Source organism: Nisaea sp., assembly GCF_034670185.1.
GTDB lineage: Bacteria > Pseudomonadota > Alphaproteobacteria > Thalassobaculales > Thalassobaculaceae > Nisaea.
Genome location: NZ_JAXMNY010000001.1, coordinates 284,547 through 512,632 on the forward strand (window position 1 = coordinate 284,547; position 228,086 = coordinate 512,632).

Annotated in this window: 211 protein-coding genes, 1 tRNA gene and 1 riboswitch (2 of these 213 cut by a window edge); of the genes, 108 read left to right on the top strand and 104 right to left on the bottom strand. The window is 60.9% G+C overall.

Features of this window, described 5'->3' with window-relative positions:
* Together VOI22_RS01315 and puuE are read right to left on the bottom strand one after the other, a co-directional pair.
* Positions 1-817: the 5' portion of a bifunctional allantoicase/(S)-ureidoglycine aminohydrolase gene (locus VOI22_RS01315; RefSeq protein WP_323794799.1), read on the bottom strand. It extends 41 nt beyond the left edge of the window; the window shows 817 of its 858 coding nt (coding positions 1-817); the start codon lies at positions 815-817; its stop codon lies beyond the left edge, outside the window.
* Entirely contained in the window at positions 814-2,229 is a 1,416-nt protein-coding gene (gene puuE, locus VOI22_RS21100) for an allantoinase PuuE (protein ID WP_416366053.1), read from the bottom strand. The genes VOI22_RS01315 and puuE overlap by 4 nt, the downstream gene beginning before the upstream one ends.
* Before the next feature lie 193 nt (positions 2,230-2,422).
* Here puuE and uraH point away from each other — a divergent pair, with 193 nt between their 5' ends.
* From uraH to VOI22_RS01360, 7 genes are read left to right on the top strand one after another with little or no spacing between them, the layout of a single operon-like run.
* Positions 2,423-2,782 (top strand): hydroxyisourate hydrolase, encoded by a 360-nt coding sequence (gene uraH / locus VOI22_RS01330; RefSeq protein ID WP_323794800.1) that lies wholly within the window; start codon positions 2,423-2,425, stop codon positions 2,780-2,782.
* A gap of 9 nt (positions 2,783-2,791) precedes the next feature.
* Positions 2,792-4,240 carry a xanthine dehydrogenase small subunit gene (xdhA, locus tag VOI22_RS01335; protein WP_323796275.1) on the top strand — a complete coding sequence of 483 codons (1,449 nt, stop codon included), beginning with the start codon at positions 2,792-2,794 and terminating at the stop codon, positions 4,238-4,240.
* Positions 4,240-6,585: a xanthine dehydrogenase molybdopterin binding subunit gene (gene xdhB / locus VOI22_RS01340; protein ID WP_323794801.1), complete on the top strand. Its 2,346-nt coding sequence runs from the start codon at positions 4,240-4,242 to the stop codon at positions 6,583-6,585. Before xdhA ends, xdhB begins: the two co-directional genes overlap by 1 nt.
* Entirely contained in the window at positions 6,582-7,427 is an 846-nt protein-coding gene (xdhC, locus tag VOI22_RS01345; protein ID WP_323794802.1) for a xanthine dehydrogenase accessory protein XdhC, read from the top strand. Before xdhB ends, xdhC begins: the two co-directional genes overlap by 4 nt.
* On the top strand, positions 7,424-8,983 hold the full coding sequence (locus VOI22_RS01350; RefSeq protein ID WP_323794803.1) for an ABC transporter ATP-binding protein: 1,560 nt from the start codon (positions 7,424-7,426) through the stop codon (positions 8,981-8,983). The genes xdhC and VOI22_RS01350 overlap by 4 nt, the downstream gene beginning before the upstream one ends.
* Complete coding sequence (locus VOI22_RS01355) at positions 8,973-10,049, top strand: ABC transporter permease (RefSeq protein WP_323794804.1); 1,077 nt, start codon at positions 8,973-8,975, stop codon at positions 10,047-10,049. The genes VOI22_RS01350 and VOI22_RS01355 overlap by 11 nt, the downstream gene beginning before the upstream one ends.
* A complete protein-coding gene (locus VOI22_RS01360; RefSeq protein WP_323794805.1) occupies positions 10,046-10,969 on the top strand; it encodes an ABC transporter permease in 924 nt (307 codons plus the stop codon). The genes VOI22_RS01355 and VOI22_RS01360 overlap by 4 nt, the downstream gene beginning before the upstream one ends.
* Here the strand turns inward: VOI22_RS01360 and VOI22_RS01365 are convergent.
* A complete protein-coding gene (locus tag VOI22_RS01365; protein ID WP_323794806.1) occupies positions 10,953-11,891 on the bottom strand; it encodes a LysR family transcriptional regulator in 939 nt (312 codons plus the stop codon). The genes VOI22_RS01360 and VOI22_RS01365 overlap by 17 nt on opposite strands.
* A gap of 71 nt (positions 11,892-11,962) precedes the next feature.
* Here VOI22_RS01365 and VOI22_RS01370 point away from each other — a divergent pair, with 71 nt between their 5' ends.
* Positions 11,963-13,249, top strand: a complete 1,287-nt coding sequence (locus VOI22_RS01370; protein WP_323794807.1) for a urate hydroxylase PuuD — start codon at positions 11,963-11,965, stop codon at positions 13,247-13,249.
* Complete coding sequence (gene guaD / locus VOI22_RS01375; RefSeq protein WP_323794808.1) at positions 13,249-14,532, top strand: guanine deaminase; 1,284 nt, start codon at positions 13,249-13,251, stop codon at positions 14,530-14,532. Before VOI22_RS01370 ends, guaD begins: the two co-directional genes overlap by 1 nt.
* 11 nt (positions 14,533-14,543) lie before the next feature.
* Here the strand turns inward: guaD and VOI22_RS01380 are convergent, their stop codons facing one another.
* The 3 genes from VOI22_RS01380 to VOI22_RS01390 form a co-directional block, all read right to left on the bottom strand.
* On the bottom strand, positions 14,544-15,476 hold the full coding sequence (locus VOI22_RS01380; RefSeq protein ID WP_323794809.1) for a hypothetical protein: 933 nt from the start codon (positions 15,474-15,476) through the stop codon (positions 14,544-14,546).
* Between the two features lie 225 nt (positions 15,477-15,701).
* On the bottom strand, positions 15,702-17,363 hold the full coding sequence (locus VOI22_RS01385) for a thiamine pyrophosphate-binding protein (RefSeq protein ID WP_323794810.1): 1,662 nt from the start codon (positions 17,361-17,363) through the stop codon (positions 15,702-15,704).
* A 245-nt stretch (positions 17,364-17,608) separates the two neighbouring features.
* On the bottom strand, positions 17,609-18,295 hold the full coding sequence (locus tag VOI22_RS01390) for a fumarylacetoacetate hydrolase family protein (RefSeq protein ID WP_323794811.1): 687 nt from the start codon (positions 18,293-18,295) through the stop codon (positions 17,609-17,611).
* Positions 18,296-18,462: 167 nt separating this feature from the next.
* On the opposite strand from VOI22_RS01390, the gene VOI22_RS01395 reads away from it, so the two are divergent.
* From VOI22_RS01395 to tcuB, 7 genes are all read left to right on the top strand, one after another.
* Complete coding sequence (locus VOI22_RS01395; RefSeq protein ID WP_323794812.1) at positions 18,463-19,152, top strand: FadR/GntR family transcriptional regulator; 690 nt, start codon at positions 18,463-18,465, stop codon at positions 19,150-19,152.
* A 91-nt stretch (positions 19,153-19,243) separates the two neighbouring features.
* On the top strand, positions 19,244-20,218 hold the full coding sequence (locus tag VOI22_RS01400) for an ABC transporter substrate-binding protein (RefSeq protein WP_323794813.1): 975 nt from the start codon (positions 19,244-19,246) through the stop codon (positions 20,216-20,218).
* 71 nt (positions 20,219-20,289) lie between these two features.
* Positions 20,290-21,054 carry an ABC transporter permease gene (locus VOI22_RS01405; RefSeq protein ID WP_323794814.1) on the top strand — a complete coding sequence of 255 codons (765 nt, stop codon included), beginning with the start codon at positions 20,290-20,292 and terminating at the stop codon, positions 21,052-21,054.
* Positions 21,041-21,841, top strand: a complete 801-nt coding sequence (locus tag VOI22_RS01410; RefSeq protein ID WP_323794815.1) for an ABC transporter ATP-binding protein — start codon at positions 21,041-21,043, stop codon at positions 21,839-21,841. The genes VOI22_RS01405 and VOI22_RS01410 overlap by 14 nt, the downstream gene beginning before the upstream one ends.
* Before the next feature lie 8 nt (positions 21,842-21,849).
* Positions 21,850-22,602, top strand: a complete 753-nt coding sequence (locus VOI22_RS01415; RefSeq protein ID WP_323794816.1) for an ABC transporter permease — start codon at positions 21,850-21,852, stop codon at positions 22,600-22,602.
* Between the two features lie 142 nt (positions 22,603-22,744).
* Positions 22,745-24,202, top strand: a complete 1,458-nt coding sequence (gene tcuA / locus VOI22_RS01420) for an FAD-dependent tricarballylate dehydrogenase TcuA (protein WP_323794817.1) — start codon at positions 22,745-22,747, stop codon at positions 24,200-24,202.
* Positions 24,192-25,283, top strand: coding sequence for a tricarballylate utilization 4Fe-4S protein TcuB (gene tcuB / locus VOI22_RS01425; protein ID WP_323794818.1), 1,092 nt, complete (start codon positions 24,192-24,194; stop codon positions 25,281-25,283). Before tcuA ends, tcuB begins: the two co-directional genes overlap by 11 nt.
* A gap of 75 nt (positions 25,284-25,358) precedes the next feature.
* On the opposite strand, the gene VOI22_RS01430 is transcribed toward tcuB, so the two are convergent.
* From VOI22_RS01430 to VOI22_RS01475, 10 genes are all read right to left on the bottom strand, one after another.
* Positions 25,359-27,611: a xanthine dehydrogenase family protein molybdopterin-binding subunit gene (locus tag VOI22_RS01430; RefSeq protein ID WP_323794819.1), complete on the bottom strand. Its 2,253-nt coding sequence runs from the start codon at positions 27,609-27,611 to the stop codon at positions 25,359-25,361.
* Between the two features lie 227 nt (positions 27,612-27,838).
* Positions 27,839-28,915: a hybrid-cluster NAD(P)-dependent oxidoreductase gene (locus tag VOI22_RS01435; RefSeq protein WP_323794820.1), complete on the bottom strand. Its 1,077-nt coding sequence runs from the start codon at positions 28,913-28,915 to the stop codon at positions 27,839-27,841.
* A gap of 3 nt (positions 28,916-28,918) precedes the next feature.
* Positions 28,919-30,145 carry an aromatic ring-hydroxylating dioxygenase subunit alpha gene (locus VOI22_RS01440; protein ID WP_323794821.1) on the bottom strand — a complete coding sequence of 409 codons (1,227 nt, stop codon included), beginning with the start codon at positions 30,143-30,145 and terminating at the stop codon, positions 28,919-28,921.
* A gap of 166 nt (positions 30,146-30,311) precedes the next feature.
* Positions 30,312-30,794, bottom strand: a complete 483-nt coding sequence (locus VOI22_RS01445; protein WP_323794822.1) for a (2Fe-2S)-binding protein — start codon at positions 30,792-30,794, stop codon at positions 30,312-30,314.
* Positions 30,795-30,798: 4 nt separating this feature from the next.
* Positions 30,799-31,668: a xanthine dehydrogenase family protein subunit M gene (locus VOI22_RS01450; RefSeq protein ID WP_323794823.1), complete on the bottom strand. Its 870-nt coding sequence runs from the start codon at positions 31,666-31,668 to the stop codon at positions 30,799-30,801.
* Between the two features lie 217 nt (positions 31,669-31,885).
* The gene (locus VOI22_RS01455) at positions 31,886-33,595 is read right to left on the bottom strand and encodes a thiamine pyrophosphate-requiring protein (protein WP_323794824.1); all 1,710 of its coding nucleotides are present in this window, start codon (positions 33,593-33,595) and stop codon (positions 31,886-31,888) included.
* Between the two features lie 145 nt (positions 33,596-33,740).
* Positions 33,741-34,355: a protocatechuate 3,4-dioxygenase subunit alpha gene (gene pcaG, locus VOI22_RS01460; protein ID WP_323794825.1), complete on the bottom strand. Its 615-nt coding sequence runs from the start codon at positions 34,353-34,355 to the stop codon at positions 33,741-33,743.
* A complete protein-coding gene (gene pcaH / locus VOI22_RS01465) occupies positions 34,355-35,098 on the bottom strand; it encodes a protocatechuate 3,4-dioxygenase subunit beta (protein WP_323794826.1) in 744 nt (247 codons plus the stop codon). The genes pcaG and pcaH overlap by 1 nt, the downstream gene beginning before the upstream one ends.
* A complete protein-coding gene (pcaC, locus tag VOI22_RS01470) occupies positions 35,095-35,475 on the bottom strand; it encodes a 4-carboxymuconolactone decarboxylase (RefSeq protein WP_323794827.1) in 381 nt (126 codons plus the stop codon). Before pcaC ends, pcaH begins: the two co-directional genes overlap by 4 nt.
* A 43-nt stretch (positions 35,476-35,518) precedes the next feature.
* Complete coding sequence (locus VOI22_RS01475; RefSeq protein ID WP_323794828.1) at positions 35,519-36,262, bottom strand: GntR family transcriptional regulator; 744 nt, start codon at positions 36,260-36,262, stop codon at positions 35,519-35,521.
* 381 nt (positions 36,263-36,643) lie between these two features.
* Here VOI22_RS01475 and VOI22_RS01480 point away from each other — a divergent pair, with 381 nt between their 5' ends.
* From VOI22_RS01480 to VOI22_RS01500, 5 genes are all read left to right on the top strand, one after another.
* Complete coding sequence (locus VOI22_RS01480; protein WP_323794829.1) at positions 36,644-37,144, top strand: PAS domain-containing protein; 501 nt, start codon at positions 36,644-36,646, stop codon at positions 37,142-37,144.
* A gap of 199 nt (positions 37,145-37,343) precedes the next feature.
* A complete protein-coding gene (locus tag VOI22_RS01485) occupies positions 37,344-39,458 on the top strand; it encodes an adenylate/guanylate cyclase domain-containing protein (RefSeq protein ID WP_323794830.1) in 2,115 nt (704 codons plus the stop codon).
* Positions 39,459-39,461: 3 nt separating this feature from the next.
* Positions 39,462-40,172 (top strand): methyltransferase domain-containing protein, encoded by a 711-nt coding sequence (locus VOI22_RS01490; protein ID WP_323794831.1) that lies wholly within the window; start codon positions 39,462-39,464, stop codon positions 40,170-40,172.
* Complete coding sequence (locus VOI22_RS01495; RefSeq protein ID WP_323794832.1) at positions 40,162-41,823, top strand: transporter substrate-binding domain-containing protein; 1,662 nt, start codon at positions 40,162-40,164, stop codon at positions 41,821-41,823. The genes VOI22_RS01490 and VOI22_RS01495 overlap by 11 nt, the downstream gene beginning before the upstream one ends.
* Positions 41,823-42,464 (top strand): hypothetical protein, encoded by a 642-nt coding sequence (locus tag VOI22_RS01500; RefSeq protein WP_323794833.1) that lies wholly within the window; start codon positions 41,823-41,825, stop codon positions 42,462-42,464. Before VOI22_RS01495 ends, VOI22_RS01500 begins: the two co-directional genes overlap by 1 nt.
* Here the strand turns inward: VOI22_RS01500 and VOI22_RS01505 are convergent.
* Positions 42,461-43,402: a LysR family transcriptional regulator gene (locus VOI22_RS01505; protein WP_323794834.1), complete on the bottom strand. Its 942-nt coding sequence runs from the start codon at positions 43,400-43,402 to the stop codon at positions 42,461-42,463. The two genes, VOI22_RS01500 and VOI22_RS01505, sit on opposite strands and share 4 nt — an antisense overlap.
* Positions 43,403-43,514: 112 nt before the next feature.
* Between VOI22_RS01505 and VOI22_RS01510 the strand changes: the two genes are divergently transcribed.
* The gene (locus tag VOI22_RS01510) at positions 43,515-44,132 is read left to right on the top strand and encodes an FMN-dependent NADH-azoreductase (protein ID WP_323794835.1); all 618 of its coding nucleotides are present in this window, start codon (positions 43,515-43,517) and stop codon (positions 44,130-44,132) included.
* 53 nt (positions 44,133-44,185) lie between these two features.
* Here the strand turns inward: VOI22_RS01510 and VOI22_RS01515 are convergent, their stop codons facing one another.
* The 5 genes from VOI22_RS01515 to VOI22_RS01535 all read right to left on the bottom strand — a co-directional run bounded on the left by VOI22_RS01515 (position 44,186) and on the right by VOI22_RS01535 (position 48,757).
* Entirely contained in the window at positions 44,186-45,082 is an 897-nt protein-coding gene (locus VOI22_RS01515) for an NAD(P)-dependent oxidoreductase (protein ID WP_323794836.1), read from the bottom strand.
* Positions 45,083-45,294: 212 nt separating this feature from the next.
* A complete protein-coding gene (locus VOI22_RS01520; RefSeq protein ID WP_323794837.1) occupies positions 45,295-46,587 on the bottom strand; it encodes an FAD-dependent oxidoreductase in 1,293 nt (430 codons plus the stop codon).
* Positions 46,588-46,591: 4 nt separating this feature from the next.
* Positions 46,592-47,353 (bottom strand): DUF1028 domain-containing protein, encoded by a 762-nt coding sequence (locus VOI22_RS01525; protein ID WP_323794838.1) that lies wholly within the window; start codon positions 47,351-47,353, stop codon positions 46,592-46,594.
* A gap of 251 nt (positions 47,354-47,604) precedes the next feature.
* Complete coding sequence (locus VOI22_RS01530) at positions 47,605-47,790, bottom strand: hypothetical protein (protein ID WP_323794839.1); 186 nt, start codon at positions 47,788-47,790, stop codon at positions 47,605-47,607.
* Between the two features lie 46 nt (positions 47,791-47,836).
* Positions 47,837-48,757, bottom strand: a complete 921-nt coding sequence (locus VOI22_RS01535) for a LysR family transcriptional regulator (protein WP_323794840.1) — start codon at positions 48,755-48,757, stop codon at positions 47,837-47,839.
* Between the two features lie 101 nt (positions 48,758-48,858).
* On the opposite strand from VOI22_RS01535, the gene VOI22_RS01540 reads away from it, so the two are divergent.
* Positions 48,859-49,794: an N-carbamoyl-D-amino-acid hydrolase gene (locus tag VOI22_RS01540; protein ID WP_323794841.1), complete on the top strand. Its 936-nt coding sequence runs from the start codon at positions 48,859-48,861 to the stop codon at positions 49,792-49,794.
* Positions 49,791-50,465 carry a DUF1028 domain-containing protein gene (locus VOI22_RS01545; protein WP_323794842.1) on the top strand — a complete coding sequence of 225 codons (675 nt, stop codon included), beginning with the start codon at positions 49,791-49,793 and terminating at the stop codon, positions 50,463-50,465. Before VOI22_RS01540 ends, VOI22_RS01545 begins: the two co-directional genes overlap by 4 nt.
* A 19-nt stretch (positions 50,466-50,484) precedes the next feature.
* On the opposite strand, the gene VOI22_RS01550 is transcribed toward VOI22_RS01545, so the two are convergent.
* From VOI22_RS01550 to VOI22_RS01560, 3 genes are all read right to left on the bottom strand, one after another.
* Complete coding sequence (locus VOI22_RS01550; RefSeq protein ID WP_323794843.1) at positions 50,485-53,385, bottom strand: CHASE2 domain-containing protein; 2,901 nt, start codon at positions 53,383-53,385, stop codon at positions 50,485-50,487.
* Positions 53,386-53,574: 189 nt separating this feature from the next.
* Entirely contained in the window at positions 53,575-54,624 is a 1,050-nt protein-coding gene (locus VOI22_RS01555; protein ID WP_323794844.1) for an OmpA family protein, read from the bottom strand.
* Positions 54,625-54,633: 9 nt separating this feature from the next.
* The gene (locus VOI22_RS01560) at positions 54,634-55,122 is read right to left on the bottom strand and encodes a FecR family protein (RefSeq protein WP_323794845.1); all 489 of its coding nucleotides are present in this window, start codon (positions 55,120-55,122) and stop codon (positions 54,634-54,636) included.
* Positions 55,123-55,322: 200 nt separating this feature from the next.
* Between VOI22_RS01560 and VOI22_RS01565 the strand changes: the two genes are divergently transcribed.
* Complete coding sequence (locus VOI22_RS01565) at positions 55,323-56,549, top strand: amidohydrolase family protein (RefSeq protein WP_323794846.1); 1,227 nt, start codon at positions 55,323-55,325, stop codon at positions 56,547-56,549.
* A gap of 15 nt (positions 56,550-56,564) precedes the next feature.
* On the opposite strand, the gene VOI22_RS01570 is transcribed toward VOI22_RS01565, so the two are convergent.
* From VOI22_RS01570 to VOI22_RS01620, 11 genes are all read right to left on the bottom strand, one after another.
* On the bottom strand, positions 56,565-57,413 hold the full coding sequence (locus tag VOI22_RS01570; protein ID WP_323794847.1) for a FoF1 ATP synthase subunit gamma: 849 nt from the start codon (positions 57,411-57,413) through the stop codon (positions 56,565-56,567).
* Positions 57,410-58,948 (bottom strand): F0F1 ATP synthase subunit alpha, encoded by a 1,539-nt coding sequence (locus VOI22_RS01575; RefSeq protein WP_323794848.1) that lies wholly within the window; start codon positions 58,946-58,948, stop codon positions 57,410-57,412. Before VOI22_RS01575 ends, VOI22_RS01570 begins: the two co-directional genes overlap by 4 nt.
* Entirely contained in the window at positions 58,932-59,687 is a 756-nt protein-coding gene (locus tag VOI22_RS01580) for a hypothetical protein (RefSeq protein WP_323794849.1), read from the bottom strand. Before VOI22_RS01580 ends, VOI22_RS01575 begins: the two co-directional genes overlap by 17 nt.
* Before the next feature lie 2 nt (positions 59,688-59,689).
* Positions 59,690-59,932 carry a F0F1 ATP synthase subunit C gene (locus VOI22_RS01585; RefSeq protein WP_323794850.1) on the bottom strand — a complete coding sequence of 81 codons (243 nt, stop codon included), beginning with the start codon at positions 59,930-59,932 and terminating at the stop codon, positions 59,690-59,692.
* Between the two features lie 9 nt (positions 59,933-59,941).
* The gene (locus VOI22_RS01590; protein ID WP_323794851.1) at positions 59,942-60,616 is read right to left on the bottom strand and encodes a F0F1 ATP synthase subunit A; all 675 of its coding nucleotides are present in this window, start codon (positions 60,614-60,616) and stop codon (positions 59,942-59,944) included.
* Positions 60,613-60,900, bottom strand: coding sequence for an ATP synthase subunit I (locus VOI22_RS01595; RefSeq protein WP_323794852.1), 288 nt, complete (start codon positions 60,898-60,900; stop codon positions 60,613-60,615). Before VOI22_RS01595 ends, VOI22_RS01590 begins: the two co-directional genes overlap by 4 nt.
* Positions 60,897-61,181, bottom strand: a complete 285-nt coding sequence (locus VOI22_RS01600; protein ID WP_323794853.1) for an AtpZ/AtpI family protein — start codon at positions 61,179-61,181, stop codon at positions 60,897-60,899. The genes VOI22_RS01595 and VOI22_RS01600 overlap by 4 nt, the downstream gene beginning before the upstream one ends.
* Complete coding sequence (locus tag VOI22_RS01605) at positions 61,178-61,630, bottom strand: F0F1 ATP synthase subunit epsilon (protein WP_323794854.1); 453 nt, start codon at positions 61,628-61,630, stop codon at positions 61,178-61,180. Before VOI22_RS01605 ends, VOI22_RS01600 begins: the two co-directional genes overlap by 4 nt.
* Positions 61,627-63,084 carry a F0F1 ATP synthase subunit beta gene (gene atpD / locus VOI22_RS01610; protein WP_416366139.1) on the bottom strand — a complete coding sequence of 486 codons (1,458 nt, stop codon included), beginning with the start codon at positions 63,082-63,084 and terminating at the stop codon, positions 61,627-61,629. The genes VOI22_RS01605 and atpD overlap by 4 nt, the downstream gene beginning before the upstream one ends.
* Before the next feature lie 231 nt (positions 63,085-63,315).
* Positions 63,316-64,182: a CmcJ/NvfI family oxidoreductase gene (locus VOI22_RS01615; protein WP_323794856.1), complete on the bottom strand. Its 867-nt coding sequence runs from the start codon at positions 64,180-64,182 to the stop codon at positions 63,316-63,318.
* A 128-nt stretch (positions 64,183-64,310) separates the two neighbouring features.
* Complete coding sequence (locus VOI22_RS01620) at positions 64,311-65,234, bottom strand: LysR substrate-binding domain-containing protein (RefSeq protein ID WP_323794857.1); 924 nt, start codon at positions 65,232-65,234, stop codon at positions 64,311-64,313.
* A gap of 71 nt (positions 65,235-65,305) precedes the next feature.
* On the opposite strand from VOI22_RS01620, the gene VOI22_RS01625 reads away from it, so the two are divergent.
* Positions 65,306-65,473 carry a hypothetical protein gene (locus VOI22_RS01625; protein WP_323794858.1) on the top strand — a complete coding sequence of 56 codons (168 nt, stop codon included), beginning with the start codon at positions 65,306-65,308 and terminating at the stop codon, positions 65,471-65,473.
* A 202-nt stretch (positions 65,474-65,675) separates the two neighbouring features.
* Positions 65,676-66,140, top strand: a complete 465-nt coding sequence (locus tag VOI22_RS01630; protein ID WP_323794859.1) for a PAS domain-containing protein — start codon at positions 65,676-65,678, stop codon at positions 66,138-66,140.
* A 9-nt stretch (positions 66,141-66,149) separates the two neighbouring features.
* Here the strand turns inward: VOI22_RS01630 and VOI22_RS01635 are convergent, their stop codons facing one another.
* A complete protein-coding gene (locus VOI22_RS01635) occupies positions 66,150-66,596 on the bottom strand; it encodes a PAS domain-containing protein (RefSeq protein ID WP_323794860.1) in 447 nt (148 codons plus the stop codon).
* Positions 66,597-66,913: 317 nt separating this feature from the next.
* On the opposite strand from VOI22_RS01635, the gene VOI22_RS01640 reads away from it, so the two are divergent.
* The gene (locus VOI22_RS01640) at positions 66,914-68,407 is read left to right on the top strand and encodes an anion permease (protein ID WP_323794861.1); all 1,494 of its coding nucleotides are present in this window, start codon (positions 66,914-66,916) and stop codon (positions 68,405-68,407) included.
* Here VOI22_RS01640 and VOI22_RS01645 read toward each other — a convergent pair.
* On the bottom strand, positions 68,346-68,813 hold the full coding sequence (locus tag VOI22_RS01645) for an NUDIX hydrolase (RefSeq protein WP_323794862.1): 468 nt from the start codon (positions 68,811-68,813) through the stop codon (positions 68,346-68,348). The two genes, VOI22_RS01640 and VOI22_RS01645, sit on opposite strands and share 62 nt — an antisense overlap.
* 31 nt (positions 68,814-68,844) lie before the next feature.
* A complete protein-coding gene (locus VOI22_RS01650; protein WP_323794863.1) occupies positions 68,845-69,459 on the bottom strand; it encodes a class I SAM-dependent methyltransferase in 615 nt (204 codons plus the stop codon).
* Positions 69,460-69,785: 326 nt separating this feature from the next.
* On the opposite strand from VOI22_RS01650, the gene VOI22_RS01655 reads away from it, so the two are divergent.
* The 3 genes from VOI22_RS01655 (at position 69,786) to VOI22_RS01665 (ending at position 75,094) form a co-directional block, all read left to right on the top strand.
* Positions 69,786-71,960: a DEAD/DEAH box helicase gene (locus VOI22_RS01655; protein ID WP_323794864.1), complete on the top strand. Its 2,175-nt coding sequence runs from the start codon at positions 69,786-69,788 to the stop codon at positions 71,958-71,960.
* Between the two features lie 254 nt (positions 71,961-72,214).
* Positions 72,215-73,606, top strand: a complete 1,392-nt coding sequence (locus VOI22_RS01660; RefSeq protein ID WP_323794865.1) for an aspartate aminotransferase family protein — start codon at positions 72,215-72,217, stop codon at positions 73,604-73,606.
* 27 nt (positions 73,607-73,633) lie between these two features.
* Positions 73,634-75,094, top strand: coding sequence for a PLP-dependent aminotransferase family protein (locus VOI22_RS01665; protein WP_323794866.1), 1,461 nt, complete (start codon positions 73,634-73,636; stop codon positions 75,092-75,094).
* Between the two features lie 23 nt (positions 75,095-75,117).
* On the opposite strand, the gene VOI22_RS01670 is transcribed toward VOI22_RS01665, so the two are convergent.
* From VOI22_RS01670 to VOI22_RS01705, 8 genes are all read right to left on the bottom strand, one after another.
* Positions 75,118-77,592 carry a hypothetical protein gene (locus VOI22_RS01670; protein ID WP_323794867.1) on the bottom strand — a complete coding sequence of 825 codons (2,475 nt, stop codon included), beginning with the start codon at positions 77,590-77,592 and terminating at the stop codon, positions 75,118-75,120.
* Positions 77,589-78,425, bottom strand: coding sequence for a hypothetical protein (locus tag VOI22_RS01675; RefSeq protein WP_323794868.1), 837 nt, complete (start codon positions 78,423-78,425; stop codon positions 77,589-77,591). Before VOI22_RS01675 ends, VOI22_RS01670 begins: the two co-directional genes overlap by 4 nt.
* Complete coding sequence (locus VOI22_RS01680; protein ID WP_323794869.1) at positions 78,410-80,107, bottom strand: cyclic nucleotide-binding domain-containing protein; 1,698 nt, start codon at positions 80,105-80,107, stop codon at positions 78,410-78,412. The genes VOI22_RS01675 and VOI22_RS01680 overlap by 16 nt, the downstream gene beginning before the upstream one ends.
* An 11-nt stretch (positions 80,108-80,118) precedes the next feature.
* Positions 80,119-81,138 carry a cytochrome c family protein gene (locus tag VOI22_RS01685; protein WP_323794870.1) on the bottom strand — a complete coding sequence of 340 codons (1,020 nt, stop codon included), beginning with the start codon at positions 81,136-81,138 and terminating at the stop codon, positions 80,119-80,121.
* Between the two features lie 41 nt (positions 81,139-81,179).
* A complete protein-coding gene (locus tag VOI22_RS01690; protein ID WP_323794871.1) occupies positions 81,180-82,433 on the bottom strand; it encodes a 2Fe-2S iron-sulfur cluster-binding protein in 1,254 nt (417 codons plus the stop codon).
* Positions 82,434-82,446: 13 nt separating this feature from the next.
* Complete coding sequence (locus VOI22_RS01695) at positions 82,447-83,826, bottom strand: hypothetical protein (protein ID WP_323794872.1); 1,380 nt, start codon at positions 83,824-83,826, stop codon at positions 82,447-82,449.
* On the bottom strand, positions 83,823-85,958 hold the full coding sequence (locus VOI22_RS01700; protein ID WP_323794873.1) for a multiheme c-type cytochrome: 2,136 nt from the start codon (positions 85,956-85,958) through the stop codon (positions 83,823-83,825). The genes VOI22_RS01695 and VOI22_RS01700 overlap by 4 nt, the downstream gene beginning before the upstream one ends.
* A gap of 407 nt (positions 85,959-86,365) precedes the next feature.
* A tRNA-Gln gene (locus tag VOI22_RS01705) sits at positions 86,366-86,439 on the bottom strand.
* Between the two features lie 257 nt (positions 86,440-86,696).
* On the opposite strand from VOI22_RS01705, the gene VOI22_RS01710 reads away from it, so the two are divergent.
* The 10 genes from VOI22_RS01710 to VOI22_RS01755 all read left to right on the top strand — a co-directional run bounded on the left by VOI22_RS01710 (position 86,697) and on the right by VOI22_RS01755 (position 96,627).
* On the top strand, positions 86,697-87,674 hold the full coding sequence (locus tag VOI22_RS01710) for an NAD-dependent epimerase/dehydratase family protein (protein ID WP_323794874.1): 978 nt from the start codon (positions 86,697-86,699) through the stop codon (positions 87,672-87,674).
* A 144-nt stretch (positions 87,675-87,818) separates the two neighbouring features.
* Positions 87,819-88,004, top strand: coding sequence for a hypothetical protein (locus VOI22_RS01715; RefSeq protein ID WP_323794875.1), 186 nt, complete (start codon positions 87,819-87,821; stop codon positions 88,002-88,004).
* A gap of 173 nt (positions 88,005-88,177) precedes the next feature.
* The gene (locus VOI22_RS01720; protein WP_323794876.1) at positions 88,178-89,296 is read left to right on the top strand and encodes a Ppx/GppA phosphatase family protein; all 1,119 of its coding nucleotides are present in this window, start codon (positions 88,178-88,180) and stop codon (positions 89,294-89,296) included.
* Between the two features lie 110 nt (positions 89,297-89,406).
* Positions 89,407-90,123: an RlmE family RNA methyltransferase gene (locus VOI22_RS01725; protein ID WP_323794877.1), complete on the top strand. Its 717-nt coding sequence runs from the start codon at positions 89,407-89,409 to the stop codon at positions 90,121-90,123.
* A complete protein-coding gene (locus VOI22_RS01730; protein ID WP_323794878.1) occupies positions 90,101-90,517 on the top strand; it encodes a GNAT family N-acetyltransferase in 417 nt (138 codons plus the stop codon). The genes VOI22_RS01725 and VOI22_RS01730 overlap by 23 nt, the downstream gene beginning before the upstream one ends.
* Positions 90,518-90,589: 72 nt before the next feature.
* The gene (locus VOI22_RS01735) at positions 90,590-91,156 is read left to right on the top strand and encodes an NAD(P)H-dependent oxidoreductase (protein WP_323794879.1); all 567 of its coding nucleotides are present in this window, start codon (positions 90,590-90,592) and stop codon (positions 91,154-91,156) included.
* A gap of 123 nt (positions 91,157-91,279) precedes the next feature.
* Positions 91,280-92,740, top strand: coding sequence for an IMP dehydrogenase (gene guaB / locus VOI22_RS01740; protein ID WP_028465636.1), 1,461 nt, complete (start codon positions 91,280-91,282; stop codon positions 92,738-92,740).
* A 52-nt stretch (positions 92,741-92,792) separates the two neighbouring features.
* Entirely contained in the window at positions 92,793-94,142 is a 1,350-nt protein-coding gene (locus VOI22_RS01745) for an RsmB/NOP family class I SAM-dependent RNA methyltransferase (RefSeq protein ID WP_323794880.1), read from the top strand.
* 92 nt (positions 94,143-94,234) lie between these two features.
* Complete coding sequence (locus VOI22_RS01750) at positions 94,235-94,813, top strand: GNAT family N-acetyltransferase (protein ID WP_323794881.1); 579 nt, start codon at positions 94,235-94,237, stop codon at positions 94,811-94,813.
* A gap of 110 nt (positions 94,814-94,923) precedes the next feature.
* The gene (locus VOI22_RS01755) at positions 94,924-96,627 is read left to right on the top strand and encodes a hypothetical protein (RefSeq protein ID WP_323794882.1); all 1,704 of its coding nucleotides are present in this window, start codon (positions 94,924-94,926) and stop codon (positions 96,625-96,627) included.
* A 40-nt stretch (positions 96,628-96,667) separates the two neighbouring features.
* Here the strand turns inward: VOI22_RS01755 and VOI22_RS01760 are convergent, their stop codons facing one another.
* Positions 96,668-97,291 (bottom strand): class I SAM-dependent methyltransferase, encoded by a 624-nt coding sequence (locus VOI22_RS01760; protein ID WP_323794883.1) that lies wholly within the window; start codon positions 97,289-97,291, stop codon positions 96,668-96,670.
* Positions 97,292-97,541: 250 nt separating this feature from the next.
* On the opposite strand from VOI22_RS01760, the gene guaA reads away from it, so the two are divergent.
* Together guaA and VOI22_RS01770 are read left to right on the top strand one after the other, a co-directional pair.
* The gene (gene guaA / locus VOI22_RS01765) at positions 97,542-99,092 is read left to right on the top strand and encodes a glutamine-hydrolyzing GMP synthase (protein WP_323794884.1); all 1,551 of its coding nucleotides are present in this window, start codon (positions 97,542-97,544) and stop codon (positions 99,090-99,092) included.
* A gap of 186 nt (positions 99,093-99,278) precedes the next feature.
* Positions 99,279-100,295 (top strand): acyltransferase, encoded by a 1,017-nt coding sequence (locus VOI22_RS01770; protein WP_323796276.1) that lies wholly within the window; start codon positions 99,279-99,281, stop codon positions 100,293-100,295.
* A gap of 27 nt (positions 100,296-100,322) precedes the next feature.
* On the opposite strand, the gene VOI22_RS01775 is transcribed toward VOI22_RS01770, so the two are convergent.
* Positions 100,323-101,213 (bottom strand): helix-turn-helix domain-containing protein, encoded by an 891-nt coding sequence (locus VOI22_RS01775; protein ID WP_323794885.1) that lies wholly within the window; start codon positions 101,211-101,213, stop codon positions 100,323-100,325.
* 145 nt (positions 101,214-101,358) lie between these two features.
* Here VOI22_RS01775 and VOI22_RS01780 point away from each other — a divergent pair, with 145 nt between their 5' ends.
* The 7 genes from VOI22_RS01780 to VOI22_RS01810 all read left to right on the top strand — a co-directional run bounded on the left by VOI22_RS01780 (position 101,359) and on the right by VOI22_RS01810 (position 108,218).
* The gene (locus VOI22_RS01780) at positions 101,359-102,588 is read left to right on the top strand and encodes an FAD-dependent monooxygenase (protein WP_323794886.1); all 1,230 of its coding nucleotides are present in this window, start codon (positions 101,359-101,361) and stop codon (positions 102,586-102,588) included.
* Positions 102,585-103,427: an intradiol ring-cleavage dioxygenase gene (locus VOI22_RS01785; protein WP_323794887.1), complete on the top strand. Its 843-nt coding sequence runs from the start codon at positions 102,585-102,587 to the stop codon at positions 103,425-103,427. The genes VOI22_RS01780 and VOI22_RS01785 overlap by 4 nt, the downstream gene beginning before the upstream one ends.
* A 75-nt stretch (positions 103,428-103,502) precedes the next feature.
* Positions 103,503-104,474 (top strand): 1-phosphofructokinase family hexose kinase, encoded by a 972-nt coding sequence (locus tag VOI22_RS01790; protein WP_323794888.1) that lies wholly within the window; start codon positions 103,503-103,505, stop codon positions 104,472-104,474.
* An 87-nt stretch (positions 104,475-104,561) separates the two neighbouring features.
* Positions 104,562-105,494, top strand: coding sequence for a DMT family transporter (locus tag VOI22_RS01795; RefSeq protein WP_323794889.1), 933 nt, complete (start codon positions 104,562-104,564; stop codon positions 105,492-105,494).
* A 79-nt stretch (positions 105,495-105,573) separates the two neighbouring features.
* A riboswitch (SAM-I-IV-variant riboswitch) is annotated at positions 105,574-105,680 on the top strand.
* Positions 105,681-105,729: 49 nt separating this feature from the next.
* Positions 105,730-106,662 (top strand): homoserine O-acetyltransferase MetA, encoded by a 933-nt coding sequence (gene metA, locus VOI22_RS01800; RefSeq protein WP_323794890.1) that lies wholly within the window; start codon positions 105,730-105,732, stop codon positions 106,660-106,662.
* Positions 106,663-106,805: 143 nt separating this feature from the next.
* Entirely contained in the window at positions 106,806-107,579 is a 774-nt protein-coding gene (locus tag VOI22_RS01805) for an SDR family oxidoreductase (RefSeq protein ID WP_323794891.1), read from the top strand.
* A 60-nt stretch (positions 107,580-107,639) separates the two neighbouring features.
* Positions 107,640-108,218 (top strand): tyrosine-protein phosphatase, encoded by a 579-nt coding sequence (locus VOI22_RS01810; RefSeq protein ID WP_323794892.1) that lies wholly within the window; start codon positions 107,640-107,642, stop codon positions 108,216-108,218.
* 516 nt (positions 108,219-108,734) lie between these two features.
* On the opposite strand, the gene VOI22_RS01815 is transcribed toward VOI22_RS01810, so the two are convergent.
* Positions 108,735-109,490: an IclR family transcriptional regulator gene (locus VOI22_RS01815; protein WP_323794893.1), complete on the bottom strand. Its 756-nt coding sequence runs from the start codon at positions 109,488-109,490 to the stop codon at positions 108,735-108,737.
* Between the two features lie 145 nt (positions 109,491-109,635).
* Between VOI22_RS01815 and VOI22_RS01820 the strand changes: the two genes are divergently transcribed.
* The 5 genes from VOI22_RS01820 to VOI22_RS01840 all read left to right on the top strand — a co-directional run bounded on the left by VOI22_RS01820 (position 109,636) and on the right by VOI22_RS01840 (position 115,999).
* On the top strand, positions 109,636-109,968 hold the full coding sequence (locus VOI22_RS01820; RefSeq protein WP_323794894.1) for a 2Fe-2S iron-sulfur cluster-binding protein: 333 nt from the start codon (positions 109,636-109,638) through the stop codon (positions 109,966-109,968).
* Positions 109,969-110,022: 54 nt separating this feature from the next.
* Positions 110,023-111,342, top strand: a complete 1,320-nt coding sequence (locus tag VOI22_RS01825) for a Rieske 2Fe-2S domain-containing protein (RefSeq protein ID WP_323794895.1) — start codon at positions 110,023-110,025, stop codon at positions 111,340-111,342.
* Entirely contained in the window at positions 111,339-112,751 is a 1,413-nt protein-coding gene (locus VOI22_RS01830) for a glutamine synthetase family protein (protein ID WP_323794896.1), read from the top strand. The genes VOI22_RS01825 and VOI22_RS01830 overlap by 4 nt, the downstream gene beginning before the upstream one ends.
* A gap of 157 nt (positions 112,752-112,908) precedes the next feature.
* Complete coding sequence (locus VOI22_RS01835) at positions 112,909-113,793, top strand: AraC family transcriptional regulator (protein WP_323794897.1); 885 nt, start codon at positions 112,909-112,911, stop codon at positions 113,791-113,793.
* 64 nt (positions 113,794-113,857) lie between these two features.
* On the top strand, positions 113,858-115,999 hold the full coding sequence (locus VOI22_RS01840) for a TonB-dependent siderophore receptor (protein ID WP_323794898.1): 2,142 nt from the start codon (positions 113,858-113,860) through the stop codon (positions 115,997-115,999).
* A gap of 123 nt (positions 116,000-116,122) precedes the next feature.
* Here VOI22_RS01840 and VOI22_RS01845 read toward each other — a convergent pair whose 3' ends face one another.
* Positions 116,123-116,314, bottom strand: a complete 192-nt coding sequence (locus VOI22_RS01845) for a hypothetical protein (protein ID WP_323794899.1) — start codon at positions 116,312-116,314, stop codon at positions 116,123-116,125.
* A gap of 87 nt (positions 116,315-116,401) precedes the next feature.
* On the bottom strand, positions 116,402-116,749 hold the full coding sequence (locus VOI22_RS01850) for a DUF3126 family protein (protein WP_323794900.1): 348 nt from the start codon (positions 116,747-116,749) through the stop codon (positions 116,402-116,404).
* Between VOI22_RS01850 and VOI22_RS01855 the strand changes: the two genes are divergently transcribed.
* The 7 genes from VOI22_RS01855 to VOI22_RS01885 all read left to right on the top strand — a co-directional run bounded on the left by VOI22_RS01855 (position 116,727) and on the right by VOI22_RS01885 (position 124,093).
* Complete coding sequence (locus tag VOI22_RS01855; protein WP_323794901.1) at positions 116,727-117,638, top strand: nucleoside hydrolase; 912 nt, start codon at positions 116,727-116,729, stop codon at positions 117,636-117,638. The genes VOI22_RS01850 and VOI22_RS01855 overlap by 23 nt on opposite strands.
* The gene (locus VOI22_RS01860; RefSeq protein WP_323794902.1) at positions 117,638-118,318 is read left to right on the top strand and encodes a helix-turn-helix domain-containing protein; all 681 of its coding nucleotides are present in this window, start codon (positions 117,638-117,640) and stop codon (positions 118,316-118,318) included. Before VOI22_RS01855 ends, VOI22_RS01860 begins: the two co-directional genes overlap by 1 nt.
* 99 nt (positions 118,319-118,417) lie before the next feature.
* Entirely contained in the window at positions 118,418-119,314 is an 897-nt protein-coding gene (locus VOI22_RS01865) for a glutamine amidotransferase family protein (RefSeq protein WP_323794903.1), read from the top strand.
* A gap of 3 nt (positions 119,315-119,317) precedes the next feature.
* Positions 119,318-120,004: a protein GlxC gene (locus tag VOI22_RS01870; protein ID WP_323794904.1), complete on the top strand. Its 687-nt coding sequence runs from the start codon at positions 119,318-119,320 to the stop codon at positions 120,002-120,004.
* 10 nt (positions 120,005-120,014) lie between these two features.
* The gene (locus VOI22_RS01875) at positions 120,015-121,343 is read left to right on the top strand and encodes an FMN-binding glutamate synthase family protein (RefSeq protein WP_323794905.1); all 1,329 of its coding nucleotides are present in this window, start codon (positions 120,015-120,017) and stop codon (positions 121,341-121,343) included.
* A gap of 69 nt (positions 121,344-121,412) precedes the next feature.
* Positions 121,413-122,720 (top strand): type III glutamate--ammonia ligase, encoded by a 1,308-nt coding sequence (glnT, locus tag VOI22_RS01880; RefSeq protein WP_323794906.1) that lies wholly within the window; start codon positions 121,413-121,415, stop codon positions 122,718-122,720.
* A 50-nt stretch (positions 122,721-122,770) separates the two neighbouring features.
* Positions 122,771-124,093, top strand: coding sequence for an amidase (locus tag VOI22_RS01885; RefSeq protein ID WP_323794907.1), 1,323 nt, complete (start codon positions 122,771-122,773; stop codon positions 124,091-124,093).
* 10 nt (positions 124,094-124,103) lie between these two features.
* On the opposite strand, the gene VOI22_RS01890 is transcribed toward VOI22_RS01885, so the two are convergent.
* From VOI22_RS01890 to VOI22_RS01920, 7 genes are all read right to left on the bottom strand, one after another.
* Complete coding sequence (locus tag VOI22_RS01890; protein ID WP_323794908.1) at positions 124,104-125,012, bottom strand: DMT family transporter; 909 nt, start codon at positions 125,010-125,012, stop codon at positions 124,104-124,106.
* A gap of 3 nt (positions 125,013-125,015) precedes the next feature.
* Positions 125,016-125,792: an SDR family oxidoreductase gene (locus tag VOI22_RS01895; RefSeq protein WP_323794909.1), complete on the bottom strand. Its 777-nt coding sequence runs from the start codon at positions 125,790-125,792 to the stop codon at positions 125,016-125,018.
* Between the two features lie 117 nt (positions 125,793-125,909).
* Positions 125,910-126,470, bottom strand: a complete 561-nt coding sequence (locus tag VOI22_RS01900; RefSeq protein WP_323794910.1) for a hypothetical protein — start codon at positions 126,468-126,470, stop codon at positions 125,910-125,912.
* A gap of 10 nt (positions 126,471-126,480) precedes the next feature.
* Entirely contained in the window at positions 126,481-126,843 is a 363-nt protein-coding gene (locus tag VOI22_RS01905) for a hypothetical protein (protein WP_323794911.1), read from the bottom strand.
* Positions 126,844-127,071: 228 nt separating this feature from the next.
* Positions 127,072-127,353 (bottom strand): hypothetical protein, encoded by a 282-nt coding sequence (locus tag VOI22_RS01910; RefSeq protein ID WP_323794912.1) that lies wholly within the window; start codon positions 127,351-127,353, stop codon positions 127,072-127,074.
* Between the two features lie 98 nt (positions 127,354-127,451).
* Entirely contained in the window at positions 127,452-128,837 is a 1,386-nt protein-coding gene (locus tag VOI22_RS01915) for a CoA transferase (protein ID WP_323794913.1), read from the bottom strand.
* A 4-nt stretch (positions 128,838-128,841) separates the two neighbouring features.
* Complete coding sequence (locus VOI22_RS01920; protein ID WP_323794914.1) at positions 128,842-129,180, bottom strand: DUF2794 domain-containing protein; 339 nt, start codon at positions 129,178-129,180, stop codon at positions 128,842-128,844.
* Positions 129,181-129,440: 260 nt separating this feature from the next.
* Here VOI22_RS01920 and VOI22_RS01925 point away from each other — a divergent pair, with 260 nt between their 5' ends.
* From VOI22_RS01925 to VOI22_RS01950, 6 genes are all read left to right on the top strand, one after another.
* Positions 129,441-130,085: a tetratricopeptide repeat protein gene (locus VOI22_RS01925; RefSeq protein WP_323794915.1), complete on the top strand. Its 645-nt coding sequence runs from the start codon at positions 129,441-129,443 to the stop codon at positions 130,083-130,085.
* 13 nt (positions 130,086-130,098) lie between these two features.
* The gene (locus VOI22_RS01930) at positions 130,099-131,442 is read left to right on the top strand and encodes a PQQ-binding-like beta-propeller repeat protein (RefSeq protein WP_323794916.1); all 1,344 of its coding nucleotides are present in this window, start codon (positions 130,099-130,101) and stop codon (positions 131,440-131,442) included.
* Between the two features lie 90 nt (positions 131,443-131,532).
* On the top strand, positions 131,533-132,948 hold the full coding sequence (gene der / locus VOI22_RS01935) for a ribosome biogenesis GTPase Der (protein WP_028465601.1): 1,416 nt from the start codon (positions 131,533-131,535) through the stop codon (positions 132,946-132,948).
* A gap of 83 nt (positions 132,949-133,031) precedes the next feature.
* Positions 133,032-134,471: an amidase gene (locus VOI22_RS01940; RefSeq protein WP_323794917.1), complete on the top strand. Its 1,440-nt coding sequence runs from the start codon at positions 133,032-133,034 to the stop codon at positions 134,469-134,471.
* Between the two features lie 86 nt (positions 134,472-134,557).
* Complete coding sequence (locus tag VOI22_RS01945; protein ID WP_028465599.1) at positions 134,558-134,872, top strand: hypothetical protein; 315 nt, start codon at positions 134,558-134,560, stop codon at positions 134,870-134,872.
* Positions 134,873-134,954: 82 nt separating this feature from the next.
* Entirely contained in the window at positions 134,955-136,202 is a 1,248-nt protein-coding gene (locus tag VOI22_RS01950; protein ID WP_323794918.1) for a CynX/NimT family MFS transporter, read from the top strand.
* Here VOI22_RS01950 and VOI22_RS01955 read toward each other — a convergent pair.
* The 16 genes from VOI22_RS01955 to rpsF form a co-directional block, all read right to left on the bottom strand.
* On the bottom strand, positions 136,199-137,377 hold the full coding sequence (locus VOI22_RS01955; protein ID WP_323794919.1) for an NAD(P)/FAD-dependent oxidoreductase: 1,179 nt from the start codon (positions 137,375-137,377) through the stop codon (positions 136,199-136,201). The genes VOI22_RS01950 and VOI22_RS01955 overlap by 4 nt on opposite strands.
* 17 nt (positions 137,378-137,394) lie before the next feature.
* A complete protein-coding gene (locus VOI22_RS01960) occupies positions 137,395-139,875 on the bottom strand; it encodes a mechanosensitive ion channel domain-containing protein (protein WP_323794920.1) in 2,481 nt (826 codons plus the stop codon).
* 26 nt (positions 139,876-139,901) lie between these two features.
* Complete coding sequence (locus VOI22_RS01965) at positions 139,902-140,891, bottom strand: zinc transporter ZntB (protein WP_323794921.1); 990 nt, start codon at positions 140,889-140,891, stop codon at positions 139,902-139,904.
* Positions 140,892-140,972: 81 nt separating this feature from the next.
* Entirely contained in the window at positions 140,973-141,917 is a 945-nt protein-coding gene (locus VOI22_RS01970; protein WP_323794922.1) for a glycerophosphodiester phosphodiesterase, read from the bottom strand.
* Positions 141,910-142,614, bottom strand: a complete 705-nt coding sequence (locus VOI22_RS01975; RefSeq protein WP_323794923.1) for an SDR family NAD(P)-dependent oxidoreductase — start codon at positions 142,612-142,614, stop codon at positions 141,910-141,912. Before VOI22_RS01975 ends, VOI22_RS01970 begins: the two co-directional genes overlap by 8 nt.
* A gap of 25 nt (positions 142,615-142,639) precedes the next feature.
* Positions 142,640-144,151, bottom strand: a complete 1,512-nt coding sequence (gene purF, locus VOI22_RS01980) for an amidophosphoribosyltransferase (RefSeq protein WP_323794924.1) — start codon at positions 144,149-144,151, stop codon at positions 142,640-142,642.
* A 19-nt stretch (positions 144,152-144,170) separates the two neighbouring features.
* A complete protein-coding gene (locus VOI22_RS01985) occupies positions 144,171-144,839 on the bottom strand; it encodes a CvpA family protein (protein WP_323794925.1) in 669 nt (222 codons plus the stop codon).
* Positions 144,840-144,842: 3 nt separating this feature from the next.
* Positions 144,843-146,249: a DNA repair protein RadA gene (gene radA / locus VOI22_RS01990; RefSeq protein ID WP_323794926.1), complete on the bottom strand. Its 1,407-nt coding sequence runs from the start codon at positions 146,247-146,249 to the stop codon at positions 144,843-144,845.
* A 12-nt stretch (positions 146,250-146,261) separates the two neighbouring features.
* Positions 146,262-147,050, bottom strand: a complete 789-nt coding sequence (locus VOI22_RS01995) for an ABC transporter ATP-binding protein (RefSeq protein ID WP_323794927.1) — start codon at positions 147,048-147,050, stop codon at positions 146,262-146,264.
* Positions 147,051-147,066: 16 nt separating this feature from the next.
* The gene (locus VOI22_RS02000; RefSeq protein ID WP_028465590.1) at positions 147,067-147,840 is read right to left on the bottom strand and encodes an MlaE family ABC transporter permease; all 774 of its coding nucleotides are present in this window, start codon (positions 147,838-147,840) and stop codon (positions 147,067-147,069) included.
* A gap of 46 nt (positions 147,841-147,886) precedes the next feature.
* On the bottom strand, positions 147,887-149,023 hold the full coding sequence (gene alr, locus VOI22_RS02005; protein WP_323794928.1) for an alanine racemase: 1,137 nt from the start codon (positions 149,021-149,023) through the stop codon (positions 147,887-147,889).
* The gene (locus tag VOI22_RS02010) at positions 149,023-150,534 is read right to left on the bottom strand and encodes a replicative DNA helicase (RefSeq protein WP_028465588.1); all 1,512 of its coding nucleotides are present in this window, start codon (positions 150,532-150,534) and stop codon (positions 149,023-149,025) included. Before VOI22_RS02010 ends, alr begins: the two co-directional genes overlap by 1 nt.
* 216 nt (positions 150,535-150,750) lie before the next feature.
* Positions 150,751-151,350 carry a 50S ribosomal protein L9 gene (rplI, locus tag VOI22_RS02015; RefSeq protein ID WP_028465587.1) on the bottom strand — a complete coding sequence of 200 codons (600 nt, stop codon included), beginning with the start codon at positions 151,348-151,350 and terminating at the stop codon, positions 150,751-150,753.
* A 73-nt stretch (positions 151,351-151,423) separates the two neighbouring features.
* Entirely contained in the window at positions 151,424-152,398 is a 975-nt protein-coding gene (locus VOI22_RS02020; RefSeq protein ID WP_323794929.1) for a DUF2232 domain-containing protein, read from the bottom strand.
* A 44-nt stretch (positions 152,399-152,442) separates the two neighbouring features.
* A complete protein-coding gene (gene rpsR, locus VOI22_RS02025; RefSeq protein WP_028465585.1) occupies positions 152,443-152,697 on the bottom strand; it encodes a 30S ribosomal protein S18 in 255 nt (84 codons plus the stop codon).
* A gap of 3 nt (positions 152,698-152,700) precedes the next feature.
* The gene (gene rpsF / locus VOI22_RS02030; RefSeq protein WP_028465584.1) at positions 152,701-153,180 is read right to left on the bottom strand and encodes a 30S ribosomal protein S6; all 480 of its coding nucleotides are present in this window, start codon (positions 153,178-153,180) and stop codon (positions 152,701-152,703) included.
* 294 nt (positions 153,181-153,474) lie between these two features.
* Here rpsF and fabD point away from each other — a divergent pair, with 294 nt between their 5' ends.
* From fabD to VOI22_RS02060, 6 genes are all read left to right on the top strand, one after another.
* Positions 153,475-154,425, top strand: a complete 951-nt coding sequence (gene fabD / locus VOI22_RS02035) for an ACP S-malonyltransferase (protein WP_323794930.1) — start codon at positions 153,475-153,477, stop codon at positions 154,423-154,425.
* A gap of 38 nt (positions 154,426-154,463) precedes the next feature.
* Positions 154,464-155,204 (top strand): 3-oxoacyl-[acyl-carrier-protein] reductase, encoded by a 741-nt coding sequence (gene fabG, locus VOI22_RS02040; RefSeq protein WP_323794931.1) that lies wholly within the window; start codon positions 154,464-154,466, stop codon positions 155,202-155,204.
* 247 nt (positions 155,205-155,451) lie between these two features.
* On the top strand, positions 155,452-155,688 hold the full coding sequence (locus VOI22_RS02045) for an acyl carrier protein (RefSeq protein ID WP_028465581.1): 237 nt from the start codon (positions 155,452-155,454) through the stop codon (positions 155,686-155,688).
* Positions 155,689-155,759: 71 nt separating this feature from the next.
* Positions 155,760-157,025: a beta-ketoacyl-ACP synthase II gene (gene fabF, locus VOI22_RS02050; RefSeq protein ID WP_028465580.1), complete on the top strand. Its 1,266-nt coding sequence runs from the start codon at positions 155,760-155,762 to the stop codon at positions 157,023-157,025.
* 6 nt (positions 157,026-157,031) lie between these two features.
* Positions 157,032-158,000, top strand: a complete 969-nt coding sequence (gene mltG / locus VOI22_RS02055) for an endolytic transglycosylase MltG (protein WP_323794932.1) — start codon at positions 157,032-157,034, stop codon at positions 157,998-158,000.
* A 147-nt stretch (positions 158,001-158,147) separates the two neighbouring features.
* A complete protein-coding gene (locus tag VOI22_RS02060) occupies positions 158,148-159,590 on the top strand; it encodes a TrkH family potassium uptake protein (RefSeq protein WP_323794933.1) in 1,443 nt (480 codons plus the stop codon).
* 21 nt (positions 159,591-159,611) lie between these two features.
* Here VOI22_RS02060 and VOI22_RS02065 read toward each other — a convergent pair whose 3' ends face one another.
* Entirely contained in the window at positions 159,612-160,379 is a 768-nt protein-coding gene (locus VOI22_RS02065) for an SDR family NAD(P)-dependent oxidoreductase (RefSeq protein ID WP_323794934.1), read from the bottom strand.
* Between the two features lie 83 nt (positions 160,380-160,462).
* On the opposite strand from VOI22_RS02065, the gene VOI22_RS02070 reads away from it, so the two are divergent.
* On the top strand, positions 160,463-161,377 hold the full coding sequence (locus VOI22_RS02070; protein WP_323794935.1) for a YicC/YloC family endoribonuclease: 915 nt from the start codon (positions 160,463-160,465) through the stop codon (positions 161,375-161,377).
* Between the two features lie 2 nt (positions 161,378-161,379).
* The gene (gmk, locus tag VOI22_RS02075) at positions 161,380-162,027 is read left to right on the top strand and encodes a guanylate kinase (protein ID WP_323794936.1); all 648 of its coding nucleotides are present in this window, start codon (positions 161,380-161,382) and stop codon (positions 162,025-162,027) included.
* Positions 162,028-162,667: 640 nt separating this feature from the next.
* On the opposite strand, the gene VOI22_RS02080 is transcribed toward gmk, so the two are convergent.
* The 5 genes from VOI22_RS02080 to VOI22_RS02100 all read right to left on the bottom strand — a co-directional run bounded on the left by VOI22_RS02080 (position 162,668) and on the right by VOI22_RS02100 (position 169,053).
* Positions 162,668-162,997, bottom strand: coding sequence for a hypothetical protein (locus tag VOI22_RS02080; protein WP_323794937.1), 330 nt, complete (start codon positions 162,995-162,997; stop codon positions 162,668-162,670).
* Between the two features lie 233 nt (positions 162,998-163,230).
* Positions 163,231-164,079 carry a GSCFA domain-containing protein gene (locus VOI22_RS02085; RefSeq protein ID WP_323794938.1) on the bottom strand — a complete coding sequence of 283 codons (849 nt, stop codon included), beginning with the start codon at positions 164,077-164,079 and terminating at the stop codon, positions 163,231-163,233.
* A 177-nt stretch (positions 164,080-164,256) separates the two neighbouring features.
* On the bottom strand, positions 164,257-164,475 hold the full coding sequence (locus VOI22_RS02090) for a hypothetical protein (protein WP_323794939.1): 219 nt from the start codon (positions 164,473-164,475) through the stop codon (positions 164,257-164,259).
* Positions 164,476-164,589: 114 nt separating this feature from the next.
* Positions 164,590-168,111, bottom strand: a complete 3,522-nt coding sequence (locus VOI22_RS02095) for a glycosyltransferase (protein ID WP_323794940.1) — start codon at positions 168,109-168,111, stop codon at positions 164,590-164,592.
* Positions 168,112-168,234: 123 nt separating this feature from the next.
* Positions 168,235-169,053: a sulfotransferase gene (locus VOI22_RS02100; RefSeq protein WP_323794941.1), complete on the bottom strand. Its 819-nt coding sequence runs from the start codon at positions 169,051-169,053 to the stop codon at positions 168,235-168,237.
* A 163-nt stretch (positions 169,054-169,216) separates the two neighbouring features.
* Between VOI22_RS02100 and VOI22_RS02105 the strand changes: the two genes are divergently transcribed.
* From VOI22_RS02105 to pseB, 5 genes are all read left to right on the top strand, one after another.
* Complete coding sequence (locus VOI22_RS02105; protein ID WP_051284644.1) at positions 169,217-169,507, top strand: hypothetical protein; 291 nt, start codon at positions 169,217-169,219, stop codon at positions 169,505-169,507.
* A gap of 181 nt (positions 169,508-169,688) precedes the next feature.
* The gene (locus tag VOI22_RS02110; protein WP_323794942.1) at positions 169,689-172,013 is read left to right on the top strand and encodes a type I secretion system permease/ATPase; all 2,325 of its coding nucleotides are present in this window, start codon (positions 169,689-169,691) and stop codon (positions 172,011-172,013) included.
* 42 nt (positions 172,014-172,055) lie between these two features.
* Positions 172,056-173,393, top strand: coding sequence for an HlyD family type I secretion periplasmic adaptor subunit (locus VOI22_RS02115; protein ID WP_323794943.1), 1,338 nt, complete (start codon positions 172,056-172,058; stop codon positions 173,391-173,393).
* 4 nt (positions 173,394-173,397) lie between these two features.
* Positions 173,398-174,609 (top strand): UDP-4-amino-4,6-dideoxy-N-acetyl-beta-L-altrosamine transaminase, encoded by a 1,212-nt coding sequence (gene pseC / locus VOI22_RS02120; protein WP_323794944.1) that lies wholly within the window; start codon positions 173,398-173,400, stop codon positions 174,607-174,609.
* 85 nt (positions 174,610-174,694) lie between these two features.
* Positions 174,695-175,723 (top strand): UDP-N-acetylglucosamine 4,6-dehydratase (inverting), encoded by a 1,029-nt coding sequence (gene pseB, locus VOI22_RS02125; RefSeq protein ID WP_323794945.1) that lies wholly within the window; start codon positions 174,695-174,697, stop codon positions 175,721-175,723.
* Between the two features lie 59 nt (positions 175,724-175,782).
* Here pseB and VOI22_RS02130 read toward each other — a convergent pair whose 3' ends face one another.
* From VOI22_RS02130 to VOI22_RS02140, 3 genes are all read right to left on the bottom strand, one after another.
* Positions 175,783-177,159, bottom strand: a complete 1,377-nt coding sequence (locus VOI22_RS02130; protein ID WP_323794946.1) for a TRAP transporter large permease — start codon at positions 177,157-177,159, stop codon at positions 175,783-175,785.
* 3 nt (positions 177,160-177,162) lie between these two features.
* The gene (locus VOI22_RS02135; protein ID WP_323794947.1) at positions 177,163-177,837 is read right to left on the bottom strand and encodes a TRAP transporter small permease; all 675 of its coding nucleotides are present in this window, start codon (positions 177,835-177,837) and stop codon (positions 177,163-177,165) included.
* 89 nt (positions 177,838-177,926) lie between these two features.
* Entirely contained in the window at positions 177,927-178,922 is a 996-nt protein-coding gene (locus tag VOI22_RS02140) for a DctP family TRAP transporter solute-binding subunit (RefSeq protein WP_323794948.1), read from the bottom strand.
* Between the two features lie 228 nt (positions 178,923-179,150).
* On the opposite strand from VOI22_RS02140, the gene VOI22_RS02145 reads away from it, so the two are divergent.
* A complete protein-coding gene (locus VOI22_RS02145; protein ID WP_323794949.1) occupies positions 179,151-180,869 on the top strand; it encodes a sensor histidine kinase in 1,719 nt (572 codons plus the stop codon).
* A complete protein-coding gene (locus tag VOI22_RS02150) occupies positions 180,866-182,083 on the top strand; it encodes a sigma-54-dependent transcriptional regulator (RefSeq protein ID WP_323794950.1) in 1,218 nt (405 codons plus the stop codon). Before VOI22_RS02145 ends, VOI22_RS02150 begins: the two co-directional genes overlap by 4 nt.
* Positions 182,084-182,138: 55 nt before the next feature.
* On the opposite strand, the gene VOI22_RS02155 is transcribed toward VOI22_RS02150, so the two are convergent.
* The gene (locus tag VOI22_RS02155) at positions 182,139-182,351 is read right to left on the bottom strand and encodes a DUF2842 domain-containing protein (protein WP_323794951.1); all 213 of its coding nucleotides are present in this window, start codon (positions 182,349-182,351) and stop codon (positions 182,139-182,141) included.
* Between the two features lie 220 nt (positions 182,352-182,571).
* Here VOI22_RS02155 and VOI22_RS02160 point away from each other — a divergent pair, with 220 nt between their 5' ends.
* Positions 182,572-183,921 carry an MFS transporter gene (locus VOI22_RS02160; RefSeq protein ID WP_323794952.1) on the top strand — a complete coding sequence of 450 codons (1,350 nt, stop codon included), beginning with the start codon at positions 182,572-182,574 and terminating at the stop codon, positions 183,919-183,921.
* On the opposite strand, the gene VOI22_RS02165 is transcribed toward VOI22_RS02160, so the two are convergent.
* From VOI22_RS02165 to VOI22_RS02195, 7 genes are all read right to left on the bottom strand, one after another.
* Positions 183,900-184,850: a dimethyl sulfoxide reductase anchor subunit family protein gene (locus VOI22_RS02165; RefSeq protein ID WP_323794953.1), complete on the bottom strand. Its 951-nt coding sequence runs from the start codon at positions 184,848-184,850 to the stop codon at positions 183,900-183,902. The genes VOI22_RS02160 and VOI22_RS02165 overlap by 22 nt on opposite strands.
* A gap of 9 nt (positions 184,851-184,859) precedes the next feature.
* On the bottom strand, positions 184,860-185,666 hold the full coding sequence (locus tag VOI22_RS02170; RefSeq protein ID WP_323794954.1) for a 4Fe-4S dicluster domain-containing protein: 807 nt from the start codon (positions 185,664-185,666) through the stop codon (positions 184,860-184,862).
* Positions 185,663-188,542, bottom strand: a complete 2,880-nt coding sequence (locus tag VOI22_RS02175) for a molybdopterin oxidoreductase family protein (RefSeq protein WP_323794955.1) — start codon at positions 188,540-188,542, stop codon at positions 185,663-185,665. Before VOI22_RS02175 ends, VOI22_RS02170 begins: the two co-directional genes overlap by 4 nt.
* 150 nt (positions 188,543-188,692) lie before the next feature.
* Complete coding sequence (locus VOI22_RS02180; protein WP_323794956.1) at positions 188,693-189,178, bottom strand: universal stress protein; 486 nt, start codon at positions 189,176-189,178, stop codon at positions 188,693-188,695.
* 29 nt (positions 189,179-189,207) lie between these two features.
* Complete coding sequence (locus VOI22_RS02185) at positions 189,208-189,972, bottom strand: TIGR02186 family protein (protein ID WP_323794957.1); 765 nt, start codon at positions 189,970-189,972, stop codon at positions 189,208-189,210.
* Positions 189,973-189,976: 4 nt separating this feature from the next.
* A complete protein-coding gene (locus tag VOI22_RS02190) occupies positions 189,977-190,897 on the bottom strand; it encodes a sulfite exporter TauE/SafE family protein (RefSeq protein WP_323794958.1) in 921 nt (306 codons plus the stop codon).
* A 132-nt stretch (positions 190,898-191,029) separates the two neighbouring features.
* On the bottom strand, positions 191,030-191,827 hold the full coding sequence (locus VOI22_RS02195; RefSeq protein ID WP_323794959.1) for an ABC transporter ATP-binding protein: 798 nt from the start codon (positions 191,825-191,827) through the stop codon (positions 191,030-191,032).
* 187 nt (positions 191,828-192,014) lie between these two features.
* Between VOI22_RS02195 and VOI22_RS02200 the strand changes: the two genes are divergently transcribed.
* Entirely contained in the window at positions 192,015-192,371 is a 357-nt protein-coding gene (locus tag VOI22_RS02200) for a PilZ domain-containing protein (protein ID WP_323794960.1), read from the top strand.
* Between the two features lie 53 nt (positions 192,372-192,424).
* On the opposite strand, the gene VOI22_RS02205 is transcribed toward VOI22_RS02200, so the two are convergent.
* Positions 192,425-193,444, bottom strand: coding sequence for a glycosyltransferase family 9 protein (locus VOI22_RS02205; RefSeq protein ID WP_323794961.1), 1,020 nt, complete (start codon positions 193,442-193,444; stop codon positions 192,425-192,427).
* A 90-nt stretch (positions 193,445-193,534) separates the two neighbouring features.
* Between VOI22_RS02205 and VOI22_RS02210 the strand changes: the two genes are divergently transcribed.
* Entirely contained in the window at positions 193,535-194,572 is a 1,038-nt protein-coding gene (locus VOI22_RS02210; RefSeq protein WP_323794962.1) for a glycosyltransferase, read from the top strand.
* 11 nt (positions 194,573-194,583) lie between these two features.
* On the opposite strand, the gene VOI22_RS02215 is transcribed toward VOI22_RS02210, so the two are convergent.
* Positions 194,584-195,459: a MurR/RpiR family transcriptional regulator gene (locus VOI22_RS02215; protein ID WP_323794963.1), complete on the bottom strand. Its 876-nt coding sequence runs from the start codon at positions 195,457-195,459 to the stop codon at positions 194,584-194,586.
* Positions 195,460-195,617: 158 nt separating this feature from the next.
* Here VOI22_RS02215 and VOI22_RS02220 point away from each other — a divergent pair, with 158 nt between their 5' ends.
* The 7 genes from VOI22_RS02220 (at position 195,618) to VOI22_RS02250 (ending at position 203,540) form a co-directional block, all read left to right on the top strand.
* Complete coding sequence (locus VOI22_RS02220) at positions 195,618-196,433, top strand: N-formylglutamate amidohydrolase (protein WP_323796277.1); 816 nt, start codon at positions 195,618-195,620, stop codon at positions 196,431-196,433.
* 10 nt (positions 196,434-196,443) lie between these two features.
* Positions 196,444-196,950: a TRAP transporter small permease subunit gene (locus VOI22_RS02225; protein ID WP_323794964.1), complete on the top strand. Its 507-nt coding sequence runs from the start codon at positions 196,444-196,446 to the stop codon at positions 196,948-196,950.
* Positions 196,950-198,275 carry a TRAP transporter large permease gene (locus VOI22_RS02230; protein WP_323794965.1) on the top strand — a complete coding sequence of 442 codons (1,326 nt, stop codon included), beginning with the start codon at positions 196,950-196,952 and terminating at the stop codon, positions 198,273-198,275. The genes VOI22_RS02225 and VOI22_RS02230 overlap by 1 nt, the downstream gene beginning before the upstream one ends.
* 143 nt (positions 198,276-198,418) lie before the next feature.
* Positions 198,419-199,474, top strand: coding sequence for a TRAP transporter substrate-binding protein (locus tag VOI22_RS02235; RefSeq protein WP_323794966.1), 1,056 nt, complete (start codon positions 198,419-198,421; stop codon positions 199,472-199,474).
* A gap of 157 nt (positions 199,475-199,631) precedes the next feature.
* The gene (locus tag VOI22_RS02240; protein ID WP_323794967.1) at positions 199,632-200,999 is read left to right on the top strand and encodes a glutamine synthetase family protein; all 1,368 of its coding nucleotides are present in this window, start codon (positions 199,632-199,634) and stop codon (positions 200,997-200,999) included.
* A gap of 7 nt (positions 201,000-201,006) precedes the next feature.
* Positions 201,007-202,389: an aldehyde dehydrogenase family protein gene (locus VOI22_RS02245; RefSeq protein ID WP_323794968.1), complete on the top strand. Its 1,383-nt coding sequence runs from the start codon at positions 201,007-201,009 to the stop codon at positions 202,387-202,389.
* Between the two features lie 5 nt (positions 202,390-202,394).
* Entirely contained in the window at positions 202,395-203,540 is a 1,146-nt protein-coding gene (locus tag VOI22_RS02250) for an iron-containing alcohol dehydrogenase (RefSeq protein WP_323794969.1), read from the top strand.
* 61 nt (positions 203,541-203,601) lie between these two features.
* Here the strand turns inward: VOI22_RS02250 and VOI22_RS02255 are convergent, their stop codons facing one another.
* From VOI22_RS02255 to speB, 3 genes are all read right to left on the bottom strand, one after another.
* Positions 203,602-204,015 (bottom strand): helix-turn-helix domain-containing protein, encoded by a 414-nt coding sequence (locus VOI22_RS02255; RefSeq protein ID WP_323794970.1) that lies wholly within the window; start codon positions 204,013-204,015, stop codon positions 203,602-203,604.
* Positions 204,008-204,244 carry a type II toxin-antitoxin system RelE family toxin gene (locus VOI22_RS21105; protein WP_416366061.1) on the bottom strand — a complete coding sequence of 79 codons (237 nt, stop codon included), beginning with the start codon at positions 204,242-204,244 and terminating at the stop codon, positions 204,008-204,010. Before VOI22_RS21105 ends, VOI22_RS02255 begins: the two co-directional genes overlap by 8 nt.
* A gap of 92 nt (positions 204,245-204,336) precedes the next feature.
* A complete protein-coding gene (gene speB, locus VOI22_RS02265) occupies positions 204,337-205,293 on the bottom strand; it encodes an agmatinase (RefSeq protein ID WP_323794972.1) in 957 nt (318 codons plus the stop codon).
* A 631-nt stretch (positions 205,294-205,924) separates the two neighbouring features.
* Between speB and VOI22_RS02270 the strand changes: the two genes are divergently transcribed.
* The 5 genes from VOI22_RS02270 to VOI22_RS02290 all read left to right on the top strand — a co-directional run bounded on the left by VOI22_RS02270 (position 205,925) and on the right by VOI22_RS02290 (position 210,032).
* Positions 205,925-206,614 (top strand): tetratricopeptide repeat protein, encoded by a 690-nt coding sequence (locus tag VOI22_RS02270; RefSeq protein WP_323794973.1) that lies wholly within the window; start codon positions 205,925-205,927, stop codon positions 206,612-206,614.
* Positions 206,615-206,696: 82 nt separating this feature from the next.
* Positions 206,697-207,446, top strand: coding sequence for an FKBP-type peptidyl-prolyl cis-trans isomerase (locus tag VOI22_RS02275; RefSeq protein WP_323794974.1), 750 nt, complete (start codon positions 206,697-206,699; stop codon positions 207,444-207,446).
* Between the two features lie 6 nt (positions 207,447-207,452).
* Positions 207,453-208,370, top strand: a complete 918-nt coding sequence (locus VOI22_RS02280; RefSeq protein WP_323794975.1) for a DUF3445 domain-containing protein — start codon at positions 207,453-207,455, stop codon at positions 208,368-208,370.
* 4 nt (positions 208,371-208,374) lie between these two features.
* Positions 208,375-209,625, top strand: coding sequence for a TIGR04372 family glycosyltransferase (locus VOI22_RS02285; RefSeq protein WP_323794976.1), 1,251 nt, complete (start codon positions 208,375-208,377; stop codon positions 209,623-209,625).
* Positions 209,626-209,657: 32 nt separating this feature from the next.
* Positions 209,658-210,032 (top strand): VOC family protein, encoded by a 375-nt coding sequence (locus VOI22_RS02290; RefSeq protein WP_323794977.1) that lies wholly within the window; start codon positions 209,658-209,660, stop codon positions 210,030-210,032.
* Here the strand turns inward: VOI22_RS02290 and VOI22_RS02295 are convergent.
* Complete coding sequence (locus tag VOI22_RS02295) at positions 210,029-210,922, bottom strand: dimethylarginine dimethylaminohydrolase family protein (RefSeq protein WP_323794978.1); 894 nt, start codon at positions 210,920-210,922, stop codon at positions 210,029-210,031. The genes VOI22_RS02290 and VOI22_RS02295 overlap by 4 nt on opposite strands.
* A gap of 40 nt (positions 210,923-210,962) precedes the next feature.
* A complete protein-coding gene (locus tag VOI22_RS02300; RefSeq protein ID WP_323794979.1) occupies positions 210,963-212,501 on the bottom strand; it encodes a long-chain fatty acid--CoA ligase in 1,539 nt (512 codons plus the stop codon).
* A 158-nt stretch (positions 212,502-212,659) separates the two neighbouring features.
* On the opposite strand from VOI22_RS02300, the gene VOI22_RS02305 reads away from it, so the two are divergent.
* Entirely contained in the window at positions 212,660-212,863 is a 204-nt protein-coding gene (locus VOI22_RS02305) for a hypothetical protein (RefSeq protein ID WP_323794980.1), read from the top strand.
* A 7-nt stretch (positions 212,864-212,870) separates the two neighbouring features.
* Here the strand turns inward: VOI22_RS02305 and VOI22_RS02310 are convergent, their stop codons facing one another.
* Positions 212,871-213,743, bottom strand: coding sequence for an alpha/beta hydrolase family protein (locus VOI22_RS02310; protein WP_323794981.1), 873 nt, complete (start codon positions 213,741-213,743; stop codon positions 212,871-212,873).
* Entirely contained in the window at positions 213,740-214,942 is a 1,203-nt protein-coding gene (locus VOI22_RS02315; protein WP_323794982.1) for an OpgC domain-containing protein, read from the bottom strand. The genes VOI22_RS02310 and VOI22_RS02315 overlap by 4 nt, the downstream gene beginning before the upstream one ends.
* A gap of 311 nt (positions 214,943-215,253) precedes the next feature.
* Here VOI22_RS02315 and mdoH point away from each other — a divergent pair, with 311 nt between their 5' ends.
* Entirely contained in the window at positions 215,254-217,110 is a 1,857-nt protein-coding gene (gene mdoH, locus VOI22_RS02320) for a glucans biosynthesis glucosyltransferase MdoH (RefSeq protein WP_323794983.1), read from the top strand.
* 79 nt (positions 217,111-217,189) lie between these two features.
* Entirely contained in the window at positions 217,190-217,780 is a 591-nt protein-coding gene (locus tag VOI22_RS02325) for an NUDIX hydrolase (RefSeq protein ID WP_323794984.1), read from the top strand.
* Between the two features lie 11 nt (positions 217,781-217,791).
* Here VOI22_RS02325 and VOI22_RS02330 read toward each other — a convergent pair whose 3' ends face one another.
* A complete protein-coding gene (locus VOI22_RS02330; RefSeq protein ID WP_323794985.1) occupies positions 217,792-218,463 on the bottom strand; it encodes a Fe2+-dependent dioxygenase in 672 nt (223 codons plus the stop codon).
* Between the two features lie 129 nt (positions 218,464-218,592).
* Between VOI22_RS02330 and VOI22_RS02335 the strand changes: the two genes are divergently transcribed.
* The 3 genes from VOI22_RS02335 (at position 218,593) to VOI22_RS02345 (ending at position 220,845) form a co-directional block, all read left to right on the top strand.
* Entirely contained in the window at positions 218,593-219,567 is a 975-nt protein-coding gene (locus VOI22_RS02335) for a glutathione S-transferase family protein (protein WP_323794986.1), read from the top strand.
* A gap of 80 nt (positions 219,568-219,647) precedes the next feature.
* Entirely contained in the window at positions 219,648-220,331 is a 684-nt protein-coding gene (locus VOI22_RS02340; RefSeq protein ID WP_323794987.1) for a hypothetical protein, read from the top strand.
* Positions 220,332-220,452: 121 nt separating this feature from the next.
* Positions 220,453-220,845 carry a hypothetical protein gene (locus VOI22_RS02345; protein ID WP_323794988.1) on the top strand — a complete coding sequence of 131 codons (393 nt, stop codon included), beginning with the start codon at positions 220,453-220,455 and terminating at the stop codon, positions 220,843-220,845.
* Positions 220,846-221,045: 200 nt separating this feature from the next.
* Here the strand turns inward: VOI22_RS02345 and VOI22_RS02350 are convergent, their stop codons facing one another.
* Positions 221,046-221,552, bottom strand: coding sequence for a hypothetical protein (locus tag VOI22_RS02350; protein ID WP_028465534.1), 507 nt, complete (start codon positions 221,550-221,552; stop codon positions 221,046-221,048).
* A 632-nt stretch (positions 221,553-222,184) separates the two neighbouring features.
* On the opposite strand from VOI22_RS02350, the gene VOI22_RS02355 reads away from it, so the two are divergent.
* Positions 222,185-223,348 carry a phosphoserine transaminase gene (locus VOI22_RS02355; protein ID WP_323794989.1) on the top strand — a complete coding sequence of 388 codons (1,164 nt, stop codon included), beginning with the start codon at positions 222,185-222,187 and terminating at the stop codon, positions 223,346-223,348.
* A gap of 80 nt (positions 223,349-223,428) precedes the next feature.
* Positions 223,429-225,006: a phosphoglycerate dehydrogenase gene (gene serA, locus VOI22_RS02360; RefSeq protein WP_323794990.1), complete on the top strand. Its 1,578-nt coding sequence runs from the start codon at positions 223,429-223,431 to the stop codon at positions 225,004-225,006.
* Between the two features lie 131 nt (positions 225,007-225,137).
* Here serA and VOI22_RS02365 read toward each other — a convergent pair whose 3' ends face one another.
* Positions 225,138-225,833 carry a DJ-1/PfpI family protein gene (locus VOI22_RS02365; protein ID WP_323794991.1) on the bottom strand — a complete coding sequence of 232 codons (696 nt, stop codon included), beginning with the start codon at positions 225,831-225,833 and terminating at the stop codon, positions 225,138-225,140.
* Between the two features lie 82 nt (positions 225,834-225,915).
* Here VOI22_RS02365 and VOI22_RS02370 point away from each other — a divergent pair, with 82 nt between their 5' ends.
* Positions 225,916-226,869, top strand: a complete 954-nt coding sequence (locus tag VOI22_RS02370; RefSeq protein WP_323794992.1) for a GlxA family transcriptional regulator — start codon at positions 225,916-225,918, stop codon at positions 226,867-226,869.
* Positions 226,870-227,049: 180 nt separating this feature from the next.
* On the top strand, positions 227,050-228,086 hold the 5' portion of the coding sequence (locus VOI22_RS02375; RefSeq protein WP_323794993.1) for a bifunctional alpha/beta hydrolase/OsmC family protein. Its footprint extends 190 nt past the window's final position; only the first 1,037 of its 1,227 coding nucleotides appear in the window; it begins with the start codon at positions 227,050-227,052; its stop codon lies off the right edge, out of view.

A 228,086-nucleotide genomic window follows, 5' to 3' on the forward strand; every position in this document is an offset into this window, starting at 1 on the left:
GGTGCATGTCTTTGTAGAGCAGATAGCGGAACGGCTCCGGCCCGGCGGCGTAGCAGGCCTGCGGGCAGAAGGCTCGCAGCCACATATAGTCGCCCGCCTCGACCTCCACCCAGTCCTGGTTCAGCTTGTAGACGCCCTTGCCCTGCAGCACGTAGAGGCCGTGCTCCATGACGTGGGTTTCCTCGAACGGAATGGTGCCGCCCGGCTGGAAAGTGACGACTGTGATATGCATGTCATGCCGCAGGTCTTCCGGGTCGACGAAACGCGATGTCGCCCAGCGGCCTTCGGTGTCTGGCATGGCGTTCGGCGTGATGTCCCGGTCATTCGCGAACAGCGGCTCAGGAGTATCGAGCCCGTCCACGACCTCGTACATCTTCCTGATCCAGTGGAACTTCGCAGTCTCGCTTCCCCGGTTTCGCAGGGTCCAGCCCGATGACGGCGGCAGGAAGCCGAAACCGCCCGGCTCCAGCACATGGTCCGCTCCGCCAATAGTGACGGTGACCGTGCCTGAAACCACGAACAGAGCGCCTTCCGCGCCTGCTTCCGGCTCCGGTCTGTCCGATCCGCCGCCGGGGCCGACTTCCATCACATAATGGGAGAAGGTCTCGCTGAAGCCGGAAAGCGGACGGGCGATGATCCAGCCGCGTGTGTCCTCCCAGAAAGGAAACCGGCTGGCGACGATATCGGTCATCACACCCTTTGGGATCACCGCATAGGCGTCGGTGAAGATGGCCCGGCCGGTCATCAATTCGCGCTGGCCCGGCAGACCGCCCTCGATGGCGAAGTAAGGCCCTGCGTCCTGTTTCTTGGTGCTCATGGCAGCAGATCCTTCAATCTCAACTCGGTGATACGTTCGACCTGGCGGCAGGCCTCGGCCATTTCCGCCTCCCGGTCATTGCCGATACGGCGCTGGAAGGCGGCGAGGATACCGGCCTTGTCATGATCGCGGACGGCGATGATGAACGGGAAGCCGTGTTTCGCCACATATTCCGCGTTCAGCGCCTCGAAGCTGGACCGTTCGGCGTCGGTCAGGGCGTCGAGTCCGGCGCTGGCCTGCTCTGATGTGGAATTCTCTGTCAGGCGTTTGGCTTGTGCCAGTTTTCCGGCGAGATCGGGATGAGCGTTCAGCACGCCGAGACGTTCCGCCTCGCTGGCCGAGCGGAAGATCCGGGTGAGGGCGCTGTGCAGGCCGGTCGCCGTGTCATGCGCCGGACCGCGTTCGAGCTCATAAGCCTGCTCGGCGATCCAGGGCGAGTTCTCGAAGATGCCGCCGAAGCGCTCCACGAACCTTTCGCGGGACATCGCGCCCGGCCGCTCCCAGCGCTGGTGCGGGAAATTGGTCTTCCAGTGCTCGGCGATCTCGATCCGGCGGGCAAACCAGACATCGCTGTGGGATCGCGCGTACTCGATGAAGCGCTTCAATCCTGCCGAGCGTCCCGGCCGTCCGGTAAGGCGACAATGCAGGCCAACGGACATCATGGCCGGGCGCCCGGCGGCGCCTTCCGCGTAAAGACCGTCGAAGCTGTCTTTCAGATACTGGAAGAACTGTTCGCCGGTATTGAAGCCCTGCGGTGTGGCGAACCGCATGTCGTTGGCGTCGAGCGTGTAGGGGATGATCAGCTGGTCGCGCTCGCCTGCTTCCATCCAGTAGGGCAGGTCATCAGCATAGCTGTCCGAAATGTAATCGAAATCGCCCCGCGCAGCGACGAGACCGACCGTGTTCATCGAGCAGCGGCCGGTATACCAGCCGCGCGGCGCCTCTCCGGTGACTTCGGCGTGCAGGCGGATCGCTTCCACAATCTGGGCCAGCTCCTCCGCCTCGGTCATGTCCTTGTGCTCGATCCATTTGAGCCCGTGCGAGGCAATCTCCCAGTTGGCCTCCTGCATCGCCTTTACCTGCGACGGGCTACGTGCCAGTGCCGTGGCAACGCCGTACACGGTGATCGGGATGCCTGCTTCGGTGAACAGCCGGTGCAGGCGCCAGAAACCGGCCCGGGCACCATATTCATAGATCGATTCCATATTCCAGTGCCGCTGGCCCGGCCAGGCCGCGGCACCGACGATCTCCGACAGGAAGGCTTCCGAGGCTTCGTCCCCGTGCAGCAGGTTATTCTCGCCGCCTTCCTCGTAATTCAGGACGAACTGCACCGCGACCTTCGAACCGCCCGGCCAGGCGGCATTCGGAACGGTCTGGCCGTAGCCTTCCAGGTCGCGCGGGTAGGTCCCCATATCTCTTCCTCTCATGCCTGCGGGCGCCATCGTTCCAGAGAACCGCGCGGCGGACATTCAACAAAATTTTGAAAGAGTCTTATGACAAGGCCCCTTTCATATACAATTCCTAGACAATCTAATTCAGTCAAAGAACGCGGTCTTGCAAAGACTGCAACCGGGAACAACCCGGGAAAACAGGGGCAGACTTGCTATGGCGTCAGGACGATTGACGACTCATGTGCTGGATCAGGCGGCCGGAAGACCGGCGGCGGGGCTCAAGATCGAGCTTTTTCGGTTGGTTGAGGGCGTGCCGCAGCATGTTTCGCATGCAGTGACAAATGCGGACGGGCGTACAGACGGCCCGATGGCAGATGGCGAGGGCTTCACGCCCGGTACTTACGAGCTGTTGTTCCATGCGGGCGACTATCTGAAAGCGGCGGGCCATGTGGGCGACGGCATCCTGTTCCTCGACACCATTCCGCTGCGCTTCGGTATCGCCGATGCGGACCAGCATTTTCACGTGCCACTGCTTCTCTCTCCCTATGGCTATGCGACCTACAGGGGGAGCTGACCGGTGAGCATGGCGCGGGGTGAAATCCGGTTTCTGCTGAACGACCGTGAGGTCCGCCTCGGGGCGGTCGGGGGCGGTGACACTCTCCTGGACCATTTGCGTCTGGACCAGCGCCTGCGCGGTACCAAGGAAGGCTGTGCCGAAGGCGATTGCGGAGCCTGCACAGTACTGGTTGGCCGGCTCGCCGGTGGCACGGTTCGCTACGAGACCGTCAATGCCTGCATCCGGCTGCTCGCGTCCGTCGATCTCTGTCATGTGGTGACGGTGGAGTATCTGCGCGGGGCTGAAGGCGCGCTTCATCCGGTGCAGCAGGCCATGGTCGATCATCATGGCAGCCAGTGCGGCTTTTGCACGCCGGGCGTCGTGATGTCGCTCTACGCGCTTTGGATGGAGCATGGCTGTACGTCCGTGGAGGCGGTCGAAACGGCATTGCAGGGCAATCTCTGCCGTTGCACCGGCTATGAGCCGATCATCCGCGCGGCGCTGGCTGCGGGTAATATCGCGCCGGATGGGGACTTCCTTATGGCGGAGCGGGCGCAAGTGCTCAATCGGTTAGGGACGATGAATGACGGTGCGCGGGTCATGGTGTCCCGCGATGGCAGCACCGCGATCCTGCCGCCGACTATCGCTGATCTGGCGTTGATCCTTGATGAGTACAGACACGCGACAATCGTTGCTGGCTCAACCGATGTCGGGCTCTGGATCACCAAACATATGCGGGATATATCGCCCGCGATTTTCATCGGCCATCTGGAAGAACTGAAGCGGATATCGGTGGAAGAGGGGGCGATAACCCTGGGCGCCGGTGTCAGTTATTCCGACGCGGCTCCGGTCATTGCTGAGCATTTTCCGCACCTGAGCGCGTTCTGGAACCGGATCGGCGGCTGGCAGGTGCGCAACATGGGCACAATCGGCGGCAATATCGCCAACGGCTCCCCGATAGGCGACACGCCGCCGGTGCTGATCGCACTCGGCGCGGAACTGACATTGCGGCGGGTGGAGGGCAGCCGCCGCATTCCTTTGGAAGATTTCTTCATCGACTATGGCAAGCAGGAACGGGCGCCGGACGAGTTTGTCGAGGCGGTGCACATCCCGCGGCTCGCTGCCGGAACGTTGAATGCCGCCTACAAAATTTCAAAACGCCGGGATGAGGATATTTCGGCGGTCTGCGCGGGTTTTTCCGTTGCCGTGCAAGACGGGATGGTGACAAGTGCCCGATTGGCCTTCGGCGGGATGGCTGCAACGCCGAAGCGGGCGGCCAGCGCTGAGGCCGCTCTGACCGGCCAGCCCTGGAACGAGGAAAGTGTCCGGGCGGCGATGACAGCTTTGGCCGATGATTTCACGCCATTGTCCGATTGGCGGGCCTCTGCCGAGTATCGCAGCCGGGTCGCGGCGAACCTTCTGTTGCGATTCTATCTTGAGACGACCGGCACCTCGCCGGTTCGGCTGAGCGCGTGATGGACGGCGACCGGCAGCATGGGGCGATAACGGTGCGGGGCGGTGTTCATAGCGCCGAGCGGCATGACTCTGCTCACAAGCATGTCACCGGTGCGGCGGATTACATCGACGACATGGTGGAGCCGGTCGGCACCCTGCATGCCTATCTCGGTCTTGCCGAGGTGGCCCATGGGGCGATCGCCTCAATTGATCTCTCTGCTGTCCGGGCGGCACCGGGTGTTGTGGATGTGCTGACGGCGGCGGATATCCCGGCGGTGAACGATGTCAGCCCGGTTCATGCCGATGACGATCCTGTCTTCGCCGAGAACACCGTGATGTTCTGGGGGCAGCCGGTCTATGCCGTGATCGCAGAGAACCGGGAGCAGGCCCGCCGCGCGGCGGCACAGGCCAAGATCGAGTACCGTTTGCTCGATGCTGCTATCGATATCGACGCGGCTATTGCGGCGGGAAGCGATCTCGTTACCAAGCCTCTGAAGCTGGAGCGCGGTTCCGTCGACAAGGCGCTGGCTGAAGCGCCAAACCGGATTACCGGCAATATGGAAATCGGCGGCCAGGACCACTTCTATCTGGAAGGCCATATCGCTTTCGCCATTCCGGGCGAGGACGAGACCGTGACCATCCATTCCTCGACCCAGCACCCGAGCGAAGCGCAGACCCTCGTCTCGCAGGTACTTGGTGTGGCCGCGAATGCGATCTCCGTGCAGGTCCGGCGGATGGGGGGCGGCTTCGGAGGCAAGGAATCGCAGCCGGCGCTGTTCGCTGCCGTTGCTGCTTTAGCGGCCAAGCGTCTGAATCGCCCCGTCAAACTCCGCCCGGACCGGGATGACGACATGATCGCCACCGGCAAGCGGCACGATTTCAAGGTCACCTATGATGTCGGCTTCGATGACGAGGGCCGGATTCTCGGTGTCGAGGGGACATATGCTGCACGTTGTGGCTTTTCGGCGGATCTTTCCGGCCCGGTGACCGACCGGGCGCTGTTTCATGCCGATAACGCCTATTACTTCCCGCATGTCCGGCTGAAATCCCTACCTCTCAGGACCAACACGGTTTCCAACACGGCCTTTCGCGGTTTTGGCGGGCCTCAAGGTGTGCTCGGGGCGGAGCGGATTGTCGAGGAAATCGCCTACGCGCTCGGCAAGGACCCGCTGGAAATCCGGAAGGCGAACTTCTACGGCCCGCCCGGCCGGGATGTGACCCCCTATCACCAGACGGTGACGGACTCGATCCTCGACCGGCTGGTGAGCGAGCTGGAAGAGAGCTCGGATTATCAGGCGCGGCGTCGGGCCATTCTCGACTTCAACCGACAGGGTGGCGTGATCCGCAAGGGCATCGCCCTGACGCCCGTGAAGTTCGGCATCTCCTTCACGGCGACCTGGTTTAATCAGGCGGGCGCCCTGCTGCATGTCTACAAGGACGGCTCGATCCATCTGAACCATGGCGGCACGGAGATGGGGCAGGGGCTTTTCACCAAGGTTGCGCAGATTGTTGCCGACTGCTTTCAGGTGGATCTGGACCGCATCCGGGTCAGCGCGACCTCGACCGAGAAAGTGCCGAACACCTCCGCCACAGCTGCCTCTTCCGGCTCCGATCTGAACGGGATGGCAGCCCAGAACGCGGCGGAGCAGATCAAGCAGCGGTTGGTCGATTTCTCTTCGGAGAAATGGTCGGTTCCAGCGGAAGAGGTGCGGTTCGAGGCAGGCGGCGTGCGTGTCGGTTCCGAGACCATGCCGTTCGATGCACTGATCGCCGAAGCCTATATTGCGCGGGTGCATCTCTCCGCCGCCGGGTTCTACAAGACCCCCGATATCCACTGGGACCGTGATGCAGGCAAGGGCCGGCCGTTCTATTACTTCGCCTATGGCGCAGCGGTCTCCGAGGTTTCCATCGACACGCTGACCGGCGAATACCGGGTCGAGCGCACAGATATCCTGCATGACGTCGGAAAATCCCTGAACCCTGCCATCGACAAGGGGCAGGTCGAGGGCGGTTTCGTGCAGGGGGTCGGCTGGCTGACCACGGAAGAGCTCTGGTGGGACGACAAGGGGCGGCTGCGCACGCATGCGCCCTCGACCTACAAGATCCCGCTCGCCTCGGACCGGCCACGAATTTTCAATGTCGCGCTGGCCGAATGGTCGGAGAACAAGGAACGCACGATCCGCCGCTCCAAGGCGGTCGGAGAGCCGCCATTGATGCTTGGCATCTCCGTGCTGGAGGCGATCTCCATGGCGGTCGCGAGCGTTGCCGATTATCGGGAATGTCCGCGCCTCGACACGCCTGCGACACCGGAGCGGGTGCTGATGGCGGTGGAGCGGCTGCGTGCAGGCGAAGGAGCCGGAGCATGAATACGCAGATTTCTTTCTTCATGAGCACTCCGGTGGCCATCCGGCTGGAACTCGTCACGGTCAGGGGCTCCGCTCCGCGGGCGGAGGGCACGGTGATGTATGTCTCCGCCGAACGGATCGAAGGCAGCATCGGCGGCGGGCGGCTCGAATTCATCGCCGTCGAGGCGGCACGAGACATGCTGGAGGCAGGTTCCCGGGAGCGGCGGCTTGAAGTTCCACTCGGCCCGGAGATCGGCCAGTGCTGCGGTGGCCATGTAGCCATCGCAATGAACTTGCTGGATGCCGCCGATTTGAGAGCGGAAGAGGCCCGGACGGCGGCAGAGCGCGGCACGCTACCGTCGGTCTATATCTTCGGCGCCGGTCATGTTGGCCGGGCGCTGGCGAGCAGTTTCAGCCTGCTGCCGGTGCAGATCACGCTGGTGGATGAGCGGGAGGAGGAGCTGGCATTGTGTCGGGCTTCCGTCCGCCAGTGCCTGACGCCGTTGCCGGAAGCCGAAGTGCGGGCGGCGCCTGTGGGCAGCGCCTTCATCGTGCTGACCCACGATCACGCGCTGGATTTCATCATCACGGCGGAAGCCTTGATGCGCGGCGATGCGGCCTATGTCGGAATGATCGGATCGGGTACAAAGCGAGCCTCGTTCGAGCGCTGGTGCCGCAAAAGCAACGCTCCGGTGGGACGGACGGAGCCGCTGGTCTGCCCGATCGGCGCGCAGGGAAGCGGCGACAAGCGGCCGGAAGTGATCGCGGCCTTCGTTACCGCTGAGGTGATCGCACGATTGACGGCGGTAGCCGGTCCGGTTGACCCTCAACTGGAACTGCTGGGGAGCGGGGGACTTGCATGAGTGACGGGACGACGCGCCGTCTGGATCTGAAAGGCATCACCAAGGCCTTTCCGGGCGTGCTTGCCAATGACGATGTCAGCTTTTCCGTGGCGCCGGGCGAAATCCACGCGCTGCTCGGGGAGAATGGCGCGGGCAAATCGACACTGGTGAAGATGATCTACGGCATCATGCAGCCCGATGCCGGCGAGATCCGATTCGACGGCGAGACGGTCCATGTCGCCAGCCCGAAAGCCGCCCGGGCCATGGGCGTTGGTATGGTATTTCAGCATTTCTCGCTGTTCGAGCCGATGACCGTTCTGGAGAATATCGCCCTCGGTCTGGACGAGGCGGTCTCCTATGCCGATCTCGAGGCCCGTATCCGGCAAGTGCTCAAGACCTACAACCTCTCGCTCGACCCGCACCGCACCGTCGCCACGCTCAGCGTCGGCGAACGCCAGCGCATCGAAATCGTCCGCGCGCTGCTGCTGGAACCCCGGCTGCTGATCATGGACGAGCCGACCTCGGTGCTGACGCCGCAGGAAGTCGCCCAGCTCTTCGACACGTTGCGGGCGCTGGCGGCGCGCGGCTGTTCCATCCTCTATATCAGCCACAAGCTGCACGAGATCGTGGAACTCTGCCATTCGGCGACCATCCTGCGTGGCGGCCGGGTGGTGGCGGAATGCGATCCACGCGCTGAATCTTCCCGCAGCATGGCGGAGATGATGATCGGCGGCTCGCTGAAGGAAATCGAGAAGGCGGCGGACAGAAGCTTCGGCGCCGAGAGATTCATCGTTCGCGGCCTGTCTCTGGAGGCGGACGATGCGTTCGGAACGTCCCTGAAGGACATCAATTTTTCCGTTCGGGCAGGCGAGATCTTCGGCGTCGCCGGTGTTGCCGGGAACGGACAGAACGAATTGATGCTCGCGCTAAGCGGTGAGTGGCCGGTGGAGATCGCTGGCGCGATCAGTATCGACGGCAATGACGTGGGCACGCTCGACGCGGAAAAGCGCCGCCGGTTCGGGCTCTGCGCTGTTCCGGAGGAACGTAACGGCCATGGCGCCGTGCCCGTTTTCTCGCTGTCCGACAATGCGATCCTGACGGCCCGGACCAGAAAGAACATGGTGCGCATGGGCGTCATTGATGCGGGCGTCGCGGAAAGTTACACCAACGAAGTGATCGACGGATTTGACGTCAAGACAACCGGCGCGCAGGCGGCGGCAAGCTCTCTCTCCGGCGGTAATCTGCAAAAATTCATCATGGGCCGGGAGATCATGCAGGCACCGGACGTGCTGGTGGTCTCGCAGCCGACCTGGGGTGTCGATGCAGGCGCGGCGGCGGCAATCCATCAGGAACTGGTCGATCTGGCTGCGCGGGGCTCGGCGATCGTGGTTATCAGCCAGGATCTGGATGAGCTGATGGCGATCTCCGACACTATGGCGGTGATGAACGAGGGGCGGCTCTCGCGCACGCTCGCAGTTGGCGAGGCCTCGGTCGAGGAGATCGGCCTCCTGATGGGTGGGGTACACGGCGACCCTGATGCGACAGCGGACTATACGGGAGCGACCCATGCGGCTTGAGCTGGTAAAACGCAAACAGCCAAGCCGCGCCATGCTCTATCTCACGCCGGTCTTATCGGTGCTGCTGACCATGGTCTTCGGCGCGACGATCTTCTCGTTGCTCGGATATGACGGGCCAGGTGCGGTCTGGAACATTTTCTTCGTGCCAGCGCTCGATCCGAACAAGTGGCAGGATCTCGGCATCAAGGCGGCACCACTGATCCTGATCGCCATCGGGCTTTCCGTCGGCTTCCGGGCCAATGTCTGGAATATCGGAGCGGAGGGCCAGTATGTCATGGGCGGGCTGGCCGGGACCGGTGTGGCGCTGGCCACCTGGCAGATGGAAGGCTGGTGGATATTGCCGCTGATGTGTCTGGCCGGTGTGGCGGGCGGCATGCTCTACGCGGCGATCCCGGCATTCCTCAAGACAAAGCTGAACGTCAACGAGATCCTGACCAGCCTGATGCTGACTTATGTCTCTGTCCAGTTGCTCTATTACCTGATGCGCGGCCCCTGGAAGGACCCGGAAGGCTTCAATTTCCCGCAGAGCCGGATGTTCACCGACAGCCAGATGCTGCCGGAGATTGGCAATACCTTTGTGCACTACGGTGTGCCGATCGCTTTCATTGTTGCGCTGCTGGCCTGGTTCATCCTGTCCAAGACCGTGTTCGGCTTCGAGATCAGGGTGGTTGGCGCGGCGCCCAACGCGGCCCGGTATGGCGGCTTCAACCGGAAGCGGACGATCTGGACGTCTTTGCTTGCCGCTGGTGGGCTCGCGGGATTTGCGGGCATTCTGGAAGCGGCCGGACCCTACGGGCAGATGGTGCCGCAATTCCCGACCGGCTACGGCTTCACGGCGATCATCGTCGCCTTTCTCGGCCGGCTGCATCCGGTCGGAATCATGCTCGCCGCCATCATCCTCGCGATCTCCTATGTCGGCGGAGAGATCGCACAATCCTCCATCGGTCTGCCGAACGCGGCCAGTGGCCTGTTCCAGGCGATGATGCTGTTCTTCCTGCTGGCGACCGACATTCTTGTGAACTATCGCATCCGCTTCGGCGGTGTGCGGAGCGGGGGCGCGGCATGAACGAAGCCATCCTGATCGCGATCCTCGTCACCGTCGTCGGCGCGGCGACACCAATCCTGCTGGCCGGTCTCGGCGAGCTGGTGGTGGAGAAAGCAGGCGTGCTCAATCTCGGTGTCGAAGGCATGATGCTGGTCGGCGCCGTCACCGGCTTTGCCGTCACCACCATCACCGGTGCCACCTTCCTTGGCATCGTCGCGGCGGGGCTGGCGGGCGCGGGTGCCTCGATGATCTTCGGCTTCCTCACCCTGACGCTGACCGCGAACCAGGTCGCGACCGGCCTTGCGCTCACCATCTTTGGCGTCGGCCTGTCCTCGCTCATAGGAGCCGGTTTCGTCGGCCAGACTGTGACGGTGCTTGGCCCGTTGTTCCCGCCCGCGCTGGCCGAACATGAGCATTTGAGGATTTTCTTCGGCTACGATCCGGTGGTCTATTTCTCCTTCGCCATGACCCTCATCGTTGCCTGGTTCCTGCGCCGGACGAGGGCGGGCCTGATCCTGCGTGCGGTCGGAGAGAACGACGCCTCCGCCCATTCCATAGGCTATTCGGTGATTGGCGTGCGCTATATGGCCGTTGCCTTCGGCGGCGCCATGGCGGGCATCGGCGGCTGTTACTACTCGCTGTTCCTGACCCCGATGTGGGCGGAACGCTTGACGGCAGGGCGCGGTTGGATCGCGCTGGCGCTGGTGGTTTTCGCTGCCTGGCGGCCGATGCGTCTGATGGCCGGGGCCTATCTCTTCGGTGTGGTGATGACGCTAGAGCTGCATGCCAAGGCGGCGGGCTTCGAATATGTCCCGCCGGAACTGCTCGCGGCCATGCCCTATCTCGCCACCATCATCGTGCTGGCATTGATCTCCCTGCGCAAATCCGTGGGTGCGCAGGCGCCCGCCTGTTTAGGGAAGCCGTTCAAGCCGTCGACATAACCGTTGTTTCTTTCATCATACCCTCGACCCGCGCCTTGCATTTCTTCGTCATGAAATCGACGAACAGCCGGATCTTCGGATCGAGCAGGCGGCGGTGGGGGTAGAGGCAGGCGAGGGACGAGGGTGGTGGCGGAGTTTCCGACAGGATCGGCACCAGGGCGCCGCTCTGGATGTGGCTTGCGACTTCGAAATAGGGCTTGTTGACGATGCCGCGCCCGGCCAGCGCCCATTCGGTCAGCACATCTCCTTCGTCGGCATCGTATGGGCCCCGGACGTTGAAGCGGGTCGGGCCGTTCTCGGTTTCCAGTGTCCAGAAATATTCCTGTGTTCCCGGAAAGCGCAGCAGTAGGCAGCGGTGGTTTTCTTCGGTGAGCTCTTCCGGCGTTTGCGGCGTGCCGAAATGATCGAGATAGACAGGCGCGGCGCAGAGAACGCGCGGGCAGTCCATGATCTTTCGGGCCTTCAGGCTGGAATCCTCCGGCGTGCCCAGCACGATGGCGACATCGACCCGCTCGTCGAAGATATCAACCTTGCGGTCCGATAACCGGAGCTGGATGGCGAGATCGGGGTAGAGATCGTTGAATTCCGGGACCAGCGGGGCCACTACCCGGCGGGCAAGGCCAAGGGGTGACAGCACACGTATCGAGCCGCGCGGATGCTGGGAATAGTTCGCGACGGCGGCTTCCGCCCGGTCCAGCGCCTCGATGATCTCTTTCGCATGATCGTAATAGAGCCGACCGGCCTCGGTCGGCGCGATCTTCCGGGTGGTCCGGTTGAACAGCCGGATCCCGAGACGGTTTTCAAGATCCCGTATACGATTGCTGGCAACCGCCGGGGTCAGGCGAAGGTCCCGGCCGCCCGCAGTAATGCTGCCGAGTTCGACAGTGCGAACGAAGACCCGGATGCTGTCCAGATAGGGCATGGCTGCCTCTGATTTTCAATAATTCCTATAAAGTAAACAGGAGATATAGAGGTTTTGAAAGGGCGGTGGATTTGCCAGAGTGGCAAGATGCCGATCTGATGGGGGTATCAATGCTCGAGCTGCTGCCGAATTCAGCGATTATCTGGGACTGGGCGTCCTTCGCGGCGCGCTGGCTGCATGTCATCACCGCCATTGCCTGGATTGGATCGTCCTTCTATTTCATCGCTCTCGATCTCGGCCTGCGCAGGGCGGCTGGCTTGCCGGAAGGCGCCCATGGCGAGGAATGGCAGGTACATGGCGGCGGCTTCTATCACATCCAGAAATATCTGGTGGCTCCTGCCGCCCTGCCGGAACACCTGACCTGGTTCAAGTGGGAGAGCTACTGGACCTGGGTGTCCGGCTTCGCACTGATGTGCGTTGTCTATTACGGCGGTGCGGAGTTGTTCCTGATCGACCGTTCTGTCTGGGACGCGGAGCCCTGGATGGCGATTGCAGCCTCCGTCGCCTCTCTAGCACTGGGCTGGACGGTCTACACCTTCGCTTGCCGCTCACCGCTGGCGAAGAACCCGACGCTGTTGATGGTGATCCTCTACTGCGCGCTGGTGGCACTTGCCTGGGGGTTCACACAGATCTTCACCGGGCGCGCCGCCTTCCTGCATCTGGGGGCGATCACGGCGACCATTATGTCAGCAAACGTTTTCATGGTGATCATTCCGAACCAGAAGATCGTCGTCGCCGATCTGAAGGCGGGCAGGGTACCGGATGCGAAATACGGCGCCATCGCCAAGCTGCGCTCGACCCATAACAACTACCTGACGCTGCCGGTCCTGTTCCTGATGTTGTCGAACCATTATCCGCTCGCCTTCGCGACGGAATACAACTGGGTGATCGCCAGCCTTGTGTTCCTGATGGGCGTCACCATCAGGCATTTCTTCAACAGCATGCATGCCCGCAAAGGGCAGCCCTGGTGGACCTGGGCGGTGACGGTAGCGTTGTTCCTCGCCATCGTCCTGCTCTCGACGGCGGGGCCTAAACAGACGGACGAGGAGGCGGCCGAAGTGATGACGCCAGAGGCAACCCGGCTTGCTGCCTCGCCGCATTTCGAGACGGTCTACGAGGCTGTGCTCGGCCGCTGCTCCATGTGTCATGCGAGCGAGCCTGCCTGGGACGGCATCGCCGTGGCGCCTAAGGGCGTGCTGTTGGAAACCGAGGCGCAGATCGCCGCTCATGCCCGTGAGATCTATCTGCAGGCGGGCCGCAGCCACGCCATGCCTCCCGCCAATGTCTCCTATATGGAACCTGCGGAGCGGGCGCAGATCGTGCTCTGGTACGAAGATAATAGTCCGGTGGTGCAGTGATGCCTGATCTCATTCTGAGGGGCCGGGTTCTAAGTTTCCGGGAGGAGCCGGCTGGCTACGACGATACCGCGTCCTTCCGCTATATCGAGGATGGCGGCATACGCATCCGGGACGGCAGGATCGCCGAATGCGCGGATTTTTCGACGCTGGAAACGGACGGTGCGGAGATCGTCGATCACCGCCCGCACCTGATCGTGCCCGGTTTCATCGACGCCCATGCCCATTATCCGCAGATGCAGGTGATCGCCTCCTGGGGCGCCAAGCTGCTCGACTGGCTGGAGAAATACACCTTCCCGGAGGAAACCAAATTCTCCGACCCGGACCATTGCCGCCGCATCGCCGGATATTTCCTCGACACGCTGACGGCGCATGGCACGACGACGGCGGCGGTTTATTGCACCGTGCATCCGCAATCGGCCGAGGCGTTCTTCGCAGCGGCGGAAGAACGGAACATGGCGATGATCGCCGGCAAGGTGATGATGGACCGGCACGCGCCGGAGGCTCTTTGTGATGCACCGCAATCCTCTTACGACGATACCACGGCGCTGATCGGGAAGTGGCACGGCAAAGGCAGGGCGCACTATGCGATCACGCCGCGCTTCGCCATCACTTCCACGCCGGAACAGATGGAGATGGCAGAGGCGCTGGTCCGCGAGAATCCCGGTTGCTACCTGCAGACCCATCTCTCGGAGAACAAGGCCGAGATCGAACTGACCAGAGAGCTTTATCCGCAGGCGCGGGATTATTTCGATGTTTATGAGAAGTACGGCCTGCTCGGCGAGCGCAGCCTGTTTGGGCATGCCATTCACCTGACACACCGGGAGCGGGACCGGATGGCGGAGACCGGTTCGGTCGCGGTCTATTGCCCGACTTCCAACCTGTTCCTGGGCAGCGGTCTTTATGACGAGGCAGGGCTGAAGGAAGCGGGTGTCCGCCGGGCCATCGCCACGGATGTTGGTGGCGGGACCAACTACTCCATGCTGCGGACGCTGGACGAAGGCTACAAGGCCCTGCAATTACGCGGGCAGAACATTGACCCGCTGCGCAGCTTCTACTGGGCAAGCCTCGGCAATGCCCGTGCGCTGAAGCTGGAGGACCGGATCGGCACGCTGGAGCCGGGCACCGATGCGGATATCACAGTGCTCGATAGTCGGGCGACGGATGTCATGGCGCTGCGTATGGAGACGGTGAAGAGCCTGCAGGAAGAGCTGTTCGTCCTGCAGACCCTTGGAGACGATCGTGCGGTGGCCGAAACCTACATCGCCGGCCATCCGGCGAAGTAAGGGTCGAAGGTTTAGGCTTTCTCAGCCAGGTAGGCTTTCAGGATATCCATTTGCCGAAGGTTGGTCAGACCCTTGCTGGTCTCAATTCTCCAGAATTGGGTTGCCCAGTTCAGTCCGGAATACTCGGCAATATGGATCGTATAAAGATTGAGCTTCTCTGCGATCTTGAGCGGGATTCGATGCAGCAGTAATGTACGGTTCGGGCTTTTTGGGCTTCCCGCATCGGCCGACCAGGCAATGCGGGGTGCTGGCGGCGTATAGTCCGATTCGGTGAAACCGGACCCGTTGTGGTTCGCCGTGCTGACTGCTGTTTCCGTTCGCGAGAGGTATTGGTAGCGACGGATGCTCCATCGGTTTTCAACAAGATTATCCAGAATCTGATCCGTATCGGAGCCGTTGACCATGCTGAGCAGACGGGTGACCGGGTCAGACGAATTTTCCGGCGGCTGATGCAAATGGAACAGGCGGGGCAGGCAGGCATTGCAATCAAGCTCGAACGAGTTCACCCAATCGCTCGGCAAAGAAGAGGCAATGCGTCGAGCAAGTTTCAGCGAAGGTGTCCAGCCGGGCTCCATGATGCGGTGGACCTGGCTGGGAGATGTTCCCGTGGTCAGCGCAAGCTTGTAGGGCGAGAGGCCGTTCTCGACGATCCATCGCCGGGCCATCTCGGTGATCTTGAAAATTTCAAACTCGATGGTGTTGAGTGCCTGCGAGGAGGGCGTTTTGTTGGAAGGCTGCAGACGGTTTTCTTGAATATCGAACGGGCCATCCACCCAATCTTTCAGGGCTTTGGTCAGGACGCCGAATTCGTTGTCGGTCGAAATCCTGGGTTCTCCTCGAGAATCCACAGGCCGCTCTCTCTGGCTGTCGCCAGAAATCACCTCAGTGTGCGAAAACTCAGTACGCAAACAGGAATCTGAATCGTGCAACGATCCCTTGCTCATCACTTTTTCCCATTCTGGCTCTTTGCAGTGACGCGCCGATGTTCGTGTCCTTCTGGACACGGTAGTCAGTATTAATACCTTTAAGGTAAATACATTTTAACTTAGATCCCCAATGAACGCAATCCGAGTCGCCCGAAATCCTCAGGAATTCAGTGCTTTGTCGGCGTTAATAAGAATTTATTAACAAAATCAATGTATTTTGCGCGCGTCGCGCGACGTAGCCAGCTACTTGTGAGGGTGTGCCCTCTGCATGACCGGTGAAATTATCTGGTCCGAGATGTGAAAATCCCAGACAGCACCGCGATCCGATGCGCTGAACTTTTTGACCAGATCAGGCAGTTGGGAGAGGTCAGTGACGGTCTCGCCATCCAGGTCGAAGCCTTTCGCGATACCCGCAAGATCCGGGCGGCCGAAGACGGCGCCTGCGTCGGACAGGCCTTCTGAACGCAGCTTGTGGATCTCCGAGCCATAGGCGCCGTCGTTCAAGACGCAGATCAACACCTTCATGCCGTGTCTGCGGATGGTTTCAAGCTCCTGGATATGCATCAGCAGGCTACCGTCTCCGTCGAACATGACGATCGTTTCGTCCGGCTTGGCCGCGGCGACGCCGATGGCGAAGGAGATGCCGTTCCCGATGGCGCCGAACTCGCGGATGGTGTGGAAGCGTTCGACCGGCCGTTTGGGCATCTGGGCGAAGAAATAGGAGCAATGGCCGGAAGAGTTCACGGCTTCCCAGTCCACCGGCAGTGCATCGTCCAGTGCCGAGGCCACGTCACGCGGGTCGAGCAGGCCCTGTTCCGCCTGAAAGTCGGAGCTGTCCGGCGGGGTGTCCTTGATGCGCTTGGCAAGGGCGGGGCTACGCCAGCTATCGGCATTCTCCGCGTGTGGCTCCAGTGCATCGGCCAGCGCCTTGACGGCAAGGGCGGCGTCGCCGCGCAGATGCGTATCCGCCGGTACCCGTCCCTGACTGAGAGCGACGGGATGGGTGTCGATCTGCAGAACATGCGCCTGGCCGTAGAGCTTGCCGCCATCGGCATTATGGTGTGCGAGGCTGGCTCCGACTGCGACGATCAGATCGGCTTCGGCGAAACATTCCCGCGTGACCTGGCTGGAGAATCCCCCGGCGATACTGAGATTGAACGGGTCGTCGTGAAACAGGCCGCGTGCGGGCAGGGTGGTCGCGAGCAGGCCGCCGCACTTCTCCGCAAGCGCCCGGCAGGCCTCACCTGCACCGGCCGACCGGACGGCGCCTAGTCCAGCCATGACGATGGTCTTTTTCGCACCGGCTATCAGTGTTGCCGCTTCCGCCACGTCGTCTGGATGCGGCGGCATCGGGCGCATTTTCGGCAGGATCTCGCGGGATGGAGCGGGCAGTTCGTCCGGGCCAGCCCAGTCCCTGTTCTGCAGATCGAACGGGACGCCGAGCACCACCGGGCGCATTTCTTCCCGTGCCTGAACGAAGGCGTCGCGGACCTGACGCAGCATGCGGTCCGGGTGATGCAGCGCATGATAGGCCGCACCGCACGCCGTGACGAAGGGGGCCTGATCCAGCTCCTGATTATACCAGTTGTTGCGCAAGGGAGATTCACCGGCAAAGACCACGAGCGGGATATGCGCGCGCACGGCGGCGGGTAAGGCGGTCATGATCTGGGTCAGACCCGGCCCGCAGGTCACGCTGGCAACACCGACCTTGTCCAGCGCCCTGGCATAGGACATGGCCGCCGCGACCGCGCAATGTTCATGTCGGACATAGACGAAATCCGCACCCAGCTCCGCGAAATAGGTGGCCCAGTTCATGTTTGCATCGCCGAGCAGAGCGAAGCAGGTATCCACCTCTTCCTGACGGAAGGCATCCGCCAGGATCTGGTAGGTTTTTTTCGCGGTCATCTTGATATTTCCCCCGGGGCAGGCCGTGTCAGCCATGATGGTGCGCCAAGCATCGCGTTGCTGGAAAAAGCCGCGCGTCTCGGTCGTGTTGTTTGAATCTTATTGAATTGTATACAATTTCGTCAAGCAATCTGCGGTGGACGCGGGACAGGCGTCTGAACTGGTCGCGTTATCGTGCTGCTTGGAGTGTCGGATATCTGGAGAGAGCGGAGCCGTGCTTTCGCACGGCCCCGAGGTCATGTCGGCTAGACGACTTTTATGGTCATGCTGCCGAGCCCGTCGACACTCGCCTCCATAACGTCTCCCCTGGAAACCGGGCCAACGCCTGACGGTGTTCCAGACAGAATGACGTCTCCGGCTGCGAGTTCGAAGAAGCGTGACAGGTAGGAGATCATTTCGGGAACCTTCCAGATCATCTGGTTGAGGTCACCTTCCTGGCGCAACTCGCCATTGATACTCAGCGCCACACGGCCTTGGTCGAGGTGTCCGACTTTCTCCGCCGGATGGACCGGGCCAACCGGAGCGGATCGTTCGAACGCCTTGCCGATTTCCCAGGGGCGGCCCATTTTTTTCTGCTCGCCCTGCAGGTCCCGGCGCGTCATGTCGAGGGACAGGCCGTAGCCATAGACATGATCAAGTGCGTCTTCGAGTGCGATGTTCGTGCCGCCCGATTTCAGGGCTACGAGCATTTCCATCTCATGGTGAACGTCTGAGGATTCCGGCGGGTAGGGGAACTCGCCAGAGGGATCGAGGTTGTCCGGGTTCTTCTGGAAGAAGAAGGGCGGCTCGCGGTCAGGGTCATGGCCCATCTCGACCGCGTGAGCCGCATAATTGCGGCCGATGCAATAAACGCGGCGCACAGGGAAGAGCGCGCTTGAACCGGCGACAGGTATGGCGACCTGCCGGGGTGTTTCTATGACGTAATCAGGCACGCGTACCTCCATTGTTCTGTCGAGCCAGGGGCAGATTTAAGCTGGCCCGAATAAAAAATCAATCTCAACCAATTTAAAAATTGGGGTATTTTTCTTCCGTTTAGGGAATTGATCTGGCATATTCGAACCAATATGGGCAAATTGGTCAACCAGTTTAAGGTGGCGAGGTGCTGACAAGATTGGAGTCCTTCGAGCGGGAAGATCCGGTTTCGGTCCTGCGGAACTTTATCTCGGGCGGCGGCTATGCTCCCGGTGACCGGCTCCCTGCCGAGCGGGAGCTGATTGTCAGCCTTGATATGAGCCGTGCAACCTTGCGCAAGGCACTGGATGTGCTGGAGCGTGACGGAACCATCTGGCGTCATGTCGGCAAGGGTACCTTCATTGCGAGTCAGGGTGGCCCGGACGGTGCCGCCCATCTTCTGGAACTCGGTCGCCACTTGACGCCGGTCAAGATGATCCGGGCACGGCTTTGCATAGAGCCGGCAATCGCTCGCGAGGCGGCGATCAATGCGTCGCGGGAGTCGATCCTGACCATCAATACGGTCAAGGACAGGGCACGGAACGCGACAAGCTGGGCCGATTATGAGGCGGAAGACGATCATCTGCACCGGGCGATCGCGGCATCCACGGACAATCCGTTGCTGGTCGGCATATTCGATCAGCTCAATCAGGTGCGCCGTGCCGTTGCGCTCGGCAATGTCGTGCGTGGCTCGGAGCGTCCGCCTGAAAACCATTCCAGTTTTACGGAGCATGAGCGGATTACAGCGGCCATAGAGTCGCGGGATCCATCTGGTGCAGAAGCGGCGATGCGGCAGCATATCGCGTCCGTCTCCGCGCGTCTTTTCGGGGAGGACTGACCGCTTAACTCAAAAGGTCTGTTTACGGCAAAGAGGGGAAAACCCCCAGCCACGGGAGCTATGTCCCGAAAGTGAACAAAGGGAGGAAACAATGAATAGAATTTTCAAAGCGGCGATTGCGTTCTGCCTCGCCGTTCCGTTCATCACCATGATGACGGTCTCGTCTGCCCAGGCGGACAAGATCCGCATTGCCCTTGCCGAAACGCCGTCGGATGAGCTTGCGGCATTCTTCGTCGCTCTCGACCGGGCGAAGGCAAACGGTCTCGACTACGAGTGGACCGCGTTCTCCGATGAGGAACTCGCAATTCAGGCCGTTCTCAGCGGCCAGATGGATATTGGCTTCGGAACGCCCTATGCCGCCATGCAGCGTTCGCGGGCCCCGATCCGCATCGTCTTCCAGCTCTCCAAGCTGAAGTTCTTCCCGGTAACCTCGAAGAAATACAGCAAGCTTGAGGATCTGAATGGTGAGCCGATCATGCTGCATTCCCGCGGAGGCGGGACGGATTCGATCGCAAACGTGATCGAGGACAAGCTCAACATGAAGTTTGGCAAGCGCTCCTACGTGCCCGGCTCGTCGAACCGGATTGCGGCGCTTATCGCCGGTCAGACGGACGCGACGATCGTCGATCTCTCGAACAAGAACAAGCTGATGAAGCTGCAGGGCGACAAGTTCAACGTGCTGCCGATGTTCGAGGTCGATGCCAGTGACGAGGCCCTGTTCGGAAACCTCGACTGGATCAAGGCGAACGAGAAGGACGTCGATGTCTTCGTGAAGGCGCTGCTCAGCGTCTGGCGGGACATGCACAAGGATCCGACCATCATCAGCCGGGAAACCAATCCCGACGGGCCTATCGGGCAGCTGCCGAAAGAGATTCTCGACAGCCTCGACGGGTTCTATGCGGATGCCGTGGCGGGTGGTCTCTACGATCCGAACGGCGGCGGGCGCAAGGCCGCACAGGCGGACATGGAATGGTACTCGGCCGCAGGGCAGCTTACCGGCGGTCTCGCGTCATTGAAAATCGAGGACTTCTGGTATCTGAAGCCGCTCGACGACGCGTCGAAATAATCCCTGTTTGCGGTCGCCGGGCGTTGCTCTCGGCGACCGCGTTTTTTTGGTCGAACCATCTGGAGCGGTCGATGACCGGCTATCGCTCACTTTTTCTGAAGGTGCTGTCCGCCGTGCTTGTGTTCGGCGCTTGGGAGATCGCCGGCCGGATCCCGGTCAGCTATTCCTTCCCGACGTTCCTCGATACCATGGCGGCTCTGGGAACCCTGACGATCGACGGCACCATGTTCCGAGCCTATGCGGAGACGCTTCAGCCGCTTGCCGTCGGGATTTCGATTTCCGCCGTATTCGGTATCGGGATCGGGCTCTGGGTCGGGCTGAGCGCGCGATTTGACTGGCTCTTCTCGCCGATCTTTATCGTCATGCAGGCGGCGCCTCTGGCCGCCCTTATTCCCTTACTCGTGATGGCCTACGGAGTTGGATTGACCTCGAAGGTGTTCGTGGTCTGTATCATGGCAATGCCCGTGATCGTTCTGAACACAGGGGGCGCAGTCCGTAACACGCCGTCGTCCCTGCAGGAAATGGGGCGCTCCTTCCTTGCTCGCGAAGATCAGATCCTTCTGAAGGTGATTATCCCGGCAGCCTCGCCAGTTATCTTTTCGGGCCTGCGCCTTGGTATTTCGGCGGGCTTTATCGGCGCCATCCTGGCGGAGTTGAAGATCACGCCAACCGGAGTTGGCGACATCATCACCTACAGCCGCTCGATCGCCGATTATCCCAGCATGTATGCCGCCATCTTCTCGATCATCCTTTTCGCCGTGCTGTTCCTGAACCTGGTTGAACGGCTTGAAAATGTACTCTTCAAAGGAAATGACCGTGGCTATGTCTCAGATTAGCGATAGGCCGGACAGTGCTTCGAAGCCGGTGCCGGAGAACGCGGTTGCCGCGCGCAATGTCTCAAAGAATTACGGTGACGTTGAGGCCTTGCGCGATCTGTCGCTCGATTTTCCGCGCGGTCAGTTGACGTCCCTGCTTGGCCCGTCCGGCTGCGGCAAGACAACCCTGCTGAAGATCATCGCGGGCCTCCTGGAGCCATCATCGGGCCAGATCCTGGTCAATGGCGAGCAGGTTGACGGACCCGGACCGGACCGGGCGTTTGTCTTTCAGGACTTCGCCCTTCTGCCCTGGGCAAGCGTGATCAGGAACGTCGCTTTCGGCTTGGAACTCAGAGGGGTTGCCAAATCGGAACGGGAAGCGATTGCCGAGCGGTATATAAAGGAAGTCGGTCTCGCCGGTTTCGAGAACAGTTTTCCGCATGAGCTCTCTGGCGGCATGCGCCAGCGTGTGGGCCTTGCTCGGGCGCTTTCCGTCGATGCGCAGGTCCTGTTGATGGATGAGCCGTTTTCGGCCGTCGATGAGCAGACGAGGCGCAAGTTCCAGGAAGATTTGCTCAATCTGGTGGCGAACGAGAACAAGACCTTCATCTTCGTGACCCACTCGATTGAAGAGGCGGTCTATGTCTCGGATCAGATCGCAATTCTGCTACCCCGTCCAAGCCGGGTCTCTGAGATCATCCGGCCGTCCGGGATCCGCGGAAAAGGTGCCGACAGCATCCGGCGCGATCCGGAATATCTCGATATCGTCGACCGGATCTGGGCTTCCCTGCGCAGTTATGTGGAGTAAGGGCTGAAATGACACTTTTCGGCTATAAACTTCCCGGCATGTCGTCGCTGATCCTCTGGGGCCTGCTCTGGGAGATCGTCGGCAGACTGGATGTGACGTTTTTCGTGCCGCCGCTCTCTGAGGTGGTGAGCACCCTGGTCTCCGTCATTGGAACTCCGGCATTTCTGAAGGCCCTGTCCGAGACGGCCTACGCGTTCTTTGCTGGTGTTTTCTTTGCCGTCTTCATCGGTATTCCAACCGGCATCCTGATGGGCAAGAGTCGTTTCCTTGACGAGCTTCTGCTGCCCTGGGTGAACATGTTCCTGAGTGCGCCATTGACGGCATTGGTGCCGGTGCTGATGGTTTTGTTCGGCTTCGGCATGAAGGCGATTATCATCACCACCACGCTGTTCGCGATCTGGATCATCATTCTGAATTCCCGCGCGGGCGTGTTGCAGATCAACCGGTCCCTGGTGGAAATGGCCCGCTCTTTCGGAGCGTCGCCGCTGGACGCGTTTTTCAAGATCTATTTCTGGGCTGCCTTGCCGGAAATTCTGGGCGGCGTGCGGATCGGTGTGATCCGGGCGGTCAAAGGCGTGATCATCGGCCAGTTGCTGATTTCCATTGTTGGCTTTGGAGCGCTGTTCGAGCTTTATGCGAACAACTTTCTGATGGCCCATTTCTGGGCCGTCCTCGTCGTGCTCTTTGCCCTCGCTTTCACGATCTCTGAATGCCTCTCCTATCTCGAGCGGCGTGTCTCCTATTACGCGGCGAAGCGCTGAGGCCGGGTGAAGCGCACCAGCTTCTGCGGAGCTAGCGCAGGCCTAACCGTGGAGTGCCGGCAACGCGCGTCCGGGCCGATTGACGGCACGAAGAAATATTGTATACAATCCTTCCAAGAAGGCCGCTGACCGGTATCGCTTGATGCTTGGCCGAACGGCCCGCCGAAGGAGAGAAGCCCTGTCTGAAATCACCGATAAAGTTTGGGATGTCGTCGTTGTCGGCGGCGGGAACGCTGCATTGTGCGCGGCCATCGAAGCAGCGGAGGCCGGCTGCCGGGTGATCATCCTGGAAGGTGCTCCGAAGACCTATCGCGGCGGCAACTCCCGCCACACACGGAATTTCCGCTGCATGCATCAGGGGCCGCTTTCGGTCCTGACTGATAGCTATGAAGAGGATGAGTATTTCAACGACTTGCTCCTCGTGACCAAGGGCAATACGGACGAAGACCTGGCCCGGCTGGCGATTCGTACCTCGGAAAGCTGCCTGCCGTGGATGGAAGCGCATGGTGTCCGGTTCCAGCCATCGCTCTCCGGCACCCTGTCGCTGGGGCGAACGAACGCCTTCTTCCTCGGCGGCGGCAAGGCTCTTGTGAATGCCTATTACAACACGGCCGCCGATCTCGGTGTTGAGGTGGTCTATGAGGCCCAGGTGAAGCATGTCGAAATTGAAGGCGGCCGGTTTCAGGCGGTCGCTGTCGAGATCGCGGGCGCTGCGCCTTGCCGGGTGGAAGGCCGCACCATCGTGCTCGCTTCCGGCGGCTTCCAGGGCGATATCGACTGGCTGGCCCGTGCCTGGGGCCCGGCGGCCCGGAACTTCCTGATCCGGGGCACACCCTATAACAGGGGTGTCGTTCTGAAGGACATGCTCGATCAGGGCGCGGACACCGTCGGCGACCCGACCCAGTGCCATGCCGTCGCCATTGATGGGCGGGCACCGAAATTCGACGGTGGTATCGTCACCCGGCTCGATTGCGTGCCGTTCTCCGTTGTCGTGAACAAGGATGGTGAGCGGTTCTACGATGAGGGCGAGGATGTCTGGCCGAAGCGCTATGCCATCTGGGGCCGGCTCGTCGCCGCGCAGCCCGATCAGGTTGCCTATTCGATCATCGATGCGAAGAGCAGCACGCTTTTCATGCCCTCGGTTTTCCCGGCGGTGCAGTCGGACACGCTGGAGGGGCTGGCGGAACAGATGGGGCTTCCCGCCGCGAAGGTGCGGGAGACCGTCGACGCCTTCAACGCGGCCTGCAGGGAAGGCGACTTCCATCCGACAGAGCTGGACGGACTGGCGACGGACGGCGTCGAGCCGCGGAAGACCAACTGGGCCCGGCCGATCACCGAGCCGCCCTTCTACGGCTATTCCCTGCGCCCCGGCGTCACCTTCACCTATCTCGGCCTCAAGGTGGACGCGACCGCGCGGGTGACCATGGAGGGGCAAAAACTTAAAAATGTCTGGGCTGCTGGGGAAATCATGGCCGGAAGTATCCTGGGTGAGGGCTATCTCGCCGGTTTCGGCATGACCATCGGCACCGTGTTTGGCCGGATCGCCGGACAGGAAGCCGCCAAGGGCGCGACCCGGGGAGTGAACAGCAATGCCGCTTGATCACACGACGCAAACGCCAGCCGCAACCTCTCAGACCGATGAAGCGCGCCGACAGATCGAGATCTGCAATGCCTGCCGCTATTGCGAGGGCTATTGCTCTGTCTTCCCCGCGATCACCCGGCAACGCGCCTTTGCCGATGGCGATATCACCCAGCTTGCCAACCTCTGCCACAATTGCCGGGGCTGCTATTACGCCTGCCAATATACCGAGCCGCATGAATTTGCGATCAACCTACCGAAAGCGCTGGCCGAGGCGCGTGCCGATAGCTGGGAACGGTTTGCCTGGCCGGGCTTCCTGGCGGGGCCGTTCCACCGCAGCGGCGTTGCCATCGCGGTCGCGCTCATCGTTGGGTTGGCAGCACTGTTCTGGGCGGCGCAGGCACTGAAGCCCGCCGGTGGGGAAGGCTTCTATGCCGTGATGTCCCACACCATCATGGTGTCGATTTTCACCCCGGCTTTCCTGCTGCCGCTGCTGGCGATTTTCGTCGGCTTGCGCGCCTATTGGCGCGAGGTCGGCGGGCAGCCTGTCAGTCTCGCGCATCTCAAGGCGGCTTTCGCCGACGCGGTCAAGCTGAAGAACCTCTCCGGGGGCGCGGCGGAAGGCTGCAACTTCGAGAAGGGTGATCGCTTCACCAATGTCCGGCGCTGGCACCATCAGGCGGTGATGTACGGCTTCCTGCTCTGCTTCGCTTCAACCGGTTCGGCCACGCTGATGCACTATCTCCTCGATATGCCTGCGCCTTACGGGCTGTTTTCCCTGCCCAAGCTGCTCGGCATCCCGGGCGGCCTGCTGCTGACCCTTGGCGGTCTTGGCATGGCGGTGCTGAAGACGCGGGGCGAGAAGGATCTCGGCGCGCCCGCACTCTGGGGTGGGGAAATGGCTTTCGTGCTGTTGCTGAGCTTTACCGGCGCCAGTGGTCTCGCCCTCTATGCAGCGACCGGCACGGCGGCGGTGTCCGTCCTCTTGCCGCTGCATCTCGGCGCCGTGCTGACCTTCTTCCTGCTCGCGCCCTATTCGAAGATGGTGCACGGATTCTACCGCTTGGCGGCACTGGTGCGGGACGCGCAGCAGAAGTCCTAGAAGAGATCGTTAGGCAAAGAAAAAGCCCCGCGCCGAATGGCGCGGGGCTTCTTTTATGCGTGTGAAGCGGTGTTTCTATTCCGCCGCCATCTTTGTCGCGTCCAGCTTTTCCAGGACCTTCGGCGGAGACATCGGCAGGCTGTAGAAGCGGATGCCGAGGGCGTTGTAGACCGCGTTCCTGATCGCTCCCAGCGGCGGGACCAGCGGGACCTCGCCGACGCCGCGGACACCCTGCGGGTGTTTCGGGTTCGGGACTTCGATGATCACGTTGTCCAGCATCGGCAAATCGGAGCAGACCGGCATCCGATAGTCGAGGAAGCCTGCGTTATCGACCTTGCCGTCCTTGTTGTAGATGTACTCTTCATTCAGGGCCCAGCCGATACCCTGAGCGGCGCCGCCCTGCATCTGGCCTTCGACATAGTCCGGATGGATGGCCTTGCCGACATCCTGGAATGAGGTGTAGCGGATCACGCGGACGATCCCGAGATCGGTATCGACCTCGACGTCGCAGATATGGGTCGCGAAGCCACCTTCGGCGCCGGCGGTGTTGAGCTGTTTGCCTGCACCGATCGGCCCGCCGGTCTCGTTAGACCGCGCCGCCAGTTCCTTGAGCGTCAGGGGCTCGAACTTGCCGGCGTTGTCGCCTGCCGGGCGGGCTGCGCCGTCAGACCAGGTAACCGCGTCGGCCGGGATGCCCCATATCTTGGCGGCGAGACCACGGAGCCGTTCGATCACTTCTTCAGTCGACTGGGTGACCACCATGGCCGAGGCAAACAGCACCCGGCTGCCGCCGGTCAGGTTGCTGTAGCCGATGGTCGCGGTGTCGCCGATCAGAACCGAGACCCGGCGATAGTCGATGCCGAGCAACTCGGCGGTGATGTTGGCGATGGACGCACGGGAGCCGCCGATATCCGGATGGCCCGTGGTGACGACGACGTTGCCGTCCTCTGTGATGTTCACCTGGGCACTGGACTCGCCACCGGCATTGAACCAGTAACCGCTGGCAACGCCGCGACCCTGGAACTTGCCGAGAGGAGCTTTGTAGTGCTCATGCGCGAGTGCGGCCTTCACCGTCTCGGCATAGCCCATGACCGGATAGACCGGGCCGTGCGCGGCCTTGGTTCCCTGTTTGGCGGCGTTCTTGAGACGCAGCTCCAGCGGATCCATGCCGAGTTTCTCGGCAACCTCGTCCAGCACGCATTCGACCGAATAAGCACCGATAGGCGCGCCCGGGGCCCGGTAGGCGGCAACCTTGGACCGATTGGAAACCACGTCATAGCCGAAAGTATGGACGTTCGGGATATCGTACGGCGCGAAGCAGCAGCCGCAGGCACCGCGGATCGGTGAGCCCGGGAAGGCGCCTGCCTGCAGGTAATGCACGGCCTGCCCGGCCACGATGGTGCCGTCTTTCTTGGCGCCGATCTTGACCATGCTCTTGGCGCCGGAGGTTGGGCCGGACGCCCGCATGACTTCCTCGCGGCTCATTACCATCTTTACCGGACGGCCGGATTTCTTCGACAGCATGACCGCAACCGGTTCCAGATAGATAATCGTCTTGCCGCCGAAGCCGCCACCGATCTCGGCCGGGATTGCGCGAATGTCGCTCTGCGGGATGCCGGTCAGGAACGCGGTCATCGCCCGGACCATGAACTGGCCCTGGCTGGAGCTCCAGATCGTCGTCTTGTTGTCGGCGCTCACGCTGACGAGGCAGGCATGGGGCTCGATATAGCCCTGATGCACCGGCCTTGTGTCGAAGCTCCGCTCGACGATCACATCGGCTTCGTCGAAACCGGCATCGATATCGCCCAGCGTGTGCTCAAGCGTACCGGCAATGTTCGAGGGCTTGCCTTCGAACTCGATGAAGTCATGCAGGATCGGTGCGTCGTCCGCGATGGCGTCGTCGATCTCGATGGCCCAGGGCAGGACCTCGTAATCGACTTCGATCAGCTCACAGGCCTTGGCTGCGATCTCGCTTGACGTAGCGGCAACGGATGCAACCGGATGGCCGTGGAACAGGGCTTTTTCGCGCGCCATCACGTTGCGGCACATCCAGCGCATGTCCTGAATGCCAAGCGGCACCGGCGTATGGACAGAGAAATCGACAAGGTCCTTAGCGGTGACAACGGCCTTCACACCGGGCAGTGCCTCGGCCTTGGAAGTGTCGATGGAGCGGATGATGGCATGGGGATGCGGGCTGCGCAGCACCTTGCCCCAGATCATGCCCGGCATGTTGGTGTCCGCTGCATAGGCGGCCTTGCCGGTCACTTTATCGGCGCCGTCCGGACGGATCGTGCTCGTGCCGATCCACTTGTTGGAAATCTCGTTCATGCTGGCTCTCCCTGCGGTCCGGGGCTTTCTGCTGCCCCGTTCATCCCGGCTTTGCTGATCGCCCGGCCCATAGCTGGCGGGCGACCTGCCATAATTCATTCTTCGCTGGAGAAAGCCTACACGGTCTTCGCGCTCCTGAACAAGGTCGGGAGCGCGAAGAGAATGTGCCGATTTGCGCAATGGCTGGATTGCACGCCCGACCGGGAGAGTTCTGATTCCTGGAAGGTCTAGACTTCCACCTCGATACGGCCGATCGGGTTTGAGCAGCAGGCAAGGATATAGCCGGCCTCGATATCGTCTTCCGAGATGCCGCCGTTATGCACCATGTGCACCTCGCCGGAGAGCTTCTTGATCCGGCAGGTGCCGCAGACGCCGAAGGTGCAGCCGGACGGGATATTGAGCCCGGACGCCTTGGCGGCGGCGAGCACCGTGTCGGTCTGGGCACAATGCCCGGTGACGCCGGAGGCGGCGAAGACGATCTCTGCCTTGGCACCTTCCTCGGGAACCGTATCGTCGTGCTCCGGAATATCCTCTTCCTTGGCGACCGGCGCCCGGAAGCTTTCCTGATGGTAGTGGTCCATGTCGAAGCCGAAGCCGGCGAGCGCGTCGCGCACGGCCTGCATGAACGGCTCAGGGCCGCAGCAGAATACTTCGCGCTCAAGATAATCCGGTGTCATCAAACCGAGCATGAGCTGGTTGAACATGCCCTGATAACCGGTCCAGGGCCGGTAGATATCAGGTTCCTCAACGACGAATTTGAGGTCGATGCCCGGATCCCGGCTCGCCATATGTTCAAGCCGTTCTCGGAAGATGATCTCCGACGGGCGCCGGGCGCAATTGATCAGCACCACGTCCGAACGGATGCCAAGATCGAACATGTAGGTGGACATGGACATCATCGGCGTGATGCCCGATCCGGCGGATATGAAGAGGTATTTCTCCGCCGGGTGCTGCGCCATGCAGAACAGCCCGGCCGGGCCGATGGCCTTTATCTTCATACCGGGGCCGAGATTGTCGATCATCCAGCGGGTGCCGACGCTGGTCTCCTGCGCCTTGGCGGTGATCGAAATCGACCTTGGTCGAGAGGGCGAGGAGGAGATCGTGTAAGTCCGGTGGATGGGGCCACCGGGTGTTGGGATCTCGAGCGTCAGGAACTGACCGGCCTGAAAGTCGAACAAGGCTCCGGATGGGGCCCTGAAGGTGAAGGTCGCGGTATGCGGAGCCTCCGGCAGCACGGAGACGCATTCCAAAGGCTCGCTATCGTGCCAGACTCCTGCATCCCGAATAGGCGATGAGGCGGCCATGGATTACTCCGCAGTAAGCATGGTTGGGCGTAGGCGGTCGCCCATCGCATTGCAGTACCAGTCCACGAAGGAAATCACGCCGCTTTCCTGGGTACGGGAATAGGGGCCGGGCTCGTAGGCTGGCGAATTGATGCCACGCTGGTTGTCCTCGACCACACGGCGGTCTTCGTCATTTGTGGCGGTCCAGACTTCGGTCAGGCGCTTCAGATCGTAATCCTCGTCCTCGACCGCATTCTTGTTGACCAGCCACTTCGTGGTGACCTCGGTTTGGGTCGGTCCGATCGGGGTCACCCGGAAGACGATGGAATGATCGGCCAGGAAGTGGTTCCAGGTTGTCGGATAGTGGAATTTCAGCAAAGCGCCAGCCGATTTGTCAGCGATCCGGCCGAGGAATTTACTGACCGCGACCTTGCCGTCCATCGTGTAGCTTTCGGCGCCTTCAAGCAGGGGCATCCGGGTCACCCGGTATTGCATGTTGTCCGACATCTGGAAGCGGGACGGAAAGCCTTGCGCCTCCATCCGCTCGAAATGTGCCTGCAATTGCAGTGACGTCCCGTCGACGCCGAAAAGCGTTGGGTCCTCCGGAAAGGTGCGGCACAGGCTCGGATGGTTCCCGCTGCAGTGATAGCACTCGCGGTTGTTCTCCCAGACCAGCTTCCAGTTGCCGTTCTCGATGATGCTGCTTTCGTGGGCGACCTTGGCGTTGCTCAGATCATGCGGCGCGAGATAAGGCTGGACGAGATCGGCATAGGCGTCGAAGTCGGGCGCATCGTCGGCGAGACAGATATAGACGAGGCCGGAGAGTTCGCGGCAATGCACCGGCTTCAGACCGTGCTGCGAGGCGTCGAAATCGGGCCCCATATCCCGCGCCCAGAGCAGCTTGCCGTCGAGCTCGTAGGTCCACTGGTGATAGGGGCAGACCAGTTTCGGGGCATTGCCCTTGGTGGCCTTGCAAATTACCGATCCGCGGTGCCGGCAGGTATTGTGGAAGGCACGGATTACATTGTCAGCGCCGCGCACGATGATGACGCGATAATCGCCGACCTTGTGGGTGACATAACTACCGGATTTTGCCAGCTCGCACGCCGGTATCGCGAACAGCCACTCGCGATACCAGATTTGCTCCATGTCGAGCCGGAAGATATCAGGGTCACCGTAGAAGGGCTGGGCCAGGCTGTGGCCGCTTCGGCGCTGGTTCAGCAAGGCCAGCATGTAGTTGCGCGCGCTCATCTCTCATCCTCGCACCTTGAACGATGAAATTAGAGCACGGGAAAGAGCCCAGCATTCGTCATGGGAACGACATTGCTGCGTCGCAAAATAAACATTCGAAATATGTATGAAGAAAGCCGCCGCGGAGCGCCGTTACGGGCCCGCGGCGGTCTTGCCAATAGGGTCTTTACTCGGCCGCGCCGCGCAGGTCCGCGGCGGTTTCCAGAACGGCGCGTACAATCTTGTCGTAGCCGGTGCAGCGGCAGAGATTGCCTGCGAGCCAGTACCGCACTTCGGTCTCGCTCGGGTTCGGGTTCTTTTTCAGCAAGGCATCCGCCGCGACCAGAACGCCGGGGGTGCAGATGCCGCATTGCAGTGCGGCCGTTTCGAGGAACTTCTGCTGCAGAGGATGCAACGCCTCGCCCTCGGACATGCCCTCGATCGTTTTGATCTCGTGGCCTTCGGCCTCTACTGCCAGCATCAGGCAGGAGCAAACCAGCCGGTCATCCAAGGTGACGCTGCAGGCGCCGCAATCGCCGGAGCCGCAGCCTTCCTTGGAGCCGGTCATGCCAAGATTGTCCCGGAGCACGTCCAGCATGGTCTCATTTGGCTCGCAGAGGAATTCCGTCGGCTCGCCATTGATGGTGGTGGTTACATGCATCTTGGCCATGTTCTCAGCCTCCCTTGGCGCGTTCGGCGGCGATGGCGGTGGTGCGTTTCAACAGCACGCCCGCGACTTTGGTGCGATAGGCAATGGTACCGCGCTTGTCGTCGATCGGATTGCAGGCAGCGCTGCAGGCAGCGGCGGCCTTGTCCAGTGCGGCATCGTTCAGCTTGGTGAGGACCAGGGCTTTGGCGGCATCCTCGACCAGTAACACGGTCGGGGCGACGGCGCCGAGGCTGACACGGGCAGCGGTGCAGGTATCGCCATCCATGGTCAGGCTGACGGCGCAGCCGACGACGGCGATATCCATTTCCGTGCGCGGGATCATCCGCAGATAGGCGTCGCTGGAATGTGCGGGGCGAGGCGGCAATGTGAAACTGACCAGAATTTCGCCGGGGGCGAGGCTGGTTTTGCCGGGGCCAGTCGGGATTTGCTCGACCGGAATATTACGCTGTCCGTTCGGGCCCTGAACCGTGGCAATGGCACCGGCGGCGACCAGGCCGGGAATGCTGTCGGCGGCAGGCGAGCCGTTGCAGAGGTTTCCGCCGGCGGAAGCGCGGCCCTGAACCTGTGTCGAGCCGATCAGGTTGAGGCCTTCAAGCACACCGGGCCAGACCTTGCCGAATGTCGGATGTTCTTCCAGAACAGCGCCGGAAACAGCGGCGCCGATCCGGAAACCGCCCTCCGGCGTCTTCTCGATCGCAGTCAGCTCCGCGACTTTCTTGATGTCGACGATCAGGCCGGGCTTGACCATGCCCGCGCGCATCTGCACCAGCAGGTCGGTACCGCCGGCCAGAATGCGGGCAGCGCCTTTCGCCGCAGCATAAGCGCCGATCGCTTCATCCAGCGTCGACGGCGCTACATATTGGATATCTGTCATAAAGATTTTCCCAGCGTCGTTCCCCATTTCACACACCAGTTCCGCCACCACATTGGCCGGGGGCGATTTCTTCCGATGCGCGAATTAAGGAAGGCTACACGGCAGGAGGGGCACTGAACAACCCCGACGCGCGGGACCAGTCCTGTGCGAGGCGGGCAAGAGTTGAGATTACCCGCAGTTTATGAGGTGAAGGCACCAATATAGGCCTTTGAAAAAGTCAGCCTGCTGCGATCTGGATATCGAGCAGAACCTGCCGGCGCTGCTTGGTGGCGATGGTAATGGCGCGTTCCAGAGCGGCGGGCAGCTCGCTTCCCCTCTCGACCCTTTCGACATGGGCATTGCTGGCGCTGGCCGTCTGCCGGAAATCCGGGCTCGGAGTCAAAGCGGTGAGCGGAACTTCGTTCGCCTTCGCGGCATGGCCCTCCGGATAGAGACCGACGACCGATTGCCGGACGGCGCCCCATTCGTGGTTGTTCAGGATCAGGGTGATCACAGGCAGGCCAAGGCCTTCGGCGATCTGATGGCAGACCGTCGGATTCGAGAACATGTAGGAGCCGTCGCCCATGGTGGCGACCACAAGCCGGTCCGGGTCGGCGAGCTGGGCGCCGAGGGCCGCGGGCAGGCCCCAGCCGAGACCGCCCGAATGGGGTTCCTGAAAGAACGAGTTCACCTCGCGCCGACTGAGGAAGCCGAGCATGGTGCCGAGCTCGGAATAGACGGTGGAGGTGCGGCCTTCGAGTGCCTTGCCGAGGCAGTGGCTGACCCATTGCTTACTCATCGGCTCACTGTTTCCGGCTTCCGCAATGCGCACCATATCCGCCCGGGTGGCTGCGGATGCTTTGGCGACCTGCTTCCGGCGCTCGTGGATACGGGCCTGGTTTTTCGGTTGCGCATCAACCGCGGCGGCGAGTGCCGGGATGGTGTCCGCGCTCTCACCGGTGAGTGTTATGGAGGATCTGAAATTACGCACCGGGAAACGGGAGAAGATCGGGTCGGGGCCGAGATTAATGATGGTGGCATCGCTGCGAGGCTTGTGGATGTCCGGCTGCCAGGGAGCGAGACTGTCCAGAATCAGGATGACATCGGCCTCCTCGATCCAGGGCGACGGGTTAGGGCCAACATGGCAGTCATGATCCGTCGGCAGCGCCAGCTCGACGGCCCAGTAGGAACAGACCGGGATAGCCCAGTCTGAGACCATCTGCTGGAACTGCGCAAAACTCGACGCATCTCCGGCGCCGCGTTGGGCAATGATCAGCGGTTTCTCCGCATTGGCCAGAGCCTTGGCCGCCGCCTGCAGGCTGGAGGCTTCCGGCATGATCCGGGCAGGAGCCATCGCCCCGTCGGCGGTCAGACCGTCGGCGGGGATGGTCTCGCACAGGACTTCCCGGGGCAGGGAGAGATAGGCGGGGCCTTTTGGTGTCGAATTCGAGATGGCATAAGCCCGGTCCATCAGTTCGGTGATCTGCTCCGGATAGCGCAACTCGAAGTCCCACTTGCAGCATTCCCTAACCATGCCGGCCTGATCCCGCATTTCCTGGCCCCAGCCGATGGGCACGGTGCGGGCGCCGAACCGGCTGTGCTCGGTGATCGGTGTGCGTCCGGACATCAGCAGCATCGGCACATGGGCGCAGGCCGCGTTGATGGCGCCGGTCACCCCGTTCGACAGGCCGACATTGGTGTGCAGCATGACGGCGGGGCATTTGCCGGAGAGCTGGTAGTAGCCGTGGGCCATGCTCATGGCCGCGTGCTCGTGCGGGATCGTCAGAGCCTGCGGCAGGGCGATGTCTTTCGCCTTCGCTTCGGCGAGACCTTCGATGATCGGGGGGAAGTCCGTGCCGGAATTGCAGAACACGTAATCGATGCCGAGCGCCTTCAGGCGCGTGAAGATTGCGCCGCCGGCGGTCATGGTTTCGCGCGAGCCTGACATTGTTCCTCCCGGAGATTTTTCTGCTTTCAGTCTGTCGCTGAAATGTCGGTGTTCAGAGGATTATTGATCGGAATGATTTGACTTGCGACGGAAAGAGGGCGGGAAGATTGTGCCCGCCCTCTCCATACTCTTGTGTCTTGCTGGCCTAGAAGTCGAAGAATACGGTTTCGTTCTCGCCCTGCAGATAAATATCGAACCGGTAGGCGCCGTTCCCGGTCTTCTTTGCGATCAGGGTGGGCACCCGGTTCTGGTGTTCCAGTCGTGTCAGGATCGGGTCTTTCGCGTTGGCGTCCGCCTCGTCCTCGAAATACAGCCGGGTCTGCAGGCCGATATTGATGCCGCGTGCGACAATCCACAGGCTGATATGCGGTGCCATCATGCGGCCATCGGGGAACGGCACGGCGCCGGGCTTGACGGTCTCGAAGACCCATTCACCGGTTGTGTAATCTCCGGCCTTGCGGCCCCAGCCGGTGAAGTTCGGATCGGCCGTGCCGCGATGCTCCTCCGGGCTGGGATAAAGACCATCCGCATCGGCCTGCCAGATCTCGACCATGGCGTCCTTCAGCGGCGTGCCTGTGCCGTCATAGACGATACCGGTCACGCTGATTCGCTCGCCCCGGGTCTGTGCGTTCACCATGGAGGTGCCGAGATCTTCCGGATAGACGCCTTCGATGCCGCAAAAGTTCGGCACGCAGCCAATATGAACGTAGGGGCCCGCAGTCTGGCTCGGGCTTTCTTTCAGACGGTTGAGAGACTGCATCAGTTCCCCTCCAGCTTGTTCTCGAACAGGGTCGAGCGCTTGCCGCGCAGCACCATGTCGAATTTGTAGGCACGGGCATCCATCGGCACCGTGCTGTCCATGTCCAGAAGCGCGATCAGGCTCTCGATGCCCTCGCGGTGTGGCACGACATCGACGATCGGGCATTTCCAGATCATCGGATCGCCCTCGAAATACATCTGCGTGATCAGTCGCTGGGCGAAGCCCTGTCCGAACAGTGAGAAATGGATATGGGCCGGGCGCCAGTCGTTGCCCCGGTTTGGCCAGGGATAGGGGCCTGGCTGCACGGTGCGGAACTCGTACGAACCGTCCTCGCCGGTGATGGCGCGCCCGCAACCGCCGAAATTCGGGTCCAGTGGGGCGATATAGCCTTCCTTCGCATGCCGATATCGGCCGCCGGCATTTGCCTGCCAGAACTCCACCATCACGTTCGGCACGCCACGTCCGCTCTCGTCCAGTACGCGGCCATAGACGATGATGCGCGGACCGATGGCGCTCTCGCCCGACTTTGCGAAATTCAGGATCAGGTCGTTATCCAGAGCGCCGATGACGTTGTGGCCGAAGACCGGTCCGGTGACTTCGCTGAGGGTCTGCGGCATGGACAGCAGGGCCCGGCTCGGCGAGCGTGCCACCGAGGTCTTGTATTGCGGTGTCAGTGCTTCGGGCTGCCATCCCCGGTCTCGGGCGAAGAAGCCGGCGGCCGGCCTCTGATTGGTCAGGCTCATATCTCCACTCCCATCTCTCCATAAGTCTTCTTGATGATTTTCAGTGCGTGGTTCGCGGCCGGAACTCCGGCATAGACGGCGACATGCATCATGGCTTCCCTAAGATCGTCGGGAGTGGCCCCGGTATTCGCCGTGGCGCGGACATGCATGGCGACTTCGTCCCACTGGCCGAGCGCGGCCAGCAGGGCGAGGGTGATCATGGAGCGCTCGCGCTTTGTCAGCTTGTCGCTGGCCCAGACGGTGCCCCAGGCGCCTTCGGTGATGAAGCTTTGGAACGGCTCGTCGAATGCCGTCTTCGCCGCTTCCGCCCGATCCACATGGGCATCGCCCAGTACCGAGCGGCGGATCTTCATGCCATTGTCAAAGCGTTCACTCATAGTGTCGTCTCTTCCCGAATTTGTGGTTTCTGTTTTTGTCTGTTCAGGCCGTCACCAGGGTGAGGGCGGGATAACGGGCCTTGATCCTGTCATCGTTCATGGCGACTTCGAGATTGCGCCGGGCGAGGCGGGCATGCTCGCGGGCGAGGGCTTCGGCCCGGCTGCCTTCGCGCATCTCGATGGCGTTCACGATCTCCCGATGCTGCGATTGGGCCTGAACCAGCGAGCCATGAAACTCTGGTAGGTCCCGTTGCACCATGAGCAGCGCGTTCGGACTGGCAAAAGGCAGCCCGGTCAGCCGGTCGACTTCCCGTGCGATAACGGAACTGCCGCAGCTCTCTTTCAACAGGTCGTGGAAGGCCGCATTGCAGGCGGTATAAGCCGCATGGTCGAGATCTTCCCCTGGAACCTGAAGCAGCGCATCAATCTCCGACAGCAGCGTGCCGAATACCTCGGACTGGGCCGGTGAGATGCCCCGCTCAGCGGCCAACCGGGCAGCGGTGCCTTCAAGGACGCCACGCAGCTCGATAGCGTCGAGAATGTCTTCAGTCGCGAATTTGCGTACAGAAAAGCCCCCGGAGGGAATGGCGTCGACGGCGCCTTCCTGCTCAAGCCGGGCCAGGGCTGCACGGACTGGTGTGCGAGAGAGTTGCAGCCGCTCGGCAATGGCCGGTTCGCTTAGCCGGGCACCGGGCGCGAACACCCCGGAAAACAGAAGCTCGCGGATACCCGCCAGCGCCCGTTCCGATTGGCTCTGAACCCGTTCCTGACTTTCGCTCTCCATCATTTTCGCGCCCTGATGCCCCCCTGAATTATCCCGCAATAATATTCATTGAGCCCAGATGTGTATACACCTTGATGAAAATCAGCCCTTATTTTCTTGTTTTTGACTCTCTTTCGGTGGGTTTTTCGATTTCATGTATACACATCAGTTTTCGGGGGGTGCCGAAGATACATCCACCTCACTGAATCTTTTTCTCACGCAGCGGAGGCTTGGGCTTCCTGGTTATCCCTGTGTGTTCTGGCTGAATTCAAGCGTGCTATAGATAGCTCAGATATCGCCTGTTCGCGTCGCTGAAATGCAGGGGCGGCGTGGGGCGCGGTGGGACTATCCGGGACGTTTTAGAGCTGCACTCGCATTATGGGTAGCGGCCGTGGTCGGAGCTGAATGGTTTCTTTGCTTGTCAGAGGAATAGAAGATCTGAATGGCGCCGATCTGGCTGTACGCGACTTCTATAATTATTGGTCGGGACTCATTGGCAGTGACGGCGCGCTCCCGGCACGAGAACAGATCGACCCACTCGAGATCTGGCCGCATATCGGCAAAGTGATTATCGCGGAGCTTTATCGGGACGGTGTCTTCGATCCCTGGTACCGCCTCGTCGGCGGCGAAGTTTCGGATCTCGCCGGCCGCAGTCTGAAAAACCGTTTGTTCCGGGATGTGTATTCCAAAGAACAAGCCGAGGAGTTCGGGGCGCTTTACCACGAGATCATGCAGGACAAGCTGCCGCGCTACGATGTATCGAGCAACAAGCTTCCGAACCGGGAGTTCGTGAAGATTGCCCGGCTTATGGTTCCATTCGCAAGTGATGGCCGGAACGTCGACGTTATCGTCGGCATCGTCGTCGCGGCAGAGGACCGCCGTGCTCGCCCCCGAAGGTCATTCTAGCGACGTAATGCCGGATTAATGTGGCCGTGAAAAATACGGAGTCCGTGCTTGTGGAGACAGGACGGAGACTTGCGCAGGCCCGGTGCTTCTGTGCCTGCGTTGACGCTCAGCAGGCTTTCATAAATAGTCCTCGGCGATAAAAAACTATTCAACTATCATGTGTTAGATCGCATCGTTAGGGCGCCGAGTGAGCACTGGTATGAGTTTCTCAACAAAAAAAATGCGCCTTCGTCCGGTCATTTTGACGTTGTTCATCATCCTGACGCTGCCGGTGTTCCTGACCATTGTGGCAGTGAACTACGTTTCGAATCAGGAAGCGGCGCATGTCCATGCGGAGAAGCTGCTTTACCGGTTCAATAACGAGGCGATCGATAATATCGAACAATTGTTCGAGCCGATTAAGTCCCTGATCCGCAGCGCTTCCGCCCTCGGCGGGGAGGTGCCGGAGTTTTACGAAGGCAACGGCTCGATCTCTTATCTGCACAGCATTCTCCAGCACAGCGATGTCATCATCAGTGCCTATGTCGGGCTTGAAGATGGCTCGTTCCGGCAAGCGCGGCAGATCGACCCAGAGGTCAAGGTGCAGGGCAAGCTGCCGCCGACGGGGACGCGCTACGCCGACCGTTGGATCGAGCGCAAGCCCGGTGAAGTGCCTGTCGATCACTATATTTTCCTGGATGCGGACCGCAGTGAAATCGGCCGTTCCGAAAAAGGCACCTCCTACGATCCACGTGCCCGGCTCTGGTACGAAACGGCCCTGGCATCCGGCGGCATGTCCGTCAGCGATGTCGATGTGTTTGCCGTGCTGGACCTGGTCGGCTTCACCGTCGGTGCGCCCTTCTACGGGGCGGACGGAAATGTGCGCGGTGTTGCGGCTGCGGACATCACCCTGGACGGGATGTCGGACTATCTGGCCGAGAGCAAGATCAGCCCGGGGACCATCTCGTTCATCCTCGACCATCAGGGCGGAGTGATTGCCAATTCACGCCAGGAAAAAACCTATGGCAGCCGGAGCGGCCGCCCCGAGCTCATGCATGTGACGTCGCTCGACGACGATCTGTCGGCAATCGCCTTCAGCCTGCGGCCACGTGACCGTCAGGGGATGTATACGATTGAGCATCAGGGCCGGGAATATGTCGCCAGCCTGACAACATTTCCGGCGTCGTTCGGGAAGGCGTGGCAGCTACTCGTTGTAACCCCTCTCTCGGATTTCACCGGCACGCTGGAGGAACGGAACAGGCAGCTTTTCATATTCGGCCTGATCGCCATCCTCGTGCAGATCATCATTATCTATTTCCTTTCCGGCGTGATCTCGGCCCCGCTCGAGAGGCTGGCGGTCAAGGTGACGAAGATCAAGGACCTGGACGTCGAGAGCCCACTGGCACTGCAGACCCCGATCCGGGAGGTCGCCTTGCTCGGGCGTGCGATCGACACGCTCGATACGACGGTCAAATCATTCGCGTCCTTCGTACCGGTCGATCTGGTGCGCCAACTTCTCGACACGGACCAGAAGCTCGCGCTCGGCGGTTACAACAAGTTCCTCACCGTGTTCTTCTCCGATATCGAGGGGTTCTCGACCCTTTCGGAATCCACGCCGTCGAAACAGCTCCTGCAGCGGGTCTCGACCTATCTCGAGACCGTAACCCGAGCGACCAAGCAGGAAAGCGGCACCATCGACAAGTTCATTGGCGATGGAGTGATGGCGTTCTGGGGCGCACCGAACAGGCTGGACGATCACGCCATGCACGCCTGTTTCGCGGCTCTCAGGATCCAGCATGAGATGGCGCGGCTGAATGCAGACTGGACAGCGCAGGGCATGCTGCCGCTGAACATCCGCATCGGCATTCACAGCGATGCGGTTCTGGTCGGCAATATCGGGTCCTCGGACCGGATGAACTACACGGTCATGGGGGACGGCGTGAACATTGCCGCCCGTCTTGAGGGCATCAACAAGGATTACGGAACGCGGATCTGTATCAGCCATACAGTGTTCAAGGAGGCCGGTGACCGGCTCTGTGTCCGGCCAATCGACGAGGTCGCGGTCAAGGGTCGGCGAGGCAAGGTGCCGATCTATGAGCTGGTCGGTGCCTACGATCTGGAACCCGCCTTCGAGCCCGATGAACAGCTTGTCCGGCTGTGTCGTATGACACGCGATGCATACGAGGCTCTGGTCGCCGAGGAACTGGATCTTGCGCTGGCACGCTACAAGGCGATCCTGACCGACTATCCGGATGATACCGTGGCTGCGGAAATGGCGCGCCGGCTCGCTTTGAGATTGGCGAAAGACGCAACACCCACAGAAATTTCAGATTGAGCAATGTCTGTATTACCAGAGATTACCGTTGCGCCTTCAGCGCTTCGACCGAGCGAGTATACGGCGGCCCTGATACATGCCCTGCATCTCGATATGGAGCGTGTCCGGGACGCGCACGCGCTGGAAATGGGGTCTGGAAGCGGTGTCGTTCTGGCGGCTCTGGCGCGCCTGGGGGCGGCCTCACTCTGCGGTGTCGACGTCGAGCATGATGCGGTCGCAGCGGGGACCCTGCTGCTGCAGGATCTCGGGCATGGTCCGCGCAGCCAAATCCATCGCGGCGATATGTGGCAGCCGGTCGCTGGCCGGCGCTTTGATTTGATCGCGGCCAACCTGCCGCATTTCGCCATGGAGGACCATGAGGTCCCCGGGCGTCATGCGACCTGGAGTGCGGGCGGGCCGGATGGCCGCAGGCTGCTTGATCCGTTCCTGGCTGGGCTGCGCGATCACTTGGCCGAAGGTGGCCGTGCGGTGCTCACCCATAATGGTTTCGTCGGCCTTGATGAATCGCGGGAGGCTGTCGCAGCACACGGGCTGACACTTCGTATCGTCAAGTCCGTGCTGGTGTCGATCGATCAGGATAAGCTCGCCCTGATGACTCCGTCCGTGCTGCGGGCAGAGGAAGGGAAATCGATCCATCGCTATGGGCCTTACGCATTCGCTGATATGCATATTGTTGAAATTGCTACCGAAGATCGGGATTCGCATGCCGGGTAAATGGCGTTTTCTGCTGCTCGTTGCCGGGCTGCTGGTAACGGGCGTTGCTCCGGCGCTGGCGGAGACGCCGGACGCGGCGCTTGAACGCTTACTCGATGAGGCCCGTGTTGAGGCTGAAACGCCCGGGGCGTGCGAGAAGCCCGACACCGACCGTCTCGTTCGTATCTTCTGTGAAGGCAGGATCAGGGCGGGTGTCCGCGAAAAGTATCCGCTTTTCGGCACGCGCGAGGGCGATGAGCGTTTCGGATATGATGTGGACGTTGCCCGTGCCGTTGCAGCTAGGCTTGGTGTCGCGCCGGTATTCGTCAGGGTGAAGGCGGCAACCCGTATCGTCCTGCTTGATGAAGACAAGATCGACGTGGTTCTGGCGACCATGGGGCACAACACCCAGCGAGACAGTCAGGCTCGTTTCATCCGCCCGCACTATTACCAGTCCGAAACCATTCTGGTCGGGCCGAAGGAGCTGCAGGTCGCGGGCTGGAAGGATATTGCCGGGCGTAGCATTTGCGTGACGATAGGCAACGGCTCCAATGCCCAGATGATCTCGCATCAGGCCCGCCTCATGCTGTTCGAGGAGGCGGCGGTTCTCCCTGTTCGCCTTGCGGATGAAACATGCATGCTGGCAGCGCAGGACAACAGTTTCTTTGCCTCCTACTTCACCGATGAGGAATTTGCCCGCCGCTTCGAGCCGAAGTTCGGTTTCGCGCAAGTACCCTGGGGCATGGGGGTGGCGCGCACCGGCAGTGACCGGTTGGCACAGGCGCTCGACCTTATGAGCCAGACCTTTCACCGTACGGGCGTGTTCCTCGAAATAGGGCTGAAGAACACCATCGCGGCCGGCTTCCTGGAGCGTCAGAAAGAGGTTTGGGCCCGCCCGGAGTGCAATACTGCTGAAGGAATCACAGATCCGGCATGTGTTCTGCCGCCGCTCGATGCGGCACTGGAGCCAACGTCGTTCGTCGGAACTGTGGTTGCGGTGGAACAATGGATTGCAGATCGAACGGGGCTGTCGGTGTCCTTCCCGATGTTCAAGACCGTGCCCGCCTGGACGTTGTTCCAGAGCGGCATTTTCAATTCGCTTTATCTGGTCGTTGGCGCGCTGGGTGCGACGCTGCTTTTCGCCCTCCTCCTGGGGGCGCTGCAAAGCTCTGAAAATTCTGTTGTGCAATGGGTCTTCCGTGGCCTGACAGTGATCCTGCAATCGTCGCCTGTGGTGCTGACTGTGGTGATCGCGGCGGCGGTGGCGCAGGAGTTCTTTACCTATTCTTCCGTGGTTGCGATCGGCGCTGCCGTCGTGGCGCTGGGCCTGATGAATGGCAGCAATGCCGGGCAGGCTATCGGTGAAGCGATGCATACGCTTCATGCGGAGAACGCGGGAAAGGATGTCGCCGAAACCCAATTGTTTGGGCGCGCGGTGTCCCGCTCGGCGACCCAGATCGTTTCCTTTCTGATCAATGCCGCGAAGGGCACACCTGTCGCCGCCTTCATCGGTGCGCCGGAGCTGCTGAGCGCTTTGACGGATATTACCTCCTTCGCAAGCGGCAGGGCGACGACCTATACGATGCTTCTGGTGTTCTATGTTCTCGTCGTCATGATCGTGGTCTGGCTTTGCAGCCGATTACGCGTGGTTCTCGAAAGGAGGCACGTGTAATGACCCAGTTCCCGGATCTTTCACAGTTCCTGCCGCAATTGCTCGCCGGCATGGTGGTCAATTTCGAGATTGCCTTCATAGCGCTGATCATTGGCCTCGCTCTGGGTGGTTTGCTCTGTTTGCTCAGTCTCTCTGGCGTTGTATTCAAGGTGATCGTCGCCGCTCTGGTCGGGGTGATGCGGGCGGCCCCGACCTTTGTCGTCATGTTCTTTCTGCTGAACGCGATCCCGCGCGGGACAGCGATCACATTCGGGGAAATGAGCATCGGTCTGGCGCCGTCGCCACTGATGGCGGTTGCACTTTCCCTCGTTCCCTATTCCGCGTCGTATGTCGTGGATAACGGGATCGAGGCAGTGATGCAGTTGCGCCGGGGCTCTATGCTGGGGGCGCTGTTGTTTCTGCCGAACATCACCCGGGCCTTCTTTGTGCTGGTCATGTCTTCCAGTACAGGGGCGGCTATCGGTGTGACCGAGGGGATTTCGGTTATCCTGCGCGCCACTGCTCCGATGACATCGCTTGCGGACAAGATGGTGCTGTTTGCCATCGGCATTCTGTGCTTCGGGCTAACCCTGCAGGCGGGCTTTTTCCTGATGCGGGTACTGCAACGCCGGCTTGGCCGCAGAGCTGTGCCGGTCAGCTAAGCCGACGGGGCAAGCGGCTCTCCAGCGGCGTGCATCAGGCAGCGATCCCAGTGTGGCGCGCCGCCGAAATGCTCGACCAGTATATCGATCAGCACGCGGACCTTGCCGGGCACATTGGCGCCGGGCGGCCGGATCACATAGATGCCGTGTTCCGCGAGGGGGAAGCCCGCCAGCACCGGTTCGACAGCGCCGCTTTCGAGCGCGTCGGACAGCATGAAGGTGGGCCCGCCGGTAATGCCCAGCCCGTCAATGGCCCAGGCGAGCAGGGCATCTCCGTTATCCGATCTCAATCGGCCTGACGGGCGGATGGAAACCCACCGGTCGCCGTTGCGGAGGGTGATGTCCGGATCGGAACTGCCGGTATAGATCAGGCAGTCATGGTCCGTCAGGTCCGCCGGTTTTTCTGGCCGGCCCCGGCGGTCGAGATAGTCGGGGCTGGCGACCAGTACAGAGCGAGCGGGGCCGATCCGGCGGGCGATCAGGCTGGAATCCTGCAATGTGCCGATCCGGATGGCGGCATCGAACCGCTCGGCGATCAGATCGACCTTCCGGTCGCTGAACGAAACATCGATTTCGAGCCGGGGATGGCGCTTTGCCATCTCGGAGAGAACAGGCACGACGTGCCGCGTGCCGAAAGAGAGCGGGGCCGACAGACGCAGGCAGCCGACTACGTCCCCGCCATGCTGTGCAACGGCTTCCCGGGCATCGTCATATTCCGCGAGAATGCGTTCGCAGCGCATGGTGAATTCAAGTCCGGGCTCGGTCGGGCTGACCCCACGCGTGGTCCGGTTCAGCAATACGGTCCCGAGATCTGCCTCTATTCTGGCGATACGGCGGCTGACGATGGACTTTGATATTCCGAGATAAGCCGCCGCCCGGTTGAAACCGCCGCTTTTCACCACTTCGAGAAAGCAGCGCATGTCCTCGATCTCGATCATCAGGTGTTCCTCTTGAAGCAACAGCGTGGCGCATTTTTCGGCCATTCCGATCCAAATACCGAACCACTACCTTAATGCAAACGCCCTGACCAGCAGACATTGGACCCAGATCATGTCGACCATTCTCGTACTCACCAGTAGCGCCCTCGGCGATGCTTCCACTTCCGGACTGCTTATCGATGAAGCGGTCGCGAAACTTCAGGCCCAGCAGCCGGGCGCGACGATCATCCGCCGCGATGTCGGCGGGTCTCCGCTGCCGCACCTTAATGAAAACACAGTCGGCATCATTCGCGGTGCCGAGGCGACCAATGACGAGCAGGTGGCTGCGAAAAAGCTGGCGGCCGAACTTGTTGGTGAACTGATTTCAGCGGATACCGTGCTGATCGGGGCGCCGATGTATAATTTCGGCATTACCTCGACCCTGAAGACCTGGTTCGATCATGTGCTGCAGGCCGGCGTGACGTTCCGTTATACGGATAACGGCCCGGAGGGTCTGTTGAACGGCAAGCGGGCAATCGTCGTCGAGACCCGTGGCGGTCTTTACAGCGAAGGCCCGGCCCAGGTCATGGATGCGCAGGAGCCGCATCTGCGCGGCATGCTCGGTTTCATCGGAATTTCAGATGTAACCTTCGTCCGGGCCGAGAAGCTCGCCTTCGGTGACGATGCTCGCGAAGAATCCCTGACCGGTGCCCGCAAGGCACTGGATGGCGCGTTCGCAGCCGCAGCCTGATCCATTTGACGCGAAGCCGCCGCCAGAGCGATCCGGCGGCGGCTTTTGTTTGTTTACTGCTTCAGGCGCGGCTTCTCGAGATTCGCGAGATCGCAATGCGCGTCCGCCATGGCTGAGAAGTCCTGTTTGCCAAAGCCGCGGGCGCGGGCAGCGGTGAACATCTCCCGCGCGGCGGCGGCCATCGGCATCGGTACTTTGGCGGCGTTCGCGGCTTGGATGATCAACGACAGATCCTTATGGGCGAGATCAATGGTGAAGCCCGGCGCGGTATCGCCTTTCAGCACCTTGTCCGGCCAGTTGACCTTGAGCTGACCGTTCACCGCCGTTGTGCCGTAGATCACGTCCAGAGTCCGTTCGAGATCAAGCCCGAAGCCCTGCGACAGGGCCAGCGCCTCGGCGTTGAACTGGCAGGAGGCCACGGCGAGGAAGTTGTTCACGAGCTTCGTGCGGGTTCCGGTGCCCACTCCGCCGCAGTGATAGACGGTGGTTCCCATGGCTTCGAGCATCGGCTTCACCCGCTCGAAATCCTCCGGCTCGGCACCGACCATGAAGAGGGATTCACCCCTATCCGCATGCTGGGCAAGACGGCCGACCGGTGCGTCGACAAAGCTCAGGCCCTTCGCTTTGGCCATGGCCGCGAGTTCGTCCGTCGTTTCAGGATCGACCGTGCTCATGTCGAGGATAAGCGCGCCTTTCGGGGCGTTCGCGATGATCCCGTCCGGTCCGGCGACAACCTCGCGGACGACCGGTGAATCGGGGAGCATCGTCACGATTACTTCGGATTTGCTGGCGACGTCTGCGACGGTTGCCGCGCTCGACGCCTGCAGCAGCTCCAGCTCCTTGACCGCATCCGGATTGATGTCATTGACGACCAGCCGGAAGCCCTTGCGGCAAAGGTTGGACGCCATCGGGCGCCCCATGCGGCCAAGTCCGATAAAACCGACAGTCATTTGGATTCTTCCTCCCAGAAGATGCCGAGACCGTGCGGCTGGTCAGCCTTGCCGGCCTTCATGCAATGAATTGAATGCGGCAGAGAGTTCCGCCGCTATCGATGGGAGGATAATTACCACGCCGGGGGGCGGGCGGTCATCGGCCGGAAAGTGCAGGGCTTTATTCCCAGGCGTCACGACCTGGGCGTCACGACCCGTGATGGGACACGTGATCAGGCGCGCCTCATCAGATCCCGTTCGTCCCGCCATGCCCACCAGCGGGACATCAGGTCAGCTACCTTCCGGGAGAACGGCTTGAACGGCACCTTCTTGAACGGCAGGTCGTCGAAGGCGGTTTCCCCATCCTTCTCGCCAAGGATCCGGCGGGACAACTTCATCGCGAAATAGAGGCTGCGGGTGACGCCGGAGCCGCAATAGCCTCCGGCGAGCCAGACGCCATCCTCGAAGCCGAGGTGAGGGGAGTGGTCCGGGGTATAGGCAACGTCGCCGTACCAGACATGCGCGGCCCCGATGGGCTCAAGCTGCGGGAACACGCGGAGAGCTGCTGTCCGGATGGCGGCGGCGCGTACCTCCGGAGTGCAGCCCGGCTCGCCCATGCGGCCACCAAAGATGAAGCGCTTGCCGTCCGGTGACGGCCGGAACCACATGAAGATCCGAGCGGATTCGCCGAACATGCGGCCTTTGGGCGACAGCTCGGCCATCAGGTCCGCCGGGATTTCCTCGGTGGCGATGGCGCCGGTGCGGATCTGCACCACGCGCTGATGCATCGCGTCGGTGCGGCGGTCGGCGTAGCCGTTGGTCGCGACCAGAACGTCGCGTGCCGTGACCACCTTGCCGCCGCAGAAGATCTCCGTTTCAGCGCCGTCGCGGCGCATGCCTTTAACGGGCGTTGACGGGAACAGCATTGCGCCGGCTTCAACGGCTTTTGTCGCCAGGGCGTTCGCCAGCTTGCGGGGGTGAATGCCGCCGTCGCGATGGTAGACCACGCCGCCATCGAAGAAGTCCGTGCCGATCTCGGCGCGCTGGTTTTCCTTGGCTACCATCTCGAAGGGCAGGCCGACGGCCTTGTTCAGCTTCTCGCATTCCCGCGCAGTCGCATCATAGCCAGCGACGCTGCGGGCGCCCCGGAAGCGGCCGGTCATCTGCAAGTCACAATCGAGCTTTTCTTCCGCGACAAAGCGCTCGAAATAATCGAGAGCGTTCATGCCTTCCTGCATGATGGCATGCGCTTTCCTCTCGCCATACTGGGAGGCCAGTCCGGTAATGCCGAGCTGATGAAAGCTGGGACCGACCATGCCGCCGTTGCGGGACGAGCAGCCATGGCCGATCTCCTCCGCGTCGAACACGGCGACGGAGCGTCCCGCCCGTGCGAGATGGATCGCCGAGGCAAGCCCGGTATATCCTCCACCGACAATGGCGACGTCGACACGCTCCGGCAGCGTGCTTTCGGCTTTGGCCCGGGCTGGGTCGGCGCTTGCGTTCCAGTAGATCGTATCGCTTGCCATAGTCTCAGTCCTTAACAGTCCAGCTGTCCCGGTGTCTGGCGGTGGGGAAACGGTCCTCGAGACCCAGCTCCGAGATCCGCTCGATGCTTGCCTCGAAAAGGTTGCGCATGATGGGCATGGTTTCCGGCTCCAGCGCAACACGCCGGATGGTGTCTTCGCGGCCCTGATATGCTTCGTACAATGCGCGCAGATCGGCAACGGCGTCAGTGTTGGAGACATCGATCCGGAGGTCGTAGGTGTCGATGCCATGTTCTCCGGTGACGCGCAGAGCCGCCGAGCGAAGCGGGCCGAGGATCTCGCCGCCACTGTCGCGCCCGGCTTCCAGTGCCTTCATCAGCCGTTCGGCAAGCGGCAGGGAGGGATCGCGGGTGAAGGCGTCCGCCATTTTCTGGGGGACCAGAGGGTTGGCGAGGATATTGCCGAGCGCGAGACAGTTGCGGCCGACCGTGTGGGCGTAGATCGAATACATCCGGCGGCCATGATAGGCGGCTGCCCGGCCGTCGGAATCGAGCGCGCCGATCTGGCGCCACTCGATATCGGCGGTGGATGCGCAGACTTCCGAGACGACCGCGTCCGCCGCGGTGCCCTTGGCCAGCAGGGAGATGCCGAGATCGCCGAGGCGGCTGTCGGTCCGGTGCTGGGACAGCATGGCACCGCGCCCGTGGGAGAGGCGGACGCAGCGCGATCCGACGGCGAGGTCGGATGTGGTGATGGCCGCGCCATAGCACCCTGTGCGCTCGCAGCGTCCGATGATCGAAAAGGTCATGTAGTCCCCCTTGGTTCCCGTCGGGCGGGATTATTTTCTCAGACCGGGTCGGTCGACGGAAGCGGCACGCCACTGTCTTCTGCTTCCAACCGCTTCCACATCGATCATGGTGTCGGTGACTTGCCCCCTATGACCGTAATGCACCAGATTTGAGATCGCGGAAAGCCACGGCATGTCGGCTCCGATCGCGAAGGGGTCTAAAGGAACGGGGCGGCCCCTGGAGGGAGGAGCCGCCCCGCCCGCCGGACGGCTTAGTTGATAGGCGCGTCCACATAGAGTTCCTCGGCCGAGATCTGTTTCTTCGCGTACCAAGTTTTGTTGTGGGTAATCCGGGTGACCAGATTATCCCTGTTGGACGAGTTCCATTTCTGAAAGTCGTCCGGCACCAAGGCGGCGATCGAGTACAGCTCGGCCAAGATTGGGACAGAGCAGATCATGCTGCGCTAAAACCTGAAAATAATTAATTGCTCACACTTGATAATGTCAGCTTATAGCTTCTGGCTTTACCGTTGGAATGTCGTGGTTTTTCAGAAAATCGCTGAGGAATCCCTGAAACTGGAGCGCCAGATTAGATGTCGGGAAAAGATTGCAGGAAATGCAATGGATGCTGAGGGGCAGGACCGGATGGGTCGGGCGCGCCGCGAGTGTAGTGAGGTCACGACCGAACAGGGCAAAGCTGTCTACCAGGGCGACACCCAGGCCGGAAATAGCCATCTCCAGCGCGGTCGCGGTGTGCCGGACCTCGCAGAAATAACGCCGTTCCAGACCCTGTTCCGAGAAGACGGTGTCGATGATCTGGCCGAGCGGCGTGCCGACGGCATAGGAAATATGCCGCACGTGATTGAGATCGGTGACGTTAACCCGCTCGGACAGGGCCATTTCATGATCTTTTGGGCAGACGCACATCATTCGCCCTTCGGCAACCGGCCGAACGGACAGCATGGAATGACGGGGTTGGGTGATTGAGAGGCCGATATCGGCCCGCCCGCTGACCAGTTTCTCGATGTTTTCGTCGATGCTGCCGAGTTCAATGGAGAGTGTCAGTTTCGGCCTGTTCTTGACGAACTCTGCGATCACCCGGGGCAGGATCCCGTGCCCGATGGAGGGCGTGGCGACAATATGAAGCCGGCCGACCGTGCCGCCGCGCAGCTCGTTGATGACATTCTCCACCCGCTTCTGCTGCATGAAAAGATACTGCGCTTCCTGCGCGATATGCTGTGCTTCGCGGGTCGGTACCAGTCGGCCCCGTTCACGCACGAACAGGGGGAACCCGACAAGGTCTTCGGTGTGGCGGATCATATTGCTGATGGCTGGTTGACTGACGTTCAGCAGGTCGGCTGCCCGCGCCGTCGTACCGACTTCGATGACAGTACAGAGCACTTCGAGTTGGCGTGCATTGATCATATCAATAATTTCATCTTATTAAGTGACCCATCAATTTTATTTCACGGTGATACTCCGCTCGTCTAGCACTTCATATGTCGGAGACGAAGAGGAGGGCTTTCATGAGCCGGAAAGAAGTATTCGCCGTTGCTCAAATGGGCCCTGTTCACCTTCAGGATACGAAGGCCCAAGTGGTTGCGCGCCTTATCGAAATGCTGCGTGAAGCTCATTCATACGGCGCCCGCTGGGTGACCTTTCCGGAACTGGCCCTGACCACGTTCTTCCCGCGTTATATCTATGACAGCCCGGAAGAGTACGATGTCTTCTTCGAAGAGGGGCTGCCCTCACAGGCGATGCTGCCGCTGTTCGAAGAAGCCAAGACACTTGGCATCGGCTTTTACCTCGGATACGCGGAAAAGGTTGAGGAGGGCGGCAAGACCCGGCGTTTCAACACCTCGGTGCTGGTTGGCCCCGACGGTGCGATCCTTGGCAAATACCGCAAGATCCATCTGCCTGGCACGAAGGATCCGATCGGAGATCTTGAGTTCGAGCACCTTGAAAAGCGTTATTTTGAAGTCGGTGATCTCGGGTTTCCGGTTTTCAAGACTCCCTCCGGCCGTTTTGGCATGTGCATCTGCAACGACCGGCGCTGGCCGGAGACTTTCCGTGTCATGGCGTTGCGCGGCGCCGAAGTTTTCATGCTCGGCTACAATACACCGACGCGGAACATCCATCATCCGGAACCGGCGCACCTGCGCGAGTTCCACAATCGGCTCAGCCTGGAATCCGCCGCCTATCAGAACGGCGCCTGGGTCATGGCCGCTGCCAAATGCGGCTCCGAGGACGGATTCGCCATGATCGGCGGCTCCGCCATTGTGGCCCCGACCGGTGAGGTCGTGGCCCGCGCCGTTTCCGAGGATGACGAGGTGATCGCCTATAACTGCGATCTCGACCTTGGCGCTTATATTCGCCGGTCCGTCTTCGATTTCGCACGGCATCGCCGGATCGAGCATTATGGGCCGATCACCGCGCAGACTGGCATTGAGGTGACGGAATGACTTTTTCTCTCGCAGGGCGTTGCACGGAAACCGGCAGGATCGGGTTTGCAGTTGCCACCTCGTCCGTCTGCGTCGGTGCTCGTGTGGGCGCCATCGTCGAGGGCTGTGTCGTGTTCTCCCAGGCTCGCACGGATCCGCGTCTGCACGCGGTCGGGATCGCGGCCTGGCAGAAGAGCAAGGATGCTACCGAAACGCTGGCTGCCATGCGCGCGGCGGCAACGGCACCGCACTGGCGCCAGCTCGGCATCCTGACATCGAAAGGAGCGCCGCTGCATTATACCGGGGCATCCTGTTTCGATCATTGCGGTGGGTGTGAGGGGGCTAACAGTCTCGCGCTCGGCAATTTCCTCGGCTCTGCCGATGTCCTGCCCGAAATGGTCCGGGCCTTCGAAGAGGCGAGCGGGCCGCTTGAGGAGCGTCTGCAGGCGGGTATGCTTGCCGGCGAGGCTGCCGGCAGCGAACGTGAACCGCTGCAATCGGCCGGGCTGAAGGTGCTCGGCGACGAAGGATTGATGGATGCGGACATTCGCGTCGATTTCTCGACCGATCCGCTAAAGGATCTCGGCGTTCTCTGGCGGGACTGGGCTCCCAAGGCTGCAGCCTACCGGCTCCGGGCGATTGATCCCGATGCGGCGCCGTCGTCGGCCGAAGTCGAGGGTCGCCAGGCTTAAACGGCGATCCGGAACCAGCTCAGACCGTGCGCGATGCGGGGAAGGTGATCGTCACTATCGTGCCGCTGCCTGCCGTGCTGTCTACTTCCATGCTCGCCTCATGTGCCTCCACATGTGCCTTGACGATGGCGAGGCCGAGGCCGACTCCCTCGCCGGAACTGGTCATCGCACCGGGCCGTTGCCAGAAGGGTTGGGTGATGCTTTCGATCAGCTCGGGCGGAATCCCAATGCCGTGATCCTGGATCGAGAGGACAATCCGTCGCTCGTCATCGAGCATATTGCGGATTGTTACTTCCGATCCGGAATCGGAGAATTTCAGGGCGTTCGCCAGCAGGTTCTGGACGATCTGGTAGAGCATCTGCGGGTCGGCCCGCAGGGCGGGCAGAGGGTCTGTCAGGTTGAGTTTCACGGAAACAGCATGTTCCCGTGCGGCCGGTGTCAGGTCGGTAACCGCCGCATGGATTGTTTCCGTCAAGCTGGTCACGGAGTTTTCTATCCGGGACTGGAGTTTTTCCAGGCGCGCGAATTCGAGGATCTGCTCGATCATTTTCAGCAGCCGCGAACCACTGTCTGAAATGTCGCTGGCATAGTCGACATAGCGCTGGTTCCCGAGCGGCCCGAACGGCTCGCCCCGCATCATGTCGGCAAAGCCGATGATCGCGTTCAACGGTGTGCGTAATTCGTGGCTCATGTTGGCGAGGAACTGGGATTTGGCGAGGCTGGCTAATTCAGCCTGTTCCTTCGCGGCCTTCAGTTCGATTTCGCGGTTTTTGAGCTCCGTGATATTCGAATAGACGCAGACCATGCCGCCTTCCGCCGTCCGCCTTTTGTCTACCCGAAACCACTGGTCGTCGTCCGTTTTCAGCTCATAGGGTTCGACGGAAGAGGCGAAATGACGAAGCCGGTCATCGAGCCAGGTTTTTGCCTCTTCATCGTCTGCGAGGGTCACACCCCGGCAGACGAGATAGTGCTTCAGCAGGTCAGCATAAAACACGCCGGTGACTGCAGCATCCCCGGCACCGCCAAGCATCCTGCGGAAATGATCGTTGCATAGGATCAGCTGTCGGTCAGGTGAGTACAGAACAAAGCCGTCGGAGATCGCATCAATACCTTCGCGCAGGCGATGGGAGGCGCGCTCAGCGGACTCCTCGGCGGCCATGCGGTCGCTGATATCCCGCAGTACCAGGACAAAAACGCGGTCCCGGCCTGCGATGGATTCAGCCAGCGTGATTTCGGTCGGGCGAATGACGGAGGACGTCACGGGGTCCAGTATTCCTGTCTCGATTGTCGTGGGCTCGGCGGCCGTCTGCCGCAGAATGTCCGCCGGTGCGGCTGCAAGTCCGCGGGCCCAGTCGCCGGAAAGGCGTCCGGCGATGGAATGTCCGATAAGCTCATTCGCGGGGATCCCGAATATCTGGCCCGCCGCCCGGTTTGCGGTGCGGACTTTGGCATCTTCGCCGATCGTTACAATGGCATCGAAGCTGGCGTCGACGACCTCCCGGAAGTAGGTGTCGTGCTGTTTCAGTGATGTTTCGTTGCGGCGGCGCAAGAGCGTTTCTCTGCGGAAATCGGCAAGCACAAAATTTCCGGTCAGCATCAGCACAGCAATAGCGGGGAAGCTTGAATCGATCAAAGCCCCGCTGGTGCCATAGGCGGCAACGGAAGCTGTTATCAGGACAGCGACAGAGGCAAGAGCGGTCGCGGGCTTCCAGGCCAGGGGTGTGCGCGGCAGAAGCCATGTCAGCAGAAGCCCCAGGACGAGTGCGGCGGTAATTTCCGCCACAGCGAAGCTCCGGTCTCGCAACGGTGTCCGGCCGGTCACAATCGTGTCCAGGGCGAGAGCCTGCAGATGCAATCCGGACATGGTGTCTCCCGCGCCGGTGCGCACTGTCTCCCCGACGCCGGAGGCTGACGTTCCGATGACGACGATACGCCCGGCAAGCTCTCCGTCCGGTACGTTGTTCCGCAGGATCTCATGCGCTGCAAGACTGCTGATACGTTCCGGGACGGCCGTATCGATCCAGATCCGGCCCATGCGATCCGTAGGCACGAACAACGGCCCAATGGATATTCCGGACATCCCCAGTGCGGACGGAACTTCCAGCAACATGCTGGTCTGGCCAAGCGCGACCCGAGCCGCTTCCAGGGCAAGGCCAGGCGCGAATGTCTCTCCGACGCGAAAGGCTGCGGGAACCCGCCGTGCGGCACCGTCGGGCGAGGGGAGCAGATTGACGATCCCTTCGCCGACGCCTGCCGGGCCGATTGGCGCGACACTTTCTATGATGCCGGAAATACCGGGAAGCGCGCCGATGTCCGGAGGGCCACGAACAGCAAAGCGCCCGGGGCGGGTCTGGGCAGCGGACACAGGGTGGCCGGGTGTCTGGGCAGCGGCTGCAGTGACTGTCGGAATGGTCTGCATGGCTGCTGCGAGTGCAACATCGTAGCTGCCGAGGTCGGACAGATCGCGGCGCAGGTCTGGTCCCAGTCCGGGTAGAGTGACCGCCAGATTTTCGGGCGACATACGGTCCGGCTCAGAGAACAGAATATTAAAGACGACCATCGCCGCCCCGGCTTCGCGCAGGTGGTCTACAAGCTCGACATAATACCTGCGCGGCCAGGGCCATTGGCCGAAATGGGCAAGGCTTTCGTCATTAACATCGACAGCGACGACAGGGGACGTCTCGGTGTGTGGAGCCCGCGTCTGGAGCAACAGATCGAAACCCCAGAGTCTCAGGACCTGGACCGGCGTGACGTCGAGAACCCGGAACAGGACCAGCAGGAGCAGGAGGCCGGCGCCGATAAGGCGGCTCTGCCGGATCAGGCGACGCAGATGCCCGTCTTCCGGGCCATCGAGCCACGGAAAGTCGCTTTGCTCTTCAGGCTTGTTGAAGCCTGTAGTGCTGCGTTTGCTGCCTTCCATTCATGCCTCATGGAGGCGCCATTGACGATCGCGTTGCGATTGCCTCTGTGCGTACTCGCTGTTGTTTGTTCGTCCTGTTTCCGTCCGGACCCTAGCGCCAAGTGAGGCGCAGGTGAACCAGAATAGCGGGTATTGGCCGGCAGCCACATCCTCGTCTGGGTTGAGACGGAGCGATGGTGTCAAAGGGCTTTATCGAATGACGATTTCGACTCGCCGGTTGCGGGGCTCGGACACTCCGTCCGCCGTCGGGACGACAGGCGTCCGTTCGCCATAGGACTCCACCGTCAGCACTTCTTCCGGAACCCCGAGTTTCAAGACCTCTTGTCCGACGATGCTCGCGCGATCAAGGGCAAGCTGGTCGTTGAAATCCGCAGAGCCGGAGCGGTCCGTGTGGCCGGAGACTTCCACCTGCGGCAATTTGCGCTGGCTGATTGTCTCCAGAACCTTGTCGAGCAGGACCAGGGACTTGGGGGTGAGAACATCTGTGCCCTGCTCAAAATAGAGCATGAACGTCACTGGTGGGGTCGGACCAGCGGCAATCGCCGCGCCGAAAACAACCCGGACATCGTCCGGTGCGAAAGTACCGGTGGCCTTGGGCGCGGCATCTGTCCGGGCAACCAGGGCGCTGGCCCGGGAGGTGTCGAGAGTGACTGAGCCTTGCTGGTTTTCAACTCGGATCACACCAAGCTTTCCGTCTTCCTCCGGCAGCAGGACAACAAGCGCGCCTTTGACTGTGGCTTCCACATCCGAAAGGGCAGCAAGGAACATCTCCCGGCATTTTGCGATGTCGTCGGGCTGATGGCCTTCCTCGAGTTCCTGCATCCAGCAGTCGAAGCCGCCCTGTGCACGGGCGCTGCTCAAGCCTGCAACGGAACGGGCGCCAGCCGCGAACAGGGCGGTCAGTTTATCTCGTGCTTGTTTCAGCTCTTGTCGGCCCGCCGGAGCCAGATCCCTCTGGTCCAACAACTCGGGCTCGACTATCTCGCCTTTGCCGGCACGGATTGCGCGGTCATAGAATTTGGCAGTGTCTGGCCAGTCATATTCGGCGCGTTCGAGGTCGCCGAGCGCCACATATTCCCCGCTGAGACTCTGCAGGAACTGGGAGTCCGGCGGCGTCATGCCCGCCAGCTCTTCCGTGTCGTACGGGCCGATGGCACAGGCACTGACGGAAAGCGCGAGCAGCAGGGCCGCGAAGCCGGATCGTACGGTGCCGTGGCGTTTTGAAGTCGGGGTCTGCATGAACATGTCCTAGTTCCCCGCGCCGGCCGGAACGCGGACCGCGAAGCGGGTTCCGCGAACAGCAATGACAGACAGCGGTGTCTCGATACGGGTTTTTTCAGGTGCGATATGGCCGATCCGGCCGGACTGGTACACCATTGTGCCTTCGAGAATTTTCCCGAAGAAACTGAAGCTGTTGCGTTGCGGTGCGAATTCGAACTCCGCGAACTCGAAACGGGAATTCGGGCCGAGGGAAATCAGTGTGCCGTCATTCAGGGTGACCCCGAGCGCGCCGTTTGATCCGGTCAGCAAGATATCCTGGTGCTGCACGTCCAGCCCCTCGCTGGCGGTCGTCATCGTGCCGCCCCGCTGCACCGAGGCGTCGCCGCTGGAAACCTTTATCGTGCCGATTGCCGGGCCGGTGCCTTGCGCGGAAGCTCCGCCCGCGAGCAGCAACAGTATGAAAAATCCTGTCAGAAATCGCGTCACCCGGGCCCCCGCCACATATCTGATTGTCATTTGCAAACAACCACGGAGTGTGAGGATGAAGTAGGAGCGTCGTCAAGCTCGCCTGCGGAAAAACTGTGGGTTTATTATACTGTGAATACCGTATCCGGGCATGGGATAGCGTTTCTTCCAAGAACGTCCCGTGCACATTCAAGAGTGCCGAATGAATTATGTTGGCGGGTCGCCTGCCGCCCTGATGGGAGAGTTAATTCGTGGAACTCACGCTCCGCAATGTCCGTCTCGCGGCGGAACCCGCGCAGGTGCTTGATGTCGGCGTGGACAACGGAAAAATCGCCGCGATTGGCGGCGAGTTGCCGGACGGCTCCCTCACGCTCGATCTTGAAGGCCGTCTGCTGCTGCCGGGTTTCGTCGAGACCCACATACATCTCGACAAGTCCTGCATCCTGCACCGCTGTACCTCCGAAAAAGGTGATCTGGCCGAGGCCATAAGCGAAGTGGCCCGGCTGAAGTCGGGCTTTACGGAACAAGACGTAGCCGAGAGGGCAGGGCGAACGCTCCGGAAGTGCGTTGTGAATGGCACCACCAGGATGCGCACGCATGTGGAAGTCGACCCGGTCATCGGCTTGCGCGGTTTCGAGGGCGTGAAGCAGGCGATTGCCGATCTCGCCTGGGCAATTGACGTCGAGATCTGCGTCTTTCCGCAGGAGGGATTGCTGAACAATCCGGGAACCGAGGATCTGATGGTCGCGGCCCTGAAGGACGGTGCAGGATGCATCGGGGCGGCACCCTATACAGACAGCAGTCCGCACGGGCAGATCGACCGGATCTTCGAGCTTGCACGGGAGTTCGATGTCGATATCGACATGCATCTCGATCTTGCCGCCGATCCGATGGAACTCGACGCCGATTACGTTGCGCGCAAGGCCGACGAATATGGCTGGGGCGGACGAGTTGCGGTCGGACACGTCACCAAGTTTGCCGCCATGCCGCCGGAGAGCTTCGATGCGCTGGCCCGGCGGCTCGCTGGTGCGGGCGTTGCTGTCACGGTCCTGCCGTCGACAGATCTGTTTCTGATGCATCGCGATCATGATCATTCCGTCCCGCGCGGTGTCACGCCGCTGCACCGGATGCTCGGCCACGGGGTCAATTGCTCCCTCTCGACAAACAACGTGCTGAACCCGTTCACGCCTTACGGCGACTGCTCGCTGATCCGCATGGCAAATCTCTACGCCAATATCGCGCAGATCGGGCAGACGAACCTGCTGGCGGAATGCCTGAATATGATATCGACCCGGTCCGCCGCGCTGATGAACCTGAAGGATTACGGCATCGAGGTCGGCAAGACTGCGGATCTCGTCGCGGTCGACAGCACGGACCCGGCCATGGTTGTCGCCGAGCTGGCCCAGCCGATGTTTGTCTTCAAAAACGGCAGGCAAACCGTGACGCGCGCTTTACCGGAGCTGCACGCGCCGACGTGAGAGAATTCCAGGGTTCTATTGGTCGCCGACCATGGCCGCCCCGACGGCAAGCTCAAGGATCTCGGTGGTGATTTCTGATTGCCGTGACTGCCGTGCATCGCTTTGCAGGGTCGTGAGCATGGTCGAGATATTGTCGTGTGCGGCCTGCGTGGCCGAGAGCCGGGCGGCGTTTTCAGCGGAAATCGACTCCACCGCCGCTTCTGTCAGGCGCGCGAAGACGTATTCTTCCGTCAATTTCTCAAGCAGCTTTGCCGGGTCCATGTTGTGGAGCGGAGCTTGATGCTTCTGCTTTGTTTGCGGGATGCGGACATCGAGCGGAAGCAGCGGTCGGCGTTCCACGGTTGAGGCAGCACCTTGTCTGGAAGCGGCATATATAGCCTCTACTCGGGTGATCTCGCGCGCCGCGATCTGCCGAAACAGTTCTTCGGACAAACGCTGCACCGCCGCCGATACGGCATCGGGCCGGGTCGCCATCGGTCCAAACCAGGCCGGGGTGCGGTTCATTTCCGTCGCGCGTGCGGCGCCGCGGCTGCCGAGCACAAACAGTTTGTCCTGGGGGCCAAGGGCATTCAGTGCCGCCGCCACGACCCTGTCGTTGAAGCCGCCGACGAAGCCGTGTTCGGACGCGCAGAGGATAATGGCGGTCGTGCCCGGTTTTGCTTCTGACATGTCCGGCTTCCCATGCACCATGGAGAGCGTGTCGGCAATTCCGCCTGCGACGACCTCCGCATATTGCCGAATGCCGGGGACGGCGCGTTGCGCTTCCCTTAGGCGCATGCCGGAGAGCGACCGCATGGCCGCAATGATGTTCTGCAGATCGCTCATACCGGAAATCTGCGCCTCGATCTCCGCGAGCCGGGTCATCGAGCCTCTGCCGGCTCTGTTCTGCATTCCGATGCCGCCAGGGCGGCGATGCCGTCATGCAGGTGCTGACGCTGCTTGTCCGTCAGAGACTTGGCTTGATCACTCAACGCGAGGATGTCCGGAGCGTCCTGGACAAGCCAGGAGGACAGGGCGTTCCGGAACGCATCGATGCGTTCCATGGGCACATCGTCGAGCAGATTTTCCGAGAGCGCGAAGAGCAGGGCAACCTGCTCCCCCAGCGGGAGCGGAGCGAACTGGCGTTGCCGGAGTATCGCGCGAATCCGCCGTCCGTGTTCGATGTTCTTTCGGGTACGGTCGTCGACCATGGTGCCGAACCGGGTAAAGACCTCAAGCTCGAGAAACTGCGCATAGTCCAGCCTCAGGCTCGCTGACAGGGCTTTGATTACCGGTGCCTGAGTCTTGCCGCCGACGCGGGAGACGCTCTTGCCGACATCGACGGCAGGCTTCTGGTCTTCGTGGAACAGGGAGGGATCCAGATAGATCTGGCCGTCCGTGATGGAGATCAGGTTGGTCGGGATGTAGGCGCTGATATTGCCTGCCTGGGTCTCGGCGATCGGCAGGGCGGTCAGCGATCCGCCGCCCCGTTCCGGCGAGAGCCGTGCCGCGCGTTCGAGCAATCGCGAATGGATATAGAAGATGTCGCCGGGATAGGCTTCCCTTCCGGGTGGTCGGCGCAGCAGCAGCGAGACCTGGCGGTACACAGCGGCGTGCTTGGTCAGCTCGTCCATGACAAGCAGGACGTCGTGCCCCTTGTTCATCCAGTATTCGGCCATGGTGCAGGCGGAATAGGGTGTCAGCCATTGCAGGCCGGGAGGAGCATCGGCCTCTCCGACGACGAAGAGGCATCGCTCGGGCGCTCCGTAGCGCCGCACCGCGTCAATGACCTGGGCGACGGTGGAAGCCTTCTGGCCAATCGCGGCATAAATGCAGATCACGTCGCTGGATTTTTGGTTGATGATGGTGTCGACCGCGACGGCGGTCTTGCCGGTTCCGCGATCGCCGATGATCAGTTCGCGTTGTCCCCGGCCGAGCGGGACCATGGCATCCACGGACAACAACCCGGTCGCCAGCGGGCGTTCGATCAGGGCGCGATCAATGATTGGCGGAGCCGGTTGCTCGACAGCGTTGAAGGCAGCCTCTGCAATGGGCGCCCCTTCGTCGAGTGGCGCGCCCAAGGGATCGACGATCCTTCCGAGCAGCGCATCGCCCACCGGCACGCGCGCGACTTCCCCGGTGCCACGCACCGCGCTTCCGGCAGAAATCGAGGCAGGGTCGCCAAGCAGCACGCAGCCGATTTCCGTCTCTCCGAGACCGACGACGAGCCCCCGTACGCCGCCCTCGAATACCAGTAGCTCGTCCAGCCGTGTCTCCGGCAGGCCGGAAACCGTGGCGACACCGTCTCCGGCGCGCAGCACGCGGCCGATCGGCTCGGCCCAAGGGGCCATTGAGACGTCCTTGATGTGGGCCCGGTTCTTTGCCGCCCATCGGTGCAGGTCGTCAGTGAGCGTCGGCATCGGCGGTCATCTCCACCCGCATTGCATCCAGGGCGCCGCGCCAGGAGAAATGCAGAATGGCACTGGGAAAATGCAGCTCCACACCGGCGATAAGGTCCGGGTCATGGGCAAATTCGAGCTCTAGATCTTGTCCGAGGATATCAGCCAGGCGCACTTTCCACCGCTCCATACTGGCCTTTGGAAAGGGAATGGCGCCGACTACCCGCAACAGCCTTTTGTTTTCCTGACCATCGAGCAGGGAGTCGCGCTCGCCGGGTTCCAGCGAGTCCAGGTGCCGTTCGATGCGGTCGAGCCAGGCTTCCGCCCTAAGATCCGGGGGCACCTCCTCCAGTAGACGGCGTGCAACGTCCATCCCGAGATCGAGCGCGATCTTCCGGGTCTCATCTGCGGCTGCGGCGCGCTCGGTTTGCAATGACTTCCGGGTCTGTACTTCAAGCGCCTCTGCATCGCGTTCGGCCTGGGTCCGGCGTGCCGCTGCCAGTGCCTCCGCCTCAGCTCTGGCCGTGGCGAGCACGGCTTCACGCTTGGCCTCGGTCTCGGATTGTTCCGTGCGAATTCGCTTCAGCTCGGATTGCGCTTCCTGCTGGATACGCTTCGCTTCGGCGCGCTCTTTGTCGATTTCGGCACGGCGCGCGTCGACGACCCGCAAAACCGGTTTGTAGAGAAATCTGTGCAGCAGCCATACGAGGATGACGAAGTTGACTGTCTGCAGTCCGAAGGTCCACCAGTCGAACGACATGACTATCCTGTGTAGGGGTTGGCGAACAGAAGCAGCAGGGCGATGACGAGACAGTAGATCGCTGTTGTCTCGATCATGGCCAGACCGACGAACAGGGTCCTTGAAATGGTGCCTGCGGCTTCGGGCTGACGGGCGATGGCGTCCATCGCGGCGGCAACCGCCTTCCCTTCTGCGAGAGCCGGGCCGAGCGCGCCGAACGAGACGACGAATGCGGCGGCAAATATGCTGATAAATTCGTGGTCCACGTTACCTCCTCAGGTTTGTTGCTGGGCGTTGATGGCCGCGCCGATGAAGACGCCGGCCAGAATGGCGAAGATGTAGGCCTGAACCAGTCCCAGCAGCAGCTCCAGGGCCATGAGCGGGATCGGAACGAAGAGTCCTGCGAGGGCGAGTACCAGCGCAATCATGAACTCGCCGCTCATCACGTTCCCGAAGAGCCGAACCATCAGCGAAAGCGTACGGGTGATCTCCGACAGCAGATTGAGTGGCAACATGATCAGTTTAGGCTTGGCGAAGCCCGCCAGATAGCCGAGCAATCCCCGGGCGCGGATGCCGTAGAAATGCACCGATACGAAGACGACCGCAGCCAGAGCCGCTGCCGTCTCTATCCTGGCTGTGGGGGCTTCCATGCCGGGTAGGATACCGGTCGAATTGGCAGTGGCGATAAACAGGAACAGCGTGGCGAGCAGGGGGAGCAGAGACCGTGCGGATTTGCCGGCAACCTCGCTGATCTGTTCCAGTATCCCGACGACAACGGTTTCGAGGACTGCCTGAAGGCGGCCGGTGTCCTGGCCGAGCTGCCGCGTCAGCAGCCACGACCCCAGAGGGAGCGCCAGCATGAGTCCCCAGGTGGTCACGACGGCCCGGCTGATAGGGATCGGGCCGATATGGAACAGGATTGTGCTGGTCAGGGGCGAGGCATCCATCATCCTGCTCTCCTGGCCTGCCGCGTCGCTATCATGCGGGCGCCGAGGAACCCGGCAAAACCGCTGAGAAGCATCACCGGGCCAAATTGTGCCAGCACAGTCAGCAGGGCGATTGCACCGCCGAGCCGCAATAGGCTCAACCCGACAACTTTGGCTGTATGCCGTTCGCCGAGCAAGGCGTCCACCGTCCGCCCGAGGGCGTAGAAATAGGCAAGGCCCAGCGCCATGCTTCCCGCGGCCACGGCGAGGGCAATAGCGACTGTTGCGATTGGGTTAGATCCGTTCATTCCTTGTGCATCCTTGACCATGCGAGCCAGCAGCCGAGTGTGAGTCCCAGGACCAGAAGTCCGAGGGTCCAGAACACGCCGCTCGAGAATGTGCCGTCAAGCCAGCGCCCGACGAAAACGCCGATCAGCGGCGGGATTACAATCGTCCAGCCGAGAGCCCCTATCATCGCCAGATTACGGGCGATCGAACGCTCGCCCTCGCGTTCCCAGAGCGCGCGCCGCTCCTTACGGGTTTGCACCGCTTTTTCCAGCTGGTTGTTCTGATCCGGCGCGCCGCTCATGCGCCTTCCCCGGGCAGGCTTCCAGGCGCAAGGTTCTGGCCTGAAATGCCGGAAGAGTTGGGATGCAAAGCGGTGACGATTTGCTGGATCGCTGCCAGATAAAGCCTGTGCGCGTCGGTCCTGGCGGATTTCTCCTCCGAGATGTGGCGCCGAAAACGATCCAGAACCTCTGTCTCCAACCGCTCCAGATCGTCGCCCGGCACTGCCTCGCGCGTGGCGATTTTGATCGCTGCTCCGTCTCGTACGCTCAACATGCCGCCGCGCACCGCGACATGATGCTCGGCACCAGTGTCGTCGCGCCAGGTCACGACCGAAATTGCGAGTTCGGTCAGAAAATCCGCGTGCCCGGGAAGTAGGCCGAACGCGCCGGTTTCGTCCTCCGCCCGAAGGTGACTGACATCGGCTCCGTCGACGACAAGCTCAAGCGGTGTGGCAATTGTCAGGTTCATGATGCCACCGCCGCAGCGGGTGTTTCGTCGGTGGGCGTTTCTGCGGCGGAGGCTTCTCTTTTCCGCGCTTCCTCGATGTCGCCGATCATGTAGAGAGAGCGTTCCGCCCAGTCGTCGGCTTCTCCGTCCAGGATGGCGCGGCATCCGGCAATCGTGGCGTCCAGGTCCACCGTCCTGCCGGGTTTTCCGGTGAAGGCGGTGGTGACCATGAAGGGCTGGGTGAGGAACCGCATAAGCCGGCGCGCCCTGCCGACGAGCTTGCGGTCGGTTGCGCTCAGTTCCTCAATTCCCAGCAGGGCGATGATTTTCTGCAGGTCGCGGTAGTGGGCTATCGTCTTCCGGACTTCTTGCGCTGTCTGGTAGTGCAGGTCGCCCACCAGCCGCGGGTCCAAAAGGCTCGAGGTCGAGGCGAGCGGCTCGACAGCGGGATACATGCCTTCGCTCGCCATATCCCGCGACAGCACGATCGAGGAATCGAGATGACTGAAGATTTCGGCCACGGCCGGGTCGGTGAAATCGTCCGCCGGAACGTAGACTGCCTGGATCGAGGTTATGGCTGCGTCAGGAACGGAGGCGATCCGTTCTTCGAACTCGGCGATCTCGCTGCTCAGGGTGGGCTGGTATCCGACGCGTGAGGGTAGGCGTCCGAGCAATCCGGATATCTCGCCACCCGCCTGGACCAGACGGTAGACATTGTCGACCAGCAGAAGAACGTTCTCGTGGCTGTCATCGCGGAAATGCTCGGCGATGGCGAGACCGGTAAGTCCGACGCGCCAGCGCGCCCCCGGGGGCTCGTTCATCTGTCCGAAGACCAGCGCTGTGCGTTCCAGAACACCGGACTCCCGAAGCTCCAACAGGAGTTCGTGGCCCTCCCGCGAGCGTTCGCCGATGCCGGCAAATACAGAAATGCCCGAATGCCGTTCCACCGTGGTCCGGATCAACTCCATGATCAGAACCGTCTTGCCGACCCCGGCCCCGCCGAACATTGCGGCTTTGCCCCCTTTGATCAGGGGGGCGAGCAGGTCGATGACCTTGATGCCGGTGTGGAACATCTCAGGCTGACTGACTTGGCGAGCGAGCGCTGGCGCGGGGGCGTGTATCGGGTTCCGCGGCACGTCGGCGGGAAGTGGCGCGCCGCCATCCACAGGTTCGCCAACAACGTTGAGAAGCCGGCCCAGGACCGCTTCTCCGACGGGGACCTGAAGGGGAGCCCCCGTTGTCCGGACCGGCATTCCGCGTTTCAGGCCGGCGGTGTTGCCAAGCGCGACCGCCCGTGCGGTGACAGCGTCGAGATGATTCATGATTTCGGCGATGAGCGACGGGCCGGTGTCGTGGGCAACCGAGACGGCTTCGCCGAGCGACGGTACACGGCCCAAGGGAAACCGGATGTCGATCACCGACCCGTGGATCGCGACGATCTCTCCATCCGGAGGATGCGATTGGGAACCTTCGATCGCTTTGTCGTGCACACCCAAACCCCAATGTCCCGGTACGTCTTTCCGGGCGCTGAAGACAGGTGGAAGTGTGCCCGGAACGTAAGCTGATTGATATCAATATGATCCAGATCACGGCATGGGGGCATTGATCCTTATCAATCGAGCAGAGGGTTGTTCGAGCATGGTCACGTTATCGACCAGCCGTCTGGTGACGGCGACGCGTACGCAGCACGCATCGCCGGTGGAGGCCTATTCGATCACCACAAACGTCCGGACCTCGATGCTTTCCCTCGCCGGGCTGTCGGCGGTCTGGGTCGGCAGCGGGAAAGCACTGTGCGGTGTGAATTGCGCGCGTCCATCCTCGAGGCTGTCCCAGCCCTTGATCAGGAGCACTTCGTCCCGCGTCATCTCCGGGACGTAGTACCAGCGCTGATCCCTGTCATGGGACAGGTGATAGATTTCACCGACCCGGTCGGGGAAAACCTGATCCGTGGCGATCATGTCCGCCGCCTTCACGCTGGTCGCATCTGCAAGGGCGAGGGGGGAACGCTGGACAGGTCCGCGGATCGGCCGCCAGACATTGACCTGGAGGATGCGTGCGCCGGAACTCAGCAGGCGCTCGAACGCGTCGGCCCCCAATACGTCCCGGGCACGCTGCGGGCCGCTCTTTGCCGTGTAATCCACGTGGATGCGCGACGCCGGGCCGCGGTTGCCATCCTTGTTACTGGCACCTTTACCGCCATCCGAGCGCCGGGTTGCATCGAAGATTGCGACCTGACTGGCGCCGAATTCTTCTTTCAGGAGGCTGCGGATTTCAGCGAAATAGCCGGTCTCCACAGCATCGTCGTCATAGAGATCCGCGATGTCAGTCGGCACGGTCCGGAGCGCGAAACCTTCCCTGTCGAGGGTGAAGGATCCGGCGTGTGGCCGCATATCCGCGACCAGAACATCGTGGTCCTCGACGGCGAACTGGAAGTCAGGCGCACCGCCGGTATAGGCCGCGCTGTAAAGAGCCGGCTTTTCTGCCTGGGGCACAATGAATGTCAGCGGCGCCACGACATTCTCGGCGCTTTCTGAAGCTGGGTTGTTGATGTGGTCCTGAACAACGTTCGCCATCTTCCGTCTCCTCCTGGCCGTCGCTTGCCGGCCTGTTGTGATGGCACTTCAGATAGGCCCTGAAAGCGCGTGACACAAAAGAGAAGAACTCAAGATGACTTGAGAAAAATTCAAGATATATCTCGATTTTACGGTTTGGCGAGCTCAAGCGCCGCGCGGCTTGCGTCGGCCTGCTCTAGCAGCCAGCGTTTCACCCGCAGCGTTCGTGCGGGCGGAGGCAGTTTTGCAGGCAGGCAAAGGTAGAATGCGGCCCCGGAAGGAGCTGTTGCGCCGAAAGGTGTCACCAGAGCGCCGCTGGCCAGGCGTTCTTCGATATAGGGTGAACGACCGATGGTTATGCCATGCCCCGCTTCTGCGACTTGAAGCCCCTGTTCGATCGCGTCGAGTTCCAGTGCGCCCCTCAGGTCCGGCGGAGCCAGGCCACGTGCCTTGGCCCATTCCTGCCATTCATCCGGAATGCTGCGAATGACGATCAAGCGTGATCGCTTCAGCACGTCTTCGATATTTACCTCGCCATCCGGCACGTAACCCGGCGCGGCAACTGGTGTCGCATGGTCGTCGAAGAGGAAGGTTTTATCGACATTCTGCCAGTTTCCCCGGCCGTATCTGATGGCAATATCCACCTGGTCGCGCTCTAGATCGATCACTCGGGTCGTCGGGACAAGCTGGATGTCGAGATCGGGGTTCGCAGCCTCGAACGCGCCGAGGCGCGGCAGTAGCCATGTCGCCGCCATCGACGTCGGCAGTGTGAGCCTGACAACGGCCCGGCCATCGGAAGGCAGGACGGCTTCGGTTGCCGCTTCGAGTTCCCGGATCGCCGGGTCTATCCGGGCGAGGTATCGGGTTCCGGTTTCCGTTAGAACAAGCCGCCGGCTCGTGCGGTCGAACAGTTGTGCCCGCAGCAAGGTCTCCAATTGCCGGATCTGATGACTGACCGCGGACTCCGTAACGCCAAGAGCGACAGCGGCATCCGCGAGCCGGTCATGCGTTGCCGCAGCACGGAATGCCAGAAGCGAGCGAAAGGGGGGAAGGCGCGTTTCCTTCAGAGTCATTGCTGAAATATATCTCAAGTTATGTGCCGTGCCGAGCCTTTCATGAAGCGATCTGATTTGCGATGGAGGCTGTGCAGCATCTGCGCCTGATGGTGCATGGGGACGGTGGCGCGTTGCCGGAGACGGAAGGCAAAGGGGGCGTGTCGATGGAAAACGACATGAAAAATGAGGGAAATCAGAAAGGCTTTATTTTCTCCATCTCATTGAAACCATGGAGAAATAATGTGTTGTTTAAATGAGTTTAGCCTGATGTTATCGAGCGAGTGAAAACCAGTATCAGGCGGACATGAAGATTGCGGGAGTTGGCTCCTTTTGATGTTTTCCTGGCTAAGCGGATCCTTAGCCAGGAAAACACCAAGGCTTTTCCGATGGCCTTATCGGACCTGCTGACCAGCCGACTCTTTTCGAATTTTGATAAGGGCTTGGGTCGTATATCAGGCGATGGACAATGATTTTCGGGGAAATTGGGACACAGAGCTGGCGCTCGAAAACCCGCTCCTGCAGCAGTTTTTTTCGTATTGGCAGCAAAAGGCCGGACCGGAAGGCTTGCCTGCCCGTAGCGATTTCGACCCTGTGGAGATGAAGGGGTTTTTGGGACACCTGTTCCTGGTCGTCCCGGAGCCTGAGATCGATGATTTTCGCTATACGCTGATCGGAACGACGATCACCAGTCAGGTCGGGATCGACAATACGGGGCGGACCGTGGGGGAGGTATTCGGAGCGCCTGGCCTGGAGCTATATCGTAACGTTCGGGACGAGCGCGCCCCTATCAGGGTGCATGGGACGGTGGAATGGCGCCGTAAGGAATTTCTTGCTTATGAAAGCGTCCTGCTGCCGCTTGCGGATAATGCTGAAAGTGTGGACCATTTCGTTGGAATGATGGTTTTTGGACCTGCTGCGAGTTGAGCGTGCGGATCATGCAAATTCGATCGACTTGTGGCTGATCAACTCTACAATTACTAGTAGATGCGTCACGAGCCCGTCAGGGCCGGACAAGGGCAGAACGACCTCATCAAGTTTCTTGAAGTCTGCTTGAGGCCCTACATATTCGACAGGGCGGCGAACAGGGCGCCCCGATCGGACGGCGAGACGAAGGTTTTCGATGAGCGGACCGTCCGGCTCCACGTGAGGAAGGTCCCGAATCATACGTCCTGTGTAGTTCTTGAAGAAGAATGACCGGGCAACATCCCCAATCACCCGGAATTGAAAATCCTCCCCCCCGTCGACAACGCCCATGAAGACAACATGCGGCAAGAGGCGTGGGATATGGCAAGGGTCGAATTCAGCGCGCGCGGGCGTGCGGGCCGCGCCACCAATTCTGTCCCAATAGGCAAGGGCCTCATCCACGACGGATTTGGTCATAAGACGTCTTTTGCCGTGTGTTGTGAAAGAAGCGTGTGAAGTGCTGATTACCGGATGTTAAGCCGAAAATATTTCGAAATTGATAACGTCATTGCATGTTTTACCGCTGCCGTCGGTCTGTTCATATGAATGCTGAATTGGCTCTTTGTTTCATTATTCGAAATGAGTGGTTGAGCATTTCTGTGGTGGAATACATCCAATTCTGCTAGGTCAGCGCGAACGCGACCATCGCGGAGCGGATGGGTCTTCGGCCATTCCAGGTCGGTGGCATCAAGATCCGCGATAATGCTTTGACAGACGCATAGGCAGGCTTTCCAGTGTCTTCGAATCCCAAGAAAACCGAAAACCGGTACGTCAACGATCTGCGTCGGTTCAGCTATTTTCAGTCCCAGTTTTTTGGCCTCAAGGGGGTGACCGTCCCACTTGGTTTGTCGGTTATATTCCTGACCCTGGTCGGTCTTTATGTCGCGAGCGCGCAGCACGGCATTAGTGAAGATTGGCTGATTGTCGTTGTCGCGGCGATTGTTGGCGGTTACATGGCGCTGAATATCGGCGCCAACGATGTTGCCAACAATATGGGCCCCGCGGTTGGCGGCAAGGTGCTGACCGTCGTAAGCGCGATCCTGATCGCGGCTGTGTGCGAGACTGCCGGCGCTTTGCTGGCGGGCGGTGACGTGGTGAAGACTGTCTCCAAAGGGATCATCTCGCCTGGTGACAGTGTCAGCGTTGGCGAATTCCGTGACCTGATGCTGAGCGCGCTGTTCGCTGCCGCGCTCTGGATCAATTTCGCAACCATTCTGAATGCCCCCGTATCGACGACCCATTCGATCGTGGGCGGTGTTCTCGGAGCGGGAATTGCGGCGGCCGGATTTGGCCTGGTGAACTGGTCGACCATGGCGGCTATTGCCGCAAGCTGGGTCATATCTCCTGTATTCGGCGCTATGTTCGCGGCGGCGATCCTGTTCGTGATCAAGAAAAAGATCCTCAATGTCGATGATCGCCTGACGGCTGCCAAAACCTGGGTGCCCATCATGATCGGTCTGATGGCGGCGGCCTTTGCAGCTTATATGGCGATGAAGGGCCTTAAGAAAATCTGGCATCCGTCAGTCATTGAGGTTCTGGTTTATTCGGTCTTCGCTTTCCTTGCTGCGTACTTCTTGTCCCGGCCGTATATCGCGCGTCGCGTGGTTTCTCTGGAAGGTTCCAGAAAGGACGTGAACTCGCTGTTCGATCTGCCGCTGATCGCCGGTGCGGCACTTCTGTCTTTTGCGCATGGTGCGAATGACGTCGCCAATGCCGTTGGCCCGCTTGCCGCCATTGTCTCGACGGTTGGCGAAGGGGCCGGGATCGGAAGCAAGGTGACGATCCCGCTCTGGGTCATGGCGATCGGAGCGTTTGGTATCGCGCTTGGACTAGGCCTGTTCGGGCCGAAGCTTATCGCTGTCGTCGGTGAGAAGATCACGCGGCTGAATTCGCCGCGGTCCTACTGTGTTGCCCTGTCAGCGGCTGTCACGGTGTTGATCGCGACCACGCTCGGCCTCCCGGTCAGCTCGACTCATATCGCGGTCGGCGCTGTGTTCGGTGTTGGTTTCCTGCGCGAGTTCCTGGAGAACCCGAACAAGCGGCGGGTGCGTCCCGGGCACAAATTGAATGATACTGCTGAAGAGGCTTTTAACAGCCGCGACTACAAATCGGTGCGGCGATTGGTCCGGCGCCGGTTCGTGCTGTCGATCGCGGCCGCCTGGATCATCACTGTGCCGGCATCAGCTCTGGTTGCTGCTGCGGTTTATGCTCTCTTGCAGCTTCTCTGATCCAGCGTCCGAGAGAGTCGAATTGCCCGAGGACAAGATGAAAATCCTCTGGATATGCGACCCGCGGTGCATCCTCTAACAGGGCCCAGTGCCGCTGTCGGAATTTCTTTTCGGGCCAGTCGTCTGCCTGCTCGGTGACAAGAAACGGGAAATACGTTACCGGGATTTCGAGCTTGCCGGTATCCGACAGCTTGGTGACGACGTGGGTCATCGGAAAGTCTTCCAGGACCACGCCGCGAACTCCGGCTTCCTCGAAACCTTCCCTCAGGCACGCGTCCATGTGGCTTTCGCCTTTCTTCCGCTTACCCTTTGGCAATATCCATCTGCCACGCGTCTGAGACGTGACGAAAAGAATGGCCAGCAGATCATCTCTGATGTCGAACGGGATGATTCCAACGCGGTGCATCTGTTTGTCCTTGTTTCCGAATTTCTTCTATCTAGACGATGTTCAAATTGACCTTGGGAATGGTCATAAGCGCCCGGTCGTTCGGCCGCATCGGCTTGAAAGCGATCAGGTTTACCTGCATCTCCGCCACCAGATTACGCTCGGTGTTGATGCGGTGCATCAGCTCTTCGGCGGTGTTCGATCCGGCAACGCTCTTCGGGATCAGGAAGGTGACCTCGTCGGTGCCCCAGTCGCCACGATAGCCGTAATCCGCGAAATTGTAGAACGGCTGCTGAAAGTAATCAAAACTGCGGATAAAGAAGGGCCGCTTATGGGTCGGATCGGCCCAGGCCATGTCGGTCGCGCCGAACGGCAGCTTGAGCTCGAACCGGCAATCGTTTTTCGCGATCCGCCACATCTCCTGCATGAAGGGCAGCAAGCGGTCGATATGCTCGATCAGGTGCGATGCATGGATCTCGTCGACTGAATCGTCAGGGAGCGGAAACGGCTCGATCCCGCATGTCTCGAGATCGTAAATCACGTCGACGCCTGGCCCGGGCATGATGTCATGGTTCACCCATCCGTCGCGGATCACCTTGCCGCATCCAAGGTTGAGCTTGAGTGCCTGCTGTGCGCCGCGGGGCTGCGTTTCTTCGTGTGAAACCACGTTCTGATGTCCTCTCGAATCAGCCCTCAGTGTGCCCTTGGACCTTGAATCGTACAATGGATAAGGGACGATGCTTGGCTAATGACATACTGAATTTGACGGGGCGCCGCTGTTTACGCCTTGCTTCTGGCGCAACGCACGTTGGCGTCCCCGTACCGGAAATGCTCAGCAGGTATGCGTGCTGGAATGCTGTACATTTGACGCTTTCACGCCTATGTTGCGCGCCACCTTAATTCGATCACGCGCACAAGGCGCCGCACTGCTGATCCCACCGGGGGAAACATGGTTCCCGATCGGTCGATCGCAGGCATTCCGAAAGACATGACATGACAGAATTTGAAGGCGTTGTTCCGGCGCTCGGTAAGGCATTGGCGAAGCGCGGGTATGAGACGCTGACCCCGGTTCAGCAATCGGTGATTGCCGCCGAGATGCGCGATGCGGACGCTCTGGTCTCTGCGCAGACCGGGTCGGGCAAGACGGTGGCGTTCGGGCTGGCCATGGCATCGACCCTGTTGGGCGATGCGGAACGTTTCGAGCGTGTCTCCTCTCCCATTGCACTGGCCGTGGCGCCGACACGTGAGCTTGCCCTGCAGGTCAAGCGGGAGCTGGAGTGGCTCTATGAATTCACGGGCGCTTCGGTGGTGTCCTGCGTCGGCGGCATGGATATGCGGACCGAGCGCATGGCGCTGCAGCGCGGCGCGCATATTGTCGTCGGTACGCCCGGACGATTGCGGGATCATGTCGAGCGCCGGTCGCTCGATATGTCGGACATGAAGGTCATCGTGCTGGACGAGGCGGACGAGATGCTCGACCTCGGCTTCCGTGAAGACCTGGAATTCATCCTGAAAGCCGCACCGGAAAGCCGGCGCACCCTGATGTTCTCGGCCACCGTGCCCCGGACCATCGCTTCTCTTGCCAAACGCTATCAAAAGGATGCCGTGCGCATCTCGACGGCCGGTGAGAAGAACCAACATGTTGATATCGAATACCGGGCTCTGGCCTGCGCGCCTAATGACCGGGAAAACGCGATCATCAATGTGCTGCGGCATTCGGATGCGGTCACGACCATCGTTTTCTGCAGCACCCGCGCCACGGTGAACCATCTGACCAGCCGGTTCACCAACCGGGGCATCTCAGTTGTCGCTCTGTCCGGCGAGCTGAGCCAGAGCGCGCGGACCCACGCCTTGCAGGCGCTGCGGGACGGCCGGGCTCAGGTCTGTGTCGCCACCGATGTTGCCGCGCGAGGCATCGATCTGCCGAACCTGGAACTAGTCATCCACGCTGACCTGCCGAAGAATCAGGAATCCCTGCTGCACCGGAGCGGCCGCACCGGCCGGGCCGGGCGCAAGGGTGTCTCCACCCTGATCGTGCCCTATTCCAAGCGACGCCAGACCGAGCGGATGCTGTCGAACGCAAATATCAAGGCGACCTGGGGCAAGCCGCCCTCGGTTGACGAGATCCTCGCTTTGGACCGCAAGCGTATCCTTGAAGACGCGGACCTCAGCGGCGAGACCACCGAGGAAGAACGCACCTTCGCGGCGGAGCTGCTGTCCCGCCATGACGCCGAGGCCGTCGCCATCGCATTCCTGCGCAAGCGCATGGCCGGGCTGCCGGCACCCGAAGAGCTGATGAACGATCCCTCCGGCGGTGAGCGTTACGAACGTGGCGACCGGGGTGATCGTGGTGATCGTGGTGGCAGGGGAGAACGCGGCGAGCGTGGAGAGCCCCGCAATCGCCGGAACGATTTCGAGGACGGTGTCTGGATTCGCCTTTCGGTCGGCCGGAACCATAAGGCTGAAGCGCGCTGGCTATTGCCGATGCTGTGCCGTACCGGAGACCTCACCAAGTCCGATGTGGGCGCTATCAAGATCCAGGAGACCGAGACTCACGTCGAGCTGCACCCCAAGGCGGTGGACAAGTTCCTGGCGGCGGTCGGTCCGAGCCGCAAGGTCGAGAAGAGCATCACGGTCGACCGGATGGCTAGCGCTCCGTCCGAGGCATCGTCGGCTCCGGAGCCACGTGCTCCCCGCAAACCTAGAGAGTCAGCGCCCCGCAAACCCAGAGCCGAAGGTGAGTCGTCATCCCGCGCCCCGCGTCCTCCTAGAGGTGAAGCGGAACAGGGTGGCTATCCGCCGAAGCGCCGGCGCGACATGGGTGAGGATCAGGCACGGCCGGCACGGGACGCCGTCACGCAATCCGTGGATACCGCGCCAATTCCGACGCCTGAGCCAAGCTCCAGGCCGGATGCAGGCACGGCACCTGATCGCAAGCTCAAGAAACCCAGAAAGCCGAAGGACGGTGATGCCAAGGCAGGGGCGAAATTCGGTAAACCCAAGCTGGGCAAACCCAAGTTCGACAAACCGAAATCTGCATCCGCGGACGGCAAACCCGGCAAGCCTGGCAAACCCGCTAAGGGCAAGCCCCAGTCGAAGCCTGGTTCCGGTCCCAAGAAACCGCACCGCAAGGGCGTGAACAAGCCGAAGGCCCCCTGGGTCGATTAAGGCTGTCAGAACTCCTGGGACGCTTGTATCGGCACGAGTCCCGGTTCTGAATTCATGCTGAGAATTATGAGGCAAGCGCCGGACACCTGTCCGGCGCTTGTTTTATTTCCGCTCCATCGCGGGCTCGGATATTCTGGTCTTATCTGCAGGTGCAATCTGGACTTATGGTTCGCACCGTGACTGTGTAATTCTGCGAGCTGACAATTTCATTTGGCCGGCATTTCGCTTCGGCCGGACTTTGGAGACCTTGCGCCATGAGCACCACGCAATTTGAAAACGACCTTTCCGATGTCGTCGCCTCCGACAAGGCGCATGTCTGGCATCACCTGGTGCAGCACAAGATGTTCGAAACGGTGGATCCGAAGATCATCGTCGAAGGCAAGGGGATGCGCGTCTGGGATATCACTGGCAAGGAATATCTCGATGCGGTGTCCGGCGCCGTCTGGACGGTGAATGTCGGCTATGGCCGTGACACAATCGCCGACGCGGTGCGCGATCAACTCGTGAAGATGAACTATTTCGCCGGCGCTCTCGGTTCCGTTCCGGGCGCCCGTTTCTCTGAGCGCCTGATTTCCAAGATGCCGGGCATGACCCGGGTCTATTATTCGAACTCCGGCTCGGAAGCGAACGAGAAGGCCTTCAAGATGGTGCGCCAGATCTCCGCGCAGCACCATGGCGGCAAGAAGTCCAAGATCCTCTATCGGGAGCGGGACTATCACGGCACCACCATCACCGCTCTTTCGGCTGCCGGTCAGCCGCAGCGCCAGGCCCATTACGGCCCGTTCACGCCGGGCTTCGTGGAGGTGCCGCATTGCCTCGAATACCGTAACCAGTACGACACGGTCGAGAATTACGGCGAGCGCGCAGCCGATGCGATCGAGGAAGTCATCCTGCGCGAGGGTCCGGACACGATCGGAGGCCTCTGCCTTGAGACCATCACCGCAGGCGGCGGTGTCATCACCCCACCGAAGGGATACTGGGAGCGGGTCCAGGAAATCTGCACCAAGTACGGCATCCTGCTGATCCTCGACGAAGTGGTCTGCGGCGTCGGCCGGACCGGCGAATGGTTCGGCTACCAGCATTACGGTATCAAGCCGGATATCGTTACCATGGCAAAGGGTGTTGCCTCAGGCTATGCGGCGATCTCCTGCACCGTGACCACGGAAGCTGTCTTTGATCAGTTCAAGGCAGATGCCGCCGATCCGATGAGCTATTTCCGCGATATCTCGACCTTTGGCGGCTGCACCTCCGGCCCGGCTGCGGCGCTCGAGAACATGCGGATCATCGAGGACGAGAATCTGCTCGAGAACACGACCGCTATGGGCGCGCGTCTAGAGCAGAACCTTCTCGCGTTGATGGACAAGCATCCGGTGATCGGCGATGTGCGCGGCAAGGGCCTTTTCTGGGGCGCCGAACTGGTCGCTGACCGGGAGACCAAGGAGCCGGTGGACGAGATCAAGGGCCAAGCCGTGGTCGGTCACTGCAATGCCGAGGGCGTGCTCATCGGCGTCACCAACCGGTCGCTGCCGGGTTTCAACAACACGCTCTGCCTGTCCCCGGCACTGATTGCCACGAAGTCGGACATCGACCAGATCACAGGCGCCATCGACAATGCCCTGACGGCCGTGTTCGGTTCCGGAAAATAAGCGCTCTTGCCTGCTGGTGTTCCGCTGATGGCTATCAAGGCGACACAGTTCCACCTCGATCCGCAGTTTGGCGGAACACTGCAGAAACAGATCCAGCAGATGGTCAGCCAGGGAATTCTGGCTGGCCGTTTTCTGCCGGGGGAAAAGATGCCGTCGAGCCGCATGCTGGCGCAGCAGCTCGGCGTGAGCCGTGTGACGGTGACGTCGGCCTATGCGGAACTGGTGGCAAGTGAGTATCTGACGTCCCGGGGCAGATCCGGCCACTTCATTTCCGAGAACGCGCCGCGCCCTCCCGACTACAAGCTCGGCGATACGGCGCGGGTCGAGACAGTCGACTGGCAGCGGGCGCTCGGTGCTCGTTATTCCGATCCAATGAATCTGTTTCGGCCTCCGGACTGGCGCGACTACGAATTCCCCTTCATTTACGGACAGCCGGATCCAAGTCTGTTCGACCATGACAACTGGCGCCGTTGCGCTTTGGAAGCGCATGGCCGCAAGGACTTCGAAGAGGTCACGGCGGACCGGTATGAGCAGGACGATCCGAAGCTGATCGAATATATCGTCCGGAACGTGCTGCCTCGGCGAGGGATCTCAGCCCGGTCCGAGGAAGTCCTGCTCACGCTCGGCGCCCAGAACGCCATCTGGATCTGCACGCAGCTGCTGCTCACAGGGGATCGCACGGCGGTCATCGAGAACCCCTGTTATCCTGGTCTCAGGAAAGTGCTGCGGCATAGTTCCTGCCGGACCGTGCCGATCGATGTCGACGAGAACGGTCTGCCGCCGGAACGGCTGCCCGATCAGCTCAGCGTCGTCTTCACGACTGCAAGCCATCAGTGTCCGACCAACACGACAATGCCGATGAGCCGGCGGCTGGAGCTGTTGCGGCTGTCGTCCGAGCGCAACTTCATCATCGTCGAGGACGATTATGAATTCGAGATGTCCTTCGTCCAGCAGCCGACACCCGCACTCAAGTCGCTGGATCGTGCGGGTTCCGTTGTCTATATCGGGTCCTTCTCGAAATCCCTGTTTCCCGGCCTGCGGCTTGGCTACATCGTTGCTTCGCCGACCTTTATCCGGGAGGCGCGGGCGCTCAGGGCCATGGTGCTGCGGCATCCGCCGGGAAGCGTGCAGCGCACGACCACGTATTTCCTCTCCCGAGGCTATCACGACAGCATGGTCAATCGCATAGGCAAGGCCTACGGCCGCCGCCGCGCCGTGATGGAAAAGGCGATCCGCGAATGCGGGCTTGAAGTGGCGGGAACCGGCGGATTCGGCGGCTCCAGTTTCTGGATGAAGGCGCCGGACGGCGTCAATACAGCGGAGCTGGCGCTATCGCTGCGCAGCCAAGGCGTTCTGATCGAACCGGGCGAGGCCTTCTTCGACGCAGCGGACGAGAACGTCCAATATTACCGACTGGCCTATTCCTCGATCCCCTCCGCCCGTATCGCCGAAGGTATCGAGCGCATCGCGGCGGAGCTGAGAAAGTGATCTCTTACGAGCCGTCCGTGTGATCATTCAGTGGGTGCGAGCACCCGCATTCTGGTCGGAACGGTCGGTGTTTCGAATGTGCCGACATGATAGGCGTGGCACTGGGTGCAGGTATCTCCGGCGCGCCCCGGTGCGTGACATTCCGAGCAGGTGGCGACGGTTGGTGAAGCGAAACCGGCGACAATTCCGGCGTGCGGATCGCTCTGCCGGTATTGGTCCTGGAATGCGGAAGTGGGTCCGGCTCCTTGCGGGCGGACCACGGTGTGGCAAGTCTGACAGCCGCCGGAGTCCGCGATCAGGCTGAAATGCGGCCTGTGGGAGAAACGCACGAAATCCCGGGTGGCGGGATCGTGGGAGGACGGTTGCCAGTTGGCATATCCGGTTCCGTTCTCATCACGGTCGATGCTGTGACAGCGCAGGCATGTCCCCGGTGCTTGGGGGCCGTCGAAAGTTGCCATCAATGCGTCTTTGCCACCCTTGAATGGTGAAGCAGCAGCGAGATCGATCCAGGCTCGCATGAACGGGTCCGCGTGCCCGGTCGGCCGGTACAGCAGGGCAAACTCATTGCGATACCAGCCGCCGGCCCGCATCCAGTCTTCGGGCGAGACGTTGGGCTCGATCCGCGGTGGCAGTGGGGCGGCGGCATCGGCCTGAGTGACCGGTGTGGCCGGTGCCGCGAGGGCATCGTTAGCTCCGGTCAATGGCGATGCGAGAATATCCGATTGATCAAGTGCAGGCGCGAGGATGTCGGACTGATCCGTTTCTGGGGCGGCGAGGATGTCCGATTGGTCAGGCGCGGGTGCAAGGATATCGGACTGATCCGTTGACGGCGCGGCGAGAATGTCCGACTGGTCAGGTGCAGGCGCGAGGATATCGGACTGTTCCGTCAATGGTGCAGCGAGGATGTCCGAGTGGTCGGGCGCAGGCGCCAGAATATCCGACTGATCCAGCGAAGGAGCGAGGGTAGGGCTTCCGTTCTGGGCGGATGCCGGGCCTGGTATCGTCTCCGGCAGTGCCGGGAGCTTTCCGGCCAGCTCGCTCGCCAGCTCCGGGAACCAGTCCCGGGCCGCTGCTTGCAGCACTTCCAACGGTAGATGGCCGAGCAGAGTGCCGGTCCGGTCGGTGTTGTTTGGCTCCGGAGCCATCTCAGTCTGCGCGCTCGCCAGCCGCTCTTCTGCCGCCTGGATCCCGCCGGTGAGCAGGTCGCCGATCAGGCGCTTGATCGCGAATGCGACTTCCGAGACCGCCTTGATGTCGTCCGGTTCCGCCTTGCGCAGATCCATCGGGTCCAGCCCTTCCATCTGCTTGAGGGCGAGCGCTATCGACTCGTCTCCCTCCAGCAGACGCCGCATGAACGGGGTGATCGGCTCCTCCGACCATTTCGGCCAGTCGCCGATATCGACGCCGCGGGCCTTCAATTCCTGCGAGTCCAGACCCGGTACCGTCAGGAACGCGACCCCCTTCGGACCGATCGCGCCTGCACCGGATATGTCGTCCTGGTGGCAGGATGCGCACATGGTCTCGAAGTTTTCCGTTTGCATGGCCCGACCGTCATCCGACGGCAGGTGGCAGGACGTGCAGGTTTCCGGCGCCTTTCCGGCACTCTCGGTGGCACCGAAATGCCGGTCCAGATGGGAGGCGTGATCGAAGGCAATGCGCAGGCGGCGGTCGAACAGGGTCTCGCCGAATTCCGGATGGCCGTTTCCGAACGAGTTGAATTGCACGGTGTGACAGGTCTGGCAGGCACCTTCCGGCATCTCGATGAGGCTGGCGTCTACGCCGCTATGTTCACGGTGACAGGTTGCGCACCCGACCGTGGATGTTGGCGTGCCGGTATCTGTGAACAGCCATCCGGACAGTTTGAACTCAAGCGGTTGCCCGGCTCCCTCTTTGGTGTGGCGCTGCAATGCCGCGTCTGTAAGGGCCGCGGTCGTTGCCGGGGGGCGGGAGTGCGCGCGCTCTGCATGTGGGCCGAGTTCGTGGCAGGAGCGGCAGGTGTGGTCTCCGTGCATCTCCTGCGACATTCCGACAGCGGTCATCACCCAGCCTGCGGGGCCTTCGTCGAAACCCTGATGGCAACCAGCGCACCCGCCGACCACACTGTGCTGGAAGGTAAGCGGCCCGGGGGACAACAGGGCTTCCCGGTCGGTGCCGGAAAGCGCGATCATGACCAGACCGATCACGGCGACTACGACCAGCCGCGTTACACGGCGACGCAGTGCGCTGAGACTGCGCACAGGAACACAGGGCGGGCGCTGGACCGAGCAACGACCGTCGGGCGCCGGTCCGGCGTCGCAGGGGCCGCCGGCACTTTGCGGGCGGGTGCAATGCCAGCGGTCTCCCCGGCGGACCGGAGCACAATCGGCCATGCCGCGGCAGGCGCCGCCGGCGTCAGGCCCGTGCGGGCAAGGCTGACCGAGGGCGAGCCGACCGCACCGCCATTGCCGGTCGGGGCGGTCGTAGGAGGACATGCTGCTATTGGTTCCCGTTGTACTCATGACGGTCCCACCTCGAAGGCATGCGCCAGGACCGCATGGACCGCGATAAGGATCAGCAGGCCGTAAGCGAGCGGCACATGCACAAACAGCCAGAGCCTGAGTGCCGACTGCGCGGCGAACTGGTAGTCAAGGTCGTCCTTGATCTCGACCAGTTCCGACAATCGGTTGAGGATTTTGTGTCCACGGGCATCCACATAGCGGTGCAGCGACTGGATCTGTTGCTGCTGCAGGCGCAGATGGCCTTGGTATCCGGTCAGATGGGCGAGCGCGTTGCGCGGGCGCTGGAAATACGCGCTCAGCTCTTTCTGATAGTAGTCGGCGATGGTGACCGATCCGGTGTCGCGGGCAGAGGATATAGCCAGAGCTTGCGCTTCGGCGGCGATTTCCGCGCGCCGGGTGGCGATGCGGTCGTATAGCTCACGTGCACCGTGATCGCGCATGCGCTTCGGCAGAACCCTGCTCAGCCAGATGCCCACCGTTCCGCTGATCGTGACGGCCACGAACGGAATCCAGAGCGCGATCTCAAGTGGGCCGTCCGGCAGACCGGCGCCTGTGTGGGTCAGGAACACCGCAACCGCGCACCAGCCGCCATAGATATGCACTTGCTCCCAGTCCGACGCGCTGCCAAGAGGCAGGACGGGAATACGGCGGCGCAGGTCGAACAGTGCCAGCCCCACGATCAGCCCGAACAGGGTCCAGCCGGTGACGAACCGTATGTCGTGCAGGGTTGTCTCTGCCAGATGGGTAATGGCGACGAGGAGCAAGGTGGCGCCCACGACGAGCGCCGTGTTGCGCGCCCGGCGCCGGGTGAAACGGGTCAGCGATGCAGCCATGCCACCATCTCTCCCGGGTTACTCATGTCGAGGCGCACCAGCGCGTCGTTCGGGCAGGCGCGCTGGCAGGCAGGGCCGCCGAGCTGCCCGGCACAGAGGTCGCACTTGGTCGCCCGGCGGATCGCCGCTCCGGTCTCGCGGTCGGTTATGACGGTACCCGCTTTGTCGGCGATCTCGACCATGACGATGTTGCCGTACGGGCAGCTTCGCGAACAGGTTCCGCAGCCAATGCAAGTATCGTCGTTGATATGAACATCGCCGGAGGACAGGTCCCGGTGGATCGCACCGGTCGGGCAGCCGATCAGGCAAACCGCATCGACGCAGTGCATGCAGGCATTGGCGATCATGACGTCGTCGTGGGACGGGCCCTGGCGCACGAAGCGCGGGTTGCCGTCATGGGTTGCGGCGCAGGCCTTCACACAGTCGTCGCAGCCCGTGCAGCGGTCCAGATCGATTACCATGGACTGGGTGCCGTTGATGATCCGTTCGTCGATCAGGAAGTCGACCAGAGGCTGCTCAATCCCGGTCGCACTCTCGTCGCGTTTCCAGACAGGTGTTGCGCGAATGTCGGTGTCCGCAGCCACCGGCAACAGGTGTTCCGGCATGGTCGGCAGGACATAGCGCTCCATCACCACCGCAGGCACGCGCAGAATGTCCAGATAGCCGATCGCCCTCAGGCTGTTACGCAAGGGGACCGAGCCGTTGCCGCGCCATTGCCGGACAATTTCCTCTAGGCCGAAGACGTCGTTGTTCTTCAGGTATCCGACCGTCCGATTGCCGTGATCGAGATGTTCGGTCACCCTGGCAAAACCGGCGCGGATCATGATCAGATCGTCCGTGAGGCTGCCTTCCTCTGCGATCAGCGGCTCTCCCGCCAGTGATCCGCCGCTCTCGGTGGGCAATTCGCCTGTAGGAAACAGCTCCTGTGTGCCGTGGTTCTCGAAGCGGATCTCCTGGGCGACAAGGGCAATCGTCGCTTCGTCGAGATGGGCGAACAGGGGGCTTTCCGACAAGTGGGCGAGCAGGCTGCGGGTGCGGTGCAGGTGGTCGACCCGCTCACGCAGGTCCGGGTCGCGCGCGCGCAGATCGCGCAAGCCCTGCCAGCGCAGCTCAATCAGTTCGCAGTCCGTATCGGCGAACACAGTTGCCGTGCGTGGCCCGCGCGACAAGGCGGAGATTTCACCGAACATGTCACCATGCTCAAGCGGGGTGACAGAATGCTCCGCGATGACCCGCTCGATATCGGGCAGATAGGCGCGTCCCCGGTTGGCGCGCATATGGACCGCGCGGGCAGATGGTGACAGGGTCCGTGTCTCGATTTCACGCGAATTGCGCCAGAGCTGGGCAAGCGCGTTCCAGAACGGACGACGCGCGCGGCGTGGTGGCCGCCCGATTTCCGGCAGATAGCCGTAGAGCACATTGACCTTGCCGCTCAGGATAACGAAGACCGAGTTACCGTAATCGCCTTCGAGCACGACGATGTCGCCGCGTTGATAGCGGTTTATGCGGGCATCGTTGCGGACGATATCCGGCAGCGACTGGCCCGGTGGAAACCGGTTCGGGTCAAGGTCGCGGAACACCGGTGCCGCGAGTATCCGCTCGACATCCGCCGTCGACAGATCGGGGTCGAACGGATTATCCCAGCGCCGCGGACGGCTGATCGCTGTTGTCTCGGCGGACATCAATGCGGCCCTCAGCGGGCCGGGGTTCCCTTGTAGGCGGATTCCGCCGGCAGATACTTGTCGATCGTGCCAAAGGTGCTGCCGTCATATTTGCCGGCGATTTGCCGGGTGAGGGCGCCGACCTTGTCCGCCACCGCCGAAAGGGCCGCGTCGTTATTGAGCTTGAGACCGGCACTGTTTGCCACTGTCCCCATTTCGGTCAGCTCCGCGATTTTCAGGAAACCGTCAAGTGCGCCGATTGCCTGTCGCGCGGCCTGAGCGCGCTTGGCCATGGACACCGCGTAGCTCGCCTTCTGTGTCGCCTTGCCGACGGCCCGCAGCGCTGTTTCCAGCTCGACCGCACGGCCAACGACGAACATCAGGCGCTTGTCGTTCAGGGACGCCGCCGCATTGCTGGCGCCCTTGGTGTGCCAGGTATTGTGGCGCACCTCGCCCTGGGACCAGGCGACCAGCTCGAACGGGCTGCCAGCCTTGTGGCCGCCCACATTCACCAGCTTTTCTTCGGGCACGACATGGCAGGAGAAGCAGTTCTTGGCCCAACGGTACATGTCCTTCGGGCGGATCATGCCTGCGGCCTCGGATTTTTCCCAGCGCAGGGCAATCTCTTCCGGGGTCTCTTGCCCCTCCTTCTTGCCGCTGAAGCCGCTATGAATAGGCTGCCACGCGCTGGCCGCCCCATGGCAGCTTTCGCAGGAGATACCGGCAACGGGTTCGGGAGTGCCGCCAGCCGTTTCCACCATTGAGAAATGGCAGTCCAGGCAAAGACTCTCCGACTTGATGCGGCGCATGCCCATGCGCTCGGCGATCTCGCTCGCCTCTTTCCTGCGGGTCAATTCCGTGAAGGTGGAAAAGTGATGTGTCCCTTTCCAGATTTCGGTCTCGGTCTTGTGGCACTCGGCGCACTTGGCCGGTCCGATCATCTTGAAATGCTCGTCACTCGTTTGCGCGGATACGGAAGAGACGGAAAGGCCCGCTAGAATGACGAGCAACGCCGCCGCAGCAGCAAGGTAGCGTGAAGCCCACGTGCTCATAATGTTGTCCATGGTTGTGTATCCGTCTTGTTCCATTTTAATCATGCGTCGAGGGTCACCTTGCCGCGCGGCACCGCCATACAGGCGAGGCAGGTGCCCGGTTCCGGCGACACGGCCGGGTCGGCGACGTAATCGACTTCGCCCGCCTTGATGGCGACCACGCAAGTACCGCAATGTCCGGCCCTGCAGCCGCTTTCCAATGCGACACCGTTCTTTTCGGCGAGTTCGAGGATCGTGCCTGCTGAGCCGTCCCAGGCCAGAACCTTGTCGGAGCGGTCGAACCGGATCTCGATACCGGGTTCGGGGGCTGCTACGGGCCGCTCGCTCGGTTGGCGCTGCACGGTGGCCGCTCCGAATGCTTCGATCCGGATGTCGTCCGCCGGTACGCCCCAGTCGCGTAGCTCGCCGGAGACAACTTCCATCATTGGCGCCGGTCCGCACAGATAGAAGGCATAGTTGGATGACGGCAGGTTGGCTTTGAGAACCTCAAGGCTGATACGGCCCTCGTGGTCGTAATCCTTGCCGGGCACGCAGGCCTCGGTCGGATCGCTGTAGCAGTTCACGACATGCAGATTGGGATAAAGCTGCCGCAGGCCCGCGATATGATCCGCAAATGCGTGCTGCGGGCGGTTACGGACACCATAAAACAGCCAGACCTCACGCTCGGTGGGGGCGCTGCATACGCTGTTCAGCATGCTCAGCAGGGGTGTGATGCCGACCCCGCCCGCGATCAGCACAATCGGCTGGTCAGAAGCGGGATCGCAACAGAAAGTCCCGGCGGGCGCGCGTACGTCCAGGATATCGCCTTCGCGCACGACATCGTTCAGATAGCTCGACACTGCTCCGGAAGCGTGTTCCGTGCCTGACGGCGCTTGAACTTTTTTGACGCTGATTCGGTAGCGTTCGTCATTGCCGGGGGCGTCGGACAGGGAGTAGCAGCGCACAAGCGGCTTGGTCTGACCGGGAATGCGAACCTGGAACGTCAGGTACTGGCCCGGCAGATATTGCGGCAGCGGGCGGCCATTGTGGGGGACCAGTTCGAAGGTGTGGATATCGTCGGCCTCACGGATCTTGCGTGCCACCTTGAACTTGCGGAAGCCGCTCCAGGAATTGATCGTCAGATCCCGTTCGGCCTCGGCCCGGCTCAGTGACAGCTCGACACGGCGTTCAAACAGGCTTGCCTCGGCGGCGAAGCTGCGGCGCTCCAGATGTCCGCGCCGCCAGGTGCCGAACAGGCTGAGTGCCATCTCGGCAGCGGTGCCGGCAACGATGACATATCCGATTGTCTCGATCATCCCGACCATCGGCTCAGAACCTCACCAGAAGCTCGGAGCGCGCGCCGTAACCCGTGTCCTGGTTCTCCTGGCGGGACACGAAGCCGTCGAGCTGCAGAACGACACGCGCACCGAGTGCCTGCTGGAAGCGCAACCCTATGGCAACCGCGTCTCTCTGGTCCCTATCGGTCGCGAGGCGGGTGCCGATCTCGGCGACGATCTGTGTGCGCTCCTGATTGAAGAACATCTGATATCCGGTCGCGGCGGCGACGATGTTCTCTGCCCGGTTGCTGAGCGCTGTTCCGTAGTCGCCAAGGCCAGGGGAGGCGAACAGGATACCGACCGGACCGAGCGGGCCGCCGGCGATCGGATCGCGCGCCGCCGAGGCAAAGCGGTCAATGGCCCAGGCGGCATTGGCGTAGAGGACGTCGTCATTGCCCATCGGGTCGCCGGACAGCTCAGCCAGGAACAGGGTACCGGTATCGACCGATGGTGAGGCTTCATCAAGGGCGATGGACTGGGCGACACGGAAGGCGGTATTCACCTTGCCGATCCGCTGGGTGGTTCCAGCGCCCAGAAACAGTCCGTCGGTTTCGACATTGTCATTTTCGCCGCCGGTCACCCAGATCGCATCCAGCGCGATGGTAGAAGTGTCGAAATCGGTCTCGGAGAACAGGCCGAACAGTCGCGCGTCATGGTCGCGCTCGTTGTCGTCTCTGTCGATATGGCTCCAGCCGAACAGGCCGGTGAGGCGGGTGTCGACCGAATGGTCGCGGATGGTGATGGTGTCGCGGGTGAGGGCGACGGCGTCGATCGTATCGTTGATCAGCAGGCCTTCCTGGAAGAGAAGCTGCTGGCGCCCGATTGTGAAGCCGAGATCGAGTCCGCCCGCATCGAGGGGATCCGCGTCGGGGAAGATCTCCCCGATTTCGCCTTCGAAGAAGAGGGCGGTGATCTCTCCGCTGAAGTTGCTGTCGAAGCCTTCGCGGGATTCTGGCCGCCGGTGATAGCCGGTGAACTTGCCTTCGTCGCGTAACGGGGACAGTCCGAACAGCACCCGCTCGGTGCCGGTAAGTCTCAGGTTGGCAAACAGGTCGAGCCGGTTTGCCCATTCCTGAACTTCCGGCGCATCGCCGCTCTTGTAGATATCGATGCCGGTGCGGTATTGGCCGAAGACCCAGAGGGCGGGTTGCCAGACGGCACCCGTCGGCAGCACGAAGCCCGGATCCAGTGGGCCGGTACCAAGCAGGGCCGGGCCAATTTCCAGCAGAGGCTTCGTGCGTTCCGGCAGCTCATCGCCCTTATAGGGGATCGGCTCTTCGGAGAGCGTCTTCACCTCCGCGGACGCGGCGGATGCGGCAAACAGTATGGCCGCCACCGGCAGTAAACGGCTCCAGAAGAGTTTCCTGCTCATTGGGTCGTCGCCTGCTTTGGAGCGTCCAGGGTCACGGTCGCCTGCCGTTCGGCGATGGTCAGCGTACCGTCGACCACTGCGTCGGCCACCTGACGCGGGCTCATGCCGTAATCAAAGCCGATATCCTGGATCGCCAGGATCAGGTTCACCGGTACCATCTGTGCCTGAAGGCGTACGGAGACCGCATAGGGTCCCGAACCGGTCAGCACGTCCGCCGGTATGGCATAGGTGGCTGTCCGGCTGCCCAGCGGATCGATGGTCTGTTTGTGCTTTCGTGTGTTGCGGGGGCGGCCGTAAATCGTCGTCGGCAGCGCTTCGGGGCGCACGAAGGGCAGCACGCCCTGAGAGGTGTTGATCGGCAATACCTGTTCGCGCTCGCCGCCGCGCAACAGGCGGACCAGGAACTTGGACTGAAGATTGAACAGATCTTCATCGAGCGGCAGCTCGCCTGCATGAACATAGGCGGAATGGCTGTCGCGCAGGTCGCCGTTCGGATCGCGGTCGCCCGAGCGGTAGATCACGGCCCCGTCGCTGTTGGCGACCGTAACCTCCAGAAACATCAGGCGCTCGGCATCGAAGCCGGTCGGCACCGAATGGCCGTCGGTGATATTGCGGACCGACACCGAGAAGGAAAGCGTGCCGGGTTCGGCGGACAGGATGTCGATCTCGCTGAGTGCAAGGCCGTTGCGCAGGACTTCAAGGCGCCGCTCCTCTGCTTTCTCAAGCCGCAGTTTCTGTTCCTGGATGATCTTGCGCGCGTCGTAGCGATCGTCGATCGAACGCCATGCCTCGGGGAACGGGTAGTCGCGCGGTGCCGCGTCCTCGAATGCGTCGGTGCCCCAGCCGGCAGCGTCGTCAAACGCCATCCATTCCCGCATGGTCTTGAAGCTCTGCGCCTTTACATTCAGCGGGAACAGGCCGGGTTGGAGGATCGAGTGGTCGGGACCGGCAAAGAAATGGCTGGCCAGCTTGCGGGATTGCGTCGGCACGCCGCCGACGATTGCCGCGGGTCCTTCTTCGTAGCCGGACGCAACGCCCTGTTCCTTGCCCATATGGCAGTCCTGGCAGCTCACACCTGCCTTGGAGGCCGGAGACTGATGATACTCGGCGAAGGCCTCCTCCAGCCGGAAGCCGTTCACCAGGGTAACGTCGTGGCAGGTGGCACAGAAGCCGGAGGTCACCAGCGGGAAAAACCGTTCGACCTCGGTGTGAATGGCGCGGCCCGGCGCGTCACGGTCGGTCGTCACACGGTAGGTTTCCGGCTGATCAAGGACCCGTTTCAGTTCATCGTCGCCCTTGGGGCCGAAGACCGGCTCGAAAATGTCGCCCTCGACGACGGCCAGACGGCCGCTGATCTTGCCGTAATTGCGATTGACCCGATGGCAGGCGATGCATGTCACGCCTTCGCGAGATGTCGGATGCCGTTCGAAGTTGGAGACGTAGACCGATTCTTCCAGGTTCATGCCGACCGGCGTATGACAGCGTATGCAGAAGTCACCATTGGTGCCGCTGGTCTTGTTGTTGATCGCCGCCTGCATGGTCAGGAACACCGGACTCAGCTGGGCGTAGGCATGCTGCGACGCCGACCATTCATCATACTGTTTGGGGTGGCAGGTGGCGCAGGTGGTGGCCGCGGGAAAGCGATTCTCGGCGAACAGTTTCTCATGCTGGGCAGCCGCCACCGGTGTGGTTCCAGCGGTATCCTCTGGTTTATTTGGTGGGGCAGGGGCGCCGATAGCAGGCGCGATTGATGGCGTGGCGTCATCCGGCGTCGGTTGAAGCAGCAAGTCACCCGATTGTGAGGTTGGTTGAAGCAACAGATCGTCTGATTCTGAAGCCGCCGACTTGTCGCTTGAGCTTGGCTGATGCAATAGGTCGTCTGATTGCGAGGATGCTGGCAAGTCGCTTGAAGCCGGCAGCAGCAGATCGTCTGATTGTGAGGCCGTCGCTTGATCGTTGGTCGCGGGCTGAAGCAGCAGATCATCAGCTGCGGCAAGGTGTTCTTCTATCTGCCGGAACGAGGATGGACTGACCGTGGTCTCCGATCTGACCACTCCGGCGGTCAGACACATCGCCATCGGGACAGCGGCGATGGCAGCGATCAGATCGCGCTTGATGCCGTTCCTGATCATACTCTCTCTCCGGTCACGCTCTCGACTTTTTATGTCGAGTTAACCGTCTCTATATCCGTGATCTTGCCATCGGTCAAACGCCCCTCCTTGAGACAGTAAAGGGAGTGTGTGAGCATCGGATGGCGCCAGTATGGTGTGGAGATGGTTTAGTCTTCACTGTGCTGACGGCATGTAAATGTAATCTTTGATTGTTATTTCGATGCAGAATTTATGGGGCTTTTAGTGATGAAGATTCGGGCCGACTCTTCATCGTATAATGGCGCTGCACGATCCGGCGCGGCCATCATTAGGTTGAACCGCTTCTCTAGAGATAAGGACACGGAGGCCATGCGCTACTGTGGTGACAGTACAGACGAGCGGAACGAGGATCGTTTCAGATCAACTGTTGCTGTTCGTTTATAGAGAAATGGCTGGGGGACCTGGATTCGAACCAGGACTGACGGAGTCAGAGTCCGTAGTTCTACCGTTAAACTATCCCCCAACGGGACCGACGCATCAAATGCGCTCGCGGTAGCGGCGGGAAACTAGCGAGCTTGCCTGCGGATGGCAAGTGCCAAAATCACCGTTGGCGATATGCCTTGCCGGAGCAGCTTGAAACTAGCGGTCATGGGCAGCCAGCGCTTTGCCGTGCCGGTTATCATTTGTACATTTTTGCATCATAGACTCTGTGCTTTGGATAATCTTGCGCCTGGCAGCTCGCCAGGCGCTTCAGGAGTCGATGAAAGTGGAAATCTCCGTATGAAACAGGTTCTCGTGCTCGGGGCAGGCGGCTTTATAGGCAGCCATCTGGTCCGCAGGCTCAAAGCCGAGGGCTGCTGGGTGCGGGGTGTCGACCTGAAGCATCCGCGTTATGCCAGAACCGAAGCGGACGATTTCGTCGTTGCTGACCTGCGCGAGCCGAGCAATGTCCGGGCCGTGATCGATCGGAAGTTCGATGAGGTCTATCAGCTCGCGGCGGATATGGGCGGCGCCGGATACATCTTCACCGGCGATCACGATGCCGACGTCATGCATAATTCCGCGGCGATCAATCTGAATATTGTCGATATCTGCAACAGGCACGGCATCAAGCGGGTCTTCTATTCCTCCTCGGCCTGCATTTATCCGCAAGAGAATCAGCTGGACCCGGACACTCCGAACTGTCGCGAAGACAGTGCCTATCCGGCCAACCCGGACAGCGAATATGGCTGGGAGAAGCTTTTCAGCGAGCGTCTCTATCTCTCCTACCAACGGAACCATGGCCTCGAATGCCGCATCGCCCGGTTCCACAACATCTTTGGCCCGGAAGGGTCCTGGAACGATGGCCGGGAGAAGGCGCCGGCGGCGATCTGCCGGAAAGTGGCTGAGGCGCAGGATGGCGGCGAGATCGAAATCTGGGGTGATGGCGAGCAGACCCGTTCCTTTCTCTATATCGACGAATGCTTGGATGGCGTTCTGCGGCTGACCCGGTCCGGATTCGCGGGGCCGGTCAATATCGGCTCGGACGAAATGGTCAGCATCAATCGGTTGGTCGACATGGTTTGTGAGATTGCCGGAAAGTCCCTGACGAAACGCCATGTACCGGGTCCGCTCGGTGTGCGCGGCCGGAACTCCGACAACAGCCTGATTCGGGCTGAATTGGGATGGGCACCGAGTGCGGCTCTGCGCGAGGGGTTAGAAAAAACCTATAGCTGGGTTGCGGATAAAGTGGCGCGACAGGAGGCTGACCCGGTCTGAAGAAGGAGACGGGCGTTCCCGAGCCGGAGCATTTGCCCAAACAGGCGTGTGGCAACTCGTGAATGTTGGCTCCCTGTTCGAGCCGGATTACGAAGCTGTTGTTGCCGCGGGGCCGCCGACGAGCGTTCCAAGAGTGTCATTCTCGTGCTGCACGATATCAATTTCGCGTCCTGCTATTCCGATCTCATCATTGCCATGCGGGACGGAAAACTGGTCCGGCAGGGCGCACCCGCCGAGATTGTGACGGCGACCAATATCCAGGAGGTTTTTGACCTTGAAGCGCGGGTCGAGATCGTTGAAGGGCGCTCCATCGTTCACTTTTATCTTTGAGGACTGATGTCGTAGGGCTGTCTGATTACGGAAAAAGTAACCGGCACTTGATCGTCAGCTCACAAAACGCGGAACTTATCAGCCCGTACTATATGAAATTTTAGATAATCCTATTACACTATCCGTTGAAACAGCCTCCGGACGCCGGAGGCGCCATTTGAAATGAGTGATGCATGTCCACCGGCCGTTCGCTTTCGACGCGGCGGGGAGGACGTTCGACGGAGGGTGATCCGGAAAAGGGGCGCCAGGAGCGGTCGCGGCCGCCTTTGCGGCGCGAGGTTCCGAAATCGTCGAGCGCTGCCGTCCGCGCACCCAAAAAACCAGGCCAACCGCCGGTTCTGGCTGCTGTGGATTTGGGCACGAACAATTGCCGGTTGCTGATCGCCGTCCCGCACGGATCCGGTTTTCGCGTTGTTGATGCTTTTTCCCGTATCGTCCGCCTGGGGCAGGGACTTCAGAGCCGTCAGGAATTGTCTGCTGACGCCATGGACCGGACGCTCCAGGCTCTGAAAATCTGTGCCCGGAAGATGGCGAAGAAGAACGTCACCCTCTCCCGTGTCGTGGCGACGGAAGCCTGTCGTAAAGCACGTAATTGCGACGTCTTTCTGGAGCGGGTTGCTTCCGAGACGGATCTGGATATCGAGATCATCTCAACGGACGAGGAGGCCTCGCTGGCGCTGGCCGGCTGCCTGCCCTTGCTCAACCCGAACATCCCGAACGCGCTGGTCTTCGATATTGGCGGCGGCAGTACCGAGTTGGTCTGGCACCGTGCGCAGAACCATGAAACCGAACGTAATGGAAGCGGTGCGCTCGACGCGATTTCCCTGCCGTTCGGTGTGGTCACTTTGTCGGAGCGTTATGGCGGGGACAGGTTCGACCGTGCCACCTACCGTAAAATGGTCGAGGAATCCCGAGCGGCGCTCGACGAGTTCGAAACCCGCTTCGGTATCGGTACCGCAATCAGCGATGGTCTGGTGCAGATGGTCGGAACTTCGGGGACGGTGACGACACTTGCCGGTTTGCACATGAATTTGCGCCGCTATGAGCGGAACCGGGTCGACGGTACCTATCTCGATTTTTCGGAGATGGAAGGGATTGCAGAGCACCTGGCGTCGGTCGGCTACCGGGAGCGGGCCGCAATGCCCTGCATCGGCTCGGACCGGGCCGATCTCGTTGTCGCCGGCTGCGCCATCCTGCAGGGAATTTGCGAGCGCTGGCCTGTAGGGCGGCTCCGGGTCGCCGACAGAGGGCTGCGTGAAGGCATTCTTGTCGATCTTTTGCAGCGTGTTTAGTCCGCGGAATAGGCGGGATGGGTTGACGAGACAGCCGCTTCCGGCGCACTTAAGCGGCCATGACAACCAATCGCGGCGGACGGCGCGGCGGGCGAGGCTCTGGGTCCCGGATGACCAGCGTCGAGCTCAAGAATGCGCGTCGACATAAACCTTCATCACAACGCTGGCTGCGCCGGCAACTTAACGACCCCTACGTGGTCGAGGCGCAGAAGCTCGGCTACCGGTCCCGTGCGGCTTTCAAGCTGCAACAGCTTGACGAGAAGTTCCACTTCCTGAAATCCGGCCAGAAGGTCGTCGATCTCGGCGCGGCGCCAGGCGGCTGGACCCAGATCGCGGTGGATATCGTCGGGGCGAGCAAAGGCAAAGGCACCGTTATTGGCATCGACCTTCTGGAAATGGAGCCGGTGCCGGGCGCGGATCTCTTCCAGGGCGACTTCATGAGTGATGAAGGTCTCGCCGCCCTGCGGGAGCGGATGCCGGAGCAGGTCGATGTCGTGTTGAGCGACATGGCGGCCTCGACGACCGGTCATTCACCGACGGACCATTTGCGGACCGCCGCTCTCTGCGAGGCGGCATTCGAGTTCGCGCTTGAGGTGCTGGCCGAGGGCGGCAGCTTCGTCGCGAAAGTCTTCAAAGGCGGTAGCGAGCAAGAAATGCTGCGGCGGATGAAGCTTGCCTTCCGGGTTGTGAGGCATGCGAAACCGGCGGCCAGTCGTCCTGAATCGCCCGAAGCCTATGTGGTTTGCACCGGCTTCAGGGGACTGGTTGAGGATCGCCGGGATGATACCGTAATGGATGAAGCCGATGACGCAGGACCTGACACTTAGGATCGAGGAGGGGGTGACCGAAGATCTCGAGGAGATCGACCGGCGGCTGGTTGCCTTCAACAAAGAACGATCCGACTGGGACAGCCGATATTTCACGGTGGAGATCAAGGATTCCGAAGGAGCCCTGAAGGGCGGAGCCGGTGGTCGTGTAAATCTCGGCGTCGCAGAAATCAGCACCCTCTGGATCGACGAGGACCTGCGTGGAACTGGCTGGGGCAGGAGCATCGTCGAGGCGATCGCGGAAGAAGGGCGCCGACTGGGGGCGTCCAAAATTTTGCTCGATACCTACGACTTTCAGGCCCGGCCTTTCTATGAGTCGCTGGGCTTCAGCGTTTTCGGGACTTTGGACTATCCGACGGGCAACAGCCGCTACTATCTCAGCAAGGATCTTTAGGGCGGTACCTTGTCCAGCCCTCCGGTGGCCCCAGTTTAAATCCCTCGACGCCTCCTTTACGGAAATCATCACATGAGCAATTCGAAGATCCTCGTTTTCGCGGGCAGTGCGCGCGCGGAGTCCCTGAACAAGAAACTGGCGGCGGCCGGTGCTGCTGCCATACGCAAGGCGGGCGGCGAGGCAACGCTGATCGATCTCAACGATTATCCGGCGCCGATCTATCATGGCGACGATGAGGACGCGCACGGCGTGCCCGAAAACATCCTCGCCCTGAAAAAGCTGATCTCCGAGCATGACGGGTTGATGATCGCGACACCGGAATATAACGGCTTCGTGCCTCCGCTTCTGGTCAACACTTTCAGCTGGGTGTCGCGTCTGTCAAAGGACGGCGGGCCGGAAAATGTGCTGAAGTCGAAACATGTCGCGGTGATGGCGGCATCTCCCGGCCGGCTCGGTGGCGTGCGCGTGGTGCCCCGGCTACGGGATTGCCTGTGCGAGCTCGGCTGCGTTCCGGTTGAAGGTTTCGTGACGGTGCCCGGCGCAGGTAGCGCTTTCGGGGATGACGGAAACCTGGCGGACGGAGCTGGCCAGAAAGGGCTGGATGCACTTGCTTCCCGGCTTGTTAGGGCCACCGGATAGGACTTTGTGTGCTGCCTCGCATGGCAGCTCTGCGGAAACGTAACAGAAGCGTTGGCACTTCGTGCTTGGCAGGTGGCATACCTGGTGTTATAGCGCCGTGCCACCGCAGCAAACGGAGGCACCATGGATATCCGCGAAGCTTTGACCTTCGACGACGTCCTTCTTGAACCGGCTCTTTCGTCGGTTCTCCCGGCACAAGTCGATACATCCACCCAATTGACCCGGTCGATCAGACTCGGGATTCCGGTTATCTCCGCAGCTATGGATACTGTGACCGAAAGCGGTCTCGCGATCGGCATGGCGCAGCTCGGCGGCCTCGGTGTTATTCACAAGAACATGGACGCAGCGGCCCAGGCCGGCGAAGTCCGCACCGTGAAGAAATTCGAAGCAGGCATGGTGGTGAACCCGGTGACGATCGCGCCGGAGCAAAGCCTGGCCGACGCTATGTCAGTGATGATGCGCTTCAAGATAAGCGGCATCCCGGTCGTGAAAGCCAAGACCGGCAAGCTGGTCGGTATTCTGACCCACCGCGACGTGCGCTTCGCAACCGACATGAGCCAGCCGGTGAAGGACCTGATGACCAAGCGGGTCATTACGGTGCGTGAGGACGTGACACCGGAAGAGGCGCGGGCACTGCTACACAAGCACCGGATCGAAAAGCTGCTGGTGGTGGACGGCGATCACAAGTGCATCGGCCTGATCACTGTCAAGGACATGGACAAGGCCCAGACTCATCCGCACGCCTGCAAGGACGAGCAGGGCCGCCTCCGGGTCGCTGCTGCAACCGGCATTGGCAAGGACGGCACCGCCCGGGCCGAGGAATTGATTGATGCGGAGGTCGATATCATCGTGATCGATACCGCGCATGGTCACTCCCAGGGTGTACTCAGTTCCGTCGAAGAGATCCGCAATCTCAGCAACAAGACCCAGATCATTGCCGGCAACGTCGCCACGCGGGACGGGGCGCAGGCACTGATCGATGCGGGCGCCGATGCGGTCAAGGTCGGTATCGGCCCGGGCTCTATCTGCACCACGCGTATGGTTGCCGGTGTCGGTGTGCCGCAGCTCACCGCCATTACCGGGGCGCTCGAAGCCTGCCGCAAGGCCGGTGTGCCGGTGATTTCCGATGGTGGCATCAAGTATTCCGGTGATTTGGCGAAAGCCATCGCGGCCGGCGCGGACTGCGCCATGATCGGCTCGCTCTTCGCCGGGACCGACGAAAGCCCGGGAGAAGTCTTCCTTTATCAGGGCCGTTCCTATAAATCCTACCGCGGCATGGGCTCGCTCGGTGCTATGGCACGGGGGTCCGCTGACCGTTACTTCCAGGAAGAAGTGTCGGACAATCTGAAACTGGTCCCGGAAGGGATCGAGGGTCAGGTTCCCTACAAGGGGCCGGTCTCCGCCGTCGTCCATCAACTGATCGGTGGGCTTCGGGCTGCCATGGGGTACACTGGCAACGCGACGCTGGCCGAAATGCAGAGGAACTGCAAGTTCCTGAAAATCAGCACCGCCGGTCTTCGGGAAAGCCACGTCCATGACGTGACGATCACCCGCGAGGCCCCCAATTACCGTCCGAGCATGTAAACCAGTTCGGTACAACGCCCGGGGCATACCCGGCACAACGAAAGCAACTTAGATGACCCCAGCGGCCCGCCTCCTTGCCGCAATCGAGATCATGGAAGAAGCCGACGCCGATCCGCGTCCGGTCGATCGTGTTCTTGAAGGCTATTTCCGGCAGCGGCGTTATGCGGGGTCGAAGGACCGGCATGCGGTCCGCAATCGGGTGTATGGATTGCTCCGGCGCCGGTCGCGAGTCGACTGGCACCTTGGCCGGACCGGAGTCTCCGAGCATCCGACTGCACGCATGCGGGTTCTTGCGGATCTGGTGCTCGTCGACGAATTGACGAAAACTGCGATCACGGAACTCTTTTCCGGTGAGAATCACGCCCCCTACGTGATGGACGAGCTGGAACTGACGCTGCTGTCGAAGCTGAAGGGGCAAATCCTCAACAGTGCTCCGGACATGCCGGCTGCCGTACGCCTGGAAACGCCCGACTGGGTATACCGGCGGCTTGAGCCGGTGCTGGGTGACGAGCGGGAAGCCGCGCTTGCCGCCATGGGAACCGAGGCGCCGTTCGACATCAGGATCAATCCGCTGCACAAGGCGGACAGGGATTCTATCCGGGAGGCGCTTTACAAGCAGGACATCGAGTGCACCCCGACGCCTTTCTCGCCTTTCGGTCTTCGGTCTGCCGAGCGGAAGCCGATTGACGGTCTGAAGCTGTTCAAGGAAGGCCTCATCGAGGTCCAGGACGAGGGCGCTCAGATTGCCGCGTTGCTGCTTGGTACTGCACCCGGCATGCAGGTTGCTGATTATTGCGCCGGGGCTGGGGGCAAGAGCCTCGTGCTTGGCGGCCTGATGGAGAACAAGGGTCGGGTGCTGGCGCTCGACACGTCCGAGGGCAGGCTGGAACGCTGCGGTGTTCGCACGCGCCGCGCGGGACTGCACAACATTGAACGGCATGTTCTGGCCGAGGGCAGTGACCGTCGGGTGAAACGGCTCGCCGGAAAGTTCGACCGGGTCATGGTCGACGCACCCTGTTCCGGGACCGGAACCTGGCGCCGCAACCCGGATGCCCGCTGGCGCTACAACGAGACGGATCTGGCGGAGTTGAACGAGTTGCAGGCCGTGATCCTGCAGCGGGCGGCTCGGCTTGTGAAGCCTGGCGGACGTCTTGCCTATGTGACCTGCTCTCTGTTGCCGGAAGAAAACGAGGCTATCGTCGATGCTTTCCTGGAAGCGCGGGAAGGCGAGTTCCAGGCACTGGATATCGCTACGGTCTGGGCCGAGACGGTGGTCCCGCTCGGCGGTGGAGACTGTCCGGGCGAAGGGACCGCTTTGCGGCTCTATCCGCACAAGCACGGGACGGACGGTTTCTTCGTGCAGATCCTGGAGCGTCGCGCGGCAGAAGAAACAGCCGAATAAGGTCCGGGCGCTTTCGTCGCGCCGTTTCGGCGTTTAAACGGCGCTGTCTCTCCATTATCATGATCCCGATGCGTTCCGATGAGGGGAAAGCAATGCCGGATCCGAGAGACATCAAGATACGTCCTGCACTACCCAAGGACGCGTCTGCGATTGCGAGAGTGCAGGTCGAAACCTGGCAGGATGCCTATGTAGGGATCTTGCCGGACCGGGTTCTGCTGGAACTGCGCGCGGTACGGTCGGCCGGTCAGTGGTCGAACGCGATTGCCAAGAACCGGAACGCCGAGCTGTTTCAGGTGGCCGACTGGAATGGAACGGTCGTGGGCTTCTGCCAGGGCGGTATACGTCGGCAGGATATCGCCGCAGTTGGAAACGAAGCGGGCGAGATTGCCGAAATCTATGTTCTCTATGTAGACCCGAGCTTTCAGGGCCTTGGCGTCGGAACGGCGCTGCTGGGACGTGTCGTGCTCGGGCTGTCCAATGCCAGCTTTGGCGCCCTTGTCCTGACGGTGCTGAGCGAAAATCGCGGCGGTGTAGCGTTTTATGAGCAGCTGGGCGGCGCCGCCGACGCTCCCATCGAGTGCAGCGTGATGGGGGCGAAGACGGAAGAGACGGTCTATCGCTGGACGGATATCCGCGCCCTCCAGGAGCGTCTCGCGAGCGCTGAAGGTTAGCGACGCCCATTGTTCCATGACATCTCCTTTATCCCGCGCGCTCTCACGGTGCGGCACGGCGCGAACCGGACTGTTAATCTCTCCGCGATGTCAGTGCGTTGGGACGCCTCATGGGAAAGTTGAAGGCCGCTTACATTGTCGATGATTGCGATCAGGAATGGCTTGTCTCCGATCTGATTAATCGAAGCAGGCTGTCGGACGAATATGAGATCGGTCTTCTGATCGTTCAAAGAACGTTTCGGACGGATGAGGTCTCAAAAGTTCGGAGAATATTGAACTTCATCAAAAGACGAGGCGTAAAAAATCTTGCCGAAAAAGCATTGATCGCTTTGCTGCAGCGGGCGGAATGGTGGCTCGCGAGCCTCGCATCGTCTGCTCTCGGCAACAGCCGCGCGTCATCGATCTTGTCAGGTTTCTTCGACCGCCAGTCCCTGGATGAAATCGGCCTGGAAAGGCTCCATGTCACGCCGGAGGTTTCCGGCAGCGGGCTGGTTTATCACTACCCGGAGAGTGACGTTGAGGCGATCCGCGAAAGAAATATCGATGTTCTGATCCGCGGCGGGAGCGGCATATTGAGGGGAGAGATCCTTACTGTCTGTCCCTTTGGCATTCTTTCGTTTCATCACGGGGATAACGATACCTACCGGGGCAGCCCTGCCGGCTTTTGGGAGGTGTTTCATCGCGAGCCTTCTACCGGATTTGTTGTCCAGAAACTGTCGGCCGAGCTCGACGGCGGAGATGTCCTCTTCAAAGGGCAGATCGGGACGGCGCCGTTCTATGCCTTCAATCAGGCTAAGCTCTACAGGAAAGCCAACATCTTCCTGCACCGGCTGCTGGAAGGCGTGGGCAGGTCGGGCAGTTTGCCGGAAGCCTATCCGAAGGTGCCCTACGCCTATCCGCTCTATCGAACTCCCACGATCGCTCAACAACTGGCTTATATGGGGCGAACAGCCTTTCATCTGTCAGGCAAGCTCGTCCGCCGGATACGCCGGCAGTCGCAACGATGGAGTGTCGCTTACCTGTTCGGCGGTGGCTGGAGGGACGCGGTTCTCCGGCGTGCCGTGACGGTCAAAAACCCCCGAGGCCGGTTTCTGGCTGATCCTTTTGCCGTCTTCCGGGATGGCGCACATTTCTGCTTCGTTGAGGACTACGACTATGCGCGCGGGAGAGGGAAGATCTCTGTGCTGGGTCTGCGAGAGGGCGGATATGACGATCTGGGGTGCGCGCTGGAGGAAGATTTCCACCTGTCATATCCGTACCTGTTCGAGGAGGAAGGCGGACTTTACATGTGCCCGGAGACGCATGAGGCCGGCGATATACGGCTATACAAATGTGTGAATTTTCCCAATAAGTGGGAGCTTCACAAAGTGATCATGCGGGATGTGAGTGCGGCCGATACCAGTATTTTCAGGCACAACGGCAAATGGTGGATGCTGACGAATATCGATAGCGCGGGGATCGGCGATCATGATTCCGAGCTTCACGTTTTTCATGCCGATGCATTCGATTCCGAGAACTGGGCCCCGCACCCTCGCAATCCGGTGGTTTTCGACAGCCGCCGGGCTCGTAACGGCGGGTTCCTTGTAGATGAGGAGGGCCTGTTCCGTGTGTTTCAGGTTCAGGGCTTTGACGCCTATGGCCAGGGCATGGGGATTGCCCGGATCGATACATTGGATGAAGAGAGTTTCCGCGAGAGCGAAATCTGCACCATCCCGCCCCGGCTTTCACAGGGGCTCGTCGGCACTCATAGCCTTTCTCACTCCCAGGGCGTGACGGTCTTCGATCTTGCCCGGATTGAGCGGACCGACAGCTAGTGGTCTGTCTTTCTGGATCGTCGATCAGGCGCGCTATTGCTCAGTCCGACAGTTTTTCCAGGTAGACTTGATAGAGCACCGCCGGAATGACTCTTATTTTTTTGCCGTAAATACTCGTGAAAGCATCGATGGCCAGCTTTGGCGTGCGCAACGCGTCATGTTCCGTGGCCGATCTGTCAGTCCAGAGATAGTCATCGAACACTATGTAGCCGCCGGGTTTGCAAAGCCTGAACCCGAGCACTGCATCGCACAGAACATCAGGTGCCTGATGCGAGCCGTCGATATAGACGAAGTCGAAATAGCCGGCATATCCCTCCGTGAGGAGGCGGGGCAGGATCTGGTCTGACATACCTTTGTGTTTCACCAGCTTCACGTCATGGGCGACGTTTTCCATCGAGATTGCGATGTTTTGGTCGAAACGCCGCTCGACGGCGGGCATGTTGCGCTCTGTTGTCTCGATACTGCCTTCCCAGGTATCGACACAATGAATCTCGATGGGTTTCCGGTCGCCGAGTTTCTCGATAACGAAGCAGGCGCTTGCGCCTTCGTAGGATCCGATTTCTAGGACTTTGGATGGGTTCGCGCGAGGGATCAGGGCTTCCCAACGCGGTTTCGAGATTTCAAACCAATCCGTCGTAAATTCCGGAGCCGCCTGTTGGACCATGTCGTTTACCGAGTTTTTCTCTCTGAGCGTATTTCGGAGCGAGAAAAACTCATAACGTTAGTGCGGACAAATGATTTTTGTCTTTTTCTGAGGGGATTAATGCAATGCTTGATCATTGCCGCAAGCCTGCATCCCAAAGTTTTAAGCGCGCGTTGAAGTGGGGAGCCAGGGTTTGTTCGCCGGCCTTGCCGCAGTGCAATGCATCGGGTAGTTTCCTGCGCTTCATTCCCGCCGAACCAAATGGTGCCCGATGACCGATCGTATCCTCATTCTCGATTTCGGCAGTCAGGTCACACAGCTGATCGCACGCCGTGTCCGCGAAGCTGGTGTCTATTGCGAAATCATGCCCTTCAACACACCGGTCGAGAAGATCGAGGCGTTCGGGGCCAAGGCCTACATATTGTCGGGTGGACCGGCCTCCGTGGTCGCCGAGGAAACCCCCAGAGCACCCCAGCTCGTTTTCGACTCGGGCCTGCCGGTGCTTGGCATCTGTTACGGCCAGCAGACCATGTGCCACCAGCTCGGTGGACGGGTCGAGACTTCGGACCATCGCGAATTCGGGCGCGCCTTCGTTGACGTGAAGGACAATTGTATCCTGTTTGACGGGGTGTGGGAGACCGGCGCCAGCGAGCAGGTCTGGATGAGCCACGGTGACCGGGTGATCGAACTGCCGGAAGGTTTCCGGGTCGTCGCTTCCAGTGAGGGCGCACCGTTTGCCGTCGTTGCTGATGACGCGCGCCGCTATTACGCCACCATGTTTCATCCCGAAGTGGTGCACACGCCGCATGGTGCCGCGCTGCTCTCCAACTTCGTGCACAAGGTCGCGGGCTGCGCCGGCGACTGGACAATGGCGTCCTTCAAGGATCAGGCGATCCAGCAGATCCGCGATCAGGTTGGTGACGGGAAAGTCATCTGCGGTCTCTCCGGTGGTGTCGACAGCTCCGTGGCCGCTGTGCTGATCCATGAGGCGATCGGTGACCAGCTCACCTGCGTCTTCGTCGATCACGGCATGCTGCGCCAAGGCGAGGCGGAAGAGGTCGTGCGGCTGTTCGGCGACAATTACAACATCCCGCTGATCCATAAGAATGCGAGCGATCTGTTCCTCGGCGCGCTGGCAGGCGAGACCGACCCGGAGAAGAAGCGCAAGACCATCGGCTCGCTCTTCATCGATGTGTTCCAGGAAGAGGCGAACAAGATCGAGGGCGCCGCGTTCCTGGCCCAGGGTACGCTCTATCCTGACGTGATCGAGAGCGTCTCCTTCATTGGCGGGCCGAGCGTTACCATCAAGAGCCATCACAATGTCGGCGGTCTGCCGGAGCGGATGAACCTGAAGCTGGTCGAGCCGCTGCGCGAGTTGTTCAAGGATGAGGTCCGCGATCTTGGTCGCGAACTCGGTCTGCCGGAAAGCCTGGTCGGCCGCCACCCGTTCCCCGGCCCGGGCCTCGCGATTCGTATCCCCGGCAGCGACATCACCCGCGAGAAGCTCGATATCCTGCGTAAGGCCGACGCGGTCTATCTGGAAGAGATCCGCAATGCCGGTCTCTACGACGCCATTTGGCAGGCTTTTGCCGTGCTGCTGCCGGTCCGCACCGTTGGCGTCATGGGCGACGGCCGGACGTACGACTTCGCCTGCGCCCTGCGCGCCGTCACCTCGACCGACGGCATGACGGCGGACTATTACCATTTCGACCACGACTTCCTCAGTCGGGTCTCCACGCGCATCATCAACGAGTGCAAGGGCATCAACCGGGTGACCTACGACATCACCTCGAAGCCTCCGGGGACGATTGAGTGGGAGTGATCCTCTAACTAACGGATTGATTATATGGGTATTTGTCAGGCGTGGCTGTGCCTGACTGGAGTTCCAATAACTGAATGAGGCTTCACCGGGCTCCTTGAGCAGGCACCCAAATTGCTTGCCTCTGAGATCGCCGCTCGGTTTCCTTATTGTTTGTATGTCGCTTAAGGCGTGAGGCAGATTTTGTCAGTGAAGAAAAACTGCTTTGACGAAATCAGACTTACCTTAGCCATCATCGTTTTTTTCAGTCATGCGCAGGAAATATCCGGCGCGTTCATGTGGCCTGACATTTTTGATTTTAATTTTGCAATAAAAGGGTTCTTCGCAATAAGCGGGTATCTGGTCACGAAAAGCTATTTCTCCAGCGCGTCCGTTTATGACTTTTTTGAAAAAAGAGTAAGGCGGATTTATCCGGCATATAGTGCTGTGATTGGATATGGCTTGCTGATCGGTCTTGCCATTACGTCCCTGGGTTTCGGGGAGTTTTTCACGTCATCGTCTACATACAAGTATCTGTTTTTCAATTTGATCTTCCTGAATTTTTTGCAGCCAACCATTCCCGGAGTTTTCGAGGGCTGGACTATAAGTGCGGTCAATGGGGCTCTCTGGACGATCAAGATAGAGATCATGCTCTACCTGCTGATTCCCCTTATCGTCTTTCTCTATCGAAAGATCGGACTATTCGCGGGGTTCTGCCTGATGTTCGCGGGCGGGGTGTTGTGGTTTACCTATTTCACTTATGGCTTCGATCATCCGATGGGGGTGGTTCTGGCGCGGCAGTTTCCCGGGCAGCTTCCGTACTTCGTGTTGGGGAGTTTTCTTGCCGCGAAGGAGTTCCGGCCCGGAGTTCGGTATGCGCTGTTTCTGGTGAGCGCGGTTTATCTGCTGCTCGATGTGCCGCCGGGAATTGCCGACTATGCGAACATGGCTATGTATCCACTGTTCGTCATCGGCCTGTCGCAAATCGGCTGGCTGAGTGTCGGGGTCGGCAGGATCGGGGATTTATCCTACGGGGTATACTTGTTCCATTTTCCGACATTGCAGCTTCTGAAGTATTTCGGACTGTTTGAGCTGTATCCGTACGGCACCCTGATCGCAGCCGCTTTCATCACGCTTGTTCTGGCATATGTGTCCTGGGTTTTCGTCGAGAGAAAATTCCTGAAGCGCTCTTCACACTATGTGCATGAAAGCCATTCTCGGACATAAGGACCCGCGCCGGATCATGCGGTTTCGTTATCCGCCGGGCGCATGGCGCGCACGGCGGCGGAAACCTGCTGGTGTCTCGCCGGTACGTACTGTGAAGAAGCGGGAAAAGTACGACGGTGAGGAGAAATCCAGTGCGTAGGCAATTTCAGCGACCGGATGATCGCTGAAGACCAACCGGCGTTTGGCTTCCAAGAGTATCCTATCCTGAATGATTTCACCTGCGGTGCATCCGGTCACGGCCTTCACGGTGCGGGAGAGATGCGTCGGGGTGACGGAGGTCATGGCGGCGTATGCGGCGACCGATCTGGCGGCGGGCATGTGCTGATCCAGCAACTCCTGAAAGCGCTGCACCAGCCGGCTGCCCCGGCTGGCTCCGGTGGGCTGGGTGTCCGGAGCGCCTGAAAGTCCCCGGTAGAGGGCGAGTAAAAGCAACTGGAACAGGGCTTCCAGAGCCAGGCCGCGATCCATGCCATGGCGCTGGTGTTCCTCTTCTATCCTGCGCACCAGAAGCTGTATTTCGGCCAGGAGGGGCGCGCGTTCATCCCCCAGCAAGACCTGCGGTTTCTGGGTTTTTTCCCGCAGCCATGGCCGCCCTTCCGTCAGCCGGGCGACGTCGGTGCTCGGTATCGTAATCACCCATCCCAGCATTTCCGGCTCGTAATCGAAGCCGTGGCGGCACAAAGCCGGGGCCCAGACGAGCGCGGGGCTGGGCAGTGAGGCGTGACGGTCATCGATCTGCCCCGTGACGTATCCCCGGCCAAACACGAAGAGCTGCGATAGTCCCTCGTGATAATGCGGGGCGACGCTCCAGTTGTGGATATGACGGCGCTCGGCGATCCGCTCGCAATTCAGCAGGCCGACATGAGCGGACGGGGAGCCCAGGACATATTGGTGCCGGTCGAGAGGGGCATCATTCATGGCGCGCCTGAAATATTGAGATAGTGCAATTTATAGTCACGAGAGTGGCTTGATCCTGTCCGGGGTGAGCCTGACTCTCGAAGAAATCTATCCCGGCGAACAATCGGCCGAAATTGAATAATGAAAATAGCGAGGGGAGGATGTGATGCATATTGGCATTGCGGGAGCAGGGATTGGTGGTTTAACCGCAGCCCTTTGTTTGCACGAGCGGGGCTTTTCCGTCCAAGTCTACGAGGCGGTGGAAGACATAAGCCCCTTGGGTGTCGGCATCAATGTCATGCCGCACGCCTCGGCGATCTTGCGGGAATTGGGGCTGGCGGACGTGCTGGACGCAACCGCCATTCAAACCCGCTGCATAGAATACCGGACCAGATACGGCCATTTGATCCAGTCAGACCCGCGCAACATGGAGGCGGGTTTCGCCGCGCCACAATATTCGATCCATCGGGGTGAGCTGCAGTTCCTGCTGCTGGATGCGGTGAAAGAGCGCCTGGGCGGCAATGCCGTGGTCATCGGAAAGAAGGTGTCAGGCTTCGTACAGGACGAGGCGGTGGTGACAATGCGTTTCGCCGACGGTGATAGCGCCGAATGCGATCTGCTGATCGGGGCGGATGGTCTGCATTCGGCGATCCGTGCGCAGATACACCCGGATGAAGGGCCGCTGCATTATGAGGGAACGATGATGTGGCGCGGGGCGGTGGCCACGGACATGATCGGCGATGGCCGAACGATGATGATCGTCGGAGATCATAACGTTAAGTTCGTCACCTACCCGATCAGCGAGCAGGCCCGGCGGCAGGGGAAAGCCCTCACCAATTGGGTGGCGGAGTTGCGCCGCGACCAGCCACGCCATGTTCAGGATGCGGACTGGACCCGGCAGGGAACACGAGAATTCATCGAGGCGTTCAAGGAGTTTGCGCTGGCGGACATGAATGTCGCCGCAGTCATGGAGGCGACGGAACAGATAACCGAGTTTCCGATGGTTGACCGTGATCCGGTCGATTTCTGGACTGTTGGGCGGGTGACCTTGTTGGGCGATGCAGCGCATCCGATGTATCCGATCGGCGCCAATGGCGCCTCCCAGGCGATCATCGACGCGCGTACTCTCGCGGATATAGTGGCCCAACAACCTGGCCCGGACGGTCTGCTTGCCTATGAGGAATTGCGGTGCCCCGCAACCTCGAAACTGGTTCTGACCAACCGCCGCTCGGGCCCCGAAAGAGTGCTGGATATTGCCGCCGCACGGGTGACCGGTCCTGACGACAGGATCGAGGATCTGATTTCGGCGGAAGAGCTTGAGGAAGTTGCTGCGGGCTATCGAGAGGTTGCAGGCTTTCGCAAGAAGGCATCCGGATCCGGGAGGGAAGGAAAATGACCCGATATTTTACGGAAGAGGCTTCCGCCGAAGCGGTGCACGATCGCATGGGAGAGGATATCAGTCCCAGGCTTGCAGTGGTGATGAGCTCTCTCGTGAAGCATCTGCACCCTTTCGCAAAGGAAGTGGATCTCACGCAGGAAGAATGGGAGTTCGGCATCGACTTCCTGACCCGGACGGGGCAGCTCTGTTCCGGTGAACGGCAGGAATTTATCCTGCTGTCCGACACACTTGGTTTCTCGATGCTGGTCGACGCGATCAACAACCGCCGTCCGGCCAGGGCGACGGAGAGTACGGTCTTCGGTCCGTTCCATGTGGATGGTGCGCCGGTGCGGCAGATGGGGGAGAGCATCTGTCTCGACGGCAAGGGGGAGCAATGCCTGTTCGAGGGGCGCGTCCTTGATCTTGAGGGGCGGCCGGTTGCAGGCGCGAAGCTCGATGTCTGGTCGGACAACGCGGACGGTTTCTACGATGTGCAACAGCCGGAGCAGCAACCGAAATGGAACAACAGGGGCGTTTTCATTGCCGGTGAGGACGGTGCCTACAGCTTCGTCGGTATAAAGCCTGTCTCCTATCCAATCCCGGATGACGGTCCCGTCGGGAAAATGCTCAATGCTTTGGGGCGACATCCCTACCGGCCCGCGCATATGCATTTTCTGGTGACGGCGCCCGGTTATCAGAAGCTGGTGACGCACACTTTCGTTGAGGGAGATCCGTATCTGTCGTCCGATGCGGTTTTCGGCGTGAAGCAGAGCCTTTTGGCATCATTTGAACGGACAGATGGCGAAGTCCCGTGGCGCTCACGCTTTGATTTCGTGCTGAACCCGTCTGGCGAGTGAATTCGAACGCCATGTCGGAACTCGCGCTATGCTGCCGGAGTAAAGTTCGTACTTGATCGGGCCGGGGGCATTTTTTTGACGGGCGGTATACTCACTCTGACCATGAATCCCGCAGTCGACGTGTCGGCTGTGACAGACCATGTGGTTCCAACCAATAAACTCCGATGCCGGGATGCCAGCCGCGATTCCGGGGGCGGCGGCATCAATGTCGCCCGTGTGATCGGACGCCTCGGCGGTGCCTGCCGCGCGATTTATACGGCAGGGGGCGCACTCGGGCAGCAGCTCCGCGATATACTGCAAGAGCAGGGTGTCGACAGCATCGCCATCGACGTTGCCGCCGAAACGCGGGAGAGCTTTTCCGTAACGGAGGCGCGCAGCGGTGCGCAATACCGGTTCGTTCTCCCCGGAGAAGCACTCGACCGGAAGGATTGGCAGGCCTGTATCGATACCGTCGCCACCTATGCCGAGCCGCATCACTATGTCGTCGCGAGCGGCAGCCTGCCGCCGGGTGCACCGGACGATCTATATGCACGGCTCGCCGAAAAACTCTCCGACCAAGACGTCCGGCTTGTTGTCGACAGCTCGGGGCCGGCCCTGGGTGCCGCACTACGCCATGGCATCCATATGGCCAAGCCCAATCTGCAGGAATTGCGCGATCTGACCGGTGCGCCGCTTGAGTGTCGCGCGGACTGGGAAGAGGCTGCCACCGGACTGGTCCGGGATGGCCGGGCGGAAATCCTCTTGCTGACCCTCGGAGAGGAGGGCGCGTTCCTGGTAACCCGCGATCTTCGGGTGCGCGCGGATGCGGTGCCGGTCAAAGCCATCAGTGCCGTGGGCGCGGGGGACAGCTTCCTTGCCGCGATGGTCTGGCGGCTGGTGTCGGGCGATGAGCCAGAGGCGGCGTTCAGATACGCCATTGCGGCTGGCTCGGCCGCGCTTCTGACACCGGGTACTGATCTCTGCCATAAAGAGGATGTGGAACGGCTGCTCGATCAGGTCCGGACGAAACGGATTGATGTGGCCTCGATCGATAGCAATAAAGGATAGTTGGCTTTCACTTTCCGCGCTGGTCGGCGGGCGATTTCATCTCTACAAAATTTGCGCGCAGCGCTTTTCCCCAGGACCGAAAAAAACATGCCAACGACCATCGTTAAATCTGCGGTCGACGCGGAATCTCCGCGTGTCGGTATCGCTTTCGGCTTAATGGCGGCGGTCATCTGGGGCGGTTTCCTCGTGGTGTCCCGGCATGGTGTCGTGCTCGGCCTCGAAGCGGTCGATATCGCTTTTCTCCGTTACGCCTCGGCAGCCTTGGTGATGCTGCCGATATTGCTGCGCCAGCCGGGGCGGAGGGAATTGGTGCAACTCGGCTGGTTCAAGCCGTTGATGCTCGCTGCGCTTGCGGGGCCATTGTTTCTGATCGTCGGGGCCAGCGGGTTTTATTTCGCCCCGGCGGCGCATGCGGCGGTTATCCAGCCGGGCGGCATGACGCTGACCAGCGTCTGTTTCGCCGCGATCCTGTTCGGCGAGCGACTGACACCGGCCAAGCTGACAGGCCTCGCGCTGCTTGTCATCGGGCTGGCGACGATTGCCGGACCGGACCTGTTCTCGGGGCAGTCAGAAGCGTGGAAGGGCGATATCCTGTTCGCGACCGCGGGCACGATGTTCGCCGGTTTTACAATCCTGGTACGCCGCTGGCGGATCAGTGCCTGGACTTCGACCGCCATCGTCTCCGTTCTGTCCGGTTTTCTCTTCGGGCCGCTCTACCTCATGGTTTGGGGGCCGGAGCGTCTGCTGGCGACGCCATTTGAGGCAATCGTCGAACAGGTCGTCGTGCAGGGAATTCTGTCTGCCGTGGTCGCCCTTTTTGCCTTCGCGCGTGCCGTTCATCATCTCGGCCCCGGCCGAGCCTCCTTCTTTCCGGCGATGGCGCCGTCCATGGCAATCCTGATTGCCATACCGGTGCTTGGCGAATTTCCAAGCATCCTGCAATGGGCGGGCCTGGCAATTGCCACGCTGGGCCTCGTCATTGCTCTACGCCGTCCTACGCGGCTCTCCCCGACGGCTTGAAGGATGATTTCCCGGGATTGCGAATTAGACGGGCATCCAGCGACGGAATTGCCAAACGCGCCCGCTTCGATTAAATATCAGTCTGCATCAAGAGTTGAGCCGACGCTCAACGCCAACCTGCTCTCCGGGCAAGGTGGCGCTCCTCTAAAGGAAGATGTGGCCGAACCGGCAACTAATCGGGTCTCGCCATAATGTCTGCTCTGCTCGATGCGCCGGAACAGCAGAGGACGTTTAAATGCCGATCATGATTCCGAACGATCTTCCCGCTTTCGCTGCGCTCGAAGCCGAAGGCGTTATGGTCATGCGCGAGGCGGATGCCATCCGTCAGGATGTGCGGCCTCTCAAGATCGGCTTGTTGAATCTGATGCCGGACAAGATCCGTACGGAAACCCAGATAGCCCGTCTGCTCGGTGCCGGACCGCTGCAGGTTGAGCTGTCCCTGATCAAGATGACGGACCATGTGTCGCGTAACGCCTCCGCGGAGCACATGATTTCCTTCTATCAGCCATGGGAGGACGTGCAGGACGAGAAGTTCGACGGGCTTGTGATCACCGGGGCTCCCGTCGAGAAGATGGAATATGAGGACGTGTCCTATTGGCCCGAGCTGTGCCGGATTTTCGATTGGACGCGGACCCATGTGCATTCGAGTTTCATGATCTGCTGGGCTGCGCAGGCTGCGCTCTATCACTTTCACGGGGTTCCGAAACACGCGCTTCCGCAGAAGGCGTTCGGCGTCTACCGGCATCGCAACATGGCGCCGGCATCGCCGTACCTGCGTGGCTTCTCGGATGATTTCTCCATACCGGTGTCCCGCTGGACCGAAATCCGCTCAGCCGACATTCCGGAGGATTCTGGCATCACGACCCTGATGGACTCCGCCGAGAAGGGCCCGTGTCTGCTTGAGGACAAAGCGCGGCACACGCTCTTCATGTTCAATCACATCGAGTATGATTCCGACTCGCTCAGCGACGAGTATTTCCGTGATCGGGAGCGTGGTCTCGATACCGCGCTGCCACACGATTATTTCCCGGACAACGATCCGGAGCAGGCACCAAAAAACCATTGGCGCAGCCATGCACATCTGCTGTTCGCCAACTGGATCAACCAGATCTACCAGACCACGCCGTTCGACATGGCGCTGATCGGAAGCGGGTCGGAAGAGACCTGACCCGCCGGACTGGCGCCCACCATCATTATGAGCACGCGCCAGTCATCTCTTTTTGTCCGGGCGGCAATCTTCTAACGTCCGACACGAGCAAGTCTGAAGACGCAGAAGCAAGAGGCGTCAGTATCAAAAAAGCGGGGTAGGAAATGACAGATTCAAAGGTTGCCATCATTACGGGGGCCGCGCGCGGTATCGGCCTGGCGGCGGCACTCAAGTTTCTTGACGAGGGCTGGCGCGTGGCGCTGCTGGACCGGGACAGGGAGACGCTGACACAGGCGATGGAAGATATCGGTCACCGCAATGGCGCAATGCCGATCTTTGCCGATGTCTCGGATCCGGATCAGGTACGCCGGGCGGTCGAGGAGACCGAGGCCGCATTCGGGCGCATCGATGCGCTGGTCAACAATGCCGGGATTGCGAATTTCAAGCCGGTACTGGAGACCAGCTTCGAGGAATGGTCCGAGATCATGGCAACCAATCTCAACGGGCCGTTTCTCTGCACCAACGCCGTCGCGCCGGTGATGTTGAAAAACGGTGGCGGAGCGGTTGTGAACATCGCCTCTATCTCCGGCTTTCGCGCAAGCACGCTCCGCGTTGCCTATGGCACCAGCAAGGCAGGGGTATTGCATCTGACCAAGCAGCAGGCGGCCGAGCTCGGTAGTGTAGGTATCCGGGTTAATGCGGTTTGCCCCGGCCCGGTGGACACGGCGATGGCGCTGAAAGTCCATACACCGGAAATTCGGGCCGATTATCACGCCAACATCCCGATGAACCGCTATGGCCTCGAGACGGAATTGGCCGAAGCGATCTTCTTTCTCTCAAGCGACAAGGCGAGTTATATCAACGGTCAGTATCTTGCGGTCGATGGCGGGTTCGAGGCGACCGGGATCGGGCTTTCGACATTGCGTGAAGATTACTAAACCTGAGAGGTTCGACCTTTCAGGCTCTGGCTTCCGGACATTTCACTGGAGCATTCTGCTGTGCCGCAAAAGCGATGCAGGAAAGCATTACGGGTTATCGGAGGGGGATTTTTCGGCCTTCTCCTCGGAGCCGGGCTTTACCTAGGCGGGCTTCAGTTGACCGGCAATTTCCACACCGTCATTCCCGGAACGCTCTATCGGTCCGCTCAGCCAAGCGCTGCGGATATTTCCAAATACCACCAGGCGTACGGCATCAAGACGATTGTAAACCTGCGTGGAGAGCATACCGGTAAGGGCTGGTATGAGGCGGAAGTTGCCGAGGCGGATCGTCTCGGTATCGACCATGTCGATTTCTACATGTCCGCGTCTCTTGAATTGTCGCAGGAAAAAGCCGCAGAGCTCCTGTTGGTTTTCGAGCGGGCAGAGAGGCCGGTGCTGATCCATTGCAAGGCCGGCGCCGATCGGAGTGGACTTGCGGCAGCGCTGTATTTAGCGGCGGTCACCAAACATGGCGAAGAGGCTGCTGAAGAACAGATATCTTTGCGCTATGGGCATGTCTCCATACCATTTGCGGGAGCATTTGCCATGGATGAAACGTTTGAAGTTCTCGAGCCCTGGCTCGGATTTCCGGACTCCTGAGCCTGAAGGACATGAATGGCAAAGATTATCGGATTTCCCGGGTGCCGCTTTTCTCAAGCAGGCAACAATTCAATCTACTTTCCGGTTTCTAGCGTTAATCGATTTGGATTTACGAATTGATATTAATCTTGGGTTGATTTTTTCGATGTTTCCAGATGGGCAAAATTTCTATTTTTGCCGTTGGTGTGTTTCCTAAGGTTCTATAATCCCACTAAAATTTTGTTCTGAATCAGGATTCCAGACAAATAATTTGAGTTCCGGCGAGGCTGGCCGATGCCTGTTGTCTCGGCCATTTGGTAAACCCTTGCGGTGCAGCCGAGTACTGATGTATGGTTTGCCGCGATTTTGGAGTACGCATCTAAAAATTGCGTGTTTTGATGGGCTCTTTTCAGCAATAGCCCGCGTCGGGACGTGTGATTGATCTTCCTGCGGCCGTTTGGGATCGGCTCAGGGTGGCGGGCCGGGGCTTCGTCTCCGGCTCGCCGCGTCAGCATTCCCATGCTCTTGTAAGTGCCGCTAAACGAAGCTCCCCAGCGTCTCCGCACATTCCGAGAGCAGTGCGGCTTTCGCGGCACAAACCTCCATCTCCTCAAACCGCGCCGCAGGCCCAACGATGCCGAGAGCGGCTTTTGCGATATTGTTCGATCCCATGACAGGGACTGCGATGGAAGCGACGCCGGGCTCGTATTCGCCTGTGACGTGGGCGAACCCGCGTGCGCGGGTCGTTGCAAGGTCGGCAAGAACTGCGTCCGGGTCTGTCTTGGTTGCTGGAGTATAGGCGGCGGTCGGCTCGGCGAGGATGCGTTCGATTTCTCCAGGCTCGCTGAAAGCCAGAAGCACGCGACCGATCGCGGTCGCGGTCAGCGGCAATCTCGACCCGATGCTGAAGCCGGACGTGATCAGCGCCGGATCGCCGGGAGAATAGGCAACATAGATTGCGTCCGTCCCGTCCCTGACCGCGAGAGAGATCGCATCGCCGAGGCGCTTCGAATAGGCGGCCATCACCGGTTGCACGGTGCGCCCGAATTGCCGTTCCTTCAGATAGCCGCTGGCCAGCCGGAGCACGCGCGGGCTCGGTGTGTAGGCGCGGTTCGCCTCCAGGAGATAGCCGAGCTGAACCAATGTCAGGACCAGCCTGCGCGTGACCGAGCGATTGATGCCGGTTGCCCGGGAAAGCTCGGGGATCGTGAGAGGGGTTGCGGCATGCTCGAACGCTTCGAGCACTTCCATGCCCTTCATGAAGGTGAGTGAGATATCCTTGTCGGCGATCATGGAACTCCGGGGGTCTTGACCGTATCCTCGGTTTGCGGTGTATTTTTGAACTTGATCAATAATAGACCGAATGTTCGATAATCGGTCAAATCTATATGTCAGCCTCAATCGATATCTGATGGGAGCTGGCAAGGAGAGACATGTCGTGGGCACTAAGATCACCGTTCATTTCGTGCGGCCGGAAGGGGCCGTTGAAACAGTTGAAGCTGAGACGGGTGAAACCGTCATGCAGGCTGCTGTTTTCAATGACGTTGAAGGGATCGAGGCGGAGTGTGGCGGAAGCTGTATGTGCGCGACCTGCCATGTCTATTTCGACGATGCAGTCTCCAGTCTTCTGCCGGAAGCCGAGGAAGAAGAGACGGTGATGCTGGAGGACGCAGCTGCCGAAGTGCGCCCGACCAGCCGTCTTTCCTGTCAGGTCAAACTTACGTCTGAAATGGACGGGATCAGGATTCAGATCCCGGATCGCCAGTACTAGGAAATCGAACCGAGATATCGGATCGAAGCGCTTCAACGCGGAGGAATCCCTGCCATGATGAGCCAGGAAAAGAACGACGAGATCACGCTCGTCGGTGCCGATCAGCCGGCGGGGCGATTGCTGCGGCATTACTGGATGCCGGCGGCGCTCGCGGTCGAACTTGACGGCCCGCGCCCGGTCGCGCCTGTTCGGCTGATGGGCGAGGATCTGGTCCTGTTCCGCCGGGAAGACAACACGCTCGGCCTTATGAGCCGGTTCTGTCCGCATCGCGGGGTCGATCTCTGCTACGGGCGGCTTGAGGGCGGCGGCATCCGCTGCTCTTTCCATGGCTGGCATTTCGACCAGACCGGGCAATGCACCGAGCAGCCGGCAGAACCGGACGGCTCGCGCATGCATGAGCGCATCAGGATCTCCAGCTATCCGGCGGTCGAGAAGAACGGCGTCATCTGGACCTATATGGGGCCGGGCGAGCCGCCTGCTTTCCCGGCGCTGGACTGTTTCCGCGCGCCCGACACCCATGTCTTTGCCTTCAAGGGACTGTGGGAATGCAACTGGCTGCAGGCGCTGGAAATCGGTATCGACCCGGCCCATGCGTCCTTCTTGCACCGTTTCCTGCAGGACGAGGACCCGGCCGACGGCTACGGCAAGCAGTTCCGGGACAAGGCGGCCCAGAGCGACATGCCGATGACCAAGGTATTGCGGGAGTTCGATAACCCGGAGCTGAAGGTAGAAGAGACTGATTACGGGCTGCGGATCATTGCGCTACGCGATCTCGGCAACGGTCAGCGCCACGTGCGGGTGACCAATCAGGTCTTCCCCTGTGCCATTACCATTCCGATGTCGAACGAGATGACCATCACCCAGTGGCATGTACCGGTGGATGATACTCACTGCTACTGGTACTCGATGTTCACCAGCTTCGGCGCGCCGGTCGACAAGGAAAAGATGCGCGAGCAGCGCCTGAAGGAGCACCGGCTGCCGGATTATGCGCCGCTCCGCAACAAGTCCAACGAGTATGGCTACGACCCGGAAGAGCAGAAGACACTGACCTATACGGGCATGGGGCTGGACATCAATGTGCATGACCAGTGGGCAGTGGAATCCATGGGCGCGGTTCAGGACCGCACCCGGGAGCATCTCGCCTCCTCCGACGCCGCCATCGTTCGCTACCGGCGGATGCTGCGCGCCGCGATCAAGAGCGTGAAGCTGGGCGAGGGCGAGCTGCCGCTGGTAATCGACGAAGCCACGGCGAAAGACATTCAGGGGCCGATCTCCATCGATGCCATCGGCCCGACCGAGGAATGGGAGTCTGTCTGGATCGACCGGGATGCCGGCCGGCGTGCTTCCTGCTCCTGGGACGCGGCACTCTCGTGAATGAGGTGACTGTGGATCAGGGTGCAATCGACGCCGTACTGGCGCGGGTAGCAGAAGAGGGGCTTGAAGTCGTCCGCATTTCCTTCGCGGACCAGCACGGGATCTTGCGCGGCAAGACAGTGATGGCGGCCGACCTGGAGAGCGCCTTCCGCTCCGGCATTGCCATGACATCAACACTGCTGCTGAAAGACACCTCGCACCGCACCGTGTTCCCTGTCTGGCAGGAGGATGCTGGGTTCGGTGAAGGGCGTTTAACGGGGGCCGGGGATGTGTTGATGCATCCGGACCCCGCAACCTTCAAGGTGCTGCCATGGTCGCCGCATTCCGGCTGGATGCAGGCGGATCTGATGGATGCCGACGGAGTGCCGCTTGAGGTCTGCTCCCGGGGGATACTGCGCCGGGCGGTCGAGCGGCTGAACGCGCAAGGCTACGATCTGGTCACCGGGCTTGAGGTTGAATTCCATGTCCTGAAAGTAACCGACCCGAAGCTCGGTCACGGGGATACCGGGCAGCCGGAAGAGGCGCCGGAGACCGAGTTGCTCTCTCACGGCTATCAATATCTGACCGAGGACCGGTACGACCAACTGGAAGAAATATTCGATCTGGTCCGGCGCAATGCGGTGGCGCTTGGTCTGCCGGTACGGTCCTTCGAGGCGGAATTCGGGCCGAGCCAGTGCGAGGTGACGTTCCATCCGGCGCCGGCCATGGAGCACGCGGACAACATGATCCTGTTCCGGTCCATGGTGAAGCAGGTCTGCCGCCGCGCCGGGCTGCACGCGACTTTCATGTGTCGGCCAAAATTCAAGGATGCGATGGCCAGCGGCTGGCATTTGCATCAGTCTCTTGTGGATCTGAAGAGCGGCGAAAACCTGTTCATCCCGGAGGAGGGCGAAACTCTTTCAACGCTCTGCGGGAACTGGATTGCCGGCCTGCTCGAGCACGCGGCCGAGAGCTGCCTGCTCTCGACGCCGACGGTAAACGGCTACAAGCGCTATCGCCCCTTCACGCTGGCGCCGGACCGGGTGCAGTGGGGCCGGGACAACAAAGGCGCCATGATCCGCGCTTTGGCGAAGCCTGGCGACAAGGCCAGCCGGGTTGAAAACCGGGTCGGGGAGCCGACAGCCAATCCTTATCTCTATATGGCATCACAGATCCTTGCGGGCCTCGACGGGATCGAGCGCGGGCTTACGGCTCCGGCACCTGTCGAACGGCCTTACGATAGCGATGCGGAAAAGCTGCCATCAAGCCTGGAGCACGCGATCGGGCTGTTCCGGCAGAGCAGTTTCTTCCGGAAAGCGCTCGGCGATGCCTATGTGGATTATTACAGCCACATCAAACAGGCAGAATGGGACCGTTACGCCCAGGCCGTCTCCGAATGGGAAGAGCGGGAATACTTCTCCCTGTTCTAGGTTGTGCTTTTTCCTGTGTAGAAGGCGGACCCATGCGGTGCCCAGCACACTATTTTGATGTGCCGGTCTCGGATTCATTGACAGTTGGCCTGTCATAAGTATCTTCACACCCATTAATAAATGAGAATCATTCTTAGTATCACCCGCAGGATGTGAGATGTCATATCGGCCGCGTATGAAATCCTCCGTCAGGAGCATCGTCCCGGTCCATGACGTCAACTATCTGCAGTTCGACCACATGGTTATTGACCACTGGCAGGTCGAGGCGAAATCCGGCGCCACAGGGGAATACGTTTCCCCCGATCCCCGCTTTGTCGTGTTTTTCGATGGCGCGACCGTGGCGCTTGAGCAGGGCGGTGCGGAAGCTGGAACCGTCTGCGGCGCTTGCTATATTCCGGCAGGGCTGCCCGTCTGCAGCAAGATCCTCACAGCCGGATATCTTGAACATATTGATATCCATATCGAGCAAAAGCAGCTTCTCCGGATCGTTGGGCATTCTGCTGATATGCAGTCGGCCGCATTCCTGTCAGGCAGCATCGAGCTTCAGCAGCTCTCGGGACTTCTTGCGGATGAGTGCCGGAAGCCCCGGCGGCCTGAGGGCTATGCGGAGGCGCTGGCGTGCGGCGTGATCCACGAGATTTTTCATCTCAATGCCCAAAGCCGGAAGCATGACGCCGCGCCAGCCTGGTTCGATGACGTCCTTGATCACGTGATGGAACGTCTCGACCGTCGGCTGAGTATCGAGGAGCTTGCTGCGGTGGCGGGGATGTCGCGGTCGCAATTCTCGAAATGCTTCAGGGAGACGGCGGGGCAGCCGCCCCATCAGTGGGTGATGGAGGCGCGGATCCAGCATGCGCAACGCCTGCTCAGCGACGGAGCGCATCTTTCCCAGGTGGCGCACGATACAGGCTTTGCCGATCAGGCCCATTTCAGCCGAAGTTTTCGGCGCGCAACCGGCCTGCCGCCCGGCCAGTGGTGCAAGCGATACAATTCTTCAAAAAGCAGAGCGTTCGTTCAAGACAGTCTGTCCCTGCAAACCTAGTAGAGGTGCAGCTTCCTGATGGCTGCAAGCCATTCAGTCGTTTTGTCAGGTTTGGGGACAGGCCATGATCCGAATATTTTCTCCCAGGGGCACGGGCAAATTTGTCGTTTTGCCCGCTCTTCTCAGTCTCTCTTTTGGCGGTGTCGCCGTCGCGCAGGACAGCGCGAGCACAACGGTGCTCAAACCTATTGTTGTTCTCGAGAATCAAGAGGATACGACCGGTTCCGCTGCGGACACGAACAATCCGCCGACCGTTACCGGCTCGAAGGTCCCGGTTTTTGCAACCGAGGTTCCCCAGTCGCTGTCTATCCTGGACACGGACGACCTGAAGCGGTTTAACGCGGATCGGGTCAGCGAAACGCTTCGTTATACGGCTGGCGTCACCAGTGATGTGTTCGGCGACGACAATGATTACGACTGGCTGCGCGTTCGCGGGTTCCAGGCCGACCAGACCGGTATCTTCCTCGATAACGCACAGAATTTGGCTTTCGCCTTCGGCTCCTTCTACACGGACCCCTATGCTCTTGAGCGTATCGAAGTGCTGCGTGGCCCGTCCTCGGCGCTTTATGGCGGCTCCAACCCGGGCGGCATCCTGAACTATGTCTCGAAGCGTCCGGGCGACCGGGTCCGGGAAGTGATCCTCGGTATCGATGACGCGCCCGCTGGCTCCGTCGCATTCGATTACGGCGATCCGCTCGGTGACGGGCAGGCTTATCGCGTGGTCGGCCGCTTCAAGGGCGGTGACATGTATGACGATTTCAACTCCGGCCTGCGTGGCACACTGGCACCGTCCTACAAGTTCACGACCACGTCCGGCACCGAAGTGACGCTGCTGGCCAACGCACATATCGCCGAGGAACAGCATAACGGCAGCACCTTCCTGCCCTATGCAGGTACGGTCACGTCGACGGAGCAATTCGGTTATATCGACCCTGACGCCAACTTCTCCGACTCCAACTGGGACAAGTATTCCCGCGAGCAGTTTTCGGCCTCCGGTATCGTCGAGCATACTTTCGATAACGGATTCACCCTGACTGGTATCGGCCGCGGCGGTGTCGCCAGTGTCGAGGAGCGTTACTGGTATCCGTTCGGATATGCGGGCTACGCGACCACGCCTAGCGACGCTGACGGCACGCTCAGCATGCTGGCTTTTGAACACGATACGCTGGTCCGGACGGCCCAGACCGATGTGCGGTATTACGGCGTCGTCGAAACCGGTGAGGTTAGCCATGATCTGCTGTTCGGCCTCGATGCGCGGCATTACTGGCTCGATGAGACGCAGGCGGTTGGCTACGGCACCAACCAGGTGGTGAACCCGACCAACCCGGGCACGCCGACGCTGAACCCGCCGTATCAGGACGCCACCACCACCCAGGCGCAGCTCGGTCTGTATATCCAGGACCAGCTCCGCTTTGGCGACGGCTGGATTCTCACCGGCAACCTGCGTCATGATTTCGCCGACACGGAGCAGGACGGGGCCGGCGGCTTCTCTCGCAATGACAGCGAGACATCCTATCGCGGGGCGGTCGCCTATGAATTCTCCAATGGCGTGACGCCTTACGTCACCTATTCCACCTTCTTCAATCCGCTGATCACCTCGCCTGCTAACGGCGTGACAAAGCCGGAAAGCGGCGAGCAGGTCGAGTTGGGCCTGAAATGGGCTCCGCATGGCGGCAACTTCTATGTGACCGCAGCCGTGTTCCAGATCGACCAGGAAAATGTCGTGACGGGTGCGTTCCCGAACTTCGATCAGTTTGGCGAGGCACGGTCGCGCGGGTTCGAGTTGGAAGGTGCTTATGATTTCGGGAATGGTCTGTCAGTTGCCGGTGCGGCGACGCTGCTTGATGTCGAAGTCACCGAAGACGCCGATGCCTCTCTGATCGGCAAGACACCGACACTGGTGCCGGAAAACGAAGTTGCGCTGCGGGCGGAGTATGAGTTCCAGGAACTGGTCGACGGCCTGACCGTCGGTGCCGGGGTCCGGCGCCGGGGCGAAAGCTATGCGAACAGCTCCAACACCCTGAAAGTGAAGTCCTCGACGGTTTTCGATCTTTATGGCGGGTATGAAATTCGTGAAGGTCTTGCGCTAAACCTCGCGGCGACGAACATCGCCGACAAGCGCTACGTCACGGGCTGTCAGACGGAATATGTCTGCTCCTACGGCTCCGGCCGTGAGATCAAGCTGACGCTGACCGCGAACTGGTGATCTCCCGCCATCGGGCATGATGGCTTGGAAATATCTTTGAGGAATGGGCCGGGTCAGTTTCTGATCCGGCCTTTTCTTTATGAATGTTTGGGCACTATACCGGAAGCCTCTGTGAGGAGGTCGTCACACGGCCTTCATCGTGAACTCAAGTCCGTGCATGTTGCCGATATAGAAACCGGGCTTGGTCATCCGGAATTGGATAACTGCCGGGCCGATCATGATGTCGGCGCGGTCGCGACCGAGACGGACCACCTTGCCTTGCTCGGTCTTGTCCGTATCGGTGCAGGTTACCGAAACAATGTCATCCAGACGCATGTCGCATCCTCCGTTCCATGTGTGGAACAGAATGACACATCCTGTGTTTCGGTTTTGTGGAGTTTTTCGCTCGCGCGAATGGACCCCTTAATCGAGGTCCATTTCCAGGATAGTCATATGGAAATCATAGGAAACATCGCCCTCTTCATCATCCTTGAAGATGACGCCGATGAATTCTCCATCCAGGGAGACTTCGGCCGAATCGTCTTTATTCGGACGGCCTTCGATGCTGATGCCGTGATTTCCGAAGGTCTGGCGCAGGTAGCGCTGAACTTTTTCGATTTCGCTCTTTTGCACGGGTGTCCCCCTTGTTCGATTGAGCGGACGGGAATAGCGGAACCATGCCGATGGTTCAAGGCGTTCCGGTAAAACAGCTTGCCGCAGTTTTCCGTCGCTGCCTATCTTCCGATGCATGACCCAGCGCGAAACCATCATTATCGACTGCGATCCGGGAATTGACGATGCGGTGGCCCTGCTGCTCGCCTTCGCCAGTCCTGAAGAGCTCGACATCAAGGCCGTCACCACGGTTGCGGGCAATGTGCCGCTGAACCGGACGGAGGCGAATGCCCTTCGTATCCGTGATCTTGCAGGGCGCGGCGAGGTGCCGGTTCATGCCGGCTGCCCGCGCCCTCTGATCAAGCCCCTGAAGACGGCGGACGAAATTCACGGCAAGACAGGGCTCGACGGAAGCGGTCTGCCCGATCCCGCCTCTCATCTGGCGCCGGGGCATGGCGCGGATGTGCTGCGCCGGGAAATTTCCGCCGCGCCGGGCGACATCACGCTGCTGCCGGTGGGTCCGTTGACGAATGTCGCGCATGCCCTGGCGGCGCGACCGGAATTCGCGCAGGAAGTCTCGAATATCGTGGTGATGGGCGGCTCGACTGGACCCGGTAACGTCACGCCGCATGCCGAGTTCAATTTCCATGTCGACCCGCACGCCGCCCATATCGTGTTCGAGAGCGGGGCGCCGATTGTCATGCACGGCCTGAATGTCACCCACCAGGTGCGGGCCAAGCCGGACTGGATCGAGGCGCTCCGGGCACTGGACACGACGGTCGGCCATACGACGGCCGGGATGCTGACCTTCTACGATTCAGACAATGATCCGGCGCTGCACGATGTGCTGACAGTCGGCTATCTGCTCTGGCCGGAACTGTTTTCCGGCGAGGCACGCCGCGTCGATATCGTCACCGAAGGCACTGAGGCGGGGCGCAGCATCGTTCGCGATGCGGGAGACGGGGTGCCGAACGCGACCGTGATGCTGGATGTCGACGCGGATGAATTCCTCACCCGCCTGCTCAACCGCCTGTCGCGTTATTCCTGATGTCCTCCGGAAAGCCAAAGGCCGCCAAAGGCGCGGGGGTCAGCCACAGGCCAGCTCTGGCCCAGGACCCGCATGCGGTCAAGGAGCCGAAGGAAAACAATCTTGAGCAGGCGATCGGCCGGGAAGTGCGGGAATTCCGAAAGGCGCTCGGCATCACCGTCGCCGATCTCGCCACTGCCACCGGTCTTTCAGTCGGCATGCTGTCGAAGATCGAGAACGGGGCGATCTCTCCCTCCCTGACCACGCTGCAGGCCGTTGCCCGCGCGCTCGGCGTGCCGATCACCGATCTGTTCAAACGGTTCGAGGAGCCGCGCAACGCGGTCTTCGTGAAAGCGGGCGAGGGGGTGCAGGTCGAGCGGCGGGGCACCCGGGCCGGGCACCAGTACAATCTGCTCGGTTACCTTGAAGGCAATACCAGCGGCGTTCTGGTCGAGCCCTACGTGATCAGCCTGACCGAGGATTCCGATATCTTCCCGGCCTTCCAGCATCAGGGCACCGAGTTGATCTACATGCTGGAGGGCGAGGTGCTGTACCGGCATGGCGACGAGACCTACCGGATGTTGCCGGGGGACAGCCTGTTCTTCGACGCGGATGCGCCGCACGGCCCGGAAGAGCTGATCACCCGGCCGATCCGCTACCTCTCGATCATCTCCTATCCCCAGCGCGGGTCGCAGGATTGAATAGATTATTCCTTAGGGGAAACTATTATTCTTCGTAATTGAGTTCCGGAAGGCGGGCTGCTAACCTCCGTCAGAACTTGATACGGAGGGTTGCCGGCCATGTGCGGCATCGTTGGATTGTTCCTGAAGGACAAGGCGCTGGAGCCACAGCTCGGCGCGCTGCTGTCGGATATGCTGATCACCATGACGGACCGTGGTCCGGACAGTGCCGGCATCGCGATCTATGGCCCGAGCGAAGCAGGGTCCGGAAAGATCACGGTGCAGTCAGCCAATCCGGCCACGGACTTCAAAGGCCTCAAAGCTGCGCTTACTAAGCAGCTGGGCGTTGCCGTCTCCGTGACGGTGCGGGCGACTCATGCTGTGATAGCGGTTGATGTCGCCAAACTGGATGAGACGCGGACAGTTCTGAAGGAGCTGCGCCCGGGCGTCACCGTGATGGGCAGCGGCGAGAGTGTCGAGATCTACAAGGAAGTCGGCCTGCCGAAGGATGTCGCGGAACGGTTTAAGATCGGATCGATGGGCGGCACGCATGGCATCGGCCATACACGGATGGCGACCGAATCCGCCGTGACGACCTTTGGCGCGCATCCGTTCTCCACCGGGCCGGACCAGTGTCTGGTCCATAACGGCTCGCTCTCCAACCACAATAATCTGCGGCGGGAGTTGGTCCGCAACGGGCTCAGCTTCGAGACCGAGAATGATACGGAGGTTGCCGCCGCCTATCTCTCCCACAAGCTCGCGACAGGCAGCAATCTTGGTGCGGCTCTTGAGAGTGGTCTGAGCGATCTGGATGGCTTCTACACCTTCGTGGTCGGCACCAAGTCCGGCTTCGGCGTGCTGCGCGATCCGATTGCCTGCAAGCCGGCGGTAATGGCCGAGACGGACGAATATGTCGCCTTCGGCTCCGAATACCGTGCGCTGGTTAACCTGCCGGGCATCGAAGCCGCCCGGGTCTGGGAGCCCGAGCCCGCAACCGTCTATTTCTGGGAGCATTGAGCGATGCCGACCTTTGATCTGGCGTCGGTTCCGCTGCGGGACCTGAACCAGGCGCTCCACGCTGTGGAAGCAGGCAAGAACGAGACCACTTTCGAAGTGGTCAATCCGCGCGGCGCCCATGCGGTGGCCGTGGGAATCGATGCGCCGGTGCGCGTCGATGTGCATGGCAGTGTCGGCTATTACTGCGCCGGGATGAATGCCGAAGCAACGGTCACCGTGCATGGCAGCGTGGGCCCGGGTGTGGCGGAGAACATGATGTCCGGTACCGTCGTGGTGAAGGGCGATGCCAGCCAGTATGCCGGTGCCACAGGCCATGGCGGCCTGCTGGTGATCGAGGGCAACGCCTCCTCTCGCTGCGGCATTTCGATGAAGGGCATCGATATCGTCGTGAAAGGCAATATCGGCCATATGTCCGCTTTCATGGCGCAGGCCGGAAACCTTGTCGTGCTTGGCGATGCCGGCGATGCGCTTGGCGACTCGCTGTATGAAGCGAAACTCTTCGTGCGCGGCGCGGTGAAAAGCCTTGGCGCCGATTGCGTGAAGAAGAAGATGCGGCCGAAACATCTGGCGCTGCTCGCGGACCTCTTGGCGAAGGCCGGTATCACAGACGTGAAGCCGGAGGAGTTCACCCGATACGGCTCCGCCCGCACGCTTTACAATTTCAACATCGACAATGTCGACGCGTATTGAGGCCGGACAGATGACCTATAAAAATCCCCCGACCACGCCGCGCCAGTCCGCCACCTTCGACGATTACACGCTGTCGGAAATCCGCCGCGCCGCCGCAACAGGCATCTATGACATCCGGGGTGCCGGTGCGAAGCGCAAGGTGCCGCATTTCGACGATCTGCTGTTCCTCGGCGCCTCGATCTCCCGCTATCCGCTGGAAGGCTACCGTGAGGCTTGCGGGACCAATGTGGTGCTCGGCGCCCGGCATGCGAAAAAGCCGATCGAGTTGAAGATCCCGATCACCATCGCCGGAATGAGCTTCGGCTCACTCTCCGGCCCCGCCAAGGAAGCGCTGGGGCGCGGCGCGACGCTTGCCGGAACCTCCACGACCACCGGAGACGGCGGCATGACGGAGGAAGAGCGCGGGCATTCCGGAATTCTCGTCTACCAGTATCTGCCGTCCCGTTACGGCATGAACCCGCGCGATCTGCGCCGGGCCGACGCCATCGAGGTGGTTGTCGGGCAGGGCGCTAAACCGGGCGGCGGTGGTATGCTGCTTGGCCAGAAGATCTCCGACCGGGTGGCGGCAATGCGTACCCTGCCGCCGGGTATTGACCAGCGCTCCGCTTGCCGGCACCCGGACTGGACAGGTCCCGACGATCTGGAGATCAAGATTCAGGAGCTGCGCGAGATCACCGACTGGGAAAAGCCGATCTATGTGAAGGTCGGTGGCGCGCGGCCCTATTATGACACCGCGCTGGCAGTGAAATCCGGCGCCGATGTGGTGGTGCTGGACGGCATGCAGGGCGGTACGGCGGCGACCCAGGAAGTCTTTATCGAGAATGTCGGCCTGCCGACGCTGGCCTGCATCCGGCCCGCCGTGCAGGCGCTGCAGGATCTCGGCATGCACCGCAAGGTTCAGCTCGTCATTTCCGGCGGTGTGCGGAACGGTGCGGATGTCGCCAAGGCGCTGGCGCTCGGCGCGGACGCAGTCTCCATCGGCACGGCGGCGCTGGTTGCCATCGGCGATAACGATCCGCGCTGGGAAGAGGAATACCAGGCCCTCGGCACGAACGCCGGTGCATATGACGACTGGCACGAGGGCCGCGATCCGGCGGGCATTTCCACCCAGGACCCGGAGCTTATGAAGCGTGTCGACCCGGTTGCGGCCGGGCGCAGGCTGGCGAATTACCTGAAGGTGATGACACTGGAAGCGCAGACCATCGCCCGGGCCTGCGGCAAGAGCCATGTGCATAATCTCGAGCCGGAAGATCTCTGTGCGCTGAGCATCGAGGCGTCGGCCATGGCTGGCGTGCCGCTCGCGGGGACGGACTGGATACCGGGCAAGAGCGGACTTTAGGAACACGGTAAGACGCTGCGATCAACGCGGCGCGCGCCGAGGGAGACGACAGGGGACATTGGAGGTTTCATGACGAAGGATCTCGCGGCTTTCGCGAAAGAGAAGGGGGTCAAGTATTTCATGATCTCCTTTACCGACCTGTTCGGCGCCCAGCGCGCCAAGCTGGTTCCGGCCCAGGCGATTGCCGGCATGCAGGAAGAGGGTGCCGGTTTTGCCGGCTTCGCCGCTTGGCTCGACATGACACCGGCCCACCCGGATCTGTTCGCGGTGCCGGACGCCTCGACGGCAATCCAGCTTCCCTGGCGTAAGGACGTGGCCTGGGTCGCGGGCGATTGCATCATGGAGGGCAAGCCGGTTGAGCAGGCGCCGCGCAACACGCTGAAGCGGATGGTCGATCTTGCCGCCGGGCAGGGCCTGCGGGTGAAGACCGGGATCGAAGCTGAATATTTCCTGATCCTGCCGGACGGTACCGAGATTTCCGACCCGTTCGATACCGCCGAGAAACCCTGTTACGACCAGCAGGCGGTGATGCGCCGCTATGACGTGATCTCCGAGATTTGCGACTACATGCTGGAGCTCGGCTGGGGCCCGTACCAGAATGATCATGAGGACGCGAACGGCCAGTTCGAAATGAACTGGGAATTTGACGATGCCCTGAAGACGGCGGACAAGCATTCCTTCTTCAAGTTCATGGTCAAGTCCGTGGCCGAGAAACACGGACTGCGCGCGACCTTCATGCCGAAGCCGTTCAAGCACCTGACCGGCAATGGCTGCCATTGCCATGTCTCGGTCTGGGACAAGAAGGGCAAGGAGAATGCATTCGCCGACAAGAAGGACGAACTCGGTCTCTCGAAAGAGGGGATGCACTTCCTCGGCGGCATCATGAAGCACGCCCAGGGCATGACGGCGATCACCAATCCGACAGTGAACTCCTACAAGCGCATCAATGCGGCGGGTACGCTCTCCGGTGCGACATGGGCGCCGAACTCGGTTACCTGGTCCGGAAACAACCGCACCCATATGGTCCGCGTGCCGGGGCCGGGCCGCTTCGAGTTGCGCCTGCCTGACGGAGCCACGAACCCGTATCTGCTGCAGGCGGTTGTCATCGCCGCCGGTCTCGACGGACTGAAAACCAAAGCCGATCCGGGCAATCGCCATGACAACGACATGTATGCCCAGCCGGAACTGGCAGCCGATGCGCCCCGCCTGCCGCTGAACATGCTGGACGCGTTGCGGACGTTCGATGCGGATTCAGGGCTGAAAGCGATTCTTGGCGAGGAATTCTCGGCTGCTTTCCTGAAGTTGAAATTGGGCGAGTGGAATTCCTACACATCGCACCTCACCGAATGGGAGCGCGAAACCACGCTCGACATTTGAGAATTGAGGTGCCCTGATAGACGCTCGCCGCGCCTGATAGGGATGCCCTGATGACACAATTGAACGAACTGACTGCGTCCGAAGCCGCCCGGGTTCTGGCGGCGGGGGAAGCCTCTGCTGAAGATATGATGCGCGCCTGCCTGGATCGCGTTAGCGAACGCGATGACACGGTCCGGGCCTGGGCTTTCCTCGATCCGGAACTGGCGCTTTCCAGCGCGCGCGCCGCGGACAGTCATCGCAAGGCAGGCAACGCGCTCGGCCCTCTGCACGGCGTGCCGGTGGGCATCAAGGACATCATCGAGACTGCGGACATGCCGACCGAAAACGGCTCCGACCTCTTCCGAGGGCAGCGGACCGGGCGCGACGCCGATTGCGTCGCCCGGCTGCGCAACGCCGGTGCGGTGATCATGGGCAAGACTGTGACGACGGAGCTCGCAAACACCAACCCGAGCAAGACCCGCAATCCACACAATCCGGAGCACTCGCCGGGAGGGTCCTCAGCCGGATCCGGCGCGGCGGTCGCGGATTTCCAGGTTCCGCTCGCCCTTGGCACCCAGACCGGCGGTTCGGTGATCCGGCCCGGCTCGTTCAATGGCATCCATGCCCTGAAGCCGTCGCTCGGGCTGATCCAGCGCGAAGGCGTGCTAATGCAGTCGCATACGCTCGATACGGTCGGCGCCTATGGTCGCTCTGTCGAGGATCTGGCCTTGATAACGGACAGCATGGCTGCATTCGATGCCTCTGATGCTTTCAGTTTCGGCGGTCGGCGTTCAAGCCTCTCCGCTGCCTTGGACATGGACATACCGGCGCCGCGATTTGCTTTTCTTGAGACCCCGGCCTGGCCGGAGGCTGATGATGGCGCGCGCAAAGCCATTGAGCAGGTGGTAGACGGGCTGGGCGCTCGTTGCGTTCGGGAGACTCTGCCGTCTCCCTTCGATCGCATCCTCGACTTTCATGCCACGGTCATGGCGGCGGAAATGGTGCCCTATTATGGCCCCCTCATCGACGCCAGTCCTGACAAGGCCAGCGATATGGTGAAGGCACGCCTCGCCGTGGCCCGCAAGGTCGCCGCCGGTGATTACGTGGAGGCGCTGCTGGCGCGCGGACCGATAAACGACTCCCTGATATCGCTGCTGGACCGCTACGACGCGGTGCTCTGCCTGCCGGCGACTGGTCCGGCGCCGCACGGTTTCGCCACCACGGGATCGGCCGTGTTCAACGGTCTCTGGACCTATCTCGGCGTGCCCTGCGTGACCCTGCCCCGACTAAGCGTTGACGGTTTGCCGCTCGGAGTTCAACTCGTCGGCAAGCCGGGTGACGACGGCAAGCTGCTGCGCACAGCGCGCTGGTTGGACCAGCAGCTGGCCGGTTAGCCCAAAATCTCTAGTCTGCTGCTTGTGCTTCTTTCAGCTCGGCGCGTGCCCGCTTCTGCCGGAACGCCTCGCGCTGGGCGATATAGAGCGTGCTGGCGACGATCAGTCCGGCGCCGATGATAGTCCGCTCGTCAGGAACCTCTCCGAACACCAGATAGCCCGCGAAGGCGATGGTGATCAGCCGGAGATACTGGAAGACAGAAATCGCGCTGGCCTCGCCGACGGCATAAGCCTTGATGTCGAAATAGACGCGGGCGGTCGCCCCGACACTGAGCACACCCAGGATGATCCAGAGCGACTGATCGGGCCAGACCCAGTGGGACAGCGCGGGCGGGGCGCTGGCCAGTGTGGCCATCATCATGAAATAGATCATCAGCGTGCCGGGCGGATCATCCTTCGAGAGGACCTTCCCCTGGATCAGCAGAACAGCGAACAGGGCGGCACTGATCAGAGCCGCCAGCATGGCGAACTCGATGGTGTCCAGGGTCGGGTTTACCACAACGACAATCCCGGCAAACCCGACCAGGGTGGCACCCCAGCGGTGTATGCCGACTTTCTCGCCAAGCATCGGCCCGGCCAGCGCGGTCATGAAGAGCGGGGTCGAGAAGAACAACACCGACGCCGTGGTGATCGGCAGGTTGCTGAGGGCATAGAAGCCCGCATTCATCGAGATTGCCCCGATGGCACCGCGCACCAGATGCTTTTTCCAGTGCCGGCTGAACAGCACGTTTTTGCCGGAGCCGATGACAAAGGGCGCCATCATGGCCAGCGAGAGCACGCAGCGCACGAACACGATCTGCGTGGATGACAGACCGTCGGAGGCCATCTTGACCCCGACGGTCATCACAGTCGCCGCCAGACAGGAGGCGATGATCCACAGCGCTCCCTGGAGATTGCCGGAGAGCGCTGCTTTGGGCATGGGTCAGACCAGTCCTTCGAGGCCGCCGTCGACGCTGAGCGCCTGGCCCGTGATATGCGCGCCGGCTTTCGAGCAGAGGAACAGGATCATCGAGGCGATATCGTCCGCCGTCACGAAGGTCTTGAGAGAGGCTATCGAGGCCAGCTCGTCCCGCATCGCGTTTTCGGAGACCTTCTTCGCCGCCGCCTTGGCCTTGATCACCCGGTCGATCCGGGCACCTTCGACCGCGCCCGGGTGAACGGTGTTACAGCGGATCTGGTCGGTCCCGAGTTCGATGGCAATCGTCCGGGTGAACCCGACGATGCCCCATTTCGCGGCGGAATAGGGACTACGCATCGGGAAGCCGAATTTACCGGCGGCCGAGGACAGGTTGACGATTGAGCCGCCACCCGCGTCACGCAGATACGGTATGGCCATCTGGGTCATCAGGAAGGTGCAAGTGAGGTTGATGTCGATGCAGGACTCCCAATCCTCGAAATCGACATCTTCAACCGGCCCGGTCGGCCCGGCGGTGCCCGCATTGTTCACCAGAATGTCGAGCCCGCCGAGATCATCGATCGCGGCATTGAACATTTTCTTCAACGCCTCTTTGTTGGAGACGTCCGTCAGGGTGCCGTTAAGGTTCGGGACCTTGTCTCGCGCATCCTCAAGCTGGTCCTGATCGATATCGCAGATGAAGACTTTGGCTCCCGCCGCACTGAACAGTTCCGCGGTACGGCGGCCGATGCCCCCGGCGCCTGCCGTGATTAGTGCGCGTTTGCCCGTTAGATCGAGCTTCATGATTTCCCCCAATTTGCAGATTTTAATTAGTCTGGAGGAGTGACTATAGCGGGATTGCTGCAGTGCGGCAGCAGGGAAAACGGCGCGGGATTCATTCCATAGAGGAGAAAAACCGGGCTACTTCTCGAACCGGCTCTTCGCCTTGTCGCGGGCCTGTTCCTTGTTCTCGCTGCCATAGACCAGGCCGGCGATCACGAAGGCGAGGGAGAGGCCAAGGGCGGACATGGTGGCGCCGAAGCCCCAGAGTGGGCCGTATTCTCGGCCGATGAAGACAATGCCGTACCAGAAAGAGAAGAAGGACGCGACGGCAGCCATCAGCAGGAAGCCGATGCGCACGCACAGTCCGCCGATGCGGTTGGCCGACATCAGCTCGCGGAAGGCGGCACTGGTTTCGGCATCACGGATTGCCTTGGTGATGTCCTTGCGGGCGCGCTTGGTCCAGTCGCCGACACGCATTCCGGTTTTTCCGTCGGTTCGCCCGGGATTGAGGATCACTTCTTTCAGATCGTCGACGATCTCTTTTGCTCGCTCTTCGGCAGGGCGCCGCTTAAGGCTGGGAAATGCCGAGTCGTTGTCGCGGTCCTTTTTGTCGTCAGAAGAGGCATCGCGTGTCAGATCGAACACGGAGGGTGTACGGTCGTCGGCCATCAGGCTGGCGGCTCCTCTGAAGCTGTTCATCGCATAAACCTCACGCGCATCCCTGCGCGACCATTTCATGCAAGTAGCGGTTCAGGGTCGTCGTTGCAACAGGCTCGGCAGGATCGAACAGCAGGGTTAGGGCTGCCGTTTCAGGATCGTAGCGCCGGACGGAGATCTTGGCGTTGAACAGCGCGCCGGGCCCGGCGGTCGGTACCAGCACGCGGAGTTCCGCCCGGTCGTCCGGCTTCAGGTTGCCGTAATAGCCGACGATCTTGATGCCATGTGTATTCCAGTCATCGATCGTATAGGGGGTCGATCCGACCACGGCGGTCATCGGGGCAGTTGCACGCGGCGCGCGGCGGCGCTCACCGGCCAGGGACTGGTCGACGGGCTCGGAAATGGACTGCGACATGGGCGGCCTCGTTTCTGTCATTCGCTGTTTTCTTGGCGGTCCCGGCCCTTCTGTTCCGGCCCGCAGTGGATGACGGACTTCTAAGCAACCTGCGTGCCATTTTTCTGGCCGCCGCGCGAATTCCTTAAAATAGTTTGAGTCTTGTTGTTTTTTGTCAGATTTGGCGCGCGGCGGTTCCCGGTCCGGCAAGTTCTGCCGGACTGAAGCTGCCGGATGGCGGCGGTGTGCCTAGCTGTGCCGGGCGATGACCTGATCCCTGGAGGGCCAGGCCGGCCGGGTTGCGATATCTTTCGAGGCGCAGGCACTGCAGCGCATCCGGGTGCCGATCTCGGGCACGGGATAATCCGGGCCGAGCTGCGAGATCAGCATGGCTGTCGCAGCTTCGGCATTGTGCCCACAGCGGTTGCACCAGCAGAACACGCCAATCCCGGCCCGCGCGAGATCTGCGAGAGTAGCCGGTCGGCTGCGCTGCTCGTCCCGTTGCAGGGCCTTGTCTTTGAAGCGTCCCATCTGTCGTGTCCATGCTGGAAACCAGAAAAGAACATAACAAGAACATTCCGGGCGAACAAGCGTATGACAGGATCTTCGGGACTACGTTCCGGTGACGACTAGAGGTGTGACCAGACAGGCTTGGCCGTGCCGATGGGGCCGGCCGGGATATCCCAGGAGACCGGCACGCCAGCGATCGTCACCGCAGAGGCGAGGCGGCGGGCGGGACCCCAATGGGTCTCCTCGATATCCGGGGCGAGGTCGGCTTTGGTTTCCGGGGCGAATTCCGGCTCGTCCGCGCTTTTCTTCTGGCTTTCAAGCAGCACGGCGGTGCGGGCAAGGGACGTGCGGAAGTGGCTGCCGTCACCGCTTCTGATACGTTCAGCAAGGCCGCTGACGGCTGCTGCCGCGACGATGAAGCCGGTTGCGTAATCCAGTGCCTGGACTGGAAGCGGTGTCGGCTTGTCCTTGCCGTAATGACGCATGCCGGTCTCGGCGATGCCACTGCTCATCTGCACGATGCTGTCGAAGCCGCGCCGTCCAGCCCACGGCCCCGTCCAGCCATAGGCGCAAAGCGCGACATCGACCAGCCCGGGATTGAGAGACCGGCGTACTGACGCGCCGAGGCCGAGACCTTCGAGTGCGTCCCCGCGATAGCCATGCACCATGACATCTGCTTCCGCGATCAGTTCCTGCAGGCGCTGTCTGTCCGCTTCCTTGCGCAGGTCGAGAACGGCGGACCGTTTGCCGAGGGTCATTTCCTCCGCCAGCGCCTCAACCCAGAGATCGGTCGGCGGGTCGATCCGGAGAACGTCGGCCCCGTATCCGGCAAGAAAACGGGTGGCGGTCGGTCCGGCCAGCACCCGCGTCAGGTCGAGCACCCGGATACCGCCCAGCGGGCGGGCGTGGTTTATCGCCCAATTTGCGGGGGAGGGCCCGGAGAAAGCCTCGTGATAGAGCAATGGCTCGGAGGCGACTGCCTTGCCCTGCGGATGGGCGGCCCAGGCGGCGCTGGAGCGCAACTCGCCGGCGCAGCCGCCTGCTGCGACAACAGCGTCTTCAAGTTCCGCTGCATTCCATTCTGCTACGGCCTTCGCGACGTCGGCCCGTTCGGTCTTGCTGCTGTCTGGCACCGAAAGGACGGAAAGGGCCGCCTTGCGATGGTGCGGCGCATTGGTGTGGAGACGGATCCAGCCATCCTTCGTTGCGTAATCTCCAGCCACGGCATCCCATTGTGCGGGCAAATCCCAACCGTCTGGCCGCAGCGAGCTTTTGTACCAGAAAGAGGCGAGTCGGCGGTCCACATCGACAGCAGGGGCTGTGTCATGCCGTGCGGCGATCAGATCGGCAATAGCCTGCCCGGCGGCAGCGAAGGAGGCGGCCGCCAGGTCTGTCACGGCATACGCGGACGGCAAGGCGCCGACCCCGGTAACGGTTGGCGCCGAATGATCGGACAGCCGGGCGGCTTTCCGGATGTCGGAGAGAAAGGCATCGAATGGGGGCATGATTTCAACCGGTGACGAGGCGGGGCAGTTTTTCAAATTTAGAGATAACGTCTACCAAAGATGGTGAAGACGCGATCTTTTTGTAACCCGATACCAGCTCAAAGGTCGGCTGACGCTGGCCTTTCCGTTGATTCTTGGAGATTGAGAACAGCGGCAGCTCGTGGCTGTGCCGGAAAATCGAGAAGGCGGCGCCATCGTCGGAATGGTCGATTGCATAGTCGCGCCATTCGCCGGAGATAACCCGGCTTGAGTAAAGAGCGAGGAGCTGGCCGAGTTCTTTTTTTGTGAAGAAGAGACCGCGTTGCGGCGACCGGCTTTTCTTGAGCCGAATCAAATCCGCCATGAGCTGATCACCGTTGGATTTGTTGCCGTTTCATGAAAGACAGTTTTCCCGAAAAATCGCCCGGCGTAAAGGCCACGATACAGGAAAGCAGGGAGACCGTTAGAGCGGTTTGATTTCGGCGGGCGCGCCATGTAGGTTGCGCTCTTCCGCCTGATGCCGGAGGCGCTGAGTGCTGTCCGGAACCAAGGCGGTGAGACTTGTCCGCCGGTCCATTCGTTCGAGCGAGCGAGCGGAGGCGGCGCATCGCAACGGAGATACGCGTGGCAGACATTTTTCGCGAGATTGACGAAGAACTCCAGCAGGAGAAGGCGGCCAAGCTTTGGAAGCGGTATGGCCCCTATGTCATCGCGCTTGCGGTCCTGGTTATAGCGGCAGTTGCCGGATACCGTTTCTGGCAGTCCTACGAGGCAGATCAGCGGGCGGCACAGTCCGCTCGTTATGAAGCTGCTGCGAGAGCTGTCGGCGAAGATCCCGCAGCGGCGGCGGCCGGGTTCGGCGCGCTCGCCGGCGACAGCAATGCCGGTTACGCGGCTCTTGCGACCCTGCGTCAGGCTGCAGCCTCGATCGAGGCTGGCGATACCGAAGGCGGGGTGCTGATTTACAAGAAACTGATGGATGATCAGGGTGCGCCCGCGCTGCTCCGCGATCTGGCCCGTCTGCTTTCCATCTCGCATCGAATCGATAGCGGTGATCCGGCGGTACTCTCCCGGGAAGTTTCCGCGCTCGCCAATACCACTGGTCCCTGGCGCTCGCTGGCTCGCGAGACCGAAGCGATGATTGCGCTGAAGGCTGGTGACAAGGCGAAGGCCCTTGAAATTCTGCAGACGCTCAACGCCGATGCGGCGATACCACGGCAGCAGCGGGCCCGGATAACGGAACTGATCAGCGCCATCGGCGCCGAGTGAGCGGGAGCGTTCCATGAGTGGCATGCGTTCCTGGCGGGCCCTTGGCCTGGCATTCTTTGCGGCAACTCTCCTGCAGGGCTGTAGCGCTGACTCCCTGTTCTTCGGGGAGGAAGAGGATGGTCCGCCGCTGGAAGGCGAACGGCTGCCGATCCTCGCGCTTGAGAAGAGTTTGACCGCAGACCCGAATCTTGCCGGATTGAAGATCGTTCTGCCGCGACCGTTCGAGAACAAGGACTGGCCGCAGCCGGGCGGCAATGCAGTGCATGCCATGCAGCATCTGGCGGCTGGAGATGTCCTGAAACGCGCCTGGTCGACCAGTGTCGGCAGTGGCTCGGGCGATGACACCCAGCTAATCGCGAGCCCGATCGTCGTCGATGGTCTGATTTACACGATGGATAGTGAAGGAGAAATCTCCGCGCTCTCCGTGGCGAATGGCGACCGGGTTTGGTCCGCTGAAACGCGCCCTGACGACGAGGATGAAACCATCTTCCCGGGTGCGATCTCTGCCGGTGACGGCAAGCTGGTCGCGGCGACCGGATATGGCGAGGTGATCGCTTTCGATCTGAAGGATGGATCGGAAGTTTGGCGCACACGGCTGCCCGGACCGGTTCGCGCTGCGCCGACCGTGGTTGACGGCCGGATCTTGGTCAGCATTCTCGGAAACCAGTCCTTCTCGCTCGATCTCAGGGACGGAAACCGGATCTGGTCACATACCGGAATCTCAGAAGAGTCCGCGCTGCTCGGTATTGCCAGTCCGGCAGTGAGCGGCGGCTCGGCTATCATTCCCTATTCATCCGGCGAGATTTTCGTTCTCCGGGTCGAGAACGGCCGCCTGATCTGGAATGACAATCTAAGTTCGGCCAGGAGCCGCAACGCGGTTTCCCGGCTTTCGGACATTCGCGGTAATCCGGTTGTGGATGACGGCCTCGTTATCGCCATCAGCCAGGCCGGGCGCCTGTTGGCGACGGACTTGAAGTCCGGCCGCAGGGTCTGGGAAGCGCGCGTCGGCGGCAATCAGACGCCGTGGGTTGCCGGTGACTATATCTTCGTGGTGTCGGATCTCGGTGAGGTGCTGGCCATGACCAAGCGTCGCGGCCAGATCCGTTGGATCCAGCAATTGCCGGTATTCGAGAATCCCGAAGACAAGGAAGGCATCATCACCTATGCCGGGCCGGTGCTTGTCAGCGACCGTCTGCTGGTGGGAGCTTCGACCGGGGATGTCTATGCGATTTCGCCCTATACGGGGGATATTCTGGGTAAAATTGACATCGGGTCGCCGGTTTTCCTGCCGCCTATCGTCGCGGGAGGAACTGTGTTCTTCCTGACCGATAACGGCGATCTTGAGGCTTACCGCTAGAACCTTTGCCTGGTGGGGCGGGGTTCCCGCATGGCGGCTATGCCGCAACAATGCTTGATCTGAGGCGTGTCTGCGGACTACGGAACAGCCATGAGTTTTACAGTCGCCATCATCGGTCGGCCTAATGTCGGCAAATCGACCATCTTCAACCGGCTCATCGGCAAGCGTCTCGCTATTGTCGACGATCAGCCGGGGGTTACCCGCGACCGTCGCGAGGGTGAGGGGCGGGTCGGTGACCTGACCTTCCGCCTATTCGATACGGCAGGCCTGGAAGACGCCGACAACGAAAGCCTCGAGGGCCGCATGCGGCAACAGACGGAGGCGGCTGTTGCCGAAGCGGATGCAGTTCTGTTCGTGATCGACGCCCGTGCCGGTGTTACTCCGCTGGACGATCACTTCGCCCGCTGGCTCCGCCGCGAGAAGCAGAAGGTCATCCTGGTCGCCAATAAATGCGAGGGCAAGGCGGGCAAGCCGGGCCTTTACGAGTCCTTCGGGCTCGGTCTTGGCGATCCGGTGCCGCTTTCCGCCGAACATGGCGAGGGGCTGAGTGAGCTTTACGATGCGCTCACCGCCTTCGCGCCGGAGAGTGCGCATGACGACTACAGCGATCTCGACGATGACGGAGAGAACGCTGACGATATCGTCGAGGAAGCTCCCGACGGAGCGGTGACCTGGCGCGATGCCAAGGCTCCGGACACGATCCGGCTGGCGATTGTCGGCCGTCCGAATGTGGGCAAGTCGACCTTCGTGAACGCCTTGCTCGGCGAGGACCGCATGCTGACCGGTCCTGAGGCCGGGATCACCCGCGATGCGATCGAGAGCGACTGGGAATTCGAGGGGCAACCTTTCAAGCTGTTCGATACGGCCGGTCTGCGCCGCCGTTCGAAAGTGACCAAGCGGCTTGAATATCTCTCCGGTGAGGATACCCGCCGGGCTATCCAGTTCGCCCATGTCGTGGTGCTGATGCTCGATGCCAGCACCATGCTGGAAAAGCAGGACCTGACCATCGCCCGCATGGTGGTCGAGGAGGGCCGGGCCCTCGTCATCGCCGCCAACAAGTGGGACATTGTCGAGAATCGCGAGAAGGCCCTTGGTCAACTTCGTGACCGGCTGCAAACGTCGCTGCCGCAGGTGAAGGGGATTCCCTACATCACCATCTCCGCCGAACGCGGCCGCAATCTCGACAAGTTGCTGCATTCCATCGTTGAGACCTACGACACCTGGAACCGCCGGGTGTCGACCTCGCGCCTCAACCGCTGGCTCGCGGACATGACGGCTCAGCATTCGCCGCCGCTGGCCAAGGGTCGCCGGATCAAGCTGCGCTACATGACGCAGATCAAGACCCGTCCGCCGACCTTTGCCGCCTTCGTCAGTCAGCCAACGGAACTGCCGGAAGCCTATACGCGCTATCTGGTGAACGGCCTGCGTGAGAGCTTCCAGCTCACGGCGGTGCCGATCCGGTTCTATCTGCGCGGCAGCAAGAACCCATACGTCAACGACGACTAAGCACTTGATTCCCGAGTGGACTTGGCAACCGGTGGGGAAGGGGACATCATGGTGGTCCTGCCTTTCCCAATCGAGGTCCCGCCATGTCTGCCGCACCAAAGAAGCCCGCTCCATTATGGCAATGGAGCGCTGTGGAGCTATCTGGAGCCATCCGGGATGCGCGTGTCAGCGCATCTGATGCCGTAAGCTCCGTTGTCGACCGGATCCGCGCCGCGAACGGCCATCTGAATGCCATCGTCGTCGATCAGACGGACGCCGCGCTGGAGCAGGCCGCGTCCTATGACGAGATCCTGAAGCAGGACGGCCCGATCGGCCCGCTGCACGGTGTCCCGGTCGCCATCAAGATCAATGTCGATCAGAAAGGCACCGCCAACAGCAATGGTGTGACGGCTTTCAAGGACCTGATTGCCCCTGACGATGCCCCGGTTGTCCGGAACCTGAAAAAGGCCGGTGCGATCATCGTCGGACGCTCCAACACTCCGGAATTCTCTTTCCGGGCGACCACCGTGAACGAGTTGCACGGCCGGACCTACAATCCATGGGATGACAATCACTCGCCTGGCGGCTCCTCCGGCGGCGCCTCCTCGGCCGTGGCTGCGGGTTTCTGTCCGATCGCCCATGGCAACGATATCGGCGGTTCTCTTAGGTTTCCGGCCTACCAGACCGGGACCGTGACCGTTAAGCCCGGCCAGGGCCGGGTGCCAGCCTACAACCCCTCCGGCGCCGAGGAACGCTCTCTGCTGGCGCAGTTGATGTCGGTTCAGGGCATCATCGCCCGAGAGGTGCGCGACGTGCGTCTGGCGACCCGGGTGCTGATGCAGCACGATCCGCACGATCCGTTGCAGGTTCCGATGCCGTTCGACGGTCCGCCGGTGGACCAGCCGATCAAGGTCGCTTTCTGCCGCGAGACCAATGGCTACAAGATCCATCCGGCGGTCGAGGCTGCACTGGAAGGCGCAGCGGCGGAGCTGGAGAAGGCCGGGTATGTCGTCGAGGAGGCGAGCCCGCCGATGATTCAGGAAGCGGCGGCTGAAGCCCTGCCGGCACTCTATGCCGATTGCGAGATTTTCATCGGCGACGCCATCCAGAAATACGGCAGCGCCGACATCAAGAAAGTCTTCGACTTCTATTTCGAGAACTATCCGCCGACCGACGCTGTCGGCCTGTTGCGGACGATGTCCCGCCGAACCCGGTATCTGCGTGCCTGGAACCTGTTCCTGGAAGAGTATCCGCTGGTCCTGACGCCCTTCATGATGCGGCCGGGCTTCACCTGGAACGAGGATGCGGACAGCTCGGCGGGTGTGCGCGATATCTTCGACTCGTCCGTCTATAGCTGGCTGATCAATTTCCTCGGCCTGCCTGCCGCCATCGCGCCTGCGGGCTATCACGAGGAACTCCCGCTCTCGGTCCAGATTATCGGCCGGCGCTTCCGGGAAGACCTGACACTGGATGCGGCGGAGTGCCTGGAGCGTGTGAACGGTATCCAGGTTCACGAGCTGTGGCGCCGCAAGGGGCTGCTCTAGGTATCTGTGTCACGCCGGATCGCGAGTGCGTCAGTACCGCGATCCGGTCTTGTTCACGCGGCGGCTTAGCCGTCATACTTCGTGGTATGAGCCACCGTCGCATCACCCGTCACCAGCTTTCGGTTGACGATATCGCCGCTCTCTATGACACGCTTCTGGAGAGCCAGAAGAGGCGCTACTACCGCCGTTGGAAGGTCGAGACACCCGTGTTCAACTCCAAACGTAAACGTGAGGTGGTGCAGGACGAGGTCCGGCTGAAACGGCTGCAGGAACGGGCAGACGGCATTGAGTACGCTCTTCGCTATGAGGATCTGACGATACGTCAGCGCCGGGAGATGGAGCAGACGGCCCGCAATCTTCGGCTGGCGGCGAAGGGAATGAAGACTGATACGGACAAGTAAGGCGCGCGCCTTACTTGCGCGGATTCGGACGGAGGCCATACTGTCGTTGAGTCCTTTCTCCGTTTTCGATTGAGCCCTTCGCGTGAATCAAACCATCGACGTTGCCGCTGCAGATCCGACGCAGCACCCCTATCGCTGGGCAATGCTGTTTGGCGTCTGGCTGATTTATTTTGCCTTCGGCCTGACGATCAGCGCACTGGCCCCAATGGTTGGCCCCATCACACATGATCTCGGGCTCAGCCATGGAGCCATGGGGACCGTGCTCGGGGCCTGGCCCTTCATCTATATTGGCGCGGCGGTGCCTTGCGGCATCCTGCTGGACCGGATCGGTGCCCGCCGGGCTCTGTTGCTTGCCGCTATGATCATGGCCGCTTCCGGCCTTTGCCGGGCGATGGCCGTCGACCATCTTTCCCTGTTTCTCGCCGTCGGTATCTTCGGGTTCGGCGGGCCGCTGATTTCCATCGGGGCGCCGAAGATCATTGCCGAATGGTTCGAGGGCAAGGAGCGCGGCTTCGCCATGGGCATCTACATCACCGGCCCGGCCATCGGCGGCATCCTCTCGCTCAGTCTGACCAACGCGGTGGTGCTGCCCTTCCATGGTGGCGACTGGCGCATGGTGGTGACGGATTACGCTGCGATCACCGCCGCCGCCGGCTTTATCTGGCTGCTGATTGCCCGGCATGCGGAAGCGCGGGCGCGCGAGGCTGCCGAGAAGGCGGCTCCGAAACGGCCCCAGATCGAAATCTTCCGGGAGCTGATGGCCAATCCGGTGGTGCGGGTCATCCTCGCCATGAGCGTCGGTATTTTCTTCTTCAATCATGGCACCAATAACTGGCTGCCGGAGATCCTGAAATCGACGGGCATGAGTGCCGTCGATGCGGGCTACTGGGCGGCGCTGCCGACCATGGTCGGTGTGCTCGGCTCCCTGACCATTCCGCGTCTGGCGACGCCGGAGCGGCGCGGCGCGATCCTTGGCGGGTTGTTCGTGCTGGCCGGCCTTTGCACCCTGCTGCTGCAGCTCGGAGAGGGGCCGGGGCTTATCCTGGCGCTGATCTTCCAAGGTTTGGCGCGCGGCTCGATGATGACCATTGCCCTGCTGTTCCTGGTCGAGGCGCGCGGTGTGGGATCGAAGAATGCGGGTTCCGCCGGCGGGCTGTTCTTTTCAGCGGCGGAAATCGGTGGCGTCTCAGGTCCGGTCGCTATCGGGGTGATCCATGACATGACCGGCGGCTTCACCGTCAGTCTATGGGTGCTGACGGGCGTGTGTGCGCTGCTTCTGCTCGGGCTTGTGTTCGGAATCCAGAGACCCGCAGCAAAGGCGCGCGTTTAAACGGCCTGTCCGGCGCTCCAGCCGCTGGACCAGGCCCACTGGAAATTGTAGCCGCCGAGCCAGCCGGTGACATCCACGGCCTCGCCGATGAAATAGAGACCGGGCTGGGCTTTTACTTCCATGGTCTTCTGATTAAGCGCGGCGGTGTCGATGCCGCCGAGGGTGACTTCGGCGGTTCGGTAGCCTTCCGATCCGAAGGGCTTCACGCGCCAGCGGTTCACCCGTTCGCCGAGCTGGCGGAGTGCCTTGTCACTGGTGTCTCCAAGCGGACGGGCGAGGGCGGATTCCTCTGTGATTGCCGTCGACAGGCGCTTCGGCAGATGCTCCGCGAGAGCGGTCTGGACAGCCTGTTTACCGTTGCCGGATTTACCTGCGATCAAGTGGCCGGCAATGTCCACTCCCGGCGCGAGATCCACGGTGATTTCCGCGCCTTCCCGCCAGAAGGAGGAGATCTGCAGGATCGACGGGCCGCTGAGGCCGCGATGGGTGAACAGAAGTCCCTCGGCGAAGCGCGTTTTGCCTGATGCGACGACCGCGTCGACGGAAATGCCGGAGAGCGGTTTAAGCCGCTCCAGCATGTCCGCGTCATAGGTAAGAGGAACGAGACCCGGGCGCGTCTCGATCACCGCGATGCCGAATTGTTCGGCGATCGTGTACGCGAAACCGGTGGCGCCCATCTTCGGGATCGACTTCCCGCCGGTGGCGATGACGACTGACGCGGCCTCGACCGGGCCGGAGGAGAGCGCAACGCGAAAGCCGTCTCCCTGCCGCTCTATCCCGTCCACTTTCGTAGACAGTTCCATCCGGACGCCAGCCTCGCCAAGTTCGGCCAACAGCATGTCGATGATGGCTTTTGCCGAGCTGTCGCAGAACAACTGGCCGAGGGTTTTCTCGTGGTAGGCGATATTGTGCTTCTCGACGAGGGCAATGAAATCGCGCTGGGTATAGCGCCTCAGAGCGGAGATACAGAAGCGCGGGTTTGCGGAGAGGAAGTTTTCCGGAGCGGCGCGGAGATTGGTGAAATTGCAGCGCCCACCGCCGGAGATCCGGATCTTTTCTCCCGCCGCCACGGCATGGTCGACAAGCAGGACCGAGCGGCCGCGCTTGCCGGCTTCGGCGGCGCACATCATGCCGGCGGCACCAGCGCCGATAATCAGACAATCAACTTTGCGCATCGTGGTGACAGCCGGGCTTAATCCGGCTTTCTCCCGGTCGGAGATGTATCATCCTTCGGGGATGTGTCGTCTTTGCCGATCAGTTCCTGTTCCGCCTCTCTGGCTTCCTCTGCGGCCTCTTCACGCTCCTTCAGAATGCGCTTGCGTTCGGCCTCCTGGGATTCTTTCTCGGCATTCCGGGCGGCTTCCGCATCGGCCATTTCGGGATTCGCCGTCTTGAAATACTCCTGGCTCTGCGGGGCCGCACCGCCCGCATCCTTTCCGCTGCGCTGGGGCTTGGCCTGGGTGACCATGACATTGGCTGACGGTGCGTTACCGTCCTTGTCCTCGCCGAAATAGAGTGTTTGATGCGGGAACGGAATTTCGACCCCCTCGGCGTCGAACCGCCGCTTCACGCGACGCAGGAATTCGCGCCGAATCGACCATTGCCGGCCAGGCTTGGTTTTCAGACGGGTCCTGATGTTGACACTGGAATCGGCGAGGTCCTGCAGTCCGAAGACCTCGAACGGCCCGGCGATATCCCCCTGTAAGGCTTCGTCATTTGCCAGTTCGTCGCCGATTTCCTGCAGCAGTTTCATCACCGCTTCCGTGTCTTCGCGATAGGCGATGCCGACATCGACCAGCGCATAGGCGTAGTCCTTTGTCTTGTTGGTGATGATCTCGACGGTGCCGAATGGAATGGTATGCAGATCGCCGTTGACGTCGCGCACCCGCAGGGTGCGGATGCTCAGGGCTTCGACCGTTCCGGACATGCCGCCGACATCGATAAAGTCGCCGACATTCAGCGTGTCCTCAATCAGCAGGAAGATCCCGGAGATCACATCCTTGACGAGGGATTGTGAGCCGAAACCGATGGCCAGACCGATGATACTGGCACCGGCAAGCAAAGGTGTGATGTCGACGCCGAGCTCGGACAAGATGACGAACACGGCGAGCACGCCGATGACGATGACCACGGCACGCCGCAGCAGCGGCAGCAGGGTCCGCTCGCGCCCGCTCAGGATACCCGCGCTTTCCAGCACGAACAGCCGTCGTTCGACGAAAAGGCTGACGATTTCGGAGATAGCGACGGCACCGCCACCGACGACCAGGATCGTGGCGATGGCGCGTATCAGCACCTGACCGTTCTCCGAGGCGAAGAAGGCAGAAAGCTGGATGCCCCAAACTTCGAGCAACGCACCGAAAGCTGCAACCGAGATGAGGACGCGTGCACCAGCGAGGAGATGTGGCACATAGCGGTTCGCCCGCCGCTCCAGAGAGGGATAGCGATCGGTCATCTCATGGGAGATTGAGAAGGCCCAGTGACTGGCCGTATCGACCGCGAGCCAGGCGAGCCGCCAGACGATCACGATTATGACCATGAAGGCGGCGATCTCGCCGAGGCGCTTGAAGCCCGGATCTCCCATGGACATCAGGATCACCAGGCCCGCGGTGACATAGGCGATCGCGATCAGATGCCAGACGGCAGAGAGAACGGACCAGAAGGTACGGCCTGTCGCATTCTTGTCGGTGCTTGCGATGAACTGGGAGAAACTTGCGCGATTCTGCAGAATGAAGGCGGTCAAGAGTGCCCAGAGAGCGCCGTAGACCACCTTTTCAAGGGACAGGAAGGTTGCCGCCGGCATGCCGAGGATATAGGCGGCCTGCAGCCCCAGGATGCCGTATATGCCTGTTGCGACCACGCGGTTGGTCCAGACCACGAGATAGGCGCCGGTTGCTTCCGTTATATTCAGCGAGCGGCTGGCCAACCCGGCGGGTTTAAGCAAGGTGCGGATCAGGGCGAGGCAGGCGAGATGGGAGGCGACTGCAAAGACGAATGCCCGGCCGGCAAGTTGGACGTTCGTGCTGCTTATTGTCGTCAGAATGCCCTGCGTGACGGCGAAGAAAACCACGACCCGAATGCTGCGGAGCAGGAGCAGCGGCATCAGTGCGGCGAGATTACGCAGCAGCGTGCCGCGCATGACCCAGGCTTCCAGCCGGTCGATTGGACGGCGCAACAAATTGGTGGTCAATCGGACGGCAAGAAGCCCCAGAGCCGCGATGCCAGCAATCACGGCCATCCATTGCCCGATCCTGAAGAGTTTGTCCGGATCGGCCGCGAGGGCGGAAAGCGCCGGGATCAGGCTTTTCACGTCGGTCAGGGCTATCGCCGTATCAGAGAGCCGGCTTACGGCCCTCTGAAGAAAATCGCTGATACCCGTGACAACGTCCGACATCGCAGATGCGACGGTAGATCCGTCGTCGGGTTTTTCTTCCTCGGTCGCGGCCAGCAGCGTTTCCAGATCAGAAATCAGGGTATCGCGTTTGCCCTCGTCCTTCAGGGTGTCGAGCAGCGACTGAAGGCGCGCTGGACCGACTGTGGCAGATTCATCGACAGCGTTGCTTTCGGCAATTTCCTGGGCACTCGCCGGTGTCGGGGGCAGCCCGACAACGCCGAAAGCGCCGACACCAAGCGCGAGAGTCAGAAGCATCAGAATGGATTTTAAACGATATGGCATAGCTATCAGCGGTCCGGTCCTTCGGATTACTTGAACCATTTAAGTGATCTGAGCGCCCAGACTTCCAAGCCCACAATTAGTACCATGATCAGCGTCACGGCCCAGAAAGCCCAGGAGGTATCGGCTCCGGGCATGCCGGCGACGTTGATGCCGAGCAGACCGGTCAACAAACCGATCGGCAGGCAGATCGCGGATATAACAGACAAAATGTACAGGCGCCGGTTTAGTTCCTCACTGCTGCGGTTCTGGATTGTGTCCTGAATCACCATGGCGCGTTCGCGGATTTCATCCAGGCTTTCGACATAGCGGATGACCCGATCTGCCGCTTCACTGAGCCCGCTCAACGTCTGCCGCGAAAACCATGACGGTGGATCGTTCGTCAGATGTCGCAGGGCGTCGCGCTGAGGCAGGATATAGCGTCTCAGAATGATGGTCCTGAGGCGCAGGGTTTGAAGTTCCCGGGTTGGGTGCTGCGTATCGCTTGCGGTTTGCTCTTCGTCCACCACATCGATGCGTTCTTCGAGGTCGTCGATCACCGGTTCCATGCGGCGGAACAGGCGCTCGGCGAGATGGACCAGGAGCTCGTCGGTGTCGGCGGGACGAAAGCCGTGCTCCAGCGCGGCGAGCGTGTCCTGCACGGCTAGCAGCCGGCGCAGGCGGACCGTGATCATGAAGCCGCGCTCGATCCAGATCCTGAGGCTGACCATGTCTTCAGGGTTGGCGCCGGGATTGAGATTCACGCCGCGCAACACGATCAGCACGCCATCGTCGAACCGCTGCACCCTGGGCCGGGTCTCTTCCGCGATGAGGGCGTCTGCGGCGATGTCGGGAATCCCTGCCTTCTGCTTGACCCAGCTGCGGGAGGGCTCCTCTCTTTGACTGAGGTGGACCCAGCAGAGACGCAATCCCTCCGGGCGGCCTTTGGCCAGGTGTCCCCAGTCGAGCTTTTGGACTTCGGGCTCATCGCTGAAGCCAATGCCGGCGATCAATCCGTCGATGTTATCCGCTGTATCCATCTGTCGCGTCCGTCCCCGTCGCGAGAATAACAGTCTTCAGTATAGGTAGGCTGTGCAATCGGGCAATGCCGCGCTGACGGATCAGAAGCCGGTGGCCCGATCCGGATAGTCGGTAATGATGCCGTCGACTCCGAGATCGACCAGACGCCTCATGTCCTGGACGTCGTTGACTGTCCAGACGATGACACTGAGGCCTTCTGCATGCGCCGCTTTCACCGCTTCTTTCGTGACGTTGCGGTGATAGGGAGACCAGACCGTGCAGCCTGCCGCTCTGGCGGCCTTCTGGATGGAGCCTGCGAAATCGTCCACGTCGAGACCGCCGAGCCAGGGAGAGGCGCCGTCCTTGCCAGCTTCCGCCGAGTCGAGCCAGCGTGCCTCGGCGCTGAGGCATAGGGTCGGAATGGCAGCATTGATCCGCTTGGCGGCGATCAGTGTCGACCAGTCGAAGCTTTGCAGGGTGATCCGGTCCAGAACGCCGGCGGTCCGGGCGGTCTCGATCAGCAGGCGGGCGAACGCTTCCGGCTCGGGAGTGTCGCTCGGCGCGAGCGGAGAGCGCTTGGTCTCGATATTGAAACGGACTGTCTCATTGCCCCGTGCCGCCACCATGGCGAAGAGGTCCGACAATTTCGGAACCCGTGTGCCATCGACCGGTGCCTGATCCGGAAAGCGCTTGGCATCGCGGCTGCCCGGACGGATTCGACCGACATCGTATGCTTCCAGCTCGGCCGCCGTCAGCGTGTTCAACAGGATTTCGCTGTCGATCCAGACGCCATCCCTGCGTGTATGGTCTTTCGAGAGAGCGCGGTCATGATGGATGACGGCAACGCCGTCCGCTGTCACCACCGTGTCGAGTTCCAGCACATCGACACCGAGATCGAGGGCTTTCTCGAAGGCGGGTAGTGAGTTCTCCGGGCTGAGGCCACGGGCGCCGCGGTGACCCTGGATCTCTACTGCTCCGGCGATGCCGGAAAACGTGGAGGCCAGAGCCGCCGCAATAGCGAAAGACCAGGAGAGGGTGTTAGGCATTCACCAGATCGCCGTTACGACGGCATTCCGGCGAGGCCAGCTCAATGAACAGGGGCACCAGGTCTTCCGGTGGCTTGACCGATGCCTGATCTTCTCCCGGATAGGCGGTGACACGCAGTTTCGTGCGGGTCGCGCCGGGGTTCAGCAGGTTTGCCCTGATATTACTCTTGGCATTTTCCGCCGCATAGCTCCGAACCATTGCTTCCAGAGCGGCCTTGCTCACCGCATAAGCGCCCCAGAACGGCTTCTCGCCGTGCGCGGCGTCGGCGGTCACGAAGATCGCCCGGCCCGCATCGGACTGGCGGAGCAAAGGGTCAAGGCTGCGTATCAGACGCTGGTTCGCGGTGAGGTTGGTCGCGATGACCTGTTCCCAGAGCTTGGGATCGTAATGATGCATCGGCGTCAGATTGCCGAGCATGCCGCCATTGGCGACCAGAATGTCGATCTTGCCGTAGCGCTCATGGAGGGCGGCACCAAGCCGGTCGATGGCCGGGTAGTCCGTCAGGTCCATGGGCACCAGGCTGGCGCTGCCGCCTGCCGCCTGGATCTCGTCGTCCAGTTCCTCCAGAGCGCCCACGGTGCGGGCTACAAGCACGACATGCGCGCCTTCGCGGGCAAAGGCCTTGGCAACGGCGGCGCCAATGCCGCGGGACGCGCCGGTGATTACCGCAATGCGGCCGTCAAGAATGCCGGTCATGGAACTCTCAGCAGATTGGTTTGGGTCAGGAAGCCTCGGCCAGCAGGGAGAGCTGCCGGACGTTCGATCCGTCGTTCTGGTCGATCAGAGCGATCGGATAGTCGCCGGTGAGGCAGGCGTCGCAATATTGTGGGTTTTCATTGTTGCGTGCGGCCTCGCCGACGGCCTGATAGAGGCCGTCATGGGATATGAAAGCGAGACTGTCGACGCCGATCAACTCAGCCATCTCATCCACCGACATTTTGGAAGCCAGCAGCTTTTCCCGTTCCGGCGTATCAACGCCGTAGAAGCAGGAATGGGTCGTCGGCGGGCTGGCGATCCGCATATGGACTTCCTTGGCACCGGCGGCGCGCACCATTTCGACGATCTTGGTCGAGGTGGTGCCGCGGACGATGGAATCGTCCACCAGAATGACGCGTTTGCCCTTGAGCTGCGCCGTGTTTGCATTGTGCTTCAGCTTCACGCCGAGATGGCGGACATGATCCGTCGGCTCGATGAAGGTCCGGCCGACATAGTGATTGCGGATAATACCCAGATCGAAGGAAATACCAGCCGCAGCGGCATAGCCGATAGCTGCCGGAACGCCGGAATCCGGTACCGGGACGACAACGTCGGCATCAACGTGGCTTTCCTTGGCCAGCACCGCGCCGATTTCCTTGCGCGAGTTATAGACGCTCTTGCCTTCCATCACGCTGTCCGGCCGGGCGAAGTAGATATATTCGAAGATGCAGAAACGGCTCGGTTTGCTGGCGAAGGGCTTCAGCGACTGAACGCCTTTGTCCGTGATGTAAACAACTTCGCCAGGCTCCACATCGCGCACATAGTCGGCGCCAATGATGTCGAGCGCGCAGGTCTCCGAGGCGAGGATATGCGCATCGCCCAGCTTGCCGAGCACCAGCGGACGAACGCCGTATGGGTCACGAATGCCGATCAGTGAGTCGCGGGAAAGGCAGACAAGCGAATAGGCACCGACGATCTTCTGCATGGCATCGACCACCCGGTCCAGCACAGTGTGCTGCGGGCTGCGTGCGACCAGATGAATGATGGTTTCGGTATCAGATGTGGACTGGAACAGGCAGCCCTGACGGACCAGGCTGTCGCGCAGGTCGATAGCGTTGGTCAGGTTGCCGTTATGGCAGAGCGCCATGCCGCCGAATTCGAAATCGGCGAAGAGCGGCTGGACGTTTCGGAGATTGGCCCCGCCGGTAGTGGCATAGCGGTTATGCCCGATGGAGGCGTGGCCCTTGAGCTGGTTGATGATCTTTGCCGACTCGTCGCCGAAATTCTCACCCACATGTCCGAGCGCCCGGTGGGCGTGAAAGTGGTTGCCGTCCCAGGAAACAATGCCGCAGGATTCCTGTCCGCGATGCTGCAGGGAGTGGAGGCCGAGAGCCGTGAGGGCGGCTGCATCAGGAGCGCCAAAGACGCCGAAGACGCCGCATTCCTCATGGAGATGATCGTCGTCCCAATCGGGGGACCGGTCCAACGGTTGTTTCAGATCCGTCACGGCGACATCCTCCTGCCGGTTGCTGTCCATGGCATCTTTATCGAAAGCGTCAATCCGTGCCCTCGATAACCTTCTCCAGTCCCCGACGTTGATCGGCAGTATACCCGTCGCCGTCCTTCGGCGCATCGGGTTTTGCCGGCGGGCTGATCAAACGTTCGAAAAGCAGCTTTTCTGTTTTCTCGCGGGCTTTCGCGCCGGCACTCCCGGCGGCGTTCCGAAGTTTTGGCCGCAATTTTGGCGGCACGAGGCCGACAAGGGTTTGTGCGCCCTGTTCGACGAGAGGCAGTGTGCGCGCTTCGGTTACCCATTGCGGATAGCCATCATCCTCGATCAACCAGTTCAGTCCGAGATAGAGCAAGCAAACCAGTACCGCGCCGCGAACAATCCCGAAAAGGAATCCCAGGGAGCGGTCAACGGCACTGAGGCCGCTGCCTTGTAACGCGGCGGCAACATAGTGGGTGACCAGCGACATTACAATGACCGAGACGACGAAAACCGCGATACCTGCCGCCAGATCTGCCATATCGCCCCACCCCAGAAGCTGGCGGACATAGGGCGCGGTGACGGGGTAGAGATAAAGCGCGGCGAAGAAGGCCGCGACCCACGAGCCGATGGCCAGCACCTCGCGGAAAAAACCCCGCGCGAAGGCGAGTATTCCCGAGAGCAGGACCATGGCGATGATCGCGACGTCGGTCACATTGACCGGCAGGTTATCCATGGCTTACGCCTCTCCCGCTTTGCGGCCGATATTGGTTTCGTCCTGGAACATGGCTACCAGATCATGCAAATGCTTGATCGTGGCAAGAGCGAGGCTGCCATTACGGGGGGCTTTTTTGTCACCCGACGAGCGGCGCGGCTCTGGCATGATGGCGCGCTCGAAACCGAGCTTGGCGGCTTCTTTCAGGCGGGCCTCGGCGTGAGAGACGGCACGTATTTCGGCCGAGAGGCCGATTTCTCCGAACACAACCGAATTTGACGGGACCGGCGTGCCGGTCAGAGAGGAAAGCAGGGCGGCCGCAACGGCAAGGTCGGCGGCTGGCTCGCTGACTTTCAAGCCGCCGGCGACATTGAGAAATACATCGCTGCCCGCGAGGACGACACCGCAACGCGCCTCAAGCACGGCCGTGACCATGGCGAGACGCCCGGAATCCCAGCCAATGACGGCCCGGCGCGGTGTTCCGTAGGGCGAGGGGGCAACCAGTGCCTGGATCTCTACCAGCAGCGGCCGTGTGCCTTCCATACCGGCAAAGACACACGCGCCCGAGACATTGTCCTGCCTGTCTCCGAGGAAAAGGGCTGACGGGTTGGTAACTTCGGCGAGACCGATTTCGGTCATTTCGAAGACGCCGATCTCGTCGGTCGGCCCGAACCGGTTCTTCACGCCGCGCAGGATACGGAACTGGTGGCCGCGCTCGCCCTCGAAATAGAGCACCGTGTCGACCATGTGCTCGAGCACCCGGGGGCCGGCGATGGTGCCTTCCTTGGTCACATGACCGACCAGCAACAGCACGATGCCGCGCCGCTTGGCGACACGGATAAGCTCCTGTGCCGATGCACGAACCTGGGAGACCGTGCCGGGGGCGCTGTCGATGGCGTCCACATACATGGTCTGGATCGAATCGATCACCAGGACGTCGGGCGCATCCTCGCCGTCCATCGTGGTGACGATGTCGCGCACGCTGGTGGCGGCCGCGAGTTGCACCGGCGCTTCGGCGACGCCGAGACGCTGGGCGCGCATCCGCACCTGATCCAGCGCTTCTTCACCGGAGACATAGGCGCAGCGGGAGTTTTCGGAAAGTTTGGCCGTCACCTGCAGCAACAGGGTGGATTTGCCGATACCGGGATCGCCACCAATCAGCACGACGGAGCCGGGAACGAGGCCACCACCGGCGACCCGGTCGAACTCGGCGATGTTCGTGACCCGGCGTGGCGATTTCTTGGAGCTTCCGGAGAGACTGACGAAATCGATCTTCCGGCCCTTCGCCCCGCCGAGGCCCTTCGGCGCGGCTTTCTCGACAACCTCTTCGATCAGGCTGTTCCAGGCGCCGCAGGCGTCGCACTTTCCGGACCATTTCGGCTGGACGCCGCCGCATTCCTGGCAGACATAGCGGGCTTGAGACTTTGCCATTGTGCGCTCCGCTCAGGCTCGGCTGGTCACGAGTTCAATCGGGCCTTCTTCGAGACCGTTGATGAACTGATGCACATAGGGATTGCCGGACGTGTCGATCTCCGCGGTCGGACCCTGCCAGATGATCTTGCCGTCGTAGAGCATGGCGATACGGTTGCCGATCCGGCGGGCGCTGTCCATGTCATGGGTGATGGTGAGTGCGGTGATCTTGAACTCCTCGACGCATTTGACGATCAACTCGTCGATTATGTCGCCCATGATCGGGTCGAGGCCGGTTGTCGGCTCGTCGAAGAAGACCACTTCGGGACGTGTGGCGATGGTGCGGGCGAGGGCGGCGCGTTTGCGCATGCCGGTGGATATCTCGCCCGGATACATTGCTCCGACATCCGGCTCCAGTCCAACCTGTGCCATGAAATCCAGAGCGATCTCGTGCGCCTGCTTGCGTGGCATGCTCTGCGCCTCCACCAGGCCGAAAGAGACATTGTCCAGAATCGACAGAGAGTCGAACAGCGCGCCAGCCTGAAACAGCAGGCCGAACCTGCTCATCATAGCCCGGCGTTCGGAGGCAGCCAGCGAGAGGACGTCGGTGCCATCGATCTCGACTGCGCCACTATCGGCATCCATCAGGCCGGTAACGGTCTTGATCAGGACGGACTTGCCGGTGCCGGACCCGCCAATCACGACCACGGATTCCGCCTCTGCGATATCGAGGTCCAGTCCGCGCAGCACATGGTTGGAGCCGAAGGACTTGGTCAGGCCCCGGATCCTGATTTTCGGCAGTGCTGCCGTAGGTTCGGCCATTGCGTTTCCCTGCCGCTCAGCGGGCGAAGAACAATTCGGTGATCAGATAGTTCGAAATCAGTATCAGGATCGAGGCGGAGACCACGGCGTTGGTCGTTGCCCGGCCAACACCCTGGGCGCCGCGTCCGGAATGGTAACCGTGATAGCAGCCCATGAGGGCGATCAGAAAACCGAAGACAGCGGCCTTTACCAGACCGGAGACCACGTCCTGGGTTTCCAGAAAATCAAACGTGCTCTTCAGGTAGCTGCCGGCATTGAAGCCAAGCTTGTTAACGCCGACCAGATAGCCGCCGAACACGCCGATGATATCGCCGATCAGGACCAGGAAGGGCAGGCTGATGATGCCTGCGAGCACGCGCGGCACGACGAGATACTTGTAGGGACTGGTCGACAAGGTGGTCAGTGCGTCGACCTGTTCCGTCACCCGCATGGTGCCGATTTCCGCTGCCATCGAGGCGCCAATGCGGCCGGCGACCATGAGGCCGGCCAGCACCGGGCCAAGTTCCCGGGTCATGGACAGGACGACCACGGTGGCAATCGCGCTTTCGGCATTGAAGCGGGAAAAGCCGGTATAGCTTTGCAGCGCCAGAACCATTCCGGAGAACAGGGTGGTCAGGCCGACGACCGGCAGGGAGTAGTAGCCGATATCCACCAGTTGGCGGCCGAGCAGGCGCCAGTAAATCGGCGGGCGCACGCAATGACTGATCGTGATGCCGGTGAACACCGCCAGCCGTCCGGTGGCGGCGAGAAAGCCGAGAAAAGTCCGTCCGATCGCTGCAAGAAAATTCATGCGTGTTTGGTTCCTGTGCAGGAGCCGGGCATTTCGCTTGGCATGATCAGGTCTCTCCGCTCCCCGTATCAACGTAGCGTCGGGTATAGCGATGGCCGAGGCCTGTCAATATTTCATACCCGATGGTCCCGGCCGCGTCGGCCGCATCGTTTACCGTGTAACGCGATCCCAGCAGTTCGACAAACCCGCCGGGGTATATTTCGGCCCGGTCGGCATCGCTGACATCGACCGCGAGCATATCCATGGAAACACGGCCGACGACGGGAAGTTTGCGATCCCCGAGATAGGCCGCGCCCTGACTGGACAGAGAGCGGAGATATCCGTCCGCATAGCCCACGGCAACGGTGGCGATACGTCCGTCTTTCTGAACCTTGTGTGTGCCGCCATATCCAACGGTATCGCCGGCTTTCACGGCGCGAACCTGAAGGACGCGTCCCATAAGTCTTACTACGGGAGCCATCGGACTTGGCTCGCCGTCCTTCACGCGCCCGCCATAGAGCGCGAAGCCGGGCCGGGCGAGATTGAAATGATAATCCAGCCCGAGAAAGATACCGGCGGAATTGGCCAGGCTGGCCTGCATCCTGCGTTGCAGCCGGGGCAGTTGTTCCTTGAAGCGCGCAAGCTGCGCGGCGTTGGATGGACTGTCCGGATCATCCGCGGTGGTAAGATGGGAAAGGGCATAAAGCCAGTCCGGGCCGCCAAGCACATCCGGCTCGTCGGATATCCATTTCATATCCTCGGCGGTCAGCCCGAGCCTGCTCATGCCGGTGTCGATATGAAGCATTGCCGGCAGGGCCCGGTCGGCCCGGACGCACATCTGCCGGATCCGGGCAATCTGCTCCAGATCGTTGATCACCGGGATCAGCCCGTGTTCCGGAAAGACTTCCTCGGTGCCGGGCAGCAAACCGTTCAGTACGGCAATGCGGGCGCGGGGCAGCACATCCCGGAGGGTGATGCCTTCGTCGACTGTGGCGACGAAGAAAGTCCGGCAACCGACCTCGAAAAGAGCTGGTCCGACCCGATCCACGCCGGTTCCGTAGGCATCCGCCTTCACCGCCGCGCCGCATTCGACGCCACCGAGGCGCTTTTTCAGATCGAGATAGTTTTGCTTGATCGCGCTAAGGTCGATCACGAGTTCCGACGCGGCGCCGGAGCCGTCACTCGCCGGCAGAGTGTCGAGCATTAGAAATTGTCCGGGATATGATCGTCAGCAACGAAATTGGAGAAGCGGGTGGTCGCGCCTTCGAAGTGCAAGGTCACTGTGCCGGTGGGACCGTGCCGCTGCTTGCCGATGATGACTTCGGCTTTACCGTAGGACGATTCGCATCGTTCTTTCCACTGGTCGTGACGATCGTGGAACTTCTCGTCCGACTCCTCGATACGCTGCGCGGGCTCGCCCTTTTCCAGATAGTACTGCTCACGGAACACGAACATGACCACGTCCGCATCCTGCTCGATCGAGCCGGATTCACGAAGGTCGGCGAGCACCGGCCGCTTGTCGTCACGCTGCTCGACCGCGCGGGAGAGCTGGGACAGCGCGATGACTGGAACGTCGAGTTCCTTGGCGATTGCCTTCAGACCCTGGGTGATCATGGAGATTTCCTGCACCCGGTTGTCGGTCCGCTGACCGACGGAAGGGCGCATCAGCTGCAAGTAATCGACCACGATGAGCGACAAGCCCTGCTGGCGCTTCAGGCGCCGCGCTCTGGCGCGCATGGTGGCGATAGAGATCGCCGGCGTGTCGTCGATATAAAGCGGCGCGCGTTCCAGATCCTGGCTGGCGGCGACCAGTTTCTGGAAGTCTTCGGTGGTGAGTTCGCCGCGCCGGATGTGCTCCGAGGAAATCTCGGTCTGTTCGGCGAGGATACGGGTGGCGAGCTGCTCGGCCGACATTTCCAGCGAGAAGAACGCAACGACCTGCCGTTCCAGCTCCGGGTCTTTCAGGGACGCTGTTGCCACATGGAAGGCGATGTTGGTGGCCAGCGCTGTTTTACCCATCGCAGGCCGTCCAGCGAGGATCAGCAGATCCGATGGATGCAGGCCGCCGAGCTTGGCATCGAGGTCCGTGAGGCCGGAAGATACACCGGCGAGGCCGCCATCGCGCTTGAAGGCTTCCTCGGCCATCCGGACCGAGTTGGTAAGGGCTTCTCCGAAGTCCTGGAAACCGCCCTGGCTGGAGCCGCGTTCGGCAAGGCCGAACAATTTCGATTCCGCCGCTTCGATTTGCTCAGACGCCGGCAGGTCGAGATCGTGCTGATAGGCCTCGTTGACGATTTCGCCGCCGAGATCGATCAGTTCCCGCCGCAGGAAGCTGTCGTAAATCGCCTGGCCGTAATCGTCGGCATTGATCACCGTGACGACGGAGGCGGCGAGGCGCACAAGATACTGGGCGCCGCCGGCTTCCTGCAGGGACTCGTCCTGATCGAACAGGGCTTTCAGGGTGACTGGGTTGGCGATCTGGCCTTTTTCGATCAGCCGTCCGCAGGCAGCGAAGATCCGGCCATGCACCGGGTCGGCGAAATGATCGGCGGAGAGATATTCGCTAACGCGTTCAAAGGCGCGGTTGTTAACGAGGACGGCGCCGAGCAGGCCCTGCTCTGCTTCCAGATTATGGGGCGGCTCACGATACGCGCTGGTTTGCGGTTCGGCACGAGGGAGCGCTGCGACGGCGGAAACGGACTCTGAATTCGACATTGCCTACACATACCAAGAAGGGCTGTGGACGTCTTCCGCAATCTTATCCACAAGCCGTGAAATATCAAAGACTTATGTCTGTGGATAAAACGGGATAATGGGGATAAGCGGAATAAGGCCCATGTGATTCAACGGCTCTCGCCTGTGAAAAAGAAAACGGCCATCCTGTGAGGGACGGCCGTTTCCGAATGCATGTATGCGGAAGAATCGAAAGGCTCAGGCCTCTTCGGTCTTCTCTTCCTCAGCGGCATCCTCGGCAACTTCTTCAGTCGCTTCGGGGGCAGCCTGGACTTCGACTTCTTCTTCGTCGTCGTTGTCATTTTCTTCGCTGCCGACGGCGCGGCCGAGAAGTTTCTGCTGTTCGGCTTCGTCCGTGCTGCGGGCGATGTTCACGGTGATGTTCACCGCGACTTCCGGGTGCAGAACGACACGGATTTGCTCAAGGCCAAGGACCTTCAGCGCGCGGTCGAGAATGACCTGACGCTTGTTGATGGTGACGCCCTCGGCGGTCGCGGACTCGGCAATGTCACGGGAGGTGACGGAGCCGTAGAGCTGACCGCTGTCGCCGGCGGCCCGGATGATCGGGACCATCAGGCCTTCGAGCTTCTTGGCAACCTTTTCGGCTTCAGCCTTGCGCTCGAGATTTTCCGCTTCGAGCTGGGCCCGCTGGCCGTCGAAGTGGGTCAGGTTGCTCTTGTTGGCACGCAGGGCTTTACCCTGGGGCAGCAGGAAGTTGCGGGCAAAACCCGGCTTGACGGTAACGACGTCGCCCATCTGGCCGAGACGTTCGATACGCTCCAGAAGAATGACTTCCATTTTTCTTACTCCTTAAAGGCCGAAGCCGTTGCCGCGTTGCCGCGGTGCAGGCCGGTTCCGGCCAGGGTCACGTTCAATTCGAGTTCCGTGCGATCCGGCCCTTCAGATCCGCCCAGTGATCGACCAGTCCCGCGAAAACAAGCAGGAGCCAGACGAACTGCAGGACAGGCAGCACGAAGGACAGGATCATCAGCGTATAGGTCACGTGCAGAAGCCAGCGCTTGCCAGTCAACGCGGAGGCCAGGGCGTGTATCAGCCCCAGTCCCGAGAGGAAGAAAGGCAGGCACAGGATTGGCACCGCATTCCATCCGAGATAACCGAGCGTTCCGTCCGTGACCGCTGCCAGCAAGGCGGCAACGGCGAGCGGGAAGGGCGCCCAGTTCGGCAAGCGGATGTCCCGCATGTCGGGCGAAGGCCTGAGGTTGGCGCTGAAGCGTGCGAGCACGCCCTGCGCCAACAGGCCATTGACGAGGATCATCGCCGCCCATTGTAACCCGGCAACACCGGGAAACACGGCGATGATCAGCTCCCGGGCGGCAGCAAGCTGCTCCGGAGGCAGGGCCATAGGCCCTTCGAGGACTGTTCCCATAGTCTCGAAAAGTGCCTCGACTTTCATCCTGACGATGGCTTCGAGGCCTTCCCCCTGAAGGCCGGTGACCACGACCGCTGTCAGCAATCCCGTAGCGGGAATAGCCGTCAGCCACATGGCCAGCATGCCGGGAGGGAACCATTCGAGATCCGAATTCTCCTGATCCTCGTTCACAGGACGGGCCAGCAGCGCCTGCCGTGCAAGCAGGACTGCGGGCAACCCGCAAAAGATCAGGAAGAACAGAGCGGCCAGGCCGTTGGCGGCGAACAGCACTATAGCGCTCCCCGCCAGTGCTGCGGCCATCCCCGCAATCCATCCCCGCCCGAAAGCGATGGCGAACAGCGGGAGAGGCGACAGGAACGCAAGCAGAATCGCCCCAAGCGATCCGAGGATCGTGGAGAGATACATGAGCGCACTTGCGATTGCCGCCGCTCCGATGGGAAACCACCTGGACCACATCTTGCCTCGTCAAGCCCGCATCAGCGGGCATCGGCTAATCCCGTTTAGCTGAGCACGTACGGCAGCAGGGCCATGAAGCGGGCACGTTTGATGGCTCGCGCCAACTCACGCTGCTTCTTGGCAGACACGGCCGTAATGCGGCTCGGAACGATCTTGCCGCGTTCGGACAGGAAGCGCTGGAGCAGCTTGATGTCCTTGTAGTCGATTTTCGGCGCGTTGGTGCTGGCGAACGGGCACGACTTGCGACGGCGCATGAACGGCTTGCGGACAGCGGCGCGGGAAATTGTAAGAGTGCTCATGGATCAGTCTCCCTGGGCTTCGCTTGAGGCCGGCTCACGGTCGGCGCGTTCCGGGCGGTCACCACGGTCCGGACGATCGCTGCGTTCCGGACGGTCACCACGGTCGAAACGACCACCTCCACCAGGACGGCCACCACGGCCACCACGGTCGGTGCGTTCGGTCTTGGCAAGAACGATCGCGGACGGGCCTTCAGGAAGCTCTTCCATCCGCAGCGTGATGTAACGCAGCACGTCTTCATTCAGACGCATCAGGCGTTCCATCTCAGTGATGGCTTCGGCCGGGGCTTCCATGTGCAGCAGCACATAATGGCCCTTGCGGTTCTTTTTGATCTTGTAGGAGAGGGAGCGCAGACCCCAGAATTCGGTGTTCTTGATCTCACCACCCATGTTGGTGATGATCTCGGAGAATTCGGTTGTAAGCTGCTCGGCTTGGGCGGACGAGATGTCCTGGCGTGCGATAAACACGCTCTCATAGAGAGGCATTGGTGCTCCTTACGGATAATCAGAACGTTCCTCATGGAACGCTGCTAAGCCGGCATAAACCGGCAAGGAGTTATGTAAAAACCCGCCCCGGCACGAGGTGCCTTAGCGCGGGACCGGCGGAATATACACAAATCCGGCGGGCGTGCAACTCCGCTGTCGGTTCCGCTTGACAGGGCATTGGCGGGCCGTTCTTTTTGGCGCCGCTAAAAAGCGTGTGTATCAGGCATTTCTCTTCACCGGCCCAGCCGTTTGGAAGAGGCTTTGGAAACGCCGTGAAAGACAAGGATGTCACATATGACAACGGTTCGCGCATTTACATTCCCGGGGCAGGGTTCCCAGGTCGTCGGAATGGGCAAGACGCTCGCTGACACCTACGGCGAGGCGCGTGCGGTTTTTGAACAGGTTGACGAGGCTCTGGGCGAGCCCCTGTCCCGGCTCATGTTCGAGGGGCCGGAAGAGGAACTCGTCCTGACCCGCAACGCGCAGCCCGCCCTGATGGCGGTCAGCCTTGCGGTCGTCCGTGTTCTGGAAGCCGAGAGCGGCAAGACGATCGGCGATATGGCGGGTTTTGTCGCCGGCCACTCGCTTGGCGAGTATTCCGCGCTTGCGGCGGCGCGTGCTCTCGATCTTGCGGATGCAGCCAAGCTGCTTCGGCTGCGCGGCGAAGCCATGCAGTCGGCGGTTCCGGTCGGTGAGGGCGCCATGGCGGCGTTGCTTGGCGTGTCGCTCGATGTGGCGCGCGAGATCGCGGCGGAAGGCCGTGCCGATGGCGGTGTCTGCGATATCGCCAATGACAATGCCGATGGACAGGTTGTGATCAGTGGCGCCAAAGCCGCAGTAGAACGCGCTGTCGCGGCTGCTGCCGACAAGGGCGCGCGCAAGAGCATCATGCTGCCTGTCAGTGCACCGTTCCATTGTGGCCTGATGGCGCCTGCCGCCGACGCGATGGCGGAAGCACTGGCGATCACGGATCTGCGGCAGCCGCTGGTGCCGCTGGTGTCGAACGTGTTGGCGGACCAATTGCTTGACCCGAGTGAGATACGCATCCGCCTGGTCGAGCAGGTCACCGGCATGGTGCGCTGGCGCGAATCAGTTCTGTGGCTGGCGTCCCAGGGCGTCACCGATATCGTCGAACTCGGCGCCGGCAAGGTGCTGACCGGTATGGCCAAGCGGATTGATCGCTCTCTCAAGGGCAGCGCTATCGGTACGCCGGAAGAGATCGCGGCCTATCTCGAAACCCTTTAAGGTCCAATCGGCCCGGTCATGGGCGAGGGAGAATTCATATGTTTCGTCTGGATGGAAAATCGGCCCTGGTGACGGGCGCGAGCGGCGGCATCGGCAATGCCATTGCCAAGGCTCTGCACGCACAGGGGGCGGAAGTCGTCCTGTCCGGTACCCGTGAGGAGGCGCTGCAGGCGCTGGCAGGGGAGCTGGGTGAGCGCGCGCACGTGGTGACGGCAAATCTCGGCGATGCCGACTCGATCGCCACACTTGCCAAGACGGCGGAAGACATCGCTGACGGCGGTATCGACATTTTGATCAATAATGCAGGCGTGACCCGTGACGGTCTGATGATGCGAATGAAGGACGAGGACTGGGAGGCGGTGATGAACGTCAACCTGATGTCCGGTTTCCGTCTCTCGCGCGCTCTGATGCGCGGCATGATGAAACGGCGCTGGGGGCGCGTTATCGGTATTTCCTCCATCGTCGGTGCAACCGGCAATCCGGGCCAGGCCAATTATGCTGCCTCCAAGGCCGGCATGGTCGGCTTCACCAAGTCCCTGGCCCAGGAAGTCGCGAACCGGGGCATCACCGCGAACGTGGTGGCGCCAGGCTTTATTAAAACCGCGATGACCGATGCCCTGGACGAGGCGCAGCACGAGAAACTGCTTGCCGCTGTTCCGGCTGGCCGTCTCGGTACGCCGGAGGATATTGCTGCCTCTGTGGTTTATCTCGCCTCCGAGGAAGCGGCATATGTTACAGGTGCTACCATTCATGTGAATGGCGGTATGGCGATGCTGTAGCGGCCGCCGAGCGAGTGCGGGCGGACCGAGTCGCAAGCCCGGCATTGGCTTTGATGCTGCAGACGCTTGGTGTTTCTGATGCTAGGCAAGTAAAAAAAAGTGTGGTATCCCGCCGCCGCTTACAGGTGTGTTGCCTATCTGTTTCGGACTCCATGATGAAACACGGGTTTCTTGGAGTATATTGAGGTCGGTGAACGCAGGCGTTTCGCTGACAAACCGTTGAGCTTAAGATTCGAGGAAAACAAAAATGAGTGACGTCGCCGCTAGCGTGAAGAAGATCGTGGTCGAACATCTCGGCGTTGATGAGGCCAAAGTGGTCGACTCCGCGAGCTTCATCGACGACCTCGGGGCCGACAGCCTCGACACGGTTGAACTTGTCATGGCGTTCGAAGAAGAATTTGGCGTCGAAATTCCGGACGATGCCGCCGAGAAAATTCTGACCGTGAAGGACGCGATTTCCTTCATCGAAGAATCTTCCAAGTAATTGACTGACGACTGCCCTCGGGCGGAGTTTTCCGCCCGGGGTTACGTTTGTAATCTGGAAAAGTGCAAGGCATGAGACGTGTCGTAATCACCGGCCTCGGTCTGGTTACGCCCCTCGGCGATGGGGTCGAACATAATTGGTCCCGGCTCCTGAACAGCGAGTCCGGCATCAGGGCTATCGATACATTCGATGTTTCCGATTTGCCTGCGAAAATCGCCGGTACTGTTCAGGAAGGCGAAGGCGGGGGCGGCCTTTTCAATCCGTCCGCCTATCTGGAGCCGAAAGAGCAGCGCAAGATCGACCGTTTCATTCTATTCGGTGTGGCTGCTGCCGATCAGGCGGTGCGCGATTCCGGGTGGATGCCCGAAGACGAGGAAAGCCAGGATCGTACTGGCGTTCTCATCGGCTCCGGCATCGGCGGTCTGACCAGCATTTCGGAGACGGAAGATCTGATGCGGGACCGCGGTCCGCGCCGTATCAGTCCGTTCTTTATCCCGGCTGCACTGATCAATCTTATTTCCGGCCACGTTTCCATCCGTTTCAGATTTCGCGGTCCAAACCATTCCGTCGTCACGGCATGTGCGACCGGCGCCCATGCAATTGGCGACGCTGCGCGTCTGATCATGCTGGACGATGCCGATGTCATGGTGGCGGGCGGTGCCGAAGCGGCTGTCTGCCGGCTCGGTATTGCCGGTTTCTCCGCAGCCCGGGCTCTGTCCACCGGTTTCAACGAGGCTCCCGAGACGGCTTCCCGTCCCTGGGACGATGGCCGTGACGGCTTCGTTATGGGCGAAGGCGGCGGCTGTGTCGTTCTTGAAGAATACGAACATGCGAAACGCCGCGGCGCGAAAATCTACGCCGAAGTGACCGGCTACGGCATGTCCGGCGACGCGCACCACATCACGGCTCCGGCCGCAGACGGAAATGGCGGCTACCGTGCCATGAAGGCCGCTCTCAAGCGCGCCAACCTGGCGACCGATCAGATCGATTATATCAACGCACACGGCACCTCCACGCCGCTGGGCGACATGATCGAGCTCGGCGCCGTGAAGCGTCTGATGGGCGACGATCTGGGCGGTGCTTCCATGTCATCGACCAAATCCGCCGTCGGTCATTTGCTCGGTGCGGCTGGTGCGGTCGAGGCGATTTATTCGGTGCTTGCGATTCGCGACAGCATGTTGCCGCCGACGCTTAATCTTGAGTCGCCGTCCGAGAATGTCGGGCCGGTCGATCTCGTGCCGCTCAAGGCCAAGGAGCGCAAGATCAAGCATGCGCTTTCCAATTCCTTCGGGTTCGGCGGCACCAACGCGTCCCTGATCTTCTCCGCCGTGGATTAACGCAGCATGGGCCGGGCCCTGCTGCGTGCATTCCTTGGTTTGCTGTTTCTGGCTATCGCCGGTGCGGTCTGCTGTGCATGGCTCTATGCGCAGTTCACCAGCCCGGGGCCGCTTCCCGTATCCACTGCAATCGTCATTCCCTCCGGAACGGGCCTGGAAGGCATCGCCGCTTCCCTTAAGAGGGCCGGCGCGATCCGGCGTGACTTCGTCTTCGTTATCGGTGCCAGAGCCTTGCGGCAGGCCCGGAGCCTGAAAGCCGGGGAGTATCTGATCCCGGCAGAGTCCAGCCCGCGCCAGGTGATGGAAATCCTTGCATCCGGCAAGACGGTCGTGCGGCGGCTGACGATCCCGGAAGGGCTGACGGCCGCTGAAGTGATGGCGCGGCTGGAACTTGCTGAAGGGCTGACCGGTACGGCAGGAAATCCGGATGAAGGCTCGTTGCTGCCGGAGACCTATCATTTCTCCTATGGCGACAGCCGTGAGGAACTTGTCAAACGCATGCAGGCCTCCATGGAGACCACCGTCGCCAGGCTTTGGGACATGCGGTCTCCGGATTTGCCGGTCAAGACGCCGGAAGAGGCGGTGATCCTTGCTTCCATCGTGGAACGGGAAACGGGCATACCTCAGGAGCGCGGTCTGGTCGCGGGCGTCTTCGTCAATCGGCTGAAGCGTGGCATGCGTCTGCAGTCGGACCCGACCGTGGCTTACGGTATTGCACCCGGCGGCCTCGAGCAGCCGCTCACCCGGGCGGACCTGAAGCAGCCGACGCCGTATAATACCTATGTGATCAAGGGCTTGCCGCCGACGCCGATCGCCAATCCGGGGATCGATGCGATCAGGGCGGTGATGAACCCGGTTCAGACGGACTATCTGTACTTCGTCGCCGACGGATCTGGAGGTCATGCCTTCGCCCGGACGCTGAACGAGCACAATCGCAACGTCCGAAAATGGCGGAAGATCCGCGACTCGAACTGAGCGCCATGCATGAAACTCGGCCCTGACTGGCTTCCTTTGCAATTGTCACTTTTACTCCGTGAGATCTGAATAGGCGGCTTCGGCAGCACTATTTCAGCCGGTCAAGCGCGACTGCGTTTCAGGCTCGATGGGGCCAAAGGACTACGGATGCAGGTAAAATTCGTCTTCCACATACTCAGCATGGTCATCTTCGGGACCGCGATTACCGCGATCCTGCCGCTGCTGGCCGATGCGGTCAGCGGTCAGCACGAGTGGGTCGTTTTCGCCGTGTCGGCAGCCGCCATGGGCTTCTTTGGCGGAGCCTGCCTCCTGGCGACACGGGAAGAACGCTCGAAAGGGATATCCCTGCGAACGGCGTTCCTGCTGACCGGGCTGTCCTGGCTGATACTGCCTCTGTTCGCGGCTCTGCCGTTTCTGGATCTCGGCCTCAGCTATGCAGATGCCATCTTCGAGGCCACGTCGGGCATTACCACGACCGGCTCCACCGTTATCACGGGGCTCGACGACCTGCCGCCGGGGATATTGCTGTGGCGCTCCATTCTGCAATGGATTGGCGGCATCGGCATCCTGGTGATGGCCGTTGTCCTGTTGCCGTTCATGCGGATCGGCGGGGCGCAGTTGTTCCGCACGGAAAGCTCCGAGACGTCGGACAAGGTCGAGCCGCGTTGGTTCGTTCTGATGTCGAATATCCTGCTGGTCTACCTGTTCCTGACACTTTTCTGCGGCGCCGTTTACTGGATTTTGGGGATGTCGGCTTTCGACGCCGTGTGCCATGCGATGGCGACCCTCTCGACCGGCGGATACTCGACCCACGACGCGTCTTTCGGCTATTTCGACTCTGGCGCGCTACAATGGGCCGCCACGCTCTTCATGCTTTCCGGCTCCATCCCGTTCTACGTCTATATCAAGGCGGTCCGGACCGATGCGAGGGCGCTGTTCTCCGACAGCCAGGTCCGGGTCCTTGTGCTCTTTCTGATTATTATCAGTGTCGGCATGGCCGCCTGGCTGTCCCGTCACGGACATATCGGTTTCGGCGAGGCGCTGACCCTGACTTTCTTCAACATCACATCGGTCGTCAGCACCACCGGGTTTGCCAGTGTGGACTACACGCTGTGGGGCTCCGGCGCCATCGGTGCCTTCCTCATCCTGACCTTCGTCGGCGGCTGTTCAGGCTCGACCTCGGGCGGCATCAAGATCTACCGTTTTCAGGTTCTGACCCAGGTTATCGGCGCCCATATCAAGAGACTGACAAGTCCGCATCGCGTGGTGCCGACGCATTTCAACGGCCGGCCCCTGCCGGACGATGCTGCGATTTCCGTGCTGGCATTCCTGACCATGTTCGTCGCGACCATCGCGCTGTGCACACTGGCGCTCACCTTCATGGATCTCGATCTGATCACGGCCTATTCGGCCAGCGTGACGGCGATCACCAATGTCGGCCCCGGCCTCGGTCCGGTGGTCGGTCCCGCCGGAAATTTCAGCAGCCTGCCGGACAGTGCAAAGCTGCTTCTCGCCTTTGCCATGATCCTCGGGCGGCTGGAGATCTTCACAATTCTGGTCATCTTCGATCGCGGTTTCTGGAAGAACTAGGAAAAGCGGCGTGCTTTCGGTTCAGCCCGACTTGGTCGGCAGGCGCCCCATCAACCCGTCGATCCAGGATGGCGGGATGATCTGAAGAAGCTGCACGACAGCGTACATCGGCCAGGGAAAGGCAATCCGCGCCTTGTTCCGTTCCAGCCCGCGCCGGATTCTCTCCGCCGCGTCGTCCGCCTCCATCAGGAACGGCATCGGGAAATCGTTCACATCCGTCATAGGCGAGCGGACATAACCAGGGCAGATAACCGACACTTCGATCCCGCTGCGGGCGGCGGTGGGCCGAAGTCCTTCGCCAAATACCTTCACCGCCGCCTTGCTGCCGCAATAGGCCGGCGCCCCGGGAAAACCCCGGAACCCGGCGAGGGAGCTGACGATTCCGATCTGCCCCTGGCCGCGCTCCTGCATCAGTGGCAGGGCGGGCAGGACGGTGTTCATCAGACCATCGACATTGACCGCATAGACCCGGCGCACCTGATCCGCCGGCTCGGGTCCGCCATCACCGGTTCCGGCGGAGATCCCCGCATTGGCAATGACAAGGTCGAGCGGCGCGATCCTGTTTGCGGAAGCGATCCAGATCTCCATATGCGTCCGCTCGGTCACGTCGATCGTCTCGGTGTGGACCTCCGCGCCTTTTGCTGTCGCGATCCTCGCGACCGCTTCCAGCCGGGCCGTATCCCGCCCGCCGAGAAACAGGGTCTTGCCCGGCGACGCATAGGCTTCGGCGAGCGCGGCGCCTAATCCGCTGGAAGCGCCGGTGATGAGAATTGATCTGGGCGCACGCATCTGGCTGCTCCGCGTCTTGTTGCCGTAACGGGGCGCGGATATAGTGCGCCCCCTGAACCTATAGCAAAGATCTGGTGGTGCGAGTGGCGATCAACAGCATGACGGGTTATGCCCGTGTCGAGGGAACCCATGACGCTGGAGACGGCGCCGCGCAATGGCAGTGGAGCTGGGAGGTCAAATCGGTCAACGGCAAGGGCCTCGATATCCGCTTCCGCCTGCCCGGCGGCTTCGACGCGCTGGAGATACCGGCGCGCAAACTGATCGGCACAAAACTCGGTCGCGGCTCGCTTTCGGTGTCCCTGATGCTCTCCCGACAGACAACGTCCAAGGCGCTGACGGTGAACCGGGAGCTGATCGAGCAGATCCTCGACCTCCAGACCACGCTTGAGGCCGAGGGCAAGATCTATCCGTCCCCCCCGCGTCTCGACAGCCTGTTGTCCGTACGCGGCATTCTGGAGACGGAGGAAGAGCCGGCGCAGGACCCGGCGCATAAGGAAGCGCTGATCGCGGCGCTTTTGGCCGGACTCGAAACGGTGCTGAAGCCTCTGTCGGAAATGCGCGGTGAGGAGGGCGTCCATCTTGGCACAATGCTGACGGCCCATCTCGACACGCTCGCAGGGCTCTCCAAGGCGGCCAAGGATACGGCGGACCTGCAGCCAGGCCAGCAGCGTGAGCGGATGAAGCAGCAGATCGCCGAGATCCTCGAACAATCACCACCTGTCTCCGAAGAGCGGCTGGGCCAGGAGCTGGCACTGCTGGCGACCAAGGCGGATATCCGCGAGGAAGTCGACCGTCTGGACGCCCATGTCGCGGCCTGCCGGGACCTGGTGAGCGCCGGTGGCGTGATCGGCCGGAAGCTCGATTTCATCTGTCAGGAGCTGAACCGGGAGAGCAACACGATCTGCTCCAAGGCGGCTTCCCTTGCGCTCACCAATATCGGCCTTGAGCTGAAATCGACGGTCGAGCAGTTCCGCGAGCAGGTTCAAAACGTCGAATGAGCATGTCTGACGAATTTTATCCCGATATGCAGCGCCGTGGCCTGATGCTGGTGCTGTCTTCCCCGTCCGGTGCCGGCAAGACCTCGATTTCCCGCCGCCTTCTCGAAACCGAGGACGAACTGACCATGTCCGTCTCGGCCACTACACGGCCCCGGCGGCCGGGGGAGGTCGACGGCGTCGATTACCACTTCATCGACCAGACCGAGTTCCAGTTGATGATCAACCGGGGCGAGTTCCTGGAATACGCCAAGGTCTTCGACAATTACTACGGCACGCCGCGCGGCCCGGTGGACGATGTTCTGAGCGGCGGCAAGGACGTGCTGTTCGATATAGACTGGCAGGGCACCCAGCAGGTCGCCGACGCCGCCCGTGACGATCTTGTCAGCGTCTTCATCCTGCCGCCCTCGACCCACGAGTTGGAACGCCGCCTGATGGGCCGCGCGCAGGACAGTGCCGAGGTTGTCGCTCAGCGCATGTCAAAGGCTGCGGACGAAATCAGCCATTACCGTGAATACGATTACATCATCGTCAACCGCGATCTCGACGAAAGCGTCGAGGCAGTCCGCGCTATCCTCACCGCCGAACGCCTGAAACGCGACCGGCGGCTTGGGCTGACGGATTTCGTGAAGTTGTTGAGGGAAGGGCGTTAGGCCGCACCTTCGTTCATAGATCGCAACGGTCCGCGTTCAACTGCAGGTGAACAGCGATGACGTCCGTCTGGTGCCGTGGCTGTCTGCAACGGCGGACCTGCTGACGGGAGAGAGACGGGTGCTGGAATATATACTGCAGCCCGGCTGAGCTATGCGAGCGAATGGGGGCGGGAAGATGGTTGATGTATTCAGCAATATTATGGATTTCATTTTACATTCGAGCGGTAAGTCAATACTTCATGTATTGTTCGTTATTATGTTTCTATCAGTTATATTTTTTCCTAATAAGGTAAATATTTATTCTTATAGAATGTTGGAGAGGAAGTATAAAAATAAAGGTGCGACAGTTGAGGAAATAAATTCTTACAAAAAATTTTATTGGATGGGCCAATTAGTAGTTATGACCGTCATTTCTTTTCATCTGTGGAATTGAGGAGGCATATTCTTTAGTGCCCCAATCGTCATCCCGGACCCCGATCCGGGATCTCCCGGCGGCAGGCCGGGCTTGGTGATCATGAAGATCCCGGCTCCCTGGCCGGGATGACGTCTTTTCTGCCGGCCGGAGAGTATGGCTGGCGATCTTCCCCGGAGGATACCGTCGGCTGCCGGGCAGACGGCTGAAGCTCCCGCGTAAACGCCCTCAGGCCGCCCCGCTGCTGACCTCGTTCTCCAGATCCTCAGGATCGTAAAACGCGTTCCACGGCCGTGTCGTGCGTGGCGGGTCGGCCAGGACCGGGCGTTCGAAGTCGAGGGTCAGGTTCGGGTTGTAGAACGGGTCGTGCTCGCAGTCGGTCGCCCAGCGTTCGCGCATGACTTCCGCCTCGCGGTTGAAGCGGGCTTTCTTCTCCGGCGCCTCGTCGTCGCCCCGGCTGACCGACTCGTAATGGTACAGTTCGGCATAGGGGGTCCAGATGATGCGGTAGCCCGCATGGCGGATCTTCAGGCAGAAATCGGAATTAAGGGGACACACGACTTAATTCGATGAGATCCTGTTGTCCCGGTTTTGCTAAATTTGGCTCTGCCAAAAATCAAAGACGTGCGCGTGTGCACCTCCAATTAAGGGGACACACACACCTTTTTTCCGAACGTGCCATGCCGGTGTCATGAGGCGGAGGGGACGGAATTAAGTCGTGTGTCCCCTTAATATTCGGTAGTTCACGTCCCTTTGACTTAATTTTATATATTGTACTGATAATTTAAATTTTAAGAAGAAGTGGTGACGTCTCCGTAAACATCAAGGAAAAACTTCATCGTTTCTGATATTATGCTGGGGTTTGGATGTCTTGGGTGTCCGGGCCATGACATGTATTTGTTCGGTCCTCCGAAGCTTGGGGGAAAGTGAATGTTTGACCATCTTACTATTTCGAACGACGGCCAATAAATAACATCATTTTGAAATTTGTTTTTCGCTTCTTCAATCGCGAGCCGTATCGTCGATTTCGAAAGAAAATCATCAACAAAAACATTTTTCTTTAAAAATGTCGCATGAAGGGGGATTGGGGAAAGTGTGATAAATATTTTGCAATTAGTATTTATTTTTTTTATTTTATTTATGATGCTTTCGATATTTTTAGCGTTTTCTGAAACAGTTGTCATTATTCCATTTGAATTTTTCCCCGGTTTGTTTTGAATCTCCCCTGTTTCTGGGTTTATTAATACAATAGATACACCAAAAGTGAGTATAATGATTTCGGCATTTTGAATTTTATGTTTAGCTTCTTCGAATGAATTTTTTCGTAGTATTTTTGATATCCATTCTCGATTTTTATCTGTTATTGTTTCTTGCGTAAGTAAATCGATAATGGCTTTGTTAGCAAATGTATTGTTAAAATTTTCTGATATATCAAAGTGATCACAATTAGTGAGGCCTAATTTTATTAGTGATTCAATTATATTTCCTGCAAAGCAAGACCCTTGCGCTAATATTTTCGAATCTTTTCTTATGATTTTTTCTGATTTTTCAGCGTAATCAGAAAATGCTGTTCTTATGAATTTAGGAAAATTTGAAAAATCGTCTATGTTTTGTGGGTACTTATGTGGCCTAGGAAGCATTATATTTCTTCTTTGAATCTAATTTCGCAAAATCAAAGAGGCACATTACTTAATATAGCCCATCGTAATTCTTTGCTATCTCGATTTCAAACCCATGACAAGTCAAGAATGGGCGTGCGTTTCCCACTCTCTATCTGACAGATTTCTGCCGCTTCGTAGCGTGGAAGCGCCTCTAGCTCAGTCGTCTTCCATCTCGATATAGTCGTTCCACGGGCGCAGTGCGCGCGGCGGGTCTGCCGGTGACGGTTGCTCGAAGTCGAGGGTCAGGTTCGGGTTGTAGAACGGGTCGTGTTCGCAGACCTTGGCCCATCGCTCCTGCATATATTCGGATTCCGCATTGAAGCGGGCCCGCTTGTCCGGATCGGTATCCTCGCCACGGGAATTTTGGGGACACACACTTTAATTGCACAATCGTCATCCCAAACCGTGATCAGGGATCTCTCGGCGGCAGGCCGGGTTTGATGATCTTGAAGATCCCGGCGCCCCGGCCGATCTCAAGCATGAGCGCCCTCAGGCCGCCCCACTGCTGACCTCGTTCTCCAGATCCTCAAGATCGTAAAACGCGTTCCACGGCCGTGTCGTGCGTGGCGGGTCGGCCAGGACCGGGCGTTCGAAGTCGAGGGTCAGGTTCGGGTTGTAAAACGGGTCGTGCTCGCAGTCGGTCGCCCAGCGTTCCCGCATGACTTCCGCCTCGCGGTTGAAGCGGGCTTTCTTCTCCGGCGCCTCGTCGTCGCCCCGGCTGACCGACTCGTAATGGTACAGTTCGGCATAGGGGGTCCAGACGATGCGGTAGCCCGCATGGCGGATCTTCAGGCAGAAATCGACGTCGTTGAAGGCGACGGCCAGCTTCTGTTCGTCCAGCCCGCCGACCTCCTCGAAGATCGCGCGCGGTACCAGCAGGCAGGCGGCGGTCACGGCGGAGAAGTTCTGAACCAGCATGGCGCGGCCGAAATAGCCCCGGCTTTCCCGGTCCAGCCGCTTGTCGAAATGCCCGGCAACGCCGCCGAGTCCGACGATCACGCCGCCATGCTGCAGGGTGTCGTTGTCGTAATAGAGCTTGGCCCCGACCGCGCCGACGCCCGGCTGGGTCACCTGGCGGACCATCTCGGACAGCCAGTCCTCGTTGATCGGCTCGATATCGTTGTTGACCAGGCCGATGATCTCACCGGTAGCCAGCCGCGCCGCGTCGTTGTTCAAGCGGGAATAGTTGAACGCGCCGTCATCCCGGTGCACCCGGATGCGCGCGTCTTTTTCGATCTCGCGGAAATAGTCGAGGGTCTCGTCCTCGTCGCTGCCATTGTCGACGACGATGATTTCCCAGTTCGTGTAATCGTTCTTCGAGCGGATGCCCTCGACCGCGTCCCGCAGCAGCTCGACCCGGTTGCGGGTCGGGATGATCAGGCTGACTTTCGGCAGGGTCTCGGGCAGGTCGTAGATCACCCGCTGGCTGTAAACGTCGCGGCCCTGCACCACCTTGCCTTTGATGGCGCAGCGGTCGAGATGATCCTGGATGGCCCGGAGCGATGCATCGCCGGTATAGGTCTTCTCGTCCTCGGCCAGCGCGGTCGAGCCTTCGGCCGCGCGCCAGTGATAGAGCACGTGCGGGATGTGCCGGATATTCTCCGGTTCGGTCTGTTCGATGATCCGCAGCGCCAGATCGTAATCCTGGCTGCCTTCGTAGCCCAGCCGGAAGCCGCCGACCTTCTCGACCAGCGCCCGGCGATAGACTCCGAGATGGTTGATCAGGTTCTGGCCGAGGAACATGTCCGGGGCCCAGTCGGTCTTGAAATAGGGTGCGAAATAGTCGCCGTTCCCGTCGATCTTGTCCTCGTCCGAATAGAGGATGTCCGCGTCCGGATGCTCGTTGATCTCGACCGCCATCATGTAGAGCGCGTGCACCGTCAGCTCGTCGTCATGATCGAGCAGGGCGATATAGTCGCCGGTCGCCAGTTCGAGGGCACTGTTGGAGGCGGCGGAGATATGGCCGTTCTTCTCGCGCCAGGTCACCTTGATCCGGTCGTCCTCGGCGGCGAGCCGGGCGAGGGTGGCTTTCGTCTCCTCCGAGGTCGAGGCATCGTCGGCGATGCACAGCTCCCAGTTCTCGTAAAGCTGATCGCGGACGGATTTGACCGCCGCTTCCAGCAGGGCCGGTGGCGTGTTGTAGGTCGGCATCACGATCGAGATCAGCGGCTGGTGCGAGAGTGCCTTGATATGGCGCCTGATCGCGGTGATGTCGTCCGGGCCGAGCTGGGCATAGGTCTCGTACCAGTGGGTGTAGCTGGCCAGCGGGTTTGTCGCCTCCCGGGCGAGGCCCTGCCAGAGGGCCGTCCCGTCCCGCTTGCGCACCACTTCGCAGAGGCGCTCGAAAACCCGCTTGCGGGTGTCGCGGTCGCTGGCGATCTGGCGCAGCCGGCGGGCGAGCACGGTGAGGCCGAGTCCGATGCGGCTGACCTCGCGGATGCGGAACGACTTGATCTTGAACGGGCCGACGAAATGCACCGGATCGAGGCGCAGGGAGAAGACGTGGTTCGGCAGCCGGACGATGGCCCGGCCGAAGCCGTTGCGGGTCGGCGGCAGGCGAAACCGGTTCGCTTCCTCGAAGCCCTGTCCGGTATCCGCGAACAGGAACGGCGCGGCGATGCGGTTCGCCTCGATCTCGTAGGTGATCTCGACCCAGCCCCGCGGGAAGAACCGCCAGGGAGAGGCCAGCACCAGCTGGGGATTGGGTTTCAGGGCCCGGAACTTGTTGTCGCCGAGCGGCTCCGCGTTGACCGGGCCACTGACCGTCATGTCGTGGGTCATGACGCGGACCGCACCGAGGCTCCGGAGCGCGATGCGGGACAGGCCGCGGAACGGCCGTGTCAGGCGCCAGGACCAGGTCCGGGCGATGAACTGGATTTCCCGATGCAGCCGGGAATTCTCGATCCGCAATTCGCTGATGGTTTGCCGCTGCGCCTCCAGCCCGGCATCGAGTTCTCTCGACAGGCTGGCGATCTGGGCGTCGCGCTGCACCAGCCGGGCGTCACGCTCGATCAGGCGTGTTTCGCGTTCCTCGACGCGGCTGAGCTGTTCCGTCGCCCAGGCTTCCCGCTCGGCCAGCTTGCGGTGCAGGTCGACGATCTCCGCGCGCTGCTTTTTCTCGCGCGGCGCCCCTTCGGCGACGATATCGTCGAAATAGCTGCCCGCCTGATCGAGGTCGCGCGCCACCATGTCGATATCGGCAAGGGCCGCTGGGTCCTGCGGGTCCTGTTCCAGCGCGCGGCAGGCGGCGAAGACGCGGCCGGTCCAGCGGGCGAGCGTGGCGGAGCCGTAAAGCTCGGTATCGTGAAAGGCGAAATGGCGCAGGCCGGGGCGGATGAATTTCTCGATCTCGGCGCGGGACTCGTCGGTGACCTTGTCGAGCGGCAGACCGAGCTGTTCGGCAAGGCCTTCGACCGCCGGCTGCCAATCCTGCATCAGGGCATCGTAGCTGACGAAGGCGCGGCGCTTGCCCCGTGTTGCCCGCTCCGCCTCGATCACATGCCGGAGCCAGAGCACCATGCCGCGGCCGTTCGAAAGACCGTCGCGCTGGTGCAGGGAGCGGACGACCTCGAGCGGATGCCGCTGCATGATGATGTAGGCGGGTTCGGCGCCCAGCTCTTCGATGACCGGATCCCAGAGCGGCATCAGTCGGCACATGCGCGGGTCCTTGATGCCCCAGAGCGGCGCCGTGCCGAAATCGGTCTTCAGGAAGGCGAGGATCTTCTCGCGCGCGGCCTGCGCCGCCTCCGTCTCCGTCCAGCCGTCCGGCAGGGCGCGCGGGTCGTCCCAGAACATGTCGAACGCGACCAGCAATTCCTCGTTGGTCACGACGGCGCCCAGATGCTCCCAGAACCCGGTCTCGTTATTGCCCTCGGCCGGCGGCAGCAGATTGTCGCTCAGGTTGACCCCGAGGATGTTGCAGACACGGGTCAGTGCTGACGTGCCGCTCCGGTGCATGCCGAGAATAACGACTGCTGTCGGTTTGCTTGAGGTCTTGGGTTTGGATGCCATGGATCTGGGACTCGTCGGGTGAACTTCGTTCGCGGTTCGCTTGGTCGGTCGTTTGGATATCACAAACGGTGTGGTTCGGCGATGTTGCCCGGCCCGGTCCGGCGCGACACAGGACAGTTCGGCTCAGGATAGGTAACCGAATCTTTCCAATGCGTCGGTGGCCTTCTCCGTCAGGGCACGCGCTTCGTCTTCCGGCAGGCTGCGCCATCGGCCGACGGAAGAGGGTGTCCGGATCACCGAATCGGCTCCGGCGCCGACGCGCCCGGCGAGGGCAGGCTCGATGCCGCCATTGATCAAGGCACCGGCGAGAACCTTTCCGGGCGCGGCACAAAGGTCTTCGAATCGGATGCGCATATAGCGGCTGCCGAGTTCCCGCTCGCCCCAATCCGCTACCTGACTGTTGGCGCGCGCCCAGAGCTTGATGGCAAATTCCGGAGTGGCGTCGCCATAGGCCTCGCCGAACAGGGCTTCATAATGTTTGTTGGGCTGATTCTGGTTGTCGCTCAGCGCCATGTCGCGCCCGTCGCGCACCAGATGCAGGAAGCTCATGCCCGGGCAGGCCGCGGCAATAATCGGGAGGATGTACATGCTGCGGGGATTCTTCCAGCCCCAATGCCCGGCCTTTTGTGGCAACTCGGCGGTGTATGTCTTCAGGGCCACCTTGAAACCGCGTTTCGCTGCTGTGCGTGTTCCGTCGGACAACTGGTCTAGCGCGTAATCGAGAGAACGGGTTTCCCGCAGAACCGGATTGATGATCTCGTCCAGGAAAGGCTCGAAATCCATCGCGTCGCCGGCATGATTGAGCCGGGTGCCGACGAAAAAGCCGGCCTCCGCCAGTGCGCCATGCAGGGCCCGGGTTCCGGACCCGCCTGTGGCGCCGATCAGCAGGGGCGCACTCGTGTCCTGGCGAACGAAAAACCTGTCGATAATCTTGTCGAGCACACTTGCTCCGGCCCCTTCAAGGGCTGTCGGTTGATTGTGAGGTGCCTAGATAGGGCAAGGCCAAGCTCTTAGCCAAGATGTAAATTACGCCTTCACCTGTGGAAAGCGATCCGATATAAGGCCAATAGGCCAAACCGCACACGAAATTGTGGATTTTCGATCGATGGGCAAGTATCTCGACGACCTTTGGAACGACCTTGAGCAGACTTGGGATCTCGCCATGCAGGTGAATGATCTTTCCGAGCAAGAGCGCTCTGACGTGTCGGCTGCCTGGGAAACCTACTTCAAGCCGGCTGAACTGGTTGACGCCGCGAGGACCGAAGGCGAGGGCGTAACCCCGCCGACCAAGGTGTTCTGCACCAATATCTACGGTCTGCAGTACAATCCGGAAACCAAATACTGGGTTCCGTTCCGTCACGGCGATATCGACCTGGCGAAATTTACCGAGGATTGATCCTCAAGGCCTGCAGGGTTTCGTTCCAGCAGGCCTTTTTTGACGGTAAATCAATAAACAAGACGCTCAACTTCATGTTTCGCATCGGCGAATCATGTATGGTATTGATAGTTTTCGAGGCAAAAGCCGCACAAGTTGAGTTGCGTGGCTTCGATTGGATATTCGATACCGAGGTGATTCAATGGCAGGGGCGGATCAGCCCGTAACCGTAAATCGGTTGATGCGAGCCTGCTACACGGCCTTGATGTCGGCTGGCATTTTCAGTTTCGCCGTCAATATGCTGATGCTGACCCTGCCGGTCTTCATGTTCCAGGTGTTCGACCGGGTGCTGGCAAGCCGCAGCGAGGCAACGCTTTATCTGCTGCTTGGTATTGCCGCGTTCACGCTCTGCATCCAGGCGTCGCTTGATACGATTCGCGCTTACGCCTTCGTACGGATCAGTGGCTGGATCGACCGCCGTATCGGCCCCATCCTGCTCTCCTCGATCATCACCGATGCGCTCGATCGGGGCAGCCAGCCGAACAGTAACCCGTTGCGCTCGCTCGGAACGCTCCGGATGTTCCTCACGGGACCCGGTATGCTCACCATGCTGGATTTGCCGTGGGTGCCGGTTTTCATGGCCCTTATTTTCTTTATCAATCCGCATATGGGGGTGGCGGCAATAGGCGGCGCTGTTGTCATGCTGGTGCTCGGCATCGTTAACGACCGGATGACGCGGCCGGCACTCAATGCGGCACAGGAGTTCTCCTCCAAGGCCTATTCGGCAGCGGAATCCGCTGTTCGTAATGCGGCGGTCGTCGAGAGTATGGGGATGCGCCGGAACGTCATGGCGCGCTGGCATCGGGAAAACGAAAAGGTTCTCACCCTGCAAGGGCGGGCAAGTGATCGTGCCGCCATCCTCAGTTCGATGTCGAAGTCCGCACGGATGCTGATCCAGATGGTCATCATGACCGTCGCCGTCCTGCAGATCATCGATCCGTCCGTCGACATGACGCCGGGCATGATGATCGCCTGTTCGCTGATCCTCGGGCGCGCGTTGCAGCCGGTTGAGATGGGAATCAGTCAGGCTCGCCAGCTGGTCGATGCGCTGGCGGCGTACAAGAGTATCGAGACGGCGCTGGTCAATGCCCAGTCCGGCATGCACCGGATGGAACTGCCGGCACCGAAAGGGCATCTGGTTCTGGAGAATGTCGGATATCAGCCGCGCGGTGCGCCACGGCCGATCCTTCAGCGCATCAGCCTTGAGGTCAAGCCGGGTGAGGCGCTCGGCGTCGTTGGTCCGTCCGCTGCCGGAAAGTCCACGCTGGCGCGTCTTATCGTAGGGGTCGAAAAGCCGCATGTCGGGCATGTCCGGCTAGACGGTTCCGATATCTTTAATTGGGATACGGGGAGCCTCGGCAAGCATGTCGGCTTCATGCCGCAGGATATCGAGCTGTTCGGCGGATCCGTCGCGGAGAATATCGCGCGTCTCGATGCCGATCCGGATCCGGAGAAGGTGATCGATGCGGCGAAACTTGCCGGTCTGCACGAGTTGATCCTGCAGCTGCCCAATGGCTATGACACCGATATCGGCAATGCCGGTGCAATCCTCTCCGGCGGCCAGCGGCAGCGTGTTGCGCTTGCCCGGGCGCTTTACGGCGACCCGTCTCTCGTGGTCCTGGATGAGCCGAACTCGAACCTGGATTCCAAAGGCGATGAAGCGCTTGCGAATGCGGTTAATGTCCTCAAGGAGCGCGGCGCCACCGTCATCATGATCACGCATAGGGTCCAGACCTTGGCGAACATGAATCAGTTGCTGGTTCTGCAGGATGGCATGATCAATAAATACGGCTCCCGCGATGAGGTGCTGGCGAGTGCCGGTATGGGATCGGCTTCTCCCTCTGGCCCCCCTCCGTCGTCGGGTGGGGCCAATCCGTCAACTGCACAGCCGGCTCCTGCAAAACCGGCTCCGGCCAAGGCTGAAGCTGGGACGCCGGAGGTTGAGCGCCGTCGCATGCCGTCACCGCCGCAGGCTGGACCGGGGCCGGCACTGCGCGGCGTGCCCGCCGCAGCGAGTTTACCGCCACCGCCGCGCGTGCCCGAATTGCCCTCGGCACGCCGGGCCCGTTCCGGCAAGACGACGCCGCCGACCCTGCAGCCGGGTACAGGCCATGGCGTTCGGCCGCAACTCGGTCAGGGGTCGGCCCAAGCTATGGAAATTCTGGCGGCCCGACCGTCTGCCGGATCTGGCGCTCCGACGTCACCCAAAGAATCTGACGATTCAGCGCCAATGATACGGCCGCCGAAAATGGAAGCGACAGTGCGCCTGCAGCCGCCGCCGGCCGGGCCTGCTCGCCCTGCGCCGAAACCGGCGAATACGCAGGAACCGCGCGCCGCGAAACCTGTTGAACAACCGTCAGTCCCCCGCCCGCTCTCGCCGCCACCGCCGGCGAATGCCCGGCCGGTCGCGGCCCTCAATATCGCGGACATACAGTCCATTTCGGGACGTCCCCGTGCCAAGCAGTAAAACGTCGGAAGGGGGTGCCAAGCCCCTTGTCAGGAACCATTAATGTCTAATGCCGAAGATGAACTGAGCGATGGTTCTGAGCTTTCGGAGGCTGAAAACCCGAAAGCCTGGCGGCCTGTTGTGTGGATGGGCTTCTTCATTTTGATGTTCTTTTTCGGTGGTCTCGGACTGTGGGCGTCTCTGGCGCCGCTTGGTAGTGGGGCGATTGCGCAGGGGCAGCTTCAGGTTTCGTCAAATCAGAAAACCGTTCAGCATCTCGAAGGTGGGATCATTGAGGCGATCAATGTCAGGGACGGAGACCTGGTTCGCGAAGGTGACATTCTGATCAAGCTGGACGACACGCGGGTTCGGGTTGATTACGAGCTGCTCCACAAACAATTCCTTACACACCTTGGCAGCAAGGCACGGCTTGTGGCCGAGCGGGACGATCTTGCGGAGGTGAATTTCCCGTCCGAGCTCCTGTCGCAGTCGGCGGATGTGGATGTCGGCGAAGTGATTGCCGGTCAGAGGCGCCTTTTCGAGACCCGTATCAGTGCCCGTGACAGCCAGTTCGGGCTGCTTCGCCGCCGCATCCAGAAGACCCGCGAAGAAATCACGGCACTGGGAGCGCAGCAGCGGGCGGATGCTCGGCAGTACGAGTTGATCCAGGAAGAGATCGCGGATGTCCGTGTGCTGTATGAGAAAGGGCTGGAGCGCAAGCCGCGCCTGCTGTCTCTCGAGCGCACGGCGGTACAGCTGGAAGGCAGTATCGGAAACCGCAAGGCGCTGGTCGCGCGGGCCGAGCAGACCATTGCCGAGACCGAGTTCCAGTTGCTGAACACAGAAGAGCGCTTCAAGACCGAGGTGGAGACTAACCTGCGCCAGGTGCAGGATCAGATGATCGATCTGAAGGACCGTCTGAAAGGTGCGCGGGACGCGCTCGACCGGACCCGTATCCGGGCACCGCAGGACGGACGCGTCTATGGCCTTCGGTTCCATACCGTCGGTGGTGTTGTCGCTCCGGGCGAGCCGCTCATGGGCATTGTGCCACAGGGTGACACGCTGGTGGTGAAGGCGCGGATCGATCCGACCGATATTGACGTCGTCACAGTCGGTGCGGTGGCCAGTGTCCGGCTGACGTCTTTCAGTCAGCGCACCACGCAACCGATCGACGGCGAATTGGTGAGTATTTCCGCAGATATCGTGCAGCCCGAGCAGGGGGCTCCCTTCTATGAGGCTCGTGTCGTTCTTGATCTGGAAAGTCTCGCGAAACAGCCGAAACTGGAGCTTGTGCAGGGGATGCCGGCAACCGTGATAATCTCGACCGGCGATCAGACTTTGCTCGAATATCTGCTTGCCCCGCTGGTGCGCAGTTTCGAGCTGGGATTGAGGGAAAATTGATCCAATGAATGATGCATCCGATACCCGTTCCTTTCTTCCCTATGGCAGGCAAATGATCGACGAGGCCGACGAGCAGGCCGTTCTCGACGTGCTGCGCGGTGACTGGCTGACCACCGGTCCGGCGGTGGAAGCCTACGAGGCGGCCTTCGCCGAGCGTGTCGGTGCGAAACATGCGATTGCCTGTTCCAGCGGAACCGCGGGCCTGCACATGGCGGCGATTGCACTGGACCTCGATTTCGGCGACGTCGTCGTGGTCCCGAGCGTGACCTTCCTGGCCACGGCCAATGCTGCCCGTTACGTCAAAGCAGATGTCCTTTTCGCCGATGTGGATCCGGAAACAGGTGTGATGCGCCTGGAGGATGTGCAGCGGGCCATTGCCGGCATGTCGAAGGGAACGGTCAAGGCGATCTTCCCGGTGCATCTGACTGGGCATACGGTCAATGTGGATGAACTGGCAGCGGAGTTCCCTGAACTGGTGCTGGTTGAGGATGCCTGTCATGCAATCGGCGCCGAATACGAGATCGGCGGCAGTATGACGCCCGTCGGGTCCTGCCCGCACGGCGGTATCACGATGTTCTCGACCCACCCGGTGAAGACCATCGCAACGGGTGAGGGCGGCTTGCTGACAACCAACAGCGACCGTTTCGCGGAGACGCTGCGGCGGAGCAGGAACCACGGCCTCGTGCGGGAACCCGAGAAATTTTTGAACAAGCGCATGGGATTCGAGGATGGTGTCCCGGCTCCCTGGTATTACGAGATGCACGAGCCCGGCTACAATTACCGGCTTTCCGACATCAATGCCGCTCTTGGCCTGAGCCAACTGGGCAAACTCGACAGCTTCGTCGCCAAGCGCAGTGCGCTCCGGGCGCGCTATCAGGAGCTGCTGGACGCTCTTGGCCCGCATGTGGCGATGCAGAAGGTCGCTCCAGGCTGCAGTCCCGCCTGGCACCTCGCCGTGGCCCTGATCGATTTTGCGGCGCTGGACACCACACGGACAGCGGTTATGACAGCCCTGAAGGAGCGCGGGATCGGCACCCAGGTGCATTATATTCCGGTGCACCGCCAGCCTTATTACGCGAACCGGTACCAGCCCAAATCCCTGCCCGGCGCGGACGCCTATTACGCCCGATGTCTCAGCCTGCCGCTGTTCCCGGCGATGAGCGAAGACGATGTTGACCGGGTGGTTGAGGAGCTGACTAAGGCGCTCGGGATATAGGGGATTGAAACTGTCTCTTCCGCATATGCGGGAAACAGGGCAAAATAAAACGATTATAACGTCTTAGGAGGAGGCTCCGGACCGCATGAGCTATCAACCATTCTCGTTTGATACCGATCACATCGATCTTAATGGCAAAACGGTATTGGTCACCGGCGGCACAGGCTCCTTCGGCAAGGAATTCGTGCGCACTGCTTTGGCTTCCTCGGAAATGCGCCGCTGCATCGTGTTCTCACGGGACGAGCAGAAGCATTACGATATGGGCCAGGAATATCCATCGGTCCCCGGCAAACCAATCCGCTATTTCATCGGCGATGTAAGGGATGTGGACCGGCTGGAGCTGGCCATGCGCGGCGTTGATTATGTTGTCCATGCCGCAGCGATGAAGCATGTGCCGGCCGCCGAGTACAATCCGTTCGAATGCGTCCAGACCAACATCTATGGCGCCGAAAACATTGTGAAGGCCGCGCTCCGCACCGGGGTGAAGAAGGTGATCGCATTGTCGACGGACAAGGCGGCGAACCCGATCAATCTGTATGGCGCAACCAAGCTTGCCTCGGACAAGATCTTCGTTGCCGCGAACAACATCTCGGGTGCGGACGGCTGCAGGTTCTCTGTGGTTCGCTACGGTAACGTGATCGGCTCCCGCGGCAGTGTGATCCCGTTCTTCCGCAAGTTGATCGACGAGCAATCTCCGGATCTGCCGATCACTGACGAGCGCATGACGCGGTTCTGGATCACCTTGCAGCAGGGCGTGAACTTCGTGCTTTCTAGCATGGAGATGATGAAGGGCCGCGAGATTTTCGTGCCAAAGATCCCGAGCATGAAGATTACAGACGTGGCGAAGGCCATGGCTCCAGGCCTGCCGCTCCGCAATGTCGGCATCCGGCCGGGCGAGAAGCTGCACGAGGTGATGATCTCGGAAGACGATTCCCGCACGACCGTAGAGTTGGAAGATCGGTACGTCATCCTTCCTGCCCAGAGCGACCGGGTGCTGGATGACTATCTGGCGGAGGGGTACAAGATGGTGCCCGCCGAATTCCGCTATGCAAGCGATACTAATACGGATTGGCTGAGCGGCGACGAACTCAACAAGATGATGTCGTCGATCTGATCATTCAGGGACTGATCATCCTGCGGGCCGCGCCCTTCCTCGGTACGGCCCGCTAGATTCTAGTTCGTGACGATCTCCGGCCCCATGACCGCATTGGGCAGCACGGTCGAGATCCACGGCACGTAAGTCACGACAATCAGGAAGGCGAAGAGAACTGCCAGGAATGGCAGGGCAGCCTTCACCACGGCCATCATCGGCATCCCGGCGACACCTGAGGTGACGAACAGGTTGAGCCCGACCGGCGGTGTGATCATGCCGATCTCCATGTTCACCACCATGATGATGCCGAGATGGATCGGGTCGATGCCAAGTTCCATGGCGATCGGGAAAACCAGCGGCGCCACGATCACCAGCAGGCCCGACGGCTCCATGAACTGACCGCCGATCAGCAGGATCACGTTTACCGCGACCAGGAACATCACCGGCCCGAAGCCGTAGGCCAGCATGGTCTCTGTGATCTGTTGCGGCACCTGCTCGTCGGTGAGGACGTGCTTCAGGATCAGCGCGTTGGCGATGACGAATAGCAGGGTAATGGTGAGCTTGCCGGCATCGAACAGGGTCTTACGTGTGTCCGGATGATAGAGAGCCGTCAGCAACGCGCTGGGCTGGCGGAACAGGGAGACGTTCCGGGCTTCGCCGTCGGTCGCCAGCGGGCCCATGTCCCGATAAACGAAGGTGGCGATGATCCAGGCATAGACGGCGGCCACGGCTGCAGCCTCGGTCGGCGTGAATACGCCGCCATAGATGCCGCCCATGATGATGACGATCAGCAGGAGCCCCCAGGAGGCGTCCTTGGCGCTGGCATAGATCTCGCTCCACCCGGCCCATTCGCCTTTTGGCAGGTTCTTCCATTTCGCCATGATGTAGATCGCCGCCATAAGCGACAGGCCAGCCAGGAGGCCGGGAATGACACCGGCAAGGAACATGCGGCCGACCGAGACTTCCACGGCGGCGGCATAGACCACCATGACGATGGAAGGCGGAATCAGGATGCCGAGCGTGCCGGCATTGCAGATCACACCAGCGGCAAATTCCTTGGTGTAGCCGACCTGGCGCATGCCGGCGATCACGATGGTGCCGATGGCAACCACGGTCGCGGGCGAGGAGCCGGAGAGAGCGGCAAACATCATGCAGGCGAAAACACCGGCAATGGCAAGGCCACCGGGGAAGTGTCCGACGCAGGCGATGGAGAACCGGATGATCCGTTTCGCCACCCCGCCTGTCGACATGAAGGAGGAGGCGAGGATGAAGAACGGAATTGCCAGCAGGGTGTAATGCCCCTCGAAAGCGCTGAACAGGGTTTGCGCGATGGAGGCCAGGGACGAGTCAGAGAAGGCCAGCAGGAACAGGATGGATGACAGGCCAAGCGCGACCGCGATGGGGACCCCGATCAGCAGCAGCACGATAATGGCGAGGAAGAGAAGGGCGACTTCCATGGATCAGAGATCCTTCAGTTTTTTTGCGGCGTCTTCGACTGCGTCCTCGACTTCGTGGCTGGCAATCAGCCCTTCCATCCGGCCGCGCCAGATGGCGATACCGGCCATGACAAAGCGGATAAGCAGCAAGGCCATCGCGAATGGCAGGATGGCGTAGGGGACGAGACGGGGAATTTTCTCGTAGGCCTCGCCCTCGTTGAAGACGTCCTGCAACCAGTCGAGCGGTCGGAAGCCGAAAATGTCCGGCATCGGGGTATCTTCTGTCTCGTACCAGCCCTTGTCGCGGAACTTGTCCTCGAAGCCGAGCGGGAACCAGCGGCCGTCCGTGGCCGGCAGGTTTGCAAAGTTCGCCCAGTAATCCCAGGATCCCTTCAGCAGCAGGAAGGCATAGACAATGCAGACGGCGCAGGCGAGCAGCGCCAGGATCCGGCGTTTCGGCGAGGCGAGGCCCGCGGTGATAACGTCGACGCCCAGATGAGCTCGGATCTTGACTGCATAGGCAGCGCCAAGAAGCACGAGCCAGCCGAACAGGAAGACGGTGACTTCAAGTGCCCAGAGAATGCCTGAATCAAAAACATAGCGCGCGATCACATTGGCGAAAGTGATCACGGTCATCGACCCGAGGATCACCGCTGTTGCAGTTTCCTCAACCCGGTCGGTAAGGGGTTTCATCGTCATTGCGGGCGCCCCAGAAATAAGCGCGGTGCAGAGGGAGGTCCGCACCGCGCGACAAGGCTAAAGTCCGAGCTGCAGCCTTGGAGTTAGGCCTAGTTGTTCGCAGCCTGTGCGGCGGCGATGTTGTCGGCGCCGACGTCTTTTTCGAACTTGGCCCAGACCGGCTTCATCACTTCAACCCAGGCAGCACGCTGCTCCGGGGTCAGTGTGCGGACGATCCCGCCGGCCTTGATCACGGACTGCTTGGCGGCCTCGTTCACGGCGGTGGATTCCTGGTTCCGGGCCGCGGTCACTTCGGCAACGATCTTCAGGAACTGGTCACGCACGTCCGGCTTCAGGCTTTCCAGCCAGTCGACGGAGGTGACCAGCAGGTAATCGATGATGCCGTGGTTGGTCTCGGTGGTGCCGTCCTGCACTTCGAAGAACTTCTTGCCGTAGATGTTCGACCAGGTGTTTTCCTGACCGTCGACAACACCCTGCTGCAGGGCGCCATAGACTTCGGAGAAGGCCATCTTCTGCGGGGTGCCGCCGATTGCTTCCATCTGGGCGACGAGCACTTCGGAAGACTGCACGCGGAACTTCAGGCCGTTCGCGTCGGACGGCGTCAGCAGCGGCTTGCTGGCGGACATCTGCTTCATGCCGTTGTGCCAGTAGGCGAGACCCTGGAGGCCGCGACGCTGCATGCTGTCGAGCAGGCCCTTGCCGGCGTCGGAGCCCTGATAGGCTTCAACCGCGTTGATGTCCTTGAACATGAACGGCAGGTCGAACAGGCGAAATTTCTTGGTGAACTTCTCGAACTTGGACAGCGACGGAGCGGCGAGCTGCACGTCACCCTGGAGCATGGCTTCCAGGACCTTGTTGTCGTTATAGAGGGTCGAGTTCGGGAAAACCTGCATGCAGGCCTTGCCGTTCATTTCCTCGTTCACGCGCTTTTCCAGCAGCGATGCGGCGATACCCTTCGGGTGCCGGTCGGTGTTGGTGACGTGGCTGAATTTGATGACAACCTCGCCGTCATCGCAATTGGCATAAGCGGCGCCAGGCGCAATAAGGGCGGCAGCCGCCAGAGCGGCAGCGAAAAACTTCTTCATTGTGTCCTCCCGATAGACACGCGGTTGAATCCGCATAGGCTGTTACCTGAATTTGTCAGCTTCAACACGGCAATCGCCAAATCCTCTAAATTTTTTTTTCTTTAAAGTCAGTGCACTAACTTTTGCTAAAGTGCGCGTGAAATTGATTTGTCCGGTTTTTCGGACAAGTTTCCCCGAGATTTCGCACCCGTTTTCTGCGTCGGGAATGCGATCAACCGGCAGGATGCCATGTCACGGGTCAAAGCGATCGCTGTCACGCTCTGCGCGCTCTATGCGTTGGCCTCGTTGTTCGCGGGCTGGCTGGTCTATCGCTACGCCTATCTGGATACGCTCGACCGCCTGGAGGAGACCGGCCGTATCCGTGTGCAGCAGGCGAGCGATCGCCTGATGGGGCAGCTTTCCGGTTATTCCTACCTGATCAATCTGCTGGCCGGACACCCGCTGGTCATCCATAGCGTCGCCGGGGGAATTGACCCGGAAGCCGCTGACGATCTGCTGATCGACTCGGTTCTGACCTATGGCGCCGACCGGATCAGCATAACCGACACGGACGGTCGCGTGGTTGCATCCTCGTCTCCGGAGACTGAGCCTGACAGTATCGAGGGTGAGGTTAATACATCCCTGTTGCGCGCTGCGCTGAACGGGCGGCTCGGTCTGGAAGCGGCTTTTGACAAAGACGGCCGCAGGATGATCCGGCTCAGTCGGGGCGTCCTTGATGGGGCTGCTCCTGCGAAAGGCGTGATATTTGTGACCATCGATGTAGCAGCACTGGAATTCGAATGGGGAATCGATCCGGAGGCGATCTGTTTCTTCGATGCATCGCAAACCGTGTTCGCCTCTACCAGACAATCGCTGTTGCGCCGCCAGGACAAAAGTCTGGGTGATGGTGACCCTCGATTTGAACCATTTCCTCATCGCACGTTGCAGCGTGAAGGCGATCATGAGGTGTGGTCTTTCGCCAAGGTTTTCGAATTGCCGCAACGGGCTCTTGTCGTGACGAGGGAGCTGCCGCAGGTGAACATGACGGCACGCGGCTTTCTGGATACCGCTCCGGCCCGGACCGCCGCCATCCTGCGCGGGCTGCTGACCGGGACCCTGTTGGGTGCATTTGGGCTGGCCATGCTGATCGCGGCGCTTTGGCGACGGCGTATGGCAGACCGGCTGGCAATCGAGGCAGCGGTCAATGCACGACTCGAGGAACGGGTCGAACGGCGGACGGCGGAATTGAAAGCGGCACAGGATCAACTTCTCCAGGCCTCCAAATTGAGCGCTCTTGGTGAAATGTCGGCAGGCATTAGCCACGAGCTCAATCAACCGCTCGCTGCCATTCTGAATCTGTCCGAGAACGGACGAAAGCTGCTGGATCGAAGCCGGCTCGATGAGGCCGGTGAAAACCTTACCCAGATTGCGGGGCAAGTGCAGCGGATCGACAAGATCATTCGGAATCTGCGTGCTTTCGCACGGAACGAGGGCGAGGGTGGAGAACCCGTGGATTTGGGGGCGGCCGTGGACTACGCAGTCGGGCTCACTCTGCCGACACTGGACAAGGCCGCCATCGCTGTTTCCTGGGCCTCGCCCGAGCAGCCGGTGCTGATCAGGGGCGGCGAAGTGCGTCTGCAACAGGTCGTGGTCAATATCCTGACCAATGCACAGGATGCGATGGCAACGTCGGACATGAAGCGGATCGATGTGACGCTGCAAACCGAGGCGGGGGAAGCGGTTCTGGAATTTGCCGATACCGGCCCTGGTATTTCCGACCCGTCCCGGGTGTTCGAGCCGTTTTACACAACAAAGGAATTGGGTGCCTCGAAAGGGCTCGGCCTTGGCTTGTCGATTTCCTATGGGATCGTCCGCAGCTTCGGTGGGACGCTTTCCTGCCATAACAGTGCGAATGGCGGGGCTGTCTTCACCGTTCGCCTTCCATTCATCGATAGGGCGGTACAATGACCGGACAGGTGCTTCTGATCGAGGATGACGATGCACTTCGCAACTCGCTGATGCAGACGCTTGAGTTGGCCGACCTCTCTGTGATCCCGGCGAGCAATTATGTCCAGGCCAAACGCACCATTCGCGCGAACTTTCCGGGTGTCATCCTCTCCGATATCCGGATGCCGCATCAGGATGGCTTCTCCGTGCTGTCGGCGGCGCAGGGGGCCGACCCGGAATTGCCGGTGATCCTGCTGACGGGACACAGCGATGTGCCGACGGCCATGCGGGCAATGAAAGAGGGCGCCTACGAATACCTGGAAAAACCGGTCGGCACGGAGCGTCTGGTCGATGTCGTGCTCCGGGCGATCGAGCACAGAGACCTTGTGCTGAAATCCCGCCGGATCGAGCGCGCGCTTGAGCGTAGCGACGCGGCGGCCCGGAGTTTCCCCGGCTCGGGACCGGTCTCGACGGCACTTCGCACGGCGCTCCGCAGGGTTGCCGCCAGCGACTGTCACGTTCATCTGCATGGTCCAAAGGGGACGGGCAAGAAAGAGGCAGCTTTTGCAATCAATGCTCTTTCGCCGGAGCCACGTGCGTTTCTGACGCTGAACCTGCTGCACGCAGCGGCAGGCTCCGTGCGCCGCCTGAACCTGCCCGCGGGCGCGGCAGACTTGTCTTTGAAAAGCGTCGAATGCGCCACACCGGAACAGGTCGAGGATGTGCGCGCACTGATCCATCGTTGTCCGGAATTGCGCGTCATATCATCGTCCGTCGCGTCGCTGGCAGAGCTGGAGCACCTGGAGCCGGGCGCGGAAGGCACGACGGTGGTGGAAATCCGGGTTCCGTCACTTGACGAGCGCCGGGACGATCTGCCCGAGATTTTCGAAAATTTCCTGCGCCTGGCGGTGCGGAGTCTCGACGCGGACATGCCGGAGATTTCGACAGCCACCCTGACGGACATCATGACCCGGCCTTGGCCGGGCAGCCTGCCGGAATTGCGCAGTTTTGCGATGACCTACGCTCTGGGGGCAACGGTTCAAAGCGACGGCGCCGGGCAGGGCACGCTGGCGGAGCAGGTGGAAGCGTTCGAGAAGATGGTTCTGACGGAGACGCTGAAGCGCACCAACGGAAAGGCGGCGGAAGCTGCGAGAGTGCTTGGGGTGCCGCGCAACACATTTTATGACCGGCTGGCACGTTTCGGACTGTCCGCAAAGGATTTCCGGGGAAGCTGAGCGCAAGCAGGGCGCCTCTAATCTAAATGCTTTCTGGTGGAAACCTGTTTGGCATTCAGAGATTCAGCGGTGGCTCTTTGTCTTTCTTGGTCCAGCCGATCAGCTGAATGGCGGGGAATATCCAGAGGAAGCCGGCAATCGGATAAAATATCAGCTCGGCCAGCCAGTGTTGCGGCAGCACATGGTTCGCGACTGTTACGACTCCCGCGATATAAGCGATCAGGCCGACGATCATGATGATGCCGCCGAGGGCAGTGCGCCAGCGCATGGGGGACTCCGTTCCGTTTGGTCGGCTTCGATATGCGCCGGACGGGGATAGTGTCAACCGTTGCGGAAAGGTCCCGCGTTCATGAAAAATTGAGACGGTCGGCTTAATCATCCTGTTTGCGTCTCTTCCGTCGCTGGGAAGCGAGACTTTGATGTCTCCCTCGCTCTAAGGCCTGCCTTTGAGCGCAAGCGCGCAACCGACCCGATACGGACCCTTTTAAATGAGAATGCTTGGTCACCCTATTGTTGCCTTGATGATTTCCGTCGCGCTCCTCTGGACCGCGAACGGGCTGTTTCACAGTCTGATTGCCCTGCGTATGAGTCAGGAGGGTTTCGATACGACAGTCGCCGGTCTGGTGACTGCTGCGTACTTCATTGGCCAGCTTGTCGGGGCTGTGTTCTGTGGGCGGGTCATCGAGAGCGTTGGCCATGTTCGCTCATTTGCAGCCTTTGCCTCGATTATCTCGGCCTGCGCCGTTGCCCACGCAATATTTGTCGATCCCTATTTCTGGTCTCTGCTGCGTTTTGGAACAGGCATTTGCATCGCCGGAGCGTTGATGGTGGCGGAAAGCTGGCTGAACGGTGCGGTCTCGAACAAACAGCGCGGCGGAATGCTCTCCATCTATGTTGTGGTGATCTATTTCGGCATGGCGGCCGGTCAGCAGATCCTGAATATTTCGCCGCCGACCAGCTTCATTCTGTATAGCGTGGCATCGATCCTGTTCTCGCTCGCCCTGGTGCCGTTGTCGCTGGCCAGCCGGGCGACGGCGGGCGAGCTGGCGCCATCTCGTCTCAGCATGGTCGAGCTGTACAAGGTCTCGCCGCTCGGCATGATCTGCAGTTTCGCCAGTGGCGTCCTGGGGGCGGTCGTCATGGGGCTTGGTCCGATCTTCGGTAACCAGATCGGCTTCTCGGTTGCCCAGATTGCCACCATGATGACAGTCACCATGTTCGGCGGGCTGTTGCTGCAATATCCGATCGGCAAGCTATCGGACTATTTCGATCGTCGTACCGTTATGGCGGTTGTGCTCTTCGCCGTGGGCGGGGTGTCGCTTGCCATTGCCCTGCTTTTCAATGGCGGGACATTCATGTTTCTGGGTCTGATGGTGGTCTTCGGCGGGCTGAATTTCGCGCTGTATCCCCTGGCTATTTCCCACGTGAACGACCATGTCGAAGCCTCCGACCTGGTGCCGGCCGCGGCCGGTATCCTGATCGCGGCGAGCCTGGGGTCGTCCATAGGCCCGATTGTTGGTGCCTTTGCCATGGATCGTGTTGGGCCTGGCGGCCTGTTCCAGTTTACCGCCTTTGTCGGTTTTTCCGTTGCAATCTTCGCTGTCTACCGGATGCTCCGCAGCGCGGCGCCGACCATGGAAGAGCAGGGACCTTATGTCGCCTATGCCACGACATCGGCTGTCGCGGCCGAACTCGATCCGCGCGGCGAGTTTATCGAGGAGGTCGAGCCGAACGTCATGGACGAGAACCTGCCGAAGGATTTCTCCTACGACGAGGTCATCGAATCCGCGGTGGAAGGCGAGACCGAGGAATGGGTTCAGGCGAACTCTTCGCCGTAATAGAGCGTCGAGACGTGTTTTGCCTCGGCGAAATAGAGCCAGCGTTCAAGCACCACGCCGATGCTGCCTGAGATCGCTGCAAGCAGGACGAGGCCGCTTGCCATGATGCCGGAGCCGGGCATGACAAGTACCGCTGTGAGGACGGCAACAGGGATCAGAAGACCGAAGAGGCCGGCGAGTTGCCGGAGCTTCAGCGCATGTTTCCGGCCGATCTTGTAGCCCATCTCGCGCATCACGTAGGTTTCCGACGTTGTCGGTCCCTCCAGCAGCCGCACGGCTCCGAGGTTGGATAGCCCGGTGGCGGTGCCGGATGTTGCTGTCGGTGCCGCGTTGTCGGTCGCGGTCCAATAGCGCCATTTGATCGCCGCCGAGAGCAGCAGGAAGCCAGCCGTTGGAAGTGCCACCGGCTGCAACTCTCCGCCGGAGAGCGCCAGAATTGGCAATATCCAGAGCCCTCCGGTCGCCATCGCCATGGCGAGATAGCCCGGCACGGTGAAGCCGTTGTGCCAGCGCGGGATGGTCTTCAGGCTCTGATAGATCATCGCCGTGCAATAGACCGTGACCATGGCCAGCACAGCGGCGACCAGTCCGGCGATGCTCCAAACGCCATCGTTGCGGCCGATCAGCACCCAGCCGGCGGCAAACAGAAGCGCCGGGATATAGGTCAGCACCGCGGCCAGGCCCTCGCGGGACAGCCAGGAGCTGCGCCATTGGCTCATCGCGCGCCAGGCCCGTTCCGGATGCCCGAGATGGAAAGTGGAGCTTAGCAGTCCGGCGGTGACGAGGCCGAGGGCAAGCGGAAGACCGATCCAGCCGATCAGCGGATCTGCATCCCCGGTCAGAGCAGCATAGAGCGCGAGCCAGACCAGCAGGCCGTATCCGGCGCCGGAGGCGGTGGTGAAGAAGATGACAGAAAGGGCGGGATGCATCTGCGGGCCTCAGCGGGAAAGCATGGTGTCGAGCCAGCCGAGCAGGCCGCTGGCGCCGGAAGTCGTCTCACCTGCGGGAACCCGTTGGGCGAGGTCGGCAAGACGTTCCGGCATACCGAAATCCTCGGCCTTGTCCCGGCGCGGGCGCGGCGGCAGGTAGCGGTTCACCGGCTTGTAGCCCATCTCCGGCATCAGCTCGTAACCCTCACGCTCGGCGACCAGTTTCGAGACATCGGAGTCCGGATCGCCGAGGTCGCCGAAATGCCGTGCGCTGGCGGGACAGGTGGAGACACAGGCCGGAACCCGGTCCTGCTCTTCCAAGTTTTCATTGTAGATCTTGTCGACGCAGAGGGTGCATTTCTTCATCACGCCTTCGGTCTTGTCGTACTCTCGCGCACCATAGGGGCAGGCCCAGGAGCAGAGCTTGCAGCCGATGCAGAGATCCGCGTTTACCAGAACGATGCCGTCCTCGGCCCGCTTGTAGGAGGCGCCGGTCGGACAGACGGTAACGCAGTCCGGTGTCTCGCAATGCAGGCAGGAGCGCGGGAAATGCACCGTGCGGGCGTCTTCGCCTTCACCGGCTTCATAGGTGTGGATGCGGTTGAACCAGACACCCCAGGCACCTTCGTCGCCGTCTTCCTCGGCATCGCCGCTATAGGCGTTCCAGTCCGTCAGCGGCGCCGAATGTCCGCTGGTGTTCCATTCCTTGCAGTTCACGGCGCAGGCATGGCAGCCGACGCAGATGTCGAGATCGATGACGAGGCCGAGTTTCTTGCCTCCGGCCGAGGCGGGAGTAGCGGTTGGCAGGCAGGTCATTGGCCGCGCCTCCCTTTGTACTGGAGCGGCCCTTTCGGCCGTTCCGCCGTCGGTGCTGTCTTCAGGATCGGGAATTGCGGTTCCGAAACTGTCTCCGGCCGGTCATCCGCCGCTTTCTCGATCCTGACCCGAAGATCGTACCAGGCAGCCTGGCCTGTGACCGGGTCCGCGTTGGCATAGCGGTAGCCGTCCTTGCGTGCGGGCAGCAGCTCGGAGATCACGTGGTTCAGCAGGAAGCCCTTGGTCGCTTCCGGCGCATCCTTGCCGAGGTTCCAGGCGCCGCGGCGCTTGCCGATGGCGTTCCAGGTCCAGGCGGTGTCCGGGTTGACGCCTTCCATCAGTTTGACCGGCACCTTGATCTGGCCGTGATGGGAGGTGACATAGACCCAGTCCCCGTCCGCGATGCCGAGCTTTTCGCCTTGCTTCCGGTTCATGAAGAGCGGGTTCTTGCCGTGTAGCTGCCGCAACCAGGCATTCTGGCTGCCCCAGGAATGATACATCGCAGCCGGGCGCTGGGTGATCGCGTGCATCGGGAAGCTGTCGGTATCGACCTGGCTTTCCTCGAAGGGCTGATACCAGATCGGCAGCGGGTCGAAATAGCGTTTGATCCGGTCGCGGTCCTTCTCAGGTGGCTGGTTCGCGCCATGTCCTTCGGCCGCCAGCCGGAACTGCTGCAGCGGCTCGACATAGAGCTGCATGATGATCTGGTTCGGCGCACCGATGAACCCCAGCTTCGTCGCCGTTTCCAGATAGGTCTTGTTGGCGTGCTTGTAGTATCGCTCTTCCGGCTTGAACTCGTGCCGCCAGAAGCATTCGTTCTCCACGTAACGCTTGAGCTGGTCCGGGTTCGGCGCGCCCTTGCCGCCTTCGGTGCCGTCCGCGCCGCGCCAGCCCGCCAGCGGGCCGATGCCCGGGGCGCGTTCGTGGTTGGCGATATAATCGGGATAGCCGCCCGGATATTTCGCCGAGCCGTCCTCGTGCGTCAGGCCCGGCAGGCCGAGGCGGACGCCGAGATCGATCAACACTTCCTGGAACGGCCGCACGTCCCGGTCTGGTGCCACGACGGGCTGGCGGATAGAGTCCGCCGCCCCGTCAGCGTCGCAGATCGGCCGGTCCAGCAGGGAGATGCAGTCCCAGCGCTCCAGATAGGTCGTGTCCGGCAGGACAAGATCCGCATAGGCCACCATCTCGGAGGCATAGGCGTCGGAATAGATGATCTTCGGAATCCGGTATTCGCCGGTTTCCGGGTCCTTGTCCGTCAGCTTCTCCATCGTGCCCTTGGAATTCATCGTCGAATTCCAGCTCATGTTCGCCATGTACATGAACAGGGTGTCGATAGGATACGGGTCCTGTGCCCAGGCATTGTGGATGACCATGTGCATCATGCCGTGCACGGCCATCGGCGCATCCCAGGAGAAGGCCTTGTCGATCCGTGCCGGGTTGCCGGCATCGTCCACGAGCAAGTCATCAGGGCCCATCGGGAAGCCGAGCGGGGGACCAGCCATCGGGGTGCCGGGCTTGATCTGTTCCGTGCGGCCGACAGGTTTCAGCGGCGGTGGCGCAGGGCGCGGGAAGGGCGGCTTGTAGCGGAAGCCACCCGGGCAATCGATGCTGCCGAGCAGCATCTGCAGGACATGCAGGGCGCGGCAGGTATGGAAGCCGTTGGAATGGGCGGAGATGCCGCGCATCGCATGCATGGCGACGGGACGGCCGATCATCTTCTCATGGCGTCGTCCGGCCCAGTCTGTCCAGGGCACGTCGAGGGTGATTTCCTGCTCGAACGCGGCATGGGCGATCTCGGCAGCCAAGCGCTTGATCGTCGCGGCATCAAGGCCGGTCTGTGCGGCAACGGCATCCGGCGCATAGGACGGATCGAGATAACGCTCTGCCAGCAGCTTGAAGGACGGTACAGCCTTGCGGCCGTCCGGCAGGACATGCTCTCCGGCGAGATCAGGCGTAATGTCTGCTTCCAGCGCAGAGACCACCGTGCCGCTGCTCTTGTCGAAGGCGAGCGGGCGGCCCTCGGCATCGCGGGCGAACAGGCCATGATCGGCCGCGCCGGGGTCCTGGATTACCAGCCAGGGCGCGTTCGTATAGCGCACCAGATATTGCAGATCGACTTTGCCGGCGCGCAGCAGCTCATGCACCAGCGCCAGAATGAACAGTCCGTCCGTGCCGGGACGGATGCCAACCCATTCATCCGCGATGGCGGAATAGCCGGTCTTCACCGGATTGACGGAAACGAACTTGGCGCCGCGGGTCTTGATGTGCCCGAGGCCCATCTTGATCGGGTTCGAATCATGATCCTCGGCGACGCCGAACATCATGAAGAACTTCGTGTGCTCCCAGTCCGGCTCGCCAAACTCCCAGAAGGAGCCGCCGATGGAATATAGCCCTGCTGCCGCCATGTTGACGGAACAGAAGCCGCCATGGGCCGCGTGGTTCGGGGTGCCGAACTGGCTGGCCCACCAGCCGGTCAGCGACTGGGACTGGTCGCGCCCTGTGAAGAAGGCGAGCTTGCGCGGGTCGCTCTTGCGGATGTCGCCGAGCCATTCGGCGGCAGTTGCAAGGGCTTCGTCCCACTCGATCTCCTTGAACTCTCCGCTGCCGCGTTCGCCGACCCGTTTCATCGGCTTGGTCAGCCGCGCCGGTGAGTAATGCTGCATGATCCCGGCGGACCCCTTGGCGCAGAGGACGCCCTTGTTCACCGGGTGATTTTTATTGCCCTCAATGTAACGGATCGTGCCGTCGCGCAGGTGTACTTTGATGCCGCAGCGGCAGGCACACATGTAGCAGGTTGTGAACTTGGTTTCGTCGGACACGGTTGGTGACGTGTCGACTAATTCAACCACCGTTTCGAACGGGTTGATGCTCATTATCTCTCCGGGGCGGGAAGGCCTGAACGGCGCATCGGCTTATTATTTTCCGAGACAATAGCAGGACCGGTCCGAAAAAGTCAGGATCGAAACAAGACTTTTTCTTCCATCCGGAAATGGTGGTCGAATTAACTTTAGCTGCGTAACGGGTCAGGTCACGGCGTCGATCTGCTCGTCGGAAAGATTGCCCGGAACAATGGTGATTGGAACACGCATCCGTGCGGCGCCCTTGCCAGTCATATAGGTGACAAGAGGTCCCGGGCTTTCACCCTGGGTGTTCGCGCCGAGCACAAGAACGGAAATGCTCGGCTCCTCGTCGATCAGGTTGAGCAACTCGTCCCGGGTGGAGCCTTCGCGGACATAGATGATCGGGATTTGTCCGGAGATTTCGACAACTTTTTCGGAGAGCTGGCCGAGCAATGCCTCGGCATCCTCGCGGGCCTCCTCGCGCATCAGTTCGCCGACACCCATCCAATGCTGGAACTCCTGTGGCTCAATGGAGCGGAACAGAGCTACATGGCCACCGCTGTGGCGGGCCCGTCGGCAGGCAAAACGCAGGGCGATCTGCATCTCTTCGCTGTCATCGACAACGACGAGAAAAACCCGTGGCTTCGATCCGTCCGTCAATTGACTCATGCGTGCTGTCCGTTCTGCCGGTACTGGGTTCAGACTTTACGGAAAACTGCGGCGGCAAGCCAGCCTGCGGCGACGGCGATCAGAATTGCGACCAGCCCGTAGATTGCTGAACGTTCGTGCGCGAAAGTGTAAACCTCTGCGCCGACACCGACTTTCTCCACCAGTAACGGCGTTGTCTGGGCGTGAACGACACGGCCCCCGCGGATCAGGTAGACGACGGCAGTGTAGGTCCCGGTTGCCAGATTGGCCGGGAAATGGACCTGGGTTCGAAACAGTTTGCCTGCGATTATCGTGACCTGGCCGGGCTCGGTCGCATAGAGGCCCTGTGCCTGTTTCCGCCGCACCAGGGCCGTGCGGAAAGTCTTCTCGTCGTTGGGCTGTAGCTTGTCGCCGCTTGAGGTCGCGCGCAGCCGCAGGTGGTTCGCACCGATCTGCTGGCGTTCCAGGACTTCCGGGGGTGCGATTTCTTCCAGCGGTCTGGTGGCTGCGACAGCATAGAAGTTCGGCGCGCTTTTGAACTGCATGCTGCGGGTATTCATCCAGATACCGGCAACCCGTTCCTTGCGCCGGACGGTTATCGCCTCGCGCGGACCCGAGACCGTGACGACAATATCGCCATCATCGTCGACAGAGCCGAACAGAAGGAGATCCGCGCCGGTAAAACCTGTCGTGATATCGACCCGGTGGCTGGAAAGATCGGCGATCAGGTCCTGCGCATTAGCCGTGCCAGTGGCTCCGTAGCTCAATGTGAGGGCGGCAAGCAGCAGGATGCCTAATTTTGTGAGATTTTTCATCCGCCTAGCCATTGTGGGTCAGCACGATGGAATAGAGGTCGTCCGGCGTGACCACCAGATCGAATGCGAGCTTCAGGCAGACGGAAACCACCATCAGGGCAAGCAGGCCCCGTAGCTGTTCACCTTTGAGCTTGACGGCAAACTGGCTGCCGAACTGGGCCCCGACGACAGCCCCTACCAACAGCAGGATGGCAAGAACGACATCGACGGTCTGTGTCGATATGGCTTGCAGGAAGGTCACGTTGGCAGTCACGAAAATGATCTGAAGCAGCGAGGTGCCGACCACCATGGATGTCCGCATGCCAAGCATATAGATCATCGCGGGCACCATGATGAAACCACCGCCGACGCCCATGATGGCTGACAGGATGCCGACTAAACAGCCGATCCCGAGCGGCAGCAGGGCGCTGATATAGAGCTTGGATTTCCGGAACCGGATCTTGAACGGCAGGCCGTGCATCCACGTGTGCTGATGCAGTTTCCGGCGACGTCCGCCACTCTGTCGGACCTGCAGGATGGTGCGGACGCTTTCCAGCAGCATCAGGCCGCCGATCACGCCGAGAAAGACCACGTAGCAGAGTTTGATCACCAGATCGATCTGGCCGAGGCTTTCCAGGAATTTGAACAGCAGGACGCCCAGGGTCGAGCCGACGATGCCGCCGGCCAGCAGGACGAAGCCCATGGTGAAATCCAGATTGCCGCGTCGCCAGTGGGCGATAACGCCTGAGATCGAGCTGGCGACAATCTGATTGGCGCCGGTGCTGACCGCAACGGGTGCTGGAACCCCGATGAAAATCAGGATGGGAGTCATGAGGAACCCGCCGCCGACACCAAAAAGGCCGGAGAGGAAGCCGACGGCGCCGCCCATAGCCAGAATGGTGAGGACGTTTACCGACATCTCTGCGATGGGCAGGTAGATGTACATAGGCCCCGCGGGGACGGTCAGGGATAAACCAGATACCGGATGACAGCAGACACAATCACCCGAACGATTCCATCTTTAATAACAGAAAAGTATGCGGTGAGGCCACGACTAGTTTGTAGTGGTTCTAATGATTTAGCCGGAAGATGTTTCGGCTGTTGTTTCGTCGCCACTGTCACTTTCCAGGGTGGCACCGATTTCGGCCTTCAGGGCGACGAAACGGGTATCGGTTCTGATGAGGGCAGCGCGCGGCCGGGGCAGGTCGATATGGACCTCCTGGAGAATGCGCCCCGGCCGGCCGCTCATCACAAGCACTCTGTCGGAGAGGAACACAGCTTCCTCGATATCGTGCGTTACCAGCAGAGCGGAGATGCCACGTTCCATCAGAAGCCCGGCCAGCCAGACCTGCATTTTTGCCCGGGTCTGCTGATCAAGTGCGCCGAAAGGCTCGTCCAGCAACAACAGATCCGGTCCGCCCGCAAGAGTACGTGCCAATGCCGCCCGTTGCTGCATGCCACCGGAGAGGGCGGGTGGATAGAAGGTTTCGAATCCTTCCAGCCCCACCGCGTTTATCAGTTCCGCGGTCACATCCGATGCCTGGGGCCGGGAGAGTGACCGGAAACGGGTTCCGAACGCGATATTCCGTTCCACCGTGAGCCAAGGGAAAAGAGCGGGTTGCTGGAACACCATGCCCCGCCGCGGGCTCGGGCCGGTCACCGCCTCGCCATCGAACGCAATTTGACCGTCACGCAGCGTTATGAGGCCGGCCACCAGTCGCAGCAGCGTCGACTTCCCGCATCCCGATGGCCCAACAATCGTGAGGAACTCGCCATCCGACAGAGAGAAACCGGCTGGCCCAACGGCATGCACCGCAGTTGCCGACGACATTGCACCAAACTGGTGCCGGACGTTCTCCAGAATAAGTTTCGTCACGATGATCGACCCGTCCTTTTGGATTGGTACTCTGCCAGAGAATGCTTTATTCGAAATCGACCGTTAACCGGTTGTGGAAAAATAATGCCTCCGGTGTACGTTTTCGCACAGACTACGTTTCAAATATGAAATGGAGTGCGTATCATTGGTTGAACGTTCGGCGTTCGTGCCGGAGGAGTCCTGAACCATGTTGAACGCGATCCTGAAGGCCATAGGCCTTTCCTCGAAAGATGAAAGACGCCAGTTCGAACGCTATCCTGTTACCTCGCCAATTGAGGTGACGGTGGCCGGCAAGGCGCACAATTGCATCATTGATAATGTTTCGGTCGGCGGTCTCCGGCTGGAACCGCCGGTGGATGCGGAACCCGGCGCCGATTTGACGATCAAGCATCCCGAGTCCGGACTCAATCTGACCGGCCAGCTGATCGGCAACGATACCGACGGTTCGCGAATCAGCTTCAAGTCATCGGAGGCTGGGGCGGTGGTGTCTGTCTGGCTCCGGATGATGCACGAGCAACTGAGCGAGGAATCGCGCCCGGAGTGAGCGCTTGCGATCCCGGTTCAGCCTGCCAATCGAAGCCTCGCCGCAGCGGATGCCTAGTCTGCTGCGAGAGTTGAGACGATCCTGTCGGCAACCCTGTCCGGGCTGATATCCGCCATACGATCGGTGCCGTAGCTCAATTCACCGAACGGCATGATGGCATCGATCCTGGTATCTTCCATCATCGGCGGGGAGCCGCCGAACAGGCCGACAGACCGGATTCCTGTCGCGGCGGCCAGATTGAGGGCCCCGGTGTCGTTACCAACCGCGATGTCCGTTACTGCAATGACGGCAGCGGTTTCCAGAATCGGCTGGGTCACCATGGGAACCATCCAGTTCGGCCGCCCGAAGCGGGTGTGCAGGCGGTCCGCAAGATCAGATTCGCCCGACCCGCCGATCAGGAAAATGCTGCCGCCGGTTTCCCGGTGCAGGCGGTCGGCGAGGGCTCCGAAGTTTTCGGCACCCCATTGTTTGAAGGGCTCGCTGGCGCCGATGACGAAACTGATCCACGGGCGGGGCAGGTCGGCAAACCGACGCATGTTCTCCTCACGCATGGCCTCCGGGACAGGGAGGTTGGGCATCGATTCCAGCTTCGGCACGGAATGGTTCAGCAGGAGCTGGTTCGCTTTTTCGATGGCCGTAAATTTTCGGGCCTGGCGTGAAAGGCTGTGTTGTGATGTCAGAAACGCATCCTGCCAGCCGATGCCGTACCCGATCCGCTCGCCGATCCCGGCACGCCAGGTCGCAAGCCCGTAGCGGGCTGAAGCGTGCAGGATCCAAACGGTCTCGAATCCGTAGGGTTTGAGCGCGGCACCGAGACGGAAGCCACCGAAAATCCCGCGGTCCCGCTCGTCATCGAGCCACAATACATCCCGTACACAGTCCATCTGCTGGAACAGAGAATCCGCCAGAGAGCGTTTCTTGGTCAGCAGAGTGACCGTTTTTTCCTTGGTTTGCGCGGCAATGCTTTTCAGGTGCGGCAAAAGCCAGATTGCATCGCCGATGCCTGGCAGCGGCTGGATGACGAGCGTGCCGCCGATATGGCGTGGGTTCACTCCGGCGTTTTCAGCTTCCACGTCTCACGGCTCCCGAAGTGGCTGCGCTTGCGGTCAGGTCCCGGCTACACCACAATGCGCCTCGTTGTCACAAGCTTTTCCGATATTTGAATGATCCGTCTTTATCAGACCATGGCAGGGGCGCGCCACGGCGGCGCCGAAGTGTTTTTCGAACGGCTGGTCTCTGCCATGGCGAAGCCTGAGCGCGGGGCGGTTGTGACGCAGCGCGTGGCGATCCGCCGGGATGAGCGGCGTGCCGGCATTTTGCGTTCGGCGGGTGTCGATTTCACCGAACTGGGCTTTGGCGGCGCGCTCGACTTTCTGACGCCCTGGCAGTTGCGAAAGGACATCCGGGCTTTCGCGCCCGATGTCGTGCTGGCCTGGATGAACCGTGCGGCGTCGAAAACGCCGCCGGGCGATTATATCCGCGCCGGCCGGATCGGCGGTTATTACGACATCAAATATTATCGTGGCTTCGATCACCTGATCTGTAATGCGCCGGGGCTGATCGATCATGTGACGGGGCAGGGCTGGTCATCGGAGCGGGCGCACTACCTGCCTAATTTTGTCGATGCCGCGCCGGGGCAGGTTCTGGACCGTAACGTATTCGGGACGCCGAAGGATGCGCCGCTGTTGCTGGCGCTGGGCCGGTTGCACCGGAACAAGGCCTTTGACGTTCTCATTCGCGCTCTCGCCAAGGTGCCGGATGCATATCTCTGGATCGCGGGAACCGGACCGGAAGAGGGGGCATTGAAGGCGCTTGCGATGGAGATCGGGGTCGCGCCGCGCGTTGTCTTTCTTGGATGGCGTGACGATACGGCGGATCTGCTGGCCACTGCGGATCTTCTGGTCTGTTCCAGCCGGGTCGAGGGGCTTGGCAATGTCGTTATCGAAGCCTGGGCGCGTGACCGCCCCGTGGTGGCCGCCCGGAGTGAAGGTCCGATGCACCTGATCCGAGATGGCGAAACCGGTTTGCTGGCGGACCTTGAGGATGCGGAAGGGTTGGCGGCGCAGCTGAAAGCGGTGATTGCCGACAAGGCGCTGGCCGCGTCACTGGTTGCCGCTGGGCGTGCCGAATATGAAGCCAAATTCAGCGAGGACACGGTAGTGCGCCAGTATCTGGAGCTGCTCTCGTCTTTCCGGCGTTAGCACGGGCTACTTCAGGTAAATTTTCGGAACAGCTTCGTCCTGTCGAACAGTTGCTCAAGAGTTTTCATCCTGTCCCGGGTTTCTTCCCAGCGTTCTGTCTCCACCGCCGCGATCAGCGCTTCCAGAATGAACATGATGACGACCGAGCTGTCCCAGGCCGACGGTGCTTCGATACGGGCGCGGAAACCGTGGCTGGCATGTTTCGCGGCGGGCGAACCCCACTGATCCGTAAATAGCACGAGTTGGGCTCCCTGTTCGGTCGCCATCTCGGCGAGCCGGTGGATGTCATGCTCGTAGCGCCGGATGTCGAACGCTACCAGTACATCGCCTTCCGTCATGTTCAGAACGTAGTGTGGCCAGGTGTTTGAGTTCGCCGGGATCAGCGTCACCCGGTCGCGAATAACCTGCATGTGGGTGAATAGATAATCGGCCATGGAGCGGCTGATGCGGCCGCCGACGACGTAGATATTGCGGGACGGATCGGAAAGCAGATCAACCACCGCATCGAAATCCTCGAGATCCAGTTGCTGCAGCGTCTGGCGCAGGTTGTCCGTCACCGCGTCGGCAAAGCGGTTCAGGATATGGGTGTCGGGCGCGTTCGCTGCCCAGTTATCGTGCTTGGTTATGGGGTTGGAGAGCGTTGCTTCCAGTTCTGTCCGGAGTGCTGTCTGCAGTTCAGGAAAGCCGCCATATCCCAGCTTCCGGGCCATCCGGGCCACAGTGGGAGCGGAGACTTCGGCGGTCTCCGCCAGTGCCGTGATCGTCCCAAGTCCGGAGACCGGATAGTTTTCCAGAATCACATTGCTCAGTTTCCGCTCCGCATGCGTAAGCGTTTCAAACAGGCGGCTGATGCGTTCCGCGACGGTCCCTGCTGAGGTTTCCGACACTCGATCCTCCCGGTCAGCGCTTTGGCGCCGCTCTTTGCTCTGAAAATAATGCTACATTCTGAATTTCAGAGAAGAAGAATTTTCAGAATTAATCTTGACTGCCTGATCAAAACTGAAAAGATGCCCGCAAGAGGCAGGGGAGAATACGAGTGGCGACGATGGCTCAGCCGCAATCCGGGGTGCCCGTTTGGGGCGACCCGGTGCGGGTCACCAATGAGAACGGCCTCGGGCCGGCCATCGTTGTTTGCGAACACGCCTCGAATTTCATTCCTCCTCATTTGAACGATCTCGGTCTCGAAGCGGATGTCCGCGAAAGTCATGTGGCCTGGGACCCGGGTGCCCTGGCTGTAGCGAGCACTATCGCGACGACGCTGGATTGCCCGCTGGTGGCGGCCTCTATTTCCCGGCTGGTCTATGACTGCAATCGTCCGCCGAGTGCCGAGAGTGCCATGCCTGCGGTCAGCGAGATCTTCCCGATCCCGAGCAATCAGGACCTTTCGGATGCAGCACGGTCGGAGCGGGTGGATCGGATCTATAACCCTTTCCATGCTGCGGTCAGCGCCGTCATCGAGCGGCGACTTGAGGCTGGTACCGAGCCTGCCATCGTCACCATTCATTCCTTTACGCCGACCTATCACGGTGTCAGGCGCCCGTTCGAAATAGGCATCCTGCATGACGAGGACTCCCGGCTTGCGGATGCCATGCTCGACAGGGCGGAGGTTTTCAATGGTCTGGATGTGCGACGGAACGAGCCTTACGGTCCGGTGGACGGGGTAACACACACATTGCGGCGGCATGCACTGCCGCGCGGCCTGCTCAATGTGATGATCGAAATCCGCAATGATGTGATCCGCCAGCCGTCCGAGCAGACGGCGATGGCACAGGTTTTTTCGGACGTAATCGGGGACGCGATCAGCCGCTGCACCGGATCCGACCGGCCTTCCGCCGGTAATTCAGTCCTTCACAAGGCGTAAGAGGTCGAGGATGCTGAAAGCGATACGGCTCTATGTCAGATATGTCGAGAAGGTGAACCGGGCTATCGGCCGGTGCGCGATGTATCTGATCTTCGCGATGCTGGGCGTGTTGCTCTATTCGTCCTTCTCGAAGACCGTGTTTCTGCCGGCGCATTGGACTCTTGAGACGGCCCAGTTCCTGATGGTGGCCTACTACCTGCTGGGCGGGAGCTATTCCATGCAGCTCGGCGATCATGTGCGCATGGATCTGCTCTATACGAGTTGGAAGCCACGCACCCGGTCCCTGGTCGACTCGATTACCGTGCTGTTCCTGATTTTCTATCTCTGCCTGCTGCTCTATGGCGGCTACTCCTCGACATCCTACGCAATCCAGTATGGCGAGCAGAGCTATTCCGCCTGGGCGCCTTATATGGCGCCGGTCAAAGTCGTCATGACCTTTGGCGTCTTCATGATGCTGTTGCAGGCGCTGGCGACACTCTTCAAGGACATTGCCGCTGCACGCGGGGAGGAGCTCTGATGAGCTATGAGCTGATCGCCCTCCTGATGTTCTCTTCGATGATGCTGCTGCTCCTGACGGGGCAGCGGGTCTTCGGGGCCATCGGTTTCGTCGCTTCCGCCGCCGCTCTCCTGATGTGGGGCGACGGGGGCTCGGAAATGGCCTTCAGCGCGGCCATGAAACTAATGAAATGGTATCCGCTGCTGACCCTGCCGCTGTTCGTCTATATGGGCTACATGCTGTCGGAATCGCGGATTGCCGACGATCTCTACCGCATGTTCCATGTCTGGATGGGGCCGCTCAACGGCGGTCTCGCTATCGGCACCATTCTGCTGATGGTCGCGGTCTCCGCCATGAATGGTCTCAGCGTCGCTGGCATGGCGATCGGGGCCAGCATTGCACTGCCCGAATTGCTTCGGCGAGGTTACGACAAGATCATGGTGACGGGGGTGATTCAGGCCGGCAGTTCGCTCGGCATTCTGGTGCCGCCAAGTGTCGTGCTCGTGCTCTACGGCATGATCGCCCGTCAGCCGGTCAGTCAGCTCTGGCTCGCCGGCGCTCTCCCGGGCCTGATGATGGCCGGCATGTTCATCGCCTATATCGTCATCCGCTGCTGGATCCAGCCGGATCTCGGCCCGTCCCTCAGCAAGGAGGAGCGCGAGGAGATCAGCTGGGCGGAGAAATTCCGGCTGCTGCAGGCAGGCATCCTGCCGCTGTTTATCTTCTTCTCCATGACCGGCCTGTTCCTGATGGGTGTGACATCCCTGGTCGAGAGCGCGGCTGTCGGTGCCACTGCTGCCACCCTTGCGGCCTTGGTGAAGCGCCGTCTGACCGCGCATGTCATGGAAGAAACCCTGCGCAAGACGCTTGGTATCAGCTGCATGTTCATGTGGATTATCCTGGCCGCGCTCTGCTTCGGCTCGGTGTTCGACGGTCTGGGCGCTGTGAAAGCCATCGAAGGCTTCTTTATCGGCAAGCTCGGACTCAGCCCGTGGGAAGTCCTGATCCTGATGCAGCTTTCCTTCATCCTGATGGGCATGTTTCTCGACGACACCGCGATGCTGGTCATCGTCGCGCCGCTCTATGTGCCGCTGGTGAAGCTGCTGGGTTTCGATCTGGTCTGGTACGGCGTGCTCTACACGATCACCTGCCAGATCGCCTATATGACGCCGCCTTTCGGCTACAATCTCTTCCTGATGCGCGCCATGGCGCCGCCGGAGGTCACGCTGTCGGACATCTACCGGTCCATCGGCCCCTTTGTGCTGGTCATGACATTGGCGCTCATTCTGGTCATGATCTTCCCTGAGATCGCGCTTTGGTTGCCGAAGACCTTCTATGGTCGTTAGCAGCCGGATGGCGATGCAAAATAAAATATAGCGGGGAAGGAAGGCGCGACGCGCCACAACAGGGAGATGCGACGGTTGGTTTCAGCGGTCGCATCGGGGCAACAGGTTCGATTGAACCACCATCGAAGAGGGAGATTGGTGAGATGAAGAACAGACGTGATTTTCTGAAGACGGCTGCCGTCGCGACGGCGGGGGCCGGCGCCACGACACTGAGCGCACCTTATGTTCAGGCTGCTACCAACAAGAAGATCAAGTGGCGCCTGCAGACCTATGCAGGCCCGGCCCTTGCCGAGCATGTGATCAAGCCGTCCATCGACGCTTTCAACAAGGTCGCCAACGGCGAGATGGAAATCGAGCTTTACTTCGCCGACCAGCTGGTCCCGACGGGCGAGCTTTTCCGTGCCATGCAGCGCGGTACCATCGACGCGGTGCAGAGCGATGACGATTCCATCGCGGCTCCGGTCGATATCTCGGTGTTCGGGGGTTATTTCCCGTTCGCCACCCGCTACAGCCTCGACGTGCCGGTGCTGTTCGAGCAGTACGGCCTGAAGGAGATCTGGGAAGAAGCCTATGGCGAGGTCGACGGTGTGACCTGGCTCAGCGCCGGCGCCTGGGATCCTTGCCACTTCAACACGGTCGATCCGATCAACAAGCTGGACGATCTGAAGGGCAAGCGGATCTTCACCTTCCCGACCGCTGGCAAGTTCCTGTCCCGCTTCGGCGTGGTGCCGGTCACCCTGCCGTGGGAAGACATCGAGGTCGCGGTGCAGACCGGCGAGCTCGACGGTATTGCCTGGTCCGGCATCACCGAGGATTACACCGTCGGCTGGGCGGATGTGACCAACTACTTCCTGACCAACAACATCTCAGGCGCCTGGTGCGGTTCCTATTTCGCCAATTCCGAACGCTGGGACGAGCTGCCAGAGCATCTGAAGACGCTGTTCCGTCTTTGCATGGACAGCTCGCACTATTACCGCCAGCACTGGTATTGGGGCGGCGAAGCCAAGCTGCGTGTCCATGGCACCAAGCTGAAGCTGACCTCTATCGACGACGCCGAGTGGAAGACCGTCGAGAACGAGGCCGAGAAGTTCTGGGAGGAAATTGCCGACCGGACGCCGCGCACCAGGAAGGTCGTCGAGATCTTCAAACAATATGCGGCGGATATGAAGAAGGCGGGCAAGCCGTACCGCTATAGCTAAGACCTGACTCCCTTTTCGGGAGTTACGAATACCGGCCGCCTGATGCCCTGGAAAGGGAAGACGGCGGCCGGATCTCGTCCCGGGCCTTCGGGTCCGGACGCTGATACATGACACTCAACGGGGGCAGCCCCGAACACAGGAATGATGGGTTATCGGCATGGCAGGCAAACTCACCCTTGAGGAGCTGCGCGCGGCGGTCGCGAGCGGCGAAATCGACACAGTGCTCGCGGCGCAGATCGACATGCAGGGCCGGCTGATGGGCAAACGCTTCCATGCCGAGTTCTTCTGCGAAAGCGCCTACGACGAGACCCACAGCTGCAATTATCTCCAGGCGACCGACATGGAGATGAACACGGTCGAGGGCTTCAAGGCGACGAGCTGGCAGGCGGGTTACGGCGACTACACGATGAAGCCGGACCTTTCCACGCTGCGCCGGATTCCCTGGCTGGAAGGCACGGCGCTGGTGCTCTGCGACATGCTCGACCATCACACCCACGAGGAAGTGCCGCATTCTCCGCGCGCGATCCTGAAGAAACAGGTGGCCCGGCTGGAAGCGATGGGCATGAAGGCCTTCATGGCGACCGAGCTGGAATTCTTCCTGTTCAAGCAGAGCTACGAGCAAGCGCACGCCCAAGGCTATCGCAATCTCGATGTTATCAGCCCCTATAACGAGGATTACCACATCTTCCAGACCACCAAGGAAGAGGGGGTGATGCGGGCTATCCGCAACGGTCTGAACGGCGCAGACATCCCGGTGGAAAATTCCAAGGGCGAGGCCGACGCGGGCCAGGAAGAGATCAATGTCCGCTACGCCGAGGCGCTGACCATGGCCGACCGGCATGTGCTGATCAAAAACGGCTGCAAGGAAATCGCCTGGGCCAAGGGACATGCGATCAGCTTCCTTGCGAAATGGCACTACGACTATGCGGGCAATTCCTCGCACGTGCACCAGTCGCTCTGGTCGCTCGACGGCACGCCGCTGTTCTTCGATCCGGATGCCAAATACGGCATGTCGGAGCTGATGCAGAGCTATGTCGCCGGGCTGCTGGCCCATGCCGGGGAGATCACCTGTTTCCTCGCCCCCTACATCAATTCCTACAAGCGCTTCGTTGCGGGCACCTTCGCGCCGACCAAGTCTGTCTGGTCCATGGATAACCGCACAGCCGGCTTCCGGGTCTGCGGCGACGGCACCAAGGCGGTGCGCGTCGAGTGCCGGATCGGCGGCGCCGACCTCAATCCCTATCTCGCCATGGCGGCTTTGCTCGCTGCGGGCATTGACGGGATCGAGAAGAAGATGGCACTGGAGCCGGAATTCAAGGGCGACGCCTATGGCGGAGCCAATATCCGCGAGATCCCGGCGACGCTGCGCGAAGCGACCATGGCGCTCGATGGATCGACAATGTTGCGGTCGGCCTTCGGTGACGAGGTAATCGACCATTATGTGCATGCTGCCCGGTGGGAGCAGATTGAATATGACCGCCGCGTCACTGACTGGGAAGTCAATCGCGGGTTTGAAAGGGCCTGACACTTCAATGACCAAGATGCTTCAGTGTATTTCGCCGATCGACGGCTCCGTCTTCGCGGAACGTCCGGTAATCGAGCCGGCGGCGGCGCGCGAGATCCTCGCGGCGGCGCGCGGTGCCCAGCGCGCATGGGCGGCACGGCCGCTTGCCGATCGGGTTGCGGTGGTTCGCGCCGGTGTTGCCAGGCTCGGTGAGATGCAGGCCGAGATGGTGCCGGAGCTGGCCCACATGATGGGCCGCCCGGTGCGCTATGGCGGCGAGTTCGGCGGCACCAACGAGCGCGCCTCCTACATGGCCGATATTGCCGAGACGGCGCTGGCACCGATCGTGGTGGAGAACTCCGACAAGTTCGAGCGTCGCATCATGCGGGAGCCACATGGTCTGGTCTTTGTCATCGCGCCCTGGAACTATCCCTACATGACGGCCATCAACACCGTCGCCCCGGCACTGATCGCCGGGAACGCGGTGGCGCTGAAGCACGCGACGCAGACCCTGCTGGTCGGTGAGCGGATGGTCCGTGCCTTCGAGGAGGCGGGACTGCCGAAGGGCCTGTTCATCAATCTCTTCCTTGATCACGGTACGACCGAAGCTCTGATTGGCACTCGCGAGTTCGATTTCATCAACTTCACCGGCTCCGTCGGTGGCGGCCGTGCCATCGAACGGGCGGCGGCGGGAACTTTCACCGGGCTTGGTCTTGAGCTTGGTGGCAAGGATCCGGGCTATGTGATGGAAGACGCCGATCTCGATGCAGCTGTCGATACGCTGATCGACGGCGCCATGTTCAATTCCGGCCAGTGCTGTTGCGGCATCGAGCGGATCTATGTGCATGAGAGCCTCTATGACGCTTTCATTGAGAAGGCCGTTGCCATCGTTTCCGGCTACAAGCTCGGCAACCCGATGGAAGAGGCAACGACACTCGGCCCGATGGCGCACAAACGCTTTGCCGCTCTGGTCCGTGAGCAAACCAAGGAGGCCGTCGCCCTCGGCGCGACACCGTTGATCGACCCGAAACAGTTCCCGGAAGATGACGGCGGCGCCTATCTGATGCCGCAGATCCTGACCGGGGTCTTCCACGAGATGCGGGTGATGCGGGAAGAGAGCTTCGGTCCGATCGTCGGCATCATGAAGGTCAAGGACGACGCGGAAGCGATCCGTCTGATGAACGACAGCGATTTTGGCCTGACCGCATCGCTCTGGACCAAGGACACCGAACGCGCGGCCATAATCGGCGCGCAACTTGAAACCGGGACCGTCTTCATGAACCGCGCCGACTATCTCGATCCCGGCCTGTGCTGGACCGGCTGCAAGGATACCGGCCGTGGCGGCGCGCTGTCCGTCATCGGCTTCCAGAACCTGACTCGTCCGAAATCATACCATCTGAAGAAAGCCTGAGTGCCATGAGCATCAAAGCCAACTGGAGCTACCCGACCGCGATCCGCTTCGGTGCCGGACGTATTGCCGAAATCGGTGAGGCCTGTGCCGCCGCCGGCATCAAGCGCCCGCTTCTGGTGACGGACAAGGGGCTGGCCAGCCTGCCTATCACCACCAAGACGCTCGATCTGATGGAAGCCGCCGGGCTCGGCCGCGCCATGTTCTCGGCGGTCGATCCGAACCCGAACGAGAAAAATCTCGAAGCCGGTATCACGGTTTTCAAGGCAGGCAATCATGACGGCGTCATCGCCTTCGGCGGCGGCTCCGGCCTTGACCTTGGCAAGATGGTTGCCTTCATGGCGGACCAGAAAGGCTCGGTCTGGGATTACGAGGATATCGGCGACTGGTGGACCCGCGCCGACGCCGACGCGATCTATCCGAACGTCGCCGTGCCGACCACGGCGGGCACGGGCTCCGAAGTTGGCCGCGCCAGCGTGCTGACCAATTCGGAAACCCACGTGAAGAAGATCATCTTCCATCCGAAGGTGCTGCCGAGTGTGGTGATCTGCGATCCGGAGCTGACCGTCGGCATGCCGAAGCCGATCACGGCGGGCACGGGCATGGACGCTTTCGCCCATTGCCTCGAGGCCTTCTGCAGCCCGCACTACCACCCGATGAGCCAGGGCATCGCGCTCGAGGGCATGCGGCTGGTGAAGGAGTATCTGCCGCGTGCCTATGCGGACGGCTCCGATCTTGAAGCCCGCGCCCACATGATGAGCGCGGCCGCCATGGGCGCCACGGCTTTCCAGAAGGGCCTCGGAGCCATCCACGCGCTGTCCCACCCGCTGGGCGCTGTCTACAACACGCACCACGGCACCACCAACGCTGTGGTCATGCCCCCGGTGCTGCGCTTCAACCGTCCGGCCATCGAGGACCGGCTGACCCAGGCATCGGCCTATCTTGGTATCTCCAGGGGCTTCGACGGCTTCTTCGATTATGTGCTGAAGCTGCGCGAGGACCTGGCGATCCCCGACAAGATGTCCGCCCTCGGCGTCGGCACCGACCGGATCGACGAACTGGCAGCCATGGCCATCGAAGACCCGAGCTGCGGCGGCAACCCGGTGGAACTGACGGTCAAGAACCTGACGGAGCTGTTCAAGCAGTCGATCTGACGGGGTGAACGAATAAAGAATAGGGAAGGGGCGGGCTTTCGGGCTCGCCTTTTTCTTTGAGTCAATAATCCTCGGTCAGAACCGTCAGCGGTACGGCAAGTGCCTTGGCAAGCGCCTTGATCGTGCTGAGCGTTCCCTCGCGGGCGCCGCGTTCGATTTCGGAAAGATAGCTCTGGGAAATACCGGCGGCCTCGGCCAGGTCCTTCTGGGTCAAGGAGCGGAACTCGCGCAGCACCCGGACGGGGCTTTCACGCGCTTCCAGCCGATCCCAGACAGCTTCCGGCAAGGCGATATCCTCGCCGTGTTCGATGGCGGCTAGGCTCTCGGCGACAATCCGGCCTGCGACGTCATCGTCGTCAAGATCTGCCATCCCGGCGACGAGTTCGTCATACTCAGCCCGTGGGATCACAACCAGTTCTTCTCCGCTCGGGGTGAAGATGCTTTGCACGCGGGGAATATGGATATCCTCAGTCATAGATTTTTCGCCTGTGTCCGACAGCGTGAACCAGAACCTTTGTTTCGGTTTCCGTAAAGATCGCTCGGTAATTGCCGATCCTGATGCGAAAGCCGGGACTTCCTCTCAGCGATACGACATCACCTTCGCCAGTTTCGGCATAGCGTTGGATCTTCACAGTGATCCTGGCCGCTTCCGGAAGCGAGCGGAGTTGCTTATGCGCCGCCTTTGTAAATCGAAGGTCTTTCATGAAAAATATCGCGAAAAGTGATTGTCGGCAACGAGAATCGCTATTCGAGATATGAACGGTTTTGAGGCGTTATTGTGGGGGCGGCCGGAAAATCACTTCCGGTGATGTAATATCCGCCCGATGAAGTTCAGCAACAACTGCGCCGCCAGTGTCGTGGTGCTACCGGAATGATCGTAATCCGGTGCAACCTCCACCAGATCTACGCCGACCACAGTTCCGCGCCTGGTCAGCCCGTCCAGCAATTCCAACCCTTCGTAATAGGTGAAGCCGCCATGGCTGGGCGTGCCGGTGCCGGGGGCGATGGAGGGATCGAAGCCGTCGATATCGATGGTGACGTAATAGCGTTTTCCAGCCGGGATACGTTCCAGTACGCCCTCGACGCCGAGTTTGCGGAACTGTCGGACGGAGAGGATGTCGGAGCCCATGGAGCGAGCATCTTCATATCCCTCGCGCGCGGTTGAGGAGACGTTGCGGATGCCGATCTGGCTGAGGCCGGTGACGTAGGGCTTCTCCGCCGCCCGGCGCATCGGGTTGCCGTGGCCGTTCCGCACGCCGTGCCGCTCGTCGACGAAATCGAGATGGGCGTCGATCTGTACCAGATGCACCGGCTCCTCTTCGGAGAAGGCGTTTATGCAGGGGATGTTCACCGAGTGATCGCCTCCCAGCACCACCGGGATCGCCCCGGCTGCCAGGATCTTGCGCACACCGAATTCGATGTTGGCGTGGCTCTGCTCCGTGTCCGTATGGATGATATCCGCATCGCCCAGATCGACGATCCGCGTGGTTTCTGCTGGCAGGTAGGTAATGTCGTCCTCATGATCGTAAGCGCCGCCATGTCCGAAGGAGAAGAGGGTGGAAGCCTCCCGGATGCCGCGCGGGCCAAAGCGGGCGCCGGGACGGAACTGGGTGCCGAAATCGAACGGCGCACCGAGCACCGCGACATCCGCCTCGACGGCGTCCCAATCCGGCTGATAGGGATATTTGCCGAAGGTTGCGATGCCGACGAAAGGCAGGTTGAGGCGGCCCGTTTCGTATCCGTGCGATGACATGAGATTATCCCGGTGGGTTGGAGGCAATAAGACGTCACGGTATTGCAGGCTATTCTGCCGGGCGGCGCAATGGTTAGTCGGGCGTCTTGGTGTGTCGTGCACCGTTCCCGAGTGTAGAAAGCGACGTTCGTTTTGAAATCTGCGTTCTCAGGCGCTCATTTCCGGGTGAGGCCAACCCGGCTTCATGATCGATACGGCCCGCGGGGTTTCGGTGACGGTTTATTGATCGTTTATAAATAGTTGAGCGGACGGGATGCGACACATCTTCGCCCCGTCCGCTTTTCAATTGCCAAGTACGGGTAAAAAAGTCACATTCAGAATGACTTGACCAACAATTGGATGCTCTGGTGGCGGTACGAACGCTGATACTGCTGGTTTGTTTCCTTGTTTCGGCATGTGCCAACTTGCCGTTCGAAACCAGCGCGCGCGCCAAACCGGAACCTGCTTCTTCGCCTGAGCCTCGCTACTGTTACAAAACTCTTGGGAAAGTTAATTGCTACACTCAGCCCCTTGATGGTTCGGAAGCGAACCGTCTTGTAGGATATGAGGGGCCGGCGCCGCGTCCGAACGCGGGAACCGGGCCCCTTTCGCCTTAACGGCGTTCGCAATCCCAGATTTGACGGAAAATTCCTTGAAACGGGTACTCCCGCCTCTCCTCGCAGCATGCGCGTTCCTCAGTCTGTGTTCCGCACCGTTATTGGCCGCGGACAGCAAGCGCCAGACCTATGGCGAAGCCATGGACTGGTATCGCGCGCAGGCGGAAGCGGGCGACGCCAAGGCGCAGTTCTATTATGGGCTGGCGCTGGAGCGCGGCGCGCAGGGCAGCAAGCGCGATGCGGACAAGGCTCAGGCAGTCGAGCTCTACAAGAAGGCCGCCGAGGGCGGTTATGCGCTCGCCCAGTACCGTCTCGGCGTGCTCTACCAGATCGGCCAGGGTGTTGAGCGATCGCTCGCAGAGGCGCGGAAATGGTTTGCTGCCGCTGCCGCAGCAGGGCTTCGTGAAGCTGAATTCAATTATGCGGTGATGCTGGAAACCGGGTCAGGCGGGAAGCGCGATCCGAAAGAGGCGGCCCGGCTCTATGAGATTTCCGTGAGTAAGGGCGTTCGGCAAGCCTTCCTGCCGCTCGGCATTCTCTACGCCCGGGGCGACGGGGTGGAGCAGGATCTCGTAGAGGCCCTGAAATGGCTCATTCTTGCGGAGCGTGCGGATGCCGATAGTATTGCCCCGGCCATGCACGCCGTCCGGGGCGCGCTAGACGATACTGGCCAGGCAGAAGCCCTGAAGCGTGCCGAATCCTGGCGTATGACGCTGCCCGAGTAAAAAATCGCCCGACTTCGGTTGGACTCGCCCGCAGGTCCCATTACCCTGAAGCTCGACCCATGCAGTTCGAGGATCGATCCCGATGATGAAATTCATTGCTGCCGCCATAGCCACGCTCACTCTGGGGTGGCAGCCAGCTTTTGCCGCGGAGGAATCTCCTCCGGACAGGCTGAGTGTCCTCGATATGGTCCGTGGTACAGGAGCGACAGCGATCGAGAACGCGTCGGTGACGGTGCATTATACGGGGTGGCTGTTGGACGGGACCAAGTTCGATTCCAGTCACGATCGTAATCAACCCCTTACTTTCACCCTCGGCGCCGGTCGCGTGATCCAGGGGTGGGATCTGGGCGTTGTCGGTATGAAGGTCGGCGGCAAACGTGAGCTGGTCATTCCTTCCAAGCTTGCTTATGGCGCACGCGGGGCAGGCGGTGTGATCCCGCCGAACGCACCCTTGAGGTTTGAGGTGGAACTGATCTCGGTCTCGGCACCGAAGTTCAAGGCGATCGGAAACGATGAACTGAAGAGTCTGATGAAGAGGGGGGTGACCGTGCTCGATATCCGGCGCCCCGAAGAATGGGCGGAGACGGGAACGATCAAGGGCGTGGAACGGCTGACGGCGTTTGACCGGAACGGACAGTTTGTTCCGGGATTCCCGGATGCGCTCGGCAGGCTGATCGACAAGGACGCGGAGGTCGTGCTGATCTGCCGCACCGGCCGGCGTTCTCTTGCGCTGGCACGCGCCATGGCCGATCAGGCCGGTTACACGAAGGTCTACAATCACGCGTCTGGCATGAGTAATTGGATAGAAGCCGGTAATCCGGTGGAAAAGTAAGCAGCGATGAATGCGATCACGGAGATCAAGGCGCCACGCTATGCGCCCTATGCCAGCGGTAAGTTTCAGATGGCCATGGGGCTGGTCGGACTCGACCTGAAAGACTGGTTCGATGTGGATCAGAATCGCGCGGTGGAGCTGCAAGAGAAAGAGCGGTTGCTCGGCAGCCAGCACGATGCGGTGTTCGGAGATTTGCCAGGCAGCGAAGCCGCCCAGCGGGAAGTTTTGATGCTCCTGCTGGACAATCTGGAGCGCTGTCATCCCGGCCTGATTACCTTCGATGAGGGCACGGTCCGGGTGGCGGAGACCGGTAAGTCCTACAGTCTCTCCGACTTTGCCGATCACGCCCTCGACCTTGCCGGCCGGTTGGTTCAGGAAGACCTTTGCCTAATGACGCCGGGCGAGGAGGGCTATGTATTGCACGCCGCCTCACTCTGTTTTCCGGCGCGCTGGGTACTGGGCGAGAAACTGGGCCGGCCGATGATGGGCATTCATGAAGATGTTTCCGGCTATGCCGAAAAGTTGCGCAAGCCGGTCGACCGGTTCTTTACCCATCTGAAGGCGGACAAGCCGGTGGTGCGGCTCAACTGGTCCGTCATCAACGACCCGGCCTTGTTTCAGACCAGCGGCAAGTTCCGGAATGATCATCAGGTTGAGATCACGGCGGAGAATGCGGGAGAGCGCCTCTGGCTCCGGGTTGAGCGGCAGACCCTGCGACGGTTGCCGGAATCCGGCGATATCCTGTTCACTATCCGGACCTTCGTCGATCCGCTCTCCTCGCTTGAGGCACGGCCCGATCTTGCCATGGGCCTGCGCGGCGCCGTCGCGGACATGCCGGAGGGTATGCAGCGCTACAAGAGCCTGCTGCCGTTCCGCGAGGCGCTGGACGGATACCTTGGAAATCTGATGGAACGGGCTGCCTGACCGGATGGATACCGAAACCCTGCTTGCCGAGTTGCGCAAGCCGGAGACGCTGACACTCCTTGGCCGCGCGCTGGAGCCGCATCTGAAGGACGGTGCCCGGACGCTGGTCTACCCGATGCCTTATGCGGACGCGATCGGCCACCTGGCGCCGGAGCCGCACTATCTCGCCTCGCTCTATGGCCCGGAATACGACCGGATCGTGCTGCTGACACCGCCCCGCGCCGTACCGACGATAAAGCGCCCGCTCTACGATCTGCTGGCACGGGATTTCGGTATGGCGGAAACCCAGCATGCGCCCTTGCTGCTGCTGCGGGATCTCGACCGGGGGATCGTTCGGATGGGGCCGTTCGATCTCTGTCTTATGCATACCCACAAGTTCTACCGCGCCTATACGCAACACCGCGCGGCGCGGAAGCCCCTGGTGCATCTCAAGCTTGGTGACGAGATGCGTGCGGCGGGGGAACGCTGGCTCGCGAGCATCGGACTGGAGCCGGGCAGCCCCTACGTTACCCTGCATATGCGGGAGGAAGGTTACGCGCATGATGCCGGCAGCGCGCCCTACGGGAAACTGCGCACGGTCGACCCTGTCAACTTCCGGCCTGCAGTCGATTGGCTTGTCGAGGCCGGTTACACGGTTTTCCGACTGGGTGGGGCGAACTCCGAGCCGTTCACCCATCCCTCCGGGAATGTGATTGATCTGGCCCATGATCTGCGCTCCGAGGATTTTCTCGACATATATCTGATGGCCACTTGCAGCTTCTCGCTGAACTGCCAGTCCGGCCCGGAAGCCCTGGCCCGCGCGTTCGGCCGTCCGAGCGTAAACACCAACCTCCTGCCGACGGTGATGAGCCATCATCTCGACAGCGATATTTTTCTTTTCAAGCCGCTCTATCGTGGCGACAGCACCGCGCCGCTGTCGTACGCGGAGCAACTGGATTTCATGCTGCCCAACAGGCTGATCTCAGGGCCGCTGCCGGACCAGGACTGGTATTCGGAACATGGCTTCCGGGCCGAGGATTGTTCCCCGGATGATGTGCTGGCGGCGGTGCAGGAAATGCATGTACGGCTTGACGGAGAGCCAGTACCGGACGACGTGGCCAATGCGCGGTTCGTTGCGATGAGCAAAAGCTACGAAGACCAGATCCGGGATAATGAAATCGCCCGTTTCCAGGGTAACGACGTCTATGCCTATTCCCATAGCATGGGCACGCTTTCGGCAAATTGGGCCGGGCTCAATCCGTGGTTTCTTGCGTGACGGAACCGTCCGGAGCCGGTTAGGCTCGTGCCATGATCGACCATGTCTCCATCGCCGCTTCCGATCTCGAACGCAGTGCAGTCTTCTATGACGCGGTGCTGGCGCCACTCGGCTTTACCCGCCTCGCCGAGCGGGAGCGCACCATCGGTTTCGGCAAGAAGTACCCGGAGTTCTGGCTCAATCTGCGCCTGGATATGGAAGCCGTTCTAGAGGGAACCGGCATCCATATCTGCCTGCGTGCCAGCTCCCGGGACGCTGTGGACGCTTTCCACGCGGCAGCGCTAACGCAAGGCGGTCGCGACGACGGCGCGCCAGCGGACAGGCAGGCTCAGATGACCACCTATTATGGCGCCTTCATCCGTGACCCGGACGGCAACAAGATCGAGGCGGTGACCTTTCCGCGCTAGACAGCTTCCCGCAGGAGCGACATCGAGAGGCATCGTGGTCCGCCGCCGGCCTGGGTAAACATCGACAGATCCGGGTCGAGCACGGTGATGCCTTCGGCGCGCAGGGCATCATTGACCCGCTTTGCGCTCTTCGATGAAATCACCCGGTCATTGCCGAGGGACATGCAGTTGCACTGGAGCAGCATCGCTTCCTTGTAGGTCACCGGCACCGGCTTGATGCCGTGCCCGGCCAGCCATTCGACGAAATCATCCGGCAGCACCTCAAGGCACATCAGGGCGAGGCGGTCGTTCACGGTGGCGTAGAGCAGGTCGAGATGCAGGAAATGCTCGGCGAATTTCTGGATGCGGCATTCCCAGCCCTCGGCCTCGAGCCAGGTCTGCAGCTGTTTCGCTGCCGGCTCGCAGGTGCGCTGGCCGGTATAGCCGATGACCGCGACGCCCGGCTTGATCAGGTGGATATCGCCGCCTTCGATCGGTCCAGCTGTCGCCCAGTTCCAGACCGGGATGCCGAGCTTCTCGTAGAACCGGTATGTGGTGGCGATTTCGCCCCGGCGCTGCTGGCGGTACATCTGGCCGAGGAACACGCCCCAAGGCGTCATCACCGACGGGTCACGGGTATAGATCTGGTAACTCAAAGTCGGGTCGGTCTCGGCGAAATGGCAGGTGACGCCAGCGCCTTCATAGGCATCGATGAATTCCTGGTAGCCGGCAAGTGCCGTTGCCTTGTCGAACGGAACGCCGTCGCGCAGGGTCGCCCGGACCACGGCATTGGCGGTGGTGTCTTCCTTGGCCACGTCGGACCACTGGAAGTTATCGGGGCGGCAGAGATAGACGTCCTTGAGGACGCCGAACTCGGAAGCAACGGCAAAGGCGTTCGAGCCAGAAGTCATCTGAATATCCGGAAAGAAGGTCGCGAAAGGAGAAGGCAGCTTAGCCCTCCGCTTCCGCCGCCAGCAAGTCGCGAAGCTCCGTCTTCAGGATTTTGCCGTAATTGTTCTTCGTCAGGGCCGTGACCAGCCGGTACTCCTTCGGTCGCTTGAAGCGGGCGATATTGTCGAGGCAAAGCTTGTCCAGCTCGGTCGTGTCGATCTCCCGGTCCGGCTGCGGCACGACAAAGGCCACCACTTCCTCGCCCCAGTCCGCATGCGGGCGGCCGACGACCGCGCATTCATAGACATCCGGATGACGCAGCAGCACTTCCTCGATTTCGCGCGGATAGATATTGGTGCCGCCTGAGATGATCATGTCCTTGGAGCGGTCTTTCAGGGTGACATAGCCGTCCGAGTCCATGGCGCCGAGATCGCCGGTCCAGAGCCAGCCGTCCCGCAGGGTGCTGGCCGTCGCGTCCGGGTTCAGCCAGTAGCCGGCCATGAGAATGTCGCCCCGGCAGATGATCTCGCCGGTCTCGCCATAGGGGACATCCTTGCCGTCCGCATCCACCACCCTGACCTCGACGCCGGTGCGGGCATAGCCAGCGGAAGCGAGGCGGGCGAGATAGCGCGGGTGATCCTTGTCGAGATAGGCGGATTTCGGCAGGCCGGTGATGGTCATCGGCGCTTCGCCGAGGCCATAGATCTGCGTCAGCTTCGGGCCAAGAATCTCCAGCGCCTTCAGCGTATCCTCCAGGTACATCGGCCCGCCGCCATAGACGACGGTCTTAAGGTTCGCGAGGTCGGCGGTGGGCGTGCCCGGATGGTTCAGCAGGCGGCTGACCATGGTCGGCGCGAAGAAGAAGCTGACGCCGGGCCAGTGCCGGATCAGCTCCAGGCATTCCTCGACATCGTAGCCGCCACTCTGCGGCACCACGTTGTTCGCGCCGCGCGCCACATGCGGCATCGCGTAGAGGCCGGAGCCGTGGCTCATCGGCGCCGCGTGGATCATGCAGTCCAACTCGCTGATCTGGTCTACGTCGGCAAGATAGTTCGTGGTGGCGAACATCAGGCTGCGATGGGTGATCATCGCGCCTTTCGGCCGACCGGTGGTGCCGGAGGTGTAGAACAGCCAGCATAGCGCGTCCGGGTCGACAATCGCCGCCGGCATCGGCGGCCCTGCGAACAGGTCCTCGAAATCAGGATCATCGATGGAGATCAGGTGTTCGAGGTCGGGAGCCTCCGCCTTTGCGTCGGCAAGAGTGCCTGCGAGATCGGGGGAGGCGAAACAGGCCTTGGCGCCGCTGTTATAGAGGATGAAGGCGAATTCCTTCGGGTGCAGCTTGGCATTTATCGGCACAGCGGCGAGCCCGGCATGCCAGACGGCATAGAGGATTTCCAGATAGAGCGGATCGTTCTTCATTGCCAGCGCGACCCGGTCGCCCGGCATCAGGTCGAGCTCGCCCCGCAGGGCCGCGGCAAGCCGGGCCACCCGGTCTCCCAGCTCGGCGTAGGTCCGGCAGACCCGCTGCCCGTAGGAAATCGCCGGCCGATCACCATGGATTCGCGCGACCTGCGCCAGTAAAGCTGCCTGATTCATCCTGTTCCTCCCCGCCGATCTAGCGTCGGCCGCGGGAAATCTAGCAGCAGGTCCCGTCGGCTGACCAGTGCGCCGCGCGTTATCACCACTAAAATTAGGCTCAAACTGGCACAGCAATTGCTGAGACTGAATTATGAGTTCGGGAGTGAGTGAAGCGTATGGCCAGCGGCCAAAAGCAGGAGGAAATGATGCGTTACATTCCGAAACATGCAGACGATTACGGTTTAAGCACCAGCGACGATGCTTTCGATGGAGCCTTCCTGTTCAACGATGGCAGTGAGATGGTCGAGGTCATGGGCGGCGACTGGTCGTTGACCGACGACGACGAGCTGATTGAGCTGGATCTGGTAAACGTCAACTGAGCCCGAATTACTTGGCCCCGGCGGTCAGGATGCGTCCGTAATAGCGCAGAACGTTTTCGATCTCGGAACGCCAGAGGCGCCAGGTGTGATTGCCGTCTGTCATCCGGAACTCGACCGGGATGTCGGCCTGCTTGAGCGCCAGATAAAGCGCCGTATTTCCTTCATAGAGACGAAAACCGTCATCGTCTCCGACCGTGATCCAGATCGCCGGACGTTCGCTGACCGCTTTCAGTGACGGGATATCCGAAAAGAAATTCTGTCGGTTAAATACGGCAATATCGAATGGCTCCCCGAACGTCCCCTTGAAAAACCCGATCTGTTGACGGGAAACGTCCTCTGCGCTTTTCAGGTCAGGAAAGATTGCAGCACTCAGGCCGGCCGTCATTGTGAAGTGGGACGGATGCCGGAATGCCAGCCTGAAAGCCCCATATCCTCCCATCGAGAGGCCGGCAATGCCTCGCCGTGACCGGTCGCCGCCAATTCCGTGGATCCGTTCGGTTTCCGGTATGAGGTCCTTCAGCAGGGCATCTTCATAATGACCGTGCTTTTCCGAATTCACATACCAGCTGTTCGCACCATCCGGCATGACGATGGCCATGGGCGGGATGGCGTTCTGCCGGATCAGGCGCGTTGCCGTTTGTTCAATGTGACCGAGGGTCTGCCAGTCGCGTTCATGGCCGCCGAGTCCGTGCAGCAGATAGAGGACAGGCAGGGAGTCGCCTCGTTTTTCAGGCAGGAACAGTGAGTATTTCATTGCCCTGTTGAGCGCCGGGCTCTCGACAGAGAGGCTTTCCCTGAGCTCGGCGCCAGCGCTCGCTGCCGTCAGAAGAAAGACAGCAAGCGCGACGGTTGGCCGAATGAGATAGCGCCTGGTCGTCATTCTGCCGGGGAGAGGACCGGGCTTGCCGGGCTGCTTCGTTCCGACGACGCGGCGGCGCGGGTCTCGATGGCCGCGCGCCACCATTCCTTTTTGATCGCCGTGACCAGATAGGCGAACAGCACCACGATGGCGAGACCGCTGAGGTTCACCAGCGCCCAGGTCGCCTGACTGCGGCCGAGCTGGTCCAGCACCATGCCGCCGAGCTGAGCCAGCCACATGTTCAGCAGGAAGACCGGCAGTGCCTGCTGACCGACCGTGCGGATCGGGTGGAAGGCTTTGTGCAGCAGCAGATGTTCGCGGCCGCGCACCAGGTTGACCACGATATAGGCCAGCGCCAGGAAGTGGATGAAGCGGAGGATGCCGTAATCGGTCTTGGCTCGCCACGGCAAGGTCAGCTCGCGCCAGTCGGCGAGGAACGGCAGGCTGTCCTGATAGCCGACGAAGAACCACCAGTGGGAAACCGGCGCGGCGGCCACGACAAAGATCGTGCAGGCTGCCATCAGGGTGCGGTTGAAGGGCGGCGGGGTGAGCCAGCCGCGCGAGATGGCGAAGCCGGTGAAGAACACGAGTTGCCAGCCGAACGGATTGAAGAACCATTCGATGTGCGCGTGATCCGGATGGGCCGGCAGGCCGCCGTCATGGATCCAGTTCAGGCAGTAGACGCTGATGGAGAACAGAATGGCCAGCCGTGGATCGAGCCGTGCCAGCGCCATGAAGACCGGGATCATCAGCAGCGCGCCCATATACATCGGCATGATGTCGAAATAGTTCGGCACATAGGTCAGTGTCAGCAGGCCGAGCAGGGCTTTAGGCGTCTCGTTGAAGAAGAAATGCAGGTTCAGGCGACCGATATAGTCCGGCTCGGCGAAGGTCGCATTTCCGGCCAGCATGAGACCGGCGATCAGCAGGAAGATCAGAATGTGAGCAGTGTAAAGCTGCCATATCCGGTAAAGTACGCGGCCGGTTCCGTGCCAGAACCCGGCCTTGATGAAGGTGCCGCCAAAAGCGATGGCAGCGGCGAACCCGGAGCAGAAGACGAACATCTCGGCCGCATCGGAAAAGCCGAACCGCGCCGGAATGAAGTTCGACCAGTGATTCTGTGGGACGTGGGCCACGAAGATGATCAGCATCGCGACTCCTCGAAAGAAATCGAGCCGCGGATCGCGTTGCCGCCGTGTCTTGGTCGGTTGTGTTGTCATTGTCTCCACCCACCGGCAGCGAAAGCCGCATACCGTTACCATCGTGCCACGACGCTAATAAGAGGTGGAATGCCGCGGAACTCCAGTCAATTTGGTATCGCGGTTTTGTGAAGCTTGTTTTGCTGACGTGGAGCTTCTTCCGGACCATTTATCAGGAATGTTGCGGCGGGCAAAAGAACGATGTTCTCTCTCCCGCGATCATAAAAAAGACAATGTCCTGCTCCATTAGAGCAGGGAGGTAATGCGCGGGCAGCGGCACGGCCGTCGTTGATGTCGCGTTGAGTGGCAGCAGGCCGTTGGGGCTAGGGGCTATGGATACAGGACACCGCATGGGGGCAGGTCTTTCGGTCACCAGTCGCAGCGTGACCGCGCGGCGTATCTTATTTTTTGGTCTGGTTTCGAGCACTATTCTCGCTCTGGTATCAGCGCTCACTTATGTGTTCGCGGCAGACGGCCTGCGCGGCATCGAAATCGCAATGATTGTCGTCTTCGCCCTGAATACGCCGTGGATGGTGATCGGCTTCTGGAATGCGGTGATCGGTTTCTCCCTGCTGCATTTCAAGCGCGACTGGCTCCGCTCTGTGACCGGTCTTTCTGGTTTGAAGGACGAGACGTCCGCGATCAGCAGCCGGACGGCGATCGTCATGCCGGTCCATAACGAAAGCCCCGATCTGGTCGTCGGCAATCTGAAAGCCATGACGGACAGTTTGGATGCGACGGGGCTGTCCGATACCTTCGATGTTTTCCTTTTGAGCGACACGACCGATCCGGACATCGCGTTGCGCGAACAAGGCCTGTTCGAGGCATGGCGCGACGGAAACGAGCGCCCGGATCGGCTTCATTACCGGCGCCGGACGGACAACAGTCGTCAGAAGGTCGGCAATATCGAGGATTTCTGCACGCGCTGGGGCGATGGTTTCGACTTCATGATCGTCCTGGATGCGGACAGCGTGATGTCTGGCCCGGCGATCCTGCGCCTGGTTCGGCTTATGCAGCACAACCCCGCGCTCGGCATCCTGCAGACTTTGGTGACCGGTATGCCTGCCAGCAGTGCCTTCGCCCGCATGTTCCAGTTCGGCATGCGTCACGGAATGCGCTCCTACACGACAGGCAGCGCCTGGTGGCAGGGGCCGGACGGACCGTACTGGGGGCATAATGCCATCTTGCGGGTCCAGGCATTTCGGCGAAACTGCGCACTTCCCGCTCTGCCCGGAACGCGTCCGCTCGGCGGGGAGATCCTGAGCCACGACCAGGTCGAAGCGGTCTTCATGCGCCGTGGAGGCTACGAGGTCCGGGTGTTGCCGCTGGAAGATGGCAGCTATGAGGAAAACCCGACGACACTGCCGGATTTCCTGACCCGCGACCTGCGCTGGTGCCAGGGCAACATGCAATATCTCAAATTGTTCCGGCATCCCTCTCTGATCCGTGGCGTCCGGCCGATGGGACGGCTGCAATTGCTGCTTGCCATCATGATGTATACCGGCGCGCCGCTCTGGTTCGCCTTCATGGGGCTGGGGCTGGCGGATCTGTGCCTGTCGGCGGCCTCCAGCGGTGGGACCGCTCCCGCCGTGGCGGCGCCCGGTTTCGGACTGGCCCTGTTTGCGGCCGTCATGGGGATGACCTTTGCGCCAAAACTGTTCGGCATCCTCGATATCGCGCTGCGCCGGGCCGGACGCCTGTCTTATGGCGGTGGCCTGCGGGTTGCCGCCGGAACCTTGCTGGAGACAGTCTTCTCGCTGCTGCTGTCGCCGGTTGTGGCTTTGGCGCAGACCATCTTCGTATTCGGCCTGTTTTTCGGCAAGCGGATACGATGGGACGCGCAGGAACGGGACGACAGGCGGGTGACGTTGCGGGAAGCGCTGGGCGGTCTCTGGCTGCAGACGGCACTTGGAGCCACATTCCTTACGGTGCTTTCACTGGTCGCGCCGCATATCCTGCCGTGGGCCGCGCCCGTGATTGCCGGCCTGCTGGTGTCCGTGCCGTTCGCGGTCGTGACCTCGATGCCGACTCTTGGCCGTTTGTTCCGTCTGTGCGGACTGTGCGCTATTCCCGAGGAAAAACTGGTTCCGGAGGTGCTGCGGGAAGCCCAGGTTAGGGCGCCAGAGCCAGCACTCATCCGGCGCGCCGCGCCGACGGTCCGCCCACTGGCCGATCCGGAGCGTGCCTGACCGGATAGGTATGCCCGCTCTTTTGTTATCATCCGGGCTCGCATAGGGTTCGCTCGCGTTGATAGGGGAGCGGACGGCAATGACGGAACAGCAGGACCAGGCGGTCTGGCAGGTGGTAGCGACACGGGATGTTTACGACAATCCGTGGATCCGCGTTGTCGAGCATGATGTCATCGATCCGAACGGCAACCCGGGCCTCTACTGTGTCGTTCGGGTGAAGGGGTTGGCGGTCGGTATTCTGCCGGTGGATCACCAGGGCATGACTTGGCTCGTCGGCCAACAGCGTTTCCCGCGTGACTATTACAGTTGGGAGCTGCCGGAAGGCGGTGGCTCCTTCGAAGACCCGCAAGGTTCTGCTGAACGGGAACTGCTTGAGGAAACCGGCCTGAAAGCCGGAGGCTGGCAGGAAATCCTGCGCATGGACCTCTCGAACGCGATCACGGACGAGCAGGCAATCGGTTTCATCGCCTGGGACCTTGAAGAAGGGATGGCGCAACCTGAAGCATGTGAGCGGCTTGAGTTGCGGCGCCTGCCGGTGCGCGAGGCGGTCGAAATGGCCCTCAACGGCGAGATCGTGGATGCATTTGCCCAGACCATGTTGCTGAAAGCCGATGCGCTCGCCCGGCGCGGTATGTTACCGGCCGGGCTGGCACTGCATTTCACCGGATAACCCGGAAGAGTTCAGGTCTGCGCCCACATGCGCAGCAGGTTGAGCCGGCCCTTCTCGAGCATTAGAACGGCTTTTTTATCTACATTTGAGCCGGTGAGGATGGCTTGCGTTTCCGCAAGGTCGCTGATGACTTCCCGTTTCAGCGGGTCGGGCACCATGCTTTCCATCCAGGTGATGATGGCGAGGCGCCGCCCGGATGTCACCGGGGTTACATGGTGCAGATAATGTGTCGGGTAGAGCACCGCATCGCCGGGCTCCTCCTTGTAGACCTGATCGCCGAAATCGGTGCTCAGAACCAGCTCTCCGCCCTCATAGGCATCCGGCTTGTTCAGAAATATGGTAATCGAGAGATCCGTGCGCATGCCTGGATAGGGGCCCATCAGCGCCGCGTCGATATGCTCGCCATATTTGTTGCCGGTGGTGTAGGAGGCGAAGATCGGCGATAGGATGCGCCGGGGCAGGGCCTTGATGGCGACCGTCTCGTTGGCTTTCATCGCGCCCATCACCAGTTCCGCCATTTCGCGATACTGGGGGCTGTTCGGTGGTACTTGCGTGTTTTTCTTGATGTCCTTGCCGAGCGGTCCGCCGCTCGAGCTACCATCGATGAATTGCGCCGAAAACAGCTTCGCCGCGATGGTTTTCACCTGATCCTTGTTCAATAGCCCGCGTATGACCGCAACCATGGCCCCAATTTCCCTTCCCGCATGGTAATTGGCCAGCATGGTAACAGGACCGTTTCCAAATACGAGCCTTGATGTGACGCTCGCTGTCGCCAGATCTGTCAGACAGTAATAATCATGGGAGAACCGGATATGGGCATGCTGGTGGACGGCGAATGGCATTCTGACGATGCTGATGCGAAAACGAAGAATGGTCGCTTCCAGCGCCAGAACTCGGCTTTTCGCAATGCTGTCGAAGATGCGCCCGGTGCCCGGTTCGCTCCTGAGTCCGGGCGATATCACCTTTATGTGTCATATGCCTGCCCATGGGCGCACCGCACACTCATCGCCCGATCCCTGAAGGGGCTGGTGCCGCATATCGATATCTCCGTGGTCGATCCGCATATGGGCGATGACGGCTGGTTCTTCGGTGACGATCCGGATGGCACTAACGACCCGGTCAACGGTGCCCGGTTCCTGCGCGAGGTTTATGTGAAGGCAGATCCTTCCTATACGGGCCGCGTCACAGTGCCGGTGCTCTGGGACAAGAAGGAAGGCACGATCGTTTCCAATGAATCCTCCGAGATCCTGCGCATGTTCAACAGCGCCTTTAATGGATTGGAGGATGTGGATGCGGCGCTGGATCTTTATCCGGAGAACCTTCGTGCGGAAATCGATGCCGTGAACGAGGGCGTCTATACCGACATCAATAACGGGGTCTACCGGAACGGATTTGCCGGGACACAGGAAGCCTACGAGGAAGCCTATGATGCATTGTTTGCCCGGCTGGATGACCTCGAGGAAAGGCTTGGCCGGAGCCGGTATCTCGTCGGAAATCGGGTCACGGAGGCGGATTGGCGGCTGTTTGTAACGCTTGTCAGATTCGATGCGGTCTATTTCACGCACTTCAAGTGCAACCGTCAGCGGATTTCCGATTTTCCAAATATTTCCAATTATTTGCGGGATCTGTTCCAGGTCGGTGATGTGGCTGAAACGGTGAATATGCGGCATATCAAGCAACATTATTTCGGCAGTCATAAGAACCTCAATCCCAAGGGCATTGTGCCGAAGGGACCGTTGCTTGATTTCCATCTGCCACATGATCGTGCCCGCCTTCTGGCGGCCTGACGGAAAACCGGCACGCTCTTTGCTTTATCTCTTACCGAGATGCCGGTGCAGTACCGGCCCACGAATGAGAGGAGCAGCACATGTCCCTGACATCGGCGTTGAAAGCGGGTCTGGGTTCCCGCCTGAAGGATCTTTCGGGCAATGGCACCGGTGCCGACTGGGATCCGTATCCCGATGATGGTCAGGACGCTAAATCGACTGCTCCCAGGCTTCCCGCCAAGGCGGCGCCGCAATCGGCTCCGGCGGTGAAGCAGCCGCTTCGCGCAGAACGGGCTGATCGGCCTGGCGCAGCCGTTGCTGCTCCTGCACGGACACCACGCCCCGCCAATGCGAATGCTGCTGCCGAACGGGCAGCTCAGCAGGCGCAGAAGGCCCAACAGGCCCGGCCGGCGGCAGTCAAACAGAGTGCAGCCTGGCTGCACGGCAAAGACAACGCGATGCGGGTCAATCCGCAGCAATATGCCCGCGAGCTGGATCGCTACAGGAATGAGCAGAACCGGCATCTGACGCAGGAAACGGTCATGGAGGTCGCGTCAGGCGAACTCGAAGGCATCGCCCAGATGGCCGCAAAGGCCCGTGGCCGCTACTTCGCCAAGCTGCTAGATGCGGGTGCGCCGCGCCAGGGGTTTCTGCAGGAAGCGGAAATTACCGAGCTCAAGTTCTACCGTGAAATGTACGAGGAAATGACGCAGGGCTTCGAGGCCATGCGGGATGCGATCGAGGCTGGAGATATCTCTGTCTCGGGCATGTCGAAGCGCCGTTAGTCAGGCACATTTAACGGATGCCGCAAAAGCATCTCGACGCGTAGCAAAAATTAAGAGAGTCTGAATTTCTAAAAGCCTGCGGCTTTTCATGCCGCGGGCATAATTTTGCCGCGAATTCAGTATGCACTTTAAAATCAGAACACGGCCTGACGGGAAATTCGTCGAGGGCATCTGCCGTGGCGCCGTAACCGGCGTTTCAATGGTGGAAGCCATCGCAGAAATGCGTCTGGTCGACGGCTATTCCGACGGCCTGGATGCGCTATGGGATTTTCGTGAGGCAGATCTGTCGACTCTCTCGGTCGAGGATATGAAGCTCATCCTCGACTATATGGAACAGACGCCGAAGCGGCGATCTGTCCGTATTGCCGTCCTGGTTTTCAAGGATGCCGATTTCCTGCTCCTCAAGCTCTGGCGCGCGGTTTCCAGAAGCCGGTATGGCCAGACGACGAACGTGTTCTCGAGCCATGATGAGGCTTGTCATTGGCTTGAAGAAAGCCGCACGCCTGACGATTGATGCCTGACGTCGGCATTTATCTCCGCTTACCCGGAAATTCTCCTGATGTCGTATCTTTGGCTGAGCAGGTGCATTGGGCCCTGCCTTGGGGCAGGTGCGTGATCGGGGCTGAGGCCGTCAGACACCTAACAGGTCAAAAAAAGGGCCGCGATTGCGGCCCTTAGCTGGGGAGATGCGCCGTTGCGGAACGGCGCGGGGGATTAGTGGATGGTTGCCGTCGGAACATTGATCTCGATGAAGATGTCGGCGGCAAACCGGTGTTCGTCATGGACGCTGCGCTTGTAGCAATGAGCCTGGTCCAGATCGGCAATAGGCTGTCCATTGTCCAGCTTTTCGAGCAGGCAGGTGTAGCCGATATCGGTCAGGCTTTCGTATTCCTCATCGCTCAGGGCCGGATTAAGTGCCACGAACTGGTCGGCAAAGGCCTCGGCAAAGCGGGACAGGGCACGCCGGCGCAGGCGCCAGGTCTGGTGCTGGAGATGAGTGGCCCAATCGGCGACTGCCTCGACGATGACTTCCGGCAGATGATCGGCCAGCGAGAAGGCGGGCGTCCCGATATTCTGGTTCGCAGCCGTCGTTTCGCCGTGAACCTGGTCGGCAGACGAAAACCCGTGGTTAAACCGTCCGGCGGGTTTCATCCAGATCTTGTCGGAAGGCTCGATATTAGAGCCGTGTGCCGGCCAGGTACGGAAATCGGTGTCTGCCATTTTTTGCTCCAGCTGTCGGATGCTGCGTTGATTGTCCGAACGAGAGGAGCAAGAGCCGGGCCAGAACGTATCAGCGTCGGGGCGGTGTATTTATCTATCTGAATTATAAGGAATAAAAATGACAGGGCTGATTTTGTCGCGCCTGTGTTGGTGCCTGGGCAGGTGATTTCTGCCGGTCAGAACTGACCTATAGGCAAGAAAAAAGGGCCGCTTTACAGCGGCCCGAGTTAAGGGAGGAAACGCCCAAGAAGTAAACAATACGGCTGGGCAGTCCGTATTGCAGTGCACAATATATGCTGCAAATTTCTGAGGTGCAACCCATTCATCAAGCTAAATTGATCTCGATTTGGAATGAGCCGGTTTCCCATATGCGATGTGATTATTTTGCAACGATTTGAAGTGATTTGAACCAATTTTGAATGTAATGAGTGGGGCGTGAGACGTATTGACGCACCTCCGATCCTTTCTAAAACCGAATGGTCTTTTCCATAATCGATCGAGGATGAGTTGGAAATTTTGCGCTGCAACATTAGCTGGCGACAATTTCCCCTGTTGACAGCACCCACGAAATCCATAGCGTCTGCGGCGGGCCGCCACTCCCCAACGAGTGGTTACATGTTAAGGATGATACGATGAAGCCGACGGTAACCCCGTGTGCGCCTCAGTTCTCGTCCGGACCTTGCGCTAAGCGACCCGGATGGGGCCCCGCTGCACTTGCTGACGCCGCTTTAGGGCGTTCTCACCGATCCAAGATCGGAAAATCCAAACTCAAGGAAGTCATCGACCGCACCCGCGCTTTGCTGGGCGTGCCGGACGATTATCGCATCGGCATCGTGCCGGCGTCCGATACCGGCGCTTTCGAGATGGCCATGTGGTCCATGCTCGGCGCCCGTGGTGTCGATTTGCTGGCATGGGAGAGTTTCGGTTCTGGCTGGGTGACGGATGTGGTCAAGCAACTCAAGCTTGAGGATGTCCGGGTGCTTGAGGCCGATTACGGTCAGATCGCGGACCTTTCCGCCACCGATCCCAAGCGCGACATTGTTTTCACTTTCAACGGTACAACGTCCGGCGTTCGGGTACCAAACGGCGACTGGATCGCGGACGATCGCGAAGGTCTGACGTTTTGCGATGCCACCTCGGCCGTCTTCGCCATGGATCTGCCGTGGCAGAAACTCGATGTCACCACCTATTCCTGGCAGAAGGTGCTGGGCGGTGAGGGTGCGCACGGCATGCTTATCCTCAGCCCACGGGCGGTGGAGCGGCTGGAAAGCTATGCCCCGGCATGGCCGATGCCGAAGATTTTCCGCCTGACCAAGGGCGGCAAGCTGATTGAGGGCATCTTCAAGGGAGAGACCATCAACACGCCTTCCATGCTGGCGGTCGAGGACGTTCTCGACGCGCTGAAATGGGCGGAACAGATCGGCGGCCTGAAGGGTATGATCGCCCGCTCCGAAGCCAACCTCGCGGCGGTCTCTGCCTGGGTCGAAAAAAGCGACTGGGCAGGATTCCTCGCGGCCGACCCGGCCGTGCGCTCCAGCACCTCCATCTGTATTTCCGCCTCCGACCCATGGTTCGACGGTCTGTCCGAGGATGATCAGCGGGCGGCCATGAAACAGATCGACTCACTGCTCGAAGCCGAAGGCGTTGCTTTCGACATCAACGGGTATCGCGATGCGCCCGCCGGTCTCCGGCTCTGGGGCGGTGCGACCGTCGAGGCATCCGATATGGAAGCTCTGCTGCCATGGCTCGATTGGGCCTATGGCCAAGTGAAGCAGGCCAAATCACAGGCAGCCTGATCGAAAAATGCTCCCGGCAACCGGCCGGGAGCGTCTTTCCCGAGATTGCAGAATAAATACGAGCGCACGAGGAGCATGCCGTGCCCAAAGTCCTTATTTCAGACAAGCTGAGCCCCGCTGCCGTGGATATTTTCCGCGCGCGTGGCCTCGAAACCGATTTCAAGCCGGGCCTGTCGCCGGAAGAGTTGCTTGAGATCATTGCCGACTATGACGGTCTCGCTATCCGGTCCGCGACCAAGGTGACGAAAGAGGTTCTGGCCAAGGCGCCGAACCTCAAGGTTGTCGGCCGGGCCGGGATTGGCGTCGACAATGTCGATACCGTTGCCGCCACGGCCGCCGGTGTGGTGGTGATGAATACCCCCTTCGGCAACGCCATTACCACGGCGGAACATGCCATCGCGATGATGTTCGCGCTGGCTCGCCAGATCCCCGCTGCCGACCGCTCGACCCAGGAAGGGAAGTGGGAGAAATCCAAGTTCATGGGCGTCGAGCTGACCGGCAAGCGCCTCGGCCTGATCGGTTGCGGCAATATCGGCGCCATCGTCGCCGATCGGGCACGTGGCCTGAAAATGAAGGTCGCCGCCTATGATCCGTATCTCAGTGACGAGCGGGCGGCGCAGCTTGGTGTTACCAAGGTTGAGCTCGATCAGCTCTTCGCCGAGGCGGACATTATCACCCTGCACACGCCGATGACCGACGCGACCCGCAACATCATTGACGCGGGCGCAATCCAGAAGATGAAAGCCGGTGTCCGGATCATCAACTGCGCACGTGGCGGTCTGGTGGACGAGGTCGCCCTGCGCGGTGCGCTGGAGACGGGTCACGTTGCCGGTGCCGCCTTTGACGTTTTCGTCGAGGAGCCGGCCAAGGAGAACGTTCTGTTCGGCGCGCCGAACTTCATCGCCACGCCGCATCTGGGGGCTTCCACCAGCGAGGCGCAAGAGAAAGTGGCCCTGCAGGTAGCGGAGCAGATGTCCGACTATCTGCTGACAGGTGCCGTAACCAACGCTGTCAACATGCCGTCCGTCACGGCGGAAGAGGCGCCGCTGCTGAAGCCCTATATGAAGCTGGCTGAAAATCTCGGCGCGTTCTCGGGGCAGGTGATCGGCAGTGCCATCAAGTCGATCTCCATCGAGTTCGAAGGGTTGGCGGCGGAGATAAATCCGGCGCCGGTTGTTGCCGCTGCCCTCACAGGAGTGCTGAAGCCGACGCTGACCTCGGTCAACATGGTCAGCGCCCCGGCGGAAGCGCAGGCGCGCGGGATCGCTGTAACCACGATCAAGCATGACCGGCCCTGCGATTACCAGACCATGCTGCGTGTCACCGTCGAGACGGATGACCGGACCCGATCGGTCGCGGGCACGCTGTTCGCGGAGAATCTGCCGCGTCTGGTCGATGTTCAGGGCATCGCCATTGAGGCCGAGTTCGGCCCGCACATGCTTTATGTCCGAAACTATGACAAGCCGGGCTTCATTGGCGCCCTTGGTTCCGCGCTCGGCGATGCCGGGGTCAATATCGCCACCTTCCACCTCGGCCGCCGGGAAGAGGGTGGCGAGGCGGTTGCCCTTGTCGAAGTGGACAGCGCTGTCAGCGAAGATTTGCTCGCCGCCGTGAAGAAGCTGCCGAACGTGGCGCGGGTGGATGCTCTGAAGTTCTGACCATAACCAACACCATCATCCCCGACCCCGATCGGGGACCCAGAGGATCATGAAGCAGAGCTTATCTTCTCCTGGGTCCCCTCGTGCGAGGGGATGACGAATTTGGGCGGGCCGAATAGTGGCATTGTGCTTTAATCCGGTCGCTCGAACACTTCCGACCCTGACATATCAGCGAAAATCTTCTCCCGGATTTTCCGCGAGGCCGCCAGCCGATGCTCGGCCAAGGCCTTGGCGCCGGAGGGAGCATCCTCGGGTGTTCCGCTGTTGAATGGCGGTTTCGGGGCGTATTCCATCCCGAGCTGGACGGCCTCGGCTTCTTCCTGGCCGAACAACTCGGCAATCAGAACAAGTCCGAAATCGATACCCGAGGTGATGCCGCCTGCTGTAATCAGATTGCCGTCGCGCACGACCCGACCTGGTGTGTAAATGGCTCCGAATTTCTCCAGAAAATCAACCGCATACCAGTGTGACGTCGCCTTCTTGCCCTTCAGCAGTCCGGCCGCCCCGAGCAGGAGAGAGCCGGTGCAGACCGAGGTGACATAGCGCGCACCCTCGGCCTGACGGCGGATGAAGGACAGGGTGGCTTCATCGCGCAATAGCGGATTAACCCCGCCGCCGCCCGGCACGCAGATCACGTCGAGCTGGGGGCAATCAGAGAATGAGATAGTCGGCTGGAGAGGCAGGCCGCAGGAGGCGGCAATGGGCTGCGTGTCCGCACCGATAAGAAGGGTCTCCGTATCGCGCGTGGCTTTGAAGATTTCATAAGGGCCGACGAAGTCGAGTAGCTGAACGCCGGGAAACAGAAGAAGACCAATTTTGACCGTCATGTGAGGGCTCCTGGTTGACTGTGGGGAGCTTAAAGCCAATTGTTTTGGCCGTACCGCCAAACTTCCAACGAATCAGGCCAAAATGACACGGCGTATCGAGATATTGGGATTTCCTGACTGCCAGCTGCTCGATGTCGCGGGTCCGTTGCAGGTATTCTCCACGGTCAACGATCTGGCTCGCTCAGAGGGCGCAAAAGAGCCTTACGCGCCTGTCGTCGTCGGGAACGGGAACAGCGTCAGAACCAGTGCCGGCCTCTCTCTTTCGGTGGAGCCGATGGGGCCGCCGAACCAGCCTGTCGATACTTTCATCATCGCGGGTGGCGTGGGCGTCAATTCTGCCTGCGAGGATGCGGAGCTGGTGACGTGGCTGCGCGACCGGACCCGGTCGGCGCGCCGGACGGCGTCGGTGTGCAGCGGTGCGTTCCTGCTCGCGACTGCCGGGTTGCTGGACGGTCGCAGGGCGGTAACACATTGGCAGCGCTGTGAGGAGTTCTCCCGGCGCTTTCCCAAGGTCCGTCTCGAAATGGACCCGATCTTCGTGCGTGACGGTGATATCTGGACATCGGCTGGTGTGACGGCAGGGATCGATCTGGCGCTGGCCATGGTGGAAGCCGATCTCGGCCGCGACATGGCATTGAGCGCGGGCCGGCAGCTGGTTGTGTTCCTGAAGCGGCCGGGAGGCCAGTCGCAATTCAGCACAGCGCTGACGCTTCAGGGCGGGGCTGGGCGTTTCGACGAGCTGCATTCATGGATGCAGCAGAACCTTCAGCACCGGCTTTCAATCGACGATCTCGCTGCCCGGGCCGGGATGAGCGTCCGGAGTTTTTCTCGGCATTACCGGAGAGCAACGGGCCGGACTCCGGCAAGCGCGCTCGAGGACATGCGACTGGAAACCGCCCGGCGCCTGCTCGAGCAGAACGGTCCTGTCTCGCGCGTTGCCCGGTATTGCGGGTTCGGGACGGAGGAAACCATGCGCCGCGTGTTCCGGCGTCGCCTCGGCGCAAGTCCGCAGGCTTACCGTGAGCGCTTTGTCTGATGCGGCATGCGGACTGTTTCAGTCGCATAGATGAGGATTCAGAGAAGCGAATCCCGCTCGCGCGGATATGAAGTCTATTTCCCCAAGCTCTGCATATATCACCCTGGGCGGCTATGGTTTTGCGACCATGGCCGGGTAAGCCATGTATCCTGGGCGTCGATTTGTGAGGAGAGGCAGCCTATGTCGATTGAGACCAGAAAAGTCAGTTTTGCGGGGGCACTGGGAGGCAATTTGGCGGCGCGTCTTGATCTGCCGGTCGGCAAGCCGCGCGGGTATGCGCTGTTTGCCCATTGCTTCACCTGCTCGAAGGACATAGCCGCCGCGCGCCAGATCGCGGGTGGTCTGGCTGCGCAGGGGCTTGCCGTGCTGCGGTTCGACTTTACCGGTCTCGGGCACAGCGAGGGGGAGTTCGCGAATACGACCTTCGCGTCGAATATCGAGGACCTGGTCGCGGCGGCGGACTGGATGCGCGCGGAAGGGATGGCGCCGACATTGCTGATCGGGCATTCGCTTGGTGGCGCCGCGGTTTTATCGGCCGCTGCTCACATCCCGGAGGTCAAGGGTATTGCGACCATCGGGGCGCCGGCGGACCCGGAACATGTCGTGCATAATTTCGGTGCGGATCTTGACGTAATCGAACGGGACGGAGAGGCGGAGGTGTCGCTCGCCGGCCGGAATTTCCGGATACGGAAGTCTTTCATCGACGATCTCAAGACGCATGACCTGGAAGAGCGGATCGCGAACCTGAAGCGGGATCTGCTGATTTTTCATGCTCCTCTGGACATGACTGTCGGTATCGAGAATGCGAGCCGGATATTTGCCGCAGCGAAACATCCAAAGAGCTTTGTCTCTCTCGACAAGGCGGACCACCTGCTGACCCGGCCAGCCGACGCGAACTATGTTGCCTCGGTCATTGCCGCGTGGGCGGGCCGCCTCGTTCCGGAAGATGCGCCGCTACAGCTCGCCGCGCGCGAGGGAGAGGTCGTCGTCGCGCATCTAGGCGAGGGGAAATTCCCGCAAGCCGTCCTTGCGGCGGGTCACAGGCTGCGGGCGGATGAGCCGAAAAGTGTCGGCGGCGATAATACCGGTCCCGCGCCCTATGACTTCCTGCTGGCGGGCCTCGGTGCCTGCACCAACATGACGCTGGCGCTCTATGCCGAACGCAAAGGCTGGCAGCTCGACCGTCTCGAGACCCGGCTCCGGCACAGTAAGGTTCA

Bases quoted from the DNA above. Each gene is read 5' to 3' on its own strand.
- VOI22_RS01655 (WP_323794864.1), top strand. From the start codon at position 69,786: ATGACAGAATTTGAAGGCGTTGTTCCGGCGCTCGGTAAGGCATTGGCG.
- VOI22_RS01690 (WP_323794871.1), bottom strand. From the start codon at position 82,433: ATGATCGAGACAATCGGATATGTCATCGTTGCCGGCACCGCTGCCGAG.
- VOI22_RS01600 (WP_323794853.1), bottom strand. From the start codon at position 61,181: ATGAGCGGCGCGCCGGATCAGAACAACCAGCTGGAAAAAGCGGTGCAA.
- VOI22_RS02200 (WP_323794960.1), top strand. From the start codon at position 192,015: ATGTTGAACGCGATCCTGAAGGCCATAGGCCTTTCCTCGAAAGATGAA.
- VOI22_RS01720 (WP_323794876.1), top strand. From the start codon at position 88,178: ATGTCCACCGGCCGTTCGCTTTCGACGCGGCGGGGAGGACGTTCGACG.
- pcaG (WP_323794825.1), bottom strand. From the start codon at position 34,355: ATGCAGTCTCTCAACCGTCTGAAAGAAAGCCCGAGCCAGACTGCGGGC.
- VOI22_RS02135 (WP_323794947.1), bottom strand. From the start codon at position 177,837: ATGACGATGAAACCCCTTACCGACCGGGTTGAGGAAACTGCAACAGCG.
- VOI22_RS02010 (WP_028465588.1), bottom strand. From the start codon at position 150,534: ATGTCGAATTCAGAGTCCGTTTCCGCCGTCGCAGCGCTCCCTCGTGCC.
- VOI22_RS01560 (WP_323794845.1), bottom strand. From the start codon at position 55,122: ATGACAATCAGATATGTGGCGGGGGCCCGGGTGACGCGATTTCTGACA.
- VOI22_RS01745 (WP_323794880.1), top strand. From the start codon at position 92,793: ATGACCCCAGCGGCCCGCCTCCTTGCCGCAATCGAGATCATGGAAGAA.
- VOI22_RS01530 (WP_323794839.1), bottom strand. From the start codon at position 47,790: ATGATCTGCTCTGTCCCAATCTTGGCCGAGCTGTACTCGATCGCCGCC.
- VOI22_RS01805 (WP_323794891.1), top strand. From the start codon at position 106,806: ATGACAGATTCAAAGGTTGCCATCATTACGGGGGCCGCGCGCGGTATC.
- VOI22_RS01885 (WP_323794907.1), top strand. From the start codon at position 122,771: ATGACACAATTGAACGAACTGACTGCGTCCGAAGCCGCCCGGGTTCTG.
- VOI22_RS01680 (WP_323794869.1), bottom strand. From the start codon at position 80,107: ATGTCCGCCGAGACAACAGCGATCAGCCGTCCGCGGCGCTGGGATAAT.
- VOI22_RS02210 (WP_323794962.1), top strand. From the start codon at position 193,535: ATGATCCGTCTTTATCAGACCATGGCAGGGGCGCGCCACGGCGGCGCC.
- guaB (WP_028465636.1), top strand. From the start codon at position 91,280: ATGGATATCCGCGAAGCTTTGACCTTCGACGACGTCCTTCTTGAACCG.
- VOI22_RS02305 (WP_323794980.1), top strand. From the start codon at position 212,660: ATGGCCAGCGGCCAAAAGCAGGAGGAAATGATGCGTTACATTCCGAAA.
- VOI22_RS01780 (WP_323794886.1), top strand. From the start codon at position 101,359: ATGCATATTGGCATTGCGGGAGCAGGGATTGGTGGTTTAACCGCAGCC.
- guaD (WP_323794808.1), top strand. From the start codon at position 13,249: ATGCCTGATCTCATTCTGAGGGGCCGGGTTCTAAGTTTCCGGGAGGAG.
- VOI22_RS02330 (WP_323794985.1), bottom strand. From the start codon at position 218,463: ATGGTTGCGGTCATACGCGGGCTATTGAACAAGGATCAGGTGAAAACC.
- VOI22_RS01755 (WP_323794882.1), top strand. From the start codon at position 94,924: ATGGGAAAGTTGAAGGCCGCTTACATTGTCGATGATTGCGATCAGGAA.
- VOI22_RS01400 (WP_323794813.1), top strand. From the start codon at position 19,244: ATGAATAGAATTTTCAAAGCGGCGATTGCGTTCTGCCTCGCCGTTCCG.
- VOI22_RS02235 (WP_323794966.1), top strand. From the start codon at position 198,419: ATGAAGAACAGACGTGATTTTCTGAAGACGGCTGCCGTCGCGACGGCG.
- tcuA (WP_323794817.1), top strand. From the start codon at position 22,745: ATGCTTGGCCGAACGGCCCGCCGAAGGAGAGAAGCCCTGTCTGAAATC.
- VOI22_RS02160 (WP_323794952.1), top strand. From the start codon at position 182,572: ATGAGAATGCTTGGTCACCCTATTGTTGCCTTGATGATTTCCGTCGCG.
- VOI22_RS01920 (WP_323794914.1), bottom strand. From the start codon at position 129,180: ATGGCGGATTTGATTCGGCTCAAGAAAAGCCGGTCGCCGCAACGCGGT.
- VOI22_RS02000 (WP_028465590.1), bottom strand. From the start codon at position 147,840: ATGAATTTTCTTGCAGCGATCGGACGGACTTTTCTCGGCTTTCTCGCC.
- VOI22_RS01930 (WP_323794916.1), top strand. From the start codon at position 130,099: ATGAGTGGCATGCGTTCCTGGCGGGCCCTTGGCCTGGCATTCTTTGCG.
- VOI22_RS02230 (WP_323794965.1), top strand. From the start codon at position 196,950: ATGAGCTATGAGCTGATCGCCCTCCTGATGTTCTCTTCGATGATGCTG.
- VOI22_RS02340 (WP_323794987.1), top strand. From the start codon at position 219,648: ATGTCCCTGACATCGGCGTTGAAAGCGGGTCTGGGTTCCCGCCTGAAG.
- VOI22_RS02190 (WP_323794958.1), bottom strand. From the start codon at position 190,897: ATGTACATCTACCTGCCCATCGCAGAGATGTCGGTAAACGTCCTCACC.
- VOI22_RS01505 (WP_323794834.1), bottom strand. From the start codon at position 43,402: ATGATCGAGATCGAGGACATGCGCTGCTTTCTCGAAGTGGTGAAAAGC.
- der (WP_028465601.1), top strand. From the start codon at position 131,533: ATGAGTTTTACAGTCGCCATCATCGGTCGGCCTAATGTCGGCAAATCG.
- VOI22_RS01550 (WP_323794843.1), bottom strand. From the start codon at position 53,385: ATGGAAGGCAGCAAACGCAGCACTACAGGCTTCAACAAGCCTGAAGAG.
- VOI22_RS01485 (WP_323794830.1), top strand. From the start codon at position 37,344: ATGAGTTTCTCAACAAAAAAAATGCGCCTTCGTCCGGTCATTTTGACG.
- VOI22_RS01510 (WP_323794835.1), top strand. From the start codon at position 43,515: ATGTCGACCATTCTCGTACTCACCAGTAGCGCCCTCGGCGATGCTTCC.
- VOI22_RS01535 (WP_323794840.1), bottom strand. From the start codon at position 48,757: ATGATCAATGCACGCCAACTCGAAGTGCTCTGTACTGTCATCGAAGTC.
- VOI22_RS01735 (WP_323794879.1), top strand. From the start codon at position 90,590: ATGAGCAATTCGAAGATCCTCGTTTTCGCGGGCAGTGCGCGCGCGGAG.
- VOI22_RS01855 (WP_323794901.1), top strand. From the start codon at position 116,727: ATGACCCAGCGCGAAACCATCATTATCGACTGCGATCCGGGAATTGAC.
- VOI22_RS02245 (WP_323794968.1), top strand. From the start codon at position 201,007: ATGACCAAGATGCTTCAGTGTATTTCGCCGATCGACGGCTCCGTCTTC.
- VOI22_RS01440 (WP_323794821.1), bottom strand. From the start codon at position 30,145: ATGAGCGCGCGCAACTACATGCTGGCCTTGCTGAACCAGCGCCGAAGC.
- VOI22_RS01870 (WP_323794904.1), top strand. From the start codon at position 119,318: ATGCCGACCTTTGATCTGGCGTCGGTTCCGCTGCGGGACCTGAACCAG.
- VOI22_RS01785 (WP_323794887.1), top strand. From the start codon at position 102,585: ATGACCCGATATTTTACGGAAGAGGCTTCCGCCGAAGCGGTGCACGAT.
- xdhC (WP_323794802.1), top strand. From the start codon at position 6,582: ATGAATACGCAGATTTCTTTCTTCATGAGCACTCCGGTGGCCATCCGG.
- VOI22_RS02060 (WP_323794933.1), top strand. From the start codon at position 158,148: ATGCAGGTAAAATTCGTCTTCCACATACTCAGCATGGTCATCTTCGGG.
- VOI22_RS01915 (WP_323794913.1), bottom strand. From the start codon at position 128,837: ATGCCCCCATTCGATGCCTTTCTCTCCGACATCCGGAAAGCCGCCCGG.
- VOI22_RS01975 (WP_323794923.1), bottom strand. From the start codon at position 142,614: ATGACCGGCATTCTTGACGGCCGCATTGCGGTAATCACCGGCGCGTCC.
- VOI22_RS01475 (WP_323794828.1), bottom strand. From the start codon at position 36,262: ATGATGGAGAGCGAAAGTCAGGAACGGGTTCAGAGCCAATCGGAACGG.
- VOI22_RS01415 (WP_323794816.1), top strand. From the start codon at position 21,850: ATGACACTTTTCGGCTATAAACTTCCCGGCATGTCGTCGCTGATCCTC.
- VOI22_RS01545 (WP_323794842.1), top strand. From the start codon at position 49,791: ATGACTTTTTCTCTCGCAGGGCGTTGCACGGAAACCGGCAGGATCGGG.
- VOI22_RS02065 (WP_323794934.1), bottom strand. From the start codon at position 160,379: ATGCGTGCGCCCAGATCAATTCTCATCACCGGCGCTTCCAGCGGATTA.
- VOI22_RS02110 (WP_323794942.1), top strand. From the start codon at position 169,689: ATGGCAGGGGCGGATCAGCCCGTAACCGTAAATCGGTTGATGCGAGCC.
- VOI22_RS01995 (WP_323794927.1), bottom strand. From the start codon at position 147,050: ATGGCCGAACCTACGGCAGCACTGCCGAAAATCAGGATCCGGGGCCTG.
- VOI22_RS01635 (WP_323794860.1), bottom strand. From the start codon at position 66,596: ATGACCAAATCCGTCGTGGATGAGGCCCTTGCCTATTGGGACAGAATT.
- rpsR (WP_028465585.1), bottom strand. From the start codon at position 152,697: ATGAGCACTCTTACAATTTCCCGCGCCGCTGTCCGCAAGCCGTTCATG.
- VOI22_RS01590 (WP_323794851.1), bottom strand. From the start codon at position 60,616: ATGATGGATGCCTCGCCCCTGACCAGCACAATCCTGTTCCATATCGGC.
- VOI22_RS02255 (WP_323794970.1), bottom strand. From the start codon at position 204,015: ATGACTGAGGATATCCATATTCCCCGCGTGCAAAGCATCTTCACCCCG.
- VOI22_RS01645 (WP_323794862.1), bottom strand. From the start codon at position 68,813: ATGCACCGCGTTGGAATCATCCCGTTCGACATCAGAGATGATCTGCTG.
- VOI22_RS01555 (WP_323794844.1), bottom strand. From the start codon at position 54,624: ATGCAGACCCCGACTTCAAAACGCCACGGCACCGTACGATCCGGCTTC.
- VOI22_RS01570 (WP_323794847.1), bottom strand. From the start codon at position 57,413: ATGACCCGGCTCGCGGAGATCGAGGCGCAGATTTCCGGTATGAGCGAT.
- VOI22_RS02220 (WP_323796277.1), top strand. From the start codon at position 195,618: ATGGCTCAGCCGCAATCCGGGGTGCCCGTTTGGGGCGACCCGGTGCGG.
- VOI22_RS01385 (WP_323794810.1), bottom strand. From the start codon at position 17,363: ATGACCGCGAAAAAAACCTACCAGATCCTGGCGGATGCCTTCCGTCAG.
- VOI22_RS02355 (WP_323794989.1), top strand. From the start codon at position 222,185: ATGAAGCCGACGGTAACCCCGTGTGCGCCTCAGTTCTCGTCCGGACCT.
- mltG (WP_323794932.1), top strand. From the start codon at position 157,032: ATGGGCCGGGCCCTGCTGCGTGCATTCCTTGGTTTGCTGTTTCTGGCT.
- VOI22_RS01840 (WP_323794898.1), top strand. From the start codon at position 113,858: ATGATCCGAATATTTTCTCCCAGGGGCACGGGCAAATTTGTCGTTTTG.
- VOI22_RS01775 (WP_323794885.1), bottom strand. From the start codon at position 101,213: ATGAATGATGCCCCTCTCGACCGGCACCAATATGTCCTGGGCTCCCCG.
- VOI22_RS01360 (WP_323794805.1), top strand. From the start codon at position 10,046: ATGAACGAAGCCATCCTGATCGCGATCCTCGTCACCGTCGTCGGCGCG.
- VOI22_RS01615 (WP_323794856.1), bottom strand. From the start codon at position 64,182: ATGGCGAACGTTGTTCAGGACCACATCAACAACCCAGCTTCAGAAAGC.
- VOI22_RS01620 (WP_323794857.1), bottom strand. From the start codon at position 65,234: ATGACTCTGAAGGAAACGCGCCTTCCCCCCTTTCGCTCGCTTCTGGCA.
- VOI22_RS01430 (WP_323794819.1), bottom strand. From the start codon at position 27,611: ATGAACGAGATTTCCAACAAGTGGATCGGCACGAGCACGATCCGTCCG.
- fabG (WP_323794931.1), top strand. From the start codon at position 154,464: ATGTTTCGTCTGGATGGAAAATCGGCCCTGGTGACGGGCGCGAGCGGC.
- guaA (WP_323794884.1), top strand. From the start codon at position 97,542: ATGACCGATCGTATCCTCATTCTCGATTTCGGCAGTCAGGTCACACAG.
- VOI22_RS01630 (WP_323794859.1), top strand. From the start codon at position 65,676: ATGGACAATGATTTTCGGGGAAATTGGGACACAGAGCTGGCGCTCGAA.
- VOI22_RS02165 (WP_323794953.1), bottom strand. From the start codon at position 184,850: ATGCATCCCGCCCTTTCTGTCATCTTCTTCACCACCGCCTCCGGCGCC.
- mdoH (WP_323794983.1), top strand. From the start codon at position 215,254: ATGGATACAGGACACCGCATGGGGGCAGGTCTTTCGGTCACCAGTCGC.
- VOI22_RS01500 (WP_323794833.1), top strand. From the start codon at position 41,823: ATGACCCAGTTCCCGGATCTTTCACAGTTCCTGCCGCAATTGCTCGCC.
- VOI22_RS02155 (WP_323794951.1), bottom strand. From the start codon at position 182,351: ATGCGCTGGCGCACTGCCCTCGGCGGCATCATCATGATCGTCGGCCTG.
- VOI22_RS01835 (WP_323794897.1), top strand. From the start codon at position 112,909: ATGTCATATCGGCCGCGTATGAAATCCTCCGTCAGGAGCATCGTCCCG.
- VOI22_RS01730 (WP_323794878.1), top strand. From the start codon at position 90,101: ATGACGCAGGACCTGACACTTAGGATCGAGGAGGGGGTGACCGAAGAT.
- VOI22_RS02295 (WP_323794978.1), bottom strand. From the start codon at position 210,922: ATGACTTCTGGCTCGAACGCCTTTGCCGTTGCTTCCGAGTTCGGCGTC.
- VOI22_RS01525 (WP_323794838.1), bottom strand. From the start codon at position 47,353: ATGACCTTTTCGATCATCGGACGCTGCGAGCGCACAGGGTGCTATGGC.
- rpsF (WP_028465584.1), bottom strand. From the start codon at position 153,180: ATGCCTCTCTATGAGAGCGTGTTTATCGCACGCCAGGACATCTCGTCC.
- VOI22_RS02370 (WP_323794992.1), top strand. From the start codon at position 225,916: ATGACACGGCGTATCGAGATATTGGGATTTCCTGACTGCCAGCTGCTC.
- VOI22_RS01725 (WP_323794877.1), top strand. From the start codon at position 89,407: ATGACCAGCGTCGAGCTCAAGAATGCGCGTCGACATAAACCTTCATCA.
- VOI22_RS01410 (WP_323794815.1), top strand. From the start codon at position 21,041: ATGTCTCAGATTAGCGATAGGCCGGACAGTGCTTCGAAGCCGGTGCCG.
- glnT (WP_323794906.1), top strand. From the start codon at position 121,413: ATGACGAAGGATCTCGCGGCTTTCGCGAAAGAGAAGGGGGTCAAGTAT.
- VOI22_RS02315 (WP_323794982.1), bottom strand. From the start codon at position 214,942: ATGACAACACAACCGACCAAGACACGGCGGCAACGCGATCCGCGGCTC.
- VOI22_RS01700 (WP_323794873.1), bottom strand. From the start codon at position 85,958: ATGATCAGGAACGGCATCAAGCGCGATCTGATCGCTGCCATCGCCGCT.
- VOI22_RS01965 (WP_323794921.1), bottom strand. From the start codon at position 140,891: ATGGATACAGCGGATAACATCGACGGATTGATCGCCGGCATTGGCTTC.
- VOI22_RS02185 (WP_323794957.1), bottom strand. From the start codon at position 189,972: ATGAAAAATCTCACAAAATTAGGCATCCTGCTGCTTGCCGCCCTCACA.
- xdhA (WP_323796275.1), top strand. From the start codon at position 2,792: ATGGCGCGGGGTGAAATCCGGTTTCTGCTGAACGACCGTGAGGTCCGC.
- VOI22_RS01695 (WP_323794872.1), bottom strand. From the start codon at position 83,826: ATGAGCAGGAAACTCTTCTGGAGCCGTTTACTGCCGGTGGCGGCCATA.
- tcuB (WP_323794818.1), top strand. From the start codon at position 24,192: ATGCCGCTTGATCACACGACGCAAACGCCAGCCGCAACCTCTCAGACC.
- VOI22_RS01580 (WP_323794849.1), bottom strand. From the start codon at position 59,687: ATGTCGTTCGACTGGTGGACCTTCGGACTGCAGACAGTCAACTTCGTC.
- VOI22_RS01445 (WP_323794822.1), bottom strand. From the start codon at position 30,794: ATGGCCAAGATGCATGTAACCACCACCATCAATGGCGAGCCGACGGAA.
- VOI22_RS02175 (WP_323794955.1), bottom strand. From the start codon at position 188,542: ATGAGCATCAACCCGTTCGAAACGGTGGTTGAATTAGTCGACACGTCA.
- VOI22_RS02345 (WP_323794988.1), top strand. From the start codon at position 220,453: ATGCACTTTAAAATCAGAACACGGCCTGACGGGAAATTCGTCGAGGGC.
- VOI22_RS01540 (WP_323794841.1), top strand. From the start codon at position 48,859: ATGAGCCGGAAAGAAGTATTCGCCGTTGCTCAAATGGGCCCTGTTCAC.
- VOI22_RS02140 (WP_323794948.1), bottom strand. From the start codon at position 178,922: ATGAAGAAGTTTTTCGCTGCCGCTCTGGCGGCTGCCGCCCTTATTGCG.
- VOI22_RS02180 (WP_323794956.1), bottom strand. From the start codon at position 189,178: ATGAGTCAATTGACGGACGGATCGAAGCCACGGGTTTTTCTCGTCGTT.
- VOI22_RS01605 (WP_323794854.1), bottom strand. From the start codon at position 61,630: ATGAACCTGACAATTGCCACACCGCTTGAGCTTGTCGTCGACGGAGCC.
- VOI22_RS01450 (WP_323794823.1), bottom strand. From the start codon at position 31,668: ATGACAGATATCCAATATGTAGCGCCGTCGACGCTGGATGAAGCGATC.
- VOI22_RS02095 (WP_323794940.1), bottom strand. From the start codon at position 168,111: ATGGCATCCAAACCCAAGACCTCAAGCAAACCGACAGCAGTCGTTATT.
- VOI22_RS01865 (WP_323794903.1), top strand. From the start codon at position 118,418: ATGTGCGGCATCGTTGGATTGTTCCTGAAGGACAAGGCGCTGGAGCCA.
- VOI22_RS01850 (WP_323794900.1), bottom strand. From the start codon at position 116,749: ATGATGGTTTCGCGCTGGGTCATGCATCGGAAGATAGGCAGCGACGGA.
- VOI22_RS02325 (WP_323794984.1), top strand. From the start codon at position 217,190: ATGACGGAACAGCAGGACCAGGCGGTCTGGCAGGTGGTAGCGACACGG.
- gmk (WP_323794936.1), top strand. From the start codon at position 161,380: ATGTCTGACGAATTTTATCCCGATATGCAGCGCCGTGGCCTGATGCTG.
- VOI22_RS01495 (WP_323794832.1), top strand. From the start codon at position 40,162: ATGCCGGGTAAATGGCGTTTTCTGCTGCTCGTTGCCGGGCTGCTGGTA.
- VOI22_RS01910 (WP_323794912.1), bottom strand. From the start codon at position 127,353: ATGGGACGCTTCAAAGACAAGGCCCTGCAACGGGACGAGCAGCGCAGC.
- VOI22_RS01960 (WP_323794920.1), bottom strand. From the start codon at position 139,875: ATGCCATATCGTTTAAAATCCATTCTGATGCTTCTGACTCTCGCGCTT.
- VOI22_RS01480 (WP_323794829.1), top strand. From the start codon at position 36,644: ATGGTTTCTTTGCTTGTCAGAGGAATAGAAGATCTGAATGGCGCCGAT.
- VOI22_RS01900 (WP_323794910.1), bottom strand. From the start codon at position 126,470: ATGAACAGCTTCAGAGGAGCCGCCAGCCTGATGGCCGACGACCGTACA.
- fabF (WP_028465580.1), top strand. From the start codon at position 155,760: ATGAGACGTGTCGTAATCACCGGCCTCGGTCTGGTTACGCCCCTCGGC.
- uraH (WP_323794800.1), top strand. From the start codon at position 2,423: ATGGCGTCAGGACGATTGACGACTCATGTGCTGGATCAGGCGGCCGGA.
- VOI22_RS02105 (WP_051284644.1), top strand. From the start codon at position 169,217: ATGGGCAAGTATCTCGACGACCTTTGGAACGACCTTGAGCAGACTTGG.
- VOI22_RS01595 (WP_323794852.1), bottom strand. From the start codon at position 60,900: ATGAACGGATCTAACCCAATCGCAACAGTCGCTATTGCCCTCGCCGTG.
- VOI22_RS01945 (WP_028465599.1), top strand. From the start codon at position 134,558: ATGAGCCACCGTCGCATCACCCGTCACCAGCTTTCGGTTGACGATATC.
- VOI22_RS01350 (WP_323794803.1), top strand. From the start codon at position 7,424: ATGAGTGACGGGACGACGCGCCGTCTGGATCTGAAAGGCATCACCAAG.
- VOI22_RS01435 (WP_323794820.1), bottom strand. From the start codon at position 28,915: ATGGCCGCCTCATCGCCTATTCGGGATGCAGGAGTCTGGCACGATAGC.
- VOI22_RS01405 (WP_323794814.1), top strand. From the start codon at position 20,290: ATGACCGGCTATCGCTCACTTTTTCTGAAGGTGCTGTCCGCCGTGCTT.
- VOI22_RS02335 (WP_323794986.1), top strand. From the start codon at position 218,593: ATGGGCATGCTGGTGGACGGCGAATGGCATTCTGACGATGCTGATGCG.
- rplI (WP_028465587.1), bottom strand. From the start codon at position 151,350: ATGGAAGTCATTCTTCTGGAGCGTATCGAACGTCTCGGCCAGATGGGC.
- puuE (WP_416366053.1), bottom strand. From the start codon at position 2,229: ATGGGGACCTACCCGCGCGACCTGGAAGGCTACGGCCAGACCGTTCCG.
- VOI22_RS01875 (WP_323794905.1), top strand. From the start codon at position 120,015: ATGACCTATAAAAATCCCCCGACCACGCCGCGCCAGTCCGCCACCTTC.
- xdhB (WP_323794801.1), top strand. From the start codon at position 4,240: ATGGACGGCGACCGGCAGCATGGGGCGATAACGGTGCGGGGCGGTGTT.
- VOI22_RS01845 (WP_323794899.1), bottom strand. From the start codon at position 116,314: ATGCGTCTGGATGACATTGTTTCGGTAACCTGCACCGATACGGACAAG.
- VOI22_RS02170 (WP_323794954.1), bottom strand. From the start codon at position 185,666: ATGACCTGCCTGCCAACCGCTACTCCCGCCTCGGCCGGAGGCAAGAAA.
- speB (WP_323794972.1), bottom strand. From the start codon at position 205,293: ATGTCATCGCACGGATACGAAACGGGCCGCCTCAACCTGCCTTTCGTC.
- VOI22_RS01665 (WP_323794866.1), top strand. From the start codon at position 73,634: ATGGCTATCAAGGCGACACAGTTCCACCTCGATCCGCAGTTTGGCGGA.
- VOI22_RS02130 (WP_323794946.1), bottom strand. From the start codon at position 177,159: ATGGAAGTCGCCCTTCTCTTCCTCGCCATTATCGTGCTGCTGCTGATC.
- VOI22_RS01455 (WP_323794824.1), bottom strand. From the start codon at position 33,595: ATGTCAGGCTCGCGCGAAACCATGACCGCCGGCGGCGCAATCTTCACG.
- VOI22_RS02350 (WP_028465534.1), bottom strand. From the start codon at position 221,552: ATGGCAGACACCGATTTCCGTACCTGGCCGGCACACGGCTCTAATATC.
- VOI22_RS01825 (WP_323794895.1), top strand. From the start codon at position 110,023: ATGATGAGCCAGGAAAAGAACGACGAGATCACGCTCGTCGGTGCCGAT.
- VOI22_RS01515 (WP_323794836.1), bottom strand. From the start codon at position 45,082: ATGACTGTCGGTTTTATCGGACTTGGCCGCATGGGGCGCCCGATGGCG.
- VOI22_RS01490 (WP_323794831.1), top strand. From the start codon at position 39,462: ATGTCTGTATTACCAGAGATTACCGTTGCGCCTTCAGCGCTTCGACCG.
- VOI22_RS02240 (WP_323794967.1), top strand. From the start codon at position 199,632: ATGGCAGGCAAACTCACCCTTGAGGAGCTGCGCGCGGCGGTCGCGAGC.
- purF (WP_323794924.1), bottom strand. From the start codon at position 144,151: ATGGACAGCAACCGGCAGGAGGATGTCGCCGTGACGGATCTGAAACAA.
- VOI22_RS01685 (WP_323794870.1), bottom strand. From the start codon at position 81,138: ATGAGCACGTGGGCTTCACGCTACCTTGCTGCTGCGGCGGCGTTGCTC.
- VOI22_RS01815 (WP_323794893.1), bottom strand. From the start codon at position 109,490: ATGATCGCCGACAAGGATATCTCACTCACCTTCATGAAGGGCATGGAA.
- pseC (WP_323794944.1), top strand. From the start codon at position 173,398: ATGAATGATGCATCCGATACCCGTTCCTTTCTTCCCTATGGCAGGCAA.
- pcaC (WP_323794827.1), bottom strand. From the start codon at position 35,475: ATGAGTGAACGCTTTGACAATGGCATGAAGATCCGCCGCTCGGTACTG.
- VOI22_RS02290 (WP_323794977.1), top strand. From the start codon at position 209,658: ATGATCGACCATGTCTCCATCGCCGCTTCCGATCTCGAACGCAGTGCA.
- VOI22_RS01750 (WP_323794881.1), top strand. From the start codon at position 94,235: ATGCCGGATCCGAGAGACATCAAGATACGTCCTGCACTACCCAAGGAC.
- VOI22_RS01380 (WP_323794809.1), bottom strand. From the start codon at position 15,476: ATGAGCAAGGGATCGTTGCACGATTCAGATTCCTGTTTGCGTACTGAG.
- radA (WP_323794926.1), bottom strand. From the start codon at position 146,249: ATGGCAAAGTCTCAAGCCCGCTATGTCTGCCAGGAATGCGGCGGCGTC.
- VOI22_RS01970 (WP_323794922.1), bottom strand. From the start codon at position 141,917: ATGCCTAACACCCTCTCCTGGTCTTTCGCTATTGCGGCGGCTCTGGCC.
- alr (WP_323794928.1), bottom strand. From the start codon at position 149,023: ATGCTCGACACTCTGCCGGCGAGTGACGGCTCCGGCGCCGCGTCGGAA.
- VOI22_RS01575 (WP_323794848.1), bottom strand. From the start codon at position 58,948: ATGCCGACGCTCACTGACGACCTGCACCGATGGGCGGCAAAGAACCGG.
- VOI22_RS01670 (WP_323794867.1), bottom strand. From the start codon at position 77,592: ATGAGTACAACGGGAACCAATAGCAGCATGTCCTCCTACGACCGCCCC.
- VOI22_RS01890 (WP_323794908.1), bottom strand. From the start codon at position 125,012: ATGCCCAAAGCAGCGCTCTCCGGCAATCTCCAGGGAGCGCTGTGGATC.
- VOI22_RS01905 (WP_323794911.1), bottom strand. From the start codon at position 126,843: ATGTCGCAGTCCATTTCCGAGCCCGTCGACCAGTCCCTGGCCGGTGAG.
- VOI22_RS02045 (WP_028465581.1), top strand. From the start codon at position 155,452: ATGAGTGACGTCGCCGCTAGCGTGAAGAAGATCGTGGTCGAACATCTC.
- fabD (WP_323794930.1), top strand. From the start codon at position 153,475: ATGACAACGGTTCGCGCATTTACATTCCCGGGGCAGGGTTCCCAGGTC.
- VOI22_RS01365 (WP_323794806.1), bottom strand. From the start codon at position 11,891: ATGCCCTATCTGGACAGCATCCGGGTCTTCGTTCGCACTGTCGAACTC.
- VOI22_RS01955 (WP_323794919.1), bottom strand. From the start codon at position 137,377: ATGCGCAAAGTTGATTGTCTGATTATCGGCGCTGGTGCCGCCGGCATG.
- VOI22_RS01860 (WP_323794902.1), top strand. From the start codon at position 117,638: ATGTCCTCCGGAAAGCCAAAGGCCGCCAAAGGCGCGGGGGTCAGCCAC.
- VOI22_RS01985 (WP_323794925.1), bottom strand. From the start codon at position 144,839: ATGGATAACCTGCCGGTCAATGTGACCGACGTCGCGATCATCGCCATG.
- VOI22_RS02225 (WP_323794964.1), top strand. From the start codon at position 196,444: ATGCTGAAAGCGATACGGCTCTATGTCAGATATGTCGAGAAGGTGAAC.
- VOI22_RS01660 (WP_323794865.1), top strand. From the start codon at position 72,215: ATGAGCACCACGCAATTTGAAAACGACCTTTCCGATGTCGTCGCCTCC.
- VOI22_RS02020 (WP_323794929.1), bottom strand. From the start codon at position 152,398: ATGTGGTCCAGGTGGTTTCCCATCGGAGCGGCGGCAATCGCAAGTGCG.
- pseB (WP_323794945.1), top strand. From the start codon at position 174,695: ATGAGCTATCAACCATTCTCGTTTGATACCGATCACATCGATCTTAAT.
- VOI22_RS02115 (WP_323794943.1), top strand. From the start codon at position 172,056: ATGTCTAATGCCGAAGATGAACTGAGCGATGGTTCTGAGCTTTCGGAG.
- VOI22_RS02145 (WP_323794949.1), top strand. From the start codon at position 179,151: ATGTCACGGGTCAAAGCGATCGCTGTCACGCTCTGCGCGCTCTATGCG.
- VOI22_RS01520 (WP_323794837.1), bottom strand. From the start codon at position 46,587: ATGGCAAGCGATACGATCTACTGGAACGCAAGCGCCGACCCAGCCCGG.
- VOI22_RS21105 (WP_416366061.1), bottom strand. From the start codon at position 204,244: ATGAAAGACCTTCGATTTACAAAGGCGGCGCATAAGCAACTCCGCTCG.
- pcaH (WP_323794826.1), bottom strand. From the start codon at position 35,098: ATGAGCCTGACCAATCAGAGGCCGGCCGCCGGCTTCTTCGCCCGAGAC.
- VOI22_RS02285 (WP_323794976.1), top strand. From the start codon at position 208,375: ATGGATACCGAAACCCTGCTTGCCGAGTTGCGCAAGCCGGAGACGCTG.
- VOI22_RS01710 (WP_323794874.1), top strand. From the start codon at position 86,697: ATGAAACAGGTTCTCGTGCTCGGGGCAGGCGGCTTTATAGGCAGCCAT.
- VOI22_RS02365 (WP_323794991.1), bottom strand. From the start codon at position 225,833: ATGACGGTCAAAATTGGTCTTCTTCTGTTTCCCGGCGTTCAGCTACTC.
- VOI22_RS01760 (WP_323794883.1), bottom strand. From the start codon at position 97,291: ATGGTCCAACAGGCGGCTCCGGAATTTACGACGGATTGGTTTGAAATC.
- VOI22_RS01795 (WP_323794889.1), top strand. From the start codon at position 104,562: ATGCCAACGACCATCGTTAAATCTGCGGTCGACGCGGAATCTCCGCGT.
- VOI22_RS02150 (WP_323794950.1), top strand. From the start codon at position 180,866: ATGACCGGACAGGTGCTTCTGATCGAGGATGACGATGCACTTCGCAAC.
- VOI22_RS02280 (WP_323794975.1), top strand. From the start codon at position 207,453: ATGAATGCGATCACGGAGATCAAGGCGCCACGCTATGCGCCCTATGCC.
- VOI22_RS02300 (WP_323794979.1), bottom strand. From the start codon at position 212,501: ATGAATCAGGCAGCTTTACTGGCGCAGGTCGCGCGAATCCATGGTGAT.
- VOI22_RS01355 (WP_323794804.1), top strand. From the start codon at position 8,973: ATGCGGCTTGAGCTGGTAAAACGCAAACAGCCAAGCCGCGCCATGCTC.
- metA (WP_323794890.1), top strand. From the start codon at position 105,730: ATGCCGATCATGATTCCGAACGATCTTCCCGCTTTCGCTGCGCTCGAA.
- VOI22_RS01940 (WP_323794917.1), top strand. From the start codon at position 133,032: ATGTCTGCCGCACCAAAGAAGCCCGCTCCATTATGGCAATGGAGCGCT.
- VOI22_RS02250 (WP_323794969.1), top strand. From the start codon at position 202,395: ATGAGCATCAAAGCCAACTGGAGCTACCCGACCGCGATCCGCTTCGGT.
- VOI22_RS01895 (WP_323794909.1), bottom strand. From the start codon at position 125,792: ATGAAGCTCGATCTAACGGGCAAACGCGCACTAATCACGGCAGGCGCC.
- VOI22_RS02310 (WP_323794981.1), bottom strand. From the start codon at position 213,743: ATGACGACCAGGCGCTATCTCATTCGGCCAACCGTCGCGCTTGCTGTC.
- VOI22_RS02275 (WP_323794974.1), top strand. From the start codon at position 206,697: ATGATGAAATTCATTGCTGCCGCCATAGCCACGCTCACTCTGGGGTGG.
- VOI22_RS02085 (WP_323794938.1), bottom strand. From the start codon at position 164,079: ATGCTTCCTAGGCCACATAAGTACCCACAAAACATAGACGATTTTTCA.
- VOI22_RS01675 (WP_323794868.1), bottom strand. From the start codon at position 78,425: ATGGCTGCATCGCTGACCCGTTTCACCCGGCGCCGGGCGCGCAACACG.